Below are 230,686 nucleotides of genomic sequence, written 5' to 3' on the forward strand. Positions count from 1 at the left end.
CGTTGGCGGACTGCAGGGCCAGGACGCCGACCTGGGGGCCGTTGCCGTGGGTGATGACCAGCTCGTGGTCGGCGGCCAGTGCGGCCAGCTGGGCGGCGGCGGTCTGGACGTTGCGGATCTGGGTGTCGGCGTCGGGCTTGTCGCCGCGGCGCAGCAGGGCGTTGCCGCCCAGGGCTGCCACGATTCTCATCGGGCGTCCTCCTCGCGGTTCTCCCGGTCGGCGCCGGTGGTGCCGGCGCTGGTGCCGGTGGTGGTGGGGTAGGGGGGATCGGCCAGGGTGGCGACCATGACGGCCTTGATGGTGTGCATGCGGTTCTCGGCCTGGTCGAAGGCGGCGTTGGTGCTGGTCTCGAAGACGTCGTCGGTGACCTCCAGGCCGTTCATGCCGGTCTTGTCGTAGATGTCCTGGCCCACGGTGGTGGCCCGGTCGTGGAAGGCGGGCAGGCAGTGGAGGAACTTCACGTCGGGGTTGGCGGTGGCCTTCACCAGGGAGGCGTTGACCTGGTAGGGGCGCAGCAGGGCGATGCGGGAGTCCCAGGCCTCCTTGGGCTCGCCCATGGAGACCCACACGTCGGTGTACAGGAAGTCGGCTCCGCGCACGCCGGTGGCGGGGTCGTCGGTGATGGTGATGCGGGCTCCGCTGGTCTTGGCCAGCGTGTGGGCCTGGGCGACGACCTCGGGAGGCGTCTGCAGCTCGGCCGGCCCCACCATGCGCACGTCCATGCCCATCAGGGCGCCGGCGATGAGCAGGGAGTTGGCCACGTTGTTGCGGGCGTCGCCCAGGTAGGCCAAGGAGATCTCGTTCAGGGGGCGGCCGGCGTGCTCGATCATGGTCAGCTGGTCGGCGAGCATCTGGGTGGGGTGCCACTGGTCGGTCAGGCCGTTCCACACCGGCACGCCCGACAGGTCGGCCAGGGCCCGGACGTGCTCCTGCTCCTTGCCGCGGAACTCGATGCCGTCGTAGAAGCGGCCCAGCACCCGGGCGGTGTCGGCCACCGACTCCTTGTGGCCCAGCTGGGAGCCGGCGGGGTCCAGGTAGGTCACCCGGGCTCCCTGGTCGTAGGCGGCGACCTCGAAGGAGCAGCGCGTGCGCGTGGAGGTCTTCTCGAAGATCAGCGCGATATTGCGTCCCTGCAGGCACTGCACCTCGCGGCCCGCTTTCTTGTCGGCTTTCAACCGCGCCGCCAGATCCAGCAGGGACTCCCACTCCCGGGCACTGAAGTCCAGCTCCCGCAGGAAACTACGACCCAACAACGACACGCACATGAAGAACTCCTCGAAAACCAGTGAAACAGACGAACAGACGACAAAACCAACAACGAGCGACGACGAACGACGACCACTCAGTAGACAACCGCATCACGATCAACAGGACACGTCATGCAGTGCGGGCCGCCCCGACCGCGACCCAGTTCCGAGCCGGGCACCGTGAGGACCTCGATGCCGTTGTCGGCCAGAAAGCGGTTGGTGCTGACATTGCGCTCGTAGGTCACGACGACCCCGGGGGCGATGGCGAGGGTGTTGCTGCCGTCGTCCCACTGCTCGCGCGCGGCGGAGCGGGAGTCCTGCGGCGCGGTGAGAACGGTGATCTCGTCCACCCCCATGCCCCGGGCGATCGTGCGGTACATCTCCTCGGGGGCCCTCCGCTCCACGACGATGGAGCCGGGCTCGTCACCCGGGGTCAGCACGAGGGTCGGGCGCAGTCCCAGGTTGGCGTACACGGTGAAGGTGGCGCGGTCGACCATGGTCATCACGGTATCCAGGTGCATCTGCGCACGGGCCTTGCCGATCTCCACGGCGATCACCCGCTCGACCCGGCCGCTGGCGAACAGTCTGGAGGCGAGGCGCTCGAGACCCTGGGGCGAGGTCCTCTCCGAGACTCCGACCAGGACGGAGCCGTTGCCGATGACCTCGACGTCGCCGCCCTCAACGGTGGCCGTGCCGGCCGCCAGTCCTTCGCACCAGAACGGGAAGTCCTGCTCGGCGAACATCGGGTGCCAGGTGTAGACGAGCTGGTAGTTCAGCGTCTCGCGGCGCCTGGCCTCCATGCGCATGGAGTTGATGGAGACTCCGCCGTAGATCCAGCACGAGGTGTCGCGGGTGAAGAGATGGTTGGGCAGCGGGCCGAGGAGAAGGTCCTCGTCCTCCATGGAGGACAGGACCAGGGAGTCGCGCGGGGAGACTCGCTCGATGAGCTCTCCCTTGGTGATCCCCGCGATGAGGAGCTCGGCGAGCTCCGCCGCCGGCATCGCCTCGGCCATCTCGTGAAGCTGGCCGACGATACCCGGGCCGTGGCTGTTCTCGGTGAAGGCGTGATCCAGAGCGAGGGCGCGAGCCTCGGGGCTCTTCAGGGCCTCGGCGAGGAGATCCGCGAAGTAGAGGACCTCGACGCCCCTGTCGGTGAGGATCTTCGCGAAATGGTCATGCTCCTCCTGGGCGCGCTCCAGCCAAAGAACGTCGTCGAACAGGAGGTCGTCCTTGTTCTGGGGCGTGAGCCGGAGCATCTCGGCTCCGGGACGGTGCAGGATGACCTGCCGGAGCACCCCGATCTCGGAATCGACGGACAGTGCCATGACTCCCTCTCTGGCACGTCTCTGTGCCGTGGAATCGCGTGGAATCGTGTGGAATGCTGATGACGAATGCAGTGCTGCGGATCACATCCGCGCTTGAGTGGTACAAGCGTACTACTCCAGGTCGGGGCGGGGAAGCGGCTCCTGCGATTCGGCTCATCTTTGTCGCGAACCTCAGTCCTCATGCAAGCGCGAGACGACGGGTGCGACCGTATTTTCACCTCAGATGCAACTATTTATGGAGGCTTAGGGAGAGGCGGTCCGCAACGAGGGCGATGCTGCCGGATTGTGAGATCCGACGACCGGGGGCTTGATGGAGGGGCCCGCGGTGGGCGTGCCCGCAAGATGAACTGGTACGTGCGCACCACAGGTCGGCGCGCGAGCGCGGGGCGACGGCGTCTCCATCTCGGGGTGCGCGCTCGTCCCAGGAGGCGCGATGCCGGGCGCCGTCCCATCCGGCGCCGAGAACCTGCGCGCCGCTCCGACCGGGGCGAGTCCCCGCCGCCGCGGGACCGGGAGCCCGTGCCCCTAGACTGGCGCTCATGCGCGTCCTTTTCGCCGGCACCCCCGAGGCTGCCCTGCCGACCCTTCAGTCCCTCATGAACGACTCCGAGCACGAGGTCGTCGGCGTTCTCACCCGTGCCGATTCCCGCAGGGGTCGCGGACGCGTCCTCCGCCCCTCGCCGGTGGCGGCCCTCGCCCGCCGGGCCGCTGTCGACGTGCGCACCCCCGCCGGCCTTCGGGATGAGGGCACCGGGGCGTGGGTGCGCTCCCTGAAGGCCGACGTCGCCGTCGTCGTCGCCTATGGGCGCCTCGTCCCGCCCGCGCTCCTGGACGCGCCCGAGCACGGCTGGCTCAACCTCCATTTCTCGCTCCTGCCGGCCTGGCGCGGCGCCGCTCCCGTTCAGCACGCCCTCATGGCCGGGGACGCCGTCACCGGTGCCTGCGTCTTCCGCCTCGAGGAGGGCCTGGACACCGGTCCGATCTACGCACGGCTGACCGAGACGATTCGCCCGACCGATACCGCGGGGGACCTCCTGACGCGCCTCGCCGACGCCGGAGCGCCTCTGGTCCTCGACGTCCTGCGCTCCCTGGCCCGCGGTGCCGCGACTCCTGAGCCGCAGGGGGATGAGGGCGTCACTCTCGCCCCTGCGCTCGCGCCTGCGGACGGCGAGATCCGATGGACCGATCCCGCCCCCCTCATCGAGCGCCGCGTGCGCGGGGTGACACCCGCCCCGGGCGCCCGCACCCTCTACGAGGGAGTCCGCCTACGACTCGGACCGGTCGAGCTCGTCCCCGAGGTCGACGACCTCCCGCCCGGGTGGATCCGGGTCGCCAGGCACGAGGTGCTCGCCGGCACCGGCAGCTGCGCCGTGCGACTGGGGGAGGTGGCCCCCGCCGGGAGGAAGTGGATGATGGCCGATGCCTGGGCGCGCGGCGCCCGCCCGCCGGCGGACGCCGTCCTCGGCGAGCAGGGGGAGGGGCTCTGATGGCGGGGCGCCCGGGATATCGCGGGGGCGCTGGTCATCACGACCGCCGTTTCTCCCGTCATCGGGATGATCGGCGCGGTGACGGGCGGGGCGAGCGGCGCGGTGACCATCACGGTGACGCTCGGCTCATCAGTCTTCAGGTCCTCACCAAGGTCCGCGACGATGACGCCTATGCCAACCTGGTGCTGCCCGGACTCCTGGAGGAGGCGGGCCTTTCACGGCGGGACGCGGGTTTCGCCACGGCCCTGACGTACGGAGCCCTGCGACTCCGGGGCCGCTACGATGCGATCGTCGCGCACTGCGTGGACCGGCCCCTGTCCCGGGTGGACGGCGTCGTGCTCGACCTCCTCAGGCTGGGAGCCCATCAGCTGCTCGGCATGCGCGTACCGAGCCACGCCGCGGTCTCGGCCACCGTGGATCTGGCGGTGCATTCCGCCGGACGCGGTGCGGCGACCTTCGTCAACGCCGTCCTGCGCCGCGTGTCCGAGCGCGACCTCGATGCCTGGCTGGCCGTGCTACGGGCCGAGGCGCCGGACGCGGCGTCGGCGCTGGCCGCTGTCGAGTCCCACCCGAGATGGATGGTCAAGGCCATGCGCCAGGCACTGCTCGCGAGTGGCCGGTCGGAGGAGGAGCTGGAGGCGCTGCTGCGGGCCGACAACACCGAGCCGGAGGTGGTGCTGTGCGCCCGCCCGGGGCTCGTCGCCCCCGAGCGCCTCGCCGAGGAGGCGCGGGCCGTCGCCCATCAGGAGCCGCGCCCCGGCGACGTGAGTCCCTGCGCCGTTGTTCTGGCCGGGGGGGACCCCGGTCGGATCCGCGCCGTGCGCGACTCGCGGGCGGGCGTCGAGGACGAGGCCAGCCAGCTGGTCGCCCTCATGCTCGCCGATGCCCCCCTGGAGGGACGGGACGAGCGCTGGCTCGACCTGTGCGCGGGGCCGGGCGGCAAGGCCGCGCTGCTCGGCGCCCGTGCGGCTCAGTGCGGCGCCCGGCTGGTGGCCAACGAGGTCGCCCCGCATCGTGCACGACTGGTCGAGGCGTCCGTGCGGGCCCTGCCCCCGGATGCGGTCGAGGTCCGCTGCGGCGACGGCCGGCTCCTCGGCCGGAGCGAGCCGGGCCGTTACGACCGGGTCCTCGTGGACGCCCCCTGTTCGGGCCTCGGATCCTTGCGTCGTCGCCCCGAGGCCCGGTGGCGGCGCAGCCCCAGGGACGTCGCCGAGCTCGCCTCCCTGCAGCGCGAGCTGCTCGCCGGTGCGCTGACGGCGGTGCGACCCGGAGGCGTGGTGGCGTACGCGACCTGCTCGCCCCACGTCCTGGAGACCGAGTACGCCGTGCGCGACGCGGTCAAGAAGCTTCGCGGGGATGGCGTTCGGGTCGAGGTCCTCCGCGCCGGCGATATCGCCGGCGGCATCGCTCCGCGCCCACTCGCCGGCGCCGACCGGGAGATGCTCCAGCTGTGGCCGCACCTGGAGGGAACCGATGCCATGTTCTGCGCGCTGCTGCGGCGAACGATCTGAGTCTTCGCGACATCGTCAACGTATTATCCGCTCCGAGGAGACAGCCATGACCGGCCCCGCCATCCACCCCTCCATCCTCAATGCCGACCAGGCGCACCTGGCCGACGAGCTCGTGCGCGTCGCCGGCGCGGACGGGCTGCACGTCGATGTCATGGACAATCACTTCGTGCCCAACCACTTCGGCGGGCCCTCCCTCGTGCAGACCGTCGTGGCGAACACGGACCTGCCCGTGGACGCCCATCTCATGATCGAGCAGGCCGACCGCTGGGCGCCCCGGTACGCCGAGGCGGGGTGCGCAGTGGTGACCGCCCACATCGAGGCGACGACGGCGCCCTTCCGCCTCGTCGAGGAGCTGCATCGTCTCGGGGCGGGCGCCGGCATCGCGTTGCGTCCGACCACGCCCCTGTCGATGATCGAGCACCTTCTGGGGGAGATCGATCTCCTGCTGCTCATGACCGTCGAGCCCGGCTTCGGCGGGCAGTCCTTCATCGAGGCCATGCTGCCCAAGATCACCCGGGCCCGGCGCCTGGTGAGCGCGGCGGGCCTGGAGTTGCGCATCCAGGTCGACGGCGGCGTCACAGCGCAGACGATCGAGCGGGCCGCCGAGGCCGGAGCCGACGTCTTCGTCGCCGGCTCCGCCGTGTACCGGGCCGACGACGCCCTGGCCGCCGTCACCGAGCTGCGCGCCCTCGCAGCGGCGCATTCCCGCTGACGGCTGCCGACTGCTCGGCCGCGTCGCCCCCCGCTTCTCCCCATCCTCCTCCCCGCCTCCCGTTCGTCGCTCGGACGGCTCCCGCGATGCGGGTGGCGCCCGCCGGCCTCATCCGCGAGGGGACGGGGACGGCGTTGGTTTCTGCTGGTTCAGAAGCGCCCTGGCCTCCTTGTCGGTGAGGTCGTGGTGGTAGAACAGGGAGTAGAACTCCTCGGTCCTGGCCACCATGTCGTAGTCGAATGTCTCCGGGTGGAGGATGGAGCCGAGCCACTGAACGCCGAGGAGGCGGTTGGGCCCCGGTGGACGGTCGATCCAGCTGTAGGGCTCGCCGGGCGCCGTGTAGCAGCGGCCGTTCGTCACCGCGTCGAGCGCGGTCCACGAGGCGTCGTGCTCGATCGTCGAGCCGATCGAATCGGGGGCGAGGACGATGGCGTCCGGATTCCAGGCGCGAATCTGCTCCAGCGAGACCGTGCCGCCGTCCCTCTGCGCCCGGACGGCGGCGTCGTCCGCGACGAGCGCGGCACCCGCCATCTCGAAGACCTGGGAGTGGACGGAGCCCGCAGTCGTCGTCGAGAGGCCGTCCTCGCCCTCGCCGTAGTAGACGTGCGGCCTCCGGTCCTGAGGGATGGCGGCCGCCTTGGCCCGGACGTCATCGAGGATGGTGTCGGCATAGGCGCCCATCTGATCGCCCAGGTCCGTCTTGCCCAGCGCACGACCGAGAAGGCGGAAGGCATCGCCGGAGGCACTCAGTGAGCCGTCGATGACGATGACGGGGATGCCGAGCTCCTCCTGGAGGGCGTCGAGCTGCGAGGCGCGCTCCTCGTCCCACTGCCCGACGTCCACCACCACCTGAGCGCCGGAGGCGAGGAGCGCCTCCCTGCTGAAGTCGCCGGAGCCCCCGTCGAGCCTCCCGTACTCCGGCAGGTCGACATACCTCTGATCGATGTACGCCGAGGCGGCATCGTCTGGCGCGGAGGACCAGCCGACGAGCTCATCGGGAGCCATGGCGTAGAGCATGGCGTCGGCCGACGGATTGGCGGAGGCGATTCGGGTGATCTGGTCGGGGAGTTCCACCCGGCGGCCGGCGGAGTCGGTGAAGGCGGTGGTCCGGGCCGGGGACGCGCTCGCATCGGCGGCGGGCCCATCGACGGTCGCGGTGCGGGCGCACCCCGCCAGGGCCGGCATCAGGGCCAGTACCGGAGCCAGTATCCGTACCAGTATTCGTACCAGCACGGCCCTCGTCATCGGGGCGAGCGGCCCTCTCATCCTCGTTGCCGTGGATGCCATGGACGGTGCGGGCATGATCACTCCTTAGGACCCGGGCGGTCGACGGGACGGCGACCGTCGTTCCCGCGAGCGGTCCCATGAACCAGTATGCAGCACGTCGGCATGTCTCCGGCCTCCCCGGCCCCGTCGGGGCGAGGCCCCGGGTCCCTGGAGCGATGGGTCCGTCGTGACGGGCGCGATGAGCCCGGTGACGCGATGCGGGCCTCCCCGCGGATTCCTGGGGACCCAATGGGCTTCGTCTCGTCCCTGGCATACGGGGCGCGTGATGACAACACTTCCCGACGCCGGCGCCCCTTGCTCCAACGTAATCGCACGTCTTTGTGAGATCTTCACAATGCTGCGATGGTGGTTCGGCGTCATACCGTGGCTCAGTGGATCGTTCACGCCGATCCTCTTGTAGGAACAGGCGATCCACCCCAGTGGGGGAATGCCTCCCCCGCCCACGACACATGAGCGCGTGGTCTCAGTGCGATATCCGCTGCCCCACCCGGGTCCGCGGCTCGCGCGAACGGCCGCCCGACGCGAGGAGCATTTTTGGTGACCAGCCGGACACTCGACCGCATCCTCATCGCCAACCGCGGTGAGATCGCCCTGCGCGTGGTGCGCACCGTCCGGGATCTGGGGGGCGCGTCCATCCTCCCCTACACCCCCGAGGATCTTCTGAGCCCGGCCGCCGAGCTCGCCGACGAGGCCCGCGCGCTGCCCGAGGGCTCCTCGTACACCGACGCCGAGGCCGTTCTGGCCATGGCCCGGGCAACCGGTGCCGACGCCGTGCACCCCGGATACGGCTTCCTGTCCGAGAACGACGCCTTCGCCCAGGCGGTCGCGGATGCCGGCATCGTCTGGGTGGGCCCCTCGCCGTCGGCCATGCGGGCGCTGGGAGACAAGATGAGCGCTCGAGCCACCGCCGAGCGCGCCGGAGTCGATCCCGTCCCCGGGATCACCGAGTCGGTCGCCGATGCCGAGACCGTCATCTCATTCGCGGACGCCCACGGCTACCCCGTGGCCCTCAAACGGACCGACGGCGGCGGGGGCCGGGGCATCACCGTGCTGAGATCGGACGAGGACGTCCGCGCCACGCCGGCCTTCGAGGCCGCCGCTGCCGGCGGCGGCACGCTGATTCTCGAGAAGTTCGTCACTGCCGCACGGCACGTGGAGACCCAGTGCGCCCGCGACGGGCACGGCGCGTTCGCCGTCGTGTCCACCCGGGATTGCAGTCTGCAGCGCCGCAACCAGAAGCTTCTCGAAGAGGCCCCCGCCCCCTACCTGCCCGAGGGCGTTCACGATCGGCTCGTCGAGGCCTCCCGGCGTCTGCTCGAGACCGTCGATTACGTCGGGGTCGCGACCTGCGAGTTCCTGCTGACCCCGGGCGGGGACCTGTGGTTCCTGGAGGTGAACCCCCGTCTCCAGGTCGAGCACTGCGTCTCGGAGGAGGTCACCGGCGTCGACCTGGTCGAGCTCCAGCTGCGCATCGCCGCCGGTGGTCGTCTGGGTCCGATCCCCGAGCCGCGCGGTCACTCCGTCGAGCTGCGCATTACCTGCGAGGACCCGGCTCGCGGCCTGGCCCCGTCCACCGGTGCCATCACCCGCCTGCGCTGGCCCGCCGGGCCCGGCATCCGCATCGAGTCCGGCGTCGTCGAGGGCGACGTCGTCACCCCCATGTTCGACCCCATGCTCGCCAAGATCGTGGTCACCGGCGCCACTCGCGACCAGGCCATCCGTCGCGCGCGGCGAGCCCTGGGAGAGACGATCGTCGAGGGCGTCACCGTGTGCACCGCCCTGCACGAGCACGTCCTGAGCCGCCCCGAGCTGACCGTTCCCACCGCTGATGGGCTGCTCGGCGTGACCACGCGCTGGCTCGAGACCGACGTCCTGCCCGGACTCGCCGACCCCGCGTCCGAACGGACCGAGCGGGCGGGGGGCGACCCGGTTCCGGAGAACCGGCGCACGCGCTCCTCCTACGTCATCGAGCTCAACGGCCGGCGCATGCAGCTCACGATCCCCGACGGCATCCTGGGCGGGCACGGGCCCCGCCTCGGCGTGGGGTATCCGGGTGCGCCGAGCCGGCGCCGGACGCAGCAGCCGCTCCGCGGGCGCCCGAGCGCCCGCCCCGGAGCGCACGGGGCCGCCGAATCGACCGCCGCCGACCCCTCCGTCATCCCCGCGCCCATGCAGGCGATCGTCACCCGCATCTGCGTCGAACCGGGCCAGCGGGTCCGCGCCGGCGAGCTGCTCGTCGTCCTGGAGTCGATGAAGATGGAGAACTACGTCCACGCCCCCGCTGACGCAACGGTCGCGGAGATCCCCGTCAGCGCCGGACGCACCGTCACCGCGGGCGAGGTCCTCGTGCGCATGAGAAGCGTCTCCGAGCGGGCGGCCGAGCCCGTCGATGCACCCGCTTCCCCGATCCAGCACCCGACCCAGCAGGAGGCCTGAGCCGTGACCGACACCTTCTCCGGGACCACCGCGTCCGCTCCCGGCGAGCCCCCCGCCGGCACCGCGTCCGAGGACGACTCGCGGACCCGCACCATCGCGGACTCCGCGGCCACGACGGCCTTCCGCGAGCACATCGCACGAGTGGACACCGAGGCCGAGGACCGCGCCGTCGCCCGCCAGCACGCCAAGGGCAAGCAGACCGCGCGCGAGCGCATCGACGCGCTGCTGGACGCCGATACCTTCCTCGAGATCGGTCGCTACACCGGCTCCGGCGCCGGAGCCGGGGCCCGGCCCTCGGGCGTCGTCACCGGGTTCGGGCAGATCGACGGGCGCCAGGTGGCCGTCTACTCCCAGGACTTCTCCGTCTCGGGCGGGGCGCTGGGCACCATCGAGGGCGACAAGATCGTCCGGCTGCTCGACGACGCCCTGCGCCTGCGCATCCCCGTGATCGGCCTGATCGACTCCGGCGGCGCCAAGATCCAGGAGGGCGTGGGGGCGCTGCGCCAGTACGGGCGCATCTTCAACCGCACCTGCGCCGCCTCCGGGCTGGTGCCCCAGATCAGCGTCATCCTCGGCCCCTGCGCCGGTGGCGCGGTCTACAGCCCCGCGTTGACGGACTTCGTCATCGCCACCCGCGAGGCCTCCCACATGTTCGTCACCGGCCCCGATGTCGTGCGCGCCGTCACGGGGGAGAGCATCAGCGCCGAGGAGCTCGGCGGCGCCCGCATCCACGGCAGGGTCTCGGGCGTCGTGCACTACGTCGCCGAGGACGAGGGGGACGCCCTGGAGCAGGTTCGCACCATCCTGGCCTACCTGCCCTCCTCGGCGGACCAGGACGCCCCGCGCTACGACTACGACACGACCGCTCGCACCACCGATGCCGTGACCGCCGCCGATGTCGGTGCGCTGGTCCCGGCCTCCTCCCGTCAGGCCTACGACGTCGCCGATGTGGTCGCCGCCCTGGTCGACCACGGCGAGCTCGTCCAGGTCCAGGAGGTCTTCGCCCCCAACGTCGTCATCGGCTTCGCCTGCTTCGAGGGCACGCCGGTGGGCATCGTGGCGAACCAGCCGCTTCACGACGCGGGCACGCTGGATGTGGACGCCTCGGAGAAGCTGGCCCGCTTCGTGCGCTTCTGCGACGCCTTCGGACTGCCGGTGGTCACCTTCGTCGATGTGCCCGGCTACCGGCCGGGGGCGCAGCAGGAGCACGCCGGTATCATCCGCCGCGGGGCCAAGGTCATCAACGCCTACGCCACCGCCACAGTCCCGCTGGTGACCGTCATCCTGCGCAAGGCCTACGGCGGCGCCTACATCGTCATGGGGTCCAAGGCCATCGGGGCCGATCTCAACTTCTGCTGGCCGGGCGCCGAGATCGCCGTTCTGGGCGCCGCCGGAGCGGTGGGGATCATCCACCGTCGCGACCTGAAGGCCGTGCGCGACGAGCACGGTGACCAGGCCGCGGAGGCCGAGCGGGAACGTCTCATCGGGGAGTACACCGAGGCGGTCATCAATCCCGACAAGGCCGTGGCCATCGGGGAGATCGACGCGGTGATAGCCCCGGAGGACACCCGCACCGTCATCGTCGACTCCCTGGCCGCCCTGGCGGACAAGCGCGACTCGCGCCACACACCCACCAAGAAGCACGACAACGTCCCCCTGTGAGGCATCGCATGACCGAACGCTCCGCCTCGCCGGCCACCGCTCCAGTCGCCGCCGCGCCCGCCGATCAGCCGACTCCACCGACCGAAGACCCGTCCACCACGACCGAGGACCGCATGAGCACCCAGCCCACCACCTCCACCACCGTTGAGGCCGCCGTCGCCCCGACCTCCGCCGAGCGCCTGAGCAGGGGCGAGCCCTACGTGCTCGCCTTCGGCGGACAGGCCACGCCCTGGCGCGCCACCCTCGACGAGTTCGTCGGGCTGGATCGGGACCTGGCATCCGTGCTCGTCGGGGTGGACGCCGCCGTGGCGGCCCGCCTGGCCCCCGTGGCCACCGACCTGCTGACCATCACCCCGCGCGGGGCCCGGTTCCTGACCGATGACGCCGTCCCGGTGACCCCCGCCGTCGCCTCCGCGGACGGCGCGGCGGCGGACACCGCCGACATCTCGGTCCCGGGCATCCTGTTCGCCCAGCACGCCGCCATCGCCTCCCTGCCCGGGGCGGGCGTCGACGCCACCGGACCCGCGGCCCCGGCCGTCGCCATCGGCCACTCCCAGGGGGTTCTCGGCGTCGCGCTGCTACGGGCTCTGACCGGTGCCGACGCCGTCGATGACGAGCGCGTCGTCGAGGTCCACGCCATCGCCCGTCTCATCGGCGCGGCCGCCGCCCGCACCACGCGCCGCCTCGACCTGGGCACCGTGGGGGAGTCCACCCCGATGCTCTCGGTGCGCGGTGTGACCCGCCGGGAGCTGGACGCGGTGCTCGCCCGGGTCCCCGGTGCCCAGAGCCTCAGCGTCGGTGTGACCAATGGACGCCAGGCCCACATCCTGTCGGGCCGCCCCGCCTCCCTGGAGGCCGTGGTCGCCGCCCTGGAGGTGGCCGCCCGGCGCAGTGCCGACGACCGCAAGGAGCGTCGCCGCGGGGGCGCGGTGCTGAGCCCCGTGACGGAGTTCCTCGCCACGTCGGTGCCCTTCCACACCCCGCTGCTCGCACCCGCGGTCGAGGACGTCGTCGCCTGGGCCGAGCGGGCCGGACTGGACGCCGGACTGGCCCGCGACCTCGCTGTCGCCGTTCTCATCGACCCGGTCGACTGGCCCGCGTCGGTCGCCGGGGCCCTCGACTCGGCCGGATCCCACCTCGTGGTCGACCTGGGCCCGGGCACCGTGCTCACGCGCCTGACCGAGGCCGTCGTCGCCGGCACCGGAACGACCGTCATACCCGCCGGCACCGCGCGCGGCGTCGATGACCTGGACCGTCCCGGCGCCGCCCCGGCACCGGCGGTCGACCGCGCCCGGTTCGCCCCGCGCCTGACGCGCCTGCCCGACGGGCGGCTCACCCTCGACACCGCCTTCACCCGCTTGACCGGGCGTTCCGCCGTGCTCCTGTCCGGCATGACCCCCACGACCGTCGATCCCGAGATCGTGGCGGCCGCCGCCAACGCCGGTTACTGGGCCGAGCTGGCCGGCGGCGGCCAGACCACCGCCACCGTCCTGACCGAGAACCTGGCCGGGCTGGAAGCCGCCCTGGAGCCGGGCCGCACCGCGGCCTTCAACGCCATGTTCATGGACCGCTACCTGTGGAACCTCCACCTGGGCACCCAGCGCCTGCTGTCCAAGGCCCGTGGCGCCGGCGCCCCCGTCGATGGCGTGGTCATTTCCGCGGGCATCCCCGAGCTCGACGAGGCCGTCGCCCTGCTGGCCCGACTGCACGCCGAGGGCTTCCCCTACGTGGCCTTCAAGCCCGGCACGGTGGACCAGATCCGGCAGGTCATCGCCATCGCCAAGGCCGTGCCCGACAGCCCGGTCATCATGCAGATCGAGGACGGGCACGCCGGCGGGCACCACTCGTGGGAGGACCTGGACACCATGCTCCTGGCCACCTACGACGCCATCCGCGCATGCGACAACCTCGTCGTGTGCGTCGGCGGGGGCATCGGCACCCCCGAGCGGGCCGCCGACTACCTCACCGGGTGCTGGGCCGAGGCCTACGGCGTCACGGCCGCTCCCGTCGATGGCGTCATGGTCGGCACGGCCGCCATGACCTGCCTGGAGGCCAGGACCAATGAGGACGTCAAGCAGCTCCTCGTCGACACCCCCGGAATCGACCCGGCGCACGCTGGCGGCTGGGTCGCCTCGGGCACCTCGGTGGGCGGCATGACCTCGGGTCTGTCGCACCTGCGCGCCGACCTGTACGAGATCGACAACTCCTCGGCCCGCGCCTCCCGCCTCATCCAGGAGCTCGCCGGTGACGACGAGGCCATGAACGCCCGTCGCGACGAGATGATCGCCGCCCTGTCGAGGACCGCCAAGCCCTACTTCGGCGACGTGGAGGAGATGACCTACCTGGCGTGGGCCACCCGTTACGCCGAGCTGTGCGTCGCCCCTCACGCGGGTCGCGCCGCCACGCGCGCGGACTGGGCCGACGAGGGCTGGTATGACCGCTTCCTCGATCTGCTCCACCGCATCGAGGCGCGTCTGAGCACCGCCGACCACGGCGAGATCCGGACCCTGTTCGCCACCGAGGACGACGTCCTGGACGCCGACGGCGCCCTGGCGGCGCTCGCCCGGAGCTACCCGACCGCTGCGCGGACCCTCGTCGAGCCGGCCGACGCGGCCTGGTTCGTCGACCTGTGCCGCAAGCACCCCAAGCCCGTGCCGTTCGTGCCCGTCCTGGACGCCGACATCCTGCGCTGGTGGGGCACCGACTCCCTGTGGCAGTCCCAGGACCCGCGCTACACCGCCGACCAGGTGCGCATCATCCCCGGCCCTGTCGCCGTGGCGGGCATCACCACCATCAACGAGCCCGTTGGTCATCTGCTGGAGCGCTTCGAGACCGCCGCCGTGCAGGCCCTCCAGACCGCGGGCGTCCCCGAGCAGACCGCCGCCGGTCGCCTGGGCACCGAGGTGACCGCCAGCACGCTCGGCGCTCCGGTGGCCGACGCCACCGAGCTGGTCCGCACCACACCGCACGTTCTGTGGAACGGCCACCTGACCATCAACCCGGCTCGCGTGCTGGAGCCGGAGGCCTATGCGGTGATCGCCCGCCCCGACGTCGCCGAGGACGCCTACGACCTGGACATTCGCCTCGACACCCACTGGGACTCCACCCCCGGGGGGGACGCGGTGCACGCCGTGCGTCGCCTCGTCGTCCCCCTGCGCCTGGCCCGCGCCTGGGACGGGGCCGCACCACTGGTGGACCCCGAGCGCATCAGCGAGACCATGAACGATCTCCTGCGCGCCACCGCGGGCGTGGGAGCCGTGTCCATCGCCGGCGACCTCGTCGAGCGCCTGCCGCAGGTGGTCCCCGCCGTCCAGGGCGCCACCGACGCGCTCGGCCGTCCCGCCGCGCAGCCCTTCGGCACCGTCCATGCCCGGTTCACCCTGGCCGACACCCTGGGGGCCGACCACGGCGCCGTCACCGCGGATGCCCTGCCGACCTCCCTGTCGCCCGCCCCGCTGGTCCCCGACGCCCTGCTCGGTCCGTGCTGGCCGGTCGTCTACGCGGCCCTGGGCAGCGTCGTCGAGGACGGCATGCCGCTGATCGAGGGGCTGCTGGGGGCCGTTCACCTCGACCACACCATCGACCTGCACCGCTCACTGGCCGAGTTGCACGCCCAGGCGGGCCCCGGGACCGTCATCCAGGTCGATGGCTGGGTGGCCGCCCTGGAGGAGTCCAGCGCCGGCCGGGTCGTCGACGTGCGCCTGCAGCTGACCGACGCCGCCGAGGGATCGGAGGGCGCTCTGGTCGCACTCATGCGCGAGCGCTTCGCCATCCGGGGGCGCGCCTCGGGCACCGCCGTGCCCTCGGCCCCCGAGCCGGCGGGAGGCACGGGACGCCCCACCGCCCCCGCCGCCCGCCGCCTGCTGCGCCGCGTCACTGTGACGGCGCCGTCGGACATGACCGCCTTCGCACGCGTCACCGGCGACTTCAACCCCATCCACACCAGCTACCACGCGGCCAAGGTCGCCGGCATGGAGGCGCCGCTGGTCCACGGCATGTGGCTGTCGGCCACCGCCGAGCAGGTTGCGGCCTCCACCGCAGCCGATGGCACCCGCAACGTGCTGGCGGGCTGGACCTACGTCATGCTGGGCACCGTCGAGCTCGCGGATCGCGTCGAGATCAGCGTCGAGCGCACCGGGCTCGTCCGCGGCGGCGGCCTCGTGCTGGAGGTCACCTGCCGTATCGGCGACGAGGTCGTCTCCCGCGGCACCGCCGTGACCGAGCCCGAGCCGACCGCCTACATCTACCCGGGCCAGGGAATTCAGACCCGTGGCATGGGCCTGGACGAGATGCGCATCTCCAAGGCCGCCCGTGAGGTCTGGGAGCGCGCCGACGCCCACACCCGCGCCGAGCTCGGCTTCTCCGTCATCGCCCTGGTGCGCGACAACCCGACCGAGATGACCGCTCGCGGAGTGACCTATCGTCATCCCGAGGGACTGCTCAACCTCACCCAGTTCACCCAGGTCGCCCTGGCCACGGTCGCCATGGCCTCCACGGCGCGCCTGGCCGAGGCCGGCGCCCTGGTCGAGGGCGCGGCCTTCGCCGGGCACTCCCTGGGGGAGTACACCGCCCTGAGCGCCTACGGGCGCGTCATGCCCGTGGAGACGACCATCTCCATCGTCTTCCAGCGCGGCTCCACCATGCACACCCTGGTCGAGCGCGACGAGCACGGCGCCTCGAACTACCGCATGGGGGCCCTCCGTCCCAACCAGGCCGGCATCAAGGCGACCGACGTCGAGGACTACGTCGCCCGGATCTCCGAGAGGACCGGCGAGTTCCTCCAGATCGTCAACTACAACCTGGCCGGCGTGCAGTACGCCGTGGCGGGCACCATCAAGGGACTGGAGGCCCTGGCCGCCGACTCGCGCGCCAAAGCCGAGGCGCGCGGCGGCAAGAACCCCTTCATGTTCGTGCCCGGCATCGACGTGCCCTTCCACTCCGAGGTCCTGCGCCCCGGCGTGCCCGAGTTCCGCGAGCGCCTGGCCGCCCTCGTGCCGACCGATCTGGACGTCGAGCGCCTCGTGGGTCGCTACGTGCCCAACCTCGTGGCGCGTCCCTTCGAGCTGAGTCCCGAGTTCGCCCGTTCGATCCTCGACGTCGTGCCGTCCGAGCCGGTCAGGGCCGTCATCGAGAACTGGGGCGCCTGGGAGAGCCGGCCCGTCGAGCTGGCCCGCCAGCTGCTCATCGAGCTGCTGGCCTGGCAGTTCGCCTCCCCGGTGCGTTGGATCGAGACCCAGGACGTCCTCCTGTCCTCGCCCGACGAGGGCGGACTGGGCGTCGAGCACGTGATCGAGATGGGTCTGGCCGCGTCCCCGACGCTGGCCAACCTGGCCTCCAGGACGCTCATGCTGCCCCAGCACCACGGACATCATGTGACGGTCCACAACGTCCGCCGTGACGAGGCGCGCGTCCTGGCCACCGACACCGACCCCGCCGTGGATCTGGAGGAGAGCTTCGAGCTGCCGGCCGGCGAGCAGCCCGCAGCCCCCGTCGAGGCGACCGCGCCCGCCGAGGCCCCGGCCGCACCGGCACCTGCTGAGGCTCCGTCGGCTCCTTCGGCGCCATCGGCGTCATCCGGTCCTGCTGACGATCTGCCCTTCACCGCCACGGACGCGCTCACCGTGCTCCTGGCGCACGCCGCGCGCATCCGCCCCGAGCAGATCGGCGCGACGGACACCACCGAGACCCTGACCAATGGCGTGTCCTCGCGGCGCAACCAGCTCCTGATGGACATGGGCACCGAGCTCCAGCTCGCCAGCATCGATGGCGCCGCAGACGCCGACATGACGGCGCTCGCGGCCACCGTGGCCAAGGGGGCCCCCGGCTACAAGGCCTTCGGCCCGGTCCTGACCGACGCCATCCGCACCGGCCTGGGCCGCCTTCTCGGTCCGTCGGGCGTGCGCCCGACCCGTATCGCCGAGCGCGTCAAGGGCACCTGGGGTCTGGGCGAGGGGTGGGTCTCCCACGTCACCGCCGACCTGTTCCTGGGCACCCGTGAGGGCGCCTCCATGCGGGGCGATGACCTCGCCTCCCTCGGGTCCTCCGCCCCCGTGGGGAGTTCCGGCGCCGTGGACGCGCTCATCGACAAGGCGGTGCAGGACGTGGCCTCGGCGCACGGCACCGCCGTCGCCAAGCCCAGCGCCGCGGGCGGCGCCGGGGGCGCGGTGGTGGACTCCGCGGCCCTGGACGCCTTCGCCGCCACCGTCACCGGCCAGGACGGTGTGCTGGCGACCACCGCGCGCACCGTCCTGTCGGCCCTGGGGCTGTCGGACCGGGTCACCGTTCCCGCCGACGCGGACGACGAGGCCGCCGCCACGCGCGCCCTGGTCGAGGCCGTCGATGCCGAGCTGGGCACCGGATGGCTCCGCTCGGTGACGCCGTCCTTCGACGCCGACCGCGCCGTTCTCATCGACGACCGCTGGGCCACGGCGCGCGAGGACCTGGCTCGTCTGGGCAATGGTGAGACGCCGCTGGACCGGGCACGCGCACTGCTCGCCCCGGAGCGCTTCACCGGCCTGGGCCGGGCCGTTGCCGATCAGGCGGCCTGGTGGGCCCGCAGCCTGCACGAGACGGGTGCGCCGCGGGCTGCGGAGCGCGCGGCGATCGCCGAGGCCATCGCCGCCGCGGCGGTGCGGCGTCCCGTGGCCGGTGACGAGTCGGTTCGCTGGGCCGATGACGTCGCCGTGGTCACCGGCGTCGCACCGCGCTCCATCGCCGCGGCGGTCGTCGGCGAGCTGCTGGCCGGCGGCGCCACCGTGGTGGCGACCAGCTCGCGCCTGACGCACGAGCGCCTGGCCTTCGCCAAGGACCTGTATCGCGAGCACGCCACCGCCGGTGCGCGCCTGTGGATGGTTCCGGCGAATCTCGCCTCCTACCGGGACGTCGACGCCCTGGCCGACTGGATCGGCCACGACCAGGTCGTCACCTCCGGCGGCTCCAGCAAGCTGATCAAGGAGGCGCTCGTCCCGACCCTGCTGTTCCCCTTCGCCGCGCCGCGTGTATCCGGGACGTTGTCCGACGCGGGTCCCGAGGCCGAGTCGCAGACGCGCCTGCTGCTGTGGAGCGTGGAGCGCACCATCGCCGCGCTGAGCGCCATCGGCACCGATACTCACGTCGACCACCGTCTCCATGTCGTGCTGCCCGGCTCTCCCAACCGCGGCACCTTCGGCGGGGACGGCGCCTACGGCGAGGTCAAGTCCGCCCTCGACGCCATCGTCAACCGGTGGCGCGCGGAGCGGACCTGGGCCGAGCGCGTGACGCTCGCCCATCCGCGCATCGGCTGGGTGAGGGGCACCGGCCTCATGGGCGGCAACGACCCGCTCGTGTCCGCCGTCGAGGCCGCCGGGGTGCGCACCTGGGACACCCGGGAGATCGCCGCCGAGCTGGTCGCCCTGTGCACCACCGAGGCGCGGGCCCGGGCCACCGCCGCTCCGGTGCTGGCCGACCTGACCGGGGGACTGGGCGAGGACGTGGACCTGGTCGCCCTGCGCGAGCAGGCTCTCGCCCGGGCGTCCGAGGCGGCGCGGGCCGGGCGGGAGGACCCGACCCCCGCCACCATCAAGGCCCTGCCGACGCCGGTGGTGCCGACGCAGCCGGCCGCCCCCGACTGGGGAGAGGTTGACGCCTCACTGGAGGACATGGTCGTCGTGATCTCCACCGGCGAGGTCTCCACATGGGGCTCCGGCCGCACGCGCCGCGAGGCCGAGCTGGGCATGAGCGGCGGGGACGACGTCGAGCTGACCGCCGCGGGCGTTCTCGAGCTCGCTTGGGGCATGGGCCTGCTCACCTGGCACGACTCGCCGAGGGCCGGCTGGTACGACACCGACGGCGAGCTGGTCGAGGAGTCCGACATCGTGGAGCGCTACCGCGACGAGGTCGTGGCGCGCTGCGGCATCCGCGAGTTCGTCGACGACGGGGTGATCGCCCCCGACGCCGAGGAGGACGTGGCCGTCTACCTCGACCGGGACATCACCCTGTCCGTGGCCGACGAGGCCACCGCCCGCACCCTGGAGGCCGCCGATCCCGAGCACACCCTCGTGGCGCCCGACACCGAGACCGGGGAGTGGACCGTCACCCGCCTGGCCGGATCGCTCGCCCGCGTGCCGCGCCGCGCGGCCCTGTCCCGCACGGTCGGCGGCCAGTTCCCGGTCGACTTCGACCCGCAGCGCTGGGGCATCCCGGCGGCGATGGCCGAGAGCATGGACCCGATCGCCTCGTGGAACCTCGTCACCGCAGTCGATGCCTTCCTGTCGGCCGGCTTCTCCCCGGCCGAGCTCCTGGCCGCCGTCCACCCCGGCGACGTGGCCTCCACGCAGGGCACCGGATTCGGCGGCATGGACGCCATGCGCAAGATGTTCGTGGGGCGGCTGCTCGGTCAGGAGCGCCCGAGCGACATCCTCCAGGAGGCCCTGCCGAACGTCGTGGCGGCGCACGTCATGCAGTCCTACGTCGGCGGCTACGGCTCGATGGTCCAGCCGGTGAGCGCCTGCGCGACCGCCGCGGTGTCCATCGAGGAGGGCTGGGACAAGATCGCGCTGGGCAAGGCCGATGTGGTCGTCGCCGGCGCCATCGACGACATCTCGGTGGAGTCCGTCGTCGGCTTCGGCAACATGAACGCCACCGCCGAGGCGGCCTCCATGTACGCCAAGGGCATCTCCGCCCGCCACTTCTCCCGGGCCAACGACCGCCGTCGTGGCGGCTTCGTGGAGGCCGAGGGGGGCGGCACCGTCATCCTGGCCCGCGCCTCCGTGGCCGCGCGTCTGGGGCTGCCCGTCGCGGGCGTGATCGGCTTCGTGTCCTCCTACGCCGATGGGGCCCACACCTCCATCCCCGCGCCCGGCCTGGGCGCCCTGGGAGCGGGCCGCGGAGGCGCGGACTCCCGTCTGGCGCGCGCCCTGCGCGCGCTGGGCGTCGAGGCGGACGACATCGCCGTGGTCTCCAAGCACGACACGTCCACGAGCGCCAACGACCCCAACGAGTCCGAGCTGCACACGCGCCTGGCGCGCGCGTTGGGACGCTCCGAGGGCAACCCGCTGGTGGTCGTGTCGCAGAAGACGATCACCGGTCACGCCAAGGGCGGCGCCGCGCTGTTCCAGGTCGCCGGTCTGGCCGAGATCCTCGCCACCGGCGTGGCTCCCGGCAATGCGAGCCTCGACGTGGTCGATGCCCCGCTGGTCGAGGACGCCTTCTGGGTCTGGCCGCGCACGCCCATCCGCCTGTCCGGCCGCGGGGGCGAGTCCGGTCGAGTCCCGGGCGCCGGAGTGGTGCGCGCCGGATTGCTGACGAGCCTGGGCTTCGGGCACGTCAGCGGTCTCATCGCCCTCGTCCATCCCGGCGCCTTCGAGTCCGCTCTGCGCCAGTCGGGCGGCCAGGAGGCCGTGGACGCCTGGCTGGCCAGCGCGAACGCCCGCCTGGCCTCGGGCACGCGCCGCCGTCGTGCCGGCATGATCGGCCGGGCGTCGCTGTTCGAGCAGGTCGAGGGACGGCGGCTCGGTCAGGAGACCAGGCGCCGCGACCCGCACGAGGTCGAGGCCGCCATGCTCCTCGACCCCGGGGCGCGGCTGGGCGCCGACGGCGTCTATCACGCTGGTGAGGGGACGGGCGCGGGCTCCGGTCAGGAGGTCTGACGCGCCCCGTGCCGAACGCACTGCAACGTCGGCGCGACCGGCTCCCGGGCCGGTCGCGCCGATCGCGTCATCCGCCGTCCCGTCCTCCCCGCGCAGTGCGAGTGAGTCGGGAGTGGAGCGGGCCCCGGGCGCGTGCCCGGGGCGCCGACCGATCCCGACGCGAGGCGCATCGGATCGTCCCCGCGGAGCGGCTCGGGCGCCCGTGGCGGACGTCGCTCACCCCGTTCGGGCGGCGCATGTGGCACACTGCCGCCGTGAATTCCGCGGGCATGATGGGAACGACGGATGCACCAGGCACGGTGCTCATCCGGCCCGTGCGGGCGGCCTTCAACGATGGGGCCGTGCGCTTCCACCGCCGTCCCGGCTTCACGGCGGTTCCGGGCTCCGAGCCCGCCCGCAATGGCATCATTCCCCAGGTCGCCATGAGACGGCGGCCGGATGAGCGAGCCCGGGGATGACGGCGTCGTCCGATCGCGGGCGCCGTCCGCGACTGCCGGAGGGGCCCGCGGGCCACGGCGCCGCAGGCGTTGGACTCGACCTGGTTCACGTTCCCGGCCTCGCCGAGCAGGTGACCCGGCCCGGCACCGTCTTCGCCGAACGGGTCTTCACAGCCCGCGAGCGCCGTGAGGCCCGTCGCCGCTCCGAGGACACGGGCTCGACCGAGGCCGAGCACCTGGCCGCCCGCTGGGCGGCCAAGGAGGCCTTCATCAAGGCGTGGTCGCAGGCCCTCAACACCCGGGCGGGCGGGGCATCCGCCCCGGTGATCGTTCCCGACGACGTCGACTGGTCCGATATCGAGGTCGTCACCGACCGTTGGGGCCGGCCCTCGCTGCGGCTGCGCGGCGCGATCGCCCGTGCCGTCGAGACGAGTCTGGGGGAGGGGAGCGGCCGGCCCGGCGCCTGGCCCGTCTCGCTGACCCACGATGGCGACTGGGCGGCTGCTATCGTCCTCGCGGTGACCTCCCCGTGAGGCCCCATCGGGAGGGGGCGGCCGTGGACGCGCGCTCCGTGAGGGCGTCGAACGGCCCCGATGGGTACTGTGACCGGGGACTCAATCAGCGTAGAATGGGCGCATGAAGAAGCTCATCAATACCGTCGATAGCGTCGTTGCGGACGCCTTGGCGGGCATGGCCGCGGCCCATCCGGGCGCGCTCCGCGTCGACGTCGACCGGCGCGTCGTCTACCGCGCCACCCCCAAGGAGGAGGGGAGGGTCGCCGTGGTCTCCGGCGGCGGCAGCGGGCACGAGCCCCTTCACGCCGGCTTCGTCGGACCCGGCATGCTCGACGCGGCCTGCGCCGGCGAGATCTTCACCTCACCGGTCCCCGACCAGATCGCCGCCGCCACGGCCGCCGTCGACCGCGGGGCCGGGGTCCTCCACATCGTGAAGAACTACACCGGCGATGTCATGAACTTCGAGATGGCGGCCGAGCTCGTCGCCGCGGAGTCCGGCATCGAGGTCGCCACTGTCGTCACCGCCGACGACGTCGCCGTTGAGGACTCCGTCCACACTGCCGGGCGCCGTGGCGTGGGCGTCACCGTCATCGTCGAGAAGGTCGCCGGCGCCGCCGCCGAGGAGGGCAGGGGTCTCGCAGACGTGGCCGTCGTCGCCCGGCGGGTTCGCGATCATGGTCGTTCCATGGGCGTGGCGCTCACCTCCTGCACCGTTCCCGCCAATGGCGGGCCCTCCTTCGACCTGCCGGACGACGAGATGGAGATCGGCATCGGAATCCACGGCGAGCCCGGCCGCCGTCGGGAGAGGGCCGCCACCGCCGCCGGGATCGCCGAACGCCTCGTCGAACCGATCCTCGCCGAGCTCCCCGCCGGCGACGGGCACGGTGTCATCGCCCTCCTCAACGGCATGGGGGCCACTCCTCTCATCGAGCTCTACGTCATGTACGCCGAGGTCGCCGGCCTGCTCGAGTCGGCCGGCATCGCCGTCGAGCGCAGCCTCGTCGGCGACTACATCACGAGCCTCGACATGGCCGGCTGCTCCCTGACCCTCGTGCGCGCCGACGAGGAGATCCTGCGCCTGTGGGACGCCCCGGTGAGCACCCCCGGTCTGCGCTGGGGGCGATGAGCGTGGCGGCGGCCGGGATGACCAGGACGAACGGAACCGCTGAGCCGATCGAGCCGACGGTGCTGACGGCCGCGGGGCTGGCGGCGTGGGTGCGCCGTACGAATGACCTCGTGAACGAGCACGCCGACGAGCTCACCGAGCTGGACGCCGCCATCGGCGACGCCGATCACGGGACCAATATGAAGCGGGGGCTGGCCGCCGCCGTCGAGGCGCTGAGGCCGGTCCCCGAGACCCCGGAGGCCGTCCTGAAGAGGACCGCCATGGCCCTCATCTCGAAGGTCGGCGGTGCCTCGGGCCCCCTGTACGGCACCTTCTTCCTGCGCATGGCCGCCGCGACCGCGGGCCGCAGCGACCTCGATCTCGCCGCTCTCGCGGACGCGGTCGAGGCCGGCGTCGGTGGGATCGCGCAGCGCGGTCGGGCCGAGCCGGGGGAGAAGACCATGCTCGATGCCTGGCTCCCGGCCCTCGACCCCCTGCGCTCCGGCACGGACCTGCCGGAGGCCCTTCGAGCGGCGGCCGCGGCCGCCGATGCCGGACGGGCGGCCACCGGGCCGATGCTCGCCAGGAAAGGCCGGGCCTCCTACCTCGGGGAGCGCTCCGTCGGGCACATCGATCCCGGGGCCTCCTCCACGGCTCTCGTCGTGCGCGCCCTCGCGGAGGTCGTCGATGGGAGCGCCACGTGATCGGGCTCGTTCTCGTCTCGCACTCCCGGGAGCTCGCGCGTGCGGCGCTCGAGCTCGCCGTCGGGCTCGTCCCGGGTCTCGACGTCCGCGTCGAGCTCGCCGCGGGCCTGTCCGGGGGCGGTCTGGGCACCGACGCCACCGAGATCGCGGCCGCCGTCGGACGAGCGGACGACGGCGACGGCATTCTCGTGCTGGCCGATCTCGGCAGTGGGATCATGAGCGCGGAGACGGCCCTCGAGCTGCTCGACCCGGGCGTCGCGGCCCGAGTGCGCCTGAGCCCGGCACCGCTCGTCGAGGGCCTCGTCGGCGCCTACGCGGCCGCCGGCATCGGCAAGACGCTCGATGACGTCGCCGCCGAGGCCGAGACCGCCATCGAGGCCAAGCGCGTCCAGCTCACCACCTGAGCCCGCTCGCCCCGCCCGGGGGCAGGGCGCTGAGGGCCCGAAGGTCCCGTGAGGAGGACGTGCACGCGGACGCGCCTCCCGGCTAGGGTGCGGTGGACAACCCGTTCCCCTGCACCGAGGAGAGTCATGTCTCCCACGACGTCCGCCGCCATCTCGATGATCATCTACTTCGTCGGCATGGTCGTCATCGGCTGGTGGGCCTACGGCCGCAACGACTCTCTCGACGACTACATGCTGGCCGACCGCGGCCTGGGCCCCGCGGTGACGGCGCTGTCGGCCGGGGCCTCGGACATGTCCGGCTGGCTCCTCATGGGGCTTCCCGGGGCCCTGTACGCCAGCGGCCTGGTCGAGTCGTGGATCGCCGTCGGCCTGACCGCGGGAGCCTGGCTCAACTGGCGCCTCGTGGCGCCGCGCCTGCGCACCTACACCGAGATCGCCGCCGACTCGATCACCATTCCCAGCTTCCTCGACAACCGGCTCCACGACTCGACGCACCTGCTGCGCTGGGTCAGCGGCCTGATCATCCTGGTGTTCTTCACCTTCTACGTCTCCTCCGGGATGGTCTCGGGCGGCACCTTCTTCGAGTCCTCCTTCGGCATGGACTACCGGCTGGGGCTGACACTGGTCGCGGGCATCACCGTCATGTACACCCTTGTGGGCGGATTCCTCGCCGTGTCCTACACCGATCTCGTCCAGGGTCTCATGATGGTCGCGGCGCTCGTCGCGGTCCCCGTCGCCGGCGTCGTCCGCCTCGGCGGCATCCGCGCCACCATCGATGCCGTCAGTGCGGTCGATCCGCACTACTGGGCGATGGTCGGCCCGACCACCTCGGTCATCGGCATCGCCGGCTCGCTGGCCTGGGGCCTGGGCTACTTCGGTCAGCCCCACATCATCGTGCGATTCATGGCGATCCGGTCCCCGAAGGAGGCCGTCGCCGGGCGGCGCATCGGCATCGGGTGGATGCTCTTCGCGGTGGCGGGCGCCGCCGCCACCGCGGTCGTGGGGGTGGCCGTCTACCAGCGCGACGCCTCCGGCCTGGCCAACCCCGAGGCCGTGTTCATCAGCCTGGGTCGGCTGCTCTTCGACCCCTTCGTCGCCGGCTTCATGCTCGCCGCGATCCTGGCCGCCATCATGTCGACGATCTCCAGCCAGCTGCTGGTGACCTCCTCGGCGCTCATCGAGGACCTGTACAAGCGGATCCGCGACGTGGAGCCCCCGCAGCCGCGCCTGGTCATGTACTCCCGGTTCGCGGTCCTGATCGTGGCCGTCGTCGCCGCCGCCATGGCATGGTCGCCCAACGACACGATTCTGGCCCTGGTGGCCTTCGCCTGGGCCGGCTTCGGAGCATCCTTCGGGCCGATCGTCCTGCTGTGCCTGTACTGGCGCCGGCTGACCGCGATCGGCGCGGTCGCGGGCATGGTCACCGGTGCGGTCGTGGTCATGATCTGGGGAGGCCTCGATGGCGGCCCCGGCGGAATCTTCGACCTGTACGAGCTCGCCCCGGGATTCGCGGCCAATCTGCTCGTCGCCTGGGCCGTCTCGCGCGCGGGCCGCCCCGATCCCGCGGTCGAGGCCGAGTTCCGGGCTGCCGTCACCGCGGCCCGCCGATGACGGTCATCCCGCGGTGTGACCTGCCAGTCATCGGGGCGCATTGTCGTGCCCGGGACCGTGGACTACTCTCGCTACCAGCAACGTGCTCCGGGGTCGGTGAAAGTCCGAGCCGGCGGTGACAGTCCGCGACCCGGCCGTGCTGGTCCGCCGGACCGGCACGATCGGTTGAACCGGTGGAATTCCGGTACCGACGGTGAGAGTCCGGATGGGAGGAGGCACGAGGCACCCGGTCCGGGAGCGCCCTGAGCGGTGGCCGCCCACGCGGGCAGTTTCCGGTCACCAGGTGCCGCACGGCGCGAGTCCACGGCCGTCCGTCACCCCGGAGCCTCCCGGGGCGCTCGCCTCGGGCGAGCGGAGAGGACCTCGCGTGAGCACCACCACCGTCGATCGCCCCGTGTCGTCGCTGGCCGCGAATCGGACGGGCAGCGCCCGCGTCGCCTCGTCGTGGCGGGAACGCGCCTCCGCCCGGCGACACCGTGGGCATCGGGGCCCCGGCCCCGCCATCTCCCTGGGCCTGGCCATCCTCGCCACGTGGTGGGCCGTGACCCGCGCCGGCCTCATCCTGCCGGTCTTCCTGCCCGGGCCCGCGGACGTCGCTCGCCGCCTGTGGCTGGGCGTGAGCCGCGCCGGCCTGCTCGAGTACGCCCGGATCACCCTGACCGAGGCGGCGCTGGGCTGCCTGGCCGCGGCGGCGCTGTCCCTGCCCCTGGCCTGGGCGCTCTTCCACTGGCGCCTGTTCACCCGCGCCGTCCTGCCCTACGTCGCCGCCTCCCAGGCCGTGCCCGCCGTCGCCATCGCCCCGCTGCTGGTCGTGTGGATCGGCTACGGCACCGTGCCGATCGTGGCGCTGTGCGTCCTCATGGTCTTCTTCCCGATCACCGTCACCGTCCTGCTGGGCCTGCGCGGCCTGGACACCGACGTCATCGACGCCGCCCGGCTCGACGGCGCTCACGGGGCCTCCATGGTCGTGCACATGGAGCTGCCCATGGCGCTGCCCGCCATCCTGTCCGGGCTGCGCACCGGCTTCACGCTGTCGGTCACCGGCGCGGTCATCGGGGAGATGATCATGGGGGGCAGAGGCCTGGGCATGGTCCTCGCCTCCCAGCGCCAGAGCGTCGATACCACCGGCCTGTTCTCCACGATCGTCATCCTGTGCGTCATGGCGACGACCACCCACTGGTGCCTGCACGAGCTCGAGCGCCGCAGCCGCGTCGTGGACTCGCTGCGCGGGCGCCGTGCGACCTGACGACCGCGCACCCGTGCGCCGACCCGTGCATCGCAGACCATTCGCCCGCCCGGCGTCGCGCCATTCTCACGCATCCGCTCGACCTGCCGACCCTGCCAACCCGCCGACCGGAAGGACCCACGATGAACCACCCCTCCCGCCGCTCGATCCTGTCCGCCGTCTCCGTCACGGCCCTGACGGGGATCCTCACCGCCTGCGGCTCCGGAACCGGTGCCCGGAAGGCCTCCGCCGGTGCCTCCGGAGGCACCGGGGACCTGGTCATCGGCCTGACGTACACGCCCAACATCCAGTTCGCCCCCTTCTACCTGGCGCTGAGGAACGACCAGTACGCCTCGGGGGTGTCGCTGCGCCACCACGGCGAGCAGGAGGGCCGATTCGACGCTCTCCTGGCCGGGACGGAGCAGCTCGTCGTCGCCGGTGCGGACGAGGCGGTCGTGGCCGCCTCCAACGGCAATGACCTGGTCGTCATCGGTGGCTTCTACCAGCGCTACCCCGGTTGCGTCATCGTGCCCGAGGACTCGGAGATGACGGACCTGGCCGTGCTGAGAGGAAGGACCATCGGCACTCCCGGCAATTCGGGGGAGACCTGGTACTCCCTCCTGGTGGCCCTGTCCACGGCCGGGCTCGGCCAGGACGATGTCACGATCCAGGAGATCGGCTACACCCAGCAGGCCGCGCTCGCCTCGGGCAAGGTCGATGCGGTCGTCGGCTACTCCAACAACGACGCCGTTCAGCTCGCGCAGAACGGCACCGCCGTGCGCACCCTCGCCATCGGTGAAAACGTGCCGCTGGTGGGCGCCTCCCTGATCACGTCATCGGATGCCCTATCCACCCGTCGCGACGAGCTCGCCGAGGTCGTCGCGGCCTCGGCCACCGGTATGACGAGCTTCATCGACGACCCGGATGCCGCCGTCGAGGCCACCGAGGAGTATGTGCCCGACCTGGCCGATACGACTCAGGCCGCGCACGCCCGCGAGGTCGCCGTGGCCACCGGCGACCTCGTCAGAGGGGACGGGACGCGGGACATCGGTTCCGTTCGGGTCGAGGACATCGCCCCCATGATCGACTTCCTGTCCTCCCACGGGCTGCTGGGCGAGGAGGAGGTGCGGGACTCCGACGTGTGCGTGCCCCTGGGGCAGTAGTCGCCATGCCCTCGGATGCGCCCGACGGGGACGAGCCGCGGTCGGGCGCGCAGGACGAGCCGGCTACAGCCGGCAGGCCAGGAGTGAGGAGACGAGGATGGCGCGCGCCCCGACCTCGTAGAGCTCGTCCATGACCCTGTTCATGTCCATTCGCGGGACCATGGCGCGCACCGCCACCCAGTCGGGGTTCTGCAGCGGAGAGACCGTGGGCGACTCGATGCCCGGGGTCAGCGCCGCCGCCAGGTGCAGCCTGCTCATGGGAACGTCGTAGTCCACGAGCACGTAGGACCGGGCGCGCAGCACGCCCTCCAGGCGCCGCACGAGTGTGGCCAGCCCGGGCGCGTCCCGATGCTGCTCGGTCGTGATGAGCACGGCCTCGCTGGTCAGGATCGGCTCGCCGAAGACCTCCAGGCCCGCGGCGCGCAGCGTCGTGCCGGTCTCGACCACGTCCGCGATGAGATCGGCGACCCCGAGCTGGACGGAGGACTCGACCGCGCCGTCGAGGTGCACGGTCACGGCGTCCACGTCCCGGGCGGCGAGGTAGTCGCGCACCAGCACGTCGTAGGAGGTGGCCACGCGCTTGCCCGCGACGTCCGCGATCGAGGCCATCGTCCCCGTCGGGGCCGCGAAGCGGAAGGTGGAGCGGGCGAAGCCCAGGGGCAGGTGCTCGACGGCGTCGACCCCTGAGTCCAGGAGCAGGTCACGGCCGGTGATTCCGGCGTGCACGGTTCCCTGGCCGACGTAGACGGCAATGTCGCGCGGACGCAGGAAGAAGAGCTCGACGTCGTTGCTCTCGTCGACGAGCACGAGCTCGCGGCCCGTGCGGCGGGTGCGGTAGCCCGCCTCGGAGAGCATGGTGATGGCGGGCTCGGACAGGGATCCCTTGTTCGGGACGGCGATACGCAGCACGGCGGTTCCTGATCTGTAGGGAGGAGGTCGAGTGGGGTGCGGGGCCGAGGTCTACAGGTGACGGTAGACGTCCTGGAGGCTGTAGCCCTTGGCGACCATCATGACCTGGGCGTGGTAGAGCAGTTGGCTGATCTCCTCGCAGGCCGCCTCGTCGGACTCGTGCTCGCAGGCCATCCAGGCCTCGGCCGCCTCCTCGACCAGCTTCTTGCCGATGAAGTGGACGCCCCGGTCCAGCTCCGCCACGGTGCCGGAGCCCGCCGGGCGGGTCGCGGCCTTGTCCCGGAGCTCGGCGAACAGGTCCTCGAAGGTCTTCATGGCTCCAGGCTATCGGAAGGCCGGCCGCCTCCGGCTCAGCCGGGTGCTGAGCCGCGGGATCGTTCGGAAGGATCCATCGGCGGGAACCGGCGGGAGCCCGACCGGACTCAGTGGGACCGGGGACGTCGCGCTTCCGGATCAGCTCCTGAGCGCCGCCCGCCGAGCACCCAGGACCGCGGCCCCCATCGCCACCGAGCCGATGAGCAGGCTCGCCGCGACGATCGTCAGCCAGCGCTCGGGGAACTGGTGGGCCACGGCGATCCAGCCCCAGGGGGCCAGCCGCCACAGCCACGTGACCACCAGGACGTCGTTGCCGCCGATGAGCAGTCCCATGATCACCAGCAGGACATCGAGGACGATCGCCATGACGATTCGGGTGCACAGCGCCACCGCCAGGCTGACGGCCGCGATCATGAAGGCCACGGCCGGCATCACCATGAGCCCGTAGACCGGGCCGGTCACCGCCGGCAGGCTCGGGTCGTTGCGAGTGAGAGTGTCGCCGAGGACGGTCACGATCCAGGAGATGGCCAGGACCGGGACGAGGAAGAGGCCGCTGAGGACGGCGGTTGAGGTCAGGATGCCGCCGGCCCCTCGGCGGGTGATGAGCGTGCGCCACGCCGGCTGGAGCCGCCCCCATACCGTGATGCCGGTGATGGCCGCGGCGATCGGCTCTCCCGCGAGCTCGAGGAAGCTCTGCCCGTACCCGGGCGGATACACGGCGTGGAGGACTCCCAGGAGGGCGAGCAGCAGGATCGCGAGGACCGCCCACACGGTCCAGGGCAGGACGCCGGCCATTGCCAGGACGGCGCTGCGCGGCCCGGGAATACGGGCCATGCGGGTGGCGGGCGTGGCGCGGGACTGCGGGGTATTCCGGGACGGCGATGTCGGAGCCTCCACCGGGACCTGTTCCGAGACGCTCTCCGGCTGAGCGTCGGTGGTCTGTCCACCGGGAGGCAGGCGTCTGAGCCCGACGACGAGCCGCGCCGAGGACTCGGCACCCCCGGGCGTGCCGCTGAGGACGGCCAGGCCGATGCCGACCAGCGTCAGGGCGGCCGTCAGCAGGAACCCGGGCAGGAGCGGGTAGCCCCACACCGGCGAGTCCGCCTCGAGCATCTCGGAGTTGCCGTGAACGCCCAGCAGGGGCAGCGGCACCCGGGCCGTCCAGGCCCACGGGAGCATCCACCAGTCGGTCCGCTCGGCCTGAGTCACCCCCGCCCCGGACCAGACGAAGCCGAGGACGGGCGCGACCCCGACGGCGACAACCCGCAGCATTCGGAAAGCCGCCATGCCCCAGGCGCAGGAGCCGGTGACGACGATCCACATGTAGAGAGCGAATAGCAGGTACCGGTCCCAGGGGCCCCAACCACTGCCGACGATGAGGGCGTGCCCCACCACCGGGGCGACCAGCGCCACCTGGCAGGCGAGCGCCGACAGGCTCAGCACCACGAGGCGAGCGGTCACCACCCGGCGCGGCTCGACGGCGCGCCAGGCTGTTCCGCCCTGGCGCCATCGCTGCTCGCGCCACTGAGTCATGGCGCCGGTCAGCAGTCCCAGGGGCACCGCGAAGGCCCCGGCGTACAGGTGCATCCACGCCAGCGCGTTGCCGTTCCACTGGAGCTCCGTGACCACGCCCGAGGAGACCGAGGCATTGGACAGGATGATGATGTGGACGGTGAAGATGAGGGTCGCCCCGATGACGCCCCAGGTGAAGGTGCGCCGGCTGCGGGCGAGCTCGGCGCGCACCAGGTCCCACAGACCTGCTTTCACCGCCGCCTTCTCCCGCACCCTCATCCGAGTCTGCGGCTGCACGGCGGCGCTCGCGCTCATGCGCGCACCTCCGTCTCAGTGCGGCGCCCGCCTCCGGTGACGGCGGCCAGGAAGGCCGCCTCCATGGCCCGCTCGTCGTCGGCGTCGGCGAAGTCGGTCAGCGGTCCCTCGTAGACGAGGCGTCCGGTGGCCAGAACCCCGATATCGTCGCTCATGCGGGCGATCTCGCCGAGCTGGTGACTGGAGACGACGACGGTGCGGCCCTCGTCGGCCAGATCGCGCACGAGGTCGCGCAGCTCGATGATTCCCTGCGGATCCAGACCGTTCTGGGGCTCGTCGAGGACGAGGACCTCCGGGTCGGTCAGAAGCGCCATGGCCAGGGACAGGCGCACCTTCATACCGGTGGAGAAGGAACCGGCGCGCTTCCCGCCGACCCCGGCCAGACCCACGCGCTCCAGGAGCGGGGCGATGGTCTCCGGGGAGGTGCCCGTCAGGCGGCAGTGGACGAGCAGATTGCGCTGTGCGGACAGCTGGGGGAAGAGGGCGGGGCCGTTGATGGAGGCCCCCACCTGGGCCAGACTGCGCCGGGAGAAGGGGGCGCCCTGGATCTCCACTTCACCGGCGTCGGGCTTGAGCAGCCCCAGGGCGATGTTGAAGGCGGTCGACTTGCCGGCGCCGTTGAGGCCGAGCAGTCCGTAGACGCGGCCGGGGTGGGCCGACAGGTCGAGCCCGGTGAGGACCTGCTGGTGGCCGAAGGACTTCGAGATCCCGGCCAGCCTCAGCCCGGGGACGAGGCCGGTGGCACGGGTGGGGGAGGAGGGCGGTGCTGCTGTCGGCGCGGTTGTCATAGCCCCATGCTCGTGCGCGACGGCACTGCGGCGGATCCCCACCAGGGGTACGGCCGGTGCCCGCCACCGCCACCGCGTCTCCCTCTTGGGGAGGAGGTCACTGCGGCCGGACGAGCTCCGTCGTCAGGGCGTAGATGACCAGCTCGACCCGATTGCGGCATCCGGTCTTGCCCAGGACGGCCTTGACGTGGGACTTCACCGTGGACTCGGCGACATGGAGCCGCTCACCGATCTGGGCGTTGCTCAGCCCCCGGCACACCAGGGCCAGCACGGCGTCCTCGCGCTCCGTCAGGGGCTCGTAGGGTCCCGACGGCGCCCCGACGACGGGTACGGCGCCACCGACCGGTACCGCCGGCGGAGTCGGGGGCCGCGGGGCATCCGTACCGGCGCCCGTGGCCATGACAGTGCTCGTGCCGGCGCTCCTATCGGCACTTGTATCGAGGTGGGCCAGGACGGTGCCGGTGACGGCCGGGTCCAACCAGGCCCCGCCGCGGGCGACGACGCGGATCGCCTCGAGCAGCGTCCCCGGCTCGGCGTCCTTGAGGAGGAAGCCGTGGGCGCCGGCGCCCAGGGCAGCCAGGACGAGGTCGTCGTCGTCGAAGGTGGTCAGGACCAGGATTCGTAGGGAGGAGGCGGCCGGTGCGGCCCGCAGCTCGCGGATGGCGCCGACCCCGTCGAGAACCGGCATCCTCAGGTCCATGAGCACCAGGTCGGCCCCGCAGTGAGAGTCAGGGGCCCGAGCGAGGAGACCGATGAGGCGGTCGACGGCCTGGCGCCCATCGACGGCCTCCAGCACGACCTCCATATCGGGCTGCGCGCCCACGAGGGCGCTGAAGGCGCTCACCAGCAGCGGCTGGTCGTCGACGACGGCGACCCTGATCGCACTGGTCGCACCGGGGGTCATCTGGAGTCTCCTGATTCTGTTGATTCTGTCTCACCGGGGTGCTGGTCCGGGACCGTGGAGCCCGCGGACGGCTCGAACGGTGCCACCGGGAAGTCGACGTCGAGGGTGAAGAAGCTGCGTCCCTCGTCATCGCCCTGAACGCCATGGGCCATGGTCCCGCCCACGAGCCTGAGACGCTCCTCCAGGCCGATGAGCCCGCTGCCGCCGAACGGAGGGTGCTCCAAGGACTCGGGCACCGGGTTGGCGACGTGAAGGCGGCAGGACGCCGGGGCGGTGGCGGAGGGGCCGTTGACGATCGTCAGGTCCAGCTCGATCTGACCGGTTCCGTGCCTGACGGCGTTGGTCAGGGCCTCCCCGACGAGACGGACGAGGGTGAGGCGCTGTATCGCCGACCATGCCGCGTTGCAGCGCTCCAGAACCCCTGGTTCGGGGAGCACGGCGTTGATCCGGGCGCCCGATCCGCGAATGGTCTCGATGAGGGCCGGAATGGTGCGCAGGTCCGCCGGCGGAGTGATCTCGCCGGCGTCGGAGCGCAGGACGGAGACGAGCCGGCGCACGGAGGTCAGGGAGGCGTCGGCGGTGTCGCGCACGGTGATCAGGGTGCTCCGCAGCCGTTCCTCGCCGCCCAGGGCCAGCCCGGTGGCGGCCTGCACCTTGATCGTGGTGAGACTGTGGCCCACGAGATCGTGGAGCTCTCTGGCCAGACTGAGGCGCTCGGCCGCGACCGCCTGGGCCGCGGCGATGCCGACGTCGCGGGCCTGGTTCTCGGCGATTCGCCGCCGGGAGGAGGCCAGCAGGTAGGTCAGGACCACCGCGCTGGCGAAGACCAGGCCGGTGAGCGTGCGAACCATCAGGGCGGTCCCGTTCCAGCCGGAGTCCGTCGCCGGGTCGGCGCCGGACTCATAGGGTCTGGCGTAGGAGGCGACGGTGACCGGGTTGACCAGGGCGCCCGCCAGGGCCAGCAGGAGCGCCGCCGTGCCCCAGCGCCGGTCGGGCTCCCAGCGGGTGACGGTGTAGAGACTGGTGACCGCTGTGGCGATGATCGGATTGAGTCCCAGGTTGACCGGGGAGAGGGCCACGAGGACCGCGTAGGCCGCCAGCAGGGCGTAGGTCGCGATGAAGGAGACGCGCAGGAGGCGCAGCCGACCGAACTGCGTCAGTGCCAGTGCCAGGCACAGGGCGACGTCCGCCACGTAGACGGCGTAGGCGCCGAAACGGAGGACGAAGGTCGCCGTCTCCAGGGCGAAGACAAGGAAGACGGTACCCAGGGCGATGTCCACGACCGGGACGGAGTGCCGTGACCACCGGCTCGCCCGCCCCGGCACCGTGCGGTGACGGGAGCGCCAGTCGTAGGCCGCCGACAGATCCGTCGTCAGGGACACCGCCACCGTATCGACTGGCGCGTTCACGCTCGTCGCGCCGCCCGCGCGGGGGGCCGAATGAGAGCGTGCTCCATCTGTTCGGCCGTCCCGGTCAGCCATTGACCGCCTCCTCATCCAGGACGCGGCGCACATGGCGCCCGGCGGCGGCCGCGGCGAGGAAGGCGGCCGCGTCCTCCTCGAGGCCCCGCCCCATGGTGGACAGCCTCACCCCGATCTCCTCCTCGGCCGCGTGCAGACGCTCCAGGAGCCCGCCGGAGGGGATTTCGATGAGCCGGTGCTGCGCAGCACCCCGTCGCGGCGCGCACAGGACGTCCGCCTCCCGGCGAACCCGAGCCCCCGAAGGCCCGTCCAGACCGGGGACGACGACATCGGCGGCCGCCAGCGCGACCCGCCCGTAGGCGGTCATCGAGTGGTGGGAGACGCCCCGGTGGCGGGGGCGCGCATCGGCCTGGGAGACGCGCAGGCAGGCCACCGGGCGCCCGCCCAGCGCGGCGATGGCGTTGACCGCGTCCCCGCAGGCCACCCCGGAGAAGCCCCAGGGCGTCTCGGTGCCCAGGTTCCCCGGGCCCTGGGTGACGACGGCGGCGTCGGCGCGCAGGACGTGCCGGGCCGCCAAGAGAGCGTTGTGGATGCTGACCGCCTCGATGTCGCCCCCCCAGGCCTGCCCGGCCGTCACGGTCCCGGCCAGCCATCCGGCCCGGCTCAGGGCGGCGACGAGGCGGGAGTAGGCCAGGGGGAGCGCCCCGCCGTCGGTCATGACGTAGGCGACGCGCGGCTGCTGCTCGCCCTCGCGGGTCCGCATCCCGGCCAGCACCGCGGGCAGGCTCGAGTGCAGGTCGGCCACCACCGCAGGCATCCCCCCCAGGTCGAGGTCGTCGATCGGCCGGGCCAGCAGGCCGTGGTGGTCAGTGCCCTGCTCATCGACGCCGGCGACCATGACCTGGTCGGGCATGTAGCGGGCCTTGACGAGGTGGCCCTCACGCGGCGGGTCGGCGGGCAGGACGTCCGGTCGCGCGCACACCATGGCGTGCCCACCGGTGCCGAGTACGCGGTCGAGGGCCGAGACCTCCAGGCGCACTCCCTCCCCGATCGAGGGGATCCCGGTGATGGCCTCGTAGGCGACGGCGCGCAGCTCCTCGCCGGCCATGAGAGTGGTGGCGCCCGCGGGCGCCACCACCACACGCGCATCCAGTTCCGCGCATCGCCTGCCCGCCGGCCCCCAGTCGCGCCGCAGTGCCAGGACCTCGCCGTCACGCCACATCATGGACGAACCGTACCGGTTCCCGATGCCGCCGTGCCCCCTGCCGGCCCTCCGCCGGGCCTCCCCGGCCCGGCCCCGAGCAGCATCATGCCCCCAACACTCCCCGTCCCGGCGGTCCGGGCGCCGCCGGTGACCCTACGCTGTGACCGTGACACGTGCGCCCGACCAGACGATCCCCGCCGAGGAGCGTCAGGTCAACCTGCTGCTGGCCCTGCGCAACACCGTCGTCGGTCTGACGGCGGCGGAGGTGGTGGAGAGGGTGGCCGGCTACGGCGGACGCGGGAACGAGGCCGCTCGGCGCATGTTCGAGCGCGACAAGGGGATCCTGCGCGACCTCGGCATTGCGATCACCACCACCGGTCGGGGGGAGGGGAGCCGCTACTCGATCGCGGAGGACGACTACGTCCTGCCCGATGTGACTCTGACCGCCCGGGAGGCGTCCGCGGTGGACCTGGCGGCCTCCGCCTGGCGCTCGGGCGAGCTGACCGCCGCCGCCCGCCGTGCGCTGACCAAGATCCGCGCCGTGGTCGCCGACGACCCTCGCGCGGGTGGACTCGTGGACCTCACCATCGACCTGTCCGGCGATGAGATCCCACCTCGGCTGGCCGCCGCCGTGGACGAACGGCGGGTCGTGTCCTTCGTCTACGTCTCGGCGTCCTCGGGCACGACCCGCACCCGCACCGTCGAGCCGCACCGGCTGCGGATGAGCGAGGGCGCCTGGTACCTCGACGCCCTGGATCTCGATGCCGGGGCACTCCGCACGTTCCGCCTGGCGCGGATCATCGGGGAGGTGTCGGCCCTGTCCGAACCCGGCGCCTTCACCCGCCCCGAGGACGGCGAGTCGGACACCCGTGAGGCGCTCGTCGCGGCTGCTCCGGGCCGGGCCCTGCAGCTGAGGGCCCGGGCGAGAGCGGTCGCGGACCATGACGCGCCGACCGCCCGCGCAGTGCCGGAGGGCTGGGACCTGCTGGCCGTGCCCTACGCCGACCGCTTCGCCTTCGCGGGTTCGCTGGCGGCTCTGGCCGATGCCGTCGTGGTCATGGGCCCGCGGCGGCTGCGCGACGACGTCGTGGCCCACCTGACCGGAGCCGCCGCCCTCGGACCGGAGGGCCGCTGACGTGGCCCGGCGCAGCTCCACCGATCGCCTCGTCCGGCTCCTGGCCCTGCCCGCCTGGGTCGCCGACAACGACGGCGCGACCTTCGAGGAGGCCGCGACCCACTTCGGAGTCGCGCCCGAGGTGATTCGCGGCGACGTGGAGACCCTGTGGGTCTCGGGGCTGCCCGGTGGCATGCCGGAGGACCTCGTCGATTTCTCGGCCGATGCGTTCGAGGCGGGGCGCCTGAGCCTGACCGAGCCGCTCGGTCTCGACCGGCCGGTGCGCCTGTCGCATCAGGAGGCGATCGCCCTGCTCCTGTCCCTGCGCGTGCTCGGACGCGTCCTGGCGGGCGACGCCGAGTCCGCGGCCGCCGTGCAGGGAGCGCGGACCGCGCTCTCGAAGGCGGTCGGCGGTGATGCGGCGCCGCCCGCGACGTCGGCGGATCGGGGGAGCGACGCCCTCGGCCGGGAGGCGGGCTCCCCGGTGCTGCGAGTCGTTCGACGCGCTCTGGCCGAGCGTCGGCGACTGCGGCTGTCCTACGTCTCGGCCACCGATGCTCGTTCGGTGCGCGAGGTCGATCCGCTCGAGCTGATGACCGATGGCACGCACCTGACCCTGCGCGCATGGTGCCTGCGCACCGGGGAGGAGCGGTTCTTCCGACTCGACCGGATCCTGGACGCCACCCGCCTGGACGCCCCCGCGACGGCCCATCGCGCGCGTCGTCGGCGCGATGGGCCCGGCGGGTCCGGTGGATCGCAGCAGACCGCCGTCCTCACCCTGGCCCCCGGCGGTCGGTGGCTGGTGGAGCAGGTGCGCTGCGAGGACGTGGCCGAGAGAGCCGATGGCACCATGACGGCGACGGTGCGCGGGCGCGATCGCGCCTGGCTCATAGGGCTGGTGCTGTCAGCGGGCAGGCACCTGATCGCCGTCGAGCCGGCCGACCTGGCTCAGGAGGCGGCCGCGACGGCCGGACGCGCTCTGACCCGCTACGGGGCCGACCCGTCCTCGGCGGGCGCGTCCGCCTCCGGGTGAATGCGGCCAGCGCCTCAGGGGGTCGTTCGGGCAGGGCCCTCACGGAGGCTAGACTCGGAGCGTATCGGCACGACCCGTTTCCCGTCCGTCGAAGGAGTACGCCATGAGATTCCAGACCTGGCATATCGTCGTCCTGCTCATCGTGATCCTGCTGGTCTTCGGCTCCAACAGGCTGCCCGACATGGCCAAGAGCGTGGGGCAGTCCATGAAGGTCTTCAAGAAGGAGATCAAGGATCTGCGCGAGGAGGACGACGACACCCAGCCCAAGGCCCAGATCCAGCAGCCTCAGGAGGGCACCTACTACACCCGGCCCACGCAGCCCGGGCAGAGCGCCGCTCAGAGCCCCGAGGGATCCGCTCAGCAGTAACCCCGCCACTGCTCGCGGGCCCGCCGTCGACGAGGGCGGAGGGGCCGGGAGGGGTGCGAACGGGCGTCGACGTCGCACAGGCGCGCTCCTCGGGCATCGAGAGCACATCTCGGGGCAGTTCTGAAAACCGGTGAGTAAGGAGGCCGCGGTGGCCAAGCTTCCGAAGATCAAGCGATCGAGGCGCAGGGACAATCCCGAGGCACGCATGTCCATCGGGGACCACCTGCGCGAGTTGCGCAACCGGCTCTTCATCTCGGCGCTGGGCGTCCTGGCCATGGCCGTGGTGGGTTACCTCGTCTACGACCAGGCCTTCTCCCTCATCACGCGCCCCATCGATGCGGCTAACGCCAGGGGCGCCAATCTGACGCTGAACTTCGATACGATCCTGGCCTCCTTCGACATGAAGCTCAAGGTCTCGATCTGGCTCGGCATCCTGTTCTCCTCCCCCTTGTGGATGTACGAGTTCTGGGCGTACGTCGGACCCGGTATGACTCGCAGGGAGAAGGCCTACACCTGGGTGTACGGGCTGACCGGGCTCGTGCTGTTCGCCTCCGGTGCCGCCCTGGGCATGTGGATCATGCCGCACGCGGTGATCATCCTCACTGGTTTCATTCCCAGCGGCCCCACTGCGGGAGTCATCGGCGCCGGCCTGTACCTGTCCTTCATCATGCGGCTCGTCCTGGTCTTCGGAATCGCCTTCCTGCTGCCCGAGCTGCTCGTGGCTCTCAACATGCTCGGGCTGATGAAGGGCAGGACCATGATCAAGGGCTGGCGCTGGGCCGTGGTGGGCATCTTCACCTTCATGGCCTTCGCCAATCCCCTGCCCGATCCCTGGTCCATGATCTTCATGGCCCTGCCCGTCACCGGCCTGTACTTCCTGGCCTGCCTCATCTCGATCCAGCACGACAGGCGGGTGGAGAGGAGGCGCGCCGAGCTCGACGCCGAGCTCGACGCGGCACTGTCGAGGCCCGCACCCGCGATCTCGAAACCCCCGTCCGCCGTCGAGCCGACGAGCGCCGGCGACGAGGCCTGAGCCGCTGCGACGCTCCGACTCCCCGTCCGCTCGGATCCCCCGACCCCCTCCGACCCACCTCGGCCTCGATGTCGTCGCGACCACGGGAGTGCCACTGGGCATCGCCGCCGTGGGGACGGGGAACGACATCGCCCGCCACCTCCGCCTGCCCCGCCGCGACGTGACCGCCTCGGTCGCGGTCATCGACGCGGCCCTGCGCAGCGAGGGGCGCGTCGCCCGCCTGGACGCCGTTCACGCCACCCGCCCCGACGGCTCGCCCGTGCCCGAGGAGCACGAGTGGTCCCTGGCCGTCGTCTCCGCGGGACTGGACGCGGCCGTCAACGCCCGTGCGAACACGCTGACCTGGCCGGCGGGGGAGGGGCGCTACCTGCGCCGTGCTGGGCGAGCTGGCCGGCCTGGAGCCCTACGGCTACCGGCTCACCACCGACTCCGGGACCTGGGAGGGGGGCGGCCCTGCTGGTCGCGGCCGCCAACACCCGCTACATCGGCGGCGGCATGGACCTGTCTCCCCGTGCTGACGCCGCCGACGGCCTCCTGGACGTGCTCCGCCTGGATCCGGTGGGCCGGGTCAGACTCCTCGGACTGCTGGCACGGATCTTCTCCGGCGCCCACCTGGGCGACCCGGCGGTCCATCTCGAGCGCTCCCGCGCCCTGACCATCGAGGCCCTTTCCCCACGGGCCGGGCTGCGCGCGCCGCCGTGCCCCATGGCCGACGGCGAGGCCGTCGCCGGCCCGCCACTGCGCCTGGAGGCCGTGCGCGATGTCGTCTCGGTCCTGCTGCCGCGCTGCTGAGACGTGACGCCGAGCGCGGCCGTACATGTTCATAACGGGCCCGGGCGGAACGGCGGCGGCGCCCGTAGGCTTGCGCCATGAGCTCGCCCGCTGAACGTTATGCCGCCGCACGACGCCGACAGGCGGCATCCCGCGGCGAGCTCGCCCGCTTCACCGATTCCTACGACTTCCCCTTCGACGACTTCCAGGTCCGCGGGTGCGAGGCGCTCGAGCGCGGCGAGGGCGTCCTGGTGGCCGCGCCCACGGGGGCCGGCAAGACCGTCGTCGGCGAGTTCGCCATCCACCTGGCGCTGGCCAAGGGCCTCAAGGCCTTCTACACCGCGCCCATCAAAGCCCTGTCCAACCAGAAGTACCTCGATCTGCTGGCGCGCCACGGGGCGGAGCGCGTTGGTCTGCTGACCGGCGACACCTCGGTCAACCCTCGCGCCGACATCATCGTCATGACGACCGAGGTCCTGCGCAACATGCTCTACTCGGGCTCGCGCGATCTGGCTCGCCTCGGCTTCGTGGTCATGGACGAGGTCCACTACCTCGCCGATCGGTTCCGCGGCCCGGTGTGGGAGGAGGTCATCATCCACCTGGCGCCCGAGGTGCAGGTGGTCTCCCTGTCGGCGACCGTCTCGAACGCCGAGGAGTTCGGAGACTGGCTCGGGCAGGTGCGCGGCCGCACGGCTGTTGTCGTCTCCGAGCACCGCCCGGTGCCCCTGATCCAGCACATGATGGTCGGACGGCGACTGCTCGACCTCCACACGATGACATCATCGCCGTCATCGCCGTCATCGCCGTCATCGTCGTCATCGGCCTCGGCGCCCGTGTCCGGCGGCAGCGCGCCGGCAGTCCGGCCCCCGCTCAACCCGGCCCTGCTCAAGGCCCTGGCCAGGGCTCGCCGCGCGGCAGCGGGGGAGGACTCGTCCGCCTCCGGCCACGGCCCGGCCGGAGGCCCTCCGTCCCAGTCGTGGCGGCGGGGGCGGAGCCGGCGAGGCGGCCGGGCGCCGCGCCGCGGCGGCACCGGAGCCCGCGCCGCGGACCTGCGCCCGCCGTCACGGGTCGCGGTCGTCACGGCCCTCGAGGAGGCCGACCTCCTCCCGGCGATCGTGTTCGTGTTCTCGCGTGCCGGCTGCGAACAGGCCGTCCACCAGGCCGTGAGCGCCGGCATCAGCCTGACCACCGACGCCGAGGCGGCTCGGATCCGTCAGGTCATCGACCGGCACATGGCCGAGATCCCCGCAACAGACCTGAGCGTGCTGGGGTTCCACGGCTGGGCGCACGCCTTGGAGCGGGGCGTGGCCGCCCACCACGCCGGTCTTCTCCCCGTCTTCAAGGAGACCGTCGAGGAGCTCTTCAGCGCGGGCCTGGTCAAGGTCGTCTACGCCACCGAGACTCTGGCCCTCGGCATCAATATGCCCGCCCGCACCGTGGTCCTGGAATCCCTGCGCAAGTGGAACGGGTCGGCCCACGCCACCCTGAGCCCGGGCGAGTACACCCAGTTGACCGGACGAGCCGGGAGACGCGGCATCGACACGGAGGGGCACGCCGTCGTCCTGGCCGCCGACGGGGTCGACCCCGCCTTCGTCTCCTCGCTGGCGTCGCGGCGCACCTACCCGCTCGTCTCGGCCTTCCGGCCCACGTACAACATGGCGGTCAATCTGCTCGGGCGCGCCTCGCGGACCCGGGCCCGCGAGGTGCTGGAGTCCTCCTTCGCCCAGTACCAGGCCGACCGCGGCGTCGTCGAGCTCGCCGCCGAGGCCCGCAGGATGCGCCGGAGCCTCACCGCCATGGAGGAGCAGATGACCTGTCACCTCGGAGACTTCCGCGAGTACGCACGCCTGCGCCAGCGCATCGCCGACGCCGAGGCCGATCTCTCCCGGGCCGGTCGCACCGCGGGCCGCGAGAAAGCCGCACGCGCCATGACCTCGCTGAGCCGAGGCGACATCATCATCCATCGCCGGGGACGCCGTCACAAGCACGCCGTCGTCCTGGATCAGGGCGCGGATCGCACCGGCGCGCCCATCCTGACGGTCCTGGGGGAGGACTCCCGGGTCCTGACCCTGTCGCCGGACACCGCTCCCGAGGGCGTCGTCCGGGTCGGTTCTCTGAAGGTCGCGCCCGGCGTCAACGTGCGCAGGCCCCGGGATCGCGAGCGCCTGACGGAGCGTCTGATCAGCGCCCTGCGCTCGGGGGACCTGGAGCACGCCCGACCCGGACGGCGTCGGGGACGCGGAGGCGATGGTGGGCATGAGCGGGACGGTGCCGCGCGCGTGGAGGAGTTGCGCCACCGAATGCGCGCGCACCCCTGCCACGCATGCCCCGATCGCGAGGAGCACGCCCGCACGGGACGCAAGTGGTTGCGCGCCCGCGCCGAGGCGGAGCGCCTCCAGGCCCGGGTGGACAGTCGCACCGGCACGATCGCCCGTCTTTTCGACGCCGTGTGCGAGGTGCTCATCGAGCTGGGCTATCTCCGGCCCGTCGATCGCGGGCATCCGGAGCGCGAGCTGCGGGTCACCGACGCCGGGCGGATGCTGGCGCGCGTCTACGCCGAACGGGACCTGCTCGTCTCGGAGTGCCTGCGCCACGGCCTGTGGGACGGGCTCGCCTCCGCCGACCTGGCCGCAGCGGTGTCGGCCTGCGTGTACGAGCCGCGTCTGGCGGTGCAGTCCATCGGTCTGCCCGTGGCGCCGGACTCCCGCTTGGGAGCGGTGCTGCGCGAGGAGGTCCGTCTGTCCCGCGCCATCAACGACCTGGAGGCCCTGGCGCGGATCGAGTCCTCCAGCGGCGCCGAGCCGGCTCTGGCGGGTGCCGTGAGGGCGTGGGCCGAGGGCGCCGACCTGGCCGAGGTCCTTCAGGACTGCGAGCTGACCGCCGGCGACTTCGTGCGCTGGTCCAAGCAGCTCCTCGACGTGCTCGGGCAGCTGGCCTGCCTCACGACGACCGAGGAGAGCGCGCCCGATCGGCGTCGCGCCATCGAGATGCTGTCCGTGAGCGCCGCCCGGGCGAGTCTCGATGTCAACAGGGGAGTGGTGGGCTGGTCCCCGGTGTGATCGTCGGGGCGTCCTGCCCATGAGCGGGGCGCCCATCGGCCGTTCAGGGCGGATAGTCTCATCACGGCCGGGCTCCCGCTCGGAGCCGCAGCACGACGACAGGACCTCCGGACCCCATGTCAGGCTTCTTCGCTCTTCTCGACGACATCGCCACGCTCGCCAAGCTGACGGTATCGACCATCGACGACACGGCCGCCGCGGCCGTCAAGGCATCCGCGAAGGTCTCGGCCGCCGCGGTCGACGACGTCGCCGCCACGCCGCAGTACGTCACCGGCATCACGCCGGACCGCGAGCTGCCGATCATCAAGAGGGTCACGCTGGGCTCGCTTCGCAACAAGCTCCTCATCATCCTGCCGATCGGGCTGCTGCTGACGGCGGTGGCGCCCGCTCTCCTGCCCGTGGCGCTCGTCGTCGGCGGGACCTACCTGTGCTTCGAGGGCGGGGAGAAGATCCTGGAGCGCGTCCTCGGCCCTGACCACCCCGCCGAGGAGACGCCGGTGGACGAGGCCGCGATCGTCAAGCGCGCCATCACCACCGACTTCGTCCTGTCCACGGAGATCATGCTGCTCGCCCTCGCCGAGGTGCAGGGGGAGTCATCCATCAGACGTGTCGTCGTCCTGGTCATGATCGCCCTGCTCATCACCTTCGCGGTCTACGGGCTGGTCGGGGCGCTCATCAAGATCGATGACGCCGGGGCTCACCTGGCCGTGAGGGGCCGCACGAGGGCCTCGCGCTCCCTCGGCCGCGCCGTGGCGTCCAGCGCTCCGTCGCTCTTCACCGGTATCGGGATCGTGGGCACCGTGGCGATGCTGTGGGTCGGCGGCCACATCCTGGCGGTCAATCTCGCCAAGGTCGGCTTCCACCCGTTGCACCACGCCATCGAGTGGGCCGAGGAGCTCGCTCATAACTCGCTCCTGTCCTGGATCACCGGGACCGCCATGTCCTGCCTCATCGGGATGGTCGTCGGCGCACTGCTGGCGCTGGCCTGGCGGCCCGTGCATCGCGCCATGGCGCACCGTCGCCGGACCTGAGGGGAGCCCCTCGATTCCGGTCGGTCGGAAGCGGCGGACCGCAACCGCGCGCCTTCGCCGGGCGGTGACTCTCGGACGGGGATCGGGACGCGACCCGGCCCTATGCTTCAGGTCGTGACACCGCCCGACCTCACACCCCCCGCCCTCGGCGCCGAGCGCTCGGCCGCAGTCGACGGCGCGATACGGTCTCGCCTGCGGAGTCCGGCCGTACTGCGCCATTGCGCCCCCGTCCTGGCCGCTGCGCTGGCGGGACTGGCCGTGACCTCCGCCTTCCCGCCCAAGGACATGTGGTGGGCGGCACCGTTCGGTCTGGCACTGCTCGCGGGTACGCTCCGAGGGCGAGGCGTGTGGACGGGAGCCGGGCTGGGGCTCGTCTTCGGGATCGTCCTCTTCGCGCCCCTGCTGCACTTCACCGCCGTCGCGATGGGCAACCCGATCGGCTGGGCGGCGCTGACCGTCGTCCAGGCCCTTTACATGGTCGTCCTGGGCGCGGCATGGGCACTGGTGAGCCGGATACCCGTCCTGGCCGACGTCGGTCCCCGAGCGGGGAGCGCCGTCGCGGCACGAATCCTCTCCTTCGCCGTGCTGTGGTGCGGCGTCGAGGAACTGCGCTCCAGCTGGCCGTGGGGCGGCTTCCCCTTCGGGCGCCTCGCGTTCGCCATGGCCGACGCCCCCATGCTCCCCTTCGCCGCGTACGGCGGCTCGATCGGCCTGTCGCTCCTGGTCGCCCTCGTCGGCGCCTGCGTGTTCGAGACCGTCCACGCCGTTCGTGCACGGGCGGCATGGACCGCCCTGACGACGGCGATCTGCGCGGGTCTGGTCCTGTCCGCCCCGCTCGCCCTGCCGGTGAACGACACCGCCGAGGACGGGACCCTCGCAGTGGGCGCCGTCCAGGGCAATGTCGCCGAGGACTTCGAGGACGCCTTCAACCGTGCGCTCGAGGTCACCGGCAACCACGCCCGAGCGACCGAGCAGCTCGCCGCCGATACCGGACGGGACCGCCTCGACGTCGTCATCTGGCCGGAGAACGCCGCGGACCTCGACCCGCGCACGCATCGGGCGACCGCCGAGCTCGTCGAGTCCTCGGCGCGGACGATCGACGCCCCGATCGTCGTGGGCGCCGTTCCCCAGGAGGAGCGGAACCACGTGCGCTACAACGACATGATCGTCTGGACGCCGGGCGAGGGCGCGGGCGCCTCCTACCGCAAGCATCGCCCAGTGCCCTTCGCCGAGTACATCCCCTTGCGCGATCTGATACGACGGGTCTCCGCCCAGGTCGACCGCATCGGCGTCGATATGGCTCCGGGAACCGGTCCGCAGACCCTCACCGTCCGCGCCGCCGCTCAGGATCGCGACGTCTCCCTCGCCATGGGGATCTGCTTCGAGGTCGCCTACGACGACACGCTGCGCGAAGGCGTGCGGCAGGGCGGGGAGTTGATCGTCATCCCCACCAACAACGCGAGCTTCCTGACCTCCTCCGAGGCCGACCAGCAGCTCGCCCAGGGGCGGGTCCAGGCCGTCGTCCACGGCCGTGGCGTCGTCCAGGTCTCAACCGTGGGCATCACCGCGATTATCAGCCCCAAAGGCGTCGTCGAGCAGGAGACCCGGCCCTACACCCGGGCCGCCCTCGTGGCCGATGTCGGCCTGCGCACCTCCCTGACACCGGCCGACGTCATGGGCGATTGGCCGGGACGCGTCCTGTGCGGGTTCGCGGTCGCGCTGGTGGCAACCGGTATCGTGTTCAGCGCCACGCGCCGTCTCGCCCCCGTCGGGGGCCGCCGGCGCTGAGACATCGTCCGCCAGGATCGGAGAAGAACTGTGAAGGCCCTCGTCGTCATACCCACCTACAACGAGATCGACTCCCTGCCCGGAGCCCTCGACCGTGTGCGTGACGCCGTTCCCGAGACCGGCATCCTGGTGGTCGACGACAATTCCCCCGACGGCACGGGCGCCCTCGCAGATGCGCGGGCCCGGGAGGACGACCGGATCCACGTCCTGCACCGCGCGGAGAAGAACGGCCTGGGACCCGCCTATCTGGCTGGCTTCTCCTGGGGACTCGCCTCGGGCTACGAGTTGATCTGCGAGATGGACGCCGACGGGTCCCACCGCGCGGAGGACCTGGCCCTGCTCATACAGCGCGCGGAGATGGCGGACGAGCCCGACCTCGTCATCGGCTCCCGCTGGGTCTCCGGCGGCGCCACCGAGGGTTGGGACGCCAAGCGCATCGCCTTGTCCCGCGGGGGCAACCTCTACATCAACGCCATGCTGGGGCTACGGGTCAAGGACGCCACGGCGGGGTTCCGCGTCTACCGGGCATCGATCCTGCGCCGCCTGGACCTGGGCGGGGTCGAGGCGCTCGGCTACGGCTTCCAGGTGAACATGACCAAGCTGGTCGCCGACGTAGGGGGCCGCATCGTCGAGATGCCGATCACCTTCCTGGAGCGCGAGGCGGGACAGTCCAAGCTCTCCGGTGGGATCTTCACCGAGGAGCTGGGCCTGGTGACCAAATGGGGCCTGGCCAAGCGAGGAGCGCAACTGGCCGAGGCGGTCCGGAAGCTGGACGACCGCATCGGTCGGCCTCGGGCGGACGGGCGCCGGCGGCCGCCGGGCCGGCCCTGATGCGGGCATGACCGGCAGCCGACCGCATTCGGATCAGAAGCGCTCGCGGTAGATCTCACCGGAGCGCAGCATGTCGAGTCGCTCATCGAGAAGAACTTTGAGATCGTCGATGTCGCGGCGCTCGAGCAGCATGTCCCAGTGGGTGCGGGGAGCCTTCTTCGGCTCCTCGCTCTCGGGCTCCTCCTCACCGCGCAGTGCGGCCACCTGGCCGCACTCCGGGCACTCCCAGGTCTGGGGGATCTCGGCCTCCAGCGACATGGGGACGACCACGACGTGCGCGAGCGGGCACTCGTAGCTGATCATCTGCCGCTCGGCGAACTCGACGCCCTCCTCGGACTCCATCGACTTCGCACCGATGGTCATGCCCCGCAATGCGCGGTCTGCCATGCTGTCGCCCCTCTCGTGGCTCGACTACTCGCCCGTGTCGGACACTCCTGCGCCTCAACGGCGCACGGGGATCAACGCCGATGAGCTCCTCGGCATTCCCGAGGCGGACGGGTGCCGAGCATGGTCGGATCACAACTCTACCGGCGCGCGCCGCTGCCGCCCCTCCGCCGGGCGCCCCGAGGCGCACCGGGGAGCACGGAGACGCACCGCCGCCGGGCGCGCCGCGAGCCGGTTCCGGTCTCGCGCCGCCCGGTCCGCCTCCAGGCGGCATACTGATCCCATGGCCACCAAGCGCATCGGGATCCTGACCGCGGGCGGAGACGCCCCTGGACTCAACGCCGCGATCCGCGGTTTCGGGAAGGCGGCGATCCAGGAGCACGGATGGAGGCTCATCGGCTTCCGGGACGGCATGCGGGGCCTGGCGGAGAACCGCTTCGTCGAGCTCGATGGCCCCTCGCTGTCCGGCATTCTGACCACGGGCGGCACCATGCTCGGCACGAGCCGCGACAAGGTTCATCGCATGGTCGTCGATGGCGAGGCCCGAGACATGATTCCGACCATCGTCGAGAACTACGCGAGGGACGAGCTCGACGCGCTCGTGTGCCTGGGGGGCGGGGGCACGGCGAAGAACGCCAGGCGTCTGATGGATGCCGGCCTCAATGTCCTCCATCTGCCCAAGACCATCGACAACGACATCGTCAGGACGGACACGTCCTTCGGCTTCGCCACCGCCCTGGAGATCGCCACCGAGGCGGTGGACCGCCTCCACTCCACCGCGCACTCCCACCACCGCATCATCCTCACCGAGATCATGGGGCACCGCGCCGGGTGGTTGACCCTGGGCGCGGGCATCGCCGGGGGAGCGGATGTCATCCTGCTACCCGAGATCCCCTACACCGTGGAGGCGATCGCTGAGAAGATCGAGCTCCGTCGGTCCCACGGTTCGAGCTTCTCCGTGGTCGCGGTTGCCGAGGGGGCGCTCAATGTCGTCGATCGTGAGGAGATCAGTCATGCCGAGGCCCTGGTCAAGGACGCCTCCACTCCGCAGGCCAAGGCCGCGGCCAAGCGTGGCGTGAAGCGGTTGGAGGCCTCGCATCGCGCCAACACCTTCACCCTGGCGGAGCAGCTCGAGGCGGCCACCGGCCTGGAGGCTCGCGTCTCCATCCTGGGCTACGTTCAGCGCGGCGGCACCCCCAACGCGGCGGACCGCCTCCTGGGCACGCGCCTGGGCGTCGCCGGGGCCAACGCGATCGCCGACGGGAGGCTCGGCGTCATGGTCGCCGATCGCGGCCAGGGCACCGAGCTGGTGCCCCTCAAGCAGGTGGCCGGAAAGGTGAAGTACGTGCCCCGCGATCACGAGTGGATCCGGGCGGCGCGGGCCGTCGGCACCGCCCTGGGCGACTGATCGCGAGATCGGTCCGGTCCCGCCGCCACGGTTTCGCGCGTCCGCGCCGGGGCCATGGCAGTCTTCATTCATGATTCCACTGCTCACCGAGCGCCTGCGCCTGCGAGCCCTCATTCCCGACGACCTCGGCTTCGTGCGGCGACTGCACGCCAATCCCGATCTCATCCGCTTCATCCCCTCCGCGATCACGCCGAACGAGGCCGCGGCGCACCGGCACCTGGATCGCTTCATGAGCCTGGTGAACCATCCCGTTCAAGGCTTCAGCCTCATCGAGTTGAGAGGCTCCGGCGACGACGACCGCGCAGTTCCGGGAACCGCCGTCGGGCTCATCATGGTCAAGCCGATTCCATCATCGGGCGGGGGAGCGGCGACCGTGCTGGAGATCGGCTGGCGGCAGGTGGCCGAGCATTGCGGGCACGGTTATGTCACCGAGGCCGCGCGGGCCGTCCTCGACGCCGTGCACGACGCGGGGGTGGAGCGGATCATCGCCGTCGCGGACCCGGAGAACGTCGCCTCGCAACGCGTGGCGACCCGCATCGGCATGGAGCGAGTCGGGTCCAGCACGGAGTTCTACGACACCACGACCGTGCTCTTCCTCTCCACCCGCAGCCGCGGTCCGCGGGCGACCTGGCTGCCCGCGGGGTGGGAGCTGCTCCCGGCGGGGGAGTCCGCGTTCCCCGGTCCGCTGCGCGATCGGCTCGCGGCGGCGATCCTGACGGGCGGCAAGCGAGCGACGACGGCCCTGCTGGCCGACTACAAGGCCGATTCCAGGACTCGGCTGCCGGCGCCCGGTGACCGAGAGCTCGTCCTCGACTCCGCCGGGACGCCCGCGTGCGTGATCGGAATCGTTGACGTCGACGTCGTCCCGCTCGCCGAGGTCGCTCCGCCCCACGCCCTCGGCGAGGGGGAGGGCTACGAGGACGTCGCCGAGCGGCGCGAGGGTCACGAACGCTTCTGGACGAGCCCCGAGCACCGCGAGTGGCTCGGCTCGCTCGGCGCCGAGCCCCCGGCTGTTGATGATGACACGCCCGTGGTGTGCACGCGTTTCGAGGTCGTCGCCCGTCGCCCCGGCACTCGTGTCGGGAGCGGAGAAGGAGCGGAGAAGCGGAGTGGCGGAAACGGACAACGTTGAGCACCGACGATCCGTCGACCGACGCGCACGCCGCTCACGAGTGCCCCCGCCGGCCTCACTGCGGGCCGTGGATCCAGGCGAAGGGATCCTGGTCGGGGTCGGTGCGAGGCTCGTACTCGATCCGCTCCACGACCGCGCGCATCCGCTCGGCGCCGTGGAGCTGGCCGATGAGCGCCGCCGCCATGTCCATGCCCGCGGCCACGCCGGAGGAGGTCCACCGGTCACCGTCGTGGACCCATCGAGCCCGGGGCTCCCATGCCACCGAGGAGCCGAACCTGCTGGCCCAGGAGAAGGATCGCTTGTTGCTCGTCGCTCGGTAGCCGTCGAGCAGGCCGGCCGCTGCGAGCAGCGCCGAGCCGGTGCACACGGAGACGACGAGGCCGGCCCGGTGGCCGATCGCCGTGAGCTGATCGAGGAACCCCTCGTCGTCGACCAGCGCACGTGTCCCGACGCCTCCCGGCACGAGAACGATATCCGGGTCGACCAGTTCCTCGTATCCGCGCTCCGCCACGACCTCGCAGCCCTGCGAGCTCGTCACCGGCCCGGCGGCCGGACCCGTGTAGTCGATTGTGATACCCGGCGTCAGGGAGAGCATCTCGACGGGTCCGAAGACGTCGAGCAGCTCGAACCCGTCGAAGAGGATCACCGAGACCGTGCGCGCATCAACTCCAGCCACATCGGTGACCCTACGCGACCGCGTCGTCCTCGCAACTATGCGCTCGTGCGCAGGTCGATCCAGTAGCGCCGGCGCAGCGGCCCTCCGGGCAACCGGCGGCTTCGGGCATCGTCATCGTGAAGGCGATCCGCAAGACGCCGGGTGCCTCGGCTCCGCGCTATCACGGCCGGTCGATCCGCCGGGACATGAGGGTGAGGTCGAGAAGACGACCGTGCTTCTGCCCGGCGGCCGGAATCGTGCCGACGAGGGCGAATCCCGCCTTCTCATGCAGACGGATCGACGCGGCGCCGCCGGCCTCGATCTGGGCGACCATGGTGCGGTCGCCCGCCGCGCGGCACGCCTCGAGGAGCGCCATCAGAAGCCCGGTGCCGAGCCCGCGTCCTCGGGCCGCGGGCGAGAGGTAGATCGAGTCCTCGACCGTGCGGGCATAGCCGTCGTAGGGGTGCCAGGGACTCGCGACGGCGAAGCCGACAACCTGCTTGTCGGATCGGCCGGAATCCCCGGCGATGACGAGTGCGGTCCCGCGCGCGATCCGCGGCTCGAGCCAGGTCGCGGCCTCGTCGGGATCCTGCTCCCGGCTGGTCCAGATCGCCAGGGAGTCCCGGACGGCGGCGTTGCGAATGCCCCGGATGGCAGGGGCATCGGCGATGACGGCGGGACGGATGACGGCTCCGCTGAGGCTGTGCGGCTCGGTCGGAGGGCTGGTCATGGCCCCACCGTAAGACCCGCGGTCGCGCCCTCCAATGAATCCATCTGCATCCGCTCTGCTGCCATGAGCCGCCTTCACACAAATCCGATAATGTACATTATGTCATTACGGGCAGGAGGTGACGTCCCCGACATCAGGCGCCGCGCTGTCATCGCTGAACCGCCTCATCGGCCTATGGTCGGAACGTGTCCTCCGTGCCCCGCTCGCGCCCCTTTCCCACTGCCGTCTTCCTCGGGGACTCCATCACCACCGGGTGGCGGGCCGTCACCCATCCGCGCAACCGGTGGACCTCTCTGGTCTGCGAGCATCTGCGGTGGCGCGAGGTGAATCTCGCCGCTGACGGCATGGGCTTCTTCGCCTGCCGCGGCGGGCGCCTGCCCGGCGGGGGCCGCTCTCCGTCCTGCCGGGACATCATCTGGCTCGAGACGGTTCAGCGCGCGGAGCCCGACGTCGTGACCGTATGCCTGGGCCTGAACGACGCCGCCTTCCTGCCCTCCCGGCTCGAGCTCGTGAGGCAGGCGGTCGATCACGACCTGTCGTTCCTCGCCGCGCGGCTGCGCGGCGTTCCCGTCGTCGTCGCCCCCTGCCTCCCGGCGCTCGGCACCGGACCGCGTTTCGGCGTCGTGAGGCGCATGGTGCACGAACGGGCCACGGAGCTCGGACTGACATCGACCGATATCATGACGACCACCATCAACGACGATGAGAACAGGCTCTGCGCCGATGGCATTCATCCCGACGACGCCGGGCATGCCGCCATCGCGCGCGCCATGATCGGCTACTATGAGGGCTTTGTACCCGCATTGTGCCGTGCATGACCTCAGCGAGCGCGTCTCCCTGCTTCCCGACTCGCGTCAGGTGATGCCACCCCGGCGCGGGCTTGGATAATGCTTGCTCTGATAAACCGAGGAGATGATGATGAGCGCGCGCCGAGAGCCGACCCTCGCTGATGTCGCCCAGATCGCAGGCGTCTCCCTGACAACGGTCTCTCGCGTGCTCAACAACCGCGGTTACCTCAGCCAGGAGACGAAGGACCGCGTCGCCGAGGCGATCGCCGAGCTCAACTACCGGCCCAATCAGGTCGCGCGGGCGCTGCACGGCAAGTCCACCCACACGATCGGTGTCATCGTGCCGACCGTGGCCCTGCCCTTCTTCGGGGAGGTGGCGGCCGAGGTCGAGAACGCCCTGGCGGATCACGGCTACCGGATCCTCGTGTGCAACTCGATGGGCCGGGCGGATCGCGAGCGGGAGTATCTCGATCTGCTCGTCTCGCATCGGGTCGATGGCATCATCTCGGGCGCGCACAATGACAGCCTGCCGGAGTACCGAACAGTGCGCATGCCGCTGGTGACCATCGACAGGCTCCTGTCCCCCACGATCCCCAACATCACCTGCGACAATGAGACGGGCGGGCGTCTGGCGACCGAGCACCTGCTGGCGCGTGGGGCGCTCAGGCCCGCACTGCTCACCTCGCGGTCGGGGCCGCACAACCGCCGGGAGGCCGGCTATCTCGCAGTGCTGCTGGACAACGGAGTCGAGCCGGTTGTGCGCACGGTCGACTTCCACACTCCCGACTCCGAACGGGCCGGGCTCACCGAGGCGGTACTGGACTCCATGCCCACCGATGTGGACGCCGTCTTCGCCACCGACGACCTGACGGCCGCCGCGGTCCTGGAGTGGGCCCGGAAGCGCGGTCGCAGGGTGCCCGAGGAGTTCAAGGTCGTCGGCTTCGATGCCACGGCGGCCATGCGCCGGGCGCTGCCGGGACTCACCACCATTCAGCAACCCATCGACGATCTCGCCCTGTGCGCTGTCGATGTCCTGCTCGGGCAGATCGACGCCCGTGCCGAGGGCGTCGAGCCGCACGAGGCGGAGAGCCACTCCCCCGCCCCCCTGCCCATCCGGCTGCTGACCGGGATCACGACCTGAGACGGCTCTCCGGCCGCGGGCACCGCGGCGACGAAGGAGGAGCTGCCCTGATTCATCGGGGAGGAACGGCGGCGGAGAACACCGGGCCCCTCTACTCCTGGGATACCTCGGCCTTCTCGCCGGCCGACTCCTCCGGAGCATCTGGCGCCTGCGCAGCGGGCTCCACGACGTAGAGCGCATCGCCGCGCTCGACCTCTCCCGTGCGCTCATCCGAGATCCCGGCGAAGGATGCGGCATTGGACACGACCATCGGCGTCACCGTCTCGTAGCCGTCCTTCCTGACCGCGGCCCAGTCGACGTCGACCAGGACCTGACCGCGGAGGACCGTATCGCCGACCTTGACCCTGGGACTGAAGTGCTTGCCGTCCAGCTCGACGGTGTCCATGCCGACGTGGATGAGCAGCTCGACACCGCTGGCCGAGCGCAGCCCGTAGGCGTGGCCGGTCGGGAAGGCGACCAGCACCTCGCCGTCGACCGGCGAGACCACGGGGCCCGCGGTGGGGGCGACCGCGACGCCCGGGCCGAGCATGCCGGAGGCGAAGGTCGGGTCCTCGACCTCCGACAGGGGCACGGCGCGGCCCTGAACGGGAGAGGTGACGGAAAGATCCTCGGCGGCCCCCTCCGGCAGCTCGACGGGGGCCGCGTCCGCCGCCAGGACCTCGGCCTCGAGAGCGGTCTCGTCCACCTCATCGGCATCGCCGACGAGCGAGGCGTGGCCGCGGGTGGAGCCGTAGGCGTAGGCGGCGGCGAAGGCGACGACGAAGACGATCGCCTCGAGGAGGAGGTACCTGGGGATGTCCTCGGGAACGATGGAGGCGAAGCCCATGAAACCGGCGGCTCCCAGGGCCTGGGAGTGGATGTCGAGCAGGGCGACTGCGGCGCCGCCGAGGGATGCGACTCCCATGCCGATGTAGAAGGGCCAGCGCAGGCGGAGGTTGACACCGAAGATGGCGGGCTCGGTGATGCCCATGACGGCCGAGGCGCCACCGGCGCCGGCCAGGGCCTTCATCTTGGCGTCCCTGGCCTTGAAGAATACGGCGAGCGTGACGGCGCCCTGAGCGACGTTCGCCATGGAGGCGATGGGGAAGATGAAGGAACCGGGACCACCGTTCCCCATCTCGGAGATGAGCGGCAGCTCCACGGCGGGGAAGGACTGGTGCAGACCGGTCACCACGATCGGCGAGTAGACCAGGCCGAAGAGCGCCCCGCCGATCGGTCCGAGGGTGTTGTAGGTCCAGGCCAGACCGTCGGTGATCCAGATCGACAGCTCGCGGGTCAGGGGACCGACGACGACGAAAGTGAGGAATCCCGTCGTGAGCAGGGTGAGGAGCGGGGTCAGCAGGAAGTCGGTGGTCCCGGACAACCGCTTGTGGAGCCACTTCTCGATGACCGACATGATCCAGGCCACGCAGAGCACGGGGATGACCATGGACTGATAGCCGATCTTGTCCACGTGCAGGCCGAAGAGGCTCCAGTGGTCCACGGCGCTGGTGATGTCGCAGTCCGTTTGCCCGATCACGCACTGCGTGGTCCCGTGGTAGATCCAGAAGTTCGCGCGCGCCGTGCCGTCGCTCATGGAGGAGGCCGGAAGCAGGGAGGTGGAGACCATGGCGGCGCCCATGGCGGCGCCCAGGTAGACATTGCCGCCGAAGCGCTTGGCGGCGGAGTAGCCCACGAGCACGGGCAGGAAGGCGAAGGCCGCCGAGGAGATCATGTTGATCAGATCGGCGTAGTCGGCCAGCCAGTCCCAGCGCTGAACCAGCGACTGATCGCCGAACAGGCCCTCGGCGGTCAGGACGTTGTTGAGGGCCATCATGAGGCCGCCGGCGATCAGAGCCGGCAGGATCGGCACGAAGATATCCGCGATCGTCTTGATGAAGCGGGAGACGGGGTTGCCGCCCTTGGCGGCTACCTCCTTGGCCTCGTCCTTGGAGACCTCCTTGACGCCGCCGGTGGTGATCATCTCGGAGAAGACCGTGTCCACATCACCGGGGCCGACGATGATCTGGAACATGCCGCCCGCGATGAAGGTCCCCTTGAGGTCGGGATCCTTGTCCAGGGCCTTCTGGTCCACCTTGTCCATGTCGTTGAGGACGAGGCGCAATCTGGTCGCGCAGTGCGCCGCCGCGCTGATGTTCTCCGCGCCGCCGACGTACGTCAGGACGTCTTTCGCCACTCGGGCGTGATCCATGGCCACCCGGGATTCCTTTCTCTGGGGCCTGGGCGCTCGGCGATGAGCCTCAGGGCGATGAACGCGTGGGAAACAACTGTGGGACCCGAGCGTCCAGACCTATGTCAAACGACTGTCACAATACCGTCGCGGCCGTCACATCGCAAGCGCTGCATGAGAATTGCGGGAGTTCGGTCTCAGTCGAGCGGTCGTGCCCGGGCGCTCCGCAGCCTCAGGATGCCGTCGGTCCTCACGGTGGCGCCCGAGGAGTCGGGGGGCACGAAGCTGCGCAGGGTGAAGACGATATCGCCGTCCCCCACGACGATCTCGGTGATCGATCGATCGTGGAGCACTTCCAGGCGCGGGCGGATCGACGGGGACGCGGTGACCCGTCGCCTGGCGCCGTGCCGGGCGTACCTCGACGTCGTCCGGTCGACCACCAGGTGCGTCCCGGAGGCGGAGAGCGTCAGGTCGATATCGACGTGGCACGGCTCGTCCCCGATGCGCAGGCCCCAACGACCGCTGTCCCCCGTCGTCTCCAGAGCCTCGGCCTCCAGCTCGAGATGCCAGGAGCGGTGTCCCCGCAGCTCGGAGACCCGGGTCTCCCCCGTCACCGGCGCCCCGGCCAGTTCGAGTTCCGCCGCGTCGTCGGGCAGCGGGGTCGCCGGACGCTGGACGAGGCGACCGTCGCGCAGGGTGAGCACGCGGGGAACCGTCATGGTGTGGACCCAGCCTGCGGAGTCGGCACTGGGCTGGTCGTCCTCCTCGGCGTTGCCGGCCCACCCCATGAGGAGCACCGGTCCCGGCCGCGCGGGGTGCCGCGCGAAGACCTGCGGGGCGTAGAACTCGAAGCCCCGATCGATCTCGCGGATCTCGCCGCTGCACTCGCGCAGCTCGTCGCCCACGAGCCGCCCGACCGTGTAGACGCAGGGGAAGATGTTCTCGTAGCCCTCCTCGTCGGGCCGAATGCCCTGAGGGCAGAAGATGAGCACGTCGTGCTCGGTCCCCGTCGCCTCGTCGGGCACGCGGACGATGCCCGGGCACTCCCACATGTAGCCGAGCGAGTCGAGAGCGCCGTGGGCGTCGGGGAAGCTCAGCTCGCCCTCGAAGCGCCATGAGACGAGATCCGCGGACCGGTACAGGAGCGCCGTGCCGGTCCGGTCCGTGCGCTGCGCGCCCACGACCATTCGGAAGGTGCCCGGCGCATCGGGGTCGCGCCACACCTGCGGGTCGCGGAAGTGCGCCGTGTAGCCGTTCGGGCGATCGATGATCGGGTTGCCGGGCCACTTGGTGAAACGGGCCAGGTCCCGGCTGCTGGCCAGTGCCTGGGTGGAGATGCGGGCGTCGGTCGTCGGATCCTTGAGGTTGCCGGTGTAGAACAGTTGGAAACGGGCGTGATCGGGCGCGTGCGCCGCCTCGTCGCCGGCGAGCACGAGTGCGCTCCCCGAGTAGGCCCCGCTGCGGTCGTAGGGGGAATCGGGGATGATCGCGGGATCGTGCTGCTCCCAGGTGAGCAGGTCGTGCGAGGAGGCGTGCCCCCAGAAGACGAGTTTGCGTCGGGGGTGGAAGGGCCCGAACTGGTAGAAGGCGTGGTAGGTGTCCCCGTCGACGAGCAGGCCGTTGGGGTCGTTGAGGCGTCCCACGGGCGGAGCCAGATGGAAACGGGGGTAGTCCGGGTCCTGCCCCGCACGGGACGAGGCCATCGCCTTTCGAGCGAGTGCTATGAGATCCTCCGCCATGGGCAGAGGTTATCAACTTCCCGGTGGTTCGAAGATGATTCAGTGGTAGTACGGGATCATGAGCCATAGGCCGAAGACGATGATGCCCAGGGCCAGCGCCAGGAAGAAGCCGGCCGCCAGCTCGGCGGCGTGCAGACCCTTGACCTCTCCGGCCAGACGCTTGAGGTGGGCCTCGTCGAGCATGCGGGCCGCCGAGGAGGTGATGGCCAGGATGAAGCTGGTGACGAGCACGGTCACCACCGTGACCAGCGCGAGCGACGCCCAGTCGATGCTCATACGATGCTCTCCTTCCGTGGTGCCTGCGATGCGGCGGGAGCGGCCGTGCTGGTGATCGCCGCCGCGCTGACGAGCTCGTCCTTGACCTCGTTGAGGGTCTTGGGGGCGCGCCCGAGCTCGGGATCGGACTGCCTGGCCACGACGACGGAGTCCGCGTCGTTGACGTTGGAGAAGTCGACCCGGTTATGACCGGCTTGCCGGATGATGAGCCATGCTCCGACCAGGAGCAGGACGATGACGGCGATGGTGCCGAGAACGCCGCCCCTGACCGCGATCAGGGAGGTCAGTGCGCCCACCACCGCGGCGCAGGGCAGCGTGACGAGCCAGGCGATGCCCATCTTCCCGAAGGTTCCCCACGACACCTTCGCCCCCCGTCCCACTCCGGTGCCGAGGATCGAGCCGGTGCAGATGTGGGTGGTCGACAGGGCGAAGCCCAGGTGCGAGGAGGCGAGGATGGCCACGGTCGAGGTCGTCTCGGAGGCGAAGCCCTGCGGCGGGTCGATGTGGACCAGTCCCTTGCCCATGGTGCGCATGATGCGCCAGCCCCCGGAGTAAGTGCCCAGACCGATGGCCAGTCCCGCTGCGCCGACCACCCACCAGTGGGGACCGGTGCCCGTCTCCTGGTATCCGGCGGCGATCAGGACCAGGGTGATGACGCCCATGGTCTTCTGGCCGTCGGAGGTGCCGTGGGCCAGGGCCACCATGGAGGCCGAGATCCGCTGCCCGTTGCGGAAGATCGTCTGGCTGAAGCGATCGGTGGGGCGGGCTATGCGATAGGCGACCCAGGTGGCGAGCGCCGACGCCATTCCGGCCACGCACGGGGCGATGAGCGCGGGCAGGATGATCTTGGAGACCACCGTGCCCCAATGCACGCCCTGGAGGCCCGCGGCCATGATGACGGCGCCGATCAGCCCGCCGAAGAGCGCGTGGGAGGAGGAGGACGGCAGGCCGAAGAGCCAGGTGGCCAGGTTCCACAGAATCGCGCCGGCGAGGCCCGCGAAGACCATCGCGGGTGCCGCCTCGATGAGCGCGTCGTTGAACATGCCGTGGGAGATCGTCTTGGCGACCTCCGTGGAGAGCGTCGCGCCGATGACGTTCAGCACGGCCGCGACGAAGACAGCGCGCTTGGGGGTGAAGGCCCCCGTGGCGACGGAAGTCGCCATGGCGTTGGAGGAGTCGTGGAATCCGTTGGTGAAGTCGAAGACCAGCGCCGTAATGACAACGACCACCACGATGAAGAGTGTTGTACTCATACCATCTCTCGGTCAGGTGAGCGGATCGGGCCCCGGGAGCGGCCGATGCCGACCGGGGCGGGATCCGGGTCGCATGAACACGGCCCACCCTCATTGTTACCAGCGACCGACTGCACTCGACAGCGAGATTCCGAGTGTTCACCAACTGTTCACCTGCCCCCCGATGGCGCCGGTCGCGATCGGCATCGCCCTCGCAGGCCCGGGAGCAGGAGGGGGAGGATGATGGGATCATGCCGCTGTCCCGCCGTCGCCCTCGTCGCCGCACCCCCTCCGGCTCCTCCTCGCGCCATGACGACGCGGGTCCGGTCCTGCGGGCGCTGGCCGCGAGCGTCTACGCGCCCACCGCGGTCTTCGCCGTCGGCTCGGGCGCGATCCAGCCGGTCCTCGTGCTGGCGGCCATGGACGTCGGGATGTCCCGACCCGCGGCGGCCCTGGTCATCGGTCTGCTGGGGGTCGTCGGAGTGGTCTCGGCGCCTGTCGCGGGAGGCGTCGTCGCACGCGTGGGAGGCAGGCGGGCCATGGCCGCCGGCACGGTCATGGCGGTCGTCGCGGCCATCGGCATCCTCATTGCGATGAGCGCGCCATCGGCCGCCGCGGTGGCGATCTTCGTGGTCGGCGTCGTCCTGCAGGCGGTCGCCGCGAACCTGTGGGCACTGGCCAGACAGGGCTACGTCGCCGACGCGGTTCCTCCGTGGGCCCGAGCCCGAGCGCTGTCCTTCCTGGGAGGCATGATGCGCCTGGGCGTCCTGGTCGGCCCGGCGATCGGCTCGCTCGCCATTCTGGCGGCCGGCCGGCGCGGGCCGTTCGCGTTCCAGATCGTCATGGTGCTCGGCGCCATGTGGCTGGTGCTGGCACGGGCGCTGCCCTCCCGGGAGCTTCGTCGCGCGCGCCGCGCCGCTGAGACGGCGCGCGCCCGAGCCGTCGGCGGGACCACCGCCCCGTCCGCCGGCGACTCGACTGAGCCCGCGCGCACGCGCGTCGACCTGCCCGCGACCGCCGCCGTCGCCGTGGCCATGACCTGCCTGCAGCTGCTGCGGACCAATCGGACCGTGCTCGTACCGCTGTGGGGCGCGCACCTGGGCCTGAGCGACATCCTCATCTCGGCGACCTTCGCGGCCGGGGCCCTGGTCGATGTCGCCATGTTCCTGCCCTCGGGCAGGTGGATGGATCGTCACGGGCGCCTGGCCGGCATCCTGCCGGCCCTGTTCTTGATGGGGGCCTCCCTGATGCTGGTCGTCGTGTGGACCTCCCCGATCGGTTTCGTGGTGAGCACCTGCCTCATGGGCTTCGGCAATGGTTTCGGCTCGGGCATTGTCATGACGATGGGGGCCGATCTCGCTCCGACCACCGGTCGCGAGCGGTTCCTGGGGTGGTGGCAGGGCATCGGGAACATAGGTGCCGCGGCCGGTCCCTTCGTCGTCTCGACGCTGACGGCGACGCTCGGGCTGGTCGCCGGGATGCGGGGGAACAGCGTTTCTGGGCGTTGTCGGCGGGGCGTGGGCCTGGGTGGCTATGCCCCGCGCCTACGCCCGCGTCGGCATCGACCTGCGGGGTCGAGCGCTCGCCAACGGCGAAGTGAGACGAGGCAGACGCCTCAGCGCGCCCTGACTGTTACACGGGGGGAGCAACGATAAGGTTCGGACCATGGCAGCCCGAAGTGGAAGCACGCGCTCGTCCAAATCCCGGAAAGGCCGCGCCCCGGCCCCTTCTCACCTGGATCTCGGAATCGATCTGGGCACGACTCGAACCGTCGTCGCCCGCGCCGACCGAGGAAACTATCCCGTTCTGTCCTTCACCGACACGAACGGCGACTCCCACGACTACTACCCGTCCTTGACGGCGCTGACCGAGGACGGTCTGGTGCACGGCTTCCGGGCGCGCCGGGCCGCCCGGGAGGGCGCCCCGCTCCTGCGCAGCCTCAAGCGCGCCCTGGCGGCGCCGTCGGTCAGCGCTTCGAGCACCGTGACCCTCGGCGATCGCACGCTGAGCATCGGCGAGGTGCTCGTCTCCTTCCTAACGGACCTGCGTCAACGGCTGGCCATGTCCGGGGTGCTGGACGGCGCCGATCCCGGCAGCGAGGACGCGAACGTGGTGGTGGCGGTGCCCGCGCACGCCTACGGGGCCCAGCGCCTGCTCACGCTCGACGCCTTCCGAGCGGCGGGCTTCCATGTGACCGCCATGCTCAACGAGCCCAGCGCCGCCGGCTTCGAGTACACGCACCGCAAGGCGTCCACCGTGTCCTCCCGGCGCACGCGGGTACTGGTCTACGATCTCGGCGGAGGGACCTTCGACACCTCCTTGGTCGATGTCAACGGCGCCGCCCACGAGGTGCTGGCCTCTCGAGGACTGGGTGATCTCGGCGGTGACGACGTCGATCTCATCCTGGCCCAGCTGGCGCTGGCGCGCGCGTCCGTGGACGAGGCCGTTCTGAATGCGACGCAGCTCGGTGATCTCCTCGACCAGTGCCGCGGTGTCAAGGAGGCCCTGGCGCCGCAGTCGCGGCGCATGGTCATCCCCGTGCTCGACAATGACGTCGTCCTGCCGGTAGCGGATCTCTACGAGGCCACAGCGCCTCTGATCCAGCGCAGTGTGGACATGATGGCGCCCCTGGTCGGCCGGCTCGAGGACGGCGGTCCGGATCTGACCGATATAGCCGGCATCTACCTCGTGGGCGGCGCCTCGGGCCTGCCGCTGGTGCCGAGAATGCTTCGCGAGCAGTTCGGACGCCGTGTCCATCGGTCCCCCTACCCCGGGGCCTCCACCGCGATCGGTCTGGCCATCGCCGCCGATCGCGATGCCGATGTCCGGCTGACGGATCGGCTCTCGCGCGGCTTCGGCGTCTTCCGGGAGGCCGACGGTGGCGCGCGCACGTCCTTCGACGCGATTCTGACCGAGGACTCCATACAGAAGGGCAGCGGGGCCAGCGCCACTGTGGCGACACGCCGCTACCAGGCGGTCCACAACGTCGGACGCTACCGGTTCGTGGAGTGCGCGGGAGTCGATGATGACGGGGAGCCTCGCGGCGAGCTCGCGCCCTATGAGGACGTCCTGTTCCCCTTCGACGCCTCCCTGCGCGATATCGATGACCTGTCCTCGGTGCCCGTGGTGCGCACGGGCGGTGGCCCGCAGATGGAGGAGCATTACGAGGCGGACGAATCCGGTCTGGTTCGGGTGACGCTCACCGACCTCAGCGATGGCCACAGCCGCACCTACATTCTGGGGCATCGCACCGCCTGAGCCCGGAGCCCGCGTGGAGTCGTCGATGCCGGGCGGCCGGATGGTAGGTCAAACGGCTTCCGACAGGGCGGTGAGCCGGTCGATCTCCTCCGGTGCGAGTTCGAGGGTGAGCGCCGTCAGGATCGGGGCGAGCTGCTCCGCGGTGCGGGCCGAGGCCAGCGGCGCCACCACACCGGGGCGGTCGCGCAGCCACGTCAGGGCGACCGCGGCCGGCTCCGTGGCGTGGGCGGCCGCGATCTCGGCCAGCGCCTCGACCACGGCGAAGCACTCGGGCCGCAGATAGTCGGCCACCATGGAGGAGCGCGAGGAGACGACCGCCTCGCCCTGTTGTCGGTACTTCCCGGTCAAGAAGCCGGCGGCCAGCGAGAAGTACGGGATGAGGCCCATGTCGTGCCTGGCCGCGACGTCTCCGCGGTTCCCGGGCCCCTCGACGTCGCCCCGGTGGAGAAGGTTGTAGTGCGGCTGGAGCGCGACGGGGCCTGGGCCCCCATGTCGGTCGCGACGCCGCACCACTGCTCGATGCGCTCGGGAGTGTAGTTGGACAGCGCCACGTAGCGGGTCTTGCCGGCGGAGCGGAGCTCCTCGAAGACGGCCACGGCCTCCTCCAGAGGCGTGTCCGGGTCGTCGAAGTGCGCGTAGTAGAGGTCGACGTGGTCGGTGCCCAGGCGCGTCAGGGATTCCTCCAGGGCGGTGCGGACGTTGCCGGGTGCGAGCCCGCCCCGGTCCGGTTTGGCGGAGACCTTGGTGGCGATGACGACGTCGTCACGGCGCCCGCGTCCGCGTAGCCACGAGCCGATGATCGTCTCCGACTCTCCCCCGACATTGCCGTCCGCCCAGGCGGAGTAGACATCGGCCGTGTCGATGAGGTTGCCGCCCGCATCGGCGTAGGCGTCCAGCACGCGATGCGAGGCGGCCTCGTCGGCGGTCCAGCCGAAGACATTGCCGCCCAGTCCCATGCGGCAGACATCGAGGTCCGAGGCGCCGATCCTCATCGTGGGGTTCTCCTGTCCGTGGTCGTACGGCGGTACCTGGGTCATGGCGGCCATGACGGGACCATGCGCGTCGCGAGGGGGCCGCCCCGGTCTCCGCGGACGCGATCAGCCGAGCCGGCGCCTGGCCGCACGGCGCTTGGCCAGCTCATCCTCGACCACCGGCGCCCGGGTCGCGTGGTCGACGGGGAGCTCGGCCAGAGAGCCCTCGACCTCGTGCCATACGCGTCCCACGGCGATGCCGAAAACGCCCTGGCCGCCCTGGACGAGATCGATGACCTCGTCGGCGCTGGTGCACTCGTACACGGAAGCGCCATCGCTCATCAGGGTGATGGAGGTCAGGTCCTCCACCCCTCGTTCATGAAGGGCGTTGACCGCCGTGCGGATCTGCTGGAGGGAGACACCGGTGTCGAGCAGTCGCTTGACGATCTTGAGCAGCAGAATGTCGCGGAAGGCGTACAGGCGCTGAGAGCCGGACCCCCTGGCCCCCCGGATGGAGGGCTCCACCAACCCGGTACGGGCCCAGTAGTCCAGCTGCCTGTAGGTAATGCCGGCAGCTCGGCAGGCGATCGGTCCGCGATAACCCGCGTTGGTGTCGAGCTCGGGGAGCGGGTCTCCGAAGAGCATCCCCTGACCGCGTTGGGGTGCCGGGGCGTGAAGGCTGGCTTCGTTCGCGCTCAACTGACCTGCTCCTGTCGGAATGGGGGCATCACATCGGGTGGGCCCCGTGGTGGTGGGATCGGGCGGACGTCCCCGACCGGGAACCACGATAAGGCCACCGCCCGCGGGGCTCAACGAAGGGCGCGCCGGGTCCCACTGTCAACGATGTCTCAATCTCAAGGTGAGGTCAAGATCCATTCGACCGCGGTGGTTGTTTGCGGCTCGATATCAGGGATGTTGCGACAGACCAGCAGAAACGGCGTAGTGATGTACGCCATATTTTGAGTCACACACGTCACTTCTGTTCCGCGTGTCGTGGGCTCGGACGATCGCGATCCCAGGCCGGGGACGTCGCCTCATCGACCACGGCCGTGGCCAGCTCCTCCCGCCACTGCGCGAACCGCAGGCGGATCTCCCGGGCGTCCAGATCCAGCCCTCGCAGCTGCAGGAGCCTGGCGCTCGCCACGATGGGGCGCCTCAGGGAACGCGCCGTGACCAGCGCCTCCGCCGGAGCGCATGGCACGCGGTGCTCGGTCCTGTCCCGGGTGAGCACCACGCGAGCGCGCAGCGCCGCATCCGCATCGACATCGAGCTCGACGGCATCGACCTCGCCTCCCAGTACCCGGCACGCCTGTTCGAGGAGGTCGATCCACGTCGGGGCGTGCGTGGGCTCGCCGGCACTGAGCAGGAGGCCCTCGCGGGGGGTGACGGGGACCGCGATCACCGCGGGGCCTCCGTCCTCGACGAGGATGGCGACTAGCCCCTTCCGTGATGTCGTGGAGCGGACGCTCATCAGTGTCATGGTGCTCACGGGTCAAATCTACGGGCGCACGAGCGCCGTGTCCGGGAAACGGGGGCGAGACCTCGGCCCGGTCCCCGGGGGCCATCCCGGGGCGCGTCTCAGCCCAGTGCCGAGACCGCCTGGTGCAGCAGCGCCGTATGCAGTTCGGCGAGCACGCCGGCGAGCTCGGAGGCCGCGTCCTCGGCGGCGGTGCTCGAGCGCACTCGCCGGTATTGGACGGCCAGGTCGACGACATCGGCCTCTCGCTCGGCCGCGGTCCGCACCGACCGGAGGTTGCGCAGCGGGATGCCGAGACGGTGAGCGCGCAGCGCGAGCGCCACCGTGCCCAGGGAGCGCGAGTCGAAACGGCCATGGGCGTCAGGCGTCACGACGCCGATGGCGACCAGCTCCTCGAGCTGAGCCATGGAGGCGCCGGCGTGATGGGCCAGCGAAGCCGCGTCCAAGCTGGTGCCTATCACCGCATGGCCGTCCGCCGCCACCACACGCGGGATCGGAGCGGGCTCGGGGGCCCGGGGCGAGGCGTCCAACTCGGCGAGCCGCTGTCGGATGACTGACAGCGGCAGGTACTCGTCGCGCTGGGCTGTCAGCGCATAGCGCAGCCGTTCCACATCGGCCTTGGAATAGCGCCGGTAACCGTTGCCGACCCTGTAAGGGGAGATGAGCCCCTCCCCCTCGAGGTAGCGGACCTTCGACAGGGACAGGGCCGGGAACTCCGTCTTGAGCCGATCGACGACCTCGGAGATCTTCATCTCCGGCTTGCGGGAGACGTCCCGGGGCCAGGGGACGGCCTCGGCATCGTCGGCCGCCTCGCGCTCAGCGGGACGACGGCGCGCGGGGACGGCACTCACTGCACAGCCGCACCAGCTACGGGACCGGGGTGGTACGTCATGCGGTACTTGCCGATCTGGACCTCGTCCCCCCGACGCAGAGCGGCCTGCTCGACGCGCTGACGATTGACGTAGGTGCCGTTGAGGGAGCCCGAGTCGCGCACGGCGAAACCGCCCTCCTGCAGCGCCAGGAAGATCGCGTGCTTGCGCGAGACCGTCACGTCGTCGAGGAAGATATCCGCGCGCGGGTGCCGTCCCACGGTCGTCTCGGCCGAGTCGAGCAGGAAACGCGCACCCGTGGTCGGGCCCTGCTGAACCAGCAGCAGAGCCGTACCGGCGGGCAGGGCGGTGATCGCGGCACGGTCCTGCTGGGAGACTCCGATAAGCGGTGCGGCCGGATCAGCACTGAGATCCATGGCACCGAAGGACTGGGTCGTGCTGGGATCCGGCTCGATCGGCGTGCTCGGCATCTGTTCCCCTCGGGTCGGGCGGCGCGGGTCGCGCCGGCGTGGTCACACCATACCTTCGCAGCGCGCACTACTGGCAACGTAGTCGCGCCTTCGTACGCTCAGGGCACGTGTCAGGACATCATGGCGCGTACCGAGCAAAACTACTCCCGCGAGCGGCGCGGAACAACCACCGGGACTCATCCGAGGCTTCCGACGGCGTCGATGTCGCACAGCCGCGCCCTCCCGCGGCGGTCGCACGGCGTTCACGGGTGCGGGAGGGCGGGATCGGTCTCAGTCCCATTTCTCCTCGGGGCGGCCGTCCTGGGCCCACAGGACGTGATACACCCCCTCGGGATCGTCGACACGGTGGTAGGTGTGGGAGCCGAAGAAGTCGCGCTGCCCCTGGATGAGGGCGGCCGGCAGCCGCGGCGCGCGGAGCTGATCGATGTACGCCAGTGAGGAGGCGAAGGCAGGAGCCGCCACGCCCGCCAGGGCGGACGTCGCCACGACCTCGCGCCAGGCGGGCAGCGCAGTCTCCAGAGCGCGGGCGAAGACGGGCGCCGTCAGCAGGCTGGCCGGCTCATGGTCCTCCTCGTAGGCGCGGGTGATGTCGTCCAGGAAGCGGGCGCGGATGATGCAGCCACCGCGCCAGATGCGCGCCATCGCGCCCAGATCCACGTTCCAGCCGTTCTCGGCGCTGGCGGTGGCGATCTCGTCGAAGCCCTGCGCGTACGCGGCGATCTTCGACCCGTACAGGGCCTGCCTGACCGACTCGGTGAAGACGGTGCGGTCGTGATCGGACGTGAGAGTCGAGAAAGATCCGGTCCTCCGCGCCCCGGCGTCCAGGTCGGCGGCGCGCACGGCGCCGCGGGCGGCCTCCGAGGAGGAGACGGCCCGCGCGAAGGTCGCCTCCGCGATCGCGGGGACCGCCGTCCCGAGCTCGAGGGCGGTCTGGGTGGTCCATACGCCGGTGCCCTTCTGACCGGCGGCATCGACGACGACGTCGACGAAGGGCTCACCGGTCGCGGGGTCGAGGCGGTCGAGGACCTCGGTGGTGATGTCGATGAGGTACGAGTCGAGCTCGGAGCTCTTCCAGGAGCGGAACACCTCGGCGATTCTCGGCACGCCCAGTCCCGCGACATGCCGCAGCAGGCTGTAGGCCTCGGCGATGAGCTGCATGTCGGCGTACTCGATGCCGTTGTGGACCATCTTGACGAAATGGCCGGCGCCGTCGGGTCCCACGTGCGTGCAGCAGGGAACGCCGTCCACATGGGCGGAGATGGACTCGAGCATGGGACCGAGCCGGTCGTAGGACTCCTTCGTGCCCCCGGGCATGATGGACGGGCCGTGCAGGGCGCCCTCCTCCCCTCCGGACACGCCCATGCCCACGAAGCGGATGCCGGCCCCGCTCAGCTCCGCCTCACGGCGCTGAGTGTCCTTGTAGAAGGTGTTGCCGGCGTCGACGATGATGTCCCCGGGCTCGAGGAGTCGGCGCAGCTGGTCGATGACCGTCTCGGTGGCCGCGCCCGCCTGAACCATGATGATGACGACGCGCGGGCGCCTCAGGGAGGCGACGAAGTCCTCCAGGCGAGTCGCCGGCACGAAATCGCCCTCCGCCCCATAACGCTCCATGAGACGCTCGGTGCGAGCCGCGGTGCGGTTGAACACGGCCACGGCGTGCGCATGACGGACCAGGTTGCGGGCGAGATTCGCCCCCATCACCCCCAGCCCGTAGACGCCGATGTCGGCACTGGAGGAAGCCGGGACGAAGTCGCTCATGTCGTGCCTTCCCCGCCCGCATCGAGACCGGCGGGCGACCATGGTTGCGCGAATGGATCCGGGAATGAGCGTACCGCAGGGCCCGCGAGAAGAGCAGGGCGCGCCCGGGCCGGGCGGAGTTCTTGTCCCACCGGGTGCTCGATGCTTTAGTGGTGCTCGCATCCTGTCCGGGACGCACACCGTCAGAGGAAGGTACTCGTGGACGATTCCTCCACCCCGACACCCGGTCGCGTCGCACCGGCCGCCGGTTCCAACCCCCTGCTGGATCCTCGCGACCTGCGAATGCCCCGGATCGCCGATCCCTGCGTGCTCGTCATGTTCGGCATCACCGGCGATCTGGCGCGCCACAAGCTGCTGCCGGCCATCTACGACCTGGCCAATCGCGGCCTGCTCTCGCCGAGCTTCTCCCTGGTGGGCCTGGGGCGGCGCTCCTGGAGCGACGACGACCTGCGGGTCTACGTGGAGAAGGCCGTGCGGGCCGGCGCCCGCACGCCGTGGCACCAGGCCATCTGGGACCAGCTCGCCGACGGCATGCGCTTCGTGGAGTTCTCCTCCTTCGAGGACGACGGCGCCTACGCCCGACTGACCGGCGTCGTGACGGACCTGGACGCCACGCGCGGCACGAGCGGCAACCGCGCCTTCTACCTGTCGATCCCGCCGGGATGGTTCCCGGCGGTCACCCAGCGCATCGCCGCCTCGGGACTGGTCGACGAGTCGCCGGGCTCCTGGCGTCGCGTGGTCATCGAGAAGCCCTTCGGCCACGACCGCGAGTCCGCTCGTGAGCTGGATGCCCTGGTGGGCGGGATCGTGCGCCCCGACGACGTCTTCCGCGTCGATCACTATCTCGGCAAGGAGACCGTCCAGAACATCCTGGCGCTGCGCTTCGCCAACACCATGCTCGAGCCGTTGTGGAACCAGCGCTACGTCGACCACGTCCAGATCACCATGGCCGAGGACATCGGTATCGGGACTCGTGCGGGCTACTACGACACCATCGGCTCGGCCCGCGACGTCATCCAGAACCACCTGCTCCAGCTGCTGGCGCTGACCGCCATGGAGGAGCCGATCGCCATGACGGCTCCGGCCGTGCGCGCGGAGAAGGAGAAGGTCCTGGCGGCCGTGCGCCTCGAGCGCCACGGCGTGCTCGATCTGGGCTCCACCACCGCGCGCGGGCGCTACGACGCCGGGTTCCAGGGCGGCGTGCCCGTGAAGGGCTATCTCGACGAGGACGGCGTCGCCCCCGACACGCGCACCGAGACCTTCGCGGCGGTCCGGCTGGAGATCGCCAACCGGCGCTGGGCGGGCGTACCCTTCTATCTGCGCACCGGCAAGCGGCTGGCCCGTCGCGTCACCGAGGTCGCCGTCGTCTTCAGGAGTCCGCCCTTCCTGCCCTTCGACGACGCCTCCACCGCCGGGGTGGGCGCCAACGCGATCGTCCTGCGGATTCAGCCCGATGAGGGCATCACCCTGCGGCTGGCCTCCAAGGTTCCGGGCACCCATATCGAGCTGCGCGACGTGTCCATGGACTTCGGCTACGGGCGCACCTTCAACGAGGAGTCCCCCGAGGCGTACGAGCGGCTGATCCTCGACGCCCTGCTCGGCGACGCGCCGCTGTTCCCCCAGCAGCGGGAAGTCGACCTGTCCTGGCGGATCCTCGATCCCATCATCGAGCGCTGGGCCGCGTCGGGCGCCCCCGACGGCTACCGCCCCGGTTCCTGGGGCCCCGAGTCGGCTCACCGGCTCCTCGCTCGCGACGGCCGCACCTGGAGGCGTTCATGATCACCACTCTCACCGCCACGACCACCGACGGCATCGTCTCGAGGCTCCTCGCCGAGGAGGGCCTCGCGGGCGGCTCGCACGTGCTGACTCTCCTCATCGACACCGATCGCCGGGGCCTGGAGGAGGCGCTCGCCGCCGCGCACGGGGCGAGCAGGGATCATCCGTGCCGGATCGTCGCAGTGGTGCGACCCGATGAGGGCGACGAGGCGGCGGCCGGGGCCCGCTCGCACGACGGGCACGTCGCACCCGAGCTGCCCGGGCACCTCGATGCCGAGATCCGGGTCGGTCACGACGCCGGAGCCGGTGAGACACTGGTTCTGCTCCCCTGGGGCGAGGCCGCCGAGCACACCGACACGCTCGTCGTCCCCTTCCTGCTGCCCGACGTCCCGGTCGTGGCCTGGTGGCCGACTGAGCCGCCCGAGTGCCCGTCGAGGAGCCCGCTCGGGCGGCTGGCCTCCACCCGCATCACCAACACCCCGGCGCTCGCGCATCCGGTGACGGCGCTCGAGGCGCTCGCGCCGTCCTTCACCCGGGGCGACATCGACTTGGCCTGGACGCGGATCACGCTGTGGCGGGCCATGGTCGCCTCGATCCTCGACCCCATCCTGCGAGAGGGCTCGGTAGGGGGCCTGGTCATCGCCGGGGAGCCGGAGAACGCCTCCATGGCGCTCATGACCCAGTGGCTGGCACTGCGCACCGGGGTCGTGGTCGAGCGCGTCGATGTCCCCGGCTTCAGCGGCATCTCCTCGATCACCGTGACGACGCCCGCCGGCGAGGTCGTGATCGCCCGCACGGATCAGGAGCGGGTCACCATCACCCGCCCCGGGGGCGGCGCCCCGCAGCTGGTCACCATGCCCAGGCGCGAACCGATCACAACGATGAACGAGGAGCTGCGACGGCTCACTCCCGATCTCGTCTTCGAGGAGGTTCTGGCCTCCTTCGCCGCCGAGTGCCGCCGCGCATCCGGGAAGACCCGTTCGTGAGCACCGTCGATCCGATCGAGGAGAGGGCCGTCTCCCTGCCGGCCGCGGGCGTGGTGCGCCGCCCCTCCTTCGACGAGGCCTGCGCTCTGGCGGCCGCGCGCACATCGGCGCTTCTCGCCGAGGCGGTGGCCGAGCGCGGCTCGGGGCATCTCGCCCTGACCGGCGGCTCAGCCGGCGTCGCGCTGGCGCGCGTGCTGCCCGCCGCCCTCGGCGCGGCGGGGATCGGCCCCGGGGAGGGGCTGGAGAGCATTCACCTGTGGTTCGGCGACGAGCGCTTCGTCGCCGCCGGTCTCACCGACCGCAACGACCTGCTGGCGGCGGATCTGGTGAGGGCCGGCGTGCCCGAGGGCAATGTCCACCGCCTGAGCGGCCCCGAGGAGGGCATCGGGGTCGAGGACGCCGCCGCGCGTCTGGCCGCGGAGCTCGTCGCGGCCGGTCCCGAGGGGGCCTCCTTCGATGTCGTGCACCTGGGCGTCGGGCCGGATGCCCACGTCTGCTCCCTCTTCCCCGGGCACCCGGCCGCCCGGGTGATCGGGGCCGACGTCGTCGCGGTGCGCTCGTCTCCCAAGCCTCCGCCCGAGCGGGTCTCGCTGACCTTCGACGCGCTGCACCGGGCTCGGTGCATCATGCTGGCCGCGAGCGGCGAGGGGAAGGCGCGGGCGGTTCGCGCCGGTCTGGGAGAACCCGACGCGGTGAGGGCCCCGGCGTCGTGCGCGCGCGGGCTGACCACCACCTGGTACATCGATGACGCGGCCGCCGGGCGGCTGGAGGGGTGAGCGCTCAGTGGAGCGCCGTCCGACGGTTCGTGCACAGCTGCCGAGCGCGCCCGGTTCGCGGCCGCGGCCTGTGGACGGGCACGCGGGCGGGGCGGCGGGCCGCGTAGCCTGAGCGCATGCGAACCCAGCCGCTCGGCCCGTCCGGCCCGATCGTCGTCCCGACCTGCTGATATGCCCACTTCGACGCTGCACGCTCTCGGCGCCGCTCTTGTCCTCGCAACGGCTCTGGCGGCGAGTCCCGTCCCGTCCGAGCAATGGGACGCCCGCGGGGACCAGGTCCTGAGCGCCCAGGAGGCGCTGGCCGCCCTGGAGTCGCTCCCGCCGGACGCCCCGGCCGCCGTCTCCTGGGCCGAGGGCGGGTCGCGCACGGGCTGGTTCGGCCAGGCGTGGGAGGACGTCGATGGAGACGGCTGCGATACTCGCAACGAGATCCTGGCGCGGGACCTCGATGAGGTGGACTACTCGCGTGCCGATGGCGTCCAGGACCGCGACGGGGGAGTCGGACAGGGCGCATCGGGGTGCCCCGACGCCACGGTGTGGTCCGGGACGCTTCACGATCCCTATACGGGATCCGTCATCGCCTTCCAGCGCGGGCAGGGCACCTCCGAGGCCGTGCAGATCGACCACGTGGTGCCTCTGAACTATCTTTACGCGCACGGCGCCTGGGCGTGGGACGAGCGCACGCGCCTCCTGGTGGCCAACGACCCGCTCAACCTGCTGGCGGTCGATGGGAGGGCGAATCAGGCCAAGTCGGCCTGCGGCCCGGCGACCTGCCCGGCGGGCTCGACCGAGACGGGTTCATGGGACGCCGGCGCCGGCCCGGGCTGGTGGCCCCCCGACGACTCCTACAGATGCGCCTACGCCGCCCGCTTCGTCTCGGTTGCCGCTGCTTACGGGCTGGGCCCTCCTCAGGCCGATGTCGATGCGCTGCGCGTCACCTTGACAGACTGCGCCGCGGGTGGCGATGGTGCTCCGTCGGTTCTGGAGCGGGTGACCGGCACCGCCCGAAGCACCGCGGATGTCCTACGGACCGGACCCGTCTACCGTCTGGCGTCGATCATCGGAATCGCCCTGATCGGGGCGGGCCTGGTGACGCGCGCCGGACGGGGCCCGGCAATGGGGCGCCGGAGCGGACGACGTCGTCGGAGCCGGCGTCGCCGCTAGGATCGGATCATGGGTACCAGGCGGCAGCGGGGCGAGCGGGCGCCCCGGGGCATCGACGGGGCCGACGGCGACGGGCCCGTCTCGGCGAGAATCGACGTGTGGCTGTGGAGCGTGCGTCAGGTCAAGACGCGCTCCGCGGCGACGGCCGCGTGCCGTGCCGGGCACGTGCGCATCAACAGGGAGCCGGCCAAGCCCGCGCAGCATGTGACGGTCGGTGACGAGGTCCGCTACCGGGTCGATGGATTCGACCGGCATCTCATCGTCGGACGCATTCTGCTCAAGCGCGTCGGGGCGCCGATCGCGCGCGCCTCCTACACCGATGTCTCCGCCCCGCGCCCCTCCCCCATGGACGCGCCGGCGGCCATCATCCGGGATCGGGGTGCGGGTCGGCCCACGAAGAAGGAGCGCCGTCGGCTCGATGCCCTGCGCGCGGCGCCGAGCGACATCGACATCGAGCGCATCCTCGACGGCGACGGCCGTTGAGGATGCGCCCACGGCCGCGCACTCAGCGTGCCGGCAGGCGATCCAGAAGAACCTCGATGGTGTGCAGCACGCCGTCGTCCGCGTTGCCCGGGGCGATGTAGCGGGCGCGGGCGAGGATGTCGGGGTGGGCATTGGCCATGGCGAACGACAGATCGGCGTGGTCGTACAGCTCTGCATCGTTGAGGTAGTCCCCGAAGACCGCGGTCTGCGCCGGGCCGACGCCCAGTCGCTCCTGTATCGCGGCCAGCGCTCGGCCCTTGGAGGCGGACGGGGCCATCATGTCGACCCAGTGCGCGCCCGAGACCACCACCTGCACGCCGGGCACGGCCGCCGCCAGAGGGTCGCGGCACTCGGTCTCGGCGTCGCCGAAGGCGTAGACGGCGATCTTGATGACGTTGTCCAGCGGGAGGTCGAGCAGGTCCGCGACCGGTTCCAGAGCCGTGTAGTAGAGGGCGCATTGACGAACGAACCGTTCGTCGATGCGGTCGACGTAGGCGCGGTCCCTGGTGGCGATCACGGGTCCGACGTCGAGTTCCCGCTCCCGCAGGGCGCGAGTCGTGCGCACTGCGGCGACGGCGTCCGGGCGGGCGATGGTCTCGCGGTGGATCTCGGTGCCGCCCTGGACGACGACCGTGCCGTTCTCCGCGATCACCGGGCTGTCGGCGATCGCGGCGCCGAAGACGGTCCTGAGATTGTCGAGCTGGCGGCCCGAGGCCGGTACGAAGGCGACATCGTTCTCGCGCATGCGTGTCAGGACGGTGCCGAAACGGGGCGGAAGACGCCCCTCGACGTCGAGCAGGGAGCCATCCATATCGGTGACGACCAGCCTGAGATCCACGATGTCGGGAAGGGCGTCGGTCGGAGTGGGAGCGGGAGCGGTCATGCCTCGATCCTCCCAGACCCGGCTCACCGGGCCGCACGCGGTACCGGGTGCGGTGGGACACTCGTGTCATGTCCGACGCGCCCGCGGTTCCAGACTCCCCCGATCTCGTCGTGTGCGGGGACGGGCTCGCCCGGCCCCGGTGGGCCGCATCGGATCCGCTCCTGCGGGAGTACTACGACACCGAATGGGGCATGCCGGTGCGCGACGAGCGCGGTGTCTTCGAGCGGCTGAGCCTGGAGGCCTTCCAGTCCGGCCTGTCGTGGGCCACGATCCTGCGCAAGCGTCCCGCCTTCCGCGAGGCCTTCGCGAACTTCGATCCGGACGCCGTCGCCGCCTTCGACGACGACGATGTGACCCGGCTGCTGGCCGATGCGTCCATCGTGCGCAACCGGGCCAAGATCCTGGCCGCCCTGACCAATGCGCGCGCCACCGTCGCGCTCCGCGAGGACGCCGCGGTCGGCGGGCTGGCCGGCCTGGTGTGGTCCTACCGGCCCGCTCGCACGCCCGAGCCCCGCCGCGCCGCCGACGTCCCCGCGCGGTCAGCCGAATCGACGGCGCTGGCCAAGGATCTCAAGCTGCGGGGCTTCCGGTTCGTGGGGCCCACTACCTGCTTCGCGCTCATGGAGGCCATCGGGATCGTCGACACCCACCTGCTCGGCTCGTATCGTCGCGGCTCCTCAGGGGTCTGGAGCTGAGGCCCCCGAACGGCATCGGTGCGGATCGGGGCGCTCCGCACCGCCCGCGAATATCATTCCGGTGTGGAAGAACTCATGGGGCCTCCTGCGCTCGTCGTGATCGGAGGCCTGCCCGCGACGGGCAAGACCGCTATCGGCCGTCCGGCGGCACGCGAGATGCGGGCCGCGTACCTCCGCATCGACACGATCGAGGGCGCCATCCTCCGCGGTGAGGGCCGTTCCGGGCTGCCCCGGGGGGACGAGGGGTACGTCATCGGATACGAGCTCGCCTCCGATCAGCTCGACCTCGGCCTCGATGTCGTCGTGGAGTGCGTGAATCCCATCGCCACCACTCGCGACGCCTGGCTCGCCGTCGGCGACCGGGCCCGGGCGCTGGTCATCGAGGTCGAGCTCGTCTGCTCGGACGTCATCGAGCATCGGCGCCGTCTTGAGGCGCGGGAGATCGATGTCGTCGGCATCACGAACCCGCGGTGGCGGGAGGTCATCGATCGTGATTACGAGCGCTGGGAACGAGACCGCCTCATGATCGATACGAGTCTCGTCCGGCCGGACGCCGCGGCGCGGACGGTTCTCGACGAGGTCCGCCGCCGGCGCGTGTCGCGGGTCTCCCGCTAGCGCTCGTTCCGGTGGCCGACGGGGCCGTCCGCCGGCGTGAGTCGCTCGTCATCGTCGTCACGCGACCCCGTGCGCTCACCGCGTCGCCTCGGGCCTGGGCAGCGGGCGGCGGGCCACGGCCTCCGCCACCTCGAACGCCTCGTCCAGGTCCGCCGCGTGACCGAGGTAGTTGAACCGGTAGACGATGGCGCCGATCATCATGTCGACGCTGGTCATGGGGTCGGGGCCCTGCCATCGGCCCGCGGACGCGGCCCGGGCCACGGCATCGATCGCACCATTGCGCAGCGGGGCGATGATGCGGTCACGGTAGGCGGCCTGCGCCTCGGGGTGCCCGATGAGCCCCAGAGCGATCTGGGGCAGGCTGCCGGACAGCGGCGAGGTGGTGAAGAAGGCATGGGCCCGGACGATGATGGCGCTGAGGTCCACCAGCGGGTCCTCCCCCGGCTCGCACTCGCGCGAGCCCATGGCGGTATCGACCGCGTCGACCGCCAGATCGACCAGGGACGGCCACCGACGGTAGATCGTCGACTTGGGCACGCCCGATCGCCGGGCGACCTCGTCGATGCGCAGGCCGCGGAATCCCTTGTCGGCGAGCAGGCCGAAGGTCTCGCGCAGCACCCTGACATCCACCGATGCGTCCCGTGGACGCCCGCCGCGTCGTCTGCCGTTCGCAGGCACCGCCGCCTCCTCATCATCATCATTTCATCATTCGGGTCACTCGGGTCGATCCGCAGCGGATTCTTCCAAAGCGGCCGGGGACGCGCTAGCATCAATTGTGCGACCATCGGTAGCGGAGCTGTGGAGGGGACCCGTGGGCAAGGTGAGCAGACTGGATCTGGCGACCGGGGGGCTCTTCTTCTCCTGGCTCATCCACGATCTCGAGGAGTACGTGACCATGCCGGGCCGCGCCCACCCCTTCACCGGTGCGCTGCCCTTCATGCCCGCGGGCGTGCGCGCTCACGGCGTCTCGCGGGACCAGACGGATATCGCTCTCACTCTCGTGGGGGCGCTCATGGCGGCCGCCTCCATCGATGGCTACCGCACTCGCGGGCGCTCGCCCTTCTACCAGGCGATGCTCTACGGCTACGGCATGCACGCCCTCATCCACCTCGCCTCGGCTCTGACGGCTCGCCGCTACACGAGCGGAGCGGCCACTGCGCTTCCCGTGGTACTGCCCTTCTGGCTCTTCGCCAACGCAGCGCTGCGGGCCGACGGCATCGAGGTGCGGCCCCGCCGCTGGACGATCGCGGCCTTCCCCGTCGTCGGTCTCGTCGTCCACGGCGTGGGCTACCTGGCGTCCGGACGCCGGATCGGGGCCGCTTCATGAGTCGGCTGACCCGCATGGATCTGGTCACCTATGGACTGGCGCTGTGCTACCTGGTGCACGACGGCGAGGAGCTGCTCACCTACCGGGCCTCTTCGGCGCGGGTTTTCGGGTCCCTACCCGCCCGAGTGCCGCTGCCCGCCGAGCTCCGTGAACGGGGGTGGAGTCAGAACCATGTCAACCTCGGCATCGCTCTCATGGGCGTCCATTGGGTCGGCGCGGCGCTCGCCGGTCGACGCAGCGGTGGGCACTCGGCATGGTTCCAGAACGCGCTGGCCGTCTGGGGTCTGCACGGCGTCGGCCATCTCGGGATGTGCTTACTCCGGGGCGGTTACGTCTCCGGGGCCTTCACCGCTCCCCTGGTCATCGGCTACGGGGCCTGGGCGTGGCGCGAGCTGCGGGCCGAGGGCGTGCCGTGCCGGGTGAGCGTGGGCGGTGCCGCCGCGTCCCTGCCGGCGCTGCTGGCCGCTCACGCCGGGGCGGAGGGGATTCTCCGAGTACTCGAGGGGCCGAGTGCGAGACCGGCCGGGACATCCGGGATGTCCGAGGACTCCACGATCGGGAGCCGGTGGACGTGAGCCCGCAGTCAGAGCACCAGCGGTGCGAGGAGGAAGCCCAGTACGATGCACACGATGATCGAGACGGTTCCCGGGATGACGAAGGGATGGGCGAGAACGTTCCCACCCACACGGGTCGAGCCTGTGTCGTCCATCTCCATGGCCGCGACCGTCGTCGGATAGTTCGGCAGCAGATAATAGTTGGCCACGGCGGGATAGCTGGCGACCAGAGCCGTCGCGGGCAGGCCGAGGCTCACCATGAGCGGCATGAACGCCTTGGTGGTAGCGGCGTGGGAGAACATGAGCGGTGCCGTGAAGTAGAAGAACACCCCGGCCAACCATGGCAGAGCCTGGAACGGTCCCGAGAGCGCGTTGGAGATGGTCGCCTCGTACTGGTTGACGAAGGCATTCCCGAGCCACGCCAGGCCGAGGATGCAGACGGCGGCCGTCATGCCCGAGCGGAAGGTGTCCTGATTCGCGATCGTTCCGGTCGGCTTCTTCGCGATAAGGCAGATGATCGCCGCGGTCGCCAGCATGATGGTCATGATGGCGGGCGTTGAGGTCATCGGAGGGTCCTCGATGATGCCGAGCTCATTGGAGGTCAGGGTCGCGTAGGCGACGACGAGGACGAGGGAGACGAGGAAGAGGAGCAGGCCCGGCACGGCGCCGGGCGCCGCCGTGTAGTCATCGGCAACCGCCGCGCTCGGCTTGATGAGCCCCTCGGCCCTTCTCTTCCGGTACACGGGGTCGTCCGCGAGCTCGGAGCCCTGGCGAGCCGCGACGACGGCACCGACGGCGCAGCCGATGAAGGTTGTCGGGATGACGATCGCGAGGCACTGGAGGTAGCCGACGCTCACCGGCTCGAGCGCGATGACGAGGGCGACCATCGCCGCGGAGATCGGCGAGGCGGCCACGCCCACCTGCGAGGCGACCACCGCGATGGACAGGGGTCGTGAGGGGCGAATGCCGTGCTCCTTGGCGACATCGACGATGACCGGGATGATCGAGTAGGCGGTGTGCCCGGTGCCGCACATCACCGACATGACGAACGTGACGAACGGAGCGAGGTAGACGATCTGCCTGGGATGCCTGCGCAGCAGCACCTCGGTGAGATGGACGAGATGGTCCATGGCTCCGACCACCTGAAGGGCGGCGACGGTGCAGATCACGGACATGATGATGCCGACGACCTCCCAGGGAGCATCGTCGGCCGAGGTGTGCACACCGGTAGCGGCCAGGACGATGACTCCGGCCGCACCGGCCAGGCCGATGCCGATGCCGCCGAGGCGGGCACCGATGATGATGAACAGTAGGACGACGACAAGATGGAACCAGATCACGCGACTTCCTCCGGGTGTCGAGACAGGGGCTCTACCGTGAGGCGGTGCGGCCGCGTCCCGCGGGGCAGCCGAATACCGCGCAACGGCAACAGTGGCGGAGCGCGGAATGCGACGCATCGTCATTCTTACTCCCTTACTCTATGAGTCATCGCTCGCTCCCGCCGGCGATTGCGCACCCGGAAACCTTTGATTTACCTGGGAACAACGTGTGACGGGACGGGAAGGTCGTCGTCAGGTGGGCCGCGCGGCCCGGCACCGCTCCCCGACCGTTCCGTTCGTTATGGAATCCCACAAACGATTGTGCGACGCATTGTGTTCCCGCCTAGATCGTAGTCGCCGTATAAAATGCTACCGTTCCCTGCAGGGAGCGGCAGCACTCCATGTCGGTGCTTCCTCCCTCGCTTTGTCCTGTATGTACCTGACTGTGTCATCCGCATTGCACAGAATTGCACTGAGAATCCTGCCGCCCAGCCCGAAGGACGGAACCCCTGATGAACCTCTATCAACGAGCTCGTGAAAGCTGCGCGTCATCGAGTGCCTCGATTTCATTCGATGACGGCAGGCGGGTGAGAGAAATCTCGTACGCCGAGTTCTTCCACAACGCGGAGGCGCTGGCTAACGGAATATGCGACATCTCCCCGACGCCCCGGCCGCAGATAGTCGTCCAGGCCAGGGAGCCATCGAAGTTCCTGAGCGCGTTCTGGGCCGCCATCTCCCTCGATGCGACCGCCGTCATCGCCCCGATCGTGGAATCCGACACGCATGCGGATCTTATCCGAAGAATTGTCGGACAGCTCGACGATCCGATCATCGTAGGGGATGGGAGAACACTCGATCATATCCGGATCGGGGCTTCCCCCATCGACATCGAGGCAGGCGACGACGGCGATCTCCGGTTGCTCAAGCCGTCCCGGCACTCGGGAGACGAGTCCTCTGAGTACCAGCCCGTCATTCAGTACTCGTCCGGATCGACGGGAGCCCCTAAAGGCGTGCAACTGCGCGCCGAGTCCTTCATCAGGACTGCTGAGGCACTCGAGGAGCGTCTGTCCCTCGGCGCACATGACTCGACCTACAGCTGGCTCCCCCTGACTCACAACTTCGCACTGTTCGGATTTCATATATCGGCGACTCTCCTTGGGGTCGAGCAGGTCATAGGGACTCCCATCGGATTCATGCTGAATCCGATGTCCTGGCTGCAGCGCATGAGCGAACTCGGTACGACGCTCACCGGCTCTCCGAATTTCGGTCTCCGCCTCCTACTGAATGCGATCGAAAAGGAAAGGATAAGAGGGCGCGAGCCGGCCCTGGACCTCCATCGGTTAAGAGTGGTCGTCAGTGGAGCGGAACCACTCGACCTGGCGACGGCGACGAATTTCGAGAAAGCTCTGAGCGCGTACGGATCCCGGCCTCATCTGATCGCACCCGCGTACGGGATGTCCGAGACGACCGTCGGCATCTCCGTCCGTCCGCCGGGAGCTCCTCTCAAGTCGATAACTGTCGATCGCGACCGGCTCAGGATCGGCTCCCGGGTCCACGACGTCCATCATGAGGGTCGCGGCGGACTCGAGGCCGTCGCCCTCGGGACGCCCCTGACGGGCACCTCGGTGAGGATCGTCGACGACGATCGCCATGTTCTGGAACCCGGGACGCTGGGGCACGTCGAGGTGACGGGTCCGACGATGATGGTCGGCTACGTCGAGCAAGACGCGTCCCCGGACGAATGGTCTGGAGAAAACGACTGGTTCAGGACCGGGGACATCGGGTTCGTTCTCGACGACGAGATCTACCTCACCGGGCGCCAGAAGGACATCATTTTCATCAATGGAAAGAACTACTACCCGGACGACCTCGAACATGTGGTGCTGGGCATTCGCCCGGACCTGGCCGGCCTCATCGCCGTCACGGGAGCGGTGGATCAGAGGAACGGGACCGAACGCATCGTGCTCTTCATCGAGCGGGAGTCGCATGATCCGGAGGATCTCGACAAGGAATTCTCCGACATTCGAGCGGGGTTCGGGGACGCAACGCACCTCCGGATCGACCAGATGATCGGGGTGAAGGCCCTTCCGCGCACATCCAGCGGCAAGGTGCAGAGATTCCTCCTGAGGGCGACGACGACCGCCGGAGGAGCCCGATGATGGCGCATCGCGATCCGGTCGATGTGAGCGCGCACTGCATCGGCATCATCGAAAGGGTGCTGGATGTTGACGGCGTGAGGACGCAGGACGACCTGTTCTCCCTGGGCGCCGACTCTCTTCGAATCGCGATGATTCTGAATGAGATCAACGCCGACTTCAACATCGATCTCCTCATCGAGTCGCTTTACGAGTTCCGAGTCGTCCAGGAGCTGATCGACGAGGTCACGCGACTCACCGAGCGCCACGAGTGCTCTCCCGGGCCCCCCGCTCATCCATCGATAGCGAGCCCGCCGCCCAGCCCGACTCCGGCCTCCCCCCAGGAGAGGAGAATGTTCGCCATCTGGAGTGGGGCGCCGGAAAGCACGGCGTACAACATCAACGCCGGGGTGCGCGTCGGCGCGTCCTTCAGGGCCGATCTCGCTGTGGATGCGATCAATCGGATCCTGGATGCGCGGCCAATCCTGAGGAGCACGTTCGACACGGACGCCGATGGTGTTCTTAAACGGTACGTCGGCGATCGGGAGGATGCTCAGGTCTTGTCCCGGCGATGGGACCGCGGCGGCGCAGAGGATATTGATCCCGAGGAATTGACGCGACCCTTCGATCTTCGAGGGGGACCGCTTCTGCGCGTGCATCTGGTCACCGCGCAGGACGAGAGCGGACTTCTGCTCTTCGAACTTCATCACATTATAGGCGACGGACGTTCGATGGCTCTCATCGCCCAGGACTTCATGACCTGCTACAATGCTTTGGCGACGGGTGAGGATCCTTCACTCGCAGAATCATGGGACTATGGAGTCTACGAAGAGGAATGGGCCGCTTCCGATGAGGCGGACTCTTCCTCGTCGTCCGGTTCCTACTGGGCCGCCGTTCTCGATTCTCCATATCGTCTGTGCCCGCCGGTCGGCACGGACTGCTCCAAGAATCGGGGACGGTCACTGTTCGCGACCGTTCCGCGGGCGAAGATCCAGGCGGTGATCGATGCGTGCAAGGAGGGCGGTGGATTCCAGGCGACAACCGCCGGGGTTCTTCTGACCGCGTACGCCGTCAGTCTCCATCGCTGCTACGACACCGACTCATTCATCATCGGCGTTCCATTCAGTGGGAGGAATGACGGGCGCTTCGATCGAACAATAGGACTCTTCGTGAACACCCTACCGATCCCCATTCGCCTGCATGACGCGCCGGAGGGGATCACCGCAGTCGGTTCGGTCTCCCAGCGGCTCAGGGAGGCCCATCAGCATGAGAGCGATCAACTCGACTGGATCATGCGACGGCGCGGAGACGCCGGCCGCGAGGATCGCAGCCTGTTCTCCGCAATGTTCACCATGGAGAACGTAGGGATTCCCCCGCTCGTGCTTGAGGGCGCCGAGGCCCGGGCGCTCCCGCTGCACCAGAGCGGGCTGAAGGTTCCGCTCAATCTCCTCGTCACGGAGGAGGAGGACTTCGACGTGGAGCTCTACTTCGACGAGACGCAGATCCCGGTGGCGGACGCCGCGGCCGTTGCCGACATGATGCGAATCGTCATCGATGAGCTGGAAGAACGACCGGGAGCCCGGGTTGATGAGTACGGCGGCAACGACTCCACGGATCATCCCGTCGTGGATCCGGGGCCGGCGATGTCCTTTCTCGATGACGGATATGAGGCGGGAGACGATGATGCCAGTTGACGACGTTTCGAAGAACCTCTCCTTCAGCGGCTCCCGCTACAGAGCGCACCGTCAGCACTGGCGCACGGTCCTGACCGTCGCGAGGGAGCTCGCGTTCACCAACGGTCGGGACTCGGGACGCCCTGAGGGGACCGGACCGTCTCGTCACTCGGTCGTTCTCCCGTCGTCCCGGGGCGAGGCCCTGGAACGGCTCACTGGCGGGAATGCGGATGCGTTGACGGCGTCGCTCGCGGTCGCACTCGCCTGCGTTGCCGACAGGCTCGGATACCTGACGGGCTCCGGTGAGGTGAGGTTCTGGTTCTCCTCCGGGTCGGCCGCGGACGGAGGTCCGACGGACGGTCCTCTTCCGGCGGTGGTCGGGGACCCGGCGACGACGACCGTGGGGGATGCTCTCCTCGACTCGGCGCGGTGCGTCGCCGCGTCGCGCTCGTATCGCGATTATCCGTACACGATGCTCCAGGAGCACGGTCGTGGCACGACGGACGCCCCGTTCGAACGAGGCGTGGTCCTGACCGTCGGGCGATCGGGTACCAGCGCGGACGAGGCGGGCGTCGGCGGGCGCCCCCGATGCTGGCTCGACATCTCGAAGACGGTCGAAGGGTATCGGTTGACCCTTCGAGCCCCCGCGGGATCATGCGACGCGCCGGAGGCCGAAGCCGCCCTGTCAACGGTCGCGGACGTCGTGGGTCGCCTGCGCGGATCACGTCGCCTGCTGCTCGCGGACCTCGTCGACGACGTGCTGGAGCAGAGCCCGGCGTCGATGCTCGCGGGCCCGACGCCGGCGGGGGAGGCCGCTGCGCCGTCGCTATCGGATCTTCTCACTCGGGTCGTGACAGCACACCGGGATGAGAGTGCGTTGACGCAGGGCGGCCGGTCGATGACGTACGGCGAGCTCGACGCCCATGCGGAACGACTGGCCGGCCGGGTGCTGGACCATATCGGCCGCGAGAAACTCGTCGGGATGATCGTTCGTCCCTCGATCGACTGCATTATCGGCATGCTGGCATGCATCAAGGCGAGTGTGGGCTTCGTCCCGCTGGATCCGGACAGTCCGGAGTCACGGCTTTCAGCGATCCTCACTGATGGAGAGCCCGCCGCTGTCATGGCGGGCCCGGATGACGATGAGGTCGTCATGCGTCTCGGGCTCCCCCGTCTTCCTCTGGAGAGCGCCTGCGATACCGGCTCCTCCCCCGCCCTGCCGGATCTCCCCGATGAGACGCCCGACGACGTGGCGTATGTGATATACACATCGGGTTCCACAGGCCGTCCGAAGGGCGTCAAGGTGACCCGGGCCAATGTTGCCAACTACTTGTCGTGGTTCGTGGAGCTCGCGGAGCTGTCGCCGGCGGACAATGCGCTACTGGTATCCTCAATGGCTTTCGACCTCGGCTACTCGGGTGTTCTTGGAGCGTTGTCCTGCGGCGCCTGCCTGCATGTGATCCCGAAATCCACGTACAGGGACACCTCGAAACTGCTGCGGTACATCGCGGACGAACGGATCACATTCATCAAGATGACTCCTTCGCTCTTCTCCCTCGTGGTGGACGAGCTCCGACGCGAACAATTCGATCTTGCCGCGCTCCGACTCGTCGTGCTCGGGGGTGAGCGTCTGCGCGTCGACGACGTCGAGTCTCTGAAGGAGATCCTGCCATCGACACGGGTGATGAATCACTATGGGCCCACGGAGACGACGATCGGGTCGTTGGCCGGATATTATGAGGCCCATCGGGACGCGTTCCGGCGGGGAAGATCCATCATCGGGACGCCGGTCGCCGGCACCAAGGTGTATATCACGAACGATGATCTGAAACCGCAGCCCGCCGGAGTCGCCGGCGAAATCGTCGTCAGTGGCGCGGCCGTCGGTGCGGGATACGTGAACGACGACGAGCTCACGGCTCGGTCGTTCGTCGACTTCCCGGCGGACGGCTCCCCCGCGTACCGCACAGGAGATCGCGGCAGGCTCCTGCCCGGCATCGGCGTGGAGTACCTGGGACGAGTCGACGACCAGGTCAAGGTTCACGGATACCGCGTGGACACGCACGAAGTGGAGACCGCGGTCCTCAAGACCGGGCACGTGCATGAGGCTGTCGTGGTTCCGATCGAGACGACGACCGGAGTGAAACTGGCCGCGTACTGCACGACCGATCCCGAGTTCGATGAGGAGTCTGCGCGCTCAGAAGCATCACGACTGCTTCCCTCATACATGGTTCCGGCATGGTTCGTGGAGATCGACGAGATTCCTCTCACGGCCAACGGCAAGGTCGACCGCGCGGCGCTGCCGGAACCACGGCGTGCGGGCGGGACGCAGTCGGGTCACGGCCCATCCAACGATCTGGAGATGCGGATCCTGAGCATCTGGCGCGATGTGCTTGCTCTTGATCATGAGTGCGGTGTCGATGAGGAGTTCCTGAGCCTGGGGGGCGATTCGATCCAGGCGATGCAGATCGCCGGACGGCTCCGCGCCATCGGTGTCGAGGCGGAGGTCGCCGAGATCCTGAACGGCGGGACGGTCCGTAGGCTCGCGCAGACGTCTGCCGAGTCCTCCGAGATCGAGACGGAACCTGAGCGGCATGTCGGCCCGGTGCCGTGCGGCCCGATGATCTCCCGGTGGATGGAGCGGGTCGGGTACTGGGATCATTGGAATCAGGCCTTCGCGTTCCACGTCGATGCGCATGTCGATGATGACGCGCTGGCTCTCGGATTCGAGCGCCTGGTGGAGCGGCACGACATGCTGAGAGTTCGCGCCGTGCTGTCGGGCCAGGACGACGGCCTCAGCCTCGTGATCGATGGCGACACGACCCCTTCGGCTCACATCACCTCCGATTCCTTGAGGGTATCGGGTGAGATCGCACCCGACCTCATTCAAGAGGTGGCGGACCGCCTCCACCGCGACATATGTCCGCGTCGTGCGCTGAACCTCTCGTACTGCCTGATCGAGAGCGACGGCGAGCAGGTCCTGGTGGTCGCGATCCACCACCTGGTGGTCGATGGCGTATCCTGGCGCATCATCTGCGAAGAGCTCTCGGCGCTCATCGAGGATCCGGGGGCGCGCCTTCCGGCCGTCCGGACGCCCTACCCGGCATGGGTCGAGCGCATGAGCAGCGCCTGGGGCGATGACATCGATCTGGCCTACTGGGGCGCGCAGGCGGAGTCGGGGGCCGGAGGCCCTTCATCGGATCACGGATCGCAGCGCGACGCGACGGTGGTGCGCAGGACGTTCGACGGGGGTGCGGCGCAGTCCATATTGACGGACGCCAACTCATGCCTGTCAACCAATACCGGCGAACTGATCGTCGCAGCACTGAGCAGGCCCCTCTCGGATCTGCTGGGAGTTTCGGATTTCGACATTTGCATTGAGTCTCATGGGAGATTCTCCGACGAATCGCTGGGCGATCCGTCAGGCGCGGTGGGCTGGTTCACCTCTTCTTATCCCATCCACGTGGACGGTAGTGCCGAGGATGTTCGCGATCGTATTGTTCAAGCAAAGGAGACAATGCGAGGAGTTCCTTCACTGGGTGCCTCGTATAACTATTTGCGGTACAGCAGGAAGGTCCCCGCGGGACCGTCCGAGCCCGTCGTCTGCATCAACTTCCTCGGAGACTGGAGATCGGGCGGGCACGGGTCCGGGGGGCTGACCCCTCTCCCCTATGATACCGGGGAGTGGCGGGATCCCGATTCTCCGCTTCAGTACGCATTGACGATCGACGCGATCTCAGTCGGCGAGGGTCTCTCCATCCGAGCGACATTCTCTTCCGGGGAGATCGACGAGGGTGGCGTCCGCCGACTGCTCATGGAATTCGAGAGGGATGCGGCCGAGCTGGTCCGATACTGCTCGGATCCCGCTCATGCCGAGAAGACCGCGTCCGACTTCTCCGGCCTGGATCTTCCACAAGATCAGTTCGAGGCTCTGGTGGACGGCCTTCCAGGGGAACGTAGGTCCACCGACGTGGATGACATTCTTCCGATGTCGCCGTGCCAGAGGACGATGTGGCGAGACTCCTGCCGCACGCCTCGAACCATTCAACCGTATTATCATTCACGCGCTTTCCGCGTCAGGGGGCCACTGGACGCGACGAAGATCGAGGAGGCATCGGGACGACTGGCTCGCCGGCATTCCGCATTACGTACCGTTGTGACACCGGTGGGCGATGCGGTCCCGGTCCAGGTGGTGCTGAAGGATGCTCGCATACCGATCACTCTTACCGATATTGGAAACCTGTCAGCCGACGAGATCGGGAACTACCTCGAGTCCAGGACTCTGGTTGACGCCGCTCTCGGATATCGTGATCCGGGACAGCCGCTGACTCGTGTGGAAATATTGAGGGTGAGTCCTGACGATCACTTCGTGATCTGGTCGAACTCTCATCTGATCCTGGATGGGTGGAGCCGCATGACGCTGCTCTCGGAGCTCATTGAGATGCTTCGCGCGCCGGAGTCTCTTGAGCGCGAGGGCGCCGGTGGGTTCGGCGAATATATCAGATTCAATTCAAGACCGGATGTCGAGAGGGAGGCGCTGAGCTACTGGGAGGATTATCTCGCGGGCTACGAGACGGTGTCGCTGTTCGATGATGGCGGAAGGATCGAGGACAGCCTCGTGAGCCTTCGTGAGATCAGGACCTCGGTCAGAGGCTCGGTCATGCAGCGCATCGAGGATCTGAGTGCTGCCGAGAACGTCACTGTCAGTGCCGCTCTTCAAGTGCTCGTCGGATTGGCGATTGCGCGCGCTTGCGGCTGTGATGATGTGACCATGGCGACTGTGGTTTCCGACCGGCCTGCGGCCATAAGGGGCATCGGAAGCATGGTCGGCCCCTTGGTGAACACGGTTCCCGTCAGGGTTCGCAGGAACGGTGGGGAGACAGTCGGGGATCTGGCGCGTCGGCGAGTGGAGGAGGTGCTGGAAGGAGGTAGGTTCGCATACTTCTTCGATCCCTACCTGGGCGATCCGGACGCCATGTGCGTACGGCTCGCGATCGAGACCTATGAGGTCCCCGATTCCGTGCGCGGCACATTCATGGACAGGCGGATCATCGATGACATGCGCATGACGGATCGGGTCGGTGGGGATCTCGTGATCTTCATCGTTCCCGGGGACGGGGTGAGCGTTTCCATCCAGGCGAATCCGGTTCGGATCAGTGCCGAACGGCAGAAGGAGCTCCTGGATCAGTTGGTAGAATATATTGTGCTGTTGAGCGAGCGTGGATTCGGCGTGAGCGCGAGTGCGGAAAGCGAGGATGTCCGATCATGAGCATTGACGATACGAATGGGCTGAAGGCCCTGTTGCGTAGTATTGGTAGTTCCGGACGTTTTCAGGAGGACGCGACGGGGCGCGGGCGCGACGAGTCTCCGGAGATCGTTCTTGAGGGGAGGGATCCTGGTGGGGTCTCGTTGGCGGTGACTCTGGAGGATGTGACCCACCCATTGTTCGGGACCATGGCCCATTGGCTGATCTGGAACATCGAGCCGACGGACAGGATCCCGGCCGCAATTCCTCATGGTAAGGAGGTGGATTCTCTTTCCGCACGCCAGGGCCTGGCCTACGGGTGGCATCGTTATCGCGGGCCCAAGCCACCGCGCGGCAAGACACACACCTATCGGTTCACCGTATACGTGCTGGATGCGCGGTTGGATCTTCCGGCACGCTCTCGGCACAGGGCCCTGCTCCGGGCCATCGAGGGGCACGTGCTCCAGCGGGCCGTCATAGAGGGAACCTTCGAGTAAATGACCGCATCAATGAGACGCGTACGCCCGCCGATCGTCCTGCTGACCTGCTGCACGGCCCTCTTCATCTCCTCGATGAACGCGGCTCTCATCAATGTCGCACTGCCCTCGATCCGTGCCGACCTGGGCGCGTCGGCCGCGCAGCTGCAGTGGCTGGTTGACGCCTACACGCTCGTTCTCGGCACGCTCCTACTGGCCAGTGGGTCGCTCGCGGACCGGTTCGGCCGCAAGAAGGCATTCATCCTCGGGCTGGGCCTGTTCGCCGTGACGTCCTCCTTCTGCGCCCTGGCACCCTCCGTCCTCTGGCTCATCGTGGGGCGGGGGCTGCAGGCGGTGGGAGGAGTTCTGCTCACGCCGGTGGCGCTGTCGATCATCTCGGCCACCTATACCGATCCGGCCGAACGCGCTCGCGCCATCGGGGTGTGGGGCGCCGTCATCGGCATCTCGTTGGGGTCCGGTCCGCTCCTGGGAGGGTTTCTCACCGAGTCCTTCGGCTGGGAGGCGACTTTCTGGATGAATGTGCCCGTCTGCACGGCGGCTCTCGTGGCGACCGTGGTGTTCGTACCGGAGTCGAGGGCGGCCAGACCCCGCCGCCTCGATCCGGCCGGCCAGCTGCTCATCATGGCCTTCCTCGGCGGGACGGTGGGAGCCCTGATCGAGGGGCCGGAAAGGGGCTGGGACTCGCCGCTCGTACTCGGCCTGATGGTTCTGGCGATGCTGGGCCTGATCGCATTCATCGCCGTCGAGAGGCGGGTGACGGACCCGGTCGTCGACATCCGCTTCTTCGGCTCGGCCCCTTTCAGCGCCGCGGTGATCATCGCCGTCGCGGTCTCCACCGCTCAGGGGAGCTTCCTCTTCCTCTTCTCGCTGCTCCTGCAGGGCCCCTTCGGATACACGCCGTTGGGGACGGGAGCCCTTCTGCTGCCGCTGGCGGTGGCCCTGGCCGTGAGCTCACCCCTTGCGGGCCGACTCATCGCCAGCAGGGGAACACGACCGGCGCTCGTGACCGGCGGGGCCTGCGTCGCGGCGTCGAGTCTGCTGCTGACCTTCCTGCGCGCGGATGCCAGTACGTGGTACTTCGTCGTCGTTCTGATGATAGCGGGCGCGGGCCTCGGTTTCATCAACCCGCCCATCTCGACGACGGCGGTCGAGGGGCTCCCGCCCTCGCAGTCGGGCGCCGCTTCGGGGATCGCGGGAGCCTCCCGGCAGGTGGGTGTGGCGCTCGGCGTGGCTCTGGCCGGTTCCGTGGCGCGAGCGGATGATATGAGTCTCCTCCAGGCCAGTCACGGCATGTTCGCCCTGGTGACCGGGCTCGGAGTCGGGATCGTCCTGCTGGGGATCGTCTCGACGAGCGCGTGGGCGCACGAGACTCGGCGGAGGCTCGCGGGCCTGTTCGACGAGTGAGCGCCGACGGCGTCCTCGAGGACTCGGTTCCCAATTCTGGCTACCGCGCCCTGAGTACGAAGAACCGGTTATCCGATCGCGACACGGACTCCGAGGCCCAGGAGCACGGCGCCGAGGACCCGTTCCATCCAGGTGGCGACCGCGCCGCGGGTGAGAAGCCTTCTCGCAGAGGATGCGAGTAGCGCGTACGTGGACAGGCAGATGATCGCGATGACGAACTCGATCGCCATGAGAACCATCGCCCAGGCGAATACCGGCCCGTCCTCAGGGATGAACTGCGGGATCACTGCAAGATAGAAGATCCCCATTTTCGGGTTCAGGAGATCCGCGATCAGACCTGTCCAGAACGCCTTCGGCACGGGTGCGCTCGCCGGCGATGTCCCGGAGTCCCCGGGTGCGAGCCACGCGCCTGCGGTGATGATCGCCCGCATCCCGAGGAGGCCCAGATAGATCGCTCCCGCCCAGCGGAGGATCTCGAAGGCCGCCGGGATTCGGATGATGAACGTCGCGACACCCGCAGCCGCCGCGATCCCCCACGCCAGCGACCCTGTGGCCGCTCCGAGGGCGACGGCCACTCCATGTGCGATGCCGTGAGCGAGCGAGCTGCGCAGCGCCAGTGCGACGTCGGGCCCAGGGGTGATCCCGAAGACGAGAGCAACTGGAACGAAAGACCAAACCATTGTCATGCCAGGACGGTACGACTCCGGTAACATGAAAGAAAGTCATTTTTGCTTCCCTCCCGTGAGGAAATCTTATGTTCAAGTCCTCGCATCTCGAGGCGCTCAGCGCCGTCTGCGAGTCCGGCTCCTTCGAGGTCGCCGCTTCGACGTTGAGGATTACGCAGTCCGCTCTGAGCCAGCGGATCGGTGCGCTGGAGCGCGAAGCGGGTCTCGTCCTGGTGCAGCGATCACGGCCTGTCGAGCCCACGGCTCCTGGCCGGATCATTCTCGGCCTCGCCCGGCAGGTCGCCCTCCTCAATTCCGACGCCGAACACTTGATCGCAGTCGAGAACTTGCAGACCGAGAACGTCGAGATGACACGCGTTTCCCTGGCGATCAACGCGGACTCCATCTCGACGTGGTTCCAACCGGTCGTCGCGCAGATCGCAGCGGAGCGCTCACTGCTGCTCGACCTCCATGTCGAGGACCAGGACCACACCGAGACGCTGCTCAGGGAGGGTCGAGTGATGGCCGCGGTCACGACCTCCAACGCTCCGGCGCCCGGATGCTCCGTGGAAGAACTGGGCGCGATGGTGTACTGGTCGGTCTGCGCGCCCTCCCTGATCGAGGGGCTGGAGGAGGAGGTGGACCTGGGCGCGCTGCCGATGCTGCGCTACAACATCAAGGATGATCTTCAGCACTCCTACCTGAGGCGGATGGCGGTTCGGAACCAGCCGCCAGTCCACTACATCCCGTCGAACCGGGAGTTCCTCATGGCCGCACGCCTCGGGCTCGGATGGGGTGTGCTCCCGGAAGGGCAGATCTCCGATGATCTCGAGACCGGTCGGCTGGTCAAACTCCATCCTGATCGCAGCGTGCAGGTACCGCTCTACTGGCAGCGGTGGAGGTTCGACTCACCCACGCTCGACGCACTGACCACGATCGTGGAGCGAGCAGGGGCGCTCGAACTCGCCCCCTGGAACGGGCAGGAAAAACGCAAGGCTGGCCGGAAACAATGACCCGACCCGGGCTTCGCCGTCGGCCTCTGGCTGCCGCACTCAAACTGTTGGGAGGAGGCGTGGCGGTACGTCATGCGGGAGGTGGGCGACTCGGTGCGGTCAGACGAGAGGCTTGGTGATGCCTCACCCGTCGGGCTGGAGTCGGAGAAAAACCCGCATCATGGATTCACCATGACGCGGGTTTGAGTGTGGACTTAATGGTCGGGCTGGCGGGATTTGAACCCACGACCCCTTGACCCCCAGTCAAGTGCGCTACCAAGCTGCGCCACAGCCCGTCGCCCGGCGGCTCGGCGCCGGCAACGATCAGAACCTTAGCCCATGAGCACCCTGCTCCCGAAATCGTCTGGCGGTGACGCCACTCACCGTGAGAAAGCAGACTCGTCCGCGCCAGGATCGGCCCTCTGCCGGGGCCGCCCGGAAGGAGCGATCTCGACGCGGAACTGAACCGATCTCGAGGTTCAGGCGCTCTCGTTCCAGGCCCTCATGCCGCCGGCCAGATTGGTGAGCGCTCCCGTGTAGCCGGCCGCGGTCAGCGCCTCGATAGCGCGCGCGGAGCGCACTCCCGCGGCGCAGTGGACGATCGTCTCCCGGCCCGGGTCCAGCTCGTCCATGCGCTCCACAACCTCCCCCAGCGGGATCCGCAGCGAGCCGGCAATGGCATCGGCCTCGACTTCGTCGGGCTCGCGCACATCCAGCAGCGTGTAGGCGCCTCCCGGCAGCCGGCCCGCGGCGATCCGCGCGCGCAACTCGGTCGCCGTCATCTCGTTCATGGTGCGTCCTTTCCGGCCGTCGATATGACCATCGGGAGTATCCGGCGTCCCTGTGACGCCGCAGAGGACCTCGTCGTCGATGAGTCCGGTGATGGTGGGTTCGGAGCCGCACACGGGGCAGGTCGGATTCTTACGGATCGTCAGCTCGCTCCCCCGCCCGGCCCAGACATTGAACAGCATCATGCGGCCGATGAGCGGCCGGGCGCCACCGACGACGAGCTTGAGGGCCTCGGCGGCCTGCATGGTCCCGACGATCCCCGGCATGACGCCCAGCACCCCGCCCTCCGCGCACGAGGGCACCGCCCCCGGATCGGGTGGTGTCGGGTGCACGCAGCGGTAGCAGGGGCCGCGCCGGGCGTCGAAGACCGCGACCTGCCCGTCGGAGCGGAAGACGGCTCCGTGCACGAGCGGGGTGCCGAGCATGACGCAGGCGTCGTTGACCAGGTAGCGCGTCGGGAAGTTGTCGGTCCCGTCGATGACCACGTCCCAGCCCTCGAGCACCTCCAGCGCATTCCTGCTCGTCAGAGCCTCCCGATGCGCGACGACCTCGACGTCCGGATTGAGGTCCTTCACGGCGCGGCGCGCCGACTCGACCTTCGCCAGGCCCACGTCCGGCATCGTATGGAGGACCTGACGCTGCAGGTTGGTCACGTCCACGTCGTCGTCGTCGATGATGCCGAGGGAGCCCACCCCTGCGGCCGCCAGATAGAGGGCAGCGGGAGACCCCAGCGCGCCCGCTCCCACGAGCATGACGCGGGCGGCCCGGATGCGCCGCTGCCCCGCCGCACCCACCTCGGGGACGAGGATATTGCGGGAGTACCGATTCCTCTCCGCCGTCGACAGCGGCCGCAGGCGCTCGTCCGCGATCACCGACTCCTCCGGCCCGGGGCCGTGGGAGCCGGCTCGGGACGCGCCGCCCGCAACCCGTCCGGGCATGGTGCTCAGTGCCGCAGCTCCCGGTAGCGACGGATCAGCCGCCGGGTCGAGGAGTCCTGGGCATCGAGAGCCGCGGTATCGCCCTGGACCGCCGGGGCGATCTCCAGGGCCAGCTTCTTGCCGAGCTCGACGCCCCACTGGTCGAAGGAGTCGATGCCCCACACGATGCCCTCGGTGAAGGTGATGTGCTCGTAGAGGGCGATGAGCTGGCCGACGACCGCGGGAGTCAGTGCCGGGGCGAGGATCGAGGTGGTCGGCTTGTTGCCGGCGAAGACGCGGGCCGGGACGATCGCCTCGGCCGTGCCCTCGGCACGCACCTCCTCCTCGGTCTTGCCGAAGGCGAGGGCGGCCGTCTGCGCCAGGTAGTTGGACAGGAACAGCTCGTGGACGTCCGCCTCCCCGTCCTTGACCGGATACGCAGGGTCGGCGACGGCGATGAAGTCCGCGGGGATGAGCCGGGTGCCCTGGTGGATGAGCTGGTAGAAGGCGTGCTGGCCGTTGGTACCGGGCTCGCCCCAGAAGATCTCACCGGTCTCGGTGCGCACCGGGGTCCCGTCCCAGCGCACGGACTTGCCGTTGGACTCCATGGTGAGCTGCTGGAGGTAGGCCGGGAAGCGGTGCAGGTCCTGGGCGTAGGGCAGGATGGCGTGCGAGTCCGCCTTGTAGAAGTTGACGTACCAGACATTGAGCAGGCCCATGAGCATGGGGACGTTCTCGGCCGGGGCCCTGGTGGCGAAGTGCTCGTCGACGGTGTGGAATCCGGAGAGGAAGTCGGCGAAGCTCTCCGGGCCGATGGCCACGGCGAGCACGGTGCCGACGGCGGAGTCCACCGAGTAGCGCCCGCCCACCCAGTTCCAGAAGCCGAAGGCGTTGGACGGGTCGATGCCGAACTCGGCGACCTTGTCCAGGGCGGTGGACACGGCCACGAAGTGCTTGGCGATGGCGTCGTCCGTGCCGATGCCGCGCTCGGCGAGCGCTCCGAGGAACCAGTCGCGGGCCATGCGGGCGTTGGTGAGGGTCTCCAGGGTGGTGAATGTCTTGGAGGCGATGATGAACAGGGTCGTCTCGGGGTCGAGATCCGCGACCTTCTCCGCGCAGTCGGTGGGGTCGATGTTGGAGATGAAGCGGCACTGCAGGCCCTTCTGCACATACGGCTTGAGGGCCTCGTAGACCATGACCGGCCCCAGGTCGGAGCCGCCGATGCCGATGTTGACCACCGTCTTGATGGGCTTGCCGGTGATGCCGGTCCACTCCCCCGAGCGCACGCGGCGGGCGAAGGCGTAGATCCTCTCCAGGACCTCGTGGACGTCGGCGACGACGTCCTGCCCGTCCACGGTCAGGGAATCGGTTGCGGGGCGGCGCAGGGCCGTGTGGAGGACGGCGCGGTCCTCGGTGATGTTGATGTGCTCGCCGGCGTACATGGCGTCGCGGCGGCCCGGGACATCCACCTGGGTGGCCAGCTCGGCCAGGGCGTCGCGGACGTCGTCGATCAGCAGGTTCTTGGACAGGTCGACGTAGAGGTCCCCCAGCTCGTAGGAGAACCGCTCGGCGCGCTCGGGATCGTCGGCGAACCAGGCGCGCAGGTCGGGAGTGAGTGATTCGTGGAGCTCGGTGAGCCGCTTCCAGGCGGGCGTGGTGGTGGGGTCAACCGGATTCAGCATGGCTACAGTCTATGGGAGTCGCCATCGTGCGCCACCCTCCGGCGCCAACCGTTCTCAGGATTGCGGGGTCCTCAATGATGGTTCCTGAAGCGCCGGCGGGAAGCCAGGCGGTTCTCGCCTCCGCCGACGCCGTGCGCGCCGCCCTGGTCGAGCTGTCCGACGAGTCCAAGGCGGCTCAGGTGGCCCGCTACCTGCGCGCCGTGCCCGGCGGCTACGGGGAGGGCGACCGCTTCCACGGCGTGCCCGTCCCGCAGGTACGCGCCATTGCCAAGCGCGCCGTCCTCGACGACGACGAGCTGGAGCGCCTGGCGGCCAGTCCCTGGCACGAGGAGCGGATGGCCGCGCTGTGCGTCGCCGTCACTCGGGTCAAGCGGATCAGCCGTCTGCTGGACTCGAGGCGGGCGCGGCGAGATCCCGGTTCGCAGGCTGTCCAGGAGGCAGTGGCCAGGCGCGGGGGGCTGGGGCGGAAATACCTGGACTGGGTCGGCCGGGGCCTGGTCAACAACTGGGACCTGGTGGACACCTCGGCCGAGCACCTCGTAGGGGCCTGGCTCCTGGTCCCCCTCGCGGGATCGCCAGGGCTGCCCTCCCGGATCAACGATCTCATCGCGAGCAGCAATGTGTGGGAGCGGCGGGTGGCGATCATGTCCACCTTCGCAACCACCCGGGCCGGCACCGACTGGCCGACCTACGCCGTCGCCCGGCGGCTGCTCGATGATCCTCATGATCTCATCCACAAGGCGGTGGGCTGGATGCTGCGGGAGGCGGGCAAGCGCGTTGACGAGCGGGCCCTGGTCGTCTTCCTGGACCGGCACGCCGCGCGCATGCCGCGAACGATGCTGCGCTACGCGATTGAGAGGTTCTCCCCCGAGGTCCGAGCCCACTACCGGTCGCTGAGATCCTGACGATCGCTGATGCTCTGCTGCCGGTACGGGCTCGGTGGGAGGCCCAGGACTTGTCGGAAGTCGGCCGTCAGGTGGGCGCGGTCGGCGTCTCCGAGCTCTGCGGCCATATACGCAACGGTGAGAGACGGATCCTCCCGGAGCCGCTGCGCCGGCTGGGGCAGTCCGCTCACCCCGGAGCTGGACCGGGGACAGGACCGCAGCATCAAGATGCAGTTTCTCGATGCACGCTGCGGCTCCCCTCAGCGCCGTTTGCGCTTCTCCCGCACGCGCACTCCGATCTGAAGGGGTGTGCCGACGAAACCGAACTCCTCACGCAGGCGCCGCTCGATGAAGCGGCGATATCCGGCATCCAGGAAACCGGTTGAGAACACGACGATGCGTGGCGGTGCCGTCTGCGCCTGGGTGGCGAAGAGGATGCGGGGCTGCTTGCCGCCGCGCAGCGGGTGCGGCGTCGCGGATTGCAGCTCACCGAGAAAGGCGTTGAGCCGGCCGGTCGGGATCCGCGTGGTCCACCCCTCGAGGGCGGAGTCCAGGGCCCGTGCGAGACGATTGGTGTGCCAGCCCGTGCGCGCCGCGAGGTTGATGCGCGGCGCCCAGGACACGTGCGCCAGGTCGTGCTCGCTCTCCCGGGCCAGCAGCTTCCGGCGCTCCTCGTCCACCAGGTCCCACTTGTTGTTGACCAGGACGAGGGCGCGACCGGCATCCACCACCTGCTGGATCACCCGCACGTCCTGCTCGGTGATCGGCTCGGAGGCGTCCAGCAGGACGACGGCGACCTCCGCCTTCTCTATGGCGCCCCGGGTGCGCAGGACGGCGTAGTAGTCGGCGCCACGAGCCTGCCGCACACGCCGACGAACGCCGGCGGTGTCCACGAAGACCCATGTCCGCCCATCGAGCTCCAGGACCTCGTCAACCGGATCGCGAGTCGTGCCGGCGGCATCATCGACCACCACGCGCGCCCGTCCGGCTATGGCGTTGAGGAGGGAGGACTTGCCGACATTGGGTCGTCCCACCAGGGCGATGCGGTGAAGGCCGTCCTCGGGCCCCGGTCCCGCGACGGCCGAGACCTCGGGAAGGATGCTCATGGCCGCGTCCAGAACCTCGCCGCTGCCGCGCCCGTGCAACGCCGAGACCGGGTACGGCTCGCCGAGCCCCAGGTTCCACAGGGCGGCGGCGTCACCCTCCTGGGCCGGTGAGTCCACCTTGTTGGCGGCCAGCACGACGGGCTTGCCGGACCTGCGCAGCAGGCGCACGACTCGGGCGTCGGTCTCGGTGATGCCGACCCGGGCATCGACGACGAGCACCACGGCGTCGGACATGGCCACGGCCGCCTCGGCCTGGGAGGCGACGGCGGCGTCCATCCCGGCCACGTCGGTCTCCCAGCCGCCGGTGTCCACGATGGTGAACCGGCGACCCGCCCACTCCGCAGGATAGGAGACACGATCGCGAGTCACGCCCGGAGTGTCTTGGACCACGGCCGCACGACGCCCCAGGACCCGGTTGACCAGGGTGGACTTCCCGACATTGGGCCGACCGACGACAGCGAGGACGGGCAGCCCGGCCTCCGGGACGGAGTCCGCGGCCGGGGCGGCCCGACCGTCCAGCAGGGCGAGGTCCTCCTCCTCGAGCTCGTAGTCGGACAGGCCCCCGCGCAGGGCCTCGGCGCGCAGCGCGTCCCGGCGGTCGCGCTCAGCGGCCTCATCGAGGGACTTCTCGATCAGGGCGATGACGTGCTCGACGGTCTCCGGCAGATCCATGTCGGAGGTGTCCACGAGGGTGACGCCGTCCGGAGCGGTGAGGAACTGGGAGACGGTGGCGTCGTCCCGATCCCTGCGGAGCACTTGGTCGCGCAGGGCGGCGGCGTCGACGCTCTTGCCCGCGGCCTCCAGATCGGCGGCGCGACGGGTGAGTCGAGCCTCCTGGCTGGCGGTGACGAGCAGACGCGCGTCCGCGTTGGGCGCGATGACGGTGGTGATGTCGCGGCCCTCGGCCACGACGCCGGCGCCGTCGGAGAAGGCGCCGGGCAGGCCCGTGGCCTCGGCGTGGATGAGCTCGCGCTGGAGGCGGGCGAGCTCGGCGCGAACGTCGAGGTTGGTGGCGACCCTGGAGACGACGGTGGCGATGCGGGGGTCGCGGATGGCTGTGGTGACGTCCTCCCCGCCGCACACGACGCTCGGGGACTCGGGATCCAGCCCCATCTCCAGGGGCATGGCCTCGACCGCCCGCGCCACGGCGTCCGCGCGATCGAGGTCGATGCCCTCGTGCTCGCACCACCAGGCGGCGGCCCGGTACATGGCGCCGGTGTCGAGGTAGGCCAGGCCGAGCCGGGAGGCGACGCGCTTCGAGACGGTCGATTTGCCCGATCCGCTCGGCCCGTCGATCGCGACGACGATTCCCATGTGCTTCCTCCAGATCTCGATGAGCCCGTCCAAGGTTCCCACACGCGGCGCTCGCCCCCGACACACCGTTGCCATGAGATCGCGCACGACGGCGAGCGATCGCAGCACCCGTCGCGCCCGATCGCCCCGGCGTCGCAGTGACTCGCCGCGGCGCGCCGAGGACCGGGAGCGCCGCCTCCGCGAGGACCGGACGAGGCCGACCAGGGCGGGATCCTACCCGGAGACGACCCGCCAGCCCCTCGCATCCAGTGCCTCCTGGAGGTCCTGGGCCGATGATGGCCGGACGGAGAGCATGGCGAGCCCCGCGCGCTGTCCGGCCGAGTGCTCCAGGGAGAAGTCCTCGATGTTGACTCCGGCCTCTCCCACATCGGAGAAGAGACGCCCGAGCTCGCCGGCGGAGTCCGGGACGAGGACCTGGACCTCGGCATAGCGGCGCGGCGCTCCGCCGTGCTTGCCGGGGATGCGCGCCCTTCCGGCATTGCCCCGGCTCATGACGTCGGTGACGGCGCCCACCGCACCCGGGGCGATGGCCCCGGCGCCGCCGGGAGCGGAGTACCCGGGGGACCCGGGGGGCGGAGCGGCGGCGGAGATGCCCTCGATGAGAGCGTCGAGGTCGGTGCGCACGGCACGCAGCAGCTCCGTCACCGGTCCGGCATTGCCGACGACGATCGCCGCCCACAGGCGCGGGTCGGAGGCGGCGATGCGCGTGGCGTCGCGCAGCCCCTGCCCGGCCAGGGCCAGGGCGGCCTCGGGCAGGGGCTCCAGCCGCGCGGCGAGCAGTGAGCTGAGCAGCTGGGGGATGTGCGAGACGGCCGCCACCGCGGCGTCGTGCTCGGCGGCGGTCATGCGCACGGGGGTGGCGCCGACGTCGACAGCGAGATTGCGAACCACCAGCTCGGCGGCCGGGTCGGATCCCTCCCCCACGATCACCCAGGGGCGCCCGGCGAACAGATCGGAGTCCGCTGCCGCGGCACCGGAGCGCTCGCGCCCGGCCATCGGGTGAGAGCCGACGTAACGGCGGACGTCTCCCCCGCGAGCCCGGACCTCGGCGGCGACGCGGTCCTTGACGGACGCGACATCGGTGACCACGGCACCCGGATGGCGGTCCAGCTCGCGCAGGACGACGCTCGCGGCGACATCGGGCGGCGTGGCGACCACGACGATGCGCGGTTCGGCATCATCACCGGTCCGCGCGCTCCCGGCCCCCATGTCGCGGGCCAGGGCCAGAGATGTGGGCGAGGTGTCGGACAGGTGCACCTCGATGCCGGCGGCGGTCAGGGCCAGGGCCAGGGAGGTGCCCAGCAGGCCGGTGCCCACGACGAGGATCGGTCCTCGGGTCGAGAACGCGGGCGTGCCGGCGGAGGGACGGTCGGGGCCGCTCACAGCCCGACCTCGCTCTGCAGGGCCGTGATCTCCTCACCGGTGAGCCGCCGTGTCCGCCCCGGACGCAGGGAGCCGAGCGTCAACGGCCCGAGCCGCGTGCGGGCCAGACGCACCACCGGGTGATCGACGGCGGCCAGCATGCGCCGCACAACGCGGTTCCTGCCGGAGTGGAGCGTGATCTCGACGATCGAGCCGGCGGGTCCGGAGTCCTTGACGACGACGCGGTCGGCACGGACCGCTCCGTCGTCGAGCTCGATACCGCGCTTGAGCCTGCGCGGCACCCAGTGCTCCACCCGACCCTCCACGATGGCCACGTAGGTCTTGGCGATCTCATAGCTGGGGTGCATGAGGCGGTGCGCGAGCTCACCGTCGTTGGACAGCAGCAGCAGGCCCTCGGTCTCGGTGTCCAGGCGCCCCACGTGCACGAGCCTGATGGACTCGGGAGACTCCAGCTCATCGGCGTGCTCGGTCACCCAACGGGCCCCCTGCTCGCCGACGGTGGGACGTCCCCCCGGGTCCTCCATGGTCGTGACCATGCCGGCGGGCTTGTGCAGCATGACGGTGACGACGTCGGGGTCGGTCAGAACGCGGGCGCCGTCGACCCGGATCTCCTGGGTCGCGGGATCGACCCGCACCCCGGCCCCGGTGACGGTCACCCCGCCCACACTGACCCGGCCCGAGGCGATGAGCGCCTCGCATGCGCGCCGCGAGCCGAGGCCGGCGCGGGCCAGCACCTTCTGGAGGCGCTCGCCGTCGGCGACGTGCGGGTCGTCGCCTCCACCGCGGACCGCGTGGCGCCGGGCGGCGATACGATCGGCATCCTCGTCCGGCGCCTCGGCGCCGGTGGTCCGGCCCGGCTCCGCCGGCTCCTCCAGGTCGTCCTCGTCGTAGAACTCCTGATCGGTCAAGTCGAGCTCATCGCCGTTCACCGCGGGCTCCTCTCGATCGTCTCATTCTCAATGTCGTCCAGAACCGTGGCGTCGGGCAGGTAGGGGGCCAGGGGCGGCAGGTCCTCCAAGGAGTTCACGCCCAGGTACTCCAGGAACTCGCCGGTCGTGCGATACAGGATCGCGCCGCTGGGCTCGGTGCCGGTCTCCTCGATGAGCCCGCGCGCCTGCAGGGTGCGCACGACACCATCAACGTTGACGCCGCGGATGGCGGAGACGCGACCGCGGGTGACCGGCTGACGGTAGGCGATGACGGCGAGGGTCTCCAGAGCCGCCTGGGACAGGCGGGCCGTCGCCCCGCCGACGACGAAGCGCTCGACGATCTCGGAGAACTCCGGCGCCGAGGCGAGCCTCCATCCTCCCGCCGCGCGGCGCAGCACGAAGCCCCGGGACCGCCCGGTGCCGTCGTGCCCGCTGTACTCCACGGCCAGGGACTCCAGGAGCTCCTCGGTCGCGGTCTCCTCCAGTCCGAGAGCCTCGGACAGCGCTGCGGTGGTGACGGGTTCATCGGCCACGACGAGGATCGCCTCGGCCGCGGACCGCAGGCGGTCTCCGGGCACGATGCTCGATTCTCCCTGCTGATCCCCCTGCCGGGCGGGCGAGCTCCGACTCATTCGAACTCCTCCTCGATGTCCGGGGACATGATGCCCGCCGGATCGTCCTGACCGCCGCACCACGCCACGGTGATCTCCCTCATCGGCTCGGTCTGGTCGAGATTCACACTGCCCTGGCGATGCAGGATGAGAAGGGCCAGGAAGCGGGCCACGACAACGGGTGTGCGCTCGGCATCGGCGATGAGGCCGCTGAAGGTCAGGGTGCCGTGCCTCCGCAGGCGCAGCGCGATCAGACTCAGCTGCTCGCCCACGGGCACCTGCTCGTGAAGGTGGACGGTCTGGATGCCGGGCTCCGCGGGGCGGGCGAAGGCGCGCGCCGCCAGATGGACGAACTCGGTGGCGTCGACCGTGGCCACGAGCCGGGGCAGCAGCGCGGCGAGCTCGGGGGCCGGGCCGACGACGCGGGGATGGCTGTGCGAGGCGGCGGAAGCCATGTCGGACAGCTGCCGGGCGGCCTGCTTGTAGGCCCGGTACTGCAGCAGCCTTGCGAACAGGAGATCCCTCGCCTCGAGGAGATCCAGGTCCTCCTCCTCGTCCTCGGAGTCGTGTGGCAGAAGGCGATGGGCCTTGAGGGCCAGGAGAGTCGATGCCACGACGAGGAACTCGCTGGCCCGCCCCAGGTCCCAATCGGAACGCATATGCGCGATGAACTCGTCGGTGACCTCGGCCAGGGCGAGCTCGGTCACGTCGAGGCGGCGGCGCGCGATCAGGCTCAGAAGCAGGTCGAAGGGTCCCTCGAACTGGGGCAGGGTGACGGAGAAACCGGGAACGCGCGTTGTCGCGCCCTCCTCGCCGTCCACGGCTCCGGTACCCGGGACGGTTGCCGCTTCCGCTGGAACCGCAGGGTCCGCCTCAGGCGACATTGCCGCGGGCGATGACCTCCCTGGCGAGCCGACGATAGGCCTCGGCACCGGGATGGGTCGGGGCATAGCTCGTGATCGGCTCACTGGCGACGGTGGCGTCGGGGAACTTGATGGTCCTGCGGATCTGCGTGTCGTAGAGCTGATCCCCGAAGGCGTCCTCCAGACGCTCGAGAACCTCCCGGGAGTGCAGGGTGCGGTGATCGACCATGGTGGCCAGAATTCCATCGATCTGCAGACGGGGGTTGAGACGATCGCGAACCCGGTCCACGGTCTCCACCAGCAGGGCGACCCCGCGCAGAGCGAAGAACTCGGTCTCGAGCGGGATGATGACGCCGTGGGAGGCGGTCAGAGCGTTGATGGTCAGCAGTCCCAGAGAGGGCTGGCAGTCCACCAGGATGGCGTCGTAGTCATCCATGACCGGGCGGATGACCCTGGTCAGGGCCTGCTCGCGGGCGACCTCGTTGACGAGCTGGACCTCCGCGGCGGACAGGTCGATGTTGGCCGGGACGATGTCCAGGCCCTCGACGCATGTGGGATGGATGATGGAGCGCACATCCGGGCTGGCGGAGACCAGCAGGCTGTAGACGGTGGACTCCAGCTCGTGGGCGTTGATGCCCAGACCCGCGCTGGCGGCACCCTGGGGATCGAAGTCGACGACGAGAATCCGGCGACCGCACTCGGCCAGGGCCGCTCCGAGATTGATGGTGGTGGTCGTCTTGCCGACCCCGCCCTTCTGGTTGCACATGGAGATCACGCGCGCAGGGCCATGCGATTCCAGCGGCGCGGGGACAGGGAAGACCTTCTCCTCATGCTCATCCGCGGAGGAGTACTGGTCGGTCATGCCGGGCTGGTTGGACTCACTCACATCGGCAGCCTAGTCGATAACCGCTCGTAAGCCGTGGCGGGCGTGTCCATAGCCGGATCGTGGACCGGGTCGGGCGCGCGCTCGGCGGAGGAGACGGTGACGTCTCATCAGCCGCGGGCGCGCGGGTGGCTGGTGGCATAGACCTCCCGGAGGTGGTCGACGGTGACCTTCGTGTAGATCTGGGTGGTCGTCACCGAGGCATGACCGAGCATCTCCTGAACCACGCGAACATCGGCGCCTCCTGCGAGCAGGTGGGTGGCGAAGGAATGACGCAGGGTGTGGGGCGAGATGCGCAGCTCCTCCAGGGCGTCCGCGTCGCCAGCACCATCACCGGCATGATCGGCACCGCCCTCGCCCGCGCCGGTCAGTCCGGCGCGCTCGGCGGCGTGCCGGAGCGCGCCCCAGGCGGACTGGCGCGACAAGGGCCTGCCCAGGGTGTTGAGGAAGACCTGCGGCGCCCCCCCGCCCCGGGCGGCCAGCTCGGGTCTGCCTCGGACCAGATACGCCTCCAGGGCGTCCCAGGCGTACTGGCCCACGGGCACGACTCGCTCCTTGCGGCCCTTGCCGAAAAGGCGCAGGCACCCGGAGTCCTCGTCGAGGTCGTCGACGACCAGGCCCACGGCCTCCGAGATTCGCGCCCCCGTGGCGTACAGGACTTCGAGGAGGGCTCGATCCCGCAGGCTGACCGCGTCATCGCCGGTCGAGGCGGCGTCGAGCAGACGGGTTACTTCGTCGATGGTGAGGGCCTTGGGCAGACGCCGCCCCACCTGCGGCGGGCGCACCTGCGCTGCGGGATCGGCCTCGGTCAGGCCCTCGTCCAGAAGGAAGCGGTGGAAACCGCGCACGGCGGTGACGGTGCGCGCCGCCGACGAGGCGGCCAGGGGCCGCCCCCCGTCCGACCCGGTGCGCAGCGCCTCGAGGAAGGATGCGACGTCCGTCTCTTTCACATCGGTGAGGATCGTGGACCGTCCGCGTAAAAAATCGGCATAACGACTCAGATCCCGTTCGTAGGCGGCCAGGGTGTTCGAACTCAGGCCGCGCTCGACGCGAAGATGGGCGAGGTACCCGCGCAGGGACCGCTCAAGCGCGTCCCCGCGCGAATCCGCGTCGATCCCGGCGTCCGCCGTCGCGATGGAGGTCGTGGTCGTGTCCCGGTGGTGCTCAGGCGAACCTGGCGACGAGCCCGAGGCCCACGATCGTGATGGACCACAGCAGGGCGACGCCGACCGTGATGCGGTTGAGGTTGCGCTCGGCCACGCCCGAGGAGCCGGCTGATGAGGAGATGCCGCCGCCGAACATGTCGGACAGCCCGCCGCCCTTGCCCTTGTGCAGCAGGATCGACATGATCAGGAAGAAGCTCGACAGGACGAGGAGCACCTGGAGGACGATTCTCAGCGCAGTCACGCCGTATTCCCTTCGTTATCGCGCCTCCGCGAACCGGTAGGCGCTCTTGCGGGGCAGCGATCTGCCCGATCCGTGCCGGACTCTACCCGATCCGCGGGACCGGGCTCAGCCTTCTCGGGTGTGAGACGGCTGAGCCCGGGTCACGACTCCGACCGAGCCCATTCGGTGCATGCGGTGCACGCCGAAAGGGCTCGGCGCGTGGGCGCGCTCAGGCGTAGAAGTTGGCCATCGCGGCGAAGGAGTCGGCCTTGAGCGAGGCTCCGCCGACCAGGGCTCCGTCAACGTCGCTCTGGGCCATGAGCTCCTTGATGTTGCCGGGCTTGGCGCTTCCGCCGTACAGGATGCGGGTCGCGTCCGCGATGGCATCGCCGAAGTCGGCGCGCAGAGCCTCGCGGATCGCGTGGCAGACCTCCTGAGCGTCGGCGGCGGTGGCGGTCTCGCCGGTGCCGATGGCCCAAATGGGCTCATAGGCGATGACGATCCTGGCGACGTCCGCGGGACTCCAGCCCTTCAGGGCGGCACGGATCTGGTTGAGCACGAACTCGACGTGGGTGCCGGCCTTGCGGATCTCCAGGGCCTCACCGCAGCACAGGATCGGGGTCATGCCGGCGTCCAGCACCTTACGGGCCTTCGCACCCACGAGCTCGTCGGACTCGCCGTGGTACTCACGACGCTCGGAGTGTCCCATCACCGCATAGGTGCAGCCCAGCTTGGCGAGCATCGCGGTGGAGACCTCACCGGTGTATGCGCCGTTGTCATGCACCGAGACGTCCTGGGCGCCGTACGCGATGTCGAGCCCGTCGGCGTCGACGATCGTCTGGACGGTGCGGATGTCGGTGAAGGGGGGAATGACCAGGACCTCGCACTTGGCGTAGTCATGGTCGTCGTCCTTCAGGGCCATGGCCAGGCCCTGGACCAGGTGGTTGGCCTCGAGGTGGTCGAGGTTCATCTTCCAGTTGCCCGCCATGAGCGGGATACGATTCGTCATAGTCGATCAGCCTTCCAGAACAGCGATGCCGGGCAGGGTCTTACCCTCGAGGAGCTCGAGGGAGGCGCCGCCCCCGGTGGAGATGTGGGAGAACGTGGATACGTCGAAGCCGAGTGTGCGCACAGCGGCGGCGGAGTCGCCGCCGCCGATGACACTGAAGGCGTCGGACTCCGAGATCGCCTTGGCCACGGCCTTGGTGCCCTCGGCGAATGCGGGGAACTCGAAGACTCCCATAGGACCGTTCCACACGACCGTCTTGGAGGACGCAATGGCCTGGGCGAAGAGCTCGCGAGTCCTGGGACCGATGTCCAGGCCCATCTGGTCGGCCGGAATGGCATCGGACGGCACGATGGTGGCGGGGGCGTCGGCCTTGAACTCGGGTGCGACGACGGTGTCGATCGGCAGAAGAAGCTCGACGCCGCGCTCCTTGGCCGTAGCCAGGTAGCCCTTGACGGTATCGACCTGGTCCTTCTCGAGCAGTGAGGTTCCGACCTCATACCCCTGGGCCACCAGGAAGGTGTAGGCCATGCCGCCGCCGATGAGAAGGCGGTCGGCCTTGCCCAGGAGGTTGGCGATGACGCCGAGCTTGTCGGAGACCTTCGAGCCGCCCAGGACCACGGTGTACGGCCGCTCGGGGTTGTTGACGGCCCTGCCCAGGGACTCGATCTCCTTGCCCACGAGGAGGCCCGCCGCGGCCGGCAGAAGCTTGGCGACGTCGTAGACGGACGCCTGCTTGCGGTGGACGACGCCGAAGCCGTCGGAGACGAAGACGTCGCCCAGGGCGGCCAGCTCCCTGGCGAAGGCCTCGCGCTCGGCGTCGTCCTTGGAGGTCTCGGCGGCATTGAAGCGCACGTTCTCCAGCAGGACGATATTCCCCGGCTCCAGGGCCGCGACAGCAGCCCTGGCGGACTCTCCCACAGTGTCCTCGGCGAGGGTGACCTTGACGCCGGTGACCTCGGCCAGGCGCTCGGCGACCGGGGCCAGCGAGTAGTCGGGGTTGACCTTGCCCTTGGGACGTCCCAGGTGCGCGACGATGATGACCTTGGCACCGGCGTCGAGGAGGGTCCTGAGGGTCGGCAGGGCGGCCTGGATGCGACCGTCGTCGGTGATGTTCTTGTCGGCGTCGAGCGGGACGTTGAAGTCGGAGCGGACCAGGACGCGCTTGCCCTTGAGGTCGCCCAGGGACTCGATGGTTTTCATACGAAGCCTCTCATCGGTGGTGGTGACTGGCGGAGGGACCCCGGTCCGATACGCCCGGACCGGGAGGGACCCGGCGCCGATGGCGGGCAGCGCCGGACCCGACGGACTGCGCCCGCGCACGCAGTGGCGTGCGCGGGCGCAGTCTCAGCGGAGCATTGTGCTCACCGGTGTGCTCAGAGGCGCTCGGCGACGTACTCGGTCAGGTCGACGAGGCGGTTGGAGTAGCCCCACTCGTTGTCGTACCAGGACAGGACCTTGACGAGGTCGCCGATGACCTTGGTCTCGTTGGCGTCGAAGATCGACGAGTGCGAGTCTCCCACGATGTCGGAGGAGACGATCGGGTCCTCGGTGTACGCCAGGATGCCCTTGAGCGAGCCCTCGGCCGCCTCCTTGACGGCGGCCTTGACGGAGTCGACGGAGACCTCCTTCTCGGCCTGGAAGGTGAGGTCCGTCAGGGAACCGGTCGGGGTGGGAACGCGGACGGCCAGGCCGTCGAACTTGCCCTTGAGCTCGGGAATGACCAGGGCGACGGCCTGAGCCGCGCCGGTCTTGGTCGGGATCATGGACAGGGCGGCGGCGCGAGCGCGTCGCAGATCCTTGTGGGGGGCGTCGAGGATGCGCTGATCGCCCGTGTAGGAGTGCACCGTCGTCATGATTCCCCGGACGATCCCGAACTTGTCGTTGAGGACCTTGGCCAGCGGGGCGAGGCAGTTGGTGGTGCAGGAGGCGTTGGACACGATGTTCATCGTGGCCGGGTCGTAGCTCGCCTCGTTGACACCGATGACGAAGGTGCCGTCGACGTTCTTGGCCGGGGCGGAGATGACGACCTTCTTGGCGCCGCCGTCGAGGTGGGCCTTGGCCTTCTCGCCGTCGGTGAAGAAACCGGTGGACTCGACGACGACCTCGACGCCCAGGTCGCCCCAGGGCAGCTCGGCGGGGTCGCGGTGGGCGAGGACCTTGATGTGCTTGCCGTCGACGACGATGCCGTCGTCATCGTAGGAGACTTCACCGTTGAAACGGCCGAGGATGGAGTCGTACTTGAGCAGGTGAGCGAGGGTCTTGTTGTCCGTCAGGTCGTTGACCGCCACGACCTCGAGGTCCGCCTTCTGCTCGAGGGCGGCGCGGAAGAAATTGCGGCCGATACGACCGAAGCCGTTGATACCAACGCGGGTGGTCACTTTGGGTCCTCCTAGTACGCCGGTACGGCGCACGCTGTTCGTGTCTTCGCACACCTGGGTGTGCCCCGGACCGCTGGGGCGGACGCCTCTGCGCTCCGACACTGGGGAGTGTAGCGTTCGCGACTCGCCTCACGCGAGCAGCGACCACGCCATGGGCGAACAGGTGGTCGACGACGAGGGGCGCGCGTGATCTGGCATACGTTTGACACTCGGGGACGGGACTCACGTCCCATGATCAACGCGACCGGTCGACTGGTGAGAGCCCGGGACCGGGGCCGTGCGTCTCGAAGGCGGTCCCGCGGCCGATCCCCGCCCGCGGTCTCACATGTCGAGCATGTCCTGGGTCAGTGCGGACTCGGTGTCGGGAACGCCCAACTCGCGGGCACGCTTGTCCGCCATGGCGAGCAGCCGCCGGATGCGTCCCGCGACGGCGTCCTTGGTCAGCTGGGGGTCGGAGAGCTGGCCGAGCTCCTCCAGGCTCGCCTGCTTGTGCTTGACGCGCAGGCGCCCCGCCTGCACCAGGTGGTCGGGGATGTCCTCGCCCAGGATCTCGAAGGCCCTCTCGACGCGCGCGCCCGACGCGACGGCGGCACGGGCGGAGCGTCGCAGGTTGGCGTCGTCGAAGTTGGCCAACCGGTTGGCCGTTCCACGCGTCTCCCTGCGGGAGCGGCGCTCGCCCCAGGACGCGAAGGCCTCGACGGCCCCCATCTTCTCCAGCAGGACGCCGATGGCCTCGCCGTCGCGCACGACGACCCGATCGGCCCCGCGCACCTCGCGGGCCTTGGCGGCGATGTCGAAGCGCCGGGCCGCGCCGACCAGCGCCAGGGCGGCCTCACTCCCGGGGCAGGTGACCTCCAGGGAGGAGGAGCGTCCGGGCTCGGTCAGTGAGCCGCGTGCGAGGAAGGCTCCGCGCCAGGCGGCGGCCGAGGCGTTGCGCCCGCCCTGGACGACGGCGACCGGCATGCCGCGCACCGGCCGTCCCCGCCCATCGACGAGTCCGGTCAGGCGCGCCAGGTCCCTGCCACGATCGGTCACGCGCAGCACGTAGTGGTTGCCGCGGTGAAGAGAGCCGGACTGGACCACGATGACCTCGGGTTCCATGGAGAACAGGTCGCGCAGCTCGCGATGGAGTCGCCGCACCGCTCCGCCGTGGTCGAGCTCGGCCTCGACCACGATCCTGCCCGAGACGATGTGCAGCCCGCCCGAGAAGCGGAGCATGGAGGCGACCTCCGCGCGCCGCTGGGCAGCGTTCTGAGCGGCCACGCGCGCGAGCTCGTCCTTGACGGCCACTGTCAGTGACATGGCGGGGAACCTCCTCGGTCAGCGGAGGCGGACGGTCAGTCCGCCGGGGTCCAGGCGACGTCGCCCATCACGCCGTCGAAGGCGTCGCGGAAGGCGGCGGCCAGGCGTAAGGGGTCATGGTTGCACAGGGTCTCGCCCGTGCGCACCTGACGCAGGACGACGACTGCGCCGAGCCGCCCCGCGACGGTCGCCAGATCATCGACGTCCTCCACGACGCTCGGGTCGGCGATGACGACATCCAGTCGCAGCTCCGGCGCGTACTCGTTGAGCACGCGCAGGTGATCCGCGGAGGTCATTCCATCGGTCTCACCGCGCTGCGGGGACAGGTTGAGCACGACGGCCTTGAGCGCCTTCGTGCTCTCCAGGGCCCGTCGCATGGAGGGCAGGATCAGATGGGGCAGGACCGAGGTGTACCAGGAGCCGGGCCCCAGCACCGCCCAGTCCGCCTCGGCGATGGCCCGCAGCGCCTCGGGATGAGCATCGGCATCGGCGGGGACGACGCCCACGTTCTCCATCCGGCCTCGCTCAGTGGCCACGGCCACCTGCCCCCGCACCCGTCTCCGACGGGCGTCATCGACGATGTCGGCCTCGATGACCAGCGGCGAGGCGCTCATGGGAACCACTCGCCCATGGATCGCCAGGAGTCGCCCGACCCAGTCGAGGCCCTCCACCTCGTCGCCGAGCAGCTGCCACAGCGCGAGGATGAGCAGGTTGCCCAGGGCGTGGTTGTCCAACTCCCCCTCGCCGGCGAAGCGGTGCTGGAGCACGTCGCGCCAGGTCAGACCCCATTCGGAGTCGTCGGTCAGCGCCGCCAGGGCCATGCGCAGGTCGCCGGGCGGCAGGCAGTCGAACTCGCGACGCAGGCGCCCGGAGGATCCGCCGTCGTCGGCGACCGTGACGACGGCCGTGAGGCGGTGGGTGACGTGACGCAGCGCCCGCAGCGTCGCCGACAGGCCATGTCCTCCGCCGAGCGCCACGACCGCCGGTCCGTCCTCGCCGCGGCGCGGCCAGCCGGCGGAGTCGAGCATGGAGTGGGAGTGCGTGCTCATGAATGCTCACTCCCGCCCCAGGTCGCGGTGCTGGGCGGAGACCTTGAAACCGGCGGCGCGCAGGTGCCCCGCGATCCGCTCGGCCGATGCCACGGATCGGTGCTTGCCGCCGGTGCACCCCACCGCGATCGTCACGTTCGGCTTGAGCTCCTTGATGTAGGAGGGCAGGGCGGGGATGAGCAGGGCCGCGTAGCCGTCGACGAAGGCGGCGGCCCCGTCCTGCCGGAAGACGTACTCGGCCACGGGCGCGTCGCGGCCGGTGAGGTGGCGCAGCTCGGTGACCCAGTAGGGGTTGGGGATGAAGCGCACGTCCAGGACGTGGTCGGCGTCCATGGGCAGGCCGTACTTGAAGCCGAAGGACATCACCGTCACCTGCAGCGCCAGCTCGGACTCGGTGGCGACCAGCTCCCGCACGTGCCGCGCCAGGTCGTGGACCGAGTAGTCGGTGGTGTCGATGACGTCATCGGCCTGGGCCTTCAGGCCAGCCAGCAGGGTGCGCTCGTGCTCGATGCCGTCCAGGATCGAGCCCGTGCCCTGCAGCGGGTGGGGGCGCCGGGAGGACTCGAAACGTCGTATGAGGACGGAGTCGGAGGCGTCCAGGAAGATGAGGCGCAGCGAGATCCCGGACTCGCGCAGCTGCCCGAGGTACTGCATGAAGGAGGCGAAGAACTCGCGGCTGCGCACATCGACCACGGCCGCCAGGCGGTGGACGCCCGCGCCGACCGTCGTCATCATGCCCGCCATGGCCGGCAGCAGCTGGGGCGGGAGGTTGTCGATGACGTACCAGTCCAAATCCTCCAGCGCATTCGCGGCTCGGGAGCGACCGGCGCCCGACAAACCGGTGACGATGAGCACCTCGGGACGCTTCGCCGGCGGTATGGGCGGGGCCGCGTCATCGATCGCGGGGATGAAGGAGGGCACGGTATCCCGTAGGGGATCGCGCCCCCTGGCCGGGTCGCGGGCGGAGTTGACGGCGGGCGGGCGATGGGCGTCCATGCGTCTAGCATGGCACGCCCGGCGGGGCCATCGGGGCGCGCCGCGGGCGGCCGTGGGTAGCGTTGTCGCTGATGCGACCTCGTCCCCGCCCCTCCCGGGAGATACTCATGACCGCCGAGATTCCCACGACCGCCGCCGGCACCATCAGCGTCGACCGCCCCACTCCCCCTGTCATGGGAACGCCGTGGACGCCGTCGGCCACCCGCGTGGCGCTCCTGGGCTCGGGGGAGATCGGCAAGGAGGTGGCGATCGCCCTCATGCGGCTCGGGGCGGAGGTCACCGCCATCGACCGCTACGACGGCGCCCCCGCCCAGCAGGTGGCGCACAACGCCCTGACGGTGGACATGTCCGACGCCGACGCCCTGGGAGCCGCCGTCGTCTCCACCGGCGCGAGCATCGTCGTGCCCGAGATCGAGGCCCTGGCCACCGACGCGCTCGTGTCCCTGGAGCAGGCCGGTCGGGCGCGGGTGGTTCCGACGGCCCGCGCGGCGCAGCTGACGATGAACCGTGAGGGGATCCGTCGTCTGGCGGCCGAGGAGCTGGGGCTGCCCACCAGCCCCTACGCCTTCGCCTCCAGTCCGGCCGAGCTCGCGGCCGGGGCCGAGCGGGTCGGCTTCCCCTGCGTCGTCAAGCCGGTCATGTCCTCCTCCGGGCACGGGCAGTCGCTGCTCCGCTCCCCAGACGACGTCGTGGCGGGCTGGCGCCGTGCGGCCGAGGGCGGACGGGTGGACCGCGGACGCGTCATCGTCGAGGCCTTCGTCGACTTCGACACCGAGATCACGCTGCTGACCGTGCGCTCGCGCGACCCGCGCACCGGTCGGACGGCGACGAGCTTCTGCGAGCCGATCGGGCACCGCCAGGAGGCCGGCGACTACATCGAGTCCTGGCAGCCGCAGTCCCTGCCGCCCACCGCTCTGGGGAGAGCCCGGCGGGTGGCGTCCGCGGTCACGGACGCCCTCGGCGGCTGGGGACTGTTCGGGGTCGAGCTGTTCGTACGAGGCCAGGAGGTGCTGTTCTCGGAGGTCTCCCCCAGGCCCCACGACACGGGACTGGTCACTCTGGCGAGTCAGCGCCTGAGCGAGTTCGAGCTGCACGCCCGGGCCCTGCTGGGGCTGCCGGTGGACACGTCGCTGCGCTCCCCCGCCGCCTCGGCCGTGGTCAGGGCCGATCGGCAGATCGACCGCGATCACGGTGCCCGCGTGCTGGGCGTGGTCGAGGCCCTGGCCGTGCCCGGGGCGGATCTGCACGTCTTCGGCAAGCCCGAGGCGCACCCGGGCCGGCGCATGGCGGTGGCCGTGGTGGCCGGCGACGACGTGACGACGGCTCGCGAGCGGGCGCGCTCCGCGGCCGCCGCCGTCACGATCACCGAGTAGGCCGCGGCTCAGCGCCTCAGCGCCGTCGAAATCGACGTCTCCGCGCGATGGGGCATGTCGAGCCGAGGCCGGCGACTGCGGCCCGCCGCGCCCCTGAGGGACCCGTCCCCGCGTCGGCGCTCTTCCCGACGAACGTATCGGGTATTCCGGTTGACCTCACCACTGAACCGCCCAGTAGTTGGCCATCGAGTCGAAGCGCATGGCGTGCAGGCGCTCGGGTGCGAGCGCAACGGGATTGCCCGTGACGCGCCCTGTCAACTCGCCGAGCGCGTCACGGAATTCGTTCGGAGGCAGCGGCACGGGCATCGCCGGTCGGTAGTAGGCGAGAGTGATGTGGGGTGTGAACGGTTCGGAGGGAACGATCTCGTCGAACATGCCCCGAGTCGTCAACAGCTTGCGATGCTCGTTCTCATTCGCGGCCCTGATCCCGATGACGACGCTCGTGTTCATCAAGTTGAAGACCGCAGTGCACATCGTGTGGATGGAACCTATCTCGCGCGCTTGCGCGACGAGCTCAGCCGCGCGCGCCGTGCCGGCTTCCACCGACGGCCGCACCTGCGCCCGGTCCGGGGAGGCGTGGAGATCATGGAGCGTCACGTGCGCCATGTCCACTGGCAGTGGCAGCGACAGCGACTCGCCGAAACGAGTATGGAGGTCGTTCGCGATCAATCCAACGAGTTCCCGGACCTGGTCGTCGAGAAAGTACGCAATCGTGTCCCCGTGGAAAGGCAGCAGCGAACCGACTCGCGGTGCCACCTTCTCCTCCAGCGACGGAGGAAGCCCGAATACCGGTTCGTCGGGGACCGAGTTGGTCTGAAACATCCCGATGCGCTTGTCGAACTCGTGGAGTGTTTCCAATGCGGACTCCTTTGTCGGGAGAGACGATCGTAATCGGTGTTTGGGGCTTTTCGCGTTTGGTGGGTGTGGTCGGGGTTGGCGCGTTGTTGTCGGTGTGGGGGTCGAGGTTTGCCGGGGGGGGGAGTTCTGATGTCGTCCATCCCGGGGGGGGATCTCGATGTTGCTTGATGTTGTCTTCGCTTGCCCTGACCTGACCTGTTCTGGCCTGTTCTGGTCACGTTTTGTCGGTTCGATGGGCTTGGTCTTGAGGTCATGGGGCGGCGGCTCGGACCCGGCTGCGTGGTGCTGGTTTGGTGCGTCGTTGGTTCCGATCAGTGGTGTCGCCGGTGCGATTGTGAGGGCGTGCTGCGTGACGGTGCGATTCGGAAGGGCGGTGCGCGAGCGGTTCGGGTGGTGGCCGGCCATGCTGGAGGTGATCCTGCGCCGTTGCCGGTGAGTCGGCTGTGGGCGCGTAGGGTGTCAGGACGCTGGTCGTGCGGCCGAGCCGCGGGTCAGGCTGTCGCGACGTGGGTTGCGGTGGGCGCTGGGAGGCATCGTGCACCAGCACCTGACCGTGGCCCGTGTCGCCGAGGGCCTCGGGGTCGCGTGGCGTACGGCGAATGACGCGGTCCTGGCCGAGGGGAAGCGGGTGCTGATCGCTCGCCCCGGCCGGCCGAACGACCCCGGGCGTGGCGCGACCGGGTGGAGGTGGTCGCGATGGGTGGGTTTGACCGGCTTCACGACCGCTGCCACTGGAGGGCTCCCTGACGCGGTCGCGGTGATGGGCCCCTTCCACGTCGTTGGCCTTGGAGGCGATGGCCTGGATCGGTGCCGGCGCCGCATCCAGCGGGCGATCACGGGGCGCCGGGGCCGCGAGGACGATCCGCTCCACCGCGCGCGGCCGACCCTGCGCACCGGCGCGGGTGTCCTCACCGACAAGCGGCAGGACCGGCTCGAGGCGCTGCTCGCCGTCGATGCCCGCGTCGGGGGTGAGGTCGCATGGTCGGTCCACCGGCGGGTGGTCGCGGCCTACCGGCACGCCGATCGCCGCCGGGGACGCGCACCGATGGTCAGGCCGATCAACTCGATCAGCAAAGCGCCCGAGCCGCCGGCCGAGATCATCGCCCTGGGCAGGACGCTCGAGAATCGGGCCGCTCGAGGTGCTGGCCCACCTCGAGCGGCCCGGCACACCCAACAAACCGACCGAGACGATCAACGACCGCCTCGAGCACCTACGCGACTCAGCACCCGGATCCACAAGCCCCACCAACCACATCACCAGACCACCGCCCGAAACCAGCGGATCCAGACCCCGACCACACCCCAACCCCGAAGAACCCGTTTGGATACAACAAAAGATTATGGAAAGAGCATCTCGGCGGGGCCGGATCGCTCAGAGGCGCAGCGAGCCGCCGTTGGAGGCGATGATCTCCTTGTACCAGTCGAAGGACTTCTTGCGGTACCGGGCGAGCGTACCGCTTCCGTCGTCGTCGCGATCCACGTAGATGAAGCCGTAGCGCTTGGACATCTGGGCGGTGGAGGCCGAGACCAGGTCGATGCAGCCCCAGGAGGTGTAGCCCAGGACTTGGACTCCGTCGGCGATGGCCTCGGCGACCTGGACCAGGTGATCGTTCATGTAGGAGATGCGGTAATCGTCCTCCACCGTGGGGCCGCCCGGGCCGTCAACGAGGACGTCCTCGGCCCCCAGGCCGTTCTCGACGATGAACAGGGGCTTGCCCCAGCGGTCCCAGTAGTCGTTCAGGATGGTGCGCAGGCCCTGCGGGTCGATCTGCCATCCCCACTCGGAGGCCTCGAGGGTGGGGTTGGGGACGCCGCCCATGAGATTGCCCCGGCCGGCCTCGGCCGGCCGGGTGACGGTCTCGCACACGGACATGTAGTAGGAGAAGGAGACGAAGTCGACGGTGTGCTCCCGCAGCAGCGCGCGGTCCTCCTCGGTGATCTCCAGCTCGATGCCCTTGTCCCGCAGGGTGCGCAGCAGGTAGCCGGGGTACTCGCCGCGCACGTGGAGGTCCCCGAAGGCGTCGTTGGCGCGCTCGGCCTGCTTGGCCGCCCACACGTCCCGGGGGTCGGGGGTCAGCGGGTAGGTGGGCACGGCCAGGATCATGCAGCCGACCCGGATGCCGGGGTTGATCTCGTGGGCGATCTTCGTGACGGCCGCGGAGGCGACGAGCTCGTGGTGGATGGCCTGGTAGAGGTCCTGCTCGCTGAGCCTGTCCTTGGGCGTGGCGATGCCGCCGGACAGGAAGGGCTCGTGGAGCACGGAGTTGATCTCATTGAAGGTCAGCCAGTACGTGACCCGCTTGCCGTAGCGCTCGAACAGGGTGCGGGCGTAGCGCTCGAAGAAGCCGATGAGGCGGCGGTCGGTCCAGCCGTCGTAGGTGCGCGCCAGGTGCAGCGGGGTCTCGTAGTGGCTGATGGTGACCAGCGGCTCGATCCCGTGCTTCTCGAGCTCGTCGAGAACCCGGTCGTAGAAGGCCAGACCCTCCTCGTTGGGCTCGGTCTCGTCGCCGAGCGGGAAGATGCGGCTCCAGGCGATGGAGAAGCGGAAGACCGTGAAGCCCATCTCCGCCAGCAGGGCGATGTCCTCGGCATAGCGGTGGTAGAAGTCGATCGCCTCGAGCTTGAGGTTATCCGGTGTGGGGACGTCGGTGGGCGGGGCCATGATGCCCCGCGGCATGACGTCCTGGACTGACAGTCCCTTGCCGCCTTCGGCGTAGGCCCCCTCGATCTGGTTGGCGGCGGTGGCACCGCCCCACAGGAAACCCTCCGGGAAACGGGCCGACCGGGCCGGCTGTGCCGTCTGCGCCCCGACAGTCATGATGCTGCTCCTCTCATCTCACTCGCTGTTCGAATATCCTGATCGGAGTCGAATCCCGCCGTCGCGATCGTCATCATGATCCCGGCCGACGGCGATTCCCCGGATGGGGGCGGAGATGATCCGCTTCCTCTCGGTTGTGCTTGTCGGTGCGCCTCGCGGATGCTCGGGAGACCGACGCGAGGTGTTCGAGAATCGTAGCCGCCAGGGTCGGACCTATGCCCTTGACCGAGGCGATCTGCTCCTGAGTGGCGGCACGGATCCGCTTGACCGAGCCGAACTCCTTGAGCAGGGCGGACTGCCGTGCGGGCCCCAGCCCCGGCACGTCGTCGAGTACGGAGCGAGTCATGCCCGCCGAGCGCTTCTTGCGATGGTGGGTGATGGCGAAGCGGTGCGACTCGTCGCGCAGGTACTGCAGCAGGTAGAGCGCGGGCGAGGTGCGCGGCAGCACGACGGGGAACTCGTCATCCGGCACCCATACCTCCTCCAGCCGCTTGGCCAGCCCCACCAGGGGCGCGTCGACCCCGAGCTCGTCCAGCACGGCGCGCGCGGCCCCCACCTGGGGCGGGCCGCCGTCGACGACGACGAGACCGGGGGCGTAGGAGAAGCGCCTGGCGCGCCCCGTCTCGGGGTCGATGGGGCCCGAGACGACGGGAACGCCGTCGCCGTCGGCGCCGACGAGCTCCACATCCGCGAGCTCGGCGCCCTGCTCGGCCAGCAGCCTTTTGAAGCGGCGGGTGAGGACCTCGCGCATGGCGGCGGTGTCGTCGTTCGCCCCGTCGCCGTCCTGGCCGCGGACGACGAAGCGCCGGTAATCGGACTTGCGGGGCGCTCCGTCCTCGAAGACGACCATGGAGCCGACCTGATGGGTGCCCTGGGTATGGGATATGTCGTAGCACTCGATGCGCAGTGGCGCCTCGGGCAGGTCCAGGGCCTCGGCCAGCTCCTCCAGCGCGGCGGAGCGCTGGGTGAGGTCGCCGGCGCGGCGCGTCTTGTGCAGGCGCAACGCCTCCTCGGCGTTCTTGCGCACGGTGCCCATGAGGGCGGCCTTGTCTCCGCGAGCCGGCACGCGCACATCGACTCTTCCTCCGCGCAGGCCGGCGAGCCACTCGCGCACAGCAGCGGCGTCCCCGGGCACGGCGGGAACGAGGATCTCCCGCGGGACTGCCGTGGTGGCGGTGTGGGCGACGTCGTCGATGCTGGTCGCCGCGGCGGCGTCGGAGCGCCGCGCCGACGCGCCGCGGGGCTGGGCGCGAGCCGGAGCGGCGACGGGGGCTCGCCCACCCACCCCGAGCGAGGTCGTGGGACCCGAGCGCTCGGGCGCACCCGCTCCGGAGGGGTCGGCCAGGTCCCCGTAGACCTGTTGCAGGAGGCGCTCGACGAGCTCGGCGTCGGTGGTCTCCTCGACCAGATCGATGACCCAGCCGCGCTGGCCGCGCACGCGTCCGCCGCGCACGTGGAAGACCTGAACGGCTGCGGTGAGCTCATCGCGCACGAGGCCGAAGACATCGGCGTCGGTGGCATCGGGCAGGACCACGGCGTTGCGCTCGATGACCTTCCTGAGCGCCTCGGCGTCGTCGCGCAGGCGCGCGGCCTTCTCGAACTCCAGGTTCCCGGCCGCCAGGCGCATGCGGTCCTCGAGCTCGCGCAGGTAGGGCCCGGTGCGTCCCGCCATGAAGGAGCAGAAGTCCTCGGCGAGCTCACGGTGATCGAGCTCGCTGATACGGCCCACGCAGGGCGCCGAGCACTTGTCGATGTATCCCAGCAGGCAGGGGCGGCCGGAGGCGCGGGCGCGCTTGAACACTCCCGCCGAGCAGGAGCGGACGGGGAAGACGCGCAGGAGCTGGTCGAGCGTCTCGCGGATGGACCACGCCTGCACGAAGGGGCCGAAGTAACGAGTCCCCGTCCTGCGCGCGCCGCGCACCACCTGGGCGCGCGGATAGGCCTCCTGCATGGTGACGGCCAGGTACGGATAGGACTTGTCGTCCCGGTACATGACGTTGAATCGGGGGTTGAACTCCTTGATCCAGGAGTACTCCAGGGCCAGGGACTCCACCTCCGTGCCCACGACCGTCCATTCCACGGCGCAGGCGGTGGTCACCATCTTCTGAGTGCGCGGGTGGAGGGCCGCTTGATCCTGGAAGTAGCTGGACAGGCGCGCCCGCAGGTTCTTGGCCTTGCCGACGTAGATGACGCGTCCCTCCATGTCGAGGAACCGGTAGACGCCCGGCGACGTGGGGATCTCGCCGGGTGCGGGGCGGTACGTCGAAGGGTCGGCCATGGCACGCAGACTAGATGAGTCGAGTCCCCGGGCCGAGGACCTGTCGCACATCGCCCGGGTGACGGCGGGAGGACGGCCTTCACTCCGGTGGGCGATACTGGGATCGAACCAGTGACCTCTTCCGTGTCAGGGAAGCGCGCTCCCGCTGCGCCAATCGCCCGAGGTGGGTACCGGATTCGAACCGGTGTAAACGGCTTTGCAGGCCGGTGCCTAGCCTCTCGGCCAACCCACCAGTGAGATGCCGGGGGCTGGGAGGCTCCCCAAGCTCCTCGGAGCGGATGACGGGACTCGAACCCGCGACCCTCACCTTGGCAAGGTGATGCTCTACCAACTGAGCCACATCCGCGCATGCTCCAACGGCTCATTCAGGCCGCCAGGCGCTGGAAAACCATAACACCCCGACGACCGTCGACCGCAAACGGCAATACGGTGATCCACCTCACCGAGCCCTCGTTTGCCCGACGGCTCGGGCGATGGATACCCTGTCCCCCGCGCCGGGCGATTGGCTCAGGGGTTAGAGCGCCTCGTTCACACCGAGGAGGTCACTGGTTCGATTCCAGTATCGCCCACCATCATCCGTCGGACGCGTTCCCGCACTCCGACGCATCGGCCCCGTGAGGGGCGGAGTCCTGGATCACTCCTCCGAACGGCACCTGCAGAGGGAATGGAGAATCGAGGGCCGCGGCAAGGGAGCCCCCATCTTCGAGCCGGCCTCGGATGAGGACGACGCGCCGCCGCAGTCGCTCGATCTCTCGCATCAGGAACTCGGCACCGTTGTTCTCGACGCATGGCCGCGGGAGGGCTCCGGAGGGCGAGGACGGGCGGGTCGGCCGCGTCTCCGGAACGAGACCTCCCGCCGTCCTGCCTCGGCATTTCTCACATGCTTCACGCACGCCCCTCGGATCCGGGTCGGATCCGGGTGCCGTCGGCCACCTCTCCGGGAGAGCCCTCCTCCCCCACATGAGCCTCGCCGGTGACGACGACGTCGGCCCCGAAGGTCCAGTCGCCCTCCACCGTCAGCGACTCGGCCCCTCGGATGGAGGGGACCCCGTGGGGGAACCGCGCTTCGAAGTCGCCGATCTTCTTGTAGTAGCGCGGGTCGAGGCTCACTGTGCAGGCCCGCTCCGGCACCATTCGCAGCAACCCGGCATCGTCGATCTCGTAGACGTCGGAGCGCACGAGCAGCAGATCGTTGGTGGTCTTGACCGGCAGGAAGCGGGAGCGGGGAACCTCGATGGCGGTCGCGCCCTCGAAGGCCTCCACCGCCGCCCCCATGGCGGTCTCGAGCTGGATGACCGGCGTCGAGGAGGAGTCGGCCGGATCGACCGTCTTCGCGTTCTTGATCAGCGGCAGGCCGAGGATCCCCTTGCGCGCGACGAGCATGTCGCGCAGGACCTCCAGGTCGAACCAGAGGTTGTTGGTGTGGAAGAAGGGGTGACGGTACTGGTCGGTGAAGAAGCGCATCTCGTCGGCCGGTGTCTGCGCGGTGTCGCGCAGGATGATGCGGCCGTCGCTCTTGCGCACCGCCAGGTGGCCGCCCTTGACGTCGGCCGGCGTGCGGCGGCACATCTCAGGGGCGTAGGGGGCGCCGGAGGCGGCGAACCAGCCGGCGATGCGAGCGGAGGGGGAGGCCCCCAGATTGTCCGAGTTGGAGGTCATGGCGTACGTGTAACCGCGCTCCAGCAGGGCGTCGAGGACGCCCGAGGCGACCAGGGCGGTGTAGATGTCGCCGTGCCCGGGCGGGCACCATTCGAGATCGGGATCCGCCTCCCATGTCACCGGGGTGAGGTCGTCGGCGCGCAGCTTGGGCTCGCGGTTCTGCAGGAAGTCCAGGGGCAGACCATCGACCTCGATGCCGGGGTGCTCGGCGAGCGCCGCGAGCGTGTCCCGACGGGTGCGGAAGGAGTCCATGAAGATCAACGGCAGAGCGACTCGGTGGAGCCGGCGCGCCGCCATCACCTGGTCGACCAGCAGGTCGAGGAACGACTTGCCGTCGCGCACGGGCAGCAGCGACTTGGCCCGGTCCATCCCCATGGAGGTGCCCAGACCCCCGTTGAGCTTGATCAGAACGGTGCGCGACAGCGCCTCGCGGGCGTCGTCCTCCCCGATTTCGACATCCTCGATGGAGTCGATCCGCGTGAGGGGCTCGATGGTGTCCTCGGGGATCAGACCGGTGGCCCCATCCTCCAGGGCCCGGTAGTAGTGACTGAAGACATCAATGGCCTGCTCGGCGACGTCGGCGTCGCGCATCTTGCGCTGGGCAGCGGTGAGTCCGTTCTCGCTCATGGGAGCAGCATATCCGCTGAACGGCCCCTCCCACAGGTCCCACAGGGCGCTTGCGCGCAGGGACCCGGCGGAACGACCCGAGCGGGGACCGCGCGAGCCTCCCCCGACCTCGCGATCATCACCATCCGACGGCCTCGCCGCGCCCTCCCCGGGGAACCCGTCCACAGGGGAGCACTTCCCTTCCCTCGAGCCGCATCGGCCTCATAACCTCTATGCGTCAGCACCCCGTCTGGAGTCAGCCATGTCAGTCCCCTATCACCCCGGCTCTCGGCCGCCGTTCGGCGGCGAGCTGCAAGAGATCCTGCGGCGGCTCGATCTCATGGAGCGCAAGATCGACTGGATCGCGCGGCATGCGGTCGAACCCGGGCGCTCCGACGCATCGCGTGCGCCCGAGGACCCGGAGTCGCACGCCCGCTCCGAGCCGAGCCCCGCCGCGCGGCCGGAGGAGCCCGAGCCCGAGCCGGCCAAGCCGCCGGAGCGGTCCGAACCGATTGCCGTTGCCGAGCCGATCGAGCCCGCGGACGTCGAGCCGGTGCCCGAGGACGGACCCGTGCAGCCGGAATCCGACATCCCTCGGCCGGTCGCCGCGTCGCGGCCCGCGTCCATACCACCGGCCGCGCAGCGTCCGGCCCGCGCGCCTCAGACCCGGCCCCGGGTCACGGTCTCCAGCACCCCGGCGAGGACGAGCGCCCCCGGCACGCGCGATGCGCACGGACCATCGACAGGCGCTCCCCGGCCGCGACCTCCGGCCGGCCCTCCCTCCGCCTGGGAGCGCATCCGCTCCGAGGGCAACGTCGGGCGCTATCTGCTGTCGGGCGCGGCCGCGATCCTGGTCGTGCTGTCGGCCGTCAGCCTCATCGCGCTCGTCTGGGACTCCATCTCCGACGGGGTCAAGGTCGGTTCCCTCCTCCTGGTCGCGGCCGGACTGGTCGCCTCGGGAGCCTCCCTGGCCCGGCGCGCCAAGCGCCAGCAGGTCGCCGCCGCGACCCTGACCGGCACCGGCGGCGTGCTCGGCTTCGTGGCGATCATCGGCGCGGTTCTGCTGGACACGGGGCTGCCGGTCCTTCCCGCCTTCGGTCTCATGACGGCATGGGCCGTCCTCCTCCTGGTGACCGCCAAGATGACGGAGCAGATCTTCACGGCGGTCATCGCGGGTCTGGGCACCCTGGTCACCATCGGCTTCGCGGCGTGGCACTCCAGCGCTCACAGCGACGCGGCCATCCTCACCTGGTCGCTCGTCTGCCTGGACGTCCTCGCCCTGGCCGCCATCACCGCCCACCTGGCGCGCTCCTCGGAGTCGATGCGCCTGGCCCCCTGGTTCCCCGCGACCGCGGTGCCCGCCACCATGGCCGCGGTCCTCCTGGCCCCGGTCCGCATCCTGGCCGAGGCGAGTGGGCCCCTGTGCGCTCTGATGGTCTTCATGCCCGCCGTTCTCATGGGGCTTCAGGTCATGGATGCCGGCCCCCGGCTCCACCGCGCGGGATGGCGGTGGGTGGCGGGCGTCGACTGGGGTCTGTTCGGCATCGTGGTGCTGATCGCCCAATGCCGGCTCGCAGTCGTCCGCACCGGGTCCGTGGGGATCGGGTCCGGGCAATGGGATGCCGGCGCGCTGGCCGACGCCGGCGCGGCGATGGCCCCCCTGCTGGTCGCTGCGGCCAGTGCGGCGCTCCTGGCGAAGCCGGTGTCCCGGGCGTGGCGCGGGCAGGTGGCGCCGGTGCCCCTGGGCATCGGTCTTCTCGTCGGGTTCGTATCGTGCGTCACCCAGATGCGCCTGTTCCCCCTGGTCGTCGTCGCACTCACGATGAGCGCGATGCCGTGCGCGCGCCTGCTCCACTCGGCGGCCGTGCCCGTTGTCTCGACCTTCGGCGCCATGGTGCTCCTCGGCTCGATTCGTCAGGCGGACCCGGCGAGTCAGGCCTGCGCGCTCGCCGGGCTCGTCCTGCTTCCGATCGGGGCGGTCGTGCTCGAGCAGATGCTGAAGCGGGCGCCCCTGCCCCAGCAGGATGAGGGGATCCCGTGGACGAGTCATGAGCAGGAGCTGGCCGCACGAGGCGTCAGCCTGATGTGGGCCTCGTGGGTCCTGGCGGCCGATCTGGTTTTCGTCGCTCCTCTGTCCCTCTTCTTGGCCCTGTCGCGATTGCAGACGGCCAACGCGATCAGCGCCCTGGTCGCGGGCACGATCGCGATCGCCCTGATGCGCCTGGGTCTGTGCTCGTCCGCCCCCACCCCCGTGGCGCTGCTCATCGGTGCCAGGGCGGGGCAGCGCATCGGCGCGGAAGGAGAGGCGCCGACGACCCCCATGCCCCCCGCGCCGCTGTGCGGCGGGTACCTCGTCCTGGCCGTCATCGCCCTGGCCCAGCTCCTGGTCGCGACCGTGACCGATGGTCTCGTGTGGCAGGGACTGCTCGTCGTCGTCGCTCTGGGGGCGGGCACGACCGCGGCCTGGCTGCTGTGGCCCTGGCTGCGCGGCACCGCCGAGACGATTGCCACGGCGGGGCTCATGTCGGCCGTGGTGTGGTGGTCGGTCTGGATTCTCTCGGGCGAGCGATTGTCGGGCGTCCTGCTGACGATCGTGGTGCTGGCCACCGGTGCGGTGTGCATCATCGCAGGCTTCCGGCTGCGGGCGACGGCACTGCGCCATTACGGGCTCGTGCTGGTACTCGTCTCGGTGCTCAAACTGGCGGTGATGGATATCGGCAACCAGAATTCGATCACCCGTGTCATCGCCCTGGGAGTCGCGGGCCTCATCTGCTTCGGCCTGTCATTGGCCTACAACCGCATCGCGGCCGACGGGAGCGCGAGCGGGACGCCGTCCTCGCGGCCCGCGCCCGATGGGCGGTCGGGCCCGGACAGCGGCGCCGCGCCCCGGGTGAGCTCGCCGCCGACCGTCGGTTACGGCTACATCGCCGGCAGCGCCGACAGCGGTGTCGATGACGGAGGATTCCAGTCGCCCGAGTAGGCCGGGCAGCGCCATGCGCAGGAGCCGACGCCCCGCAGCACCGGCGCCATCGGTGCTCGGCGGGACCCGATGGCGCCGGGCGATCACGGGATGATCATGAACCAGCGGCTCGCGTCAGCAGGAGCCGGTGCAGGGTCGGGTCTCCCGTCAGCTCCGGGTGATAGGACACGGCCATGATGGCCTCCTTCTCCACTCCGACGACGCGCGGAGGCCGTTCCGGCCGAGCGGGGTCGCGGTAGGAGGAGCACGCGCTCACCCCTTCGCCCATGCGCGTGACGGCCGGCGCGCGGATGAAGGCCGCCGTCAGCGCAGCGCCCTTCCACTTCAGATCGACGCTCATCGAGTCGACCTGGGGGCCGAAGGCGTTGCGCTCGATATCGATGTCGAGCACTCCCAGAGCGGCCAGGACGATGAGTCCCGCACAGGTCCCCAGCGCGGGCAGACGCGACGCCGCCTCGGCCAGGGGCTCGCGCAGCCCGGCCAGGTCCAGGAGTCGCAGCAGGGTGGTCGACTCGCCGCCGGGAAGGATGAGGGCGTCCAGGTCGTGGAGGTGCTCGTCGCGTCGCACGAGCACGACGTCGTGGCCCAGGGCCCGTACGAGTCGGGCGTGCTCGATGACGCCTCCCTGAAGCGCGAGGATCCCGACTCTCACCAGCCGCGCTCCGCCAGGCGATGAGGCGCGGGCAAGTCCGCCACGTTGATGCCGACCATGGCCTCGCCCAGGCCACGCGAGGCCTCCAGGACGGCGGAGGGGTCGTCGTACCAGGCCGTCGCGCGCACAATCGCGGCGGCCCGGCGGGCGGGGTCCCCCGACTTGAAGATGCCCGAGCCCACGAAGACGCCGTCGGCGCCCAGTTGCATCATCATGGCCGCGTCGGCGGGCGTGGCCACGCCGCCGGCAGTGAACAGCACGACGGGCAGTGCGCCCGCGTCGGCGACCTCGCGCACCAGCTCGTAGGGGGCGCCGAGCTCTTTGGCGGCGACGTAGAGCTCGTCCGCGCCCAAGCCCTTCAGCGCCGCGATCCCCTTCGTAATGGTGCGGATGTGGCGGGTGGCCTCCGAGACGTCGCCGGTGCCGGCCTCGCCCTTGGAGCGGATCATGGCCGCGCCCTCGCTCACCCGCCGCAGCGCCTCGCCGAGGTTGGTGGCCCCGCACACGAAGGGGACGGTGAAGCGGTGCTTGTCGATGTGGTGGACGTAGTCGGCCGGCGAGAGGACCTCGGACTCGTCGATGAAATCGACCTTGAGCTCCTGAAGCACCTGGGCCTCGACGAAGTGCCCGATACGGGCCTTGGCCATGACGGGGATGGAGACCGCGTCGATAATGCCCGAAATAAGATCGGGATCACTCATGCGGGCCACCCCGCCCTGCGCGCGGATATCGGCCGGCACGCGCTCCAGGGCCATGACCGCAACGGCACCGGCGTCCTCTGCGATACGAGCCTGCTCGGGCGTGACGACGTCCATGATGACGCCGCCCTTGAGCATGTCGGCCAGCCCGCGCTTGACGAGCGGGCTCCCGGTGGTCGGCGTTCGCGCGGGTCCGGTGCTTTCGGCAGCGTTGTCAGTAGTGTCCATGGGGGTGATGCTGCTCCTCGACGTGGACTACTCTGAAGTCCGGTTCCGGACCATTCCTTTGGACCACCTCTCGCCCGCACGGCTCGACCGCGGAGACGACGCACATGCAGATCGACCACGACCGCCCCGTCCCCACCCAGATCGTTGAGGACATCCGCAACCGCATCACCGATTCCCGTCTCGCCCCGGGTGATCCGCTGCCCTCCACACGCGTTCTGGCGCGTCAGCTGAGGGTATCGCGGGGCAGTGTCGTCACCGCCTACGAGCAGCTCGCCGGCGAGGGCTTTCTCGTGGCGAGCCCCGGCGGCACCCGCGTGGATCCCTCGCTCCAGGTGCCCTCCCCGCCGCCTCCGGGACCGGGTCCCGGGGAGCGCACCGCTCCCGTCCGAGGCGATCTGAGACCGGGTGCACCGGCCGACGGCCCGCTGACGACGGCTCTGTGGCGCAGCGCCTGGCGGGCGGCCGCCGCCCATCCCATCGCCCATCCGCCCGCGGGCTCGGAGGAGCTGCGCGCCCTCATCGCCGAGCACGTGCGTCTGACGAGGTCCATACGTGTTGATCCGCGCAACGTCGTCGTCACCTCCGGCGCCCGCGACGGCCTGCGGCTGCTGCTGGCGGCCCAGGAGCGCCCCGGGCGCCTCGCGGTTGAGGATCCCGGGTATCCCTCCCTGCGTCGCGTGCCCCGCGCAATGGGCTGGAGGCTCCAGCCGGTGGGCACCGACACCGCGGGCATGAGCGCCGACGCCGATGGCGACCCGGCCGACATCCTCCTGGTCACGCCCAATCACCAGTTCCCCACCGGCACCCAGATGCCCGCCTCACGCCGCTTCGCGCTGCTGGAGGCGGCGCGTCGCACCGGTGCCCTCGTCATCGAGGACGACTACGACTCCGAGCTGCGCTCGACCCACCCGCCCCTGCTCGCCCTGGACACCGAGGGGCGAGTCGCCATGCTCGGGTCCTTCGCCAAGACCCTCACCCCGGCACTGGCCCTCGGGTACCTCATCGTGCCGCCGGCACTGCGCGACCGGGTCGCCGATCTGTGCCTGCCGACGTCCGGACTGGTGCAGGATGCCGTCGCCCGCTACATGGAGGCCGGCGGGCTACGACGGCACACCGCGCGCATGCGCAAGGAGTATCGAGCCAGACGCGCCGCCTTCATCGGCCTGTTCCCCGAGGGCGTGCCCATGGAGGGCGGACTGCACGCCGTCGTCCCGCTGCGTGCGGACGCCGACGAGGACCGCGTCGTCGCCCGCTGCCGCGCCCGGGGTCTGGGGGTCACGGGCATGGCGGATTACTGGTCGGCCCGGCGCCCCCGCACTCCCGGCATCGTCCTGGGCCTGGGGACCGGGTCACTCGATCGCCTGCGGGAGCGGCTCGCCGTCCTGCGCCGCACCATCGAAGAGGGCCAAGGGCTCTGAGGGCCGACTCCCCGGGGCCCTCGGTACCTCCCCCGGGTCCGCCGGCATCTCCCCGTCGCCCGGAGGGAGGATCTCAGCCGCGGGCGCGCTCCAGCATGGGGGCGAGGAAGCGGCCGGTGTAGGAGGCCTCGTCCCGGGCGATCCTCTCGGGAGTGCCCGTGGCGACGATGGCGCCCCCGCCCCTGCCCCCCTCCGGGCCCATGTCGATGACCCAGTCGGCGTTGGCGATGACGTCGAGATTGTGCTCGATGACGATCACGGAGTTGCCCTTATCGACCAGTCCCTGGAGCACCGCCAGCAGCTTGCGGATGTCTTCGAAATGCAGACCGGTGGTCGGCTCGTCGAGGACGTAGACGGTCCGCCCGGTGGAGCGGCGCTGGAGCTCGGTGGCGAGCTTGACGCGCTGCGCCTCCCCGCCCGACAGGGTGGTGGCGGCCTGTCCGAGACGCACGTAGCCCAGGCCGACCTCCACCAGGGTGTTGAGATGACGGGCGATGATCGGAGTGGCGGCGAAGAAGTCGGCGGCCTGGCGAATCGTCATGTCCAGGACATCGGCGACGGTCCTGTCCTTGTAGCGGATCTCCAGGGTCTCCCGGTTGTAGCGCGCTCCGTGGCAGACCTCGCAGGGGACGTAGACGTCGGGCAGGAAGTTCATCTCGATCTTGAGCGTGCCGTCGCCCTTGCACGACTCGCAGCGACCTCCCTTGACGTTGAAGGAGAAGCGCCCGGGGCCGTAGCCGCGCACCTTCGACTCGGGCACGGCGGCGAAGATCTTGCGGATGTGGTCCCAGACGCCCGTGTAGGTCGCGGGGTTGGAGCGCGGCGTGCGACCGATCGGCGACTGATCGACGTGGACCACCTTGTCGAGGTTGTCCAGACCGCGCACCGTCTTGTGACGTCCCGGAACACCGCGGGCGCCGTTGAGCCGGTTCGCGAGCACCCGGTAGAGGATGGCGTTGACCAGGGAGGACTTGCCCGAGCCGGAGACCCCGGTGACGGCTGTGAACACGCCGAGCGGAAAGGTGGCGGTGATGTCCCTGAGGTTGTTCTCGCGAGCCCCGACGACTGTCAGCTCACGACCCTTGGCCGGCGTGCGGCGGCTGGCGGGGACGTCGATGGCGCGGCGCCCGGCCAGGTAGTCGCCGGTCACCGAGTCGGGGGCGTCGAGCAGCCCGCCCACGTCTCCGGAGTAGACGATCTCCCCGCCCTTCTCCCCCGCGCCCGGACCGATGTCCACGATCCAGTCGGCGGAGCGAATGGTGTCCTCGTCATGCTCGACGACGATGAGCGTGTTGCCCAGATCGCGCAGACGCTCCAGGGTCTCGACGAGGCGGGCGTTGTCGCGCTGATGCAGCCCGATGCTGGGCTCGTCCAGCACGTAGAGGACGCCGACCAGGCCCGAGCCGATCTGAGTGGCCAGCCGGATGCGCTGCGCCTCCCCGCCCGACAGGGTGGCGGCCCCGCGCGACAGGCTGAGATAGTCCAGGCCCACATCCACCAGGAAGCCGAGACGGGCGTTGATCTCCGCCAGAACACTGCCGGCGATCCGCGCCGCCTGACCGGTCAGCTCGAGACTCCGCAGGACGTCGCGGGCCTCCGAGACGGGCAGGTCGCACAGCTGGGCGATCGAGCGGTCCCCCACGCGCACCGCCAGCACCTCGGGCTTGAGGCGGGCGCCGTGGCAGGCCGGGCAGGGCACCTCGCGCATGTAGCCCTGGTAGCGCTCCTTGGACCACTCGGACTCGGTCTCGTCGTGCTTGCGCATGACGTAGTCGAGCACGCCCTCGAAGCCGGTGGAGTAGATGCGCTCGCGCCCCCACCGGTTGCGATACCGGACCTTGACCTCGTAGTCCTTGCCGCGCAGGATCGCCTCCTTGGCGCGCCTCGGCAGAGCCCGCCAAGGGGTGCTGACGTCGAAGGACAGCTCCTCGCCCAGGGCCTTGAGCTGACGGGTGAAGTACTTCTGGTGACTGGTCCACGGCGCGATGGCCCCCTCCGCCAGGGTGAGCTCCTCGTCGGGGACGACGAGCTCGGGATCGACCTCCAGCCGGGAGCCGATGCCCGTGCACGCCGGGCAGGCGCCGTAGGGGGCGTTGAAGGAGAAGGTGCGCGGCTCCATCTCATCGAGCTGGAGGGGATGCTCGTTGGGGCAGGCGCGCTTCTCGGAGAAGCGGCGCAGTCGCGCGGGATCGTCCTCCTCGAGGTCGACCAGATCGATGAGCACCAGACCGTCGGCCAGTCCCAGGGCCGTCTCGATGGAGTCGGTCAGACGCCGGCGCATGCCCTCGCGCACGACAAGACGGTCGACGACGACCTCGATGTCGTGCTTGAGCCTCTTGTTGAGCTCGGGGACCTCGCCGAGCCGATGCGTCCGCCCGTCCACGCGCACGCGTGAGAAGCCGCGGCCCTGCAGCTCGGCCAGAAGCTCGGAGTACTCCCCCTTCCGCCCCCGCACCACCGGGGCCAGAACCTGGAAGCGGGTGCCCTCATCCATGGAGCGGATCTGGTCGACGATCTGCTGAGGGGTCTGGGAGGCGACGAGCGCATCGCAGACGGGGCAGTGCTGGACCCCGGCGCGGGCGTAGAGGAGGCGCAGGTAGTCGTAGACCTCGGTGACCGTGCCCACGGTCGAGCGGGGGTTGCGGGAGGTGGACTTCTGGTCGATGGAGACCGCCGGGGACAGGCCCTCGATGAAGTCGACGTCGGGCTTGTCCATCTGGCCGAGGAACTGGCGGGCGTAGGACGACAGGGACTCGACGTAGCGGCGCTGGCCCTCGGCGAAGATCGTGTCGAAGGCCAGCGAGGACTTGCCGGATCCGGACAGGCCGGTGAAGACGATCATCTGGTCGCGAGGCAGGTCGAGGCTGACCCCTTTGAGATTGTGCTCGCGGGCGCCACGGATGATGAGGGAGTCGTTCACGGGGATCGAGTCTAGAGGCTGCCCTCCTTCGTACACGTGTTCGACATGTCTCATCCTCACCCCCGACCGATGGGACGGACCCCTCCGGAGCCCCTTCGAGCCTCCCTCGAGCTCCTCGCCCCCGCCACGGCGGCGCGATCCGCCCCGCCCCGGCCGCATCGTGCGTAGGCTGTGCCCATGAGCAGGGTCTACGCCGTCGAGTACCGCTACGTCACCGACCGCGACGAGGAGATGGCCGGTGTCCGTCCCTCCCACCGCGCCTTCAACGCCGGTCTGGCGGAGGAGGGTCGGCTCCTGGCCGCGGGCCCGTATGCGGGCGGGCACGACGCCCTCATCATCGTGCGCGCCGAGGATGAGGCCGGCGCGCTCGCGCTGCTCGAGGACGATCCCTTCAACCAGGCCGGCTTCATCGCCGAACGCATCCCCCGGGAGTGGAGCCCCGTCATCGGTCGCCTGGCCTGAGAACCGGGCCACCGGCCGCGCCGCGGCGTCGCGCGCGGCAGCCCGTCGTCATCATTCCCACGGCCGGCCACTCCCACTCGTCGATGTCCGACTCGGGCCCGGTGCGGGTCTCGCGCCGTGGGGGCCGTCAGTCCCGCGATCGGGAGCCCGTCGGACGTCGACGCACGAGGCGGATCGCCTCGATCCCGACCACGGCCGCGCCGCCGGAGACCGCGATAACCAGCCACGTCGCCGGGTTCGGCCACGCCAGGAGGAAGAATCCCCGCACCGCCGGCACGAGCACTCCTAGCGCCGCGGCTCCGGCCATGAGAACGACGAGGCCGAGCCGCCAGCCCAGCAGGGGTCTGGCGGTCAGCGTCAGCAGCGACAGCCCTGAGGCGACGAGGACCAGCGTGGCGCCGGTGGTGATCTGGGCCAGCGCGGCGTGCTCGGCGGCGAGCCACTGGCGCGCGACGAGGGTCGCGATCCCGGCGACGAGGCCGGCCGGGATCGCGAGCGTGAGCACCCGGCGCAGGAAACCGGATCGGTAGCGCCGGTCGTTGGGCGCCAGGGCCAGCACGAAGGCGGGGATGCCGATCGTCAGGGAGGAGACGATGGTGAGCTGGCGCGGTAGGAACGGGTAGCCGATGGCGGTGACGGCCACGACGACGGCGATGAGCGAGGCGTAGACCGTCTTGGCCAGGAACAGTGAGGCGATCCGCTCGGTATTGGCCATGACCCGGCGCCCCTCGGCCACCACGCCGGGAAGCGCGGAGAACTCTCCGGAGAGCAGGACCATGCGGGCGACGGCCTTGGTGGCGGGAGCGCCATTGCCCATGGCGATGCCCAGGTCGGCGTCCTTGAGGGCGAGCGAGTCGTTGACGCCGTCGCCGGTCATGGCCACGGTGCGCCCGCGGCTGCGCAGGGCCTGAACGAGGGCGCGCTTCTGCTCGGGAGTGACGCGACCGAGCACCTGCGCCCCCTCGACGGCCTCGGCGAGCTCCTCCAGCGCCGCCGGGTCATCGGCATCGGCGGGCAGGTCGCGGGCGTCGAGGGCCACCGGCGCACCGCCGGCGTCCGAGGCGACGCCGGCGCCGGCGGCGACCGCGGCCACGGTCGTCGGGTTGTCGCCGCTGATGATCTTGACGTCGACGCCCTGGGCGCGGAAGTAGTCCAGGGTCTCGGCCGCGTCGGAGCGGATCTGCTCGGAGAGCACCAGCAGTCCGGCCGCCCGTCTGCTCCCCGGCAGGCGGGGCTCGCCGTCCTCGCCCCGGTCGCAGGGCTGCTGTCCGCGAGCCAGGGCGATGACGCGAACGCCTCCGGTGCTCAGGCGCTGGGCGTGGGTGAGCAGGTTCGGGCCGCCGTCTGCCCCGGCCAGGATGATCTCGGGCGCGCCCATGAGCCAGGTCCGCCCGTCCAGCACCGCGGCGGACCACTTGCGCCGCGAGGAGAAGGCGACGGCCTCGCGGACGCGGCCGGTGACGGCCTCGACGTCGGGCAGGGTGCGCGGGTCGGCGCTCGACCCGACGCTCCGCCCCGTGAGCCCCTCGAGCACGGCCTCGGCCGTGGCGTTCGGGTCGGCGACGGCGGTCAGGGCCAGCAGCGGCTCACGCAGTGCGGCGGTGGCATCGACCAGGGTCCCGTCGACGCCGTCGGCACCGCCGGCATCATCAGCGCCATCGGTGCCGACGGCCAGCACCCGGGTCAGAGCGATCCGACCGGTGGTGAGCGTGCCCGTCTTGTCCAGGCAGAGGGTGTCGACGCGGGCGAGGACCTCGACGGCGGGCAGCTCCTGGACGAGCACGTGACGGCGCGCCAGGGTCAGGGACGCGGTGGCGAAATTGACGCTCGTGAGCAGGACGAGCCCCTGGGGCACCATGCCGACGACCCCGGCGACGGAGGCCACCAGGGCGGTGCTCCACTGACCCGTGGGCGCGCCGGCGGCGCTGATGGCCGTGCCGCGCATCTGCGACCAGAGCAGCAGCAGCGCGACGGGCACGATCACCCAGGAGATCCATCGCAGGACCCGGTTGGTGCCGGCCTGGAGCTCGGAGGACACCACCGAGTAGCGGCGGGCCTCGCGGGCCAGTCGGTTGGCGTACGCGTCGGCTCCCACGGCGTCGGCCTGCACGAGCGCTGTGCCCGCTGTCACGGTGGTGCCCGACATCACCCGGTCGCCGATGCCGGGCCGGACGGGGACCGACTCGCCGGTGAGGATGGACTCGTCGACCTCCAGGCCGTCCGTGGTCAGCACGATGGCGTCGGCCGGCACCTGCTCGCCGCTGCGCAGCCTCAGCACGTCGTCCAGGACGACGTCGGCCACGTCGAGGTCGACCTCCTGACCGTCGCGCACGACGCGCGCGGTCGGGGCCTCCAGGACGGCGAGGCGATCGAGCGCGCGCTTGGCGCGCACCTCAGCGATCGTCCCGGTGGCGGTGTTGAGGATGAGGACGAGGCCGAACAGAGCATCGGCCCAGTGCCCCACCGCGAGCACCACGACGAGCGCGGTGGCGAGGATGGCGTTGAAGATGGTGAAGACATTGGCGCGCAGGATCGCAGCCGCGGACCGGGAGGTGCGCACCCTGTAGGCGTTGGTACGTCCATCGCGCACGCGCGCGGCGACCTGCTCGGCCGTCAGCCCCCGGTGCTCCTCGGGGGATCGGGTTGACATGCTCGTTCGACTCACCGGGCCAGCATGCCCGCCTCGGCCGCCGGATCCCAGCGGAGACCTCACGCTCGTCGTCGCGTACGGATGAGACTGGTCACAGCCACGAGGATCAGCGTGACGACGATGAGCCCCAGCGAGAGCTCGGTGGATGGTTCCGGAACACTCGTGACGGGATGGCCGTCGGCGATGAAGGGCAGCGTGTTCTCGTGCAGGGCGTGGTTGACGAGCTTGAGCCCGATGAAGGCCAGGATGACCGCCAGGCCGTAGGGCAGGTACACCAGATGGGACAGCAGCCCGTCGATGAGGAAGAAGAGCTGGCGCAGGCCGAGCAGGGAGAAGGCGGTGGCGCTGAAGATGAGGAACGGCTCGGACGTCAGGCCGAAGATGGCCGGGATCGAGTCGAAGGCGAACATGAGGTCGGCGGTGCCCAGGGCGATCACGACGATGAGCAGGGGCGTGATCATGGTGCGCCCGGCGTGGCGGTGGATCAGCTTGTTGCCGACGAAGCCGTCGGTCGTGGGCAGGAGGCGCCGCACGCAGCGGGTCACGGAGTTGTCGACGTACGCGGTGGCGTCCTCCTCGGTGTCCTCGTCCTTGCGCGCGTCGAGGATCTGCCTGACGGCCGTGTAGACGAGGAAGGCGCCGAAGAAGTAGAAGACCCAGCTGAAGTGCTGGACGAGGGCGGCGCCCGCCAGGATGAAGAGCAGGCGCAGGACCAGCGCGGTGGCGATGCCCAGGAGCAGCGCCTTCTGCTGGAAACTGCGCGGTACGCGGAAGGCGGACATGATGAGGATGAAGACGAAGAGGTTATCGACGCTCAGCGACCACTCGGTGAGCCACCCGGCGTAGAACTGCCCCGCATACGTCCTGCCGGCGCTCCCCCACACGGCCAGTCCGTAGACGACGGCCAGGGCGACGTAGCCGATGGTCCAGCCGGTCGCCTCGCGCATCGTCGGCGGGTGGGGGCTGCGGGCGTGACCGATGAAGTCGAGGGTCAGCAGACCGATGACGACGACGGCCAGGGCGATCCAGGCCAGGGGACTGACGCTCATGTGCTGGTGCTCCTCGGCGGCTCGTGGGCGCTCAGGCGTCCGTGGGTTCCGGGATCCGGGCAGCCCCGGCCCCATCGCGTGATCGCCTGGATGCCAGCAGGGAGGCGACGACGGTGATGAGGATGACGACGACGATGAGGCACAGCGACGCCCCGATGGACGGCTCGGGGATGACCTCCCAGGATTGTCCGCCGGCGATGAAGGGCAGCTCGTTGGTGTGCAGGGCGTGGTTGACGAGCTTGAGGCCGATGAATCCCAGAATCGCCGCAAGACCGTAGTGCAGGTAGACGAGACGGTCCAGCAGGCCGTCGATGAGGAAGTAGAGCTGGCGCAGGCCGAGCAGGGAGAAGGCGTTGGCCGCGAAGACGAGGTAGGGCTCGGCGGTCAGCGAGTAGATCGCCGGGATCGAATCGACGGCGAACATGACATCGGCGGTGCCGATCGCTATGACGCACAGGAGCAGGGGCGTGATCATGGTGCGCCCGGCGTGACGGTGGAGGAGGCGTCCCCCGACGAAGCCGTCGGTCATGGGGACGACCCGGGAGACCGCCCTGACGAAGCGCGAGGGCCGGTAGTCGTCGGCGGTGTGCTCCTCGGGCTCCTCGACGCCCTCCCGGGCCTGGGCTACGGCGGTCCACAGCAGCCAGGCGCCGAAGATGTAGAACACCCAGGAGAAGTTCTCGACGAGGGCCGCGCCCGCCAGGATGAAGAGCAGGCGCAGCACCAGCGCGATGACGATGCCGGCGAGCAGAACCTCCTGCTGGTACCTCCGGGGCACCCGGAAGCTGGAGATCACGATGACGAAGACGAAGAGGTTGTCGATGCTCAGCGACTTCTCGGTGATGTACCCCGCGAGGTACTCCTCGCCGTAGCCACCGCCCCACACGGCGGCGACGATGAGGCCGAAGATCACGGCCACGGCGATGTACCCCACCGACCACCAGGCCGCCTCCCTCAGGGTCGGCTCATGGGGGGTCCTGACGTGGCCGACGATATCGATCGTGATCATGGCCAGGATGATGGCGGCCAGGGCCAGCCATCCAAGGGCGTGGACGTCCACGGGCATACCTCCGGTACGACTCGGGTACCGGAGGTCTCCTCCCGCCATGGGCTCCGGCCGCGGGGGCCGTCGCGCTGGCCCGCGGCGCCGGGGGCCGACGCCTCGCCCGGGCGAGGACCGGTCCGCCGTGATGACGACGCCGCTGTTGGTGGGGGTACTCCCCTCCGTCATGCAGATGTGCGCTGCCGTGCACTGACGTGCATTGAGTTGACGTGCACTGGCGCGCCCCATGAGTTTAACGTCCCGAATGCGCATCGGGCCCGGTCGATGACCTCCACGGCACTGTGTCATCGGCTACGTCATCGGCGGTGGAGCGCTCGGATGGAAGTGCTCAGGCGGTGGCGCGCATGTCGCGCAGCTCCTTCTTCAGGTCCCGGATCTCGTCGCGCAGGCGGGCGGCCAGCTCGAACTGGAGGTCCTCGGCCGCGGCGTGCATCTGCTGGGTGAGCTCGTCGATGAGACCCGCGAGATCCTCGGCCGCCGCTCCGGCGAGCTTCTCGCGCACCGTCGCCTCGGCGGCTTTCCTACGACGTCCCACGACGGCCCGCTCCTCGTGGCCCCGGTAGCCGCCGGCGAGCAGCTCAGCGGTATCCACGTCCTCGCGGGCGAGCATGTCGGTGACATCGGCGATCTTCTTGCGCAGGGGCTGCGGATCGATCCCGTGCGCCTCGTTGTAGGCCAGCTGCTTGGTACGGCGCCGTTCGGTTTCCCCGATCGCCTCGGTCATGGCGGGGGTGACCTGATCGGCGTACATGTGCACCTCGCCGGAGACATTGCGGGCGGCGCGGCCGACGGTCTGGATGAGGGAGCGCGTCGAGCGCAGGAAGCCCTCCTTGTCCGCATCGAGAATGGCCACCAGGGAGACCTCGGGCAGGTCCAGGCCCTCGCGCAGCAGGTTGATGCCCACGAGCACGTCGAACCGGCCGAGCCGCAGCTCGCGCAGCAGCTCGACGCGGCGCAGGGTGTCGACGTCGGAGTGGAGGTACTCCACGCGCACGCCGCGATCCGCCAGGTAGGTGGTCAGGTCCTCGGCCATGCGCTTGGTCAGCGTGGTGACCAGCACCCGCTCGCCCTCGTCCACGCGCTTGCGGACCTCCTCCAGCAGGTCGTCGATCTGCCCCTCGGTGGGCTTGACGATGATCCTGGGATCGACCAGGCCGGTGGGGCGGATGATCTGCTCGACGACGCCGTCGCCGCGCTGCATCTCGTAGTCCCCCGGAGTGGCGGACAGGTAGACGGTCTGCCCGATGCGGTCCTCGAACTCGGCGAAGGTGAGCGGCCGGTTGTCCAGGGCGGACGGCAGGCGGAAGCCGTGATCGACCAGTGTGCGCTTGCGGGACGCGTCGCCCTCGTGCATGGCACCGATCTGCGGGACGGTGACGTGCGACTCGTCGATGATCAGGAGGAAGTCCTCCGGGAAGTAGTCGAGCAGTGTGTTGGGCGGGGTGCCCGGGGAGCGGCCGTCGATGTGCATGGAGTAGTTCTCCACGCCCGCGCACGTGCCGATCTGGCCGAGCATCTCCAGGTCGTAGGTGGTGCGCATGCGCAGGCGCTGGGCCTCCAGGAGCCTGCCGTCGCGCTCCAGGACGGCCAGACGCTCGGCGAGCTCGCTCTCGATGCCCTCGATGGCGCGGGCGAGGCGCTCGGGGCCGGCGACGTAGTGGGAGGCGGGGAAGACGAAGACCTGCTCGGTGGAGGCGATGACGTCGCCGGTCACGGGGTGGAGGGTCGCCAGGGACTCGATCTCGTCGCCGAAGAACTCGATGCGGATGGCGAGCTCCTCGTACATGGGGATGATCTCGACGGTGTCCCCGCGCACCCGGAAGGTCCCTCGCGTGAAATCGACGTCATTGCGCGTGTACTGCATGGTGACGAAGCGCCGTAGGAGCTCATCGCGGTCGATCCGTTCGCCCACCGCCAATGGCGTCATGCGGTCGACGTACTCCTGGGGCGTGCCCAGGCCGTAGATGCAGGACACGGAGGAGACGACGACGACGTCGCGTCGGGTCAGCAGGGAGTTGGTGGCGCTGTGGCGCAGGCGCTCGACCTCGTCGTTGATGGAGGAGTCCTTCTCGATGAAGGTGTCGGTCTGGGGGACGTAGGCCTCGGGCTGGTAGTAGTCGTAGTAGGAGACGAAGTACTCCACCGCGTTGTTCGGGAGCAGCTCGCGGAACTCGGCGGCCATCTGGGCGGCCAGCGTCTTGTTGGGCTCCAGGATGAGGGTGGGGCGCTGGACCCGCTCGACCAGCCAGGCGGCGGTGGCGGACTTGCCGGTTCCGGTGGCGCCGAGCAGGACGATGTCCTTCTCGCCGGCGCTCAACCGCTGAGCGAGCTCGGCGATGGCGGTGGGCTGGTCTCCGCTGGGCGAGTAGGGGCTGATGACCTCGAAGGGCTTCTCAGCGCGGCGCAGGTCGGTGACGGGACGCATGGCCCCAGGCTACGCGGTCGTGCGCGGCGCGCCCCGCTCGCGGCGCCGGCCGCGGACGACGTGCGGACGACTACAGCTCGCTGCCGCCCCACTCGACGGCGGTGAAACCGGTGCGCGGCGGGGCGGTGGCGAGGACCTGCTCGGGCACGCCGGAGGCCGGCACGTCGCCGACGAGGAGGTAGACCCGTAGGAAGGTGTCCGGCACGATCGCGGCGCCCGTGCCCGACTCGGTCATCGTGTACCTGGCGATCGCCGCTATCTGGTCGGCCGCGAAGGTCAGCAGCACCCGTCCGCGCGCCTCGATGCGCGGGCCCCAGTAGGTGATGAACTCGGCGGCCTCCCGGTCGCTGAGCCCGAGCACGGACAGCTTGTCCTCCAGGAAGGAGGCCGCCTCCCCCGGCTCCACCACGAAGCCCTCGGTCTGCTCGAACGCATCGTGGGCAGTGCCCTCCCAGAACAGGCTCGGGTAGACGCGTCCGGAGACGCCGGTCAGCGCGCCGTCGGGAGCGGCGGTGACCGACCAGGTGGCGCTCGCTCCCTCCCGCCGGGGCTCGGGATAGCAGTACGTCAGCTCGCCGTCGTAGTCGAGCCGGACCCGAAGATCGCGCGACTCCTCCGGATAGAGGTACAGGACGGGCTTATAGGACTTTTCGTGCCGATCGACGCGCCGTCCATTATCCCGCCTGTCGCGCTGGTCGTCGTTCCTCCTCCGGTTGCGCCCGTGTCCGCAGGCGGTCAGGGAACCCGCCGCCACCAGGGAGCCGAGAACGAGCGCCGATCGACGTGGGACGCATCGGACGAACTGCATCAGTGGGCCTCCTCATCATGCGCGAACGTCTGAGGACTGGAGAATAGACTGGCGCATCCCGACCGCACCATGGGTCGTACGCCCCGAGTCACCTCCCGCTGGTCCGACCGGCGGGAATGCCGACCGCGATGCGATGCTCCCAGAGCCAGTCGACCCCATCGGCGAGGTCCGTCTCGGCACCGTTGTTGAGAAGCAGGACATCGGCGACACGGCGGCGCTCCTCGTCATCGGCCTGGCCGGCCATGCGCCTGTCGGTCTCCTGGCGCGACAGTCCCCGCGACTGCAGTCGCGCCAGCCTCAGCACGGGGGGCGTCTCGATCACCAGGACGCAGTCGAAGAGATCCTCCATCGCCTGCTCGACCAGGAGCGGGACGTCGTAGACGGCCACGCCGCCCGGGCCCGCCTCCTCCATGCGGTGGGCCGCCACCTGAGCGATCCGCGGCAGCGTGATGGCCTCGAGTCTGCTGCGGTCCCCCGGGTCGCCGAAGACGCGTTCGGCCAGCGCCGCCCGGTCCAGGGCCCCGTCCCCGGTCAGGATGGTGGGCCCGAACGCCTCCACGACCTCCGACAGCCCGGGAGTGCCCGGCTCCACCACCTCGCGGGCGATGGCGTCGGCGTCCACGATGCTGGCGCCACGCGCGGCGAGCAGGCGCGCCACCGTCGACTTGCCGGAGCCGATGCCACCGGTCAGCCCCACGCGCAGCACCCGATCGCCGCGGGGCACGCTGAGCCTGCCCAGTCCCGCTCTCGCAGCGCGACGTCGACGAACCAGATCGGCGAGCTCGACGATGAGCGCGCGAAGCACCTCGACGACCCTGGATGAGGGCATGGTCTCCCGGGGCGGCACGTGCACGAAGCCGATGACGGGGCGGTCCGGCGAGGAGAGGCGCGAGGCGGTGCGCAGAGCCGCGTAGAGCGTGGCGTTGCAGACGTACAGCCCGGCGTCGTCCGAACGGGCCACCGGCAGGCCCGCCGCACCGAGTCGCCCGACCAGCGCCGCCGCCGGCCATGTGGCGAGCAACTCCGACGGGCCGCCGGGGACGAGCTCCTCGCCGATGGGCTGGAACCCGGCGTTGTCGGGGATGCGCGCCGCCGCCTCGTTGCGAGCCGTGGTCTCCAGCATCACCGCCCCTGCCCCCGACCGGAGCCCGACGTGCACGACGACGTCGGGGCGCAGGCGCTCGACGGCGTCGCCGCTGGCCGCCATCGCTCCGGCGAAGGTCACCGGGAGGAGCTCCCGGGTCAGGTCGGCCCTGCCGTCCACGAGCCCGATGGTGTCCGGCAGGAACCGCACGGCATCCCAGGAGGCGTTGGACGCGGCTCCATCGAAGGGCTCGAAGCCGGTGATGTGAACCGTCACCGTCGCATCAGCCGCATCCGAGCCCGAAGTGGCGCGACTCTGTGGGCTCGGGGCGTCCTGCGTCTGCGTCATGCGGCGAGATTAGCGGTACGGGCACCTGTGAGTCACCTGCATGGCGCACGAGCAGGACCTGCCCGTCGGCGTCAATGGGGCTGTGCGAGCGTGAGGCCCGTGACGCGGGCCATGAGTCCGGCGAGCAGGAGGACCCGCAGGACCGGGACGGGCTCGGCCCCTCACCCGTTGACGGTCTCGTCCCGGGCATGAGCGGCGGAGGTGGTCATCGTCTCATCGCCACCGGCTCGCCGCCGGCCGGACCGTCCTCGTCCATAGGGGGCGATCGTCCGCTCGACCGCGGCGATCCGGTCGGCGACACCACTCGGAGCGGACTTGCACCGGTCGAGCTCGGCCCGGCCCCGTCTGCACGCCTCCCTCGCCGCGGAGGCGCGAGCGGGCTCCGCGGAGACGCCCTCGGCGGTGACCTCGGCCAACAGCGTCAAGGCGACGCAACTCGTCTCCGGACTGCCGATGGCGTCGGTCAGGATGGTGAGTCGCTCCTTCATGCGCGAGATCCCCCAGTCCGCCATGAGCTCGCGCACATGGAGCCAATGAGTCCGCGCGGACCTGACGTCGTTGCGGGTGCCGGCCGCCCGAGCGGCGGTGGCCAGGCTCGCGCACGCCAACTCGATCCATCCCTGCGACAGGCACAGCTCACTGGTGTCGAGGGACTCCCGCTCGGCCCGCTCGGCGGCGCCCAGGGCCAGCAACAGCCTGGCGAACGCGATCCTCAGATCGACGATGCCCTCGAGCTGACTGTCATCGGTCACGAGCTCCAACGACCGGCTGACCGTCTCCGCCGTCTTCATAGCGCGTTCGTGCACCGCGCCCAGGCCGTAGCCCCGGGCGAGGACGAGCAGCTCGTTGACCTCCTTCAGCAGGGCGTCCCGACGCTGCAGACGATGCTCGTCGACGGCGGTCCCGGTCACCGTGCCGTAGGACCGGGAGGCCAGTCCGGAGGCCTCGCCGGCCATGCGCGACTCCACGCGGTAGGACACGCCGTTGTTGCCGTTGCGCTCGTCGAAGCGCACGCTGATCGTGCGGGCGAAGGTGGTCAGCGCATCGTAGGCGTGCACCACGGTGTCCCAGCCGGTGACCTTCAAGGACGCGTCCCAGGACGTGGTCCAGCTGATCGACGAGCCCAGGGCGTTCGAGCCGTAGCCGGCTCGGTTGGCCTCGCGCAGGACGAGACTGGCCCCGACCGCCGCGTTGAGCAGCCCCCAGGCGGTGGTGTCACGGGTGCCGGTGGCGTCCGTGTGACGCAGGAGCGCCAGGCCCCGCTCCCACTGCCCCGACAGGCCCAGGTACTCCAGCTCGTCCCCCAGAATCGACATGCGCAACGACGCCGGGGCCTCGATCCACTGCAGGGACATGAGAGCGTCCTCGGCCTCGACCTTGCGCCGCTGCGCGAGATACGGCAGCAGGGACGCGGCCAGGCTGCGGGAGGTCCCCGCCGGATCGGCCTCGGGGCGCTTGGGGACCCCGGACGTGGTCCGGATGACTCCGGAGAAGTCGTCGTGCATGCGGGCGGTCGCCAGCGTCGCGCCGGCGTCGGCGTCGTCGAAGGAGAACAGACGGGCGACGCGCAACTGCTCGAGCGCGTCGGCCCGCTCGCCGAAGAAGGTGCACAGCTCGACGCGTGCGTAGCGCAACGGCAATGCCGACAGGCCTCCCGCGGCACGCAACCGACCGCACCGCTCGACGGCGCGATCGATGTCCTCGCGGGATCGCGTCGGGTCCTCGCCCAGCGCGGCCAGCCAGGTGCGGTCGACCTTCGCGAGCGCCGTGGCCAGGCGCCGGGCACTCTCGCCCTCCGGAAGCTGCTGCGAGCCCATGAGGAGAATCGCGTCGTAGAGGCGGGCCTGCGCCGCGAGCGAGCGGACGTCTCCGGACTCGACAAGCAGATCCGTGAGCTCGTCCCAGGTGGTCATCGTCTCCCCTTGCTCGTGGGCTGTGTCCGCATCACGCGCGGCTCAGTTCTTGCACCAGCCTCACACACCGGCCGGGATGGCGCGATGGGGAGCCGAGCCCGTCGCGGATGGAGCAGATGGACGAGGGCCCGCCCACCTCCATGACCCAAGTGGGCGGGCCCTCGTTCGGGGTCGGTGAATCGGCCGAGAGGTATCGGCTCAGTTCCCGGTCAGCTTCTCGCGCAAAGCCGCCAGCGCCTCGTCGGAGGCCAGAGTGCCGGTCGACTCGGACGCGGCCGAGGAGTACGAGGCGGCACCGGCCGGAGCCGCGGCCCCGCTGGTCTCCGTGTCCTGCTCCAGGGCCCTGGCGACCTGGGCCTTGTGGGCCTCCCAGCGCGCGTGAGCGGCTGCGTACTCCGCCTCCCAGGCCTCGCGCTGAGCATCGAAGCCCTCGAGCCACTCGTTGGTCTCCGGGTCGAAGCCCTCGGGGTACTTGTAATTGCCGTTCTCGTCGTACTCGGCGGCCATGCCGTACAGCGAGGGGTCGAAGTCCTCCGAGCCGGGATCCACGCCCTCGTTGGCCTGCTTGAGGGACAGGGAGATGCGGCGGCGCTCGAGGTCGATGTCGATGACCTTGACGAAGACCTCGTCACCGACCTTGGCCACCTGCTCGGGCACCTCGATGTGGCGCTGGGCCAGCTCGGAGATGTGGACGAGGCCCTCGATGCCGTCCTCGACGCGGACGAAGGCGCCGAAGGGGACCAGCTTGGTGACCTTGCCGGGGACGACCTGGCCGATGGCGTGCGTGCGGGCGAACGCCTGCCACGGGTCCTCCTGGGTGGCCTTGAGCGACAGGGAGACGCGTTCGCGGTCGAAATCGACGTCGAGCACCTCGACGGTGACCTCGGTGCCCACCTCGACGACCTCGGAGGGGTGGTCGATGTGCTTCCAGGACAGCTCGGAGACGTGGACGAGACCGTCCACGCCGCCCAGGTCCACGAAGGCGCCGAAGTTGACGATGGAGGAGACCACACCTGTGCGAACCTGACCCTTCTGAAGGGTCTGGAGGAAGTTGGTGCGGACCTCGGACTGAGTCTGCTCGAGATAGGCGCGGCGGGACAGGACCACGTTGTTGCGGTTCTTGTCCAGCTCGATGATCTTGGCCTCGAGCTCACGACCCACGTAGGGCTGGAGATCGCGGACGCGACGCATCTCGACCAGGGAGGCGGGGAGGAAACCGCGCAGGCCGATGTCGAGGATGAGGCCGCCCTTGACGACCTCGATGACGGAACCGGTGACGACGCCGTCCTCCTCCTTGACCCGCTCGATGGTGCCCCATGCGCGCTCGTACTGGGCGCGCTTCTTGCTCAGGAGCAGGCGGCCCTCCTTGTCCTCCTTCTGAAGCACCAGGGCCTCGATCTCGTCGCCGACCGAGACGATCTCGTCGGGGTCGACGTCGTGCTTGATGGACAGCTCGCGAGCGAGAATGACGCCCTCGGTCTTGTAGCCGATGTCCAGGAGGACCTCGTCTCGGTCGACCTTGACGACGGTGCCCTCGACGATGTCGCCGTCATCGAAGTACTTGATGGTCTCGTCGACGGCGGCGAGGATCTCCTCGGTCGAGCCGATGTCGTTGACGGCGACCGGGGCGGGGCTGGGCGTGGTGGTGGTCATTGAGTGGTTGCTCCGAATACGGACAGATAGGTCGGGTTGATAGGAACCATGAGCCCCCCGGTCCCCGAGCCAGCCCGGACTGAACTCACGGCACGGTGGCGTGTCGGTGCGACACCCAGGGGCACACAACTCGGACTCTATCAGGAGATGCCCAGCACGTGACCTGTTCGAGATCACTAAAGAGGATCGTGATCCCCGTGCGATCCCTCACCTCCGTCCGGTCCCCCGCACTCCTCGGAGCCCCCTGGCGCCGCGCACCTCCCACCCGGCGGCCCCGCAGTGCCCTTCCCCGCCCTCTCAGTGCGCGGCGTCCCGCCAGGTCGCGCCCCGGCCGACCGAGACGTCCAGGGGCACCGACAGCTCGGCGGCCGCCCCCATCCGCTCGCGCAGGATGCGCTCGACGGCCTCCGACTCGCCCGGCGCGATCTCCACGAGCAGCTCGTCGTGGATCTGCAGGAGCAGCCGGGAGTCCAGCTCCGCGGCGTCCAGGGACTGGGCCACATCGATCATCGCCTTCTTGACGATGTCGGCCGCGCTGCCCTGGATCGGGGCGTTGAGCGCGGCCCGCTCCGCCATCTCCCGGCGCTGCCGGCTGTCGCTGGACAAGTCCGGCAGGTAGCGGCGCCGGCCGAACATGGTCTGGGTGTAGCCATCGCGCCGAGCCCGCTCGACGACGCCTTCGAGGTAGTCGTGGACACGACCGAAGCGGGCGAAGTACGCGTCTCTCAGGCCCGCGGCCTCCGCACTGGCGATCCCCAGCTGCTTGGCCAGCCCGTAGGTGGACAGCCCGTAGGCGAGTCCGTAGCTCATGGCCTTGACGCGACCGCGCTGCTCGACGGTGACGTCCGCCACGTCGATGTCGTGGACCAGGGCGGCCACGTAGCGGTGCAGATCCTCTCCGCTGCGGAAGGCCTCGATGAGCGCCTCATCCCCCGACAGGTGCGCCATGATGCGCATCTCGATCTGGGAGTAGTCGGCCGTCATGAGGCACTCGTGACCCCGGCCCACGATGAAGGCCTCGCGAATGCGCATGCCCTCCCTCGTGCGTGCGGGGATGTTCTGCAGGTTCGGATCCGTCGAGGACAGGCGCCCGGTGGTGGTGATCGTCTGCTGGAAGGTGGTGCGGATGCGCCCATCGGGCTGAATGGCCTTGCGCAGGCCCTCGACGGTCTGGCGCAGCTTGATGGCGTCCCTGTGCTCCAGCAGGTTCTCCAGGAAGGGGTGACCGGTCTTGGCGTACAGCTCGGCGAGGGCGCCGGCATCGGTGGTGTAGCCGGTCTTGGTCCTGCGGGTCCTGGGCATGTCGAGCTCGTCGAACAGGACCGTCTGGAGCTGCTTGGGGCTGGAAAGGTTCAGCTCGTGACCGGCGGCGGCGTAGGCGGCCTCGGCGGCGTGAGTGACACGGGCGTCGAGCTCGGTCTCGCGCGCGGCGAGCACGGCCTCGTCGACGGCGATGCCGGCCTCCTCCATCTCGGCCAGGGCGGCGGCCACGGGCATCTCCAGCTCGGTGAAGAGCACATCCGCCTCCCGCTGCTCGAGCTCGCGCTCCAGGACCGCGGCGAGGTCGCCCTGGAGGGCGGCGCGGCGGGCGGCCACCAACGCCTGGGCCGGGGCGGCGTCCGGGCCCTCGGCCGTGGTGAGCGCCTCCAGGTCGAAGGAGGTCTGCTCCCGACCATCCGCGTCGTCGGTCCCCAGGGCTCCCAGGTCGATGCCCAGCCAGCGCTGCGCCAGGGAGTCGACATCGTAGCTGCGCTGCTCGGGGCGGCACAGGTAGCCGGCCAGCGCAGGGTCGAAGATGACGCCGTCGAGTGTCAGGCCGCGGGCGCGCAGGGCGTGCCAGGCGCCCTTGGCGTCGGTGACGACCAGGGGGGTCCCGGTGCCGCCGAGCAGGTCGAGTAGTGCCGTCTCGTCCTCGGGCGCAACCAGGACGGGATCGACGACGACGGCGTCGTGGCCGTCGGACAGCGCGATCGCGGTGGCATCGGCCCGCCCCGGTCGCGGTGAGCCGATGACGTCGAGCCCCAGTCCGCGGGTTCCGGTCCCCGCGCCACTGCCGGTCGTCAGGTGATTCGCGAGCCACTCCCCCAGCTCTCCGGGAGCGAGGTCGCGGCCGAGCACGGCGACCCGGAGGGCGTCGAGCCGGGCCGCCGGGGAGTCTCCTCCCGTCCCCCCGCCCGTCGCGGCGTCGTCCGCACGGCCGACGGTGTCGGAGAAGGTCAGGATCCGCTGAGCCCGCTGCTGCAGGGTGCGGAACTCCAGTGCGTCCATGATGCGGGTCAGCTCGATGCGATCGGCGGGCCGCAGGGTCAGGTCGGCGGCGGGCGCCACGCCCAGGTCGAGGTCCGTCACCAGATGGTTCAGGTGCCGGTTGCGCATGACGTCGGACATGTGGTCGCGCAGGGACTGCCCGGCCTTGCCCTTGATCCGATCGGCATGGGCGATCACGCCGTCGAGCCCGTCGTAGAGGTTGATCCACTTCGCGGCGGTCTTGGGGCCGACCCCCGGAACGCCCGGCAGGTTGTCGCTGGGCTCGCCCACCAGGGCGGCCAGCTGGGGGTAGCGCCGCGGCGGGACTCCGTAACGGTCCTCGACCTCCGCGGGCGTCATGCGCCGCAGGGTGGACACGCCCTTGACGGGGTAGAGCACCGTGCAGCGATCCGTCACCGTCTGGAAGGAGTCGCGGTCCCCGGAGCACACGAGGACCTCCATGCCCTCGGCCTGGGCCGAGGCCGCCAGAGTGGCGAGGATGTCATCCGCCTCATAGCCGGCGGCGGTCAGGGCCCGCACGTTCATCGCCGTCAGCACCTCCTCGATGAGGTCCACCTGCCCGATGAAGGGCGCCGGGGTCTCGTCCCGAGTGCCCTTGTAGTCGGCGTACTCCTGCGTGCGGAAGGTGCCGCCGGGCAGGTCGAAGGCGACGGCGACGTGGGTCGGCTCCTCCTGCTCGAGCAGCGACAGGAACATGGAGACGAAGCCGTGGACCGCATTGGTGGTCTGCCCCGTGGACGTCGTGAAGCTGTCCACGGGCAGGGCGTAGAAGGCCCGGAAGGCCATGGAGTGGCCGTCGATGAGAAGAAGGCGTCCGGCGGGCTCGGGGGCGGGACTGGTCGCGGTGATGCTCACCGTGCCAGCCTACGGGTATGAGCAGCGACGAGTTCCCGACCCCCCGTTCCGCCGACGTCCCCGTAGCCTTCCCCGCCAAGGCGGTGCGCCCGTTCCCCGACCCGCGCCCCGCGGGCTCGGCCGTCAGCGCCGTCAGCGCCGTGGGCGCGTCGGGCATGGCGGACTCCGAGCGCGGAACCCTCATGGCGACGCTGCGCATGGAGGTGCTGGAGCGCTCCGCGGAGCGGACAGTCGTGCGCATGCCCGTTGACGGAGCCCGCCAGGCCCTCGGGATCCTGCACGGCGGCGCGAGTGCGGCCCTCGTCGAGACGGCGGCGTCGGTGGCGGCGCGCGAAGCCGCCCCGGACGGGGCCGCTCCCGTGGGGACCGAGCTCCAGGTCAGCCACCTGCACCTCGCCCGACGCGGCTGGGTGACGGCGGTGGCGACGCCCGTTCATCGAGGCCGGCGCACCGCGGTCTACGAGGTGAGGATCAGCGACGAGGACGGCCGCCCGGTGGCCCGTGGAGTGCTGCGCAGTCTCTACACCGACACCGAGGAGATCTGAGGGTCGCCCTGAGGCTCTGGCTCTCCGACTCCGGCGCACTCCGGACTGTCAACTGTCAGTCCTCGCTCTTCTTCGCGCCGACCTGCTCGATAACGGCGTCGGCCACCTCTCGCATGGTCAAGCGGCGATTCATCGAGGTCTTCTGCAGCCAGCGGAAGGCCTCGGGCTCGCTCAGCCCCATCTTCTCCATGAGTAGTCCCTTGGCACGGTCGACGCGCTTGCGAGTCTCGAAACGCTCCTGGAGGTCGGAGATCTCGCTCTCCAGGGACTGGATCTCCTCGTAGCGGGACAGCGCGATCTCCAGAGCGGGAATCAGGTCGGCCGGTGTGAAGGGCTTGACGACGTAGGCCATGGCACCGGCCGCGGAGGCGCGCTCGACGAGCTCGGTCTGCGAGAACGCGGTGAGCATGACCACAGCGCAGTTGTGCTTGTCCAGAATGCGCTCGGCGGCGGTGATGCCGTCCAGGACCGGCATCTTGACGTCCATGACGCACAGATCGGGTTCATGCTCGTCAGCCAGACGGACGGCCTCCTCGCCGTCGGCGGCCTCGGCGACGACCTCGTAGCCGGCCTCGGTGAGGGTCTCGACGATGTCCAGACGGATCAGGGTCTCGTCCTCGGCGACGATGACCCTGCGGGTTCGGGAGGTGGTTGACTGGTTGCTCACGGGCTGATCCTAGTATGGTGAACCACGTCGCCGCGCGAGCAGCGCCCCGGCCTGTGAGTGCGACCACGCCTCCATAGCCCAACTGGCAGAGGCATCCGACTCAAAATCGGAGTGTTGTGGGTTCGAATCCCACTGGAGGTACGGAGGCACCGCAGCCCATCGGGTGTCCGTCGGGTTGCGCGCGCCCGCATCCGCTTCTCATCGGAGCCGCGTCGGGTGCGGGGCGCGCCCAGCCGGGCGGCCGAGCCGACCCGGCTGTCGGAGGCGCGGGACCGGAACCGCAACGGGCCCGCGCCTCCTCCCGGTGCGGGCCCTGCGACCGCGGTCCGCCGAGAGCGGGCCGCATCATCCATGCGCCGTCAGTCGAACTCCCCGACCGTGTGGACTCGGATCGAGTTGGTCGATCCGGCCGTGCCCGGAGGCATGCCCGCCACGATGATGACGGTGTCGCCGGCCTGGGCGAAGTGCTTGCGCTGGAGGAGATCATCCACCTGTGCCACCATCTCGTCGGTGTGCCGGACCTCGGGCACCTCGTAGCACTGCACGCCCCAGGACACCGCCAGCTGGTTGCGCGTGCAGCGCAGCGGGGTGAAGGCCAGCAGCGGGAGGGGCGAGCGCAGGCGCGACAGGCGCCGAGCCGTGTCACCGGACTGGGTGAAGGTCACCAGGTGGGTGACGTCGAGCTGCTCGCCCATCTCGGCGGCCGCGCGAGTCAGGGCGCCGGCGCGGGTCTGGGGGTAGGAGCCCAGCGGAGCGATGCGCTCGCCGCCGTGAGCCTCGACGTTCTCGATGATGTTGGCCATGGTGCGCACGGCCTCGATCGGGTAGGCCCCGACGCTGGTCTCGCCGGAGAGCATGACGGCGTCGGCGCCGTCGAGGATCGCATTGGCGCAGTCCGAGGCCTCGGCACGCGTGGGACGCGGGTTCTGGATCATGGACTCCAGCACCTGAGTCGCGACGATGACCGGCTTGGCCTGACGACGGGCCAGCTCGATGGCCCGCTTCTGAACCAGGGGCACGGCCTCCAGCGGCATCTCGACGCCCAGGTCGCCGCGGGCGACCATGATGCCGTCGAACGCGGAGACGATGTCGAAGAGGTTGTCCACCGCCTGCGGCTTCTCGATCTTGGCGATGACGGGGATGCGCACCCCCGCCTCGTCCATGATGTCGTGAACGTCCTTGATGTCGTCCGCGTTGCGGACGAAGGACAGGGCGATGAGGTCGGCGCCGATCTTGATGGCCCAGCGCAGATCGTCCCGGTCCTTCTCGCTCAGGGCCGGCACGGACACGGCGACGCCGGGGAGGTTGAGGCCCTTGTGGTTGGAGACGTAGCCGGGCACCTCGACCTTGGTGATGACGTCGGTGTCGGTGACCGCGGTGACGCGCACGGCGACATTGCCGTCATCGATGAGGAGGCGGTCGCCGGGCCGGCAGTCCCCCGGCAGGCCCTTGAAGGTCGTCGAGACGCGCTTGACGGTGCCCAGAATGTCGTCGGTGGTGATCGTGAACTCGTCGCCCTTGTTGAGCATGACCTTCTGGTCGTTCACGAAGGTGCCCAGGCGGATCTTGGGCCCCTGGAGGTCGACCAGGATGGCCACAGGGTTCCCGGAGGTCTCGGCGGCGGCTCGCACGCGAGCGATGACGTCCTCCTGGTCCTCGGCACGTCCGTGGGACCGGTTGATGCGTGCGACATTCATGCCGGCGTCCACGAGCGCCTGCACGTTCTCGGGAGAATCGGTGGCCGGCCCCAGGGTGCATACGATCTTTGCTCTGCGCATGAGGCAAGCCTACACGCCTCGCATGTCATATCCCGGGCGGGACCCGATCGGATTCGGCCGAATCCGACCCGGCTCGGCCGGACCGGGTCGCCGAAGCTCGTTACTCCTCCGCCGATGCTGCTGCCGCTCCCCTCTCCTCCTCCTCATCCTCATCACGAGCATCCTGGCTCCGGGGTCGTGCACCGGTCTCCCCGGCCGACGCGTCCCCCGTTCCCCCAGCACCCTCGTCCAGGTCCCGGGCATCCGCCTGCGCGGGCGCGTCGCCGCGGATGATCGCGTCATCGAGATGACGGCGCGAGGTCATGACGTAGCCGACCAGGCCGAGAAGGAAGACGAGGACCGAGGTCCACACGTTGAGACGCAGTCCGAGAACATGGTGGGCCTCGTCGACGCGCAGCATCTCGATCCACACGCGTCCGGACGTGTAGACCATGAGGTAGGCCCACAGGAGACGTCCTCCCATCGCCCCGTCGCGACGCATCAGGTACCGTCCGAGCCAGACGAGGAAGAGGGCGCCGGCGACGTTCCACAGGGCCTCGTAGAGGAAGGCGGGATGGAACAGGGTGCCCGGGGCGTATCCCGCCGGCAGGTGGGCGCGATCGATCTCCAGGCCCCACGGCAGGGTGGTGGGCCCGCCGAACAGCTCCTGGTTGAAGTAGTTTCCGAACCGCCCCATGGCCTGGGCGACCAGGATCGTCGGAGCCGCGGCGTCGTAGAAGGGCCCCAGCCGCAGCCCGCGTCGACGAAGCAGCCAGACCCCGGCGACGGCCCCGAAGGCGACGCCCCCCCAGATGCCCAGCCCCCCGTGCCAGGTCTGCAGGATGAGAGCCGGGTTCCCGCCCGGCCCGAAGAAGGCGTCCGGCGAGGTCACCACGTGGTAGAGCCGCGCGCCGACGATGCCGATCGGCACCGCGATCAGAGCGACGTCCAGGGCGGTGTCACGGGAGCCGCCCAGCGCCCGGTAACGGCGATCGGACCACCATACGGCGACGAAGACCCCGGCGAGGATGCACAGGGCGTAGGCGCGCAGCGGGAACGGGCCGATGTACCACACGCCCCGGGCGGGGCTCGGGATGGAAGCAGTAAGCACTCAGAGAACCTCTCGGTGGGCGGCGGGAATGAGCGCGGGATGACTGCCCGCGGCGACCAGCTCGGCGACGAACTGCTGGGGGTCGGCTGAGCGGATGACCGCCTCCCCCACGACGACGATATCGGCACCCGCGCGCGCATAGCTCATGACGTCGTACGGCCCGGACACGCCGCCGGTGGCCATGCGGGTCACTGAGGCGGGCAGCACCTCCGCCACCTGCTCGAAGCGGGAGCGGTCCACGGCCAGGGTGTCCGGATCACGGGCATCGACCGACACGTAGCGCGCGCCCGCAGCCACCGCGGTCAGGGCCTCGCTCCGGGAATGGGCCTCGACGACCGCCGCCATGCCCAGGGAGTGGGTGCGCTCGATGAGCGACTCCAGGACGAGCGGCTCGAGGCGGGCGTCCAGGACGAGCATGTCGGCCCCGTGAGCGCGCGCCTCGTGGACCTGATAGGGGGTGACGATGACATCATTGGCCAGCACCGGCACCTCCACGGCTCCGCGCACCGCGTCCAGGTCCGACAGGCGCCCGTGCGAGCGGACCGGCTCGGTGACCACCGAGACGCAGGCGGCCCCTCCGGCCTCGTAGAAGCGAGCGAGAACGGCGACATCCCCCACCCCGGACAGATCGGCGAAGGTCGCGGTGGCGCGCTTGACCTCGGCGATCACGGAGACGACCCGCCCGGGTGCGCGCAGCACCGAGGCGACATTGCGCGCGGTGGGGACGGAACGGGTCCTCTCGCGCAGCTCCCTCAGCGGAGCGGAGCGCTGCCGGGAGGCGACGGCGGAGCGCGTGGCGGCGACCAGGTCGTCGAAGGCCATCACGGGTCACCACCTCCTGCACGCGTGATTCCGGCGAACTGCGAGGCGCGCGCAGCGGACGTGCCGGCGGCGCTCATCGAGGTCATCGTCCCCGGGGGCGGGCGACTTAGGCAAATCCGCTCAGCCGACGGGACGCTCCCCCGCGACCGCGCCGAGATCGCCACCCGCCTGGAAGCAGGTGCGCTCACCGGTGTGGCACGCGGCTCCGACCTGGTCCACCTCGACCAGCAGGGCGTCGCCATCGCAGTCGATGCGAACGGACTTGACGTACTGGCGGTGGCCCGAGGTATCGCCCTTGCGCCAGTACTCTCGACGGGAGCGGGACCAGAACGTGACGCGGCCCTCGGTCAACGTGCGGCGCAGCGCCTCGTCGTCCATCCATCCGACCATGAGCACCTCACGGGTGTCGTGCTGCTGGACCACGGCAACGACGAGTCCTGACGCGTCGCGCTTGAGGCGGGAGGCGAGTACGGCGGGCAGCGGGCCGTCGGAGACATCGAGGCTGCGGGGATCGTTCACAGGCGGATTGTCGCACGATGGCGCGCCCCGCGGGGCCCCGGTCCTGCGCGGTCCGCCTCGGGAGTCCGGCCGGCATGAACGGCTCGGCCCCAATCCGCCCTGAACGTCCTGACCAGCCCTGAGCGGTACGGTGGTGGCCACCGGATTTCCGGCCCGAGGCGCCCTAGACGGCCACGAGGAAGAGCAGGATGATGGCCGGCACCGTGTCGAGCACGGATGAAGATGATCCCCAGGGAAGCCCGGCCGCGGCCACGGCCCCTGTTGCCAGCCCCGCCCCGGTTGGCCGCGCTGGCGCCCATCGCACCGCGGATGATGACGGGAACTCTCCTCAGCAGCCGGAGACCCGCCGCGGCGATCCCCAGCCCCGGAGCCCGGCCACCCGGGCTGCTCCCCTCCGTCGACCGACCGCAGGGGTGCGCGCTCCGGGCGGGGATGAGATCACCGTACCGGATGCCCGGCGACCCGCAGGGCGTTCTTCGCGGCGCCGACGGTCATCGCGCCGTAGTGGAAGACGCTCGCCGCCAGCACGGCGTCCGCGCCGTGATCCGCCGCCGCGGAGAAGTCCTCTGCCCGACCCGCACCGCCGGAGGCGATGAGCGGGACGCTCACCTCGCGTCGGACGTCGTCGAGCATCCGCAGGTCGAAGCCGCTGGTCGCGCCGTCGGCGTCCATGGAGTTGAGCAGGATCTCCCCCGCCCCCAGGTCCACGGCCCGCACCGCCCACTGGACGGCGTCGATGGCGGTCGAGCGCCGCCCGCCGTGGGTCGTGACCTCGTACCCCGACGGAGTGCTCACACCCTCCGGGCAGCGCCGTGCGTCGACCGACAGGACCAGCACCTGGCTGCCGAAGCGCTCGGCGACCTCGGACAAGAGCCCAGGGCGGTCGATGGCGGCGGTGTTGATGCTGACCTTGTCCGCCCCGGCGCGCAGGAGGAGGTCGACGTCCTCGACGTTGCGCACGCCCCCGCCCACGGTCAGCGGCACGAAGACCTGCTCCGCAGTGGCCGAGACGACATCCAGCATGGTGGCGCGCCCCTCGGCTGAGGCGGAGACGTCCAGGAAGGTGATCTCATCGGCTCCCTGGCGGTCGTAGCGCCCGGCGAGCTCCACCGGGTCGCCGGCATCCCGCAGGCCCACGAAGTTCACGCCTTTGACGACGCGCCCGTCCTTGACGTCGAGGCATGGGATGACACGGACGGCGACGCTCATGGCGGCTCCTGAACGGATCGGGGGTGCGGGCCGGCTCAGGATAACGCGGGCCCGACGCGCCTTCCTGCGCGGGCCTCGGCATGCTCGCGCGGCTCGGCGAGCGGCGCGCCCCGCTACTGGTTGGCGCTCGGGGTCACGTGCACAATACCCGGGCCGTTATCGGGGTCCGGGGTCGGGGGCGCGGCGGCACCAGTGGCGCTAGCGCCGTCGGTGAGCCTGTCGTCCGCGATCGCCAGGACGTCGACGACCACGGCAACCGCTCCCTCGCCGGCCGCCTGATCGGCCGGGATCGAGATGACGATCCGGCTGCCCACCTGGGCGTCGACCAGGTGCTCCTTGACGCCGGCGAGGGCGTTGCGCATGTCGATCGTGCCCGGCGGCGTCGTCATGCCGTACGTGGTGGCGTGCTGGTTGCCGTCGGCCCAGTTCACCGTGGCGTACCGGGCCAGGACGACGCTGTCGGCCCCTACCTGTGGGCCGTCGCCCTGGACGAGCACGGCGGCGGTGGAGCGCGTGGGCACCGGGAGCCCTTGAACGGACAGCGTCGCCGTGCCGTCGTCGTTCACGGTGACCGCGGGCGTGCCCTCAGCCGGCGACTGGGTCGTCCCGGTCGCGGTGGTGGGCAGGACGTCGATCACTGTGATCTCGGTGCTCCTGGTCTGGTCATCCTTCGTCCGCGGAGCGCGCACGACGAGCCGCGATCCCTCGGAGACCCCCATGACCGCGTTGGCGAGGTCGGCTCCGATCTTGTCGGCGTCGAGTGTGCCGCGGTACAGGCGCGTGCCCGCCTTGGTGCCGGTGACATTCGTGCCGTCATCACCATCGAAGACGGCCACGGACAGCACGACGGCGTCGCCGGCGCTCAAGGTGCGCCCCTGCCCCGCGACGATCTGGTCGGTGGTCATGGCGGTGGCGGGTGCGAGACTCCCCTTCAATGAGACGACGGGGACGGCTCCGACGCGTCCGGCGACCTCCAGCACCGTGTCGAGCGGCCCGTCGGCGCTGACGGTCCCGCCGGAGGCGGCACCCGAGGAACCGGGGGACCCCGCTCCTCCGCCCCACACGCGGGCCGCGACCAGAGGTGCGGCGACGATGGCCACCGCCGCCACGACCGCCAGGATGACGGCGACGCGCCCTCGTGGTCGTGGGCGTCCCAGTGCTGCGCCGATCGCCCGCTGGGCCCCCGTGGAGGTCGGAGGCTCGGCCGTGGAGGGCGGCCCCGCCGCCGACAGCGCTGATGTCGCTGATGTCGCTGATGTCGCTGATGTCGCTGACGGTGACGGCAAGGACGGCGTCGCCGGCGCAGCGGACTCGGATGGCGCGAAGACCGATACGGGCGCCTCGGTCTCCTCGGCCTCCTCCGCGCGGAGCGGCTCGGCCGGGACCGGCATCCCGGCGCGCGTCCGCGGGGCGGGATGAGTCCAGTCAGGCGCGGGCGGCGCGGCGGGCTGGGAATCGACGCCCTCACGGGCGCGCTCCAGCTCACGCCTCTGGCGACGCGTCAACGGCCGACCGTCCTGCCCGACCTGGGGCAGCCGCGTCGTTTCGTGGGAGGAGGGCGAGAAGGCAGTCATCGGACTTTCCAGTGTGCCAGATTGTCGACGCACGTCGGTAACGGCGTCTCAGACGCCGGCGGGCAGATCGAGGGTGGGAGACCCTGTGGACGCCTCCATGGCCTCCATGAGGGTGTCGACGCGCTCATCGACGGCGCTGAAGGGATCGCGCAGGGCGACGGGCCGGGAGCGGTCATCATCAAGACGCAGATTCACCCAGTCGGCCGACAGATCCCGGCGCAGATCCTGCGCCCGTCCGACCGCGGCTCCGCGCAGGTGCGCACGAGTCGTGGCCGGCGGGGTGTCGACGGCGGCGCGGCACGTCTTCTCGTCGACGAGACGCCGCAGCAGTCCGGCCCGCTCCATCCTCAGACGCAGTCCGGCCCTCGGGCTCACGTCGTGATAGGCCAGAGCGAGCCGCGACAGGCGCGGATCATCCAGCTCGGCGCCGACGCGCTCGGCGTAACGGGTCAGGAGCTGATGCTTGGCCGCCCAGTCCAGGTCCGTGGCCACGTCCTGGGGCCTGCCCGAGCGCACGGCGTCCAGGCCCCGCTCCCACAGGTCGAGGACCTGACGGTGGAGCTCGGTCAGGTCCAGGTTCCGGACGTGCTCGCTCACCCTGGCCAGATGCTCGGTCTGCAGGTCCACCGGCGTCATGGTGCGCCCATCCGCGAGCTCCAGGACCGCTGCGCCCGTCAGGTCGTGGCAGGTATCGCGGATGGCCTTCATGGGACGGGCGAGCCGAAGGTCCGCGAGACCGCCGCCCTCCTCGAGGTAGTCCAGCAGCAGGTCCATGGCTCCGACCTTGAGGAGGGTCGATCCCTGGGCGATGTTGGAATCGCCGACGATCACATGCATGCGCCGGTAGAGATCGGCGTCGGCATGAGGCTCGTCACGAGTGTTGATCAGGGGGCGCGAGCGAGTGGTGGCCGAGGAGACGGCGTCCTCCATCTGGTCGGCGCGCTGGGAGAAGACGTACCGGGGGGCGGCGCCGTGACCGCCGGGCAGAACGCGACCGGCGCCGATGAGGATCTGACGGGTGACCAGGTGGGGCACGAGGGCACGGGCATCGTTCCAGAAGTCGCCGCGACGGCGCACGAGGTAGTTCTCGTGGCAGCCGAAGCCGGAGCCCTCGGCGTCGAGGTTGTTCTTGAGCAGGTGGATGCGGCCGGGCACGCCCCGCTCCGCCAGACGGGTGCTGGCCCGCTCGGCGAGATCGGCCATGGTGATCTCCCCCGCCCGGTCCTGTGCCAGGAGGTCGGCGAGCCGGTCGCACTCGGCGGTGGCGAACTCGGGGTGGCTGCCGACGTCGAGGTAGAGGCGCGCCCCGCCGCGGGTGAAGACGTTGGAGGAGCGGTTGAGGCGCACAACGGGCTCGAAGAGCTCGCGCGCCGCATGATCGGCGTCCAGGGGCGGCGCACCGCCGGTCGTCGATGCGCAGGTGATGCCGTACTCGGTCTCCACACCGATGATCCGCCGCGCGGGCTTGCGCGAGCGCGGCATCCTCACTCTCCGCCCTTCTGGACGAAGCCCTCCACGAAGGCCGCCGCATTGGTCTCCAGGACGGAGTCGATCTCGTCGAGGATCTCATCGACACCGGCCGCCCGGGCCTGACCGGCCGCGTCGGGGGCCTCGTCGTCGCCACGGCCCCCGGTGGGGCGGATCTGCTCGTGAGTGCTCATGGTGCCTCCTGCCTGACGGTCGGGGCGCTGCCCGTCGCTCCTCGTGGGCTCAGTCTGCCCCCATGCCTCGATGTGGCCCAATCGTTATCCGGATCTGATCGAGCACATCGTTATCCGGATCTGATCGAGCACATCGGCGACCCGCTGCGAGTCGGCCCGCACATCATCCGGCAGGGCGACTCGCAGCAGGTGCTCGTGGCCGGGCAGGTCCAGCACGAGGCTCGTCCAGGAGGCGGCCACGACGGCGCCGTATCGGGCCACGGCCAGTCCCCGGATGGCGGCGCGCGTCCCGGACGGCGCGGTATCGACGGCCGCCTCGATCTCCGCATCGGTGGTCAGCCGACGGGTGCGACCGGCCGCGATGAGCCTGTCCGCGACGCCGTGGCCGATGCGCAGATCGGCCCACTGGATGTCGAGGGCCGCCAGACGCGGGTCCTCCCACCCCGCACCGGTCCGTGCGCGCATGGCGTCGCACAGCTGCTTCTTGGCGACCCACTCCACGAGCGCGGCGGCGCGCGTGGTGGCCTCGGCCTCCCGGCAGGAGCCCCGTGCCGCGGCGTAGTCCTCCAGGGCCGTCAGGGTCTCGCCCCAGAGGGCGACGGCGGCGGCCGTCTCCTCGCCGACGTGGTCGCGGCCCGTGCCGCCGTAGTCCTCCCTCAGGGCGTCCACGACCGCTCCCAGGTGCGCCCGTTGGATCTCCAGAGCCGTCATGGGACCTGAGACCGTGATCAGGGCGCGGGTCAGGGTGGTGTCGTGGGAGGTCGCCCAGTGGTCCTCCACCGGGTCCCGGACCAGGCGCAGGGGGGCCAGGGCCCCCAGCCGCTCCCCGCGCGCCGAGGCGCGCTCGAGGTACCACAGGAGAAGATCCGTCGTGGCGATCTTGAGGTAGATGGGGACGTCGAAGCGGTTGGCGTCGCCGTTGATGATGTGAAGGCGGCGGAAGCGAGCCGTATCCGCGTGCGGCTCGTCACGGGTGTTGACGATCGGTCGGTTGAAGGTGGTCTGCAGGCCGACGTCGCTCTCCACGTAGTCGGCGCGCTGGCTCATCTGGAAGCCGGGTCGCTGGGAGCGCTGACCGATGCCGACCCGCCCGGCCCCCGCGATGACGGGACGGGTGACGAGGAAGGGGATGAGCGCCGGGGCGAGGTCGCTGAAGGCCAGGTCCCGGCGCACAAGGTAGTTCTCGTGGGAGCCGTAGGTCGCGCCCTTGCCGTCGACGTTGTTCTTGTACAGGACGACCTCACCGGACGGCGCGCCCCCGACGGCCTCCGTCAGGGCGATCATCGCCCGGCGCGCGATCAGCTCGCCGGCGCGGTCCCATACGACGGCGTCCCGGGGCGTGAGCACCTCCGGTGAGGAGTACTCGGGGTGAGCGTGATCGACGTACAGACGCGCGCCGTTGGCCAGCACCGCTGTGGAGGCGCGCGGAAGCGCGGCCTCGGCCGCGCCGGGACGGGGCCGGGCCCCCCACGGGGCGGGCGGCTGATCCGCCCCTCCCCCCGGGCGATCCCCGGACCCGTCGCGGCGCCATGGGCCCGACAAGGCCGGCGGCCCCCCCGGGGTGCCGCGCTCATCGGGCCGACGGAGCGGCGCGTCGCCGGAGGGAGCGGGGCGGGCCGGGTCGTTCGTGAGCAGGCTGGGATGAGCGGCGGCCCGGTCGAGGCGTCCGCCGCGCAGGTCGGCGAGGGGGTCCTCGTCCTCGTAGTCCCAGCGCACCGCCCCGGCAGGAGCGCCGTCCGGACCCCTCGCATCAGGGCGCGAGACCGCCGCGTACGCCTCCACGACCCGGCTGGCCATGGCGACGGCGCTGGCGCGGGGATCGCCGGGCGCGAGGACGCCGAACTCGGTCTCGAGGCCGACGGGCCGTACGACTGGGCGGAAGGCCGGTGCGGGCTCGGTCATGCGTCCTCCCTCGATGCATCCGGTGCGGCGGGAAGGCGCCGCACCGAGCGGACGGTCTCGCCGCGACGGCCGATGAGCCGGGCCCAGTCCTCCGGAGCTGTGGGGCCCGCGATGTCCTCGTTCTGGCGGGACTCGGCGACGACGGCCTCCAGGAGCCGCGGGGTGGACATGCCCCCGCGCCCGCCGTTCAGCTCGTCCTTGATGGCGGAGGTCTTGGCGCGCGCGACGATGGCGGCGAGCATGGCGCCGCTGAGGAGATCCGCGAGATGAAGAGTCTCCCGCCTACCGGAGGCGTAGACGACCTCGAGCACCTCGCCGGCGGGGTCGCGGGTGCACAGGGCGCGGACGGCCGCCCGGCGCATGGACTCCGCGGCGGCCTCGCGATCGCCTCCGGCGGCGGCCAGCTCCCCCGGGTCGAGCGGCAGGTCGGCCGTGAGGTGCTTGGCCAGGATCTCCAGGGCACCGGCCGCGTCGGGGCGGCTGATGCGGATCTTCATATCGAGCCGGCCCGGGCGCAGGACGGCGGGATCGATCATGTCCTCCCGGTTCGAGGCCCCGATGACGACGACATTGCCCAGGGACTCCACGCCGTCGATCTCCGCCAGGATCTGCGGGACGATCGTGGTCTCGACGTCCGAGGACACCCCGGTGCCGCGGGTGCGGAGCAGAGCCTCCATCTCGTCGAAGAAGATGACGACGGGCCGGTTCTCGGCCGCGACCTTGCGGGCCTGATCGAAGATGGCCCGGATCTGCCGCTCGGTCTCGCCGATGAACTTGCTGAGCAGCTCGGGGCCCTTGATGTTCAGGAACGCCGCGGAGGGCCCGCGGGCCCCCGGACCGTCGCCCGGAGGCACTTGACCGGCCAGGGATGTGGCCACGGCCTTGGCGATCAGCGTCTTGCCGCAGCCGGGCGGGCCGTACAGGAGCAGTCCCCGGGGGGCCCGCAGGTCGTAGGCGCGGTAGAGGCCCGGATGGGTGAAGGGCAGCTCGAGAGCGTCTCGGATCTGGTCGATCTGAGGGCCGAAGCCGCCGATGTCGTCCCAGGAGACGTCGGGGGTCTCGGTGACGACGAGCTGCTCGATACCGGTGCGCTCGACCACGGCCGTGGCGACCCCGGCGCGCAGGTCGGCGACCAGGGTGTCGCCGGGCCCGAGGGCCGCGGGATCCAGGTGACCCGCCAGGTGGACGACGCGAGTCGCGCCCGCCCCGGTGGAGACCAGGACGCGGGACGTGCGGGAGGAGTCCAGGACCTCCTCCAGGGTGACGGCCTCGCCGGTGTCGGGGGCGGGCAGGGCGTCGACGACGAGCATCTGGTCGCTGACGGCCACCAGCTGGCCGACGGTCAGGTCGCCGGCGTCGAGGCTCGCGTGCAGGCCCAGGCGCATGGGCCGCCCGCCGAGGACGACATCGACCTCGGCCGATCGCCCTGGGCGCGTGATGGCCTCCTCGCCACCGGCATTGGAGGCGAGTGGCCCGTCCGGGACGCCCGTGAGCAGGGCGAGGGTGACCGGCGGCAGAGTGACGGAGTCGAGCTGCGCGCCCAGCTCGGCCACGCGCTCGCGGGCGGCGGTGAGCGCCTCGACGAGGCGCTCGTTCTTCGCGGACAGGCTGATGGCCTCAGCGCGGGCCTCTCGCAGCTGATGGCTGATGAAGTCGGGCGCAGGCGCCTCCGGGAACCCGCCCGAGGGGTGAGGATCAGGCATGCGCCTCCGCCTCCCCGACGACGGCCCGCGTCGGGCCGCCGGGCAGGACCGCAGTGGCGTCCTCGGGCTGCTTGGCGAGGCAGTCGCGCAGGACCCGACGAACCTTTCGGTCCGAGCTCGTGCGCTCCCCCACGTCCTCGGGAACCCAGTAGCCGCTCTCGTCGTAGGCGCCGCGGGCGGGAGGGCGCTTCCGGGTCAATGGCCTGGAGCCGGCCGCGAGGCGCCGGGCGGTCAGGAGGAAGCCGGTGTGGGCGACCATGCGGTGATCGGGGCGCACGGACAACCCATCGACGTTCCAGGTGCGCACCATGGACTCCCAGGACTCGGGCTCGGTGAACAGACCGCAGCGGCGCAGGGCCTCGACCGTGCGGGAGAGCTGGGGGGTGGTGGCGGCATAGGCCAGCAGCAGACCTCCCGGCACGAGAACGCGCGCACTCTCCCCCACGTTCTCCCAGGGGGCGAGCATGTCCAGGACGATGCGATCGACGGAGGCATCGGCGACATGATTCGCAGTGACCTCTGCGAAGTCGCCGGTGCGCAGCTCCCAGGCGGGGTGATGGCCCTCGAACCAGGAGTCGACGTTGGATGCTGCGATCCGGGCGAAGTCGTCGCGCCGTTCGATGGACAGCAGGCGCCCGCTCTCCCCGATGGCGGACAGCAGGCTCATGGTGAGCGCCCCGGAGCCCACGCCGGCCTCCAGGACCGTCGCGCCGGGGAAGATGTCGCCCATGGCGACGACCTGCCCGGAGTCCTTGGGGTAGACGACCTGGGCGCCCCGGGGCATGGACAGGACGTAGTCGGCCAGCAGCGGGCGCAGGAGGAGGAGCTCATGGCCGGTCTCCGTGGTGAGCACGGTGCCCTCGTCGAGGCCGACGACGTCGCGGTGGCGGAAGCCGCCGCGACGGGACTGGAAGCAGCCGCGGGGATCGAGCAGGAAGGTGCTCCTCGAGCCCTTGGAGTCGGTGACCTGGACGCGCTCGCCGTAGCGGAAGGGGCCGCGGCGACCGGCCTGACCGAGGACCCCCCGGACGCCGGAGCGCGGGGGACGCCCCGGTGCGGAGGGCACGGACGGGGAGGACGGGGAGGATCTCGTCGGCTCCGCGGGCCCATCGGTGCCCGCGGTCGTCGGACCGGGGACGACGGCCCCGGCGGGCTCCGGACTGCGCTGCTCACTCATCACGGCGAGTCTAGTGAGTCCTCCCGGCGGATCGCTCGACCGTTCATCGGAGCGACGGCCCTCCTGAGACCCGTCGGACGGGGCGGGGCACGGGTCCGCCGTCCACGGCTCGGGTCCCCGGGGGCGCTCAGGCCGGCTCGTCGGCGCCCTCCGACGACGGTGCCGGGACGGCCTCCCCGTCGCCCCGGCGCGCGACGACGAGCAGCTGGAGCGGGAGCATCTCGCGCATCACCGGGTCGGTGAGGCGGTAGCCCTCCCGACAGGGCTCCATGAGATCCGGCCAGCGGCACCAGGCGGAGACGCGCGACTCGGCGACCTCGTCCAGGACGAGTCCGGCGCGGAGGAGAGCCGTGAGGACCTCCCCCACCGCGTGGTTCCACTGGTGATTCCGGGTATGGGCGATCGGCGGGGTCCCATCGGGCGCGGCGACGTAGGAGCCGTCGTCCTCCCAGGTCATGGGCTCGGGCTGCTGGAAGTAGGGCTCGTGGAGGGTGAGCCCGTGGGCGGTGTCGTCTCCCACGGCCATGAGGACGGGGTGATCGTCACGCAGCAGCAGGCGACCGCCCGGGCGCAGAAGGGAGGCGATGACGCTCGCCCACGCCTCGACGTCCGGCAACCAGCACAGGACGCCGAGAGTGGTGTAGACGAGGTCGAAGGAGCCCGTGACGACGGCGCGGGCGTCGTAGACGTTGGCCTCGACCAGCTCGATGCCGGCTCCGGCGCGCGCGGCCAGGGCCCGGGCGCGGCGCAGCGACTCCGGGGAGAGGTCGAGGCCGACGACACGGGCCGCCCCCAGCCGTGACAGGGAGATGGTGTCCAGGCCCAGGTGGCACTGGAGGTGGATGACGTCGAGACCGGTCAGGTCGCCGAGGAGCCCGGTGTCCCGGGCGACCTCCCGGGTGATGGCACCGGGCGAGGCGAGGAGCTCGGCGGTGCCGTAGCCGCTGGCCTCGTGAAGAGCCGCGCGGTCATCCCAGTTGGCGCGGTTCTCCGCGAAACGAATGGCCTGATCAGGCTGCGATGTCATGAATGGCGCCGCGGAGGATGCCCTCGTGGGCGCCGACTGCCCCGTCATGGAGGAAGCCTATACGGACGCGGCCGCGCGGGCGCGCTCCGGCGTCCGGCGCGGTGGCCGGGCGGCTGAGTGACCGGGCGGCCTCCTCCGACCGACCGCCCGGCGCGGGCCGGCAGGAGCCGGCGGCCACGGTGCAATCACGGCGTGGTCATGGCGTGGTCATGGCGTGGTCATGGCGTGGTCATGGCGTGGTCATGGCGTGGTCATGGTTCGATCACGGTGCCGATGCCGCCCGCGGCGCCCTCCAGCATCCGGCTGCCGGTCACGAAGGCGAGTCCCCGGGCCCGCAGCACGGCGATCGACTCCCCCATGGCGCGCAGCAGCTCCTCATCGGGCTGGGTGCGACCATCGTGGCACAGGATCACCGAGCCGGCGTGAGCCGTGCCGGCCACGTCCGCCGCAGCCTGCGCCGTCGGCGTGTGCTCGCTCCACAGCAGGACGTCCAGGCCTCGTTCGGCCGCCACCATGAGAGCGGGGGCGTCGATACGACCGTAGGGCGGGCGCCACAGGGACGGCCGCGGAGCTCCCGCATCCTGGATCGCCATGATCGTGCGGTCCACCGAGTCCCGCAGCTCGCCGACCTCCACCCCGTAGACATCGGTGTGCACCCAGTTGTGAATGGCGACCTCGTGCCCGGCCTCCGCCTCGCGGGCGACGAGTTCGGGGTGAGCGGCCACCGCCTCGCCCAGCACGAAGAAGGTCGCGGGCACGCCCAGGTCGGCGAGGATGTCGAGAACCAGCGGCGTCCAGCGCGGGTCGGGGCCGTCATCGAAAGTGACGCAGGCCTGGGCGCGTTCGGACGCGCCCTGGAAGAGGACGCGGGCCGCGTACCGGCCCGGCTCATCGGGTCGCGGCGCCACGCGCGCCGTGGGCGACAGGTGGGTATCGGAATAGCGGACGGCGCCCGCTCCGACCCCGCCGCCGACGGCGAGCGCCGCGGCGCCCGCCAGACCCGCGCGCAGGACACCGCGACGGCCGGCGCGATTCACGGGGCCGGGAGCTGACGTGGATTCTGACACCGCGCAAGCGTAGATCAGGACGACCGGGGCGTCCTCCCCGCCCGTATCGTCACTCCGGCAGGTGCCGGGCGTCGGAGACGCGCCCCACGAGCAGATAGGCGCACCACGCCCCCACGACGCCGGCGGCCATGACGAGCACCATGGGTACGGCGCTGCGCCCGCCGCCCGAGCTCGCCAGCGGCGCGGAGGTCGCATTGGCCAGCGCCTGGGCAACCCCCAGCAGCGCGCTCGCGGCTCCGGCGATATGACGCACCTCCCCCAGGGCGAGGGCGCTGGCATTGCCGAAGACGAAGGCCTGGGCGGCCATGACGAGCACGAAGCCGGCGCACAGGGGCGCCAGGGCGACGCCGAGGGCGAGGACGCTCACCGCCACCACCGTCGCACCCGCCGCCGAGATGGACAGGCCCAGGGCGATGAGACGCCGTGGACCGGCACGGCGCACCAGTCGGGCATTGAGAAGGCTCAGCAGCATCTGGCAGCCGGCCGTGCAGGCGAAGAAGACGGAGAAGGCCATGGGACTCAGCCCTTCGATCTCCTGGAGCACGAAGGACGAGGAGGAGATGTAGGCGAACATCGCGAAGCCGGAGAAGGAGGAGGTCAGCATGTACCCCAGGTAGCGGCGGTGCCCGACGAGATCGCGCGCTCCGGCTGCGAAGCGCCCCCGGCCACCGTCCTGCCGACGCTCGGGGGGCAAGGACTCGGGCACGAGCGCGGCCGCCATGGCCGTCATGAACAGGCCGAAGCCGACCAGGCACCAGAACACCGTCCGCCAGGTCGCCACCGAGAGCACCGCGCCTCCCACCACCGGGGCGATCATGGGGGCCAGGGCGCTCACAGCCATGAGGATCGACATCACGGAGGCCAGTCGATCGCCGTGGGCGAGATCGACGAGCACCGCGCGCCCCACCACGGCCGCGACGCCACCGCCGAAGCCCTGCAGGAATCGTCCGGCCACGAGCACACCGATGCCGGGGGCGAGGGCGCACACGACGGCGCCCAGGGTGCACAGCACGCCGCCGACGATCATGGGCGCGCGCCGTCCCCGCCGGTCCGAGACGGTCCCGCCCATGACCTGCCCCAGCCCCATGCCGACGAAGAAGGCCGTGAGCGTCAGGCCCACCGCGGTGGCGCTCGTGGCCAGGTCGGCGGCCACCTGGGGGAAGGCCGGGCTGTACATATCGGTGGCGAAGGGCGGCACCGCGTTCTGCGCCGCCAGCGCGACGATGAGCCCGGCCGAGACCGCCGCGCCCGTCGTGTCGTGGCTCCTATCCGTGCGGCGCCGGTGCGGCGGTGTCGAAGATCCCATCAGCGGGCCCCGGTGGGCACGGCGCCGACCATGCGCCCGCCGTCGACGACGATGAGCCAGCGCGACAGCGTGCGCGCCCGCTTGAGGGCATCGGCTGCGACCTGTCCGGTGAGCCCGGTGCTCACGGCGGCCGCTGGAAGCGCGGTGCAGACCTCGCGCGCGGTGATGACGGAGTCCTCGGGCAGAGCCAGCTCGGACAGACCGGCGTCATCGATGACGCCCAGCAGCGCGGGGCCGTCCACGACCAGGACGACGGCGGCCCTCCCATCGAGCTCGGAGCGGACCCGGGTGATGGGGGCGGTCGCCGGGAGCGTCGCCACCGGGCGCATGAGGGAGCGCAGGTCGAGCCGTGCGGCGGTCCGTCCCCCGCGGCCGAGCCCGAGGGCTCGCCACGATTCCGAGGCGATCGGCCAGGCGACCATGATCGCCAGGATGAGGGCGAAGGAGTCGGGGCGCGCGCCGCGCAGCAGCAGCGGATCCAGAACCCAGTACCAGGCGACTGCGCCGACGACGAGCAGGCCCCCGCCGGCGGCGATCCGCTGCCCCGCCTGCGGCCGCCCGGTGATCTGGGTGACGAGGGCGGCCAGAGCGTGCCCTCCGTCCAGCGGCAGGCCCGGCAGGGCGTTGAAGATCGCCAGGGCGAGGTTCACCCAGGTCAGCGCCGACGCCGCCACGAGCACGAGGACCGAGGAGATGGCGCCTCCCCCGAGCAGCACGCGGCCCACCGCCCACAGCGCGAGGTTCGCGGCGGGGCCCGCCAACGAGGTGATGACGTCCTTCCACGGAGCCCAGGAGCGGGCCGGACCGAAGCTCGTGCGCCCGCCCCACAGGTAGAGCTCGTAGCGCACGGGTCGTCGTCCCAGTGCGGTGCCCGCCATGCCGTGGGCGAGCTCGTGGATGAGAATGCTCGCCCCCACGCCCAGCACCGTGCCCGCCACGGTCACCAGGACCGCGCCGACGCCGAAGAAGGCCAGGGTGGAGCGCACGAGCGGATACCAGGAGCCGGCGATGAGCAGGCCCAGCAGCAGCGACGTCGGAGAGACGACGACCGGAGCGGCGCCGATTCGTCCGAGGACCCAGCCCCGGGTTGCGAGGGCAGACGACATGTGGGTGAGCCTAACGGCAACGGAGGCCGGAACCATCATCCGGCCGACGGCGGCCGGGCCTCGGGACGAGTACCGGCATGAGACCCCCGCGCATGCCGGTACTCGTCCACGCGGCCGGATGTGCACAGCCGCGCGCCGCGCTGGAGCAGCGCACCGGCCTCCCGGTCGTCTGTGGACGACCGGGGGACGCGCCGATGGGGCGGGGTAGGTTCCTCTTGTGAGTGAGCACGCCGCGTCATCATTCTCGTCGTCCTCCCCCGAGTCCTCAGCGCTTTCAGCGTCCTCGACGCCCGGGACGCCGGGGCCGGTCGTCCGTGCCCGCGCGACCGGCCCCGGGGCGAGCCGTCCTCGTCGGGGCGGCCGGGCGGCGCTGTCGCCGTCGCGCGCCAAGGACTTCATGCAGTGCCCGCTCCTGTTCCGCCTGCGCACGGTGGACCGGATCCCCGATCCGGGATCGCTGGCCACGCACAAGGGCACTCTCGTTCACGGCGTCCTGGAGCGGCTGTACGATCTCCCCCCTCGCGAGCGCACGCGGGAGGCGGCCCGCGCCATGCTCCCGTCCCAGTGGGAGACGCACCGGGAGAAGAGCCCCGACGTCATGGGGCTGTTCGACGATCCCACCCGGGTCGCCCCGTGGCTGGAGGAGGCCGGGGCCCTCCTCGACGCCTACTTCCGGATGGAGGACCCCACGCGCCTGGAGCCGGCCGAGCGCGAGCTCCTCGTCCAGACCGAGACCAGGGACGGCCTGCTGCTCCGCGGCTTCGTGGACCGCCTCGATGTCGCCCCCGACGGGGCCATGCGCGTGGTGGACTACAAGACGGGCCGCTCCCCCGGTCCGCGCTTCCAGGCGGAGGCGCTGTTCCAGATGCGCTTCTACGCCCTCGTGCTGTGGCGTCTGCGCGGCCGGGCCCCGCGACGCCTGCAGCTGCTCTTCCTCAAGGACGGCCGCACCTTGACCCATGATCCGCATCCGGCCGAGCTAGAGGTCGCCGAGACCAGGATCGCCCGCATCTGGGATGAGATCGAGGACTGCGCCGCCTCCGGCGAGTTCCCACCGAGACGCTCCCGGCTGTGCGACTGGTGCGCCTATCAGGCGCGCTGCCCGCTCTTCGGCGGCGTCGCCCCTCCCATTCCGCAGGGCGGTCTGACTCGGCTGCTGTCGGCCCGCAGACGGCCGGCGGGCGGAGGCGGGCCGAGGCCCGAGGACGCTCCCGCACGACTCATCTGACCATGCGCTCCCGGGAGCCCCGGGAGGATCCGCAGTCCCCTGCACGGTCGCCGAGCTCATCGGCGCCGGCGACGCGAGCTGGTCCATCGCCGTGCGCAAATAACGCGGCCGGTCGCGCAAGCGCATACGGTTGTCCCCATGGAACACAGGAGGCTCGGCGGTACCGGGCTGCGGGTGTCATCGGTGGGGCTCGGCACGATGACCTGGGGCCGCGACACCGACGAGCTCGAGGCCAAGGAGCAGCTCGACGTCTTCCTCGACGCCGGAGGCACGCTCCTCGACACCGCCGCCTCCTACTGCGAGGGGGCCTCCGAGGAGGTGATCGGCGGACTGCTGGCGGAGCACGTCGACCGGCGTGACCTGGTGCTCGTCTCCAAGGCCGGGGTGCGCACCTGGCGGACCGGCGAGCGCGGCACGGTCGCGGACGCGTCGCGCGGCACCCTCCTCGACACCCTCGACGACTCCCTGATGCGCCTGGGCACCGACCACATCGACCTTTGGCTCGTGCAGATCCCCGATCCCACCACCGCGTTGGAGGAGACCACCGACGCGCTGCGCACCGCCGTGATCTCCGGCCGCGCTCGCTACGTCGGGCTGTCGAACCACCCGGCCTGGGCCTCGGTCCGCGCCGCCGACCTGCTCGCCCCGGGAGCAGCGGGCACGGGTCCGGGACTGGCAGCGGTCGAGGTTGAGCACTCGCTGGTATGCCGCGGCATCGAGCGCGAGCTCGTCCCGGCGGCGCGCGCGCTCGGCTTCGGCGTCATCGGCTACGCCCCGCTGGGCCGCGGAGTCCTCACGGGCCGTTACCGGGCCAGCACCCCTCCGGACTCGCGCGGCGCGTCACCGCACCTGCGGTCCTACGTGGCCCCGTACCTCGGCGAGCCCTACGTCGGCGTGGTCGAGGCGGTGGCCACGGCCGCCGCGGGGCTGGATCGCAAGCCGGTCGAAGTGGCCCTGGCGTGGGCCCGGGACGCCCCCGGTATAGCAGCCGCCATCGTGGGCGCGCGCACGCCCTCCCAGCTCCGCGGAGCCCTGGCGAGCGAGGACCTCGTGCTTCCCACGCAGATCCGTCACGCCCTGGACGAGATCACGGCGATTCGCATGGGCTATCCCGAACGGTTCTGAGCGCGCCGGGCACGCCGCGACCGATCAGGGCGTGGAGGGCAGGGGCCCACCCGCGCCCGCGGATCCCACACGAGCGACGATCCGCCTCGGGTCCCCCGCCGCGCCACTGCGGGGCGCATCGAGCCCGTCACCGGAGGCGGTGGGACCGGTACGGCTCAGTCCTCGTCGTCGAACTCATCCTCGTACTCGTCGTCCTCGAAGTCCCCCTCGTCATCATCCTCGGCGCCGTCCTCGCCGTCGTCGTAATCGTCCAAGTCGTCATCGTCGTCCCCCTCGGAATCGACGATATCGAAGGGCAGCTCGATGCCGTAGGCGGTGAACAGCGCGTCATCGTAGGTGAAGAAGGCGTCCTGGAGGGCGTTCTCCGAGGCGACCACGGCCGGTGACTCCTCGTCGCCGGTGGCGGCCGCATCCAGGTGCGCCTCGAATGCGGCGATGAGTCGATTGAGCGCGGACCGGGGGTCGTTCGTCATGAACTCAGACTACCGGCTCGCGGACCGAACGCGCACCGCTCGGGTCTCCGCCCCGAGGGCCTTGGCGACGTAGCCGAGGAAGAGGTCCTCGCCCTTCATGCGGGCGGTCTCCTCCGGGCCGACGACGACGCGCACGCCGTCGCGCAGCACCTGGGAGGCGCCTCCATCCGGGCCCAGGGGCAGGACGACGTGCTCCGGCTTGGGGGCGTAGACGGCCTCGGCGGTCCCGCCCCCGATGAGCGAGCGGATATTGGCGGCGACGACCTCCGCGTGGGCCCGGGCCGCATCGGCGCGCTTGGTCTCGCGCACGTCGGTGATGTCGCCGATGGCCCACACGCCGGGGTGGTCGACGACGCGCAGGCGGTCGTCGACGCGGATGGTGCCGTCGTAGTGGCGGATCCCGTCGTAGTCCTCGCCGAGGAAACCGGTGGCGGCCGCCGAGCCGTGGGCGCGGAACCACATGTCGGCCTCGAGACGCCGACCGCCCCTGGTCGTCACGCGGAACGGGGACAGGACCCCGGGGTCGACCGGCGGCAGGGCGACGAGCCGGTCCCCGGTGATGGTCTCGACGTCGCGCTGCTCGAGCTGGAAGCGGATCGCCTCGCGCAGCTCCGGCCTGTAGTCGCGGTTGTGCAGGATATCGGGCCCGGCCTCGAGGAGGACGACCTCCATCGCGGGGAAGGCGGAGGTGATCTCCCCGGCCAGCTCGATGCCGACCTCTCCGGCCCCGGCGATGAGAACGCGCCCGGCCTGCTCGAGGTTGGCGTGGGCGCGCTCGATGCGGGCCTTGGCGACCACCGATGAGGACTCCAGGTGCTTGGCGGGGAAGGGGTAGGCCGTGCCGGTCGCCAGGACCAGGTGGTCGGCCTCGATGTCCCCCGCGCCGGCCACCGACGTGGTGGTGCCCCTGACTCCCAGGGCGGTGCCGTGGACGACCCGCCCGCGGGTCAGCAGGTTGTCGTAGGGCAGGAAGATCCTCTCGGCCCATTCGCGGTTGACGGTAGCGCGCAGCGCGGCGGCGTGGTTGACGAAGGTGTCCTTCTGCTCGACGAGGGCGACCTCGGCGACATCGTCAAGAGCCTTGGCGGCGATGATGCCGCCGTACCCTCCTCCGATAATGGTGACGCGCGTCATGTTTGTCCTTCCGATTCGCAGTATTCGCAGCGGTGTTCGCAGTGGCGTGTCGATGTGCTGTCCAGGTGATCCGCCGACGCGGCCCGCGCAGCGCGCTCAGGCCAGGCCGCGGCGGGACAGGAGTGGTTCGATGCGCGGGTCTCGGCCGCGGTACGCCCGGTAGGAGACCAGCGGGTCGCGAGAGTCCCCGCGGGAGAGGAACTCCCGGCGGAAGGCCTCGCCGGCCCAACGGTTCAGGCCCAGATCGCCGTCGCGCGCACCTTCGCCGTCCGTGCGGAACCACTCGGTGGTATCGGCGTCCATGACCTCGCTCCAGATGTAGGAGTAGTAGCCCGCGCCGTAGCCGCCGGCGAAGATGTGGCTGAAGTAGGTGCTGCGGTACCGCGGCGGGACGAGGGCGTCGTCGATGCCCTGCTCGCTCAGGGCGGCGTGCTCGAAGGCCTCGACCTCCTCCGCCCCGGCGGGCCCCTGCCCGGGAGCCAGCGTGTGCCAGGCCTGGTCGAGCAGGGCCGCTCCGAGGTACTCGGTGGTGGCGTATCCCTCGCCGAAGGCCCCCTGGCTCCGCACCTGCTCGACGAGCTCGGCGGGAAGCGCCTCACCGGTGTCCGCATGGCGGGCGTAGGAGGCCAGGACCTCGGGGTGGAGCGCCCACTTCTCGTTGACCTGGCTGGGGAACTCGACGATGTCGCGGGGCACGGAGGTGCCCGAGGCGCTGGGCCACCGGGTGTCGGCCAGCAGGCCGTGCAGGGCATGACCGAACTCGTGGAAGCAGGTGATGACCTGGTCCCAGGTCAGCAGCGTCGGTCCGTCTGCGGGCTTGTCGATATTGACGCAGTTGATGACGACGGGCCGTCGCCCCGTCAGGTGGGACTGGTCGACCAGGCTGTCCATCCAGGCGCCGCCCTGCTTGCCCCGCCGGGCGTAGTAGTCGCCGACGAACAGGCCCAGCACCGGGGCGTCGGGGCCGGCGCCGTCGTGCACCTCCCACACGCGAACATCGGGGTCGTACATGTGCTCGGCGAGGTCGGTCCGCTCGCGGAAGGTGATGCCGTACAGGCGGGTGGCGGTGTGGAAGACGCCCCGCTCGACGACGTTCCACAGCTCCAGGTAGGGGGCGAGGGTGGCGTCGTCCAGGCCGAAGCGCTCCTTGCGCTCGGCCTCCTCGTAACGGGGCCAGTCGGCCGGACCGAAGGTCTCGCCCGGTCGCGTCCGCGGGTCGGCGTCCATGCGGGCCGCGTAGGTCTCGGCGTCGAGACGGGCATTGGCCATGGCCGCAGGCGTCAGCCGGCGCAGCATCCCGACCACCGCCTCGGTGGTGCCGGCCGCGGACTCGGCGGCGACGACTGCGGCGTGGTGGGGATAGCCGAGCAGCGCGGCGCGCTCGGCGCGAAGGCGGGCGATCTCGACGACGAGGGCGCGGGTGTCGTACTCGCCCTCCAGGCCACGGCTCATGGCCCTGGTCAGCAGCTCGATGCGCGCCGCGTGCGGCTCCGTGGTCACCAGGTCGGGGGTGGCGGTGAAGTTGGCGACGCCCGCGGCGTGCATGGCGTTGGCCGCGAGGGTTCCGAAGCGGGTCGTCAGACTCGTCAGCCGTGAGTTGATCTCGCGCAGGCGATCGGCGTCGGCGCCGGTCAGGGCGACGCCGTCGCGCTCGAAGGCCTCGACGGTCAGACGGATGAGGCGCGCGGTCTGCTCGTCGATGGGCGCGCCGTCGGCATCGACCGGCTCGGCGCCGGTCTCGCGCGCGGCGCGGACGAGGCCGTCGAGAGCCTTGAAACGGCGGTACAGGCGGGTGTCGAGGTCGTACGCGTCGATGTGCGCCGACAGCTCGGGGGCGAGGGCCTCCTCCAGCTCGTCCAGGTCGGGGCAGTGCGTGGCGGAGGTGAGCGTCCTCAGGACGGTGAGGACTCGGTCGAGCAGCTCTCCGGAGCGCTCGAGGGCCTTGACGGTGTTGGCGATCGTGGGCTCGGCCTCGTTGGAGGCCACGGCCTCCCACTCGGAGCGCTGGACGGCCATGCCCGCGCGCACGGCCGGCTCGATGTCCTCGTGGCGCACGGCGGCGAAGTCGGGCAGTCCGAGGTCGAGCGTCCATGGCCGGGCGAAGACGTTGGTCCCGGGAAGCGCGACCGCTGTGATGGCAGTGGGCTCGGTCATGGGCCCATCGTGCCATGCGCCAGGGGCCTCTTAAGGACAGTGAGCAGAGGGCCGTGGATCGTTAGACCTTGTCAGAGGGCATCGTGTCCCCGGTCGGGCATGCTGCCAGCCGCCAGAGACACGATGAGGTCGGCGATCTCGGAACCATCGGGATTCTGGCCGCGGCTGTCGACGGCGCGGTTGGCCCACCAGCCGTCCACGGCCAGCAGTGCCACACGCTGCATCGGGGTGAGCTCGGAGACCTCTCCGACCCACTCGTGGCGCAGCGCGCTCCAGGTCTCTTTGAGCTTCTCCGCCTCCGGCGTCGCCGAGAGCATGAAGCTGACCTCTCCGGGGAGGATCTCGCCGTCGACGACGGAGCGGGCCAGGGCCTCGATGCGCTCGGCGCGGCTCGCCTCCCCCAGTGGTTTACCGAGCGCCTCCAGGGCCTCGGCCCGCCACCGCTCCTGGAAGGCCGCCGCGATGCCCTCCAGGAGGTCGGTCTTGGTGCGGAAGTGGTAGATGATCCCGCCACGGGTCAGTCCGACGTGCTCGGCCAGGGCGTCGAAGGTGAGCGCGTCGAAGCCATCGCGGTGGGCGAGCTCGAGGGCTCCGGTGATGATGCGCTCTCGCTTCGAGGTTCTCATGAGGTCTCCTCGCTCGTCCCGCTCGTGGTCGGAACGTGCCGTACGGCCATGACGCCTGAGACCACGAGGATAACGGCTGCGATCACCGCCGTGGCCTGCATGGCGTGGGTGAAGGCGGTCCGGGCCTGGGCCATCAGCCGGGCCTGGGCGGGATCTATCCGGTCGACGATGCCCGCCAGGGTCGCCAGGGACTGCTCGGCGGCGTCGACCACCCGGTTCGGAAGGTCCGCGGGAGGCCGCCCGAGCAGAAGGCGGTAGCCGACGTCCTGGATCGTTCCCAGCACCGCGATCCCCAGGGCGACGCCGAGCTCGAGGCCGGTCTCGGAGATGGCCGAGGCCGCCCCTGCCCGGTCCACCGGCACCGATCCCAGGACCGCACCGGTGGAGACCGTGAAGGCCAGGCCGATACCGGTGCCGATGACGAGCAGGCCGATGCAGATCACCACGATCCCGCCGTGGGACTCGCCCACGGCGACGACGAGGAGGCCCGCCGCGGCCAGAATCAGGCCACCGCCCAGTGCCCGACCATTGCCGAGCCGGTGCACCGCCGCGGCCACGACCGCGACGACGGCGATGGAGGCCAGCGAGGCGGGGAGTTCGGTCAGGCCCGCCTGAAGCGTGGAGTAGCCCCGGACGAGCTGGAGGTACTGGGAGAAGAAGTAGAGGAGGCCGGCCAGCGCGAAGATCGCCAGGACGGTGGCCACGATCGCCCAGGTGAAGGCGGGGCGCTTGAAGAGCTCGATGTCGATCAGCGGTGTCGTCAGCGTGCGCTGGCGCCGCAGGAAGAGCCACCCGGCACCGAGCCCGGCGAGCAGGGCCGCCACAGCAACGACCGCCAGGCCATTATGGGCGAAGGACTTGACGGCGTAGACGATCGGCACGATGGCCAGCACCGACAGCATCGCGGAGACCAGGTCGACCGGACCGCCACGCTCGTTCCTCGACTCGGGCAGGAGCCGCAGGCCGGCGATGATGACAACGGCCATGACGGGAACGTTGATGAGGAAGACGCTGCCCCACCAGAAGCGCTCGAGCAGGGCGCCGCCGATCAACGGGCCCAGGGCGGTGCCGCCGGAGCTGCCCGCCGACCAGATCGCGATGGCGGTGGTGCGGTGACGGGCGTCGGGGAAGATGTTGCGGATCAGGGAGAGGGTGGAGGGCATGATCGTGGCCCCTCCGACGCCCAGCAGGGCACGGGCGGCGATGAGAGCACCCGCGCTTGGCGCGAAGGCCGCCATGACGCTGGCCACGCCGAAGCCGAGCGTCCCGATGAGCAGGAGACGTCGCCGGCCGATGCGGTCGGCGACGTTTCCCATGGTCACCAGCAGGCCCGCCAGGGTGAAGGAGTAGATGTCACCGATCCACAGCAGCTGGCTGGCCGTCGGCCCCAGGTCCGCGCCCAGCGAGGGGATGGCCAGAGCCAGCACCGTGGAGTCGATGGCCAGCAGGGTCACAGCGAGGGTCAGGACGGCCAGAGCCGCCCAGGCGCGAAGTCCAGGAGTAGGAGTCACGACCGTAACTGTACTATACATACAGTGAAGTAACGGTCGTGACGAGGGCCTCCTCTCACCTCAGGCGCCGGTGGCGGAGCACCTCGGCCACGTCCGGCGCGAAATAACCCGGACCCTTGAGGACCTTGCCATCCTCGCGATAGATCGGCTTGCCATCGGCACCCAGCTTGGACATGTTGGAGCGCTGCACCTCGGCGAGCACGGCGGCCAGGTCGATGCCCGTCTCCAGGGCCATGCCGTAGATGACGTAGACCAGGTCCGCCAGGGCGTCGGCGGCCGCCACCGTGTCCCGGGTGCCGTCATCTGCGGCGACGGCGCGCGCATAGGCGGCCTCGATCTCGCCACGGGCGGACGCCCCGTAGACGGCCTCGACGAGCTCGGCGAACTCCTCGGCGATGAGGCTCATGCGCATGTCCAGGCTCTCCCTGCCCAGGCTGGGGCCGTCGGTGCGCACGGGCAGGCCGTACAGGTGGTGGAAGCGGCGCACGAGGGCCTCGGGGTCGTCGCCCTCCCGCTCGCCGACGCCGTCGGCGGCCACGAGCGGAGTGACCGCGCCATGGGTGCGGGAGGAGCCGCTCGCCCGCCCGTCGGCGATGACGGGACCGTCCCAGGGGGCCGCCGGCCGTCGCGGGTCGTCGGGCAGGAGCGTGCCGACCCAGCCGTCGTGGAAGGCTCCGTCATTGGCGATGTACGAGCGCACCCGCCCCTCGCGGCGGAAGCCCAGCCCCCAGGCCACCCGCCAGGACGCCCAGTTGGGGACGCCGTCGTGGATGTCGCAGCGCCATCGCAGGGCGACGGCGCGCATCGGGCCGGCCGGGTCGAATGCGGCCTCGATGAGGGCGCGGGCGGCGCGGGAGACGATGCCCCGCCCGCGGGTCTCGGGGGCCAGCCAGTAGCCGATCTCCCAGGGGCCGTCCTGTCGGCCGGTGACGCCCATCATGCCGACGAGGGCGGTGCCGTCCCGACGCTCCTCGCGCACCGCCCAGTTCAGGGAGGTGCCGCTCTCCCAGCCCTCCGCGACCATTCCGGTCACGAAGCCCTCGGCGTCGGCGCGGGTGTAGCCGCGGGGCACGGTGGTCCACTCCTGGATGTCGGGGTCCTGGCAGATCTCGGCGATCCGGTCGATATCGGCCCCGGTGGGCGCGGACAGCAGGAGCGCGGGCAGCGGCTCGTCGTCCCGCCGGGCGGCGGGAACACGGATCTCGAAGGGCCTCATGCCCGGGGATGATAGCCCGCACGGCATAGCACGCACGGCGTGAGGCTCCAACGGACGCCGGCCGGATCCGGACGATGGGCGGCGACGGTCGACTAGGGTGGGCGGTGCCCTCTGGCATGCCCGGTATGTCCCGATATGCAAGGAGCCACTGTGAGTCGGTCCCCGGCGCCCGCCGCCCCGCCCATGCCCCGCTGGCTGCACCCGTCGGTCCGGGTGCGCGTCCGCTCGGGGGTGGTGTGCGTCGAGCAGCGAGTGCCCGCTCGGGTGGCCGAGTTCAAGGTCGTGCACGACATGGACCGGACGGGGCCCGATAAGCGCACCGTCCCGTTCTACGAGTCCGGGCTGACCGACCCTGACGCCCTGCCACTGGTGCGCGAGCGGCTGACCGTCCCGCTGGCCGCCGTCGGCTCGAAGGAGGAGGCGGACCGTGCCGTGCGCGGGGCGCTGGCGGGCTTCCGGCCGCCCCGGGGCGCCTCGCGGCTGGCGGCCCTGCCCCGGTGGGACTTCTTCGGCTACGCGGTGGGAACGGTCCTCCTGGCCTGCTTCACCGCCGGGGTGTGCGTGTTCGGCGTCAGCATGATGCTGGATATGACACGGCCGCCCGGCGGGGACGAATTCGGCCTGGTGTTCATAACCGTCCTCATGTCGCTGATGACGGTGGGCGCGACGGCGTTGACACTCGTGGTGGCGCGGCGTGCCTGGGCGATGCGCACCCCGCCGTGGCTGGCGGAGGACCAGTGGCGGCTCCTGCGCCGGACGCTGACGGGACTCGCCTGCCAGGAGCCGGGCTCCTCCCGGCCGCTGGACGTGGAGGAAGGTCTGCGGCGTGACCTGCTCACTCACCCGAACGGGGAGCGGACGGTGCGCGGCCTGACCCGTGATGGGCTGCCCGGCCCGGTCTGGCCCGACGGGGCCGACGTGGCCAGGGCCGTGCGCCGGGCCGGGCGGACCACCGCGGGGCTCGCCGTCGTCCTGCTCCTGGGGCTCGTCGTCGGCGGTGTACTCCTCATGATCCCTGTGTCCATGGGCTTGTTCTCCCCCATGACCCTTCCGGTCCTGGCCTACGCGATCCTCGGCGCGTTCGTCTGCTCGCGCCTGAAGCGCTCCGACGCCGTGATACTGAGCCACCCGTCCGCGGTGCCCGGCGACCACGGGCCCGTCACGATCCACCCGGATCGCGTCGACGTCCTCTCCCTGCCCTCGTGGTGCGAGGCCCGTCGCCGCGAGGACAGGTGGAACTCCCTGTTCGCCGTGCACCTCCTCCTGGCCGCAGCCGTGCCGGCCTCGCAGGCCGCCATCGCCATCGTCCTCCACGACGACTCGCTCGTCACCGGCGGCGGGATCGGACCGGCGGCCGCGGCGGTGCCCTTGAGCGTCCTCGCCCTGGGCGGCGCGGCGGGCGCGTGGTGGTCCGCGAGTCGGGTGCGTCGGCGGGATGCGGAGCGGCGCGCCGCCGCCGGGCTGGCTTGAGCCACTGCGAGCCGGTCGGGTCGCAGCCTCATCCGCCCGCGCCGGCGCGCCCCCTCCTGCGCAGCACCGGCCAGCTCGTCATGAGTATCGCGCCGCCCAGCAGCCCGTAGACCAGAGCGACCCAGGTCCCGCGGGCATCGGCGAACCAGCCGACGATCGGCGGTGAGATGAGCATGATGACCCGGGCGAGCCAGGACACGATGGTCAGGCCGGCACCGGGTCTCATGCCGGGAACGTCGTCCGCGGCGGCGTAGGCCACGGGCACGGCGACGGCGCAGCCCGCGCCGGCGATCACCATGCCGATGAGGGTGCCCGGCACCGAGCCGGTCGCGAGAGCCGTCCCCATGCCCACGGCCACGAGCGTGCCGCCGCCTGCGATCACCGCGCGCTCCCCGAGCCGGTCGATGATGGCGTCCCCCACCAGCCGCCCGATGATCATGGTCCCCTGCAGGCAGACCAGGCCCATGCCCACCGTGCCGGGTGCGGCGCCCTGGTCGAAGAGCAGCAGCGAGGACCAGCTGTCGGCGGAGTCCTCGGGGAACATGGCGGCGGCGCACATGACGCCCAGCACGATGACGACACCGGCGGTCAGCAGACGGGATGTACGGGCCCCCGCCCCGGAACGCGGGCCGCGGGAGTCGGCGGCGTCGTCCGGGAGCGGGGTCCCCTCCGGCCGGTCGTCGGCATCCGGCCCCCTGATCGTCCATGGCAGCGCAGTCCCGGACAGGAGCGCCAGCAGGACGAGGACGGCTGCCATGTGCAGCCCGACGGGAACGCCCGCGCCGGCCATGGCCTGTCCTGTGAGGGCACCGAGCACCGCGCCCAGGCTCCAGGCGGCGTGGAAGCTGGTGATGATGCTGGACCCCCACCGCCGCTCCACGCGCAGGCCGTGCGCGTTCTGGGCGACATCGACAATGGCGTCCACGGCGCCGACCCAGGCCATGCACAGCGCGAAGACGAGCCAGGAGTCTGCCAGTCCGGCGCCGAGCAGTCCGAGGCCGAGCACGACCATGCCCACCGAGGCCACTCGCGCAGAGGTGAAGCGGGTGATGCACCAGGAGGCCGCCAGCCCGGCCCCGAGTGCGCCGACGGAGGAGAACATGACGGCCTGACCGAAGGCCGCCTTGGTGATGCCCAGATGCGCGAGCAGCTCGGGATAGCGGGGCACCAGGTTGGAGAAGCCCAGGCCGTTGGCCAGGAAGGTGAGGCAGACGGCGGTGCGCGCCCTGACGAGGGCGGGCGGATGCCTCGCGGCGGGGGCGGGAACGGTGCCGGTCACTGAGGTGGTCCTCGCAGTCCTGGTGGGCAGAACATGGGCGGAGCACAACATGGGCCCGGCTGCTCGGCCGAACCCACGTCCCCGGTGTCCGAGGGGGGACTTGAACCCCCACGCCCGTTTAATTAGGCACTAGCACCTCAAGCTAGCGCGTCTACCTATTCCGCCACTCGGACCCTGTCATCATCGCCACGGGAAGGAGCACCCGCCGCGGCAACGGAGAGAAATCTAGCACGCCCTCCGCAAGACGCGGCAACTCCGCCCCTGGTGCGCTCAGTCACAAGGCCTCGGTGGTGATGGTGGCGCTCATCGACCACGACGAACCGGGCCCGAGCACGGGCGCGTCCTGACGCACCGCCGCCGTCTCGACGCACAGGAAGGAGGCGAATTCGTCGTCGGCGAGATCCGCGATCCGCGAGGCCCCCCGGGACCACGGGTTCCACACGACCGTCGTCGGCGAGCCCGTGCCCCTCACCACGATCGCGCGCCCGTTGCCGGGATCCGTCACGCGCACCGGCGCCTCGGATCGATAGATGCGATCGATGGGTCCGGCGATTCTCAGGGGCCCGTCCTGCACCCCTCCGGAGGCGCCCTCCTCGGCGTACTCGGCCCCCTCCAGGCCGGTCAGGACGCAGGCCGTGACGTCGTGCACCGCCAGATAGGTGTGCAGCGCGGCCTCGACCGGACGCGGCCCGGTCCCCGTGTTGCGTAGCGACAGGCTCACGGTCAGCGTCTCCCCCGCCGTCACCTCGTAGAGCGCGACCAGGGCGTCGTGCTCCAGGCTCAGCAGCGCGCGGACCCCGCCCCCGGACGTGGACTCGACCGACCGCAGCGACCAGTTCATGATCCGCGCCCAACCGTGCTTGGGCCTGGAGGTACCCCGCGGCCCCGCGGTGAACCACGGCAGGCACAGGGGGATCCCCCCGCGGATGGCGGTCTCCCCGTCGAAGCGGGCCCGCTGCGAGACGAACACGACCGGCCGGCCGCCCCGCGGCGTCCAGGCCGTCAGATGCGCCCCGAAGAGGTGGATCTCGGCGCTGCCCGCGGGCGCGTCGATCAGCAGGCGGGGCTGGTCCCCCCGACCGGGGCCCAGGGCCGCGGTGCGCGGAAGACGAGGACGGTCGGCATCGGCGCTCATGGGACCACGCTAGTAGGCTTGCCGCGTCCTGTCCGACGTTCTCCACGGCCGAGATGAGAGCGAGCGCCCTTGAGCATGAGACCGAGCACGAGACCGCCCTCCCCTCCCGCAGGGGGCGCCGCGGTCGAGCTCTCCGCCGTCCTGCTGGATCTGGACGGCACCATCACGGACTCGGCCCCCGCCATCGTCGCGTCCTTCTCGGCGACCTTCGCGGACCTGGGCATCGCCGTGCCCGACCACGCGACCCTCATGGGCTTCGTCGGGCCGCCGCTGGCGGACACCTTCGCGCACTACGCCGGGCTCACCGGCCCAGAGGGTGCGCGCGCCGCGGCGCTCTACCGCTCGCACTACCGCGAGCTCATGCACCGGGCCCCGGTCTACGAGGGGATGCCCGAGCTCGTGCGCTCCCTGCACGACGCCGGGGTGCCCCTGGCCCTGGCGACCTCCAAACGGGAGTCCCTGGCCCGGCAGATCATCGAGCGCGCCGGCCTCGGCCCGTGCTTCACCGCCGTGGCGGGGGCCGCCGACGACGACCGGGGCGGGGCGAAGGCCACCGTCATCGCCCGTGCGCTGACGCTGCTGTCCGCGGCCGGAGCGGGCACAGGACGAACGGTGCACGTCGGCGATCGCAGGTACGACGTCGACGGAGCCCGGCAGGCGGGCGTGGAGTGCATCGGCGCGCTGTGGGGCTACGGCGATGCGACCGAGCTGGCGGGAGCGCGCTGGCTGGCCGCCGACGTCCCCGAGCTGGCCTCCTTGCTGGGAACGGAGATATGAGACATGACGCAGAAGAACTCGGGGCAGGAGGATCCGACTCCGGACCCGCCCGCCCCCTCCGGGGCCCGCGCGCGGTCCGCGGCCGACGCCCCCGCGCCGGCCGGTGGGACGACGAACCTCCACCGACCCCACCGGCGAGGACTCGGAGCCCGACTGCGCGACGGGCACGACGCCCTGTCGCGCGCCATCGACCGGGCCGAGGAGGCCAGGCGGACCGCGCGAGCCGAGCAACTGCGCTACGAGGACGCCGGTGAGACCGCGGCGGCGTCGCCCGCCGCCCCGACCACACGCACCGCGGCCCTCGAGACGCTGCCCTCCTGGCTGGTGCGGGGCGGGATCGGGGCCTGGCTGCTGCTGGGGATCGTCATCGTCATCGCTCTGATCTTCTTCATCACCTCCTGGATCATCCCGGTGTTCATCGGGGTGTTCACGGCCCTCGTCCTCACCTCGATCCTCCAGCCCCTGGTCAACCTGTTCGCCCGGATCATGCCGCGCTACCCCGCCACCTTCCTGGGGCTGCTGACCGCGGTGGGAGCGGTGGTCGGGCTCCTCTTCTACGTGGTCACCTCGGTCACCAACCAGTGGAGCATCCTGGCCACGCAGTTCTCCGACGGCGTGAACACGATCATGGACTTCGTGGAGCACGGCCCCCTCCCCATGCACCTGACCGAGGCCGAGGTCATGGGACAGGTTCAGCGCCTGGTCGAGCAGGGGCGGGACTACGTGCAGTCCAACGCACCGACCCTGGCCACCGAGGTGCTGTCGAACGCGAGGACCGTCGTCGATGTCTTCGCGGTCCTGGCGCTGGCGATCTTCTCCACGATCTTCTTCCTCGCCTCGGGCGGTCGCATGTGGCGCTGGTTCCTCAACGAGCTCCCGGCCGCCATGCGCGAGTCCGTGCACCGGGCGGCGGGCGCCGGCTGGTACACCTTCGCCGGCTACGCGCGCGGCACGGTCATCGTGGCGCTGACCGACGCCGTCATGGCGGGAATCTTCCTGCAGATCGTGGGGGTCCCGCTCGCCGCGCCGCTGGCCGTCCTGGTGTTCATCGGCGCCTTCATCCCCATGATCGGCGCGCCGACCGCCATGGGCATCGCGATGGTGGTGGCACTGGCCTCCAAGGGCTTCATCACGATGATCGTGGTGGGTCTGGGGGTCGCCGGGATCGGCCAGATCGAGGGGCACATCCTGCAGCCGCTCATCATGGGGCGGCAGGTCTCCCTGCATCCGGTCGTCGTCATCATCGCCGTGGCCGTGGGCACCTACTCCGTGGGGCTGCTGGGGGCGATCGTCGCCGTCCCGCTGATCAGCGTGCTGTGGTCCGTCTACTCCGAGCTGCACGTCAAGGACGCCCCGGTCGTGGGCGAGCTGCCCGCGTACCCCGGCGGAAAGGACGGCTGAGCGGCTCGGGGCGATCAGCACCAGTCGCGGCTGCCCGTCGAGGCGATGCCCTCCAGGGCATCGAGACGGTCGGCGACCAGGGCGGTGACGCCGTCGGCGGACTCGACCAGACCGCGCACGATCAACGCGCTCGCACGCCGGCCGACGCGACGGTAGCGCTTCCACATCCCCGCGGAGCAGACGACGTTGAGCAGGCCGGTCTCGTCCTCGAGGTTGAGGAAGACGGTGCCGGCCGCGGTACCGGGGCGTTGACGGTGGGTGACGACTCCGGCGACGCGCACGCGTTCACCCGAGTCCCGCCGGACGACCTCGGAGATGGTCAGGACCCCGGCCCGCGCCAGTCCCGCTCTCACGAAGACCGTCGGATAGCCCTGCGTGGAGGTGCCCGTCAGACGCAGGTCGGCCGTCTGCCGCTCGCGATCGGTCATGGGATCCAGGTGCGGGGCGCGGGCGCCGACCGCGGTCCCGGGCAGTGGCGGTTGGTACCACTGGTCGATCGTCTCCGCCCCGCCCGTCGGACGGCCTCCCCCTGGCCCGCCGCGCTCCCCGGACTCCCCGGCGAGCACCCCGGCGGCCCACAGGGCCCGCCGCCTCCCGACTCCCAGTGAGGCCAAGGCCCCGGCGGCGGCGAGGGTCTCCAGACGGCGGCGGCTCAGGCGCACGCGTCGTGCGAGGTCGGCGACATCGGTGTAGGGGCCGTGGGCGAGGCGCTCGGAGACGATCGCGGAGGCGGCCCGCCCGCCCAGGCCCTTGAGAGGGGCCAGGCCGAGACGCACCGCGAGATCGGGGTGGATGTCCAGAGGGCTCAGGGCGTCCGGCGACGGGCGCAGCGGCTCCCAGCCGGTCTCCCGACCCGCTCCTCCCCGAAGCATCCGCCCGGCCTCCTGCCGACGCGTGCGGACACGGGCTTCCTCGTGCGAGGCGTTGACATCGGCTGGCAGGACGCGCACGCCGTGCCGTCGGGCGTCGGCGACGAGGGACTGCGGGGACCAGAAGCCCATCGGCTGGGCCGCCAGCAGCCCCGCGTAGAAGTCCTCGGGCCGCCGGGCCTTGAGCCAGGCGGAGGCGTAGACCAGATGCGCGAAGGAGAAGGCGTGGGACTCGGGGAAGCCGAAGTCGGCGAAGGCCCGCAGCCTGTCGAAGACGACCTCGGCGGTGGCGGCGTCGATGCCCCGGGCGATCATCCCCTCCACCAGGCGCAGGTGCAGGGCCTCCATGCGCTCCATCGAGCGCTTGGAGCCCATGGCCCGGCGCAGGGCGTCGGCCTCGGCGGGGCTGAACCCGGCGGCGTCGACCGCGATCTGCATGAGCTGCTCCTGGAAGAGGGGGACCCCGAGGGTCTTGGCCAGGGCCGGTCTAAGGGAGTCGTGGAGGTAGTCGACCTCCTCTCGGCCGAGCCGGCGACGGATGTAGGGGTTGACGGCGTCGCCCTGGATGGGGCCGGGGCGCACGAGAGCGACTTCGACGACGATGTCGTAGAAGGTTCGCGGGCGCAGGCGCGGCAGGGTGGCCATCTGGGCACGGGACTCGACTTGGAAGACGCCGACCGTGTCCGCGGCGCTCAGCAGCCGGTAGACGGCCGGGTCCTCCTCGGGAAGCGTGTGCAGTCCCCAGGCCCGACCGGTCCGGGCGCGTCGCAGGACGCCGGCATCGCCACGAGGATCCGCCGCGGGCACCCGCTCCCCGCGCTCGGCGAGGCCGGTGAAGGCCAGGCGCAGCGCGGTGAGCACGCCCAGACCCAGCAGGTCGAACTTGACCAGGCCCGCGCTCGCGCAGTCGTCCTTGTCCCACTGCAGGACGGTTCGTCCCTCCATCGCGGCCCACCGCACCGGGCAGACCTCGGTGACGGGGCGGTCGGCCAGGACCATGCCGCCGGGGTGGACGCCGAGATGACGGGGGAGCCTCAGCAGGCGCTCGGCGATGTCGAGGACCCGCTCCGGAGGCTCCTCGGTCACCGGGCGCGGCGCGCGGTCGGCCGCCACGGAGCCCGCGCCGTCGGTGCGCACGCTCCCCCATCGGTCCATCCGGCCGGCCCAGGCGTCCTGGAGGCCGGGGGGATGGCCGAGGGCGCGGGCGGCGTCGCGAACGGCGGAGCGGGGGCGGTAGGAGATGACGTTGGCGACCTGGGCGGCGCGCTCCCGTCCGTAACGGGTGTAGACGTGCTGGATGACCTCCTCCCGGCGGCAGGCCTCGATGTCGAGGTCGATATCCGGGTAGCCGATTCGGTCGGGCGACAGGAAGCGCTCGAAGAGCATCTTGTGACGCACGGCGTCGACGGCGGTGATGCCCAGCGCGTAGCAGACGGCCGAGTTGGCGGCGCTCCCCCGCCCCTGGCACAGGATCCCCGAGGACTCGCAGAAGTCGACGATGGAGCGGACGATGAGGAAGTAGCCGGGAAAGCCGAGGGACTCGATGACGTCGAGCTCGTGGGCGAGCGCGTTCCAGGCCGCGCGGTCCCCCTCGGGCGGGCCGTAGCGCTCCAGCGCTCCGCGCCGGGTGAGCTCCCGCAGCCAGGTGGCGGGGGTGTGACCGGGTGGCACCTCGACGGCGGGCAGGTCCGGGACGACCAGCGACAGGTCGAAGACGAGATCCTGCGCGACCTCGGCCGCGGCGTCGACGGCGTGCGGTGCGCGCCGGTGAAGACGAGCCATGTCCGCCGGGCCGCGCAGCCAGCGCCCGAGTGCGGGCAGATGCCCGCGGGCGCCCTCCAGATCCGTGCGCAGCCGGGTGGCCGTCAGGACGTCGGCCAGACGGGAGTCTCCGGGACGCGCGCAGCGGATCGCGCCGGTGGCGAGCAGTGGGAGCCGGTGGGCGGCGGCCAGAGCGCTGAGGACGTCGGTGACGGCGGCGTCGGTGGGGCCGCCGTCGAGGGCGAGCTCGACGGCGAGCGAGTCGGGTCCGATGAGGTCGACGAGTCCGCCCAGGACGGCGTCGGCGGCGCGGCGGTCCCAGGTGGTCGGACGGCGCGGGTCGCCGAGGGCCCGGCGCAAGGGGCCGTTGGCGGTGCCGGTCAGGACCAGGCAGGAGCATGCGGCACTCGCGGCTCCGCCGGTGCCGCGCAGTGCGGTGGCGAGCTCGGGGAGACGATGAGCGGGGTCGGCGCGGTGACCGGCGCTGAGGTTGTGATGGGACACGGCGGCGCTCAGACGGCGGTAGCCGACCGGATCGCGGGCCAGGACGGGCAGGCGGGCGCCGCCTTCCAGGGCGAGCTCGGCACCGTGGACAGTGGGAAGACCGTGGGCGCGACCGGCCTCGGCGTGCTTGACGATGCCGGGCAGCCCGTCGTGATCGGTCAGGGCGAGCGCCTCCAGGCCCAGCTCGACGGCGGAGGCGACGAGGTCCTCCGGCTCATTGGCGCCGTCGAGGAAGGAGTAGGCGGAGTGGGCGTGGAGCTCGGCGTAGCGGTGGGTGAAGACGCGAGCAGGATTCACGACGTCGCGGGGCGAGGCGCCGCGCCCCCCTTTATCGAACATGCGTACACACTACGACGCGTTCGGCGCACGGACCATCCCGATGCCGGCCGATCCCGCGGGCGCGCGACGGCTCCGAGGGGCGTCGCCCGCCGGATGCCGTTCATCGCTCGGGCATGCTTACCGCTCCGCCGCTGATCACGACTAGGGTGGGGCCGCTCCGGTCATGAGCCGCGACCCCGCGTCCGGCTCGCGACCGGCCCACATCCTCGATCCCGGGACACGCCATGACCACACCCACTGCTCGAACGGATCAACCGGACCGGCCCGCGGCCCAGGACCCCACCTCCGCCGAGGGCCTGCGCCGCTCACTGCGCAGCCGCCATCTCACCATGATCTCCATCGGCGGGGCGATCGGCACCGGCCTGTTCGTGGCCTCGGGCGCCACGATCTCCCAGGCCGGCCCCGGTGGTGCGCTGGTCGCCTACGCGGCCATCGGCGTCATGGTGTGGCTCATCATGCAGTCGCTGGGCGAGATGGCGGCCTACCTGCCGGTGGCCGGGTCCTTCGGCGAGTACGGGACGCGCTTCGTCTCGCCGTCCTTCGGATTCGCCATCGGCTGGAACTACTGGTTCAACTGGGCGATCACAGTGGCGGCCGAGCTGGTGGCGGCCGCCCTGGTGATGAAGTACTGGATGCCGGACGTGCCCTCGATCGTCTGGTCGGGACTGTTCCTGCTCATCCTGTTCGGCATCAACGCGCTGTCCACGCGCGCCTACGGCGAGAGCGAGTTCTGGTTCGCGACCATCAAGGTCATGGCGGTGGTCGTCTTCCTCATCCTGGGTGTGGCCATGATCGTCGGGATTTTGGGCGAGTCCCCGGGCACTGGCAACTGGACGGTCGACGAGGCCCCCTTCGTGGGCGGCGGTGAGGGGATCCTGCTGGTGCTCCTGGTGGCCGGCTACTCGTTCCAGGGCACCGAACTCATCGGCACCGCCGCCGGCGAGGCCTCCCACCCGGAGGTGACGATCCCGCGGGCGATCCGCACGATCTTCTGGCGCATCCTGCTGTTCTACATCGGGGCGATCGCCGTCATAGGCTTCCTCATCCCCTACACCAACCCGAACCTGCTCAACACCTCGGAGGAGAACATCTCGATCAGCCCCTTCACTCTGATCTTCGAGCGCGCCGGCGTACTGGGGGCGGCCAGCCTCATGAACGCCGTCATCCTCACCTCGGTGCTCTCGGCGGGGACCTCCGGCCTGTACTCCTCGACCCGCATGCTCTTCGCCCTGGCCGAGCGCGGCCACGCCCCGCGCTTCCTGACGCGGCTGAGCCGCCACCAGGTACCGCTCAACGCCCTGCTGGCCACCACGCTCGTGGGCCTGGCCGGTTTCCTGACGTCCCTGGTGGGCGATGGACGGGCTTACGAGCTGCTGCTGACCGTCTCGGCCCTGGCGGGATTCATCACCTGGGCGGGGATCTCCTGGTGCCACTGGAAGTTCCGCATGGCCATGCGCGCGCAGGGGCGGGGCCTGGACGAGCTGCCGTACCGGGCGCGCTTCTTCCCCGCGGGGGCCGTCGTCGCCCTGGCCGCCTGCCTGGCGATCATCGTGGGGCAGGCCTACGAGCCGGCGACCTCCGGGACGCCCCTGGGCGACATCCTCATGTCCTACGTGGGCGTGCCGGTGTTCTTCGCCCTGTGGTGGGGCCACAAGCTGGTGACGCGGGCCCCGAAGGTGGATCCGGCGACGGCGGAGCTCGGGCGGGGCTGAGCTCCCGGCTCCCGATGCCCTCACCGGGGCGCGGGGCGCCGACGCGCCCTCGACGAGCGGCTCTCAGCAGCTCTCAACGGATCAGGAGCGCAGCGGCCAGAACGGCGAGAGTCCACGAGGCGAGGGAGCCGATGAGGAACTCCTCGGCCTTGCCGCCCCCTTCGTCCCGGCTGATCTCGGGGAAGCGGACGACGCCCTTGGCGGCGATGACCGCCGCGATGGCGGTGTGGTGCGCGCCCGCGGAGGCGAGCAGGAGCAGAAGGATCCGCTCCAGGGGCCCGATCCAGCGCCCTCCGCGCAGAGGGGCGTCACCGTCCGCCTCCGCGGCGTCGCTCGCCCTCGTCCGCCCGCGGGCGACCGCGAGCAGGTCGATCACGAGGCGATTGGCGGGCGTCGTCAGCAGGAGGAGGCAGCCCGCCCCTTGGCACAGGTCGGCGGCGCGCCGGGCGGCGGCCTGCGGCTCATCCTGAAGCGCCGCGCACAGGGCGACGACGGCGAGGACGGCGCCCCAGCACCCGAGACTCGCACGGGGACCGACGACCAGCCGGGCCAGGACGCTCCACAGGCCGGCCAGCAGAATCGCCGCGGCGGTCTGCCACCACGGCAGGCCGAGCACGAGAGCGCCGAGCAGCGCCCCGACGACCAGGACAACGATCTGCGCCGTCACCAGCTCGGGCGCAGCACGGCGCCGGAGGACGGGGCGGTCCGCGCCCCCGGGGGCGAGAACGGCCATGATGCCGAGCAGGAGGGTCAGCAGAGCGGTCACCGGGAGGCCCCCGTCCCCCGCGGCCCCGCGCCCCCGTCGCCCGCCACCGCGGGGAACAGGGCCTGGGCCGCGAGCAGCCCTGCGCCCGTGCCCCGCGCCAACGCCGAGACGGCGGACTGGGTCACGCCCTCGGCAGCGGCAGCCTCGACCTGCGTGGCGCCCATGAGGAGTCGTCCCATCAGTCGGCGCGGTCGGTCGCGCATCCGCTGAAGCGCCTGATCCCTGAACGTGAGCATCGCGTTGGCGACCTGTTCATGCTCCCGCCGGAGGTCATCCGTGCGCCGCGCCGCGCCGTCGAGCGCGTCCGCGCCCAGGCGCACGCGGGTGCGGACGAAGTCGAGTCCCGCATCCTGGGCGGCGTGCGCGGAGTCGATGGCCTCCCGCGCCAGCCACCAGGCGGAGCCGTCCTGGACGGCGGCGGCGCCGGCCCCCACCTCCCGGATCTCCCCCGCGCCCACGCCGAAACGCAGCGACAGGGCATCCGGGAGGAGGAGCTGGGCGCGCAGGGTGAGCGTGAGAGCCGTGCCGAGGTCGCGCGCGACCGCCTGGAACTCGTCGCCAACGGTCGCGTACGGGCCCCGGAGAAGGTCGAGCCCCTCACCGGCACGAGCGAGGACGTCGAGGAAGATCTGCTGAGCTCGATCGCGGTCGGGGAGATCTCGCGAGCCCACGATGTCGGCGATGACGGCGTAGCAAATGTGCACGTATCAAGGATAATGCTCGTATTTCATCGATTACAAGTATTCTGCTTGAGGAACGTCGTGCCATCTCAAGTCCTTCACATGTATTCCGACGGATATGAGCCGACGACTCGAGCGGCTCATCGCGTGGGGCGCGGTTGGTGCGGTTGGGGCGCGCATCGGCGACGGACCCCGGAAACGGGACGAGAGCCTCACGGGCCCTCAGTCGTAGACGGCATCGAGCCACCAACGTCCTGCGCGCACGAGCAGCAGCGGCGGGCCGAGGTCCGCGACCACCTGGAGGTAGGCCCTGCGCGACGCCCCCTCGGGGCGCCACCACCCCTCGTCCACGGGCCAGGGACCGGCCCAGGACACGACTCGCCGACTCTCCTCCCACCCGTCGCCGGCTCCTCCCCACCCCTCGCACGGGGCCCGCTCCACCTCCAGCCTCGCGGGCACGGCGCTCAGCTGCCCCTGCCGATCCACGACGACCTCCCCGCCCCCGGCATCCACTAGCACGGCGGGGACGGGGCGCGTCAGCACGATCGACGGGGAGGGAACCGGCAGCGATCCCTCCCAGGGCGCATCGGCGCCGTCGGAGCCGGCGGTCGGCACCGGCTCCCCCCAGGGGATCATCCGTGCACGCGAACGCGGATCCCGGCCGGCCACGAGGAGGGGCCTGCCGACCCCGCCTCCTCCGAGGAGCGACTCGACGCGCTCGGCCGCCCGATGGGCGCGGCGCTCCCCCTGCTCCCCGGGCGAGGGCCACAGTCCGGCCCGAGCCGCTCCGGCGGGGGACGGCTCGAGGGCGCTCAGACGCATGTGCTCCAGTGGGGCGGCGGGTGGGTGCCCCGAGCGCCCCGACAGCCACCCCTCCAGCTGCCAGCGCACGCGATCGGTCAGCTCGGCGGGGGTGGGAGCGGACTGGAGCATCCAGGAGCGGGCGAGGCGCGCGCCGTCCTCGCAGCGGGCCTCCACGAGCAGGCGCCCCACCGTCAGGCCGTGAGCCGCGAGCCGAGTCGCGAGGTCCTCGGCCACTGCGCGCGCGGCGAAGGCGGCGGCATCCGTCCGCGAGACGGGCGGATCCAGGCGCATCTCCACGGTGAGGTCGCGCTCCGGGCGCCGTGCGCGCGGCACCCGCCAGGAGGTGCCGGATGCGAGCGCGTGCAGCAGCTCCCCCGCCGGGCCGAAGCGCGCGGCGACATCACGGGACGGCAGGGCCGCCAGGTCACCGAGGCTGCGCAGCCCCAGGCGCGAGAGGACCTCCAGCAGCCCGCGGGCCTCCCGACGCGAACGACGCGTGAACAGGGCCGTCAGGACGGCCTCCAACGGCCAGGACGAGAGGAACTCTGGCGCCCGCCCGGGAGGGACGACGACCCCCTCGCGCGCCGCGAGGACCGCGCCCAGCAGCGAGTCGGCGATGCCGACCTGGCACTCCGCACCCGCCCCCTCGGCCACGGCCTCGACGAGGGCCGCGGCGAGCGCCTCCTCCCCGCCGGCCCAGGCGGCGGGACCGCGGGCGCCGGACAGCGCCAGGCCGGGGCGGGCGACGAGCGGATCGGCCAGGAGGTCGCCCAGGGCCTCCATGACGACCTCGAAACCGCGGGCCTCGCGGTCGGGCCGGGAGGGAATCGCGGCGAGAGCCGGGCACAGGGCGCGAGCGACCCGGACCCTCATGCCGGCGGTGACGCCCGCGGCGCGCGCGGGGGCGGAGGCCGCGATCACGCCGCGCCCGTCAACGATGGCGACGGGGCTCAGGGCCGGGTCCGGCACGTCCTCCCGCCCCGCCGGAGCGCCCGGCCGACTGCGCCCGCCCGCTTCGAGCCCGAGGGCGACGACGGGCCAGTCGGGAACCCAGACGGCGAGAAGACGCGGAGTCGAGGGGGTCATGCGCCCACCCCGGGAGCGGTGGCGGAATCGGACCAGGGCTCGGCGCCCGCGTCCCGCAGGTCGACCCCCGTGGCATCGAGATGGAGCGATCGGGAGGGACCTGCTCCGACGGATTCTCGCAGCAGCCAGCTCAGGCGATGCAGATGCCCCTCGGGCATCTCCCGGGCGATCGGCGCCGGGGGGAGCGGGGCGGCACCGGCACGCAGACGGGGGCGCAGGGGGAGGACCTCGGGGAGCCGGGCGCCGCGCTCGTCCCGCTGCGGGGCGCTCTGCGGCATGGCGTCCAGGGCCCGGGCCCCCTCCCAGGGCGCCGGAGTGAGGATGAGGGCGCCGCGCTCGCGCGCACGGGCGGTCAGGGAACGGTGATCCCGGACCCGCAGGGCGATGGAGCACCGCGAGGAGAGGAGAAGGACGTCGACGCCGTCCAGGAGGGCGCCGATGACGGCGAGGAGGGCACGAGGAGCGACCTCGGCGATCCGGACCGCCAGGACGCGATCGAGCGCGAGCCCGCACTCCGACGCGGCGCACCAGCCGATGCCCTCGGCGTCGACGACGGCGCACCAGCCGTGAGAGCCCTGCCGACGGGCGGCCGCGGCCAGGAGCACGCTCGTCGAACCGGTGATGGTGAGCGCCCCCGCCGAGTCCGCCCCCGGAGCGAGCCGGGGATCCGACCGGTGAGCCCCTCTCCGGGAGGAGGCGGGCGTCCGGGCCGCGATGCGCCGAATGTCTCGGGAGGTCCGGTCCGCCAGGCCCGTACGACTCTCAGCGCGCATCAGAGCGGTGCGGGCAGCGGCGAGCCGCTCGGTGGCCGTCAATCGCATGGCCGCTCCCCTCCGATTCCTCGCCGGATCCTCTTCTCATCCCGCTCTCGCGCACCATCGAACGCATGTTCGACTCATGGGCGAGAATAGCGCCGCCCACCGACACGCGGAGTCCGGGCCGGGCCCTCCCCGGTGGCTCTCGGGCTCCTGCCAGGTGCGGCGATTACAGTGGGTGTGCTCGTTCTCATATCCCACTACGGACCTGAACAGAACCGGAGGCCTTCCGTGACTACTGACCTGACGCGTCCGCGCTCGCCCTTCCCCTACGACCTGCTGCCGCCCCTGCCGGCCTTCACGCTGGAGTCCGGGGATCTCGTGGACGGCGAGCGCATGGCGGACCGATTCACCGCACTGGACGAGAACATCTCCCCCGAGCTGCACTGGTCGGGCTTCCCGCAGGCCACGCGATCCTTCATCGTCTCCTGCTTCGACCCCGACGCCCCGACCCCGTCGGGGTGGTGGCACTGGACGGTGCAGGACCTCGACGTCTCGGTCTCCTGCCTGCCCCGAGGAGCGGGGGAGTCCGACCTCCGACTCGACGGCGCCGCCTTCCACTCCGCCAACGACTCGGGATCGCACGCCTGGTCCGGCCCCTATCCTCCCGAGGGCGACGGCGACCACCGCTACGTCTTCGCGGTGCACGCCCTGGACGTGGACACCCTGGGCCTGGACGACGAGGCCACTCCGGCGGTGGTCGCCTTCCACTGCTCGGCGCACGGCATCGCTCGCGCCACGCTCACCGCCACCTACTCGCGCCCCGGCGCCCCCGGCACGGCCCCCTTCCTGCAGGAGTCGCGGTGAGCACCTTCCACAACGAGTCCGGACGGCACCAGCGCCGCCCCCTGGCGCTGATCACCGGCGCGACCTCGGGCATCGGGCTGGCCGCGGCGCGCGACCTCGCCGCCGACCACGACCTCGTCCTCCTGGCGCGCACGGCCGCGGACCTGGACGAGCTCGCCCCGGTCCTGAGCGAGGAGAGCGGCGCCAGGGTGCGCACCTGCGCCGTGGACCTCACCGATGACGAGGCGCTGACCGTCACCATCGGCGAACTCGGACTCACTCAGCTCGATGTCCTGGTCAACTCCGCGGGCATCGAGGCCGCCGGGCCCCTGGAGGAGCTCTCCCCCGCGCAGTGGCGCAGCGTTCTGGATCTGGATCTGGTCGCCGTCGCCCACCTGACCGGCCTGCTGCTGCCCGCGCTGCGCGAGGCGCGCGGGCTGACCATCATGATCAACTCCGGTGCGGGACTGCGGACCTGGCCGGAGCAGGCGCTGTACTGCGCGGCGAAAGCCGGGCTCAAGGCACTAGCGGACGCATTGCGCGAGGAGGAGCGCGGCCGAGTGCGCGTGACGACCATTTACCCCGGCAGGGTGGACACGCCCATGCAGAGACGGCTTCACCGGGACAGGGCCCGTCGCCTGCGCGCCGAGGGATCCACGACCCACCGGTACCGGGCCGAGGACCACATGGCGACGACGTCGGTCGCCGCCACGATCCGGTTGGCCGTGGACATGCCGATCGACGCGGCGGTCGAGGACCTGTCGATCAGACCCGCGGACATGCTCTGACCCGGACCGGGGGCGCCGCGGTCGACGTCGAGCCCTCGCGCGTCGAGGGCTCGGCCGAGGGGTCCGAGGAGACCGGGTCAGGACGCCACCGGGCGCGTTGCGCCGGCGGCGGACCCTCGGTGCCCCTCAGTCCCCTCGGCTGCACCCGGGAAGCCGAGGGCGCTCCACGCCTCGTACAGACCGACGGCGGCGGAGTTGGCCAGGTTCAGGGAGCGGTTGCCCGCGACCATGGGGATGCGGACGCGGTCGGTGACGCGGGAGTGCGCCATGATCATCTCGGGCAGGCCGGTGGGCTCGGGGCCGAATAGGAGAGCGTCGTCGTCCCGCCAGTCGACCTCGGTGTAGCGGCGCGGCACATGAGCGGTGAAGGCGAAGATCCTCCCGGGGACCTCGGCCAGGCACTCCTCCCAGGTGGCGTGGACGCGCGTGCTGGCCAGGTCGTGGTAGTCCAGGCCGGCGCGGCGCAGCTTGGCGTCGTCCATGTCGAACAGAGGGTCCACGAGGTGGAGCATGGAGCCGGTGTTGGCGCTCAGGCGGATCGCGGCCCCCGAGTTCCCGGGAATGCGCGGGGAGAAGAAGATCACGTGCAGCACGGGGACAATGAGACCACATGCTGAGGCTCCCGACGACGGCCGCGCTGCGGCTGCCATGATCGGGGCATGAGCTCCGCCCTGCCGCACGCCCCCTCCCCCATCCTGACCTGCGGTGCGCTGGCCGGTGATGTCGTGCGTCTCGAGCCGCTTGCGCCCGGGCACGTGCCGGGGCTGCGGCAGGCCGCCGAGGCCGCCGCGACGAGCCCCTTCGCCACGGTGCCGACGCCGGAGACGGTCGAGGACTACGTGATCCGCAGCCTGGCCCGTCGGGACACGGGGACCTATGCGCCCTTCGCCCAGGTCGAGGTGGCCACCGGCCGTCTCGTCGGGCACACCGCCTACCTGACGCCGCGGTGGATGCCGGACGGGAGGCTCTTCGCCGTCGAGATCGGCTCCTCCTGGCTCTCACCGGCAGTCCGCGGCACCGCCGTCAACCCGGCCGCCAAGCTCCTGCTCCTCACGCAGGCCCTCGAGGACTGGGGCGTGGACCGCGTGGACATCAAGACCGACGCGCGCAATGAGGTGGCCCGCGGCGCGATCGCGGCGCTGGGCGCGACCTTCGAGGGGGTCCTGCGCGCCTGGCAGCCCTCCCTGGCGCCCGGCGAGGAGGGGCGCACGCGCGACACGGCCATGTTCGCCATCACCCCGACGCAGTGGCCCGGAGTCAGGACCCGTCTGGTGGAGCGCATCGAGAGGCGCTCCACGTCATCGAAAGGATGAGAGGAATGACTGATCTGCGTGATCCGGCCGAGCTCTTCGCCGCGGAGATCGGCTGGCAGCCGGCGCTGGAGCGCACCGACCTGCTCGCCGACCCCGTGGCCGCCGCGCTGCGCGCGTTGGAGGACTCCTCCCCCGACGGCGCGCGCCTGGCCCGCCAGGCTCAGGTGATTGCGATCGACCCGCAGTACTCCGACACCGACGCGCTCAACGAGCACTACGATCTGGATCCCGAGGCGACCGGGAACTGCGTGCTCGTGGCCGGCAAGCGCACGGGCGAGGAGCGCGTCGCCGCCTGCGTCGTGCGGGCGCCCGACTTCGCCGACGTCAACCACGTCGTCAAGAAGCGCATCGACGTGCGCAAGGCCTCGTTCCTGCCGGTGGAGCGGGCCGTGGAGATGAGCGGCATGGAGTACGGCGGGATCACGCCGGTCGGCCTGCCCGAGGACTGGAGGCTCTTCATCGACAGCGCCGTGGCGGGCCGTGCCACGGTGCTCATCGGCTCGGGCGTGCGTCGCTCCAAGCTCCTGGTTCCCGGGGCGCTGCTGGTGGCGCTTCCGGGGGCCGAGCGCGTTGAGAACCTGGGGGTGCGCCCCGCCTGAGCAGGTCCGGGAAAACCCGCCCAGGCAGGCCCCGGCCAGAGGATTCAGCCCAGGGAGTCCAGGACGATGTTGAGTCCCTCGCTCATGGTGGGGTGGGTGATGACGGCGTCGCGCACCTGCTGCCACCTCAGGCCACCCAGCATCGCCATCTGGATGCTGGTGATGACCTCGCTGGCCTCGGCGCCGATGATCGCGGCGCCCAGGATGAGGTCGGTGCGGGCGTCGATGATGATCTTGAGGAAGCCCTCGGTGCGCCCCAGGGTCTTGGCACGCGGGACGGCCGCCGTCGGGGTCTTGGCGACGCGCACCTCGTAGCCGGCCTGACGGGCCTCGGCCTCGGTCAGGCCCACGTGCCCGAGCTCGGGCGTGGTGAAGACGGCCCACGGGATGAGGCGCCCTGAGGTGGAGGCCTCCTTACCGGCGAAGAGGTCGCGCAGAACGCGGAAGTCGTTCCAGGAGGCGTGGGTGAACTGGGGCGTGCCGGCCACGTCACCCGCGGCGTAGACGCCCTCGGCGGTGGTGCGCAGGTGGTCGTCAACGCGCACGAAGCCGCGCTCGGTCAGTTCCACACCCGTGGCCTCCAGGCCGAGACCGGCGGTGACGGGGGTGCGCCCCAGGGCGAGAAGCAGGTGGGAGCCGGTCGCCTCGCGCCCGTCGGCGGTGGTGACGACGACGCCCTGCCCGTCGGGGACGGCGGCGACCTTCGAGGCGCGCGCGCCGGCCAGGACCGTGACACCCAGGGCCTCCAGGCCGGCGGTCACCTCAGCGGCGACGTCGTCGTCCTCGCGGTCCAGGATGTGCTGCCCGGCGTGGACGATGGTGACCGGCACGCCGAGGAGCCCCATGAGGGAGGCCATCTCGACGCCGATGACGCCGCCGCCCAGGACCACGAGACCGGTGGGCAGCTCGGGCAGGGTGAGCAGGTCCTCGCTGGTCCAGTAGCGCACGTCGGCCAGGCCCTCGATCGGGGGGACCGACGGCGTGGTGCCGGTGTTGATGAGGACCCTGGCGCCGCGCACGCGCCGCAGGCCGCCGTCGTTCAGGGCGATCTCGACGGTGCGCTCCCCCACGAAGCGGGCGGTGCCCTTGACGAAGTCCATGCCGGAGGCGGGGAACATCGTCTCGTGGGCCGCCACCATGCCACCCACGACCGCCTCCTTGCGGGCGCGGAAGGAGGCCAGGTCGATGCGGGCCCGGGCCAGGGCGTCGGCGCCGCCGGCCTGCTCGGGCAGGGTGACGCCGTCAGTACCCGCCCCCTGGACCTCGTGGAGGACCCGGGCGGCCGAGATGAGGGTCTTGGTGGGGATGCAGGCGACGTTGATGCAGGTGCCGCCCACCTTGTCCCGTTCGACCATGACGACCTTGTCACCGGCCTTGGCGCGCAGCATCGCCAAGGACTTGCCGGCCTTCCCGCCTCCGACGACGAGGAGGTCGACCTCCTCGACCGGGGCTCCCGCTGCGCCGGCAGAACCATCGGTGACGGCGGCGCTGTGGGATGCGATCCGGGAGCTGGAGGGGGTGGGCGATGACAACGCTGACATGAGTGCTTCCTTCCGCGATGCCGCTTGGAGTGATCACGAGTGATCCGGACACCGGCCCAACGAGGGGCGTGAGATCGCTATTCCGTCCCGGCCAGGCCATTCCCATCGCGATTCCGGGGACGGGGCGGCGGGCGCCCGCCGCTCTCGGCCCCTCCCAATCGGCCATCGATCAGTCTTATCCCTCGGCGTCCACTCATACGAGCCTCAGACGGGCGGCCGCCCCGGAGCGGCCAGTGCCGCATCCAGGGAGTCGACGATCGTTGTGAAACTCACATCGCCGGGAGCGCCCGTCGCGAAGCCCCGCGCAGTTCGATGTCCACGAATCCGTGCCGGGCGGAGCGGGTCATCCTCACGGCGTCGCCGACCCGCCCGGCTCGTCGCGTCCGCCCCGCCCCATGGGAGGCGTCCGGCGGTCGGCGAATCTCAGGAGCCGGCGAGCTGGCGCAGCACGTACTGCAGGATGCCTCCGTTGCGGAAGTAGTCGGCCTCACCGGGGGTGTCGATGCGCACGACAGCATCGAAGGCGACGACCGAGCCGTCGGACTTCTCGGCCCTGACCGCGACGGCGCGCGGGGTGACGCCGTCGTTGAGAGCCGTCAATCCCCGGATCGAGAAGGTCTCGGTGCCGTCCAGGCCCAGGCTCGCCGCCGACTCCCCGGCCGGGAACTGCAGCGGGACGACGCCCATGCCGATGAGGTTGGAGCGGTGGATGCGCTCGAAGGACTCGGTGATGACGGCCCTGACGCCCAGCAGCGCGGTGCCCTTGGCGGCCCAGTCGCGCGAGGAGCCCGAGCCGTACTCCCTGCCGCCGAGGACCACCAGCGGCACGCCCGCCGCCCGGTAGGCCCGGGAGGCGTCGAAGATCGACTCCTGCTCGCCTGTGAGGAAGTTGCGGGTGTATCCGCCCTCGACACCGTCGAGGAGCTGGTTGCGCAGCCTGATGTTGGCGAAGGTGCCGCGGATCATGACCTCGTGGTTGCCGCGGCGCGAGCCGTAGGAGTTGAAGTCGCGGCGGGCGACCCCGTGGGCGGCGAGATAGCGGCCGGCCGGGGAGTCGGCCTTGATGGCGCCGGCCGGCGAGATGTGGTCGGTGGTCACGGAATCGCCCAGAAGCGCCAGCACGCGGGCCCCGGATATGTCCTGGACGGGGGTGAGCTCCATGGTCAGGCCCTCGAAGAAGGGGGCCTTGCGCACGTAGGTGGACTCCTCGTCCCAGGCGAAGGTCGTGCCCCGCGGAGTGGGCAGGCCCCGCCAGCGCTCGTCGCCGGCGAAGACGTCCGCGTAGTCGGAGACGAACATCTCCCGATCGATGGTGGCGTCGGTGGTGGCCTGCACCTCGGCGGGGTCGGGCCAGATGTCGGCGAGGAACACGTCCCTGCCGTCGCCGTCCTGCCCGAGCGGCTGAGTGTCGAAGTCGAAGTCCATCGTGCCCGCCAGGGCGTAGGCGATGACCAGCGGCGGGGAGGCCAGGTAGTTCATCTTGACGTCGGGATTGATGCGCCCCTCGAAGTTGCGGTTGCCGGACAGCACCGAGACGACGGCGAGATCGGCGTCGTTGACGACCTCCGAGACCTCCGCGGGCAGCGGACCCGAGTTGCCGATGCAGGTGGCGCAGCCGTAGCCCACGACGTTGAAGCCGAGCGCATCGAGCGCGGGCCACAGCCCCGCCTTGGCGTAGTAGTCGGTGACGACCTGGCTGCCCGGGGCCGTGGAGGTCTTGACCCACGGCTTGCTCGTCAGTCCCCTGGCGACGGCGTTTCGGGCCAGGAGCCCCGCGGCCACCATGACGCTCGGATTGGAGGTGTTGGTGCACGAGGTGATCGAGGCGATGGCCACGTGCCCGTGGTCGAGGACGGTCTCGGTGCCATCGGCCAGGGTGACCGGTGCCGGCTTCGACGCCTCGGCCGCGTAGGCGGGCAGAGCCGCCTCGAAGTTCTCCTTGGCGTGGTTCAGCTCGATGCGGTCCTGGGGGCGCTTGGGGCCGGCGATGGAGGGCACGACCGTCGCCAGGTCCAGCTCCAGGTACTCGGAGTAGACCGGCTCGCGCGCGGGGTCGTGCCACAGCCCCTGGGCCTTGGCATAGGCCTCGACCAGGGCGATCCTCTCATCGTCCCTGCCGGTCAGGCGCAGGTAGTCCAGGGTGACGTCGTCGATGGGGAAGATGGCGGCGGTGGAGCCGAACTCGGGGCTCATATTGCCGATGGTGGCGCGATTCGCCAGAGGCACGGCGGCCACTCCCTCGCCGTAGAACTCGACGAACTTGCCCACCACCCCGTGATCGCGCAGCATCTGGGTGATGGTGAGCACGACGTCGGTGGCGGTCGCGCCGGCCGGGATGGCACCGGTGAGTCGGAAGCCGACCACGCGCGGGATGAGCATGGACACGGGTTGCCCGAGCATGGCCGCCTCGGCCTCGATGCCGCCCACGCCCCAGCCCAGCACGCCCAGGCCGTTGACCGTGGTGGTGTGGGAGTCGGTGCCCACGCAGGTGTCGGGGTAGGCCTGGACGACCGCGCCCGAGTCCCCGACGGCACCGGCGAGCTCACGGGTGAAGACGATGCGGGCCAGGTACTCGATATTGACCTGGTGGACGATGCCGGTGCCCGGCGGCACCACCCGGAAGTTGGAGAAGGCCCCCTGCCCCCAGCGCAGGAACTGGTAGCGCTCGGCGTTGCGCCGGTACTCCAGCTCCTTGTTCCGTTCCAGGGAGGAGGACAGGCCGAAGGAGTCGATCTGGACGGAGTGGTCGATGACCATCTCAGCGGGAGCCAGCGGGTTGACCCTCTCGGGGTCCCCGCCCAGGTCGACGACGGCCTCCCGCATGGTGGCCAGATCCACGACGCAGGGCACACCGGTGAAGTCCTGCATGATGACGCGGGCGGGGGTGAACTGGATCTCCGTGCTGGGCTCGGCTCCGGGATCCCAGGAGGCCAGCGCCCGCACGTGCTCGGCGGTGACATCGGCCCCGTCCTCGGTGCGCAGCAGGTTCTCGGCCAGGATCTTGAGGCTGTAGGGCAGGCGCTCCAGTCCGGGAACGGCGTCGAGGCGGAAGATCTCGTAGGAGCGTCCGCCCACGTCCAGGGTGGCGCGCGAGCGGAAGGTGTCGATACTGGCCAAGGCGTCACTCCTGTTCTGCGGCTCCCGTCGTCTTAGCGGGGATGCGCGACGGACTCGACCGATACCGTATCCGGCACCGCGTTATCTCGCGTCAACACAGCACGACGAGCGCCCGCTTTACGCAAGGCCGTCCGCATGCATTCGGTGGGCGAGGCCGTCCGCGTCCCCGGTGAGCACCCGCCCCCCCGGGGGGGGCGGGCTCGGGGCGCGGGCTCACTCCCGCTCCAGGACGCAGACCGTCTCGAAGTGGTGGGTGTGGGGGAACATGTCCAGTGCGCTCATGGCGGCGATCCGGTAGCCGGTCCTCATGAAGAGTCCCAGGTCCCGGGCGCCGGCCGCCGGGTCGCAGGCCGCCATGACCACGCGAGGCGCGCCGAGGGCGGCGACGGCCTCCACGACCTCGCGGCCGGCGCCCTGGCGCGGCGGGTCGAGGACGACGGCGTCGGCGCCCGGCGCGCCGGACGTGAAGCGCCCCAGCTCCGCCACGCCGGCGGCGGTGACCCTGCCGGTCAGAAGGCGGGCCCCCTCCCGGGCGTGAAGGGTCCGGCGCGCGTCGCGCACGGCGCGCCCCTCGCCCTCGAGCGAGCGGACCGTCCCGGTCAGCGCCGCCAGCGGAAGCGTGAACAGCCCCGCGCCGGCGTACAGCTCGACCACGCGCGTGCCCGCCAGCGCACCGGGATCCAGCGGCAGGTCATCGGCTCGCGTTCCGGCCGCCGTCGGCGCCTCGGACAGGGCGGCGCGCACGACCCGGTCCATCAGGACGGCGCCGGCCTCGCGGTGGACCTGCCAGAAGCCCTCGGCGTGCACGCTGTAGCGCAGCTCGCCCAGCCCCAGTCCGGTGGCGTCGATGACCTCCTCGACGCGTCGACGGCCCGTAGGCCGCCCCGCTGCGGTCAGGACCCGGCTCCCCTCCTCGTCGGACAGAAGCACCACGGGCTCGCCGGCACCCGGCGCGACGGCCCGGACGCGCATGCCCGGACGGTAGCGCCTGCGCCACGCGGAGCGCTCGGTCAGCCCGAGGTCGCGGATCGCCGGGTCGGCCAGTGGCAGGGAGGAGACGGGCAGGACCCGCCCCGAGCGGAAACCGTGCATACCGGCCAGGCCGTCGTCGGTGACGGTCAGGGCGATCCTGGTCCGAGTGCCGGTGCCGGCCCGCCGGCGCACGCGCGGGTCGTCGCTCGACTCGGCCACCGCCTCGCCCGGCATGGCCTCGACCGGCACCGCCCCCGCGCCGGTCGCCTCGGGCAGCCGGGCCACCGCCTCCGCGACCTCCTCGCCGCCGATGCGCCGCAGGCAGTCGGCCAGTACCCATCGCTTCCACGTGCGCTGAGCGGGCAGGGCGACGTGGCTGAGCTCCCCGCCGCCGACTCCCCCGGGCCCGGCCTCGGGCCACGCGGGACGAACGCGGTCCGGGGAGGGGGACAGGACATCGATGGCGTCGGCGCGCCAGATCCTGGCGCTCCTCTCGGTCAGGACGGCGCGCACCGTCTCACCCGGCAGGCTGTGGCGGACGAAGACGACGCGGCCGGCGGGGTCGTCGACGGGCCTGGCCACGCAGTGCCCCCCGTGGGCGGGGGGACCCACCCGCAGAACGAGCTCCTCGGCCCCGTCCCGCGACGACGGAACCCGTGCCGAGGGCCGATGGGGAGCCCCGTGTCGCCGACGGCTCGGCCGGCTGGTCCGAGAAGAACTGGAGCTCATGGGGCCTCTCCCGGTCCGGATGCGCCGGCGGGCCGGCGGCGATGACGATCCTCGCGGCGGACGGCGGCGTCGGCGTCGGCGATGCCCCTGGCCGTCCGGGCGCGCTTGCCGCGATGGATGTGGGTCTCGCCGGGCAGGCCCAGCTGCCAGGGCACCGAGGCCATGACCACTCCGGGAGTGAACAGCAGGGCGGTCTTGAGCCGCAGCGCTGTCTGGTTGTGGAGGATCTGCTCCCACCAGTGGCGCACGAGGTACTCGGGCAGGAAGACGACGACCAGGTCGCGCGGGGACTCGCGGCGCACCGAGCGCACATAGTTGACGATGGGCCGGGTGATGTCCCGGAAGGGCGAGTCCAGGATGGTCAGGGGCACCGGCAGCTCCGCCTCCTCCCAGGCGTCCAGGAGCCCGTCCGCTCCGCCGTCGCCGGTGTCCACGGTGACGGCCTCGATGGAGGTCGGGTACGTGGACTGGGCGTAGGTCAGGGCCCTCAGGGTGGGCTGGTGGAGGCGCGAGGCCAGGACGATGGCGTGGACGTGGGCGGGCAGCACACGCGCGTCGTGCAGGTCGGAGATCGCCAGCTCGTCGCTCACGCGGCGGTAGTGGCGCCGGATCCGGCTCATCACCAGGCAGAGGACCGCCATGATGGTCAGGGTGAGCCAGGCTCCGCGGGTGAACTTGGTCGCCAGCACGATGAGCAGCACCAGCCCGGTGCCCGCCACGCCGATGGCGTTGATGGCGCGGGAGCGGTGCATGCGGCGGCGCGCCCCGGGATCGGTGGCGGTGGTCAGCGCGCGCGTCCAGTGACGGACCATGCCGATCTGCGACAGCGTGAAGGAGATGAACACGCCGACGATGTAGAGCTGGATGAGCCGGTTGGTGTTGGCGTCGAAGCCGATGATGAAGGCGACCGCCCCCAGCCACAGCACGATGATGCCGTTGGAGTAGGCGAGGCGATCTCCGCGCTGGGAGAGCTGACGGGGGAGGAACTCGTCGCGGCCCAGCACGCTGGCCAGAACCGGGAAGCCGCTGAACGCGGTATTGGCGGCCAGCACCAGGATGAGCCCGGTGACGGCGGTGATGAGGTAGAACATCGGCTTGAAGTCGGCGAAGACGGTCGCGGCGATCTGACCGATGACCGGGTCCTGATGATAGTCCTTGCCGAGCGGCCGGCCGTTGCTGAGCAGCTCGGTGGCCGGGTTCTCGACCATGTGGATGCCGACGGCGCCGGCGAGGTGGATGATGCTCATGAGCATCAGGGCGGCGATCGTGCCCAGCATGAGCAGCGTGGTGGCGGCGTTGCGGGACTTGGGGCGCTGGAAGCTGGGAACGCCGTTGGAGATCGCCTCGACGCCGGTCAGAGCCGCGCACCCCGAGGAGAAGGCGCGCAGGACGAGGAAGGCTCCGGCCAGGCCGGTCAGGCCCTGATCCCACCCGCCCTGCGTGAGGATCTCGTACGCCGAGCTCTCCGCCCGCCCGAGCGTGCCGGTCACCTCCTGGATGAGGCCGACGACGGCCAGGACGCCGATGGCCGCCATGTACAGGTAGGTCGGGATGGCGAAGGCGCTGCCCGACTCACGGCTCCCGCGGAGGTTGAGCAGCGCCAGGACGGTGGCGATGCCGAGGGCGATCTCGACCTTGTGCCCCTCCGCCCAGGGCACGGCCGCGGCCAGGTAGGAAGTCCCCGAGGACACGGACACGGCGACGGTCAGGACGTAGTCGCTCAGCAGCGCGGACGCCACGAGCAACCCGGCATTCGGCCCGAGGTTGGTCGAGACGACCTCGTAGTCGCCGCCGCCGGAGGGGTAGGCGTGAACGGTCTGCCTGTAGGAGGCGACGACCACGACGAGCACGCCGACGACCGCCAGCGCCACCCATGGCGAGACCATCGTGGCCGCGCCGCCCGCCACCGCCAGGGTGATGAGCACCTCATCGGGGGCGTACCCCACCGAGGAGAGGGCATCGGAGGCGAAGACCGGAAGAGCGATCCGTTTGGGCAGGAGAGTCTCGCCAAGCGCTCGGCTGGGCACCGGGCGCCCGACGAGAAGCCGCTTGACACGGTCTGCGAAATCACGCACGACATCGAATCGTACGTCCGCGTTCCGCGACGTCCAAGGTCGGGGGTACGGTTCCACCGTGCACTTCGTCATCATGGGCTGCGGCCGCGTGGGGGCCTCCATGGCCACTCATCTCGACCGCATGGGCCATTCCGTGGCCATCATCGACCAGCTCTCCGACGCCTTCCGGCGTCTGCCCGCCGAGTTCAACGGCCGCAAGGTCAAGGGTGTGGGCTTCGACCGCGACGCCCTGGAGCAGGCGGGCATCGACGAGGCCTACGCCTTCGCCGCGGTGTCCAACGGCGACAACTCCAACATCGTGGCCGCCCGGGTCGCCCGGGAGCTCTACGGCATCGAGCACGTCGTGGCCCGCATCTACGACGCCCGGCGGGCCGACGTCTACGAGCGTCTGGGCATTCCGACCGTCGCGACGGTGCGTCAGACGGCGGAGCAGATGATGCGCCGGATCCTGCCCGGCGGCACGGCGCGGGAGATCGTCGATGTCTCCGGGACCGTGGGCCTGGTCCAGCCCGATGTCTCCAGCGCCTGGGTCGGCATGACCATCTCCGCGATCGAGGAGCGTCTGGAGGTGCGGGTCGCGTGGATCTCCCGCGGGTCGACGGCGCTCGTTCCACGACCGACGACGGTGCTCCAGGATCATGATCGTCTCCACCTCGCAGTCGCGACCGAGCGACTCGTCGCCGTGCAGCGCACGCTGTCCCGCCCGCCCGCGAAGGAGATCTGAACGATGAAGATCGTCATCACCGGTGCCGGCTCCGTGGGCCGTTCCATCGCCCGCGAGCTCATCAGCCACGGCCATGAGGTCACGCTCGTGGACCGCTCGCCCGACGCCATGCGCATCGCCTCCGTGCCCGACGCCGATTGGCAGCTCGCCGATGCGTGCGACGTCGACGCCCTGGCCGAGGCCGGGGCGGGCGAGTGCGACGTCGTCGTCGCCGCCACCGGCGACGACAAGTCCAACCTCGTGACCTCGCTGCTGTCCAAGACCGAGTACGGCGTGCCCCGGACCGTGGCGCGCATCAACAACCCGAAGAACGAGTGGCTCTTCGACGAGACCTGGGGCGTGGACGTCGCCGTCTCGACGCCCCGCATCATGACGGCGCTCGTCGAGGAGGCGGTCAGTGTCGGCTCCCTGGTCTCGGTGTTCACCTTCCACCAGTCCGGCGCCTTCATGCACGAGCTCACCCTGCCCGACGACTCCCCCGTCATCGGGGAGCTCGTCAGCGAGGTGGAGCTGCCCCCCCACACGGTCCTGGCCGCCATCCTGCGCGACTACCGTCCGATCAACCCCGATGGGGACGAGCGGTTCGAGCGCGGGGACGAGCTGCTGTTCCTCACCGCGCGCGAGGGGGAGACATCGCTGTCCGAGATCCCCGAGCTGTTCACCGCCGCGGACGAGCCCGAGGCGGACCTCGCGCCCGGGAACGACCCGGCGACCATGAGCTGAGTCCCGCGCCCCTCCCCCGGGGTCAGCGCCGCTCCCGCCCCTCGTCCGGGCGCGGGCGCCCGGGGGCGGGGCGCACGATGAGCCACACGAACCACAGGCACAGGGCGAACAGCGGCAGGCCGAGCACTATTCGGGCCACGCCCAATGCCCCGACGGCGGCCTCGCCCACCAGGTAGAGCGGCACCTCCACCAGCAGGCGCAGCATGAACATGGCCGTCAGCACGCCGGTGCCGACGACGTAGCGCCTCCGGGTCCCGGCCGGATCCGGATCGGTGCGCCGGCGCCCACGATCCCCGGTTCCCCGGCCGCCGTCGGCCGTCGCGGACGTGGAGCGCCACAACTCCATGAGCACGCCGACGATCGGCCGGCGCACCAGCAGGGAGCCCAGGCAGATGACCAGCCACACGGCGTTGATGACCAGCCCGGTGGCGTAGAAGTCGGACGCCCGTCCGCTGCGCCAGGCCCACGCGGCGCTCACCACCGCCACCAGCGCGCCGCCCGCCACCTGCCTCAGGCTCCGTCGTCGGGAGCTCTGGGCGAGCCGCGCGAGGAGGGCCACGGCGCTCACGACCAGTGACGCCGTGAGAGCCGTGGGCAGCGCAGTCGGCGCCACCGCCAGGATGATGACGAAAACGAGTGCGGGGCCGGCGGACTCCAGAGCGCCGCGCCAGCCTCCGACCGCGGCCGCGGCGTCGAAGCGGTCGGAGTCGAGGGCGCCGAGACCGGCGGCCGCGCGGGGGGCATCGGTTCTCACGGGCTCAGGCTCCGGGTGCGAGGATCTCATAGCTCGGGTTGTAGATCGTGGGGCGGGAGTGGCCGGCGACGACCATGCCCTCGGCCCGCAGATGCGTACCGGGACGGATCCCGGCGATCGATCGGCGTCCGATCCATACCAGGTCCACCGAACCGGTGCCGTCGAAGAGCTGACCGACCAGGACGGGCTTGTCGGTGGACGGCCTGAAGGTGATGGCCCGCAGAACGCCCGAGACCTCCGACCGGCGGCGCGCGCGCAGCTCCCCCACGGGCATGGTCCCCCGTCGTCTGGCGGAGGTGGCCTCGTCGAGGGCGTCGATGTCCTCACGACTGGAGCGCAGTCCGGAGAACCGGTCCCTCAGGACGTGAAGCGCACGGTTCATCGCACCTCGGCAATGGTCGGCCCGGGCTCGAGGGGCTCGAGGCCGGGCAGGTCCTCGGCGGCGGGAGCGGCGCTGATCCCGGGCGCGTGCAATGGGAGAATCTCCCTCGGCGGCCTGGCGGCGCCGTCGCGCACGACGACGATGTCGGCGAAGACCTCGCGCAGTACTCGCGAGGCCGCCTCGTCGGTGGCGGCGGGGCCCTGGAGCACGCCGCGCAGGAACCAGCGCGGACCATCCACCCCGATGAAGCGGGCGGCCACCGTGCCGTCCCTGCCATCGGGGGTGCGCACGGGCACGTGCGCGAGGATCTCGGGACCGTGCTCGCCCTCCTCGACCTCGAAGCGGGCCCCGGCGCGGTCCAGCTCCGCGACGATGTCCTCGCGCAGCTCGTCCCAGATGCCGGTGGTGCGCGGCGCCGCGAAGGCGCGGAGCTCGAGCGTGGAGCCGGCCAGGACCAGCACGGCGGCCGATATCTCCTGACCCGCCCCCCCGGGGCTCTCCAGGCGTATCTGCATTCCGTCCACGGCCGGGACGTGCAGGGAGCCCAGGTCGATCCGGCCCACGGCCCCCGGTCGCTCGGGCGCACGGGCCGCGTCCCAGGGACCGGTGCCGGCCTCGACTGGTTCGGACGCGGCGCCCTCCGAGATGGCGCTCGATTCACTCGCGTCGCCGCTGCGGCGACGGGAGAACAGTCCCATGAGGATCTCCTTGTCGGGGTGTGACGCTCTGAGGGTGGGGCGGATGTCCGGGCCGGCGGAGCCGCCGGCGATGCGCCGGTTCGTCAGCCCGCGCAGTCGGTGCACACCGGCAAACCGGTGGCCTCGTCGATATAGGCCAACGAGCCGCGGTGATGGACCAGGAAGCACTCGGAGCAGGTGAACTCGTCCTCCAGCTGCGGGACGACGTGAACGCTCAGCTCCTCGCGGGACAGATCCGCCCCCGGCAGCTCGAAGCCCTCGGCGACCTCGTTCTCATCCTCCTCGATGGCCTCCGAGGACTGGTCCTTCTGTCGGGCGGTAAGCTCCTCGATGGAGTCGGACTCGGGCTCGTCGTCGTTCTTGCGCGGGGCGTCGTAGTCGGTCGCCATGGCCTGTCACTTTCTCTCGTCTTCTCTCGTCGACGGCACTCGATCGGGCTCTCGGGCGGTTCGTGGCTCCGCCGGGACCGACCATTGGACCGAAGACCAGTGAGGAGCGGTCCCTCCGAGCAGGGCACGCGCACCATAGCACCGCGTACCGGACACGTGAACCAGGCTCAACGGCATTGCGGTAGGGCTCAGGGCGAACAGACTCCCACGACGGTCCATGGCACACCGGGCGACCTCCCGCGGCTCGAGTGGCGGGGATGGCACGCTGAGCCTATACGACGGACACGAGGAGGCCTACCCCCATGATCGAGCTCGAGCTGCTGGGCGCCAACGGTGACACCGTCGTCATGACTGACGACGGGGGTGAACGCTACAGCATCGTCGTCGATGACGCCCTGCGCGCCGCCGTGCGCCGTGCGCGTCCGGCCGCGCTGTCCCAGGTCGTCGAGCCGCCGGCTCCGGGATCGACCGTTCGGCCCCGGGAGCTGCAGGCCTTCATGCGGGCGGGCGCCAGCGCCGAGGAGGTCGCCACCACCACCGGCATGGACGTCGACCACGTGCGCCGCTTCGAGGGCCCCGTCCTGGCCGAGAGGGCGTGGGCGGTCCGTCAGGCCCAGGCCTGCCGCATCGGCTGGGAGAAGGACTCCCCCGTTCTCGGGGAGCTCGTCGTGGACCGCCTGGCCACGCGGGGAGTGGAGCCGACGAGCCTGCAGTGGGACGCGCTGCGCGAGGGCCGCGACCCCTGGCAGGTGACGCTCGCCTTCGCCCAGGGGGCGCAGGCCAAGATCGCCCGCTGGGAGCTGGATATGACCGCCCGCTCCGTCAGCGCGCTGGACGAGGAGGCCAGGTGGCTCACGGAGGCCGCCGCGGCCCCCCGCCGCTCGGCGGTCTTCGATCAGGACTCGCCCGTCTCGGGCGCCTCGGCGTCCTCGGCACCGACCGCGGTGAGTCCGGTTCCGCCGCCCGCGGACTCGGCCGCCTCCTCGGCCCTCTCGCCCGCTGCGGAGGCCGGCGAGCCGGAGCAGGAGGCGCACGCCGACCTCGAGGACACGTCGACCGACGCGCTCCTGGCGGATCTGGCCTCCAGCCGTGGACGCAGGCTCGAGGTCGAGCCTCCGTTCGAGGATCTGGACGAGGGGGAGCCCGCGGCCCCGCTCACGTCCCCGCGCGGCCAGGCGCAGATCGTATCGATGTCCGATCGCCGCAGGGCCGCGGTGGGGCCGGCGGCCAGCGCCAGGCGCCGCGCGTCGGCCCCCAGCGCGGCGTCCCCCGCTCCGCCCACCCCGACGTCGCCCCAGGCGGCGGCATCCGTCCACAGTGCCCCGACCATGCCGACGGCTCAGGTGGAGGAGCGGGCGGAACGGGACGCGCTCTCCGACAGGTCGTCCGGGTCGGCGGCGCACGCGCCCAGGTCCCGAAAGCGCTCGCGCCGATCCGTCCCGTCCTGGGACGAGATCGTCTTCGGGGCCAAGCCCGAGTGACGGGCGCGCGATGGACGGCGTGAGGCATAGCCCCGAGCGCCGCCGAGTCAGGTTCCGGTCACCAGCAGGGGGATCGACGTCTCGGCGTCCGTGAGGGAGCCGTGCACGCCGGGCATGGCCATGGCGGACTCGCTGTGAACGCGCGGATCGACCACGACCCACTCCTGGTTCATCGCCACCAGGACATCGCCCAGCACACCGGCCGTCCGTTGCCCGATCGGTCCCAGGTGCCGCGCCGCCCGGGACCGGGTGCCGATCCACAGGGCCCGCTCGCCCAGCTCGTCGCGCCATCGCTCGGCGACCTCGGCGGCGATGGCCGGATCGGACCCGGGCACGTAGAGATGGGTGAAGCGCGGTTCGCCCGCCACCGCGACGACGTCGCGGGCCAGGGCGGGGCGGGCGGCGAGGTCGATGCGCCGGTCCGGACCGGTGTCGACCATGCCGTGGTCGGCGGTCACGATGATGCGCGTACCCGCCGGAGCCCGGCGCGCGAGCTCGGCCATGGCGGCATCGAGGCGTTCGAGCTGCTCGAGCCACCGCATGGAGCGCCATCCGTGGCTGTGACCGGTGTGGTCGAGCTCACCGACGTAGAGGTAGACCAGGGGGGTGCCCCGTCGCAGCGCCTCGGCGGCCAGCCCGGGCCGGGACTCGAGGCGGTCGGCGCCCAGATGAGGGGCCCCGCGCAGGGCGGCCAGGGTCAGTCCCGAGCCGGTGAAGCGGGCGGGGCCGATCGTCACGGCCAGGGGCGCGCCGCCCTCCCGGGCGGCGCGGGAGCGGTCCGGACCGCGTTCGAGGCGTTCGAGGCGTTCGAAGATGGTGGGAACGTCCTGCCAGGCCCTGGGGTCGGGGGCGCGACCCTCCCAGGTGATGAGGTTCAGGTTCTGGTCGGGGTGCGGAGTCGTGCCGGCGGGGAGGGACCCCCCCAGCATCGGGTTGAGTACGGAGTATCCGACCATGCCGGTGGTCCCGGGCAGGGCGCCGGTGCCCAGCGTCGTCAGCGCGGCCGCCGTCGTCGAGGGCGTGCAGGTGCGCGCGGAGGGGCCGGGACCGGGGCCCGATCGAGTCGCGGAGAGCCAGGACCGCAGGACGGGCGCATGTCCCAGGCGCTCGCGCAGCAGCTCCAGGCCGAGTCCATCGACGAGCACGAGGACGGTCGGGGCGGTTCCGCCGGTGGAGTCATCGGTCAGCAGGCCCCATGCCACGGCCGCGTCGCGCGCCTGGGCGTCGGAGAGCGCACCGGGCGAGCCGGGGTCGCCCAGGACGAGCCCCGCGCCCACCGCCGCGGCGCCCAGGACCTGACGCAGGTGCGGCCTCATGCGCGCGCCGCGACCTGAGCGGTCGCCTCGGACAGCGCTCGGGCGAAACGGTCCGCGCGGATCAGCGCGGCGTCGCCCTCGACCCCGGCGGCGACGCGAATGACGATGTCGTCGGGCATGGACAATCCCGTCAGCCCGTGCTCGGCCTCGCAGGACGGATCGCCGCAGGTCGCCGGCTCGAGATCCAGTCGTCGCACGGCCCCCCAGCAGATCGCGATCGTCATCTCCGTCAGCCGCCCGCCGTCGTCCGCGGGCTCGAGCACGCCCCGGGTCAGCGACACCGAGGAGATGCGGGCGATGGGCACCGCCTCGCTGGTGGCCACCGCACCCGGCCGGCCGTCCTCGCGCGGGACATCATCGACGTGCACGATGATGAGCCGGCTGGAGGTCAGGGCGAGCACGGTCAGGTGGCGGTGAACCGCGTCGTCGAAGGTGGTCTCGGACTGGACGAGGTCGACGACGACCTCCTCCCCCGCCACGGCGACGTCGAGCGCGCCCAGGACGAGGTCGGGATAGTAGCCGGCGCGGCGCACCTCCTCGGCCAGGGGCGTCGAGGCGGCGTCGTCGGATCGGGCCTGCGTAGTCCACTTCATAGGACGATCATGCCATCGACCTGCGACACGATCGGCGGGGACTCCCAGAAGACCCCCGCACCGGGACTCCCGCCATGGCGCCGGCCCGGAACCGGCGGTCGATCCCGTCACCCCCCCCGGGGTGTCGCCTCCCCATTCCGGACCGTTGTCGCGCATGATGCGAGACATGCCGAAGTCCGCCACGCAGACGCCTCCACCCGATGACAGTCTTATCGTCGACCAGGACCTTCCCACGGAGATGCGCACCTCCTTCCTGGAGTACGCCTACTCGGTCATCTACGCCCGCGCCCTGCCGGACGCCCGCGACGGCCTCAAACCGGTCCAGCGTCGCATCCTGTTCCAGATGGACCGGATGGGGCTGCGCCCCGACCGCCCGCATGTGAAGTGCTCGCGGGTGGTCGGCGACGTCATGGGCCGGCTCCACCCCCATGGCGACGTCGCCATCTACGAGGCCCTGGTGCGCCTGGCCCAGCCCTTCACCATGCGCCTGCCGCTGGTCGACGGGCACGGCAACTTCGGCTCCCTGGACGACGGCCCGGCCGCGGCCCGGTACACCGAGGCGAGGCTGGCCAGCAGCGCCCTGGCGCTGACCGCGGATATCGACGAGGACACCGTCGACTTCTCCCCCAACTACGACTACACCCTCACCGAGCCGGAGGTCCTGCCGGCGGCCCTCCCCAGCCTTCTGGTCAACGGCGCCTCGGGCATCGCCGTGGGCATGGCGACCAACATGCCGCCGCACAACCTCGTCGAGGTCATCGGGGCGGCCCGACACCTCATCGAGCATCCCCGGGCCTCGCTGGAGGACCTCATGGCTTTCGTGCCCGGTCCCGACCTGCCGGCCGGCGGCATGATCGTCGGCCTGGATGGCATCCGCGAGGCCTACCGCACCGGGCGCGGCAAGTTCCTCACCCGCGCGACCGCCCGCATCGAGAACGTGACCGCCCGCAGGAAGGGCATCGTCGTCACCGAGCTGCCCTATCTGGTCGGTCCGGAGAAGGTCATCACCCGGATCAAGGAGACGGTGGCCTCCAAGAAGCTCCAGGGCATCACCGACGTCGCCGACCTCACCGACCGCAAGAACGGCACGCGCCTGGTCATCACGGTCAAGAACGGCTACAACCCCGAGGCGGTGCTCGCCCAGCTCTACAGGCACACGCCGCTGGAGGACTCCTTCGGCATCAACAACGTGTGCCTGGTCGACGGCCAGCCACGAACGCTGGGGCTGCGCGAGCTGCTCGAGGTCTTCGTGCGCCACCGGCTGACGGTGGTGGAGCGCCGCACCCGCTTCCGCCTGGGCAGGCGCAGGGAGCGCCAGCACCTGGTCGAGGGCCTGCTCATCGCGATCCTCGACATCGATGAGGTCATCCGCGTCATCCGCTCCAGCGAGGACGCGGCCACGGCCCGCACCCGCCTCATGCAGGACTTCGACCTCACCGAGCCGCAGGCGGGCTACATCCTGGAGCTGCAGCTGCGGCGCCTGACCAAGTTCTCGGTCATCGAGCTGGAGAAGGAGCGCGACGCCCTGGCCCGGGAGATCGCCGAGCTCGAGGCCGTCCTGGCCGACGAGGCGCTGCTGCGGGACGCGGTCTCCCGTGAGCTGGCCGCCGTGGCCGAGGAGTTCGGCACGCCACGGCGAACGGTGCTCCTCGAGGCTCCCGACGGCGCGCAGGCCGGTGGTGCCGCCGCAAGGCGATCCGCGGCGACGGGGCTCGCGGCCGGCGCCTCCGAGATCCCGCTGACCGTTCCCGACGACCCGTGCCGAGTGATGCTGTCGGCCACGGGCCTGGTGGCGCGCACGGCGGGGGCCGAGCCGCTCCCGCGCGCGGGCGAGCGCCAGCCCCACGACGCGGTCACGAGCCAGATCGCCGCGACGGCGCGCGGGACCGTGGGGGCAGTCACGGACACGGGTCGCCTGGTGCGCCTCGACGTCGTGGCGACCCCGGAGGTGCCGCGCCGGAACGGCGCGCTCTCGCTCGCCGGGGGGCAGCCCGCGCGACTGCTGGTGGACATCGAGCCGGAGGAGAAGGTCGTCGGGCTGGTGCCGATCGGCTCCCCCGACCACCCGCCGATCGTGCTGGCCACGGCCGGGGGCGTCATCAAACGCGTCAAGCCCGGCGATGAGCCCGGTCGCGGGGACGCCTGGGACGTGATCGCGCTGGCCGACGGCGACCGCGTCGTCTTCGCCGACACCGCCGAGGACTCAGACATCCTCGCGCTGGTGTCCTCGGACGCGCAGCTGCTGCGCTTCGAGGCCTCCAAGGTGCGCCCCCAGGGGCGCGGCGCGGGCGGCATGGCGGGCATCTCCCTGCGCGCGGGGGCGCGCGTCATCGCCGGGTCCGCGGTGCCCGCCGAGCTGCTGGCCGAGGCCGTTGTCGTCACGATCGCCGGCGCCGAGGGGGCGTTGCCGGGCACCGGGACGGGTTCGGTCAAGGTGACTCCGCTGGACCGCTATCCCGCCAAGGGGCGGGCGACCGGCGGCGTGCGCGCCCAGCGCCTCCTGCGCGGCGAGAGCGAGCTCGTCCTCGGCTGGGTCGGCGTCGGTCCGGCCCGGGCGGTCGGCCCGGACGGCCGGAGCGTGGGACTGCCCGATGTCGATGAACGCCGTGACGGCTCCGGCTCGCCGCTGTCGGCGCCGGTGGCCGGAATCGGGTGAGCACGGTGGGCCCGAGTCAGTGGGCCCGGGGCGGGCACGGGGCGAACGCGAGAAGGGTTCGCACCGCGCGCTACACCGCGCCCATCGGCCCGGGCCGATGGGTCCACAGCCGCATCGCGGTGGCGACCGCCCGTTCGGTGCTCCGCGGCGCGGTGCGGAGCGCCTCGGCGAGCGGGACGACCTCCCCCGACGAGGTCGACATGATCGCCACGCAGCCGCTGGCCAGAAGCGCCTCCGCACCGGGACGCACCCGGCCCGCCACCACGACGGTCGGCGCCCCGTGGGCGGCGGCGATCCTGGTCACGCCGGCGGGCACCTTACCGGCCGGCGTCTGAGCGTCCACCGAGCCCTCACCGGTGATGACGAGATCGGCCCCGTCGACCGCCTCGGCCAGGCCGACCGTGCGTGCGACCAGGTCGATCCCGGGCTCGAGTCGGGCCCCCAGGAAGGACATGAGCGCGAAGCCCAGCCCCCCGGCCGCCCCGGCGCCCGGCTCGCCGGCGAGCTCGGCATGCCCGCTCAGGTCCGCCCAGTGCGACAGCACCGAGTCGAGGCGATCGATGTCCTGCGGCCCCGCGCCCTTCTGCGGGCCGAAGACGGCGCTGGCGCCGCGATCGCCCGACAGGGGGTTGTCGACGTCGCAGGCGACGTCGATCGTCAGGCCCTCCAGCCTCGGGTCGAGACCGGAGGCATCGACGGATGCGAGCGCAGTCAGCTCTCTCGGCGTCGTCCCGATGACTCGGCCCGTGCGATCCAGGAAGCGGACGCCGAGCTCGGCCAGCATGCCGGCGCCGCCATCATTGGTGGCCGAACCGCCGATGCCCAGCAGCAGACGGCCGATACCGGCGTCCAGCGCCGCGCGGATCATCCGGCCGACACCCCGGGTGTCGGAGCCGAGAACGTCGCGCTCGCCCTCGGGAACGAGCTCGAGCCCCGCGGCCGAGGCCATCTCGAGCACGGCGGTGCCGTCGCCGATCGCCAGACGGCCCGTGACGGGACGCCCCAGCGCGTCCACGGTCCCCACGGCGCGAACCCGTGCGCCGAGAGTCGCCGCCACGGCCTCGGTGAACCCTTCGCCGCCATCGGACATGGGCACGTCGACGACCTCGGCGTCCGGCACGACGGCGAGCACTCCCCGGGCCATGGCGGCCGCCGCCTCAACGGCCGTCATGGCCTCCTTGAAGGAGTCGGGGGCGATGACGACCTTCATCGCGCGCTCAGCGCCCACGGCTCGGTTCATGACTCGACTCACGGCATTCCTTCCGCTCGGTGCGCCGATGGAGCGCGGAGAATACGGGACGTGATGCACAGGACTCCCTCCCGGCGAGGCACGGCCCGCCCGGAGAACCCGTCATCGCCCCATAATCTCCCATGACATCGCTCCTCCTGCGTCACGTCCGCCCCGTCCTGTTCCGAAGCCGCCGCCGTCTCGGGCGTCTGCGTGCGGCCACTCGAACGGCGCCACCGATCGCCCCCGATCGAACGAGGCCGCCGCTCGAGCCCATCGACATCAGGGTGACCGGAGGCGCGGTCACCGAGATCGGCTCCGACCTGGAGCCGCGGGGCGAGCGCGTCCTCGATGCCGAGGGCGCCTTCATCATCCCCGGTCTGTGGGACGCCCACGCCCACCTCGACCTGGAGGCGGCCAGGCGCTCGCGCCTCGACACGACGGCGACCCGCTGCGCGGAGGACGCCCTCGCCCTGGTCGCCGATGCCGTCGCCGCCCTGCCGGCGGACGTCCCCGCCCCCACGGTGCAGGGTTTCGGGCACCGCCTGTCGAACTGGCCCCGCGTTCCCACCGTGGCCGAGCTCGACGCCGTCACCGGTGCGATCCCCACCGTCCTCATCTCCGGGGACGTCCACTCCGGATGGCTCAACTCGGCGGCGCTGAGCGCCCTGGGACTGACCGCCGCGAGCGCGGCCGACCCGGGCGCCCCCATGCAGGAGGCCCCGTGGTTCGCCGCCCTGGACCGGCTCGACGAGATCCCGGGCAGCCGCGAGCTGCGCGAGGCGGGCTACCGCGACGTGCTCGCCGACATGCTCGCCCGCGGTGCGACCGGAGTGGTCGATATGGCCTGGGGCGACGAGCCCGGGGACTGGCCCCGGCGCCTGGCGGCCATGGGGGCCCAGGGAGGTCCGCCCGAGGTCCTCCCCCGCATCCGGACGGCCGTCTACCGCGACAAGCTGGAGCGCTGGATCGCCGCGGGCCTTCGCACCGGGGACGCGCTGCCGGGCTCGCCCACCGGCGGCGATGGCGCCGCCGTGCTCACACAGGGGCCGCTCAAGGTCATCGCCGACGGCTCCATGGGCACGGCCAGCGCTCACATGTGCGAGCCCTATCCTCCCGAGCTCGGCGTGGAGCACTCCCACGGCGTGGCCAACATCGAGCGCGCGGAGCTCACCGAGCTCATGTCCCGCGCCCGCGAGGCCGGCTACGACGCGGCGATCCACGCGATCGGGGATGCCGCCGTGGAGGACGTCGCGGCCGCCTTCGCCGCCTCCGGAGCAACCGGTCGTCTCGAGCACGCCCAGCTGCTGCCCCGCGGCTCGCTCACCCGGGGAGACGGCGCACTGGCGTCCCTGGTGTCCCACGGTGTGGAGCTGTCGGTCCAGCCCGCCCATCTCCTGGACGACTGGGAGGCCGTGGGACGGGTGTGGCCGGGGCTGGAGGAGCGCGCCTACGCCTTCGCGGACATGGTGGCCGCCGGGGCCCTGCTGCATCTGGGCTCGGACGCTCCGGTGGCGCCGCTGGACCCGTGGCTGGCCATGTCGGCGGCGGTCGGACGGCGCACGCCCGACGGGGACGTGTGGTCGCCCTCGCAACGACTCAGCGTCGAGGAGGCGCTGGCCGCCTCGACCGACGGCGCCGGGCCGGTGGCCGTCGGCTCCCGGGCCGACCTGGCGCTGCTCGCCGCCGATCCGCTCATGATGAGCGCCGAGGACCTGGGGCGGGTCATGCCCCTGGCGACCATCGTCGCGGGCGCCCTCGCCCATGCCGGCTGAGGACGCGACTCCTCCCGGCGGACGGGCCCCGGGACGCGCTCCCGTGATGGGATGGATCCATGCCTTCGCCATCGACCCCATCGAGCCCATCGCCGCCCGCTGCACCGCTGATCCTCGATGCCGCCCTCGAGCCCGGGGAGCACCTCGTCGAGGCGCAGGGGCTGTCGGTCGGGTACAGCGGTGGCGCCGTGTGCTCCCCGGCGACCTTCCGGCTCGATCCGGGCGAGGCGCTCTTCCTGGTCGGGGTCAACGGGGCGGGCAAGTCCACGCTTCTGCGCACCTGCTGCGGCCTGCTGCGTCCCCTGGACGGGCTCGTGCGGGTCCTGGGACTCGACCCGAGCCCGGCTTCCGCCGGCCTGCGCTCGGCGGTGGCCCGCGACACCGGGGAGGAGACGTTCTTCCCCGCGCTGAGCGTACGGGAGCATCTCACCATGGTCGCCCTGGGCCACGGCCTGGTCGATGCGGACGACGTGGTCGACTCGGTTCTCGAGAAGATGGGCATCATGCGGGTGGCGAACGCGGTTCCCGACCGCCTCTCCTCGGGTCAGCGCCGTCGTGTCGTTCTGGCCTCGGTACTCGTGCGGCCGCGCAGCCTGCTGGTGCTCGATGAGCCGGAGCAGCGCCTCGATCACACGACACGGCTCGCGCTGGCCGAGAGCATGGTGGCCGAGCGCGCGGCGGGCGGTGCGCTGCTCGTCGTCTCCCACGACCCGCTCCTGGTGCGGGAGGCGGCCACCGCGGTCCTCCTCGTCGGCGAGGAGACGCGGATGCTCACCGTGCCCGAGGGCGTGCGGGCCGTCGAGGAGGGACGATGAGCGGACGCCAACCGGGAATGCTCGATGCGAGCCGGACGGATCCGCCGGATCTGGAGCGCATCAGGCGCCTGGCCAAGCAGTGGGCCGGGCGCCGCCGCCGGCTCACCCGCTCGGCGATGGAGGACTTCACCGACATCTACATGATCATCCTCGGAACGGCCATCGTGGTGATGATGACGATCCAGGGACTCGGGGTGATGGGCTCGACCGGATCCGCCGCGCCGTCCGGGTCGGCGCGGCTCGTCCCGGGCGATGCGGTGGGCCAGCCGGTCTGGCTCGCGGTCGGCGCGGTCATCGCGCTCATCGCCATCGGGCTCGGGCCCCTGCGACGACTCGGTCCGCTGTTCCTGCGTCCCGAGCAGGCTCAGTGGTGGTTGCCGCTGCCGGGCGACCGGTCGGCCCTGCTCCGACGGCTGGCGCGTCGCGAGCTCGCCGTCGTGTGGGCGCTCTCCTCGGCGGCGGGTGCGGTCATCGCGCTCATCGAGCGCAGCGGCGTGCTCGGCGCGGTCCGCTGGTCCGTGCTCGTGGGCGGCGTCGCGGGGCTGTCCCTGGCTGCTCTCCTCGCCGCGCAGGCGCACGGCGGGCCCGTTGTCGTCGTCAGGGCGCGCACGACGGCGCTGTCGGCGGCCGGGGCGTGCGCCGGTGCGAGTCTGCTCTCACCGCTGTCGGACGCGCACGCCGCGCTCGTGCCCGTCATCATCGGGGCCGTCCTCGTCCTGGCGACGGCGATCTGGTGGCGACGCGGGCCCGGCCGGCACCTGGCGGAACTGGACGACGACTCGCTGCTCCAGGCCAGTGCGCGCGCCTTCGGGGCTCACGCCGCGGCCCTGGCGATGGACACCCGCGCCCTGGGCCGGATGATCTCGTCTCCCCCTCGCCGGCCGACTCGGCCCGCCGGACTGCGTCTGGCGCGCGTCTGCGTGAGACTGCCCGGTGCGCTCAGGACGGTCCTGGGCGTGGGCGCCGTGGACTGGCTGCTCCTGGCGCGCCAGCCCTGGCGCCTCGCACGGGTCGCCGCGAGCGCGCTGCTCGTCGTCGGCGTCGTCGCCACGACCTCGTCGGGGCTCGTCACCGCGGTCGTGTTCGCGGCGGGAGGGTGGTTCGCCGCGCTCGCGGTCGCCGAGCCCGCGCGCCGCGCCCATGCGGATCCCGGCCCCGACGAGTCGTGGGCCGCGCGCCCGGTGTGGGTGCGCGCCGGGCACCTGCTCGTGCCCACGGGGGTCATGCTCCTGTGGGCGCTGAGCATATGGGGCGCGCTCGTCCTCCGGGCGGCACCCGGGCAGGGCGTCGTGAGCACGTTCCCCCTCGCGATCGCATGCGGGGTCGGCTGGGGTGGGGTGGCGCTCCGATCGGGCTTCCGTCGGGATCCCGACTTCTCGACGCTGATCCTCACACCGCTGGGGGCGATACCCGCCGGGGCGGTGGGGATGGTCGTCTCCGGTCCTGATGCGGCGGTTCTGGTCTGTCTGCCAGCGGCTCCGGTGGTCGCGGGGCTCCCGGTGACCGGCACCCTCGTGGCCGGGCAGGTGCTGGCCAGCGCACTGGCCCTGATATGGGCCCTGCGGGTGAACCGCGCGCGCTGAAGAGCCGGGCGCCCGGTGCGGCCCGCACGGCGCCCTCACACGTCCAGGGCGTAGAGGATCGTGCCCCGCGTGGGCGTGTATCCCAGATTGCGGTACAGGTCGACGGCTCCGGTGGGATTGTCCGAATCGACGCCGGCCGCGGCGTAGTCCATGCCGTCACGCCGGTAGACGCGCATGGCGGCCGTCAGGAGGGCCGGAGCCACTCGCCGGGTCCGGTACTCGGCGAGCACTCCCAGCACATCCGTGTACCCCTCGCGCCATCCCAGTGCCGCCCAGTCCTGCTCGTAGCGCCCCGACCGCAGGAAGCCGGCCACGCGCGCCCGGTCCCCCGAGCGGTCCATGGCGACGAAGCTCCACCCGGGGGCGAAGTAGGTGCGGCCGGCCCTCCACTCGTCCCGCGTCATCTCACTGGCCTCGTACTCGCCGTCGGCGACCTGGTTGTGCGCGATGCGCACGACCTCATCGAGCTCCTCGCTCCACGGCTCGATGGTGAGGAAGCCGTCGATGTCCACCTCCGGAATGTCATCGGTCAGGCTGCGGCGCACCTCGCGGTACCACCGGCGGGGCTCGAAGCCCAGGTCGCTCAGGTGGTTCTTCATGCGCTCGTCGTCCTCCAGGACGGTGGTCACGATGTGGGCCGGTGCCGCGACAGCCGCCGATCCGGGCGCGGCCGCCGCGCGCTCGGTGCCGATGAGGTGACGGGCGCGCTCGGTCTGCCAGTGCAGGAGCGCTCCGCCGATGCCCCGCTCGCGGAAGTCGGGGTCGACGACGCCGATCATCGAGGCGTAGATCTCGGCGGCGGGCCGCAGTCGCACCAGGGCGAAGGCGCGCATGACTCCCAGGGCATCCCGTCCGGCCACGCCGGAGTAGGTCGGATCGACGAAGTAGTCCGCCGTCTCCTCCGCCGTGGTCCGGTAGGGCGGGTCATCGACGGACTCGGCACGGGCGATGAGCGCGGCCAGCGCCCCGTTGTCCAGCGGGCTCAACGGGGCCCAGAACAGGTCGCGGGGGAGCGCCGAGCGCGGGCCGGGGCGCAGCATCGACCAGGGACCGACGACTCCTGCGCGACGCGAGGATCCGTATACGGGGGCCATGAGCGCCTCCTTGCGCGGTTCGGGGCTGCCCGGCGGTGACAGCGGGTTACCGGGCACCATACCCGATGCGGATGACGCCCATGCACCCGCGTCAGGCGTCGATGCGCTCGCGGTCGACGTCGGCGGCGCCCTCGACGATGAAGCCGCGGCGGGGCTCGACGGCCGAGCCCATGAGCAGCTCGAAGACGTTCTCCGCCTCCATGAGCTCGGCCTCGTCGCTCAGGGTGATGCGCCGCAGGGTGCGGTGCTCGGGCTCCATGGTGGTCTCGGCGAGCTGGTGGGCGTCCATCTCGCCCAGGCCCTTGTAGCGCTGCGGCTCCTTGAAGCTGCGCCCCTGCCCCTCCAGCGTGCGCAGCGTGCGCACCAGCTCGTCGTCGGAGTAGGTGTAGATGACCTCCTTCTTGCGGCGTCCCGAGCCGGAGACCTCGATGCGATGCAGCGGCGGGACGGCGGCGAAGACGCGACCGGCCTCGATCATGGGCCGCATGTAGCGGAAGAAGAGCGTGAGCAGGAGGGTGCGGATGTGGGCGCCGTCCACGTCGGCGTCCGTCATGAGGATGACCTTGCCGTAGCGTGCGGTCCCGATGTCGAAGGTGCGCCCGGAGCCGGCTCCCACCACCTGGATGATGGCGGAGCACTCGGCGTTGCGCAGCATGTCGGCCTGCGAGGCCTTCTGGACGTTGAGGATCTTGCCGCGGATGGGCAGCAGCGCCTGGAACTCGGAGTTGCGGGCGTTCTTGGCGGTGCCGAGCGCCGAGTCGCCCTCGACGATGAACAGCTCGGAGGCCGTCACGTCGTCGGAGCGGCAGTCGGCGAGCTTGGCGGGCAGGGTCGAGGTCTCCAGCGCGGTCTTGCGACGGGTGATCTCCTTGTGCATGCGCGCGCTGACGCGTGCGCGCATCTCGCCCACGATCTTCTCCTGCAGGGCCCGGGACTGGGCCTTGAGATCGCGCTTGGAGGAGGTCAGCAGCGCCGTCAGCTCCTCGTCCACCACCTTGGCGACGATCTGGCGCACGGGCGCCGTGCCCAGGACCTCCTTCGTCTGCCCCTCGAACTGGGGCTCGGGCACGCGCACGGTGACCACCGCGGTGAGCCCGGCCAGGATGTCGTCCTTCTCGATGCGCCCGTCACGGCTGGTGACCTTCAGCGCACGCGAGTTGGAGTCGATCTGCTTGCGCAGCACCCTGGTGACGGCCTGCTCGAAGCCCGCCAGGTGGGTGCCGCCCATGGGCGTGGCGATGATGTTGACGAAGGAGCGCTCGGTCGTGTCGTAGCCGATGCCCCAGCGCAGGGCGACATCGACGACGCAGGTGCGCGTCACCTCGACGGGGCGCAGGTGGCCGCTGGCGCGGTCGAGCTGCTGGACGGTCTCGGCGTAGGTGCCCCGCCCGGTCAGGTGGAAGGTGTCGGTCACCGAGCCGTCGGTGGCGAGGAAGTCGACGAAGTCCGCGGTGCCGCCCTTGGCCCGGAACACCTCGGCGCCCCCGTTCTCGTCCTGTCCTCGGGCTCCCCGGGCCGTGGTGTCGAGCGGGTCCCCCGCGGTCTCGGCGGCGCTCCTCGCCGCCGCCCGCATCGCCAGGTCGTCGGTGGTCCTCGATCCCGACGACGGCGCGCCCTCGGCGCGCGCGGCCTCCTCGGCGCTGCGCTCGTCGGTCAGGGCCAGGGCCAGTCCGGGCACGAGGAAGCTCGTCTGCCGCAGGCGGGCGCGCAGCGCCGCGGCGTCGTACTCCGCCGGGGAGGGGAAGATCTGCGGATCGGCCCAGTAGCGCACGCGCGTGCCGGTGACGCCCCGGCCGACCCTGCCGATGACGCGCAGCTCGGAGGCCTCGGTGTACTCCTCGAAGGGCGAGGCGAGGCTCGGGCCGCCGGGCGGGTCGTCGAAGACGCCGGGCACGCCGCGGCGGAAGCTCATCGCGTAGGTCCTGCCGCCGCGGTCGACCTCCACGTCCATGCGGGCGCTCAGCGCGTTGACGACGCTCGCGCCCACTCCGTGCAGGCCGCCGGCCGAGCCGTAGGAGCCCCCGCCGAACTTCCCCCCGGCGTGGAGCTTGGTGTAGACGAGCTCGACGCCGGTCAGCCCGGACGACGGCTCGACGTCGACGGGCACGCCGCGCCCGGTGTCCCGCACCTCGATGGAGCCGTCGGCGTGGACGATGACGTCGATGCGGTCGCCGTGGCCCTCGAGCGCCTCATCGACTCCGTTGTCCACGATCTCCCACACGCAGTGCATGAGGCCCCGCTGGTCGGTCGAGCCGATGTACATGCCGGGGCGCTTGCGCACCGCCTCGAGCCCCTCCAGCACGGAGAGGTGGCGGGCGGAGTAGTCGTGAGAGGGGGCTGTCGCTGCTGTCGTTCCGGTCCGGGGCACGGGGGCAATCTAGCGGACGGATCTCGAACACGTGTTCTCCCGCGCCACGGTGTGACCATCGCCCGTCCGGATGCGCCCGCATTCGGCGCCCGGGCGCCTCGGCAGCGCGCAGGACCACTCCCCCGTTACCTTGTTGGTGGTCCCGGGTGGTCCGGGGCTGGGCCAGCTGTGGGCACGGGTGTCTTGCCCCTGTCCGTAGATGATCCGGGGGGCGAAAGTCACTCGCGGCAGCCGGGCGCTGGTGACCGCTGATAAGGGGAACGACCCGCCGCAGAGGGGGTGAGGTCTTTCGCAGGCGTGGGTGCGGGGCCGGTCGTCCACCGGCTGGCCCTTGCATACAGGAGCGAGAGGCGGCAGAAGAGATGGATATCGAGGATGCCGGGCGTCTTCATCGGTATCGGGCGTCGGCAAGGAGTGAGCACTGGGCCACGGCCCTGACCCGGGCCGGCAGGAAGGTCTGTGACAAGGCCCTTCCTAACGACGAGGCGCGTCTGCGCGCCCTCTACGACAAGCTGGCCGGTCACGGGAGCCTGCTGGTGGTGGTCGACCAGCCCGCCACCATCGGGGCCCTGGCCGTGGCGGTGGCCCAGGAGACGGGCATCACCGTGAGCTACCTGCCCGGGCTGTCGATGCGCCACATCGCTGACCTGACGCCGGGCAGCGCCAAGACCGACGCGAAGGACGCGGCCGTCATCGCCGACGCGGCCAGGAGCATGCCCCACACCCTGCGCTCCGTGAGTACCTCGGACGAGGACGCGGCCGCCTTGTCGATGCTGACTGGCTTCGACCTGGACCTGGCTCGCCAGGTCAACCAGACGGCCAACCGGATTCGGGGTCTGCACACCCAGACCCCGCCCAGCCCTCGAGCAGGTGCTGGGGCCCTGGCCGGGCGCACGACGCCGCCGGGGAGGCCCGTCGCCGCCTGGCCCACCCCCGCCATGCTGAGGAAGGCCGGCCAGGCACGAATCGACGCCAGGCTCAAGAAGCACGGGTGCAGGCGGCACGCCACCTGGGCCGGCCAGATCGTCTCGGCCCTGGAGCGCCAGAGCGTGGTGGTCGCCGGCACCGACGCCGCTGCAGTGGTGCTGCCGCACCTGGCGAGCCGGCTCATCGCCCCACGCGCTCAGCGGGCTGATGTCGCCGCCCAGGACAGTGGCCCTGGCGGGTGGCCCACCCTCATGTGCCAGGTCCTGACCACCCGTGCCCGGGATCAGGGGTCCCGGCCGCCGCCGTCCTTGCTGGCCGAGACCCCGACCAGGACCTCCAGTCACCGGGGCACAGCTGGCCTCCTACGCCGGCCTGGCACCGGTGACCAGGAGATCGGGCTCATCGATCCGCGGTGAGCACGTCTCCCATGGCGGCAACAAGCGGCTCAAACGCGCCATGTTCGCCTCCGCCTTCGCCTCCCTGCGCTCCGACCCCGTCTCCCGGGCCTACTACCAGCGCAAACCAGGCCAGGGCAAACGCCTTGGGCCAAGCCGTCCTCGCCCTGGCCCACCGCCGCATCCCGACCCTGCACGCCATGATCCGCAACGACACCCTCTACGACCCACAACCAGCCACGAAACTACCCACCGCCACTTGACACACCACATAGGGGCACCCCCCGACGCGCCGGCGGGCGACTCGGAGACCCGGCGGCTCAACGTCCGGTCGCCGTCGGGGCGGCGCCACGGCGGCGGTGGGCGCGGCGCTGGGAGAGCCGCTGGGCCACCAGCAGCGCGGCGCACACGGCCAACCCCAGCAGGCCGAAGCCCCAGCCGGGTTCGGCCAGCACCAGGCGCCGCCCGGACCCGAGGAGCGCATCGGCCAGCAGAACCAGGCATAGCACCACGTTCCGCGCGATCACGGGCGGTCCGACCCGTGCGCGCAGAATGCTGCCGTAGCAGCCGCAGTCCGTCGTAATACCGCGGGACAGGACGCTGCCGGCCGCCCCGGCGAGGAGCGCCAGCAGCACCCCGGCCACGACCTCCGAGGCCGGTAAGAGGAGCCCGAGCACGAGGCAAGCCGCCAGCAGCATCTCCACGACGGGGAGCGCGAAGGCGATCGCCTCGGCGACGGGGCGCCTGACGATCCGGTATCCGAGCACGTCAGAGACTCCCGCGCCGTAGTCCTGGAGGAACTTGCCGTAGGCACTGACCGTCAGCAGCACCCCGGTGAGGATGCGCACGACGGCGAGCGCTGTCTCAATCACGACGTCCCGCCTCCCATCGTCTCAAACGCATGCCAGTGTCGAGTTCTCGCAGTGGTTCCACAGGCAGTAACTGCACCAAACCAGTCCGCATACAGGAGCGGCGGCACCAGCCCAAATGCATGCGCCACAGCATTCGAAGAAGCCCTTGTCAACCTTCGTGCACACCCACTGAGGACGAGTGAGCACAGGACAAGGAAACTCATCGCCATCCGCCCAGCCATTGGGGTCGGACCCCGCAGGTGCCATTGTCAATGAATCCGCAGATCGCCCAACCTCTTGCAACTCGATATAGCCACCATCCGCGCTGTCCGCCCAACGCATCACGCGCGAATCCACCACCTCTCCCCCGTCAGTGGAAAGTAACTGCAGAATCAAGGCATAACGACCATCATTCGCACCAACACCGACTCTCCGAACAACGCTGCCGTCATCGAGCGCACCCTGCGCAACTAAGAAAGATGTCGGAGTCAGACCACTGAGCGCTGACACCTCATCGCTCGTCAAAGCCGACGATACATCAATGAGTCGTTCTGACGGGATGTCCTGCTCCCACCACTCACCCGAACCTGTTGAGCGCTGCAAGGCTCGAGCCTCCGGAAACACAGTCACCAATGCCCCGAACATCGCAGCGCCGAGCCCGGCCTTCAACAATTACGTCGCTTCACCATCGAACACCTCTCAGGGAATTGAATGCGGACACTCCACTCGGGCCCGCATTCGCCTCGTTCACCTCTACGCGAACATGTCATTTATTATGATACTACCAAGTCGACCCATACGTCAATGAGTCGATCAACAATCGACGTCAATAAACGCACCCTGTGAGGGAAGTGGGAATTCGTATGGAATTAGGTGCATGATTCCATGGAAGAAGTTCGACGTTGCAGAAAAAGAGAAGAGAAGATGAGGATCTGCGAGGCGTCTCGAGCGGACCAGCCGCCGACCCTCCTGAGCTCGACCGCCTCTCCCATGTCAGGAGGCCACGGATCCGGCACCCGACCGCCTCGCGGGCGCCCCACCCAGGTGCTCGCCGCCGTCCCCGCTGCGCGCCGGCGCGCGGCGCCGCCTCATCCCGTCGTTCGCCGTGGGCGCAGACCCTGCGCCCCGGGCGGAAACCGGGGCGTCGAAGTGCGACGTCCGCCCCTCGGCGTGATCTCATTGGATCCATGAACACGACAAGCACCCCCGTCACCGCCCCGGTGACTGCGCCGACCCCCACGGCCTCCCCCGCGAGGGGCTCGTCCGCCGCTGAGCGCGAGCTCACCACCGCCGACCGCTGCGACGCCTGCGGCGCCCAGGCCTTCGTGCGCGTCGTCCTCGCCTCGGGCGAGCTGCTCTTCTGCGGCCACCACGGCCACCGCAACATGACCGCCCTGGAGCGTCAGGCCCTGTTCATCCAGGACGAGACCTCGCGTCTGATCGCGACGGACTGACCGGGGGACGAGCTCCCCCGGGACGGGGCGCCCGCCCACGAGAGGGGCGGGCGCCCCGTCGCGTCCATCGAGGCCGGCCCCATATCCATCTCCATACCCATCGCGGGCCCCCGCCTAGACGGGCGAGCGCTCCATGCGCCAGGCGGCGTCCCAGAACATCCACTCATGACGGCAGGCCGTCGCGAACGACGCGTGCATGCGCTCGCGCTCGCCATCGCCGGCCGCCCGCGCCAGCCGGTCGGCGATGGAGCGCACCCGGTCGGTCGACCGCTCGAAGCCGGGATCGGCGTACGTGGCGATCCAGTCGCCGTACGGGTGGGCGCCCAGGTCGCCGGCCCGCGCGATCATCCCGGCGCCGACGTCCTGGTAGATCCAGAAGCAGGGCAGCACCGCGGCCACCGCCACGCCGTAGGACCCGAGAGCGCAGCGGGCGCGCAGGAAGTCGGTGTAGGCCCGGCACGTCGGCGAGGCGTCGGCACCCGCCGTCAGATCCACATGCGCCGCATGCAGGGCGCGCTCGACGACGACCGCCTCCCGGGCCGCGTCGCACCAGAAGACGAACTCGTCGGGCTCGTCGCTCAGCGCCGCCACGCCGGCCAGCGCGCGCCCGTACTCGGCCAGGTACAGCGCGTCCTGGGCCATGTAGTAGTCGAAGCGATCCCTGGTCAGGGACCCGTCTCCCAGGCCCCGCACCAGGGGCAGCGCGTCGATGGCGTCGCGCACCGGCGCGGCGCGCTCCCAGGCCTCGGCGCTGAAGGAGGCGGTCGCCGATCCCGGCCGAGCCGGAGGGGCGGCCGAGCCATGCGCGGCATGCGCGTCACGCATGCCAGCCGTGTCGGTCGTGCCGGTCATGTCCCTCTCAGCTCCCTCAGTCCTCGTCATTCTGCGCCCACAGTCGGTGGAAGTGGTGGACGGGACCGTGCCCGTGCCCGACGCCCAGGGCGTCGGCGTGCTCGATGGCACCGGTGAGGTAGACCTTGGCGTCGCGCACCGCCTCCAGCCAGGTCGCCCGGCGCGGCCGCAGCGAGGCGATCGCCGAGGACAGCGTGCAGCCCGTCCCATGAGTGTTCTTGGTCATCACGCGGCGCCCGCGCAGGAGGACGGTGGAGTCGGCATCGGCGTAGACGTCCACGGACTCCGGAGCATCCGCGGTGCCGGCCGTGCCAGCGGCGAAGTGGCCGCCCTTGACCAGCACCCGTTGAGCGCCCTGTTCCACCAGTCGCCGCGCCTGAGCGCGCAGCGCACCCGTATCCCCCGCGGCCTCCTCCCCCAGCAGGACGGCCGCCTCGTGGAGGTTGGGAGTGATGAGATCGGCCACGCCGCACAGCCGGCGTACGGCGCCGACCGCCTCCTCATCCAGGAGACGATCGCCGGAGGTGGCGACCATGACCGGGTCGAGGACCGTGCGGGAGAGCCCGGGCAGGTACTCCCCCACGGCGTCGGCCAGCTCGGCGGTGGCGAGCATGCCGATCTTGGTGGCATCGGGGACGATGTCGTCCAGCAGCGTGTCCAGTTGCAGGCGGACGAAGTCGACGGGCACGGCGCGCACGCCCGTCACGCCGCGCGTCGACTGCGCGGTCAGGGCCGTGATGACGCTCATCCCGTAGGCGCCGAGCGCGCTCATGGCCTTCAGATCGGCCTGGACGCCGGCGCCTCCGCTGGGATCGGAGCCGGCGATGGTCAGGGCGGTGACGGTCCTCGATCGAGCCTCCGAGCGGGTCATCCCCGACCTCCCCCGTCCCAGGCGGCCCGTAGGCCGACGGCGGCCGCCCGCGGATCCTCGGCCGTGCAGATGGCCGAGACGACGGCGGCTCCGTCCAGGCCACCCGCGCGCAGGGCCGGCAGGTCGGCGGCGGTGATGCCGCCGATGGCCACGGAGGGCAGGTCGGTCAACGCGGCCATGCGAGCCACGCCGTCGGCACCGAGACCCCTCGGGGCATCAGTCTTGGTGGCGGTGTCGTGCACGACGCCGATGCCGACGTAGTCGCAGGCCCCCTCCGCCCGGGCGGCGCGCAGCTCGTCGGGGGTCGCAGCCGACAGCCCGATGCAGGCGTCGTCCCCGATGAGGGCGCGCACGACGCCGGCGGGAAGATCGGACTGGCCGACGTGGACGCCGGCCACCGGAGCGCCGAGGTCGCGCGCGGCCAGGAAGACGTCGACGCGGTCGTTGACGATGACGGGGACTCGATCGCCCACCGCTCCGGCCACGGCTCGGACCTGGGCCAGGAAGGGGCCGCCGTCGGTGTCCTTGGCGCGCAGCTGGACGCAGGTGACTCCGCCGTCGACGGCGGCCTCGACGGTCTGGAGGACGCTGCGCCCGCGCAAGCGGCACTGGCCCTCGTCGGTGACGAGGTAGACGGACAGGTTCGGCACGGCCCTCATGCCGGCTCCTGACCAACGGTGTCGGCGGCGCTGATGGTGATGGACCCCAGGTCGTCCGTCTCCAGGTCGTACAGGGCGTCGAGGAAGGCGGGCTGGAAGGAGCCAGGGCCCGCCGACCGGGCTTCGGCGCGCTTGGCCGCGGCGCTGTAGACCGCGTGGCAGGCGACCGTGCGGGCGCGGGTCGTATCGGCCCCGGCGCACTCGCCACGGCTTCCCCCGACGTCGCGCGCCCGTCCCGCGGCGATGAAGGCGGCGATGAGGGCTCCCAGGGCGCAGCCGCCGCCGGTGACGCGGGTGAGCATCGGCGAGCCGCCGACGATGCGGGTCACGTGCGCCCCGTCCACGATCGCGTCGACCGGTCCGGAGACCGCCACGACGCATCCGAAGCGCTCGGAGACCGAGTGGGCGGCATCCATGGCGGCCTCGACGTCGGCGGCGGTCTCGGGCCCGCGCCCGCCGCCCGCGCCGAGCAGCGCCATGATCTCCGAGGCGTTCCCGCGCACGACCGCGGGCCCCATGGCGATCAGCTCGCGGGCCAGGGCCGTGCGGTGGGCGAGCGAGCCGATGGCGACCGGGTCCAGCACCCAGGGGGTGCCCGCCTCCCCGGCCGCCGTCGCGGCCTCCAGGGCGGCGGCGCGCTGCTCGGGCTGAGGCGTGCCGAGGTTGATCAGCAGCCCGGAGGCCGCGGCGGCGAAGGGCCCGGCCTCACCGGTGATGTCGACCATGGCGGGGGCCGCTCCGACGGCGAGCAGGACGTTGGCGGTGATATTGGCGGCCACCGAGTTGGTAATGCAGGAGACAAGGGGGCCCGTCTCGCGGACGGTCTGGAGGATGGAGTGGGCGCGAACGCGCTGCGTCATGCGACATCCCTTCGTCAGCATTATCTGAACAGGTTCAACGGGTGTGTTCTCAGCCTCGTGGGCACCCCGTGTCGATGACCGACCGTAGCACGACGGCGGCCCCGGGGCACCAGGGACCCGGGGCCGCCACCCGAGCGATCGTCAGTCCAGGTAGTCGCGCAGCACCTGGCTGCGCGAGGGGTGGCGCAGCTTGGACATGGTCTTGGACTCTATCTGCCGGATGCGCTCACGGGTGACCCCGTAGACCTTGCCGATCTCGTCCAGCGTCTTGGGCTGTCCGTCGGTCAGGCCGAAGCGCATGGAGACCACGCCCGCCTCGCGCTCCGAGAGCGTGTCGAGCACGGCGTGCAGCTGCTCCTGCAGGAGTGTGAAGCTGACGGCGTCCGCCGGGACGACGGCCTCGGAGTCCTCGATGAGATCGCCGAACTCGGAGTCGCCGTCCTCGCCCAGCGGCGTGTGCAGGCTGATGGGCTCCCGGCCGTACTTCTGGACCTCGACGACCTTCTCCGGGGTCATGTCCAGCTCGACCGCCAGCTCCTCGGGCGTGGGCTCGCGGCCCAGGTCCTGGAGCATCTGGCGCTGCACGCGCGCGAGCTTGTTGATGACCTCGACCATGTGGACGGGGATGCGGATGGTGCGCGCCTGGTCGGCCATGGCGCGGGTGATCGCCTGGCGGATCCACCAGGTGGCGTAGGTGGAGAACTTGTATCCCTTGGTGTAGTCGAACTTCTCCACCGCGCGGATCAGGCCCAGGTTGCCCTCCTGGATGAGATCGAGGAAGAGCATGCCGCGCCCGGTGTAGCGCTTGGCCAGTGACACCACCAGGCGCAGGTTGGCCTCGAGCAGATGGTTCTTGGCGCGCTGGCCGTCCTGAGCGATCCGGTGCAGCTCGCGGCGGTACTTCGCCTCCAGATCGTTGCCCTGCGTTCCCAGCAGGTGCTCGGCGTACAGGCCGGCCTCGATGCGCTTGGCGAGCTCGACCTCCTGGGCGGCGTTGAGCAGCGCCACCTTGCCGATCTGCTTGAGGTAGTCCTTGACCGGGTCCGCGGTGGCCCCGGCGGTGACGACCTTCTGGGCCGGCTCGTCGGCCTCGTCGGAGTCGGAGACCGTGAAGGAGCCGTCCTTGTCCCTCTCGGAGCGAGACTTCCTCCCGGACTTCTTGCCCGCCGCCTTCTCCGCCTGCTCGCGCCGGATGCGATCGAGCTCACCGGTCAGGGCGGCGATGGACGGGCTCATCTTGATGCCCTTGATGATCCAGCCGCGGAAGATGAAGCCGTTGCTCGTCAGGAACTCGCGGGCGACGACGGGGCGCTCCTCCTCGGGGATCACGAAGCGGGGCACGGGGCCGTGGCCGTAGGGGGCCAGGGTGATCGGGTCCTCGAGCGTGCCGTTGCCCGAGAGCTCAAGGCCCTCGACGGTGGTGCGGCTGCGCACGTACAGGGTCGCGCCGGGGGCGAGCTTGACCCCCTTGAGAGCGGCGGCGGTGTTGAAGGGGTTGCGCTTGGTGCCGTCGCCGTTCTCCTCCAGGCTCACGTCGAGATAGTAGTCCCGCAGCTCGGGAGCGGGGTCGTCGTCCTCCTGCGCGACGGCGTCGTCCTCGCCCTCCTCCTCGGCGCCCGAGCCGTCGTAGTCGTCATCCTCGGAATCCTCGACGTCCTCGGAATCGTCATCGGCGTCATCATCAAGATCGTCGAGATCGAGGTCCTCGTCGTCCTCGGGGATCTCATCGACGTCATCAGCGCGCTGGGTGCGCTTCCGCGTGAGTGTGGAAGAAGGCACGGAGTTCCTTTCGCGTGGGCGGACCGATCGGGGTGAGGCGGGTGCCGGTCGGCGGGGGGCTCGATGGCGCACTCACGGCCGACGCAGCAGGAACCTCTCAACTATAGCGTTTATTCCCACCTCTTCGCTCCGGGGTCGGGACCCGCGCGCCGCTGAACCGACCTCCGCCCCGTTACGCTGATCCGCATGACCGTTCTTCCCCCCGCACTACGGGCAGTGCGCACCGTGGTCGGCACCAGGCTCGCCCACGTACTGGGCGTCCACCGGGCCCGGTGGGCCGACGCGTCCCCGGCCTCCGACGACCTGCTCGACGCCGCCGAGGCCCTGGTGTCCTCGGGCAAGCGGATGCGGGCGGTCCTCGGCGCCGTCGGCCTGGCGCTGGGCACGCCGGGCGCGGGGGCTCCGGAGCGGGACGGGCTCATGACGGGCGTCACCGCCGCACGTCTCGGGGCGGCGCTCGAGCTCTATCAGGCCAGCGCCCTGGTTCACGACGACGTCATCGACGCGGCCCTCACCCGCAGAGGCCTCCCCGCGGCGCATCGGCGATACGCCGCCCAGCACGCCGCCTCCAGCTGGCGCGGCGACGCGACGACCTACGGCGGCAGCGCCGCGATACTCCTGGGGGACCTGCTCATGTCGCTGGCCGGCGCCGAGATGGGCGCCGCCGTCGAGTCGCTCGCCGGCGGGGCGCGAGCGGCCCCCGCCCGGGACGCCTTCGACGCCATGACCGCGGAGGTCGCCGTCGGGCAGTTCCTCGACGTGCGCAGCGAGGTGACCCCCCTGCCCGCCCCCGACGACGATCCACACGTCGCGGGTCGGGCCATGCTCGACTCGGCACTGGCCGTCGTACGGCGCAAGTCCGCGCGCTACTCGGTCATGCACCCCCTGCTCATCGGCGCGCTCCTGGGGGGCGCGACCACCGACTCGCCCCTGTACGCCGCGCTCCGGACCTTCGGGGAGGAGGTGGGCATCGCCTTCCAGCTGCGCGACGACGTCCTCGGCGTCTACGGGGATCCCGACCAGACCGGCAAGCCGGCCGGTGACGACCTGCGCGAGGGCAAGCGAACCGTCCTGCTGGCCATGGCGTGGCGGCGGACCGACCGGAGCGGCCGGGTCCTGCTGTCCCGGGTCCTGGCCAACCGGGACGCGTCATCCGGCATGATCGCGGCCGCCTCCGACCTCATCCGCGACTGCGGCGCCCTGGCCGCTCACGAGGAGGAGATCGCCGCCCGCGCCCGGACCGGTCTGCGCGCCCTGGACGACGCTCCCCCCGGAGCGCTCGACGAGGTCGGCCGCGCCGATCTCTCGGCCCTGGCACGGGCTCTGACGGCGCGCGACGCCTGAGCGCCGCTCCGCGGACCGGACGGGCCCGCCGGGTCCTGACCCGCCTCGCCCCGTCGGAGCCTTAGAATCGATCCGTGGTCAAGGATCCTCTCACCGGTCGCCTGGTCGACTCCCGCTACGAGATCGTCGACCGTGTGGCGCGTGGCGGAATGGCGACCGTCTACCGGGCGCATGATCGCCGGCTCGACCGCGTCGTCGGGCTCAAGCTCATGCACGCCCACTTGGCCGACTCCCCCGATTTCGTGGCCCGTTTCCGGCGCGAGGCACGGGCCGCGGCGCGCCTGTCGAACCCGGGTGTGGTCGCCGTCTACGACCAGGGCAGCCTCGACGGCGTCGCCTACCTGATCATGGAGTACGTCGAGGGCCCGAACCTGCGCGACCTCATGGCCGCCGGTCCCCTGTCGGTGCGCGAGGCCCTGGGCCTGACCGCCCAGATCCTGCGCCCGCTGGGCGCCGCGCACCGTGCGGGCCTGGTCCACCGCGACGTCAAGCCCGAGAACGTCCTGCTGCCCGCGGACGGCTCGGTCGCCAAGGTCGCCGATTTCGGGCTGGCCCGCGCGGTCACCGAGGCGACGCAGACCACCACCGGCAACGTCCTGGGAACCGTCGCCTACCTCGCCCCCGAGCTCATCACCTCGGGATCCACCAGCCCGCGCGCCGACGTGTTCTCCGTGGGCGTCATCGTCTACGAACTGCTCACCGGCGAGCAGCCGTTCGCCGCCGACGCCCCCGTCCAGATCGCCTTCCGCAACGTCCACGAGGACATCCCCCCGCCCTCGGCCATGGTCCCGGACCTGCCCGCCGAGGTGGATGAGCTCGTGTCCACCATGACACGGCGCGATCCGGAGCTGCGCCTCCAGAACGCCGACGAGGCGCTGGCCCTGCTGCGCGCGGCCGCCGCGACCCTGACCGAGGAGCAGTTGCTGGTCAAGCGCGGCGGCGGAGCCGGGTCGGTGCGCACGCAAGAGGTCCTCGCCGCCAACGCCGAGGCCGCCCGCACCGCCATGGGGGCCCAGTCCCCCGAGGAGCCCGCGGACCGGAAGGATGCGGGCCAGGAGGAACAGGATGCGGCGCCGGGGGCCGGACTGCGCACGGTCTCCCTCCCGATCGGCTCGATCGGGCCGGACGCCGAGGGCACCGGTGAGGGAGGCACCCGGCGCCTGGCGCGCGAG

Annotated in this window: 179 protein-coding genes, 7 tRNA genes, 4 pseudogenes and 2 riboswitches (1 of these 192 cut by a window edge); of the genes and pseudogenes, 75 read left to right on the top strand and 115 right to left on the bottom strand. The window is 71.1% G+C overall.

Translation table 11 applies throughout. The features are described 5' to 3' along the window. The 3 genes from G448_RS15020 to G448_RS0104210 all read right to left on the bottom strand — a co-directional run. Positions 1–190 (bottom strand): amino acid kinase family protein (locus G448_RS15020; protein WP_026408564.1); only part of this gene is annotated, 190 nt, incomplete at its 3' end. Continuing rightward, positions 187–1,266, bottom strand: a complete 1,080-nt coding sequence (argF, locus tag G448_RS15025; RefSeq protein ID WP_084436318.1) for an ornithine carbamoyltransferase — start codon at positions 1,264–1,266, stop codon at positions 187–189. The genes G448_RS15020 and argF, both read right to left, overlap by 4 nt. A 77-nt stretch (positions 1,267–1,343) precedes the next feature. After that, on the bottom strand, positions 1,344–2,573 hold the full coding sequence (locus tag G448_RS0104210) for an arginine deiminase (RefSeq protein WP_026406976.1): 1,230 nt from the start codon (positions 2,571–2,573) through the stop codon (positions 1,344–1,346). Positions 2,574–3,112: 539 nt separating this feature from the next. Between G448_RS0104210 and fmt the strand changes: the two genes are divergently transcribed. From fmt to rpe, 3 genes are all read left to right on the top strand, one after another. Continuing rightward, on the top strand, positions 3,113–4,060 hold the full coding sequence (gene fmt, locus G448_RS0104215; RefSeq protein WP_026406977.1) for a methionyl-tRNA formyltransferase: 948 nt from the start codon (positions 3,113–3,115) through the stop codon (positions 4,058–4,060). A gap of 128 nt (positions 4,061–4,188) precedes the next feature. Beyond that, the gene (locus G448_RS0104220; RefSeq protein ID WP_026406978.1) at positions 4,189–5,571 is read left to right on the top strand and encodes an RsmB/NOP family class I SAM-dependent RNA methyltransferase; all 1,383 of its coding nucleotides are present in this window, start codon (positions 4,189–4,191) and stop codon (positions 5,569–5,571) included. 46 nt (positions 5,572–5,617) lie between these two features. Then, positions 5,618–6,283 carry a ribulose-phosphate 3-epimerase gene (gene rpe, locus G448_RS0104225; protein ID WP_026406979.1) on the top strand — a complete coding sequence of 222 codons (666 nt, stop codon included), beginning with the start codon at positions 5,618–5,620 and terminating at the stop codon, positions 6,281–6,283. Between the two features lie 108 nt (positions 6,284–6,391). On the opposite strand, the gene G448_RS15030 is transcribed toward rpe, so the two are convergent. Beyond that, entirely contained in the window at positions 6,392–7,585 is a 1,194-nt protein-coding gene (locus G448_RS15030; RefSeq protein WP_084436319.1) for an ABC transporter substrate-binding protein, read from the bottom strand. 522 nt (positions 7,586–8,107) lie between these two features. Here G448_RS15030 and G448_RS0104235 point away from each other — a divergent pair. From G448_RS0104235 to G448_RS0104285, 11 genes are all read left to right on the top strand, one after another. After that, positions 8,108–10,006, top strand: a complete 1,899-nt coding sequence (locus G448_RS0104235) for an ATP-binding protein (protein WP_026406980.1) — start codon at positions 8,108–8,110, stop codon at positions 10,004–10,006. A gap of 93 nt (positions 10,007–10,099) precedes the next feature. Further along, the gene (locus G448_RS0104240) at positions 10,100–11,668 is read left to right on the top strand and encodes an acyl-CoA carboxylase subunit beta (RefSeq protein ID WP_156910924.1); all 1,569 of its coding nucleotides are present in this window, start codon (positions 10,100–10,102) and stop codon (positions 11,666–11,668) included. Positions 11,669–11,781: 113 nt separating this feature from the next. Beyond that, complete coding sequence (locus G448_RS0104245; RefSeq protein ID WP_211227960.1) at positions 11,782–21,294, top strand: type I polyketide synthase; 9,513 nt, start codon at positions 11,782–11,784, stop codon at positions 21,292–21,294. A gap of 254 nt (positions 21,295–21,548) precedes the next feature. Then, positions 21,549–21,752: a hypothetical protein gene (locus tag G448_RS18005; protein WP_156910916.1), complete on the top strand. Its 204-nt coding sequence runs from the start codon at positions 21,549–21,551 to the stop codon at positions 21,750–21,752. Further along, positions 21,749–22,264 (top strand): holo-ACP synthase AcpS, encoded by a 516-nt coding sequence (gene acpS / locus G448_RS0104255; protein ID WP_026406983.1) that lies wholly within the window; start codon positions 21,749–21,751, stop codon positions 22,262–22,264. Before G448_RS18005 ends, acpS begins: the two co-directional genes overlap by 4 nt. Before the next feature lie 103 nt (positions 22,265–22,367). Further along, positions 22,368–23,372 (top strand): dihydroxyacetone kinase subunit DhaK, encoded by a 1,005-nt coding sequence (gene dhaK / locus G448_RS0104260; protein ID WP_026406984.1) that lies wholly within the window; start codon positions 22,368–22,370, stop codon positions 23,370–23,372. 17 nt (positions 23,373–23,389) lie between these two features. Continuing rightward, positions 23,390–24,055, top strand: a complete 666-nt coding sequence (dhaL, locus tag G448_RS0104265; RefSeq protein ID WP_051268641.1) for a dihydroxyacetone kinase subunit DhaL — start codon at positions 23,390–23,392, stop codon at positions 24,053–24,055. Continuing rightward, positions 24,052–24,459: a dihydroxyacetone kinase phosphoryl donor subunit DhaM gene (dhaM, locus tag G448_RS0104270; protein WP_026406986.1), complete on the top strand. Its 408-nt coding sequence runs from the start codon at positions 24,052–24,054 to the stop codon at positions 24,457–24,459. The genes dhaL and dhaM overlap by 4 nt, the downstream gene beginning before the upstream one ends. 126 nt (positions 24,460–24,585) lie before the next feature. Continuing rightward, positions 24,586–26,070 carry a sodium/proline symporter PutP gene (gene putP, locus G448_RS0104275; protein WP_026406987.1) on the top strand — a complete coding sequence of 495 codons (1,485 nt, stop codon included), beginning with the start codon at positions 24,586–24,588 and terminating at the stop codon, positions 26,068–26,070. Positions 26,071–26,149: 79 nt separating this feature from the next. Beyond that, positions 26,150–26,292, top strand: a riboswitch (FMN riboswitch). A 145-nt stretch (positions 26,293–26,437) separates the two neighbouring features. Then, on the top strand, positions 26,438–27,316 hold the full coding sequence (locus G448_RS0104280; RefSeq protein WP_026406988.1) for an ABC transporter permease: 879 nt from the start codon (positions 26,438–26,440) through the stop codon (positions 27,314–27,316). 122 nt (positions 27,317–27,438) lie between these two features. Beyond that, complete coding sequence (locus G448_RS0104285; protein ID WP_026406989.1) at positions 27,439–28,458, top strand: ABC transporter substrate-binding protein; 1,020 nt, start codon at positions 27,439–27,441, stop codon at positions 28,456–28,458. Between the two features lie 63 nt (positions 28,459–28,521). Here G448_RS0104285 and hisG read toward each other — a convergent pair whose 3' ends face one another. From hisG to G448_RS0104320, 7 genes are all read right to left on the bottom strand, one after another. Then, positions 28,522–29,367, bottom strand: coding sequence for an ATP phosphoribosyltransferase (hisG, locus tag G448_RS0104290; RefSeq protein WP_026406990.1), 846 nt, complete (start codon positions 29,365–29,367; stop codon positions 28,522–28,524). 51 nt (positions 29,368–29,418) lie between these two features. Continuing rightward, a complete protein-coding gene (locus tag G448_RS0104295) occupies positions 29,419–29,682 on the bottom strand; it encodes a phosphoribosyl-ATP diphosphatase (protein WP_026406991.1) in 264 nt (87 codons plus the stop codon). A 138-nt stretch (positions 29,683–29,820) separates the two neighbouring features. Continuing rightward, entirely contained in the window at positions 29,821–31,509 is a 1,689-nt protein-coding gene (locus G448_RS0104300) for an ABC-2 family transporter permease (RefSeq protein WP_051268613.1), read from the bottom strand. Then, on the bottom strand, positions 31,506–32,297 hold the full coding sequence (locus tag G448_RS0104305) for an ABC transporter ATP-binding protein (protein WP_026406993.1): 792 nt from the start codon (positions 32,295–32,297) through the stop codon (positions 31,506–31,508). The genes G448_RS0104300 and G448_RS0104305 overlap by 4 nt, the downstream gene beginning before the upstream one ends. 97 nt (positions 32,298–32,394) lie before the next feature. Continuing rightward, positions 32,395–33,201 (bottom strand): response regulator, encoded by an 807-nt coding sequence (locus G448_RS0104310; protein WP_026406994.1) that lies wholly within the window; start codon positions 33,199–33,201, stop codon positions 32,395–32,397. Beyond that, on the bottom strand, positions 33,198–34,610 hold the full coding sequence (locus G448_RS0104315) for a sensor histidine kinase (RefSeq protein ID WP_245572177.1): 1,413 nt from the start codon (positions 34,608–34,610) through the stop codon (positions 33,198–33,200). The genes G448_RS0104310 and G448_RS0104315 overlap by 4 nt, the downstream gene beginning before the upstream one ends. A gap of 64 nt (positions 34,611–34,674) precedes the next feature. Continuing rightward, on the bottom strand, positions 34,675–35,847 hold the full coding sequence (locus tag G448_RS0104320) for a DUF3866 family protein (RefSeq protein ID WP_026406996.1): 1,173 nt from the start codon (positions 35,845–35,847) through the stop codon (positions 34,675–34,677). Between the two features lie 145 nt (positions 35,848–35,992). On the opposite strand from G448_RS0104320, the gene G448_RS0104325 reads away from it, so the two are divergent. From G448_RS0104325 to G448_RS15045, 9 genes and pseudogenes are all read left to right on the top strand, one after another. After that, complete coding sequence (locus tag G448_RS0104325) at positions 35,993–36,961, top strand: helix-turn-helix transcriptional regulator (RefSeq protein WP_390882887.1); 969 nt, start codon at positions 35,993–35,995, stop codon at positions 36,959–36,961. Between the two features lies 1 nt (position 36,962). Then, positions 36,963–37,973, top strand: a complete 1,011-nt coding sequence (locus G448_RS0104330) for a helix-turn-helix transcriptional regulator (RefSeq protein ID WP_026406998.1) — start codon at positions 36,963–36,965, stop codon at positions 37,971–37,973. Positions 37,974–38,076: 103 nt separating this feature from the next. After that, positions 38,077–38,340: a Sec-independent protein translocase subunit TatA gene (tatA, locus tag G448_RS0104335; protein ID WP_026406999.1), complete on the top strand. Its 264-nt coding sequence runs from the start codon at positions 38,077–38,079 to the stop codon at positions 38,338–38,340. Between the two features lie 148 nt (positions 38,341–38,488). After that, positions 38,489–39,373, top strand: coding sequence for a twin-arginine translocase subunit TatC (gene tatC / locus G448_RS15035; protein WP_034494328.1), 885 nt, complete (start codon positions 38,489–38,491; stop codon positions 39,371–39,373). A gap of 4 nt (positions 39,374–39,377) precedes the next feature. Further along, a pseudogene (locus tag G448_RS15040) lies at positions 39,378–40,165 on the top strand (diacylglycerol/lipid kinase family protein). A gap of 77 nt (positions 40,166–40,242) precedes the next feature. Further along, positions 40,243–43,203, top strand: a complete 2,961-nt coding sequence (locus G448_RS0104350) for a DEAD/DEAH box helicase (RefSeq protein WP_026407000.1) — start codon at positions 40,243–40,245, stop codon at positions 43,201–43,203. 116 nt (positions 43,204–43,319) lie between these two features. Next, positions 43,320–44,234, top strand: a complete 915-nt coding sequence (locus G448_RS0104355; RefSeq protein ID WP_026407001.1) for a DUF808 family protein — start codon at positions 43,320–43,322, stop codon at positions 44,232–44,234. A gap of 231 nt (positions 44,235–44,465) precedes the next feature. Continuing rightward, positions 44,466–46,022, top strand: a complete 1,557-nt coding sequence (gene lnt / locus G448_RS0104360) for an apolipoprotein N-acyltransferase (RefSeq protein ID WP_051268644.1) — start codon at positions 44,466–44,468, stop codon at positions 46,020–46,022. A 30-nt stretch (positions 46,023–46,052) separates the two neighbouring features. After that, on the top strand, positions 46,053–46,853 hold the full coding sequence (locus G448_RS15045; protein WP_034494363.1) for a polyprenol monophosphomannose synthase: 801 nt from the start codon (positions 46,053–46,055) through the stop codon (positions 46,851–46,853). A 33-nt stretch (positions 46,854–46,886) separates the two neighbouring features. On the opposite strand, the gene G448_RS0104370 is transcribed toward G448_RS15045, so the two are convergent. Next, complete coding sequence (locus tag G448_RS0104370; RefSeq protein ID WP_026407003.1) at positions 46,887–47,240, bottom strand: RNA polymerase-binding protein RbpA; 354 nt, start codon at positions 47,238–47,240, stop codon at positions 46,887–46,889. Between the two features lie 280 nt (positions 47,241–47,520). Here G448_RS0104370 and G448_RS0104375 point away from each other — a divergent pair, with 280 nt between their 5' ends. After that, complete coding sequence (locus tag G448_RS0104375) at positions 47,521–48,645, top strand: 6-phosphofructokinase (protein WP_026407004.1); 1,125 nt, start codon at positions 47,521–47,523, stop codon at positions 48,643–48,645. Positions 48,646–48,715: 70 nt separating this feature from the next. After that, the gene (locus tag G448_RS17350) at positions 48,716–49,777 is read left to right on the top strand and encodes a GNAT family N-acetyltransferase (protein WP_084436321.1); all 1,062 of its coding nucleotides are present in this window, start codon (positions 48,716–48,718) and stop codon (positions 49,775–49,777) included. A gap of 55 nt (positions 49,778–49,832) precedes the next feature. Here G448_RS17350 and G448_RS0104385 read toward each other — a convergent pair whose 3' ends face one another. After that, a complete protein-coding gene (locus G448_RS0104385; RefSeq protein WP_026407005.1) occupies positions 49,833–50,453 on the bottom strand; it encodes a DJ-1/PfpI family protein in 621 nt (206 codons plus the stop codon). Between the two features lie 160 nt (positions 50,454–50,613). Beyond that, on the bottom strand, positions 50,614–51,162 hold the full coding sequence (locus G448_RS0104390; RefSeq protein WP_026407006.1) for a GNAT family N-acetyltransferase: 549 nt from the start codon (positions 51,160–51,162) through the stop codon (positions 50,614–50,616). 185 nt (positions 51,163–51,347) lie between these two features. Between G448_RS0104390 and G448_RS0104395 the strand changes: the two genes are divergently transcribed. Both G448_RS0104395 and G448_RS0104400 read left to right on the top strand, forming a co-directional pair. After that, positions 51,348–51,980 carry an SGNH/GDSL hydrolase family protein gene (locus tag G448_RS0104395; RefSeq protein WP_026407007.1) on the top strand — a complete coding sequence of 211 codons (633 nt, stop codon included), beginning with the start codon at positions 51,348–51,350 and terminating at the stop codon, positions 51,978–51,980. 100 nt (positions 51,981–52,080) lie between these two features. Then, a complete protein-coding gene (locus G448_RS0104400) occupies positions 52,081–53,091 on the top strand; it encodes a LacI family DNA-binding transcriptional regulator (protein WP_026407008.1) in 1,011 nt (336 codons plus the stop codon). A 91-nt stretch (positions 53,092–53,182) separates the two neighbouring features. Here G448_RS0104400 and G448_RS0104405 read toward each other — a convergent pair whose 3' ends face one another. From G448_RS0104405 to G448_RS0104420, 4 genes are all read right to left on the bottom strand, one after another. Further along, positions 53,183–55,282, bottom strand: a complete 2,100-nt coding sequence (locus G448_RS0104405) for a PTS sucrose transporter subunit IIABC (protein WP_211227961.1) — start codon at positions 55,280–55,282, stop codon at positions 53,183–53,185. Positions 55,283–55,458: 176 nt separating this feature from the next. Next, positions 55,459–57,000 (bottom strand): glycoside hydrolase family 32 protein, encoded by a 1,542-nt coding sequence (locus tag G448_RS0104410; protein WP_026407010.1) that lies wholly within the window; start codon positions 56,998–57,000, stop codon positions 55,459–55,461. 39 nt (positions 57,001–57,039) lie between these two features. Beyond that, the gene (locus tag G448_RS0104415; RefSeq protein WP_026407011.1) at positions 57,040–57,276 is read right to left on the bottom strand and encodes a hypothetical protein; all 237 of its coding nucleotides are present in this window, start codon (positions 57,274–57,276) and stop codon (positions 57,040–57,042) included. Beyond that, complete coding sequence (locus G448_RS0104420; RefSeq protein ID WP_026407012.1) at positions 57,273–58,529, bottom strand: inorganic phosphate transporter; 1,257 nt, start codon at positions 58,527–58,529, stop codon at positions 57,273–57,275. The genes G448_RS0104415 and G448_RS0104420 overlap by 4 nt, the downstream gene beginning before the upstream one ends. A 230-nt stretch (positions 58,530–58,759) precedes the next feature. Between G448_RS0104420 and G448_RS15055 the strand changes: the two genes are divergently transcribed. Both G448_RS15055 and G448_RS0104430 read left to right on the top strand, forming a co-directional pair. Next, entirely contained in the window at positions 58,760–60,163 is a 1,404-nt protein-coding gene (locus tag G448_RS15055) for an MFS transporter (protein WP_245572178.1), read from the top strand. A 10-nt stretch (positions 60,164–60,173) separates the two neighbouring features. After that, positions 60,174–61,766, top strand: a complete 1,593-nt coding sequence (locus tag G448_RS0104430; RefSeq protein WP_026407013.1) for an Hsp70 family protein — start codon at positions 60,174–60,176, stop codon at positions 61,764–61,766. Between the two features lie 48 nt (positions 61,767–61,814). Here the strand turns inward: G448_RS0104430 and G448_RS19095 are convergent, their stop codons facing one another. The 7 genes and pseudogenes from G448_RS19095 to gndA all read right to left on the bottom strand — a co-directional run bounded on the left by G448_RS19095 (position 61,815) and on the right by gndA (position 67,272). Beyond that, on the bottom strand, positions 61,815–62,279 hold the full coding sequence (locus G448_RS19095) for an aldo/keto reductase (RefSeq protein ID WP_342663527.1): 465 nt from the start codon (positions 62,277–62,279) through the stop codon (positions 61,815–61,817). A gap of 59 nt (positions 62,280–62,338) precedes the next feature. Next, positions 62,339–62,812, bottom strand: a pseudogene (locus G448_RS19100) (aldo/keto reductase); the annotation flags it as partial. A gap of 51 nt (positions 62,813–62,863) precedes the next feature. Next, complete coding sequence (locus G448_RS0104440; RefSeq protein WP_034494373.1) at positions 62,864–63,382, bottom strand: MerR family transcriptional regulator; 519 nt, start codon at positions 63,380–63,382, stop codon at positions 62,864–62,866. 328 nt (positions 63,383–63,710) lie between these two features. Then, positions 63,711–64,217 carry a bifunctional nuclease domain-containing protein gene (locus G448_RS15065; protein ID WP_051268614.1) on the bottom strand — a complete coding sequence of 169 codons (507 nt, stop codon included), beginning with the start codon at positions 64,215–64,217 and terminating at the stop codon, positions 63,711–63,713. A gap of 98 nt (positions 64,218–64,315) precedes the next feature. Then, positions 64,316–65,065, bottom strand: a complete 750-nt coding sequence (ftsR, locus tag G448_RS0104450; RefSeq protein WP_245572179.1) for a transcriptional regulator FtsR — start codon at positions 65,063–65,065, stop codon at positions 64,316–64,318. Continuing rightward, positions 65,062–65,514, bottom strand: a complete 453-nt coding sequence (locus tag G448_RS0104455; protein ID WP_026407016.1) for an FHA domain-containing protein — start codon at positions 65,512–65,514, stop codon at positions 65,062–65,064. Before G448_RS0104455 ends, ftsR begins: the two co-directional genes overlap by 4 nt. 270 nt (positions 65,515–65,784) lie before the next feature. Continuing rightward, complete coding sequence (gene gndA, locus G448_RS0104460) at positions 65,785–67,272, bottom strand: NADP-dependent phosphogluconate dehydrogenase (RefSeq protein WP_026407017.1); 1,488 nt, start codon at positions 67,270–67,272, stop codon at positions 65,785–65,787. A gap of 282 nt (positions 67,273–67,554) precedes the next feature. Between gndA and zwf the strand changes: the two genes are divergently transcribed. From zwf to G448_RS0104485, 5 genes are all read left to right on the top strand, one after another. Further along, positions 67,555–69,051 carry a glucose-6-phosphate dehydrogenase gene (zwf, locus tag G448_RS0104465; protein ID WP_245572189.1) on the top strand — a complete coding sequence of 499 codons (1,497 nt, stop codon included), beginning with the start codon at positions 67,555–67,557 and terminating at the stop codon, positions 69,049–69,051. Beyond that, on the top strand, positions 69,048–70,034 hold the full coding sequence (locus G448_RS0104470) for a glucose-6-phosphate dehydrogenase assembly protein OpcA (protein WP_026407019.1): 987 nt from the start codon (positions 69,048–69,050) through the stop codon (positions 70,032–70,034). Before zwf ends, G448_RS0104470 begins: the two co-directional genes overlap by 4 nt. Continuing rightward, positions 70,031–70,810, top strand: a complete 780-nt coding sequence (gene pgl, locus G448_RS0104475; RefSeq protein WP_026407020.1) for a 6-phosphogluconolactonase — start codon at positions 70,031–70,033, stop codon at positions 70,808–70,810. Before G448_RS0104470 ends, pgl begins: the two co-directional genes overlap by 4 nt. Before the next feature lie 171 nt (positions 70,811–70,981). Then, positions 70,982–71,974, top strand: a complete 993-nt coding sequence (locus G448_RS0104480) for an HNH endonuclease family protein (protein WP_026407021.1) — start codon at positions 70,982–70,984, stop codon at positions 71,972–71,974. A gap of 9 nt (positions 71,975–71,983) precedes the next feature. Beyond that, on the top strand, positions 71,984–72,457 hold the full coding sequence (locus tag G448_RS0104485) for an RNA-binding S4 domain-containing protein (protein WP_084436323.1): 474 nt from the start codon (positions 71,984–71,986) through the stop codon (positions 72,455–72,457). A 22-nt stretch (positions 72,458–72,479) separates the two neighbouring features. Here the strand turns inward: G448_RS0104485 and G448_RS0104490 are convergent, their stop codons facing one another. Then, positions 72,480–73,340 carry a Cof-type HAD-IIB family hydrolase gene (locus G448_RS0104490; RefSeq protein ID WP_026407023.1) on the bottom strand — a complete coding sequence of 287 codons (861 nt, stop codon included), beginning with the start codon at positions 73,338–73,340 and terminating at the stop codon, positions 72,480–72,482. Between the two features lie 68 nt (positions 73,341–73,408). Between G448_RS0104490 and G448_RS0104495 the strand changes: the two genes are divergently transcribed. Together G448_RS0104495 and G448_RS15070 are read left to right on the top strand one after the other, a co-directional pair. Further along, complete coding sequence (locus tag G448_RS0104495) at positions 73,409–74,035, top strand: DNA-3-methyladenine glycosylase I (RefSeq protein WP_026407024.1); 627 nt, start codon at positions 73,409–73,411, stop codon at positions 74,033–74,035. A gap of 63 nt (positions 74,036–74,098) precedes the next feature. Continuing rightward, entirely contained in the window at positions 74,099–74,650 is a 552-nt protein-coding gene (locus G448_RS15070; protein WP_211227957.1) for a P-loop nucleotide/nucleoside kinase family protein, read from the top strand. A gap of 75 nt (positions 74,651–74,725) precedes the next feature. On the opposite strand, the gene G448_RS0104505 is transcribed toward G448_RS15070, so the two are convergent. Beyond that, positions 74,726–75,328, bottom strand: a complete 603-nt coding sequence (locus G448_RS0104505) for a TetR/AcrR family transcriptional regulator (protein ID WP_026407025.1) — start codon at positions 75,326–75,328, stop codon at positions 74,726–74,728. 142 nt (positions 75,329–75,470) lie between these two features. On the opposite strand from G448_RS0104505, the gene G448_RS15075 reads away from it, so the two are divergent. Continuing rightward, entirely contained in the window at positions 75,471–75,977 is a 507-nt protein-coding gene (locus tag G448_RS15075; protein WP_034494438.1) for an HXXEE domain-containing protein, read from the top strand. Next, the gene (locus G448_RS15080; RefSeq protein WP_211227958.1) at positions 75,974–76,552 is read left to right on the top strand and encodes an HXXEE domain-containing protein; all 579 of its coding nucleotides are present in this window, start codon (positions 75,974–75,976) and stop codon (positions 76,550–76,552) included. Before G448_RS15075 ends, G448_RS15080 begins: the two co-directional genes overlap by 4 nt. A gap of 8 nt (positions 76,553–76,560) precedes the next feature. On the opposite strand, the gene G448_RS0104520 is transcribed toward G448_RS15080, so the two are convergent. Next, the gene (locus G448_RS0104520) at positions 76,561–77,871 is read right to left on the bottom strand and encodes an anaerobic C4-dicarboxylate transporter family protein (RefSeq protein WP_026407026.1); all 1,311 of its coding nucleotides are present in this window, start codon (positions 77,869–77,871) and stop codon (positions 76,561–76,563) included. A 566-nt stretch (positions 77,872–78,437) separates the two neighbouring features. Between G448_RS0104520 and G448_RS0104525 the strand changes: the two genes are divergently transcribed. From G448_RS0104525 to G448_RS0104545, 5 genes are read left to right on the top strand one after another with little or no spacing between them, the layout of a single operon-like run. Then, a complete protein-coding gene (locus G448_RS0104525; RefSeq protein WP_026407027.1) occupies positions 78,438–80,009 on the top strand; it encodes an AMP-binding protein in 1,572 nt (523 codons plus the stop codon). After that, entirely contained in the window at positions 80,009–81,679 is a 1,671-nt protein-coding gene (locus tag G448_RS0104530; RefSeq protein WP_026407028.1) for a condensation domain-containing protein, read from the top strand. Before G448_RS0104525 ends, G448_RS0104530 begins: the two co-directional genes overlap by 1 nt. Then, the gene (locus G448_RS0104535; RefSeq protein WP_169720820.1) at positions 81,642–86,924 is read left to right on the top strand and encodes a non-ribosomal peptide synthetase; all 5,283 of its coding nucleotides are present in this window, start codon (positions 81,642–81,644) and stop codon (positions 86,922–86,924) included. The genes G448_RS0104530 and G448_RS0104535 overlap by 38 nt, the downstream gene beginning before the upstream one ends. Further along, positions 86,921–87,397 (top strand): YbhB/YbcL family Raf kinase inhibitor-like protein, encoded by a 477-nt coding sequence (locus tag G448_RS0104540; RefSeq protein ID WP_051268615.1) that lies wholly within the window; start codon positions 86,921–86,923, stop codon positions 87,395–87,397. Before G448_RS0104535 ends, G448_RS0104540 begins: the two co-directional genes overlap by 4 nt. 12 nt (positions 87,398–87,409) lie before the next feature. Beyond that, positions 87,410–88,801 (top strand): DHA2 family efflux MFS transporter permease subunit, encoded by a 1,392-nt coding sequence (locus tag G448_RS0104545; RefSeq protein ID WP_026407031.1) that lies wholly within the window; start codon positions 87,410–87,412, stop codon positions 88,799–88,801. Positions 88,802–88,869: 68 nt separating this feature from the next. Here G448_RS0104545 and G448_RS0104550 read toward each other — a convergent pair whose 3' ends face one another. Continuing rightward, on the bottom strand, positions 88,870–89,514 hold the full coding sequence (locus G448_RS0104550) for a LysE family transporter (RefSeq protein ID WP_051268616.1): 645 nt from the start codon (positions 89,512–89,514) through the stop codon (positions 88,870–88,872). A gap of 41 nt (positions 89,515–89,555) precedes the next feature. Between G448_RS0104550 and G448_RS15085 the strand changes: the two genes are divergently transcribed. After that, positions 89,556–90,479 carry a LysR family transcriptional regulator ArgP gene (locus tag G448_RS15085; RefSeq protein ID WP_051268617.1) on the top strand — a complete coding sequence of 308 codons (924 nt, stop codon included), beginning with the start codon at positions 89,556–89,558 and terminating at the stop codon, positions 90,477–90,479. 198 nt (positions 90,480–90,677) lie between these two features. Here the strand turns inward: G448_RS15085 and G448_RS0104560 are convergent. From G448_RS0104560 to pgi, 3 genes are all read right to left on the bottom strand, one after another. Then, a tRNA-Pro gene (locus G448_RS0104560) sits at positions 90,678–90,754 on the bottom strand. 183 nt (positions 90,755–90,937) lie between these two features. Further along, the gene (gene moeB, locus G448_RS0104565) at positions 90,938–92,185 is read right to left on the bottom strand and encodes a molybdopterin-synthase adenylyltransferase MoeB (RefSeq protein ID WP_051268618.1); all 1,248 of its coding nucleotides are present in this window, start codon (positions 92,183–92,185) and stop codon (positions 90,938–90,940) included. A gap of 5 nt (positions 92,186–92,190) precedes the next feature. Then, positions 92,191–93,846 carry a glucose-6-phosphate isomerase gene (gene pgi / locus G448_RS0104570; protein WP_026407034.1) on the bottom strand — a complete coding sequence of 552 codons (1,656 nt, stop codon included), beginning with the start codon at positions 93,844–93,846 and terminating at the stop codon, positions 92,191–92,193. A gap of 74 nt (positions 93,847–93,920) precedes the next feature. On the opposite strand from pgi, the gene G448_RS0104575 reads away from it, so the two are divergent. Further along, positions 93,921–94,751: a DNA alkylation repair protein gene (locus tag G448_RS0104575; RefSeq protein WP_245572180.1), complete on the top strand. Its 831-nt coding sequence runs from the start codon at positions 93,921–93,923 to the stop codon at positions 94,749–94,751. Positions 94,752–94,990: 239 nt separating this feature from the next. On the opposite strand, the gene der is transcribed toward G448_RS0104575, so the two are convergent. The 14 genes from der to rapZ all read right to left on the bottom strand — a co-directional run bounded on the left by der (position 94,991) and on the right by rapZ (position 109,939). After that, entirely contained in the window at positions 94,991–97,150 is a 2,160-nt protein-coding gene (der, locus tag G448_RS0104585) for a bifunctional cytidylate kinase/GTPase Der (RefSeq protein ID WP_026407037.1), read from the bottom strand. Positions 97,151–97,363: 213 nt separating this feature from the next. Continuing rightward, positions 97,364–98,533, bottom strand: coding sequence for a prephenate dehydrogenase (locus G448_RS0104590; RefSeq protein WP_026407038.1), 1,170 nt, complete (start codon positions 98,531–98,533; stop codon positions 97,364–97,366). Beyond that, a complete protein-coding gene (locus tag G448_RS0104595) occupies positions 98,530–99,462 on the bottom strand; it encodes a pseudouridine synthase (protein ID WP_026407039.1) in 933 nt (310 codons plus the stop codon). Before G448_RS0104595 ends, G448_RS0104590 begins: the two co-directional genes overlap by 4 nt. After that, entirely contained in the window at positions 99,459–100,094 is a 636-nt protein-coding gene (scpB, locus tag G448_RS0104600; RefSeq protein WP_026407040.1) for an SMC-Scp complex subunit ScpB, read from the bottom strand. The genes G448_RS0104595 and scpB overlap by 4 nt, the downstream gene beginning before the upstream one ends. After that, positions 100,091–100,957, bottom strand: a complete 867-nt coding sequence (locus G448_RS0104605) for a segregation and condensation protein A (protein WP_026407041.1) — start codon at positions 100,955–100,957, stop codon at positions 100,091–100,093. Before G448_RS0104605 ends, scpB begins: the two co-directional genes overlap by 4 nt. Continuing rightward, positions 100,947–101,822, bottom strand: coding sequence for a ParA family protein (locus G448_RS0104610; RefSeq protein ID WP_026407042.1), 876 nt, complete (start codon positions 101,820–101,822; stop codon positions 100,947–100,949). The genes G448_RS0104605 and G448_RS0104610 overlap by 11 nt, the downstream gene beginning before the upstream one ends. Positions 101,823–101,929: 107 nt before the next feature. Further along, on the bottom strand, positions 101,930–102,895 hold the full coding sequence (locus G448_RS0104615; protein ID WP_026407043.1) for a site-specific tyrosine recombinase XerD: 966 nt from the start codon (positions 102,893–102,895) through the stop codon (positions 101,930–101,932). 88 nt (positions 102,896–102,983) lie between these two features. Then, positions 102,984–103,226 carry a preprotein translocase subunit SecG gene (gene secG, locus G448_RS0104620; RefSeq protein WP_026407044.1) on the bottom strand — a complete coding sequence of 81 codons (243 nt, stop codon included), beginning with the start codon at positions 103,224–103,226 and terminating at the stop codon, positions 102,984–102,986. 208 nt (positions 103,227–103,434) lie between these two features. Then, on the bottom strand, positions 103,435–104,214 hold the full coding sequence (tpiA, locus tag G448_RS0104625) for a triose-phosphate isomerase (protein WP_026407045.1): 780 nt from the start codon (positions 104,212–104,214) through the stop codon (positions 103,435–103,437). 6 nt (positions 104,215–104,220) lie between these two features. Then, positions 104,221–105,414, bottom strand: coding sequence for a phosphoglycerate kinase (locus G448_RS0104630; protein WP_026407046.1), 1,194 nt, complete (start codon positions 105,412–105,414; stop codon positions 104,221–104,223). Positions 105,415–105,587: 173 nt separating this feature from the next. After that, positions 105,588–106,592, bottom strand: coding sequence for a type I glyceraldehyde-3-phosphate dehydrogenase (gene gap, locus G448_RS0104635; protein ID WP_026407047.1), 1,005 nt, complete (start codon positions 106,590–106,592; stop codon positions 105,588–105,590). A gap of 321 nt (positions 106,593–106,913) precedes the next feature. After that, entirely contained in the window at positions 106,914–107,894 is a 981-nt protein-coding gene (whiA, locus tag G448_RS0104640; protein WP_026407048.1) for a DNA-binding protein WhiA, read from the bottom strand. Between the two features lie 35 nt (positions 107,895–107,929). Beyond that, on the bottom strand, positions 107,930–108,943 hold the full coding sequence (locus G448_RS0104645) for a gluconeogenesis factor YvcK family protein (RefSeq protein ID WP_026407049.1): 1,014 nt from the start codon (positions 108,941–108,943) through the stop codon (positions 107,930–107,932). A gap of 6 nt (positions 108,944–108,949) precedes the next feature. Then, positions 108,950–109,939 carry an RNase adapter RapZ gene (gene rapZ / locus G448_RS0104650; protein WP_026407050.1) on the bottom strand — a complete coding sequence of 330 codons (990 nt, stop codon included), beginning with the start codon at positions 109,937–109,939 and terminating at the stop codon, positions 108,950–108,952. Between the two features lie 107 nt (positions 109,940–110,046). On the opposite strand from rapZ, the gene purT reads away from it, so the two are divergent. After that, positions 110,047–111,312: a formate-dependent phosphoribosylglycinamide formyltransferase gene (gene purT, locus G448_RS0104655; RefSeq protein ID WP_026407051.1), complete on the top strand. Its 1,266-nt coding sequence runs from the start codon at positions 110,047–110,049 to the stop codon at positions 111,310–111,312. Between the two features lie 156 nt (positions 111,313–111,468). Here purT and G448_RS0104660 read toward each other — a convergent pair whose 3' ends face one another. After that, positions 111,469–112,170 carry a hypothetical protein gene (locus tag G448_RS0104660; RefSeq protein WP_026407052.1) on the bottom strand — a complete coding sequence of 234 codons (702 nt, stop codon included), beginning with the start codon at positions 112,168–112,170 and terminating at the stop codon, positions 111,469–111,471. A 195-nt stretch (positions 112,171–112,365) separates the two neighbouring features. Here G448_RS0104660 and G448_RS17355 point away from each other — a divergent pair. Continuing rightward, positions 112,366–113,302: pseudogene (locus G448_RS17355) on the top strand (transposase); the annotation flags it as partial. 240 nt (positions 113,303–113,542) lie between these two features. Here the strand turns inward: G448_RS17355 and G448_RS0104665 are convergent. From G448_RS0104665 to G448_RS0104685, 5 genes are all read right to left on the bottom strand, one after another. After that, positions 113,543–114,988: a glycoside hydrolase family 1 protein gene (locus tag G448_RS0104665; protein ID WP_026407053.1), complete on the bottom strand. Its 1,446-nt coding sequence runs from the start codon at positions 114,986–114,988 to the stop codon at positions 113,543–113,545. Positions 114,989–115,061: 73 nt separating this feature from the next. Continuing rightward, entirely contained in the window at positions 115,062–117,266 is a 2,205-nt protein-coding gene (uvrC, locus tag G448_RS15090) for an excinuclease ABC subunit UvrC (RefSeq protein ID WP_051268621.1), read from the bottom strand. An 88-nt stretch (positions 117,267–117,354) separates the two neighbouring features. Then, positions 117,355–117,426, bottom strand: a tRNA-Val gene (locus G448_RS0104675). 1 nt (position 117,427) lies between these two features. Further along, positions 117,428–117,498, bottom strand: a tRNA-Cys gene (locus tag G448_RS0104680). A 41-nt stretch (positions 117,499–117,539) separates the two neighbouring features. Next, positions 117,540–117,612 (bottom strand) — tRNA-Gly (locus tag G448_RS0104685). A 150-nt stretch (positions 117,613–117,762) separates the two neighbouring features. Here G448_RS0104685 and G448_RS0104690 point away from each other — a divergent pair. Continuing rightward, positions 117,763–117,838 (top strand) — tRNA-Val (locus G448_RS0104690). A 313-nt stretch (positions 117,839–118,151) separates the two neighbouring features. Here the strand turns inward: G448_RS0104690 and G448_RS0104695 are convergent. After that, on the bottom strand, positions 118,152–119,552 hold the full coding sequence (locus G448_RS0104695; RefSeq protein WP_026407054.1) for a UTP--glucose-1-phosphate uridylyltransferase: 1,401 nt from the start codon (positions 119,550–119,552) through the stop codon (positions 118,152–118,154). A 241-nt stretch (positions 119,553–119,793) separates the two neighbouring features. Here G448_RS0104695 and G448_RS18970 point away from each other — a divergent pair, with 241 nt between their 5' ends. Continuing rightward, positions 119,794–122,511, top strand: coding sequence for a DUF2339 domain-containing protein (locus tag G448_RS18970; protein WP_051268622.1), 2,718 nt, complete (start codon positions 119,794–119,796; stop codon positions 122,509–122,511). Between the two features lie 94 nt (positions 122,512–122,605). On the opposite strand, the gene pdxT is transcribed toward G448_RS18970, so the two are convergent. After that, a complete protein-coding gene (gene pdxT / locus G448_RS0104705; RefSeq protein ID WP_034494377.1) occupies positions 122,606–123,163 on the bottom strand; it encodes a pyridoxal 5'-phosphate synthase glutaminase subunit PdxT in 558 nt (185 codons plus the stop codon). Then, positions 123,160–124,089 (bottom strand): pyridoxal 5'-phosphate synthase lyase subunit PdxS, encoded by a 930-nt coding sequence (gene pdxS, locus G448_RS0104710; protein ID WP_084436331.1) that lies wholly within the window; start codon positions 124,087–124,089, stop codon positions 123,160–123,162. The genes pdxT and pdxS overlap by 4 nt, the downstream gene beginning before the upstream one ends. Positions 124,090–124,193: 104 nt before the next feature. Between pdxS and pdxR the strand changes: the two genes are divergently transcribed. Further along, positions 124,194–125,507 carry a MocR-like pyridoxine biosynthesis transcription factor PdxR gene (gene pdxR / locus G448_RS0104715; RefSeq protein ID WP_026407057.1) on the top strand — a complete coding sequence of 438 codons (1,314 nt, stop codon included), beginning with the start codon at positions 124,194–124,196 and terminating at the stop codon, positions 125,505–125,507. Positions 125,508–125,580: 73 nt separating this feature from the next. On the opposite strand, the gene uvrA is transcribed toward pdxR, so the two are convergent. After that, positions 125,581–128,427 (bottom strand): excinuclease ABC subunit UvrA, encoded by a 2,847-nt coding sequence (gene uvrA, locus G448_RS0104720; protein ID WP_026407058.1) that lies wholly within the window; start codon positions 128,425–128,427, stop codon positions 125,581–125,583. 177 nt (positions 128,428–128,604) lie between these two features. Here uvrA and G448_RS0104725 point away from each other — a divergent pair, with 177 nt between their 5' ends. Continuing rightward, positions 128,605–128,889: a YciI family protein gene (locus G448_RS0104725; protein ID WP_026407059.1), complete on the top strand. Its 285-nt coding sequence runs from the start codon at positions 128,605–128,607 to the stop codon at positions 128,887–128,889. A 127-nt stretch (positions 128,890–129,016) separates the two neighbouring features. Here G448_RS0104725 and G448_RS0104730 read toward each other — a convergent pair whose 3' ends face one another. The 9 genes from G448_RS0104730 to polA form a co-directional block, all read right to left on the bottom strand. After that, complete coding sequence (locus G448_RS0104730; RefSeq protein ID WP_026407060.1) at positions 129,017–131,539, bottom strand: HAD-IC family P-type ATPase; 2,523 nt, start codon at positions 131,537–131,539, stop codon at positions 129,017–129,019. Between the two features lie 59 nt (positions 131,540–131,598). Further along, complete coding sequence (locus G448_RS0104735) at positions 131,599–132,588, bottom strand: TerC/Alx family metal homeostasis membrane protein (protein WP_026407061.1); 990 nt, start codon at positions 132,586–132,588, stop codon at positions 131,599–131,601. Between the two features lie 31 nt (positions 132,589–132,619). Continuing rightward, the gene (locus tag G448_RS0104740) at positions 132,620–133,648 is read right to left on the bottom strand and encodes a TerC family protein (protein ID WP_026407062.1); all 1,029 of its coding nucleotides are present in this window, start codon (positions 133,646–133,648) and stop codon (positions 132,620–132,622) included. Between the two features lie 331 nt (positions 133,649–133,979). Next, positions 133,980–136,076: an excinuclease ABC subunit UvrB gene (gene uvrB, locus G448_RS0104745; protein WP_026407063.1), complete on the bottom strand. Its 2,097-nt coding sequence runs from the start codon at positions 136,074–136,076 to the stop codon at positions 133,980–133,982. 70 nt (positions 136,077–136,146) lie between these two features. Beyond that, positions 136,147–136,884 carry a hypothetical protein gene (locus tag G448_RS0104750; protein ID WP_026407064.1) on the bottom strand — a complete coding sequence of 246 codons (738 nt, stop codon included), beginning with the start codon at positions 136,882–136,884 and terminating at the stop codon, positions 136,147–136,149. 88 nt (positions 136,885–136,972) lie between these two features. After that, positions 136,973–138,316, bottom strand: a complete 1,344-nt coding sequence (gene coaE / locus G448_RS19105) for a dephospho-CoA kinase (protein WP_026407065.1) — start codon at positions 138,314–138,316, stop codon at positions 136,973–136,975. 161 nt (positions 138,317–138,477) lie between these two features. Further along, complete coding sequence (locus G448_RS0104760) at positions 138,478–140,229, bottom strand: hypothetical protein (RefSeq protein WP_026407066.1); 1,752 nt, start codon at positions 140,227–140,229, stop codon at positions 138,478–138,480. A 198-nt stretch (positions 140,230–140,427) separates the two neighbouring features. Then, positions 140,428–141,882, bottom strand: a complete 1,455-nt coding sequence (gene rpsA / locus G448_RS0104765; protein ID WP_026407067.1) for a 30S ribosomal protein S1 — start codon at positions 141,880–141,882, stop codon at positions 140,428–140,430. A gap of 297 nt (positions 141,883–142,179) precedes the next feature. Continuing rightward, positions 142,180–145,005 carry a DNA polymerase I gene (gene polA / locus G448_RS0104770; RefSeq protein ID WP_034494383.1) on the bottom strand — a complete coding sequence of 942 codons (2,826 nt, stop codon included), beginning with the start codon at positions 145,003–145,005 and terminating at the stop codon, positions 142,180–142,182. Between the two features lie 17 nt (positions 145,006–145,022). Between polA and G448_RS0104775 the strand changes: the two genes are divergently transcribed. Next, entirely contained in the window at positions 145,023–145,550 is a 528-nt protein-coding gene (locus G448_RS0104775) for a PaaI family thioesterase (protein ID WP_026407069.1), read from the top strand. Positions 145,551–145,605: 55 nt separating this feature from the next. Here the strand turns inward: G448_RS0104775 and G448_RS0104780 are convergent, their stop codons facing one another. Beyond that, on the bottom strand, positions 145,606–146,217 hold the full coding sequence (locus G448_RS0104780; RefSeq protein ID WP_026407070.1) for an ANTAR domain-containing response regulator: 612 nt from the start codon (positions 146,215–146,217) through the stop codon (positions 145,606–145,608). A gap of 67 nt (positions 146,218–146,284) precedes the next feature. Here G448_RS0104780 and G448_RS0104785 point away from each other — a divergent pair. Then, positions 146,285–146,358, top strand: a tRNA-Leu gene (locus tag G448_RS0104785). 218 nt (positions 146,359–146,576) lie between these two features. Here the strand turns inward: G448_RS0104785 and pyk are convergent. From pyk to G448_RS15110, 6 genes are all read right to left on the bottom strand, one after another. Then, positions 146,577–147,995: a pyruvate kinase gene (gene pyk / locus G448_RS0104790; protein ID WP_026407071.1), complete on the bottom strand. Its 1,419-nt coding sequence runs from the start codon at positions 147,993–147,995 to the stop codon at positions 146,577–146,579. A gap of 100 nt (positions 147,996–148,095) precedes the next feature. Further along, positions 148,096–149,085 (bottom strand): prolipoprotein diacylglyceryl transferase, encoded by a 990-nt coding sequence (gene lgt, locus G448_RS15105; RefSeq protein ID WP_051268623.1) that lies wholly within the window; start codon positions 149,083–149,085, stop codon positions 148,096–148,098. Further along, complete coding sequence (locus tag G448_RS0104800) at positions 149,086–149,910, bottom strand: indole-3-glycerol phosphate synthase TrpC (protein WP_026407072.1); 825 nt, start codon at positions 149,908–149,910, stop codon at positions 149,086–149,088. 117 nt (positions 149,911–150,027) lie between these two features. Further along, on the bottom strand, positions 150,028–150,426 hold the full coding sequence (gene hisI, locus G448_RS0104805) for a phosphoribosyl-AMP cyclohydrolase (protein ID WP_084436333.1): 399 nt from the start codon (positions 150,424–150,426) through the stop codon (positions 150,028–150,030). A gap of 438 nt (positions 150,427–150,864) precedes the next feature. Further along, positions 150,865–151,635: an imidazole glycerol phosphate synthase subunit HisF gene (gene hisF, locus G448_RS0104810; RefSeq protein ID WP_026407074.1), complete on the bottom strand. Its 771-nt coding sequence runs from the start codon at positions 151,633–151,635 to the stop codon at positions 150,865–150,867. 113 nt (positions 151,636–151,748) lie between these two features. Continuing rightward, positions 151,749–152,744 carry an FKBP-type peptidyl-prolyl cis-trans isomerase gene (locus tag G448_RS15110; protein ID WP_051268624.1) on the bottom strand — a complete coding sequence of 332 codons (996 nt, stop codon included), beginning with the start codon at positions 152,742–152,744 and terminating at the stop codon, positions 151,749–151,751. Here G448_RS15110 and G448_RS16980 point away from each other — a divergent pair. Next, positions 152,728–153,054, top strand: coding sequence for a hypothetical protein (locus tag G448_RS16980; protein WP_156910918.1), 327 nt, complete (start codon positions 152,728–152,730; stop codon positions 153,052–153,054). The genes G448_RS15110 and G448_RS16980 overlap by 17 nt on opposite strands. Before the next feature lie 203 nt (positions 153,055–153,257). On the opposite strand, the gene pafA is transcribed toward G448_RS16980, so the two are convergent. The 9 genes from pafA to G448_RS0104865 form a co-directional block, all read right to left on the bottom strand. After that, positions 153,258–154,691: a Pup--protein ligase gene (pafA, locus tag G448_RS0104820; RefSeq protein ID WP_034494387.1), complete on the bottom strand. Its 1,434-nt coding sequence runs from the start codon at positions 154,689–154,691 to the stop codon at positions 153,258–153,260. 2 nt (positions 154,692–154,693) lie between these two features. After that, positions 154,694–154,870, bottom strand: coding sequence for a ubiquitin-like protein Pup (locus G448_RS0104825; protein ID WP_034494389.1), 177 nt, complete (start codon positions 154,868–154,870; stop codon positions 154,694–154,696). 84 nt (positions 154,871–154,954) lie between these two features. Further along, the gene (locus G448_RS0104830; RefSeq protein ID WP_026407077.1) at positions 154,955–156,772 is read right to left on the bottom strand and encodes a proteasome accessory factor PafA2 family protein; all 1,818 of its coding nucleotides are present in this window, start codon (positions 156,770–156,772) and stop codon (positions 154,955–154,957) included. Further along, positions 156,769–158,475, bottom strand: coding sequence for a proteasome ATPase (gene arc, locus G448_RS15115; protein ID WP_051268626.1), 1,707 nt, complete (start codon positions 158,473–158,475; stop codon positions 156,769–156,771). Before arc ends, G448_RS0104830 begins: the two co-directional genes overlap by 4 nt. After that, entirely contained in the window at positions 158,468–159,652 is a 1,185-nt protein-coding gene (locus tag G448_RS0104840) for a tRNA (adenine-N1)-methyltransferase (RefSeq protein ID WP_026407078.1), read from the bottom strand. Before G448_RS0104840 ends, arc begins: the two co-directional genes overlap by 8 nt. A gap of 127 nt (positions 159,653–159,779) precedes the next feature. Further along, a complete protein-coding gene (locus G448_RS15120) occupies positions 159,780–160,679 on the bottom strand; it encodes a methyltransferase domain-containing protein (RefSeq protein WP_051268627.1) in 900 nt (299 codons plus the stop codon). Positions 160,680–160,930: 251 nt separating this feature from the next. Next, positions 160,931–161,746: a polysaccharide deacetylase family protein gene (locus G448_RS0104855; protein WP_245572182.1), complete on the bottom strand. Its 816-nt coding sequence runs from the start codon at positions 161,744–161,746 to the stop codon at positions 160,931–160,933. 49 nt (positions 161,747–161,795) lie between these two features. After that, on the bottom strand, positions 161,796–163,052 hold the full coding sequence (locus G448_RS15125) for a multidrug effflux MFS transporter (protein WP_051268628.1): 1,257 nt from the start codon (positions 163,050–163,052) through the stop codon (positions 161,796–161,798). After that, complete coding sequence (locus G448_RS0104865) at positions 163,052–164,158, bottom strand: site-2 protease family protein (RefSeq protein WP_026407080.1); 1,107 nt, start codon at positions 164,156–164,158, stop codon at positions 163,052–163,054. Before G448_RS0104865 ends, G448_RS15125 begins: the two co-directional genes overlap by 1 nt. Before the next feature lie 370 nt (positions 164,159–164,528). Between G448_RS0104865 and G448_RS15130 the strand changes: the two genes are divergently transcribed. Next, positions 164,529–165,386, top strand: a complete 858-nt coding sequence (locus tag G448_RS15130; protein ID WP_051268646.1) for a RecB family exonuclease — start codon at positions 164,529–164,531, stop codon at positions 165,384–165,386. A 138-nt stretch (positions 165,387–165,524) separates the two neighbouring features. Beyond that, positions 165,525–166,511: an aldo/keto reductase gene (locus G448_RS0104875; protein ID WP_026407081.1), complete on the top strand. Its 987-nt coding sequence runs from the start codon at positions 165,525–165,527 to the stop codon at positions 166,509–166,511. Between the two features lie 155 nt (positions 166,512–166,666). Here G448_RS0104875 and G448_RS0104880 read toward each other — a convergent pair whose 3' ends face one another. The 6 genes from G448_RS0104880 to G448_RS0104905 all read right to left on the bottom strand — a co-directional run bounded on the left by G448_RS0104880 (position 166,667) and on the right by G448_RS0104905 (position 173,625). Further along, entirely contained in the window at positions 166,667–166,984 is a 318-nt protein-coding gene (locus tag G448_RS0104880) for a hypothetical protein (RefSeq protein WP_026407082.1), read from the bottom strand. A 9-nt stretch (positions 166,985–166,993) separates the two neighbouring features. Further along, positions 166,994–168,118 carry an FAD-dependent oxidoreductase gene (locus G448_RS0104885; RefSeq protein WP_026407083.1) on the bottom strand — a complete coding sequence of 375 codons (1,125 nt, stop codon included), beginning with the start codon at positions 168,116–168,118 and terminating at the stop codon, positions 166,994–166,996. Positions 168,119–168,214: 96 nt separating this feature from the next. Next, a complete protein-coding gene (locus G448_RS0104890) occupies positions 168,215–170,272 on the bottom strand; it encodes a M3 family metallopeptidase (RefSeq protein WP_026407084.1) in 2,058 nt (685 codons plus the stop codon). 71 nt (positions 170,273–170,343) lie between these two features. Then, positions 170,344–170,898, bottom strand: coding sequence for a TetR/AcrR family transcriptional regulator (locus G448_RS0104895; protein WP_026407085.1), 555 nt, complete (start codon positions 170,896–170,898; stop codon positions 170,344–170,346). Continuing rightward, complete coding sequence (locus G448_RS0104900) at positions 170,895–172,430, bottom strand: MFS transporter (protein ID WP_051268629.1); 1,536 nt, start codon at positions 172,428–172,430, stop codon at positions 170,895–170,897. Before G448_RS0104900 ends, G448_RS0104895 begins: the two co-directional genes overlap by 4 nt. A 34-nt stretch (positions 172,431–172,464) precedes the next feature. Then, positions 172,465–173,625 carry a bifunctional GNAT family N-acetyltransferase/nucleoside triphosphate pyrophosphohydrolase family protein gene (locus tag G448_RS0104905; protein WP_026407087.1) on the bottom strand — a complete coding sequence of 387 codons (1,161 nt, stop codon included), beginning with the start codon at positions 173,623–173,625 and terminating at the stop codon, positions 172,465–172,467. 150 nt (positions 173,626–173,775) lie between these two features. Between G448_RS0104905 and G448_RS15135 the strand changes: the two genes are divergently transcribed. Next, positions 173,776–175,095, top strand: coding sequence for a hypothetical protein (locus G448_RS15135; protein ID WP_051268630.1), 1,320 nt, complete (start codon positions 173,776–173,778; stop codon positions 175,093–175,095). Positions 175,096–175,123: 28 nt separating this feature from the next. On the opposite strand, the gene G448_RS0104915 is transcribed toward G448_RS15135, so the two are convergent. The 3 genes from G448_RS0104915 to G448_RS0104925 form a co-directional block, all read right to left on the bottom strand. Next, positions 175,124–176,374 carry an MFS transporter gene (locus tag G448_RS0104915; RefSeq protein ID WP_034494393.1) on the bottom strand — a complete coding sequence of 417 codons (1,251 nt, stop codon included), beginning with the start codon at positions 176,372–176,374 and terminating at the stop codon, positions 175,124–175,126. Positions 176,375–176,459: 85 nt separating this feature from the next. Next, a tRNA-Leu gene (locus G448_RS0104920) sits at positions 176,460–176,547 on the bottom strand. Between the two features lie 101 nt (positions 176,548–176,648). Further along, positions 176,649–177,509, bottom strand: a complete 861-nt coding sequence (locus G448_RS0104925) for a D-hexose-6-phosphate mutarotase (protein ID WP_026407089.1) — start codon at positions 177,507–177,509, stop codon at positions 176,649–176,651. A 75-nt stretch (positions 177,510–177,584) separates the two neighbouring features. Here G448_RS0104925 and G448_RS0104930 point away from each other — a divergent pair, with 75 nt between their 5' ends. Further along, positions 177,585–178,286 (top strand): HAD hydrolase-like protein, encoded by a 702-nt coding sequence (locus tag G448_RS0104930; protein ID WP_245572191.1) that lies wholly within the window; start codon positions 177,585–177,587, stop codon positions 178,284–178,286. Positions 178,287–178,289: 3 nt separating this feature from the next. After that, positions 178,290–179,687, top strand: coding sequence for an AI-2E family transporter (locus G448_RS0104935; protein ID WP_026407091.1), 1,398 nt, complete (start codon positions 178,290–178,292; stop codon positions 179,685–179,687). A gap of 14 nt (positions 179,688–179,701) precedes the next feature. Here the strand turns inward: G448_RS0104935 and G448_RS0104940 are convergent, their stop codons facing one another. After that, the gene (locus G448_RS0104940) at positions 179,702–183,160 is read right to left on the bottom strand and encodes an error-prone DNA polymerase (protein ID WP_034494394.1); all 3,459 of its coding nucleotides are present in this window, start codon (positions 183,158–183,160) and stop codon (positions 179,702–179,704) included. A gap of 224 nt (positions 183,161–183,384) precedes the next feature. Here G448_RS0104940 and G448_RS0104945 point away from each other — a divergent pair, with 224 nt between their 5' ends. Continuing rightward, complete coding sequence (locus G448_RS0104945) at positions 183,385–184,872, top strand: amino acid permease (RefSeq protein WP_026407093.1); 1,488 nt, start codon at positions 183,385–183,387, stop codon at positions 184,870–184,872. A gap of 73 nt (positions 184,873–184,945) precedes the next feature. Here G448_RS0104945 and G448_RS0104950 read toward each other — a convergent pair whose 3' ends face one another. From G448_RS0104950 to G448_RS0104965, 4 genes are all read right to left on the bottom strand, one after another. Then, complete coding sequence (locus G448_RS0104950; protein ID WP_026407094.1) at positions 184,946–185,638, bottom strand: hypothetical protein; 693 nt, start codon at positions 185,636–185,638, stop codon at positions 184,946–184,948. Next, positions 185,635–186,342, bottom strand: a complete 708-nt coding sequence (locus tag G448_RS0104955; protein WP_026407095.1) for a SatD family protein — start codon at positions 186,340–186,342, stop codon at positions 185,635–185,637. The genes G448_RS0104950 and G448_RS0104955 overlap by 4 nt, the downstream gene beginning before the upstream one ends. 198 nt (positions 186,343–186,540) lie before the next feature. Continuing rightward, positions 186,541–188,208 (bottom strand): Y-family DNA polymerase, encoded by a 1,668-nt coding sequence (locus tag G448_RS0104960; RefSeq protein ID WP_026407096.1) that lies wholly within the window; start codon positions 188,206–188,208, stop codon positions 186,541–186,543. Further along, positions 188,205–189,029: a hypothetical protein gene (locus G448_RS0104965; protein ID WP_245572183.1), complete on the bottom strand. Its 825-nt coding sequence runs from the start codon at positions 189,027–189,029 to the stop codon at positions 188,205–188,207. Before G448_RS0104965 ends, G448_RS0104960 begins: the two co-directional genes overlap by 4 nt. A gap of 225 nt (positions 189,030–189,254) precedes the next feature. Here G448_RS0104965 and G448_RS0104970 point away from each other — a divergent pair, with 225 nt between their 5' ends. Both G448_RS0104970 and G448_RS0104975 read left to right on the top strand, forming a co-directional pair. Beyond that, positions 189,255–189,830 carry a YbhB/YbcL family Raf kinase inhibitor-like protein gene (locus G448_RS0104970; RefSeq protein WP_026407098.1) on the top strand — a complete coding sequence of 192 codons (576 nt, stop codon included), beginning with the start codon at positions 189,255–189,257 and terminating at the stop codon, positions 189,828–189,830. After that, positions 189,827–190,597 carry an SDR family oxidoreductase gene (locus tag G448_RS0104975; RefSeq protein WP_026407099.1) on the top strand — a complete coding sequence of 257 codons (771 nt, stop codon included), beginning with the start codon at positions 189,827–189,829 and terminating at the stop codon, positions 190,595–190,597. Before G448_RS0104970 ends, G448_RS0104975 begins: the two co-directional genes overlap by 4 nt. A 77-nt stretch (positions 190,598–190,674) precedes the next feature. On the opposite strand, the gene G448_RS15140 is transcribed toward G448_RS0104975, so the two are convergent. Then, on the bottom strand, positions 190,675–191,190 hold the full coding sequence (locus G448_RS15140; RefSeq protein WP_051268631.1) for a tRNA (cytidine(34)-2'-O)-methyltransferase: 516 nt from the start codon (positions 191,188–191,190) through the stop codon (positions 190,675–190,677). A 66-nt stretch (positions 191,191–191,256) separates the two neighbouring features. Here G448_RS15140 and G448_RS0104985 point away from each other — a divergent pair, with 66 nt between their 5' ends. Both G448_RS0104985 and G448_RS0104990 read left to right on the top strand, forming a co-directional pair. Beyond that, positions 191,257–191,910, top strand: a complete 654-nt coding sequence (locus G448_RS0104985) for a GNAT family N-acetyltransferase (RefSeq protein ID WP_026407100.1) — start codon at positions 191,257–191,259, stop codon at positions 191,908–191,910. 5 nt (positions 191,911–191,915) lie between these two features. Further along, positions 191,916–192,509 (top strand): YbaK/EbsC family protein, encoded by a 594-nt coding sequence (locus G448_RS0104990; protein WP_026407101.1) that lies wholly within the window; start codon positions 191,916–191,918, stop codon positions 192,507–192,509. 44 nt (positions 192,510–192,553) lie between these two features. On the opposite strand, the gene G448_RS0104995 is transcribed toward G448_RS0104990, so the two are convergent. The 4 genes from G448_RS0104995 to G448_RS0105010 all read right to left on the bottom strand — a co-directional run bounded on the left by G448_RS0104995 (position 192,554) and on the right by G448_RS0105010 (position 200,943). Further along, positions 192,554–194,050, bottom strand: coding sequence for a dihydrolipoyl dehydrogenase family protein (locus tag G448_RS0104995; protein WP_245572184.1), 1,497 nt, complete (start codon positions 194,048–194,050; stop codon positions 192,554–192,556). Between the two features lie 423 nt (positions 194,051–194,473). After that, the gene (gene acnA / locus G448_RS0105000) at positions 194,474–197,167 is read right to left on the bottom strand and encodes an aconitate hydratase AcnA (protein WP_026407103.1); all 2,694 of its coding nucleotides are present in this window, start codon (positions 197,165–197,167) and stop codon (positions 194,474–194,476) included. 213 nt (positions 197,168–197,380) lie between these two features. Continuing rightward, positions 197,381–198,868, bottom strand: coding sequence for a class I SAM-dependent RNA methyltransferase (locus G448_RS0105005; RefSeq protein ID WP_026407104.1), 1,488 nt, complete (start codon positions 198,866–198,868; stop codon positions 197,381–197,383). Next, positions 198,865–200,943, bottom strand: a complete 2,079-nt coding sequence (locus G448_RS0105010) for an APC family permease (protein ID WP_026407105.1) — start codon at positions 200,941–200,943, stop codon at positions 198,865–198,867. Before G448_RS0105010 ends, G448_RS0105005 begins: the two co-directional genes overlap by 4 nt. A 58-nt stretch (positions 200,944–201,001) precedes the next feature. Between G448_RS0105010 and G448_RS0105015 the strand changes: the two genes are divergently transcribed. Both G448_RS0105015 and G448_RS0105020 read left to right on the top strand, forming a co-directional pair. Further along, positions 201,002–201,667: a potassium channel family protein gene (locus G448_RS0105015; RefSeq protein ID WP_026407106.1), complete on the top strand. Its 666-nt coding sequence runs from the start codon at positions 201,002–201,004 to the stop codon at positions 201,665–201,667. A gap of 3 nt (positions 201,668–201,670) precedes the next feature. After that, complete coding sequence (locus G448_RS0105020) at positions 201,671–202,390, top strand: potassium channel family protein (protein ID WP_026407107.1); 720 nt, start codon at positions 201,671–201,673, stop codon at positions 202,388–202,390. Between the two features lie 22 nt (positions 202,391–202,412). Here the strand turns inward: G448_RS0105020 and G448_RS0105025 are convergent, their stop codons facing one another. The 4 genes from G448_RS0105025 to G448_RS0105040 form a co-directional block, all read right to left on the bottom strand. After that, on the bottom strand, positions 202,413–203,144 hold the full coding sequence (locus G448_RS0105025; protein ID WP_026407108.1) for a DUF3159 domain-containing protein: 732 nt from the start codon (positions 203,142–203,144) through the stop codon (positions 202,413–202,415). 4 nt (positions 203,145–203,148) lie between these two features. Continuing rightward, complete coding sequence (locus G448_RS0105030; RefSeq protein ID WP_026407109.1) at positions 203,149–203,526, bottom strand: OB-fold nucleic acid binding domain-containing protein; 378 nt, start codon at positions 203,524–203,526, stop codon at positions 203,149–203,151. After that, positions 203,523–204,224 (bottom strand): DUF3710 domain-containing protein, encoded by a 702-nt coding sequence (locus G448_RS0105035; protein ID WP_026407110.1) that lies wholly within the window; start codon positions 204,222–204,224, stop codon positions 203,523–203,525. Before G448_RS0105035 ends, G448_RS0105030 begins: the two co-directional genes overlap by 4 nt. Positions 204,225–204,307: 83 nt before the next feature. After that, positions 204,308–204,613: a DUF4193 domain-containing protein gene (locus G448_RS0105040; protein ID WP_026407111.1), complete on the bottom strand. Its 306-nt coding sequence runs from the start codon at positions 204,611–204,613 to the stop codon at positions 204,308–204,310. A 302-nt stretch (positions 204,614–204,915) separates the two neighbouring features. Between G448_RS0105040 and sepH the strand changes: the two genes are divergently transcribed. Further along, entirely contained in the window at positions 204,916–206,094 is a 1,179-nt protein-coding gene (gene sepH, locus G448_RS0105045; protein ID WP_026407112.1) for a septation protein SepH, read from the top strand. A 47-nt stretch (positions 206,095–206,141) separates the two neighbouring features. Here sepH and G448_RS0105050 read toward each other — a convergent pair whose 3' ends face one another. Continuing rightward, on the bottom strand, positions 206,142–207,410 hold the full coding sequence (locus tag G448_RS0105050; protein ID WP_026407113.1) for an alkaline phosphatase family protein: 1,269 nt from the start codon (positions 207,408–207,410) through the stop codon (positions 206,142–206,144). Then, on the bottom strand, positions 207,407–208,003 hold the full coding sequence (locus G448_RS0105055) for a DUF5998 family protein (protein WP_026407114.1): 597 nt from the start codon (positions 208,001–208,003) through the stop codon (positions 207,407–207,409). The genes G448_RS0105050 and G448_RS0105055 overlap by 4 nt, the downstream gene beginning before the upstream one ends. Before the next feature lie 166 nt (positions 208,004–208,169). Here G448_RS0105055 and G448_RS0105060 point away from each other — a divergent pair, with 166 nt between their 5' ends. Continuing rightward, positions 208,170–210,659, top strand: a complete 2,490-nt coding sequence (locus G448_RS0105060) for a DNA gyrase/topoisomerase IV subunit A (protein ID WP_026407115.1) — start codon at positions 208,170–208,172, stop codon at positions 210,657–210,659. A 70-nt stretch (positions 210,660–210,729) separates the two neighbouring features. Here G448_RS0105060 and G448_RS0105065 read toward each other — a convergent pair whose 3' ends face one another. Further along, positions 210,730–211,869: a glycerate kinase gene (locus G448_RS0105065; RefSeq protein ID WP_026407116.1), complete on the bottom strand. Its 1,140-nt coding sequence runs from the start codon at positions 211,867–211,869 to the stop codon at positions 210,730–210,732. A gap of 161 nt (positions 211,870–212,030) precedes the next feature. Here G448_RS0105065 and G448_RS0105070 point away from each other — a divergent pair, with 161 nt between their 5' ends. From G448_RS0105070 to G448_RS0105080, 3 genes are read left to right on the top strand one after another with little or no spacing between them, the layout of a single operon-like run. Further along, positions 212,031–213,662 (top strand): amidohydrolase, encoded by a 1,632-nt coding sequence (locus G448_RS0105070; protein ID WP_026407117.1) that lies wholly within the window; start codon positions 212,031–212,033, stop codon positions 213,660–213,662. Positions 213,663–213,721: 59 nt separating this feature from the next. Continuing rightward, positions 213,722–214,477 carry an ABC transporter ATP-binding protein gene (locus G448_RS0105075; RefSeq protein ID WP_026407118.1) on the top strand — a complete coding sequence of 252 codons (756 nt, stop codon included), beginning with the start codon at positions 213,722–213,724 and terminating at the stop codon, positions 214,475–214,477. Next, positions 214,474–216,060: a DUF6297 family protein gene (locus G448_RS0105080; RefSeq protein ID WP_156910921.1), complete on the top strand. Its 1,587-nt coding sequence runs from the start codon at positions 214,474–214,476 to the stop codon at positions 216,058–216,060. The genes G448_RS0105075 and G448_RS0105080 overlap by 4 nt, the downstream gene beginning before the upstream one ends. Before the next feature lie 35 nt (positions 216,061–216,095). Here the strand turns inward: G448_RS0105080 and G448_RS0105085 are convergent, their stop codons facing one another. Then, positions 216,096–217,154 (bottom strand): GNAT family N-acetyltransferase, encoded by a 1,059-nt coding sequence (locus G448_RS0105085; RefSeq protein WP_026407120.1) that lies wholly within the window; start codon positions 217,152–217,154, stop codon positions 216,096–216,098. A gap of 91 nt (positions 217,155–217,245) precedes the next feature. Beyond that, positions 217,246–219,522, bottom strand: coding sequence for a DNA gyrase/topoisomerase IV subunit B (locus G448_RS0105090; RefSeq protein ID WP_211227959.1), 2,277 nt, complete (start codon positions 219,520–219,522; stop codon positions 217,246–217,248). 362 nt (positions 219,523–219,884) lie between these two features. On the opposite strand from G448_RS0105090, the pseudogene G448_RS16985 reads away from it, so the two are divergent. Next, positions 219,885–221,107, top strand: a pseudogene (locus tag G448_RS16985) (IS110 family RNA-guided transposase). 57 nt (positions 221,108–221,164) lie between these two features. Here G448_RS16985 and G448_RS16990 read toward each other — a convergent pair. Further along, entirely contained in the window at positions 221,165–221,716 is a 552-nt protein-coding gene (locus G448_RS16990) for a MauE/DoxX family redox-associated membrane protein (RefSeq protein ID WP_051268635.1), read from the bottom strand. 1,166 nt (positions 221,717–222,882) lie between these two features. Between G448_RS16990 and G448_RS0105105 the strand changes: the two genes are divergently transcribed. Further along, positions 222,883–223,149, top strand: coding sequence for a DUF7455 domain-containing protein (locus G448_RS0105105; RefSeq protein WP_084436336.1), 267 nt, complete (start codon positions 222,883–222,885; stop codon positions 223,147–223,149). 114 nt (positions 223,150–223,263) lie between these two features. Here the strand turns inward: G448_RS0105105 and G448_RS15155 are convergent, their stop codons facing one another. The 5 genes from G448_RS15155 to G448_RS0105130 all read right to left on the bottom strand — a co-directional run bounded on the left by G448_RS15155 (position 223,264) and on the right by G448_RS0105130 (position 228,170). Next, positions 223,264–224,001 carry a TenA family protein gene (locus G448_RS15155; protein ID WP_245572186.1) on the bottom strand — a complete coding sequence of 246 codons (738 nt, stop codon included), beginning with the start codon at positions 223,999–224,001 and terminating at the stop codon, positions 223,264–223,266. Between the two features lie 16 nt (positions 224,002–224,017). Beyond that, positions 224,018–224,872 (bottom strand): bifunctional hydroxymethylpyrimidine kinase/phosphomethylpyrimidine kinase, encoded by an 855-nt coding sequence (thiD, locus tag G448_RS0105115; RefSeq protein ID WP_034494399.1) that lies wholly within the window; start codon positions 224,870–224,872, stop codon positions 224,018–224,020. Continuing rightward, positions 224,869–225,531, bottom strand: coding sequence for a thiamine phosphate synthase (thiE, locus tag G448_RS0105120; protein ID WP_026407124.1), 663 nt, complete (start codon positions 225,529–225,531; stop codon positions 224,869–224,871). Before thiE ends, thiD begins: the two co-directional genes overlap by 4 nt. Continuing rightward, positions 225,528–226,391, bottom strand: coding sequence for a hydroxyethylthiazole kinase (gene thiM / locus G448_RS0105125; protein ID WP_026407125.1), 864 nt, complete (start codon positions 226,389–226,391; stop codon positions 225,528–225,530). Before thiM ends, thiE begins: the two co-directional genes overlap by 4 nt. Further along, positions 226,381–226,470: riboswitch (TPP riboswitch) on the bottom strand. It overlaps the preceding gene by 11 nt. Positions 226,471–226,532: 62 nt before the next feature. Further along, positions 226,533–228,170, bottom strand: coding sequence for an RNA polymerase sigma factor (locus tag G448_RS0105130; protein WP_026407126.1), 1,638 nt, complete (start codon positions 228,168–228,170; stop codon positions 226,533–226,535). Positions 228,171–228,356: 186 nt separating this feature from the next. Here G448_RS0105130 and G448_RS0105135 point away from each other — a divergent pair, with 186 nt between their 5' ends. Beyond that, positions 228,357–229,514, top strand: a complete 1,158-nt coding sequence (locus tag G448_RS0105135; protein WP_026407127.1) for a polyprenyl synthetase family protein — start codon at positions 228,357–228,359, stop codon at positions 229,512–229,514. A gap of 74 nt (positions 229,515–229,588) precedes the next feature. Continuing rightward, positions 229,589–230,686, top strand: the 5' portion of a protein-coding gene (gene pknB, locus G448_RS0105140) for a Stk1 family PASTA domain-containing Ser/Thr kinase (protein WP_026407128.1). It continues 963 nt past the right edge of the window; 1,098 of the gene's 2,061 nt are visible here — the first part of the coding sequence; its start codon is at positions 229,589–229,591; its stop codon lies beyond the right edge, outside the window.

The sequence above is a fragment of the Actinomyces gerencseriae DSM 6844 genome (assembly GCF_000429265.1).
GTDB lineage: Bacteria > Actinomycetota > Actinomycetes > Actinomycetales > Actinomycetaceae > Actinomyces > Actinomyces gerencseriae.

What these genes read in the sequence shown, in the direction of transcription:
- argF (WP_084436318.1), bottom strand. Translation starts at nt 1,266, where the DNA reads ATGTGCGTGTCGTTGTTGGGTCGTAGTTTCCTGCGGGAGCTGGACTTC.
- G448_RS0104210 (WP_026406976.1), bottom strand. Translation starts at nt 2,573, where the DNA reads ATGGCACTGTCCGTCGATTCCGAGATCGGGGTGCTCCGGCAGGTCATC.
- fmt (WP_026406977.1), top strand. Translation starts at nt 3,113, where the DNA reads ATGCGCGTCCTTTTCGCCGGCACCCCCGAGGCTGCCCTGCCGACCCTT.
- rpe (WP_026406979.1), top strand. Translation starts at nt 5,618, where the DNA reads ATGACCGGCCCCGCCATCCACCCCTCCATCCTCAATGCCGACCAGGCG.
- G448_RS15030 (WP_084436319.1), bottom strand. Translation starts at nt 7,585, where the DNA reads ATGCCCGCACCGTCCATGGCATCCACGGCAACGAGGATGAGAGGGCCG.
- G448_RS0104245 (WP_211227960.1), top strand. Translation starts at nt 11,782, where the DNA reads ATGAGCACCCAGCCCACCACCTCCACCACCGTTGAGGCCGCCGTCGCC.
- acpS (WP_026406983.1), top strand. Translation starts at nt 21,749, where the DNA reads ATGACGGCGTCGTCCGATCGCGGGCGCCGTCCGCGACTGCCGGAGGGG.
- dhaK (WP_026406984.1), top strand. Translation starts at nt 22,368, where the DNA reads ATGAAGAAGCTCATCAATACCGTCGATAGCGTCGTTGCGGACGCCTTG.
- dhaL (WP_051268641.1), top strand. Translation starts at nt 23,390, where the DNA reads ATGACCAGGACGAACGGAACCGCTGAGCCGATCGAGCCGACGGTGCTG.
- putP (WP_026406987.1), top strand. Translation starts at nt 24,586, where the DNA reads ATGTCTCCCACGACGTCCGCCGCCATCTCGATGATCATCTACTTCGTC.
- G448_RS0104285 (WP_026406989.1), top strand. Translation starts at nt 27,439, where the DNA reads ATGAACCACCCCTCCCGCCGCTCGATCCTGTCCGCCGTCTCCGTCACG.
- G448_RS0104295 (WP_026406991.1), bottom strand. Translation starts at nt 29,682, where the DNA reads ATGAAGACCTTCGAGGACCTGTTCGCCGAGCTCCGGGACAAGGCCGCG.
- G448_RS0104300 (WP_051268613.1), bottom strand. Translation starts at nt 31,509, where the DNA reads ATGAGCGCGAGCGCCGCCGTGCAGCCGCAGACTCGGATGAGGGTGCGG.
- G448_RS0104305 (WP_026406993.1), bottom strand. Translation starts at nt 32,297, where the DNA reads ATGACAACCGCGCCGACAGCAGCACCGCCCTCCTCCCCCACCCGTGCC.
- G448_RS0104310 (WP_026406994.1), bottom strand. Translation starts at nt 33,201, where the DNA reads ATGACCCCCGGTGCGACCAGTGCGATCAGGGTCGCCGTCGTCGACGAC.
- G448_RS0104320 (WP_026406996.1), bottom strand. Translation starts at nt 35,847, where the DNA reads ATGATGTGGCGTGACGGCGAGGTCCTGGCACTGCGGCGCGACTGGGGG.
- tatA (WP_026406999.1), top strand. Translation starts at nt 38,077, where the DNA reads ATGAGATTCCAGACCTGGCATATCGTCGTCCTGCTCATCGTGATCCTG.
- G448_RS0104350 (WP_026407000.1), top strand. Translation starts at nt 40,243, where the DNA reads ATGAGCTCGCCCGCTGAACGTTATGCCGCCGCACGACGCCGACAGGCG.
- G448_RS0104355 (WP_026407001.1), top strand. Translation starts at nt 43,320, where the DNA reads ATGTCAGGCTTCTTCGCTCTTCTCGACGACATCGCCACGCTCGCCAAG.
- G448_RS0104370 (WP_026407003.1), bottom strand. Translation starts at nt 47,240, where the DNA reads ATGGCAGACCGCGCATTGCGGGGCATGACCATCGGTGCGAAGTCGATG.
- G448_RS0104375 (WP_026407004.1), top strand. Translation starts at nt 47,521, where the DNA reads ATGGCCACCAAGCGCATCGGGATCCTGACCGCGGGCGGAGACGCCCCT.
- G448_RS17350 (WP_084436321.1), top strand. Translation starts at nt 48,716, where the DNA reads ATGATTCCACTGCTCACCGAGCGCCTGCGCCTGCGAGCCCTCATTCCC.
- G448_RS0104390 (WP_026407006.1), bottom strand. Translation starts at nt 51,162, where the DNA reads ATGACCAGCCCTCCGACCGAGCCGCACAGCCTCAGCGGAGCCGTCATC.
- G448_RS0104400 (WP_026407008.1), top strand. Translation starts at nt 52,081, where the DNA reads ATGAGCGCGCGCCGAGAGCCGACCCTCGCTGATGTCGCCCAGATCGCA.
- G448_RS0104405 (WP_211227961.1), bottom strand. Translation starts at nt 55,282, where the DNA reads ATGGATCACGCCCGAGTGGCGAAAGACGTCCTGACGTACGTCGGCGGC.
- G448_RS0104410 (WP_026407010.1), bottom strand. Translation starts at nt 57,000, where the DNA reads ATGGCGGAGGATCTCATAGCACTCGCTCGAAAGGCGATGGCCTCGTCC.
- G448_RS0104415 (WP_026407011.1), bottom strand. Translation starts at nt 57,276, where the DNA reads ATGAGCATCGACTGGGCGTCGCTCGCGCTGGTCACGGTGGTGACCGTG.
- G448_RS0104420 (WP_026407012.1), bottom strand. Translation starts at nt 58,529, where the DNA reads ATGAGTACAACACTCTTCATCGTGGTGGTCGTTGTCATTACGGCGCTG.
- G448_RS15055 (WP_245572178.1), top strand. Translation starts at nt 58,760, where the DNA reads ATGCCGCTGTCCCGCCGTCGCCCTCGTCGCCGCACCCCCTCCGGCTCC.
- G448_RS0104430 (WP_026407013.1), top strand. Translation starts at nt 60,174, where the DNA reads ATGGCAGCCCGAAGTGGAAGCACGCGCTCGTCCAAATCCCGGAAAGGC.
- G448_RS0104440 (WP_034494373.1), bottom strand. Translation starts at nt 63,382, where the DNA reads ATGCTCTTCGGAGACCCGCTCCCCGAGCTCGACACCAACGCGGGTTAT.
- G448_RS15065 (WP_051268614.1), bottom strand. Translation starts at nt 64,217, where the DNA reads ATGACACTGATGAGCGTCCGCTCCACGACATCACGGAAGGGGCTAGTC.
- G448_RS0104455 (WP_026407016.1), bottom strand. Translation starts at nt 65,514, where the DNA reads ATGCCGAGCACGCCGATCGAGCCGGATCCCAGCACGACCCAGTCCTTC.
- gndA (WP_026407017.1), bottom strand. Translation starts at nt 67,272, where the DNA reads ATGAGCGACTTCGTCCCGGCTTCCTCCAGTGCCGACATCGGCGTCTAC.
- zwf (WP_245572189.1), top strand. Translation starts at nt 67,555, where the DNA reads ATGCCCCGGATCGCCGATCCCTGCGTGCTCGTCATGTTCGGCATCACC.
- G448_RS0104470 (WP_026407019.1), top strand. Translation starts at nt 69,048, where the DNA reads ATGATCACCACTCTCACCGCCACGACCACCGACGGCATCGTCTCGAGG.
- G448_RS0104480 (WP_026407021.1), top strand. Translation starts at nt 70,982, where the DNA reads ATGCCCACTTCGACGCTGCACGCTCTCGGCGCCGCTCTTGTCCTCGCA.
- G448_RS0104485 (WP_084436323.1), top strand. Translation starts at nt 71,984, where the DNA reads ATGGGTACCAGGCGGCAGCGGGGCGAGCGGGCGCCCCGGGGCATCGAC.
- G448_RS0104490 (WP_026407023.1), bottom strand. Translation starts at nt 73,340, where the DNA reads ATGACCGCTCCCGCTCCCACTCCGACCGACGCCCTTCCCGACATCGTG.
- G448_RS0104495 (WP_026407024.1), top strand. Translation starts at nt 73,409, where the DNA reads ATGTCCGACGCGCCCGCGGTTCCAGACTCCCCCGATCTCGTCGTGTGC.
- G448_RS15080 (WP_211227958.1), top strand. Translation starts at nt 75,974, where the DNA reads ATGAGTCGGCTGACCCGCATGGATCTGGTCACCTATGGACTGGCGCTG.
- G448_RS0104530 (WP_026407028.1), top strand. Translation starts at nt 80,009, where the DNA reads ATGGCGCATCGCGATCCGGTCGATGTGAGCGCGCACTGCATCGGCATC.
- G448_RS0104535 (WP_169720820.1), top strand. Translation starts at nt 81,642, where the DNA reads ATGACGGATATGAGGCGGGAGACGATGATGCCAGTTGACGACGTTTCG.
- G448_RS0104540 (WP_051268615.1), top strand. Translation starts at nt 86,921, where the DNA reads ATGAGCATTGACGATACGAATGGGCTGAAGGCCCTGTTGCGTAGTATT.
- G448_RS0104545 (WP_026407031.1), top strand. Translation starts at nt 87,410, where the DNA reads ATGAGACGCGTACGCCCGCCGATCGTCCTGCTGACCTGCTGCACGGCC.
- G448_RS0104550 (WP_051268616.1), bottom strand. Translation starts at nt 89,514, where the DNA reads ATGTTACCGGAGTCGTACCGTCCTGGCATGACAATGGTTTGGTCTTTC.
- G448_RS15085 (WP_051268617.1), top strand. Translation starts at nt 89,556, where the DNA reads ATGTTCAAGTCCTCGCATCTCGAGGCGCTCAGCGCCGTCTGCGAGTCC.
- moeB (WP_051268618.1), bottom strand. Translation starts at nt 92,185, where the DNA reads ATGCCCGGACGGGTTGCGGGCGGCGCGTCCCGAGCCGGCTCCCACGGC.
- pgi (WP_026407034.1), bottom strand. Translation starts at nt 93,846, where the DNA reads ATGCTGAATCCGGTTGACCCCACCACCACGCCCGCCTGGAAGCGGCTC.
- G448_RS0104575 (WP_245572180.1), top strand. Translation starts at nt 93,921, where the DNA reads ATGATGGTTCCTGAAGCGCCGGCGGGAAGCCAGGCGGTTCTCGCCTCC.
- der (WP_026407037.1), bottom strand. Translation starts at nt 97,150, where the DNA reads ATGGGAATCGTCGTCGCGATCGACGGGCCGAGCGGATCGGGCAAATCG.
- scpB (WP_026407040.1), bottom strand. Translation starts at nt 100,094, where the DNA reads ATGAGTCGGAGCTCGCCCGCCCGGCAGGGGGATCAGCAGGGAGAATCG.
- G448_RS0104605 (WP_026407041.1), bottom strand. Translation starts at nt 100,957, where the DNA reads ATGTCGCCTGAGGCGGACCCTGCGGTTCCAGCGGAAGCGGCAACCGTC.
- tpiA (WP_026407045.1), bottom strand. Translation starts at nt 104,214, where the DNA reads ATGACGAATCGTATCCCGCTCATGGCGGGCAACTGGAAGATGAACCTC.
- G448_RS0104630 (WP_026407046.1), bottom strand. Translation starts at nt 105,414, where the DNA reads ATGAAAACCATCGAGTCCCTGGGCGACCTCAAGGGCAAGCGCGTCCTG.
- whiA (WP_026407048.1), bottom strand. Translation starts at nt 107,894, where the DNA reads ATGTCACTGACAGTGGCCGTCAAGGACGAGCTCGCGCGCGTGGCCGCT.
- G448_RS0104645 (WP_026407049.1), bottom strand. Translation starts at nt 108,943, where the DNA reads ATGAGCACGCACTCCCACTCCATGCTCGACTCCGCCGGCTGGCCGCGC.
- rapZ (WP_026407050.1), bottom strand. Translation starts at nt 109,939, where the DNA reads ATGGACGCCCATCGCCCGCCCGCCGTCAACTCCGCCCGCGACCCGGCC.
- purT (WP_026407051.1), top strand. Translation starts at nt 110,047, where the DNA reads ATGACCGCCGAGATTCCCACGACCGCCGCCGGCACCATCAGCGTCGAC.
- G448_RS0104665 (WP_026407053.1), bottom strand. Translation starts at nt 114,988, where the DNA reads ATGACTGTCGGGGCGCAGACGGCACAGCCGGCCCGGTCGGCCCGTTTC.
- uvrC (WP_051268621.1), bottom strand. Translation starts at nt 117,266, where the DNA reads ATGGCCGACCCTTCGACGTACCGCCCCGCACCCGGCGAGATCCCCACG.
- G448_RS0104695 (WP_026407054.1), bottom strand. Translation starts at nt 119,552, where the DNA reads ATGAGCGAGAACGGACTCACCGCTGCCCAGCGCAAGATGCGCGACGCC.
- G448_RS18970 (WP_051268622.1), top strand. Translation starts at nt 119,794, where the DNA reads ATGTCAGTCCCCTATCACCCCGGCTCTCGGCCGCCGTTCGGCGGCGAG.
- pdxS (WP_084436331.1), bottom strand. Translation starts at nt 124,089, where the DNA reads ATGGACACTACTGACAACGCTGCCGAAAGCACCGGACCCGCGCGAACG.
- pdxR (WP_026407057.1), top strand. Translation starts at nt 124,194, where the DNA reads ATGCAGATCGACCACGACCGCCCCGTCCCCACCCAGATCGTTGAGGAC.
- G448_RS0104725 (WP_026407059.1), top strand. Translation starts at nt 128,605, where the DNA reads ATGAGCAGGGTCTACGCCGTCGAGTACCGCTACGTCACCGACCGCGAC.
- G448_RS0104730 (WP_026407060.1), bottom strand. Translation starts at nt 131,539, where the DNA reads ATGTCAACCCGATCCCCCGAGGAGCACCGGGGGCTGACGGCCGAGCAG.
- G448_RS0104735 (WP_026407061.1), bottom strand. Translation starts at nt 132,588, where the DNA reads ATGAGCGTCAGTCCCCTGGCCTGGATCGCCCTGGCCGTCGTCGTCATC.
- uvrB (WP_026407063.1), bottom strand. Translation starts at nt 136,076, where the DNA reads ATGCGTCCCGTCACCGACCTGCGCCGCGCTGAGAAGCCCTTCGAGGTC.
- G448_RS0104750 (WP_026407064.1), bottom strand. Translation starts at nt 136,884, where the DNA reads ATGCAGTTCGTCCGATGCGTCCCACGTCGATCGGCGCTCGTTCTCGGC.
- coaE (WP_026407065.1), bottom strand. Translation starts at nt 138,316, where the DNA reads ATGACGCAGACGCAGGACGCCCCGAGCCCACAGAGTCGCGCCACTTCG.
- G448_RS0104760 (WP_026407066.1), bottom strand. Translation starts at nt 140,229, where the DNA reads ATGACCACCTGGGACGAGCTCACGGATCTGCTTGTCGAGTCCGGAGAC.
- rpsA (WP_026407067.1), bottom strand. Translation starts at nt 141,882, where the DNA reads ATGACCACCACCACGCCCAGCCCCGCCCCGGTCGCCGTCAACGACATC.
- G448_RS0104775 (WP_026407069.1), top strand. Translation starts at nt 145,023, where the DNA reads ATGAGCAGCGACGAGTTCCCGACCCCCCGTTCCGCCGACGTCCCCGTA.
- pyk (WP_026407071.1), bottom strand. Translation starts at nt 147,995, where the DNA reads ATGCGCAGAGCAAAGATCGTATGCACCCTGGGGCCGGCCACCGATTCT.
- hisF (WP_026407074.1), bottom strand. Translation starts at nt 151,635, where the DNA reads ATGAGCGTCGCCGTCCGTGTCATCCCATGCCTCGACGTCAAGGACGGG.
- G448_RS16980 (WP_156910918.1), top strand. Translation starts at nt 152,728, where the DNA reads ATGGCCACCGCCGCCACGACCGCCAGGATGACGGCGACGCGCCCTCGT.
- pafA (WP_034494387.1), bottom strand. Translation starts at nt 154,691, where the DNA reads ATGCCGCGCTCGCGCAAGCCCGCGCGGCGGATCATCGGTGTGGAGACC.
- G448_RS0104825 (WP_034494389.1), bottom strand. Translation starts at nt 154,870, where the DNA reads ATGAGCACTCACGAGCAGATCCGCCCCACCGGGGGCCGTGGCGACGAC.
- G448_RS0104830 (WP_026407077.1), bottom strand. Translation starts at nt 156,772, where the DNA reads ATGACCGAGCCCGCACCGGCCTTCCGCCCAGTCGTACGGCCCGTCGGC.
- arc (WP_051268626.1), bottom strand. Translation starts at nt 158,475, where the DNA reads ATGCCTGATCCTCACCCCTCGGGCGGGTTCCCGGAGGCGCCTGCGCCC.
- G448_RS0104840 (WP_026407078.1), bottom strand. Translation starts at nt 159,652, where the DNA reads ATGAGTGAGCAGCGCAGTCCGGAGCCCGCCGGGGCCGTCGTCCCCGGT.
- G448_RS15120 (WP_051268627.1), bottom strand. Translation starts at nt 160,679, where the DNA reads ATGACATCGCAGCCTGATCAGGCCATTCGTTTCGCGGAGAACCGCGCC.
- G448_RS15125 (WP_051268628.1), bottom strand. Translation starts at nt 163,052, where the DNA reads ATGGGATCTTCGACACCGCCGCACCGGCGCCGCACGGATAGGAGCCAC.
- G448_RS0104865 (WP_026407080.1), bottom strand. Translation starts at nt 164,158, where the DNA reads ATGTCGTCTGCCCTCGCAACCCGGGGCTGGGTCCTCGGACGAATCGGC.
- G448_RS0104875 (WP_026407081.1), top strand. Translation starts at nt 165,525, where the DNA reads ATGGAACACAGGAGGCTCGGCGGTACCGGGCTGCGGGTGTCATCGGTG.
- G448_RS0104880 (WP_026407082.1), bottom strand. Translation starts at nt 166,984, where the DNA reads ATGACGAACGACCCCCGGTCCGCGCTCAATCGACTCATCGCCGCATTC.
- G448_RS0104885 (WP_026407083.1), bottom strand. Translation starts at nt 168,118, where the DNA reads ATGACGCGCGTCACCATTATCGGAGGAGGGTACGGCGGCATCATCGCC.
- G448_RS0104890 (WP_026407084.1), bottom strand. Translation starts at nt 170,272, where the DNA reads ATGACCGAGCCCACTGCCATCACAGCGGTCGCGCTTCCCGGGACCAAC.
- G448_RS0104895 (WP_026407085.1), bottom strand. Translation starts at nt 170,898, where the DNA reads ATGAGAACCTCGAAGCGAGAGCGCATCATCACCGGAGCCCTCGAGCTC.
- G448_RS0104900 (WP_051268629.1), bottom strand. Translation starts at nt 172,430, where the DNA reads ATGTATAGTACAGTTACGGTCGTGACTCCTACTCCTGGACTTCGCGCC.
- G448_RS0104905 (WP_026407087.1), bottom strand. Translation starts at nt 173,625, where the DNA reads ATGAGGCCCTTCGAGATCCGTGTTCCCGCCGCCCGGCGGGACGACGAG.
- G448_RS0104925 (WP_026407089.1), bottom strand. Translation starts at nt 177,509, where the DNA reads ATGAGCGCCGATGCCGACCGTCCTCGTCTTCCGCGCACCGCGGCCCTG.
- G448_RS0104930 (WP_245572191.1), top strand. Translation starts at nt 177,585, where the DNA reads ATGAGACCGAGCACGAGACCGCCCTCCCCTCCCGCAGGGGGCGCCGCG.
- G448_RS0104935 (WP_026407091.1), top strand. Translation starts at nt 178,290, where the DNA reads ATGACGCAGAAGAACTCGGGGCAGGAGGATCCGACTCCGGACCCGCCC.
- G448_RS0104940 (WP_034494394.1), bottom strand. Translation starts at nt 183,160, where the DNA reads ATGTTCGATAAAGGGGGGCGCGGCGCCTCGCCCCGCGACGTCGTGAAT.
- G448_RS0104945 (WP_026407093.1), top strand. Translation starts at nt 183,385, where the DNA reads ATGACCACACCCACTGCTCGAACGGATCAACCGGACCGGCCCGCGGCC.
- G448_RS0104960 (WP_026407096.1), bottom strand. Translation starts at nt 188,208, where the DNA reads ATGACCCCCTCGACTCCGCGTCTTCTCGCCGTCTGGGTTCCCGACTGG.
- G448_RS0104965 (WP_245572183.1), bottom strand. Translation starts at nt 189,029, where the DNA reads ATGCGATTGACGGCCACCGAGCGGCTCGCCGCTGCCCGCACCGCTCTG.
- G448_RS0104985 (WP_026407100.1), top strand. Translation starts at nt 191,257, where the DNA reads ATGAGCTCCGCCCTGCCGCACGCCCCCTCCCCCATCCTGACCTGCGGT.
- G448_RS0104990 (WP_026407101.1), top strand. Translation starts at nt 191,916, where the DNA reads ATGACTGATCTGCGTGATCCGGCCGAGCTCTTCGCCGCGGAGATCGGC.
- G448_RS0104995 (WP_245572184.1), bottom strand. Translation starts at nt 194,050, where the DNA reads ATGTCAGCGTTGTCATCGCCCACCCCCTCCAGCTCCCGGATCGCATCC.
- G448_RS0105005 (WP_026407104.1), bottom strand. Translation starts at nt 198,868, where the DNA reads ATGAGCTCCAGTTCTTCTCGGACCAGCCGGCCGAGCCGTCGGCGACAC.
- G448_RS0105020 (WP_026407107.1), top strand. Translation starts at nt 201,671, where the DNA reads ATGAAGATCGTCATCACCGGTGCCGGCTCCGTGGGCCGTTCCATCGCC.
- G448_RS0105030 (WP_026407109.1), bottom strand. Translation starts at nt 203,526, where the DNA reads ATGAACCGTGCGCTTCACGTCCTGAGGGACCGGTTCTCCGGACTGCGC.
- G448_RS0105035 (WP_026407110.1), bottom strand. Translation starts at nt 204,224, where the DNA reads ATGGGACTGTTCTCCCGTCGCCGCAGCGGCGACGCGAGTGAATCGAGC.
- G448_RS0105040 (WP_026407111.1), bottom strand. Translation starts at nt 204,613, where the DNA reads ATGGCGACCGACTACGACGCCCCGCGCAAGAACGACGACGAGCCCGAG.
- sepH (WP_026407112.1), top strand. Translation starts at nt 204,916, where the DNA reads ATGATCGAGCTCGAGCTGCTGGGCGCCAACGGTGACACCGTCGTCATG.
- G448_RS0105050 (WP_026407113.1), bottom strand. Translation starts at nt 207,410, where the DNA reads ATGAGGCCGCACCTGCGTCAGGTCCTGGGCGCCGCGGCGGTGGGCGCG.
- G448_RS0105055 (WP_026407114.1), bottom strand. Translation starts at nt 208,003, where the DNA reads ATGAAGTGGACTACGCAGGCCCGATCCGACGACGCCGCCTCGACGCCC.
- G448_RS0105060 (WP_026407115.1), top strand. Translation starts at nt 208,170, where the DNA reads ATGCCGAAGTCCGCCACGCAGACGCCTCCACCCGATGACAGTCTTATC.
- G448_RS0105065 (WP_026407116.1), bottom strand. Translation starts at nt 211,869, where the DNA reads ATGAAGGTCGTCATCGCCCCCGACTCCTTCAAGGAGGCCATGACGGCC.
- G448_RS0105070 (WP_026407117.1), top strand. Translation starts at nt 212,031, where the DNA reads ATGACATCGCTCCTCCTGCGTCACGTCCGCCCCGTCCTGTTCCGAAGC.
- G448_RS0105075 (WP_026407118.1), top strand. Translation starts at nt 213,722, where the DNA reads ATGCCTTCGCCATCGACCCCATCGAGCCCATCGCCGCCCGCTGCACCG.
- G448_RS0105080 (WP_156910921.1), top strand. Translation starts at nt 214,474, where the DNA reads ATGAGCGGACGCCAACCGGGAATGCTCGATGCGAGCCGGACGGATCCG.
- G448_RS0105085 (WP_026407120.1), bottom strand. Translation starts at nt 217,154, where the DNA reads ATGGCCCCCGTATACGGATCCTCGCGTCGCGCAGGAGTCGTCGGTCCC.
- G448_RS0105105 (WP_084436336.1), top strand. Translation starts at nt 222,883, where the DNA reads ATGAACACGACAAGCACCCCCGTCACCGCCCCGGTGACTGCGCCGACC.
- G448_RS15155 (WP_245572186.1), bottom strand. Translation starts at nt 224,001, where the DNA reads ATGACCGGCACGACCGACACGGCTGGCATGCGTGACGCGCATGCCGCG.
- thiD (WP_034494399.1), bottom strand. Translation starts at nt 224,872, where the DNA reads ATGACCCGCTCGGAGGCTCGATCGAGGACCGTCACCGCCCTGACCATC.
- thiE (WP_026407124.1), bottom strand. Translation starts at nt 225,531, where the DNA reads ATGAGGGCCGTGCCGAACCTGTCCGTCTACCTCGTCACCGACGAGGGC.
- thiM (WP_026407125.1), bottom strand. Translation starts at nt 226,391, where the DNA reads ATGACGCAGCGCGTTCGCGCCCACTCCATCCTCCAGACCGTCCGCGAG.
- G448_RS0105135 (WP_026407127.1), top strand. Translation starts at nt 228,357, where the DNA reads ATGACCGTTCTTCCCCCCGCACTACGGGCAGTGCGCACCGTGGTCGGC.